Genomic DNA, 181,340 nt, shown 5'->3' on the forward strand with positions numbered 1-181,340 from the left:
AGCGAGCCTGCTCGCGATAGCGGTATGTCAGTCACATCTTTGTTGGATGTACAGCCGCTATCGCGAGCAGGCTCGCTCCCACATGGGAATTGTGTCTTGCCCTTAAGCAGCTTGCTGGAACTGCTGCCGATACTGATTCGGCGACAACTCGGTGTGCTGGCGGAACAGCCTTGCGAAGAAGCTCGCATCGTCGTAGCCGACTTCGTAGCTGATGGTCTTGATGCTCTTGCGACTACCCGACAACAAGCCCTTGGCCGTTTCGATGCGCAGGCGTTGCAGGTAATGCAGCGGCTTGTCGCCGGTGGCGGTCTGGAAGCGGCGCATGAAGTTGCGGATGCTCATGCCGTGTTCGCGGGCCACGTCTTCGAAGCGGAATTTGTCGGCGAAGTGTTCTTCGAGCCAGTGCTGGATCTGCAGGATGATCACGTCCTGGTGCAGCTTCTGCCCACCGAAACCGATGCGCCCTGGCGAATAGCTGCGCTGCACTTCATAGAGAATGTCCCGGGCCACGGCCTGGGAGACGTTGGCGCCGCAGAAGCGTTCGATCAGGTAAATGTAGAGATCGCACGCCGACGTGGTGCCGCCTGCGCAGTACAGGTTGTCGGCGTCGGTCAGGTGCTTGTCCTGATTGAGCTGAACCCGTGGAAAGCGTTCGGCAAACGCATTGAAGAAGCGCCAGTAAGTGGTCGCTTCCTTGCCATCGAGCAGCCCGGCCTCGGCCAGCCAGAACACCCCGGTGGCCTCGCCGCAGAGCACCGCGCCGCGAGCGTGTTGCTGCCGCAGCCACGGCAGCACTTGTGGATAACGCTGGCAAAGGGTATCGAAATCGTCCCAGAAGGCCGGGAGGATAATGACGTCGGCATTTTCCAGGCCGCCGTCCACCGGCATGATCACATCGCTGAAGCTGTTCACCGGTTTGCCGTCGGGGCTGACCAGCCGGGTTTCGAACGCCGGTGTCAGGCCTTGGCCCAGTTGTTTGCCGTAGCGCAGGCTGGCCAGGTGGAAGAAATCCTTGGCTTGCATGAGGGTGGAAGCGAAAACCCGGTCGATAGCCAGGATGCTGACGCGCCGCAAGGGCGTGGAGACTTGGTTAGACATAATTCAACTTTATTCTTATAGGGGAAAGTGGTCACCAGACGGCTGGATCGTCTTATTTTTTGTCTGATGTGTCCAGTGTCCTGTATCGGGTGCGGGGCTTAGTCTCTGAAGGTCAACTCCTTCCAATAATTAACGACAGGTGCCGCATGATCCCCAGAACCTTGTTCAGTTCCGAGCACGAACTTTTTCGCGACAGCGTGCGAACGTTCCTCGAAAAGGAAGCCGTGCCGTTCCATGGGCAATGGGAAAAACAAGGCTACATCGACCGTCAACTCTGGAACAAGGCAGGGGAGGCGGGGATGCTTTGCTCGCATCTCCCAGAGGAATACGGCGGGCTGGGGGCGGACTTTCTCTACAGCGCAGTGGTGATCGAAGAGGTCGGTCGTCTCGGCCTGACCGGCATCGGGTTTTCCCTGCATTCGGACATTGTGGCGCCGTATATCCTGCACTACGGCAGTGAAGCGCTGAAGCACAAATACCTGCCGAAACTGGTGTCCGGCGAGATGGTGACGGCCATTGCCATGACCGAACCGGGTGCCGGTTCCGACCTGCAAGGCGTAAAGACCACCGCCGTGCTGGATGGCGACGAGTACGTGATCAACGGCTCCAAGACCTTCATCACCAACGGCTATCTGGCGGACCTGGTGATTGTCGTGGCCAAGACAGATCCGAAGGCCGGCGCCAAGGGCACCAGTCTGTTTCTGGTCGAGGCCAATACACCAGGCTTCGACAAGGGCAAGCGCCTGGAAAAAGTCGGCATGAAGGCTCAGGACACTTCGGAGTTGTTCTTCCAGGATGTTCGGGTACCCAAGGAAAACCTGTTGGGCCAGGCGGGGATGGGCTTCGCTTACCTGATGCAGGAATTGCCTCAGGAGCGTCTCACGGTAGCGGTCGGCGGGCTTGCTTCGGCCGAAGCTGCGTTGCAATGGACGCTGGATTACACCCGTGAGCGCAAGGCGTTCGGCAAGGCGATTGCCGACTTCCAGAACACGCGCTTCAAGCTGGCGGAAATGGCGACTGAAATCCAGATCGGTCGGGTGTTCGTTGATCGCTGCCTGGAGCTGCACCTGCAAGGCAAGCTGGATGTGCCGACGGCCGCGATGGCCAAGTACTGGGGCACTGACCTGCAATGCAAGGTGCTCGACGAATGCGTGCAGCTGCATGGCGGTTATGGGTTCATGTGGGAATACCCGATCGCCCGGGCGTGGGCGGATGCGCGGGTGCAGCGGATTTATGCGGGGACCAATGAAATCATGAAGGAGATTATTGCGCGGTCGCTTTGATCTGCGGCGTCTGACAGTCCGCCATCGCGAGCAGGCTCGCTCCTACACTTAACCGCGTGCTCCCAGTGGAATGCGATTAAATGTGGGAGCGAGCCTGCTCGCGATGGGGTTTAGGAATCAATCAAGGAGCCGGGTTCGGGTGATCCTTGTGAATCGCCTCAATCGCCTCCAGCACTTCATCGGAAAGTTTCAGCTCGAAACTGGCGATGTTGCTCTCCAGCTGCTCCATCGTAGTCGCGCCAATGATGTTGCTGGTCACAAACGGCTGCTGAGTGACAAATGCCAATGCCATCTGCGCCGGGTCCAGACCGTGTTCACGGGCCAGCGCGACATAACGACTGCACGCAGCTTCCGACTGTGGGTTGAAATAGCGACTGAAGCGGCTGTAGAGGCTCAGGCGACCTTTTGGCGGACGCGCACCACCTTCGTACTTGCCCGACAGGAAACCGAACGCCAGCGGCGAATAGGCGAGCAGGCCGCACTGTTCGCGAATGGCGATTTCCGCCAGGCCGACTTCGAAGCTGCGGTTAAGCAGGTTGTACGGGTTCTGGATCGACACCGCGCGCGGCCAGCCACGGGCTTCGGCCAGGGCGAGGAAACGCATGGTGCCCCACGGCGTTTCGTTGGACAGGCCGATGTGGCGGATTTTGCCGGCCTTGACCTGTTCGTCCAGCGCTTCGAGGGTGTCCTCCAGCGGCGTCAGGTTGGCTTCGATCTTGTGTTTGTAGCCCAGTTGACCGAAGAAATTGGTGCTGCGTTCCGGCCAGTGCAGTTGATAGAGGTCGATGTAATCGGTTTGCAGGCGCTTGAGGCTGGCGTCCACGGCTTCGGTGATGTGCTGGCGGTTGTGCCGCAGGTTTTTGTCGCGGATGTAATCGATGGTGTTGCCGGGGCCGGCAATCTTGCTGGCGAGGATCCAGTCGGCGCGTTCGCCGCGGCTTTTGAAGTAATTGCCGATGTAGCGCTCGGTGGTGGCATAGGTTTCGGCCTTGGGCGGCACCGGGTACATTTCGGCGGTGTCGATGAAATTGATCCCGGCTTCCTTGGCCCGTTCGATCTGGGCGAAGGCTTCAGCTTCAGTGTTTTGCTCGCCCCAGGTCATGGTTCCGAGGCAGATGGCACTTACGTTCAGATTGGTTCGGCCTAGCTGGCGATAGTCCATCGGGTGCTCCTTGGGCAAAACAATCATAAAAGCAGGTTGAAATATTTTTCGCAATCTGCATAATTGCGCACCTCTTTCTGCAGTGGAAGTGATGCGCCGCCGCCGAAGAATCTTGCCGTTGAACGGACGCGCCGACCCGAGCCCCCGAAAGCGTCTGTATCCGGCTGCCTTTGACTTGTCAAAGTACGCACTATTCAGTAAGATCCGCCGTCTAATTTACAGGGCGGCCCCTGAGGCTATAAAGAATGAAAACTTTTACTGCTAAACCGGAAACAGTACAGCGCGACTGGTTTGTCGTCGACGCTGCAGGTCAGACCCTGGGTCGTCTGGCCACCGAAATCGCGAGCCGTCTGCGTGGCAAGCATAAAGCTGAGTACACTCCTCACGTTGACACCGGCGATTACATCGTCGTTATCAATGCCGAGCAGATTCGTGTAACCGGTGCTAAAACCACCGACAAAATCTACTACTCCCACTCCGGTTTCCCGGGCGGCATTAAGTCGATCAACTTTGAAAAGCTGATCGCTAAAGCCCCTGAGCGCGTGATCGAGACCGCGGTCAAAGGCATGCTGCCTAAGAACCCGCTGGGTCGCGACATGTATCGTAAGCTGAAAGTCTATGCGGGCGCTGTACACCCTCATACTGCTCAGCAGCCCCAAGAACTGAAGTTTTAACGGAATAGTTCATTATGTCGGCGACTCAAAATTACGGCACTGGCCGTCGCAAGACCGCAACCGCACGCGTTTTCCTGCGTCCGGGTACTGGTAACATCTCCATCAACAACCGTTCGCTGGATAATTTCTTCGGCCGCGAAACTGCCCGCATGGTAGTTCGTCAGCCGCTGGAATTGACTGAGACTGTCGAGAAGTTCGACATCTACGTCACCGTGATCGGCGGTGGTGTAAGTGGTCAAGCTGGCGCAATCCGCCACGGTATCACTCGCGCACTGATGCAGTACGACGAAACCCTGCGTGGCGCTCTGCGCAAAGCTGGCTTCGTTACTCGCGATGCTCGTGAAGTTGAACGTAAGAAAGTTGGTCTGCGTAAAGCGCGTAAGCGTCCGCAGTACTCGAAGCGTTAATTCGCTTTCGCGTTCAAAAAGAACGCCCAGTTTCCTCGCGAAGCTGGGCGTTTTTTTATGGGCGCGATTTATCAAAGAATTGCGCTGTGACAACTTGCCACATCCGTAGAGGCCCTATACTGCAAGGCTTGGCAGTGGAGCCCTTCGGTAATTACCTTGTCAGAATTGGGGCTTTTCATTACCATTCGGCAAAATTTTTATAAGTGCACAGATTTACTTAGTAGACGCCTGATTTAACAGGCCACAAAGCTGATGGGAGAGGACTGAATGAGCAATGACGGCGTGAATGCAGGCCGGCGTCGCTTCTTGGTAGCAGCCACATCCGTGGTGGGTGCTGCAGGAGCGGTGGGGGCTGCGGTCCCGTTCGTGGGGTCATGGTTTCCCAGTGCCAAGGCGAAAGCCGCAGGTGCACCGGTGAAAGTGAATGTCAGCAAAATCGAGCCAGGCCAGCAGATGATTGCTGAGTGGCGCGGCCAGCCGGTGTTCATTGTCCGCCGTACCGAGGAAATCCTGGGGAATCTGAAAAAGATCGAGGGCCAGCTGTCTGACCCAACCTCCAAGAACTCGACACAACCGACCTATGTCGACCCGGAAACGCGTTCGATCAAGCCAGAAGTTCTGCTGCTGATCGGTATCTGCACGCACCTGGGTTGCTCACCGACCTTCCGTCCAGAAGTGGCACCTGCGGATCTGGGCAAGGACTGGGTAGGTGGTTATTTCTGCCCTTGCCACGGTTCCCACTACGATCTGGCTGGCCGCGTCTACAAGTCGCAACCCGCGCCTTTGAACCTGCCAGTTCCCCCGCATTCCTATGAGACCGATGACATCATTGTCGTTGGCGTCGATACGGAGAAAGCGTGATGAGCAAGTTCATGGATTGGGTTGATGCGCGCTTTCCCGCAACCAAAATGTGGGAAGACCATCTCAGCAAGTATTACGCCCCGAAGAACTTCAACTTCTTCTATTTCTTTGGTTCCCTGGCGCTGCTCGTTCTGGTCAACCAGATCGTTACCGGTGTCTGGCTGACCATGAGCTACACCCCGTCGGCGGAAGAAGCGTTTGCTTCCGTCGAATACATCATGCGCGACGTCGAGTACGGTTCGATCCTGCGTCTGCTGCACTCCACCGGCGCCTCGGCGTTCTTCATCGTGGTCTATCTGCACATGTTCCGTGGCTTGCTCTACGGTTCGTACCAGAAGCCGCGTGAGCTGGTGTGGGTCTTCGGGATGCTGATCTACCTGGCGCTGATGGCTGAAGCCTTCATGGGTTACCTGCTGCCGTGGGGCCAGATGTCCTACTGGGGCGCCCAGGTGATCATCTCGCTGTTTGGTGCGATTCCCGTCATCGGTAACGACCTGACTCAGTGGATCCGTGGTGACTACCTGATTTCCGGTATTACCCTGAACCGCTTCTTCGCCCTTCACGTTGTTGCCCTGCCGATCGTGATTCTCGGTCTGGTGGTGCTGCACGTTCTGGCGTTGCACGAAGTCGGTTCGAACAACCCGGACGGCGTGGACATCAAGAAACACAAAGACGAAAACGGCGTACCGCTGGACGGCATTGCCTTCCACCCGTACTACACCGTGAAAGATATTGTCGGCGTGGTGGTGTTCCTGTTTATCTTCTGCTCGATCGTGTTCTTCTTCCCGGAAATGGGCGGCTACTTCCTCGAGAAGCCGAACTTTGAAGTGGCGAACGCCTTCAAGACTCCTGAGCACATTGCTCCAGTCTGGTACTTCACACCGTTCTACGCGATTCTGCGGGCGGTTCCGGACAAGCTCCTGGGCGTTATCGCCATGGGCGCGGCCATCGCGGTGCTGTTCGTCCTGCCGTGGCTGGACCGCAGCCCCGTCAAGTCGATGCGCTACAAAGGCTGGATGAGCAATATCTGGCTCTGGGTATTCTGCATCTCGTTCGTGATTCTGGGTGTGCTGGGTGTTCTGGCGCCGACTCCAAGCCGTACGTTGCTGTCGCAGGTCTGTACCTTCCTGTACTTCGCCTACTTCATTCTGATGCCGTTCTACACCAGGCTCGAGAAGACCAAACCGGTTCCGGAAAGGGTGACTGGCTGATGAAAAAGCTATTTGCTGTACTGATTCTTGCTGCCATGCCTGTCCTGTCCTTCGCGGCCGAACACGGCGGTCCCGAGCTTGAAAAAGTCGACATCGACGTTTCTGACAAAGCGGCCATGCAGGACGGCGCGCGTACGTTCGCCAACTACTGCATGGGCTGCCACAGCGCCAAGTTCCAGCGTTATGAGCGTGTCGCCGATGACCTGGGCATCCCGCATGACCTGATGCTGTCGAAGCTGGTGTTCACGGGCGCCAAGATCGGCGACCACATGAACATCGGCATGCAGCCGGCAGACGCCAAGACCTGGTTCGGTGCGGCTCCGCCCGACCTGACCCTGGTCGCTCGCGTTCGTGGTACTGACTGGCTCTACGGTTACCTGCGTTCGTTCTATGAAGATCCGTCGCGTCCTTGGGGCGTGAACAACAAGGTCTTCCCGAACGTCGGGATGCCCAACGTTCTGGTCGGCCTGCAGGGTCGTCAGGTGGTAGGCTGCAAACAAGTTCAAATCGTCGAAGACGGCAAGAAGCAATACGATCCGCTGACCGGTACGGCTTTGACTCATGAAGCCTGCGACCAGCTGACCGTACTGCCGAAAACCGGTACGCTGAACGCAGAGCAATTCGACGAGAAGGTCAAGAATCTGGTGACCTTCCTGGCCTACTCGGCCAACCCGGTGAAGCTGCAGCATCAGCGCATCGGTACCTATGTGTTGCTGTACCTGGCGTTCTTCTTCGTATTCGCTTACTTGCTCAAGCGTGAATACTGGAAAGACGTCCATTGATAAAGCTGTAAGCAATTGCTGTTAATCGCGCGCGCCCAGGGGCGTCTCTGAAGGTGTAACGAGTCTGGTCAGCCAGACGTTACGGGAGGCGTCTTCTGGGCGCGTGCGTTTTTCCGCTTCCGATAATTTCAACAAGCGAGGAGGACCGCCATGGGCGTGACCAATCGGTTGGCCTGTTACTCCGACCCCGCCGACCACTATTCCCACCGAGTGCGCATCGTACTTGCAGAGAAGGGTGTCAGCGCAGAGATCATTTACGTGGAAGCTGGTCGCCAGCCGCCTAAACTGATTGAAGTGAACCCTTACGGAAGTCTGCCCACCCTGGTCGATCGTGACCTGGCGTTGTGGGAGTCGACCGTGGTGATGGAATATCTGGATGAGCGTTACCCGCACCCGCCCTTGCTGCCGGTTTATCCTGTGGCGCGTGCCAACAGCCGCCTGCTGATTCATCGTATTCAGCGTGACTGGTGTGGCCTGGTGGATCTGATCCTGGATTCGAAGACCAAGGAAGCCGCCCGTGTCGTGGCTCGTAAAGAGTTGCGTGAAAGCCTGACTGGCGTGTCGCCGTTGTTCGCCGACAAGCCGTTTTTCCTCAGCGAGGAACAAAGTCTGGTGGATTGCTGCCTATTACCAATACTCTGGCGCTTGCCGATTTTGGGTATTGAACTGCCGCGGCCTGCCAAGCCGCTGCTTGATTACATGGAGCGCTCGTTTGCGCGTGAGGCTTTCCAGGCGAGTCTGTCTGGTGTCGAACGCGATATGCGCTAAGGCTTAAGGAGCCGCTATGAACTCCAGTCGACCTTATCTGGTCCGCGCGCTCTACGAGTGGATTGTGGACAACGATTGCACCCCGCACATGCTGGTCAATTCCGAGTATCCGTCGGTGCAGGTGCCCCAGGGTTTTGCCAGTGACGGACAGATTGTCCTGAACGTATCACCGGCGGCCGTGCGTCATCTGCATATGGACAACGAGGCGGTCAGCTTCGAAGGGCGCTTCGGTGGCGTGCCACACACCCTGTACGTGCCTATCGCCTCGATCCTGGGTATTTACGCCCGGGAGAATGGCCAGGGCATGGTGTTCGATCTGGAATCGCCTATGGAAGACGAGGAAGAGATCGAGCCGGATGATGATATTCCGCCACCCGACAGCGAACCGCCGCGTCCCAGCGGTCGACCCAGTTTGAAAGTGGTGAAATAAAAAAAGGCGATCCATCCGGATCGCCTTTTTTGTGCCTGCGGTTTGCGTGTCAGTCAATGTACTCAAACAACTTCACAATCTTCTGCACCCCGGAAACGCCCTGCACCAGACTGGTGGCCTGCGCCGCTTCCTGCTTGGTCAGCAGACCCAGCAAATAGACGATGCCATTCTCCGTGACAACCTTGATGCGCGAGCCCGGGATGTTCGGGTCGGTGAGCATCTGGGTCTTGATCTTGGAGGTCAGCCAGGTGTCGTTCTGACGGGCAAGGAAGCCGGATGGCGGCAGGACTTGCAATTCGTTATGCACCTTCTTCACGCGCTGGACCGCAGCGGCGGCCTGTTCGGCCTTGGCCTTGAGGTCTGCGGTAGGCGTTTGCCCGGCGAGCAGCACGACACCGTTGAAGCTGGTGACGACGATGTGCGAATCGTTGTCCAGGGCTGGATCGGCCTTGGCGACGTTAACGCCGACCTTGGTGTCGATCAGGGAGTCGTCGATCTTGCTGCCGAAGGTGCGCGTGCCACGGTCATCTTCGATCGGCGCTTCACGGCTTGCTTTAACCACTGAAGTGCAGCCGCTGATGCCGAGGCACAGGGTCAAGGCCAGAAGGCCTAGGCGATTAGGGGTCATTCTTCACTCCCGAACAGTTGGCTGTCGATCAAATCGCAAAGGCAATGGATCGCCAGCAGGTGGACTTCCTGAATACGTGCGGTGACGTTGGCCGGTACGCGAATCTCGACGTCCTCGGGCAATAGCAGCGACGCCATGCCGCCGCCATCGCGACCGGTCAATGCTACGACAATCATTTCGCGATCATGTGCGGCCTGGATCGCTTGAATAATGTTCGCCGAGTTGCCGCTGGTGGAAATCGCCAGCAATACGTCACCCGGCTGACCGAGGGCGCGGATCTGTTTGGAGAAGATTTCGTTGTAGCTGTAGTCGTTGGCGATCGAGGTGATCGTCGAGCTGTCGGTGGTCAGCGCAATGGCTGGCAGGCTCGGACGTTCGCGCTCGAATCGGTTGAGCAGCTCGGACGAAAAGTGCTGGGCATCGCCGGCGGAACCGCCGTTACCGCAGGAAAGCATTTTGCCCTCATTAAGCAGGGCGTTGACCATCACCTGGCTGGCTTGCTCGATGTGCGGTGCAAGTACGTCCATCGCCATTTGCTTGGTGTCGATACTGGCCTGAAAAAGCTGGCGAATTCGGGATTGCATGTCCATCTGTGTGACCTTAATTAGCGCGGCTACTCGGCACATGAATGTGCAGCCCGCAAAGCAAAGAGCAAAAGTGTTGGGTGAAGGTGTCCGCTTCGGGATGCGCGCGATCAGCTGTCGAAGGCATTCTGCAACCAGTTCAACTGATCGAGGTTGCTGTCGATGGCAACCACGTCGAAGCGGCAGGGGGAATTGGCCCAACGCGACTCGCGCTGAAGAAAATACTGCGCGGCGAAAATCAGTTTCTGCCGTTTGCGCCCATCGATACTGTCGAGCGCTCCACCCCATTGGGTGTTCTTTCTGTAGCGGACTTCAACGAATACTACTGTATCGCCATCAAGCATGACCAGATCAAGCTCGCCGCGTTTACACAACCAGTTCTGCGCCAGCAGGCGCAGACCCTGTTGTTGAAGATGCTCGAGCGCATGGCGCTCGGCATCTTTACCGCTTTGCTGGCGTGACCTGTCAGGCATCAGCGCGGAGTATCCGGCAGGCGTTGAACCTGGCCGTTGGCGAACTGGGCCCACGGCAACTGACGAACAACGCGCTGGTTCTGAGTCATGCCCAGGCTTCCCGATTGACCTTCGATGCGGCTATCCGGCAAAGCCTTGAGTTGCCCCAGGCGCGGCGCCAGGCGATACGCATCCACGCCCATTGCGTACAGGCGGCCCAAACTGCCGGCGGCTTGTGGCCATTGCGCTGTGACCTGTTTGCGCAGCGGATCATTGGCGTCCAGCAACCATGGGGTTTCGCAGAAGCGGATGCCGTTCATGTCGTTGTACTGATTCACGTCGCCGCTGGCACTGAACACGTGGGAGGTGGCGTAGACCGGAACATCGCCCGCGTACTGGAAGTTCAGGGTCGGTTTGATCTGCTGGGCCTGTTGCGGAGTGGCGGCCAGGAAGATGAACTCGATGTCCTGACGGCGCGAAGGCTGGGCCGCTACTTGCGAACCCACGGTGCTTTGCAGGCTCTTGGCGCGACCTTCGCTCTGACGCAGCTGGAACATGTCGGCAATCTGCTGGGCCAGTTGAACCGGCTGGTCAACGCGTTCGGTGGCGACGATGCTGCCGCCGTTGGCTTGCCAGTCCTGACTGAACGCTCTCAGTACGCGATCGCCCCATTCGCCCTTCGGCACCATGATGGCGGCGCGATGCAGGCCGTCGGCGCGAGCACGACGAGACACTTCACGGGCTTCGTCTTCAGCGGCCAGGCCAAACTGGAACAGCTGGGCCGGACCTTGTTCGCCTTCGCTGTAATTCAACGCCAGGGTAGTAATCGGCAGTTGCGGGCGAGCGCTCAGCTGTTTGACCAGCGGTTTTTCCAGCGGACCGACCACCAGTTGCACGCCATCGGCCTGAGCCTTGCGGTAGAACTCGTCCATCGAGGTCAGTTTCGAGCTGTCATAGAACTCGATGGCTGGCGGCTTCTGCCCGGCTTGTTGAGCCTGGTAGTGAGCGGCCATGAAGCCTTCACGCAATGCTTTGCCGACCGAGCCCAGCGGACCGTCTTGCGGCAGCAGTAGGGCGATCTTGCTCAGGGGCTGGCTGGCCAGTTCCTTGAGTTTGGTCAGTGGCAGTGGCAGCTGAATGGCGGCCGGGTGTTTAGGGTTCTGGGCGCGCCAGTTATCGATCGCGGCTTGCTGCTGTTCCAGGGTGCCGGCGGTTTTCACGGCCAGTGCCAGGCCCATCCAGCCACCCAGGTCATCGTTGGTGGTTGGCTGCAGTTGATCGGTTGGCAGCGAGGCGATCAGTGTCCAGATCGCCTCGTGGTTTTTGGCGGCCGCTTCACCTTCGAGCATTGGCGCAATGAAGATGCGCTCCCGTGCGGCGGCCAGCGTCTGGCCATCGGCCTCAAGGGCGCGAGCATGCACAGTGCCGGTGCGAACCTGTTGCTCGACCGGCAACTCGCCCAGGCGTTGCAGGCTTGGATGGCTCAAGGCAGTCAGTGCCGCCTTGGGCTGATTGCGCGTCATGGCCAGTTCAGCCGCCAGGGTGCTGGCGAAGACTTGTTGGCCGGGTTTGAGTTGTTCCACCGGAACCTGTTGCAGGATTTGCGCGGACTGGCCGGCATTGCCCTGACGATAGGCCAGGTCGGCCGCGCTCAGGCGCAACAGCGCGGCTTTTTCCGGATCCTTGCTTTGAGCGGCCTGTTCGAGCAGTTGCTCGATACTGGCGTCCGGGGTCCGTGGAAGTTCGCCAAGGCTGGAGGAGGGCGAGCTGGCGCAAGCCGCCAGCAAGGCAGCGAGGCAGAGGGCAGTGAACAGCCGCAGGCAAGCGATCATGTAGTGTTCCTGATACTCGATCAAATTAGCGTGGAATTGTACCCAAGCACTGGCCGGGGCGCGATGTTACTGGCGTGAATCGATCAATTTAGCTCGTGCAAATGTTGCAGCGCTGCACAAACGCCTGAAAAACCCGAGGAGGGCGGGGCGATTGCAAGCGCCGCTACGCGCTACAATGTCGCCTTTTACCGATCATGAGGTGTGCGCTTTGACTGCTCCAGGTGCTTTGAATTCCGCTTCTGGCTCGCTTTATGTGGTGGCGACGCCCATCGGCAACCTGGACGACATCAGTGCGCGTGCGCTGAAAATCCTGCGCGACGTCGCATTGATCGCAGCTGAAGATACCCGTCACTCCCAGCGATTGATGCAGCATTTCGGCATTCCCACGCCGCTGGCGGCTTGCCATGAACACAACGAGCGGGATGAAGGTAGCCGCTTTATTACCCGCCTGCTCGCCGGTGACGACGTGGCGCTGATCTCCGATGCAGGCACGCCGTTGATTTCCGATCCGGGTTATCACCTGGTGCGTCAGGCACGTGCCGCCGGGATCAATGTGGTGCCGGTCCCGGGGGCTTGTGCATTGATCGCGGCCTTGTCGGCGGCGGGTCTGCCGTCGGACCGCTTCATTTTCGAAGGCTTTCTGCCAGCCAAGGCGGTCGGTCGCCGCGCTCGTCTGGAGCTGGTCAAGGAAGAGCCGCGCACACTGATTTTCTATGAGGCGCCGCATCGCATCCTTGAATGCCTGCAAGACATGGAACTGGTGTTCGGCCCCGAGCGCCCGGCGTTGCTGGCGCGCGAACTGACCAAAACCTTCGAAACCCTCAAGGGTCTGCCGTTGGCCGAGCTGCGTGAGTTCGTCGAGTCGGACAGCAATCAGCAACGTGGCGAGTGCGTGGTGTTAGTGGCGGGCTGGTCGGCGCCGGAGACCGAAGATGCGGTCAGCAGCGAAGCCATGCGCATCCTCAATCTGTTGCTTGAAGAGATGCCGCTCAAGCGTGCGGCGGCATTGGCGGCGCAAATTACCGGCGAGCGCAAGAATGTGCTCTATCAAGTGGCGCTGGATAAACAGAAGGGCGAGTAAAAAACCGACGTGAAGGCGCGGCCAGAGGCGTTTATCGCTTGTTCTTCGGCCGCTCTGCCGTTAACCTTCGCGGCGGAGAGTCGATCGGACAGTCGCTGCCCTCTATGAAAATTAGGGGGGGGAGGAAAGTCCGGGCTCCATAGGGCGAAGTGCCAGGTAATGCCTGGGAGGCGTGAGCCTACGGAAAGTGCCACAGAAAATAACCGCCTAAGCGCTTCGGCGCCGGTAAGGGTGAAAAGGTGCGGTAAGAGCGCACCGCACGTCTGGCAACAGTTCGTGGCTAGGTAAACCCCACTTGGAGCAAGACCAAATAGGGTCCCAAGGCGTGGCCCGCGCTGGGACCGGGTAGGTTGCTAAAGATGTCCAGTGATGGCCATCGTAGACGAATGACTGTTCAAGACAGAACCCGGCTTACAGATCGACTCTCCACCTTTTTTCCTCTCTGCTTTAATCGTTAAGCAGGGTGCTGGTAGTAGCAAAATCCCTCCTTCCAGAATCGTTGCCAGAACACTTTCGTAATACCGAAAAAATCTTACTCTTAACAAACTACTTTAACTTTCGAACGCAGCCTCCTGTGCTGATTCAAGTTATCGGACAAATTCACCTGCCAGATTCTCGTAGCACCTCCTCCTACGCTCCTAAATCTCAGTTCTGTAAGGGTTTTCCTTTAATCCGCGCCTTGACGGTGCGGTGGCCGCATTCCTATAGTGTGCGCAAGTGGCGGAAAGTGGCATGAAGTGGGTTTTTTGAGCGTAAAACGCTAATATTTGGAGAAACGCTGACGTGTTTCGCGGAGCTAACGCTATCAGTCTCGACGCAAAGGGCCGTCTCGCCATGCCGAGCCGGTACCGTGACGAGCTCGTTTCGCGTAGTTCCGGTCAGCTGATCGTCACAATTGATGCCGTTGATCCGTGTTTGTGTGTTTACCCGCTCGATGAGTGGGAAATTATCGAAACCAAACTGCGCGCACTGCCTTCGCTTCGCGAAGAGAACCGCCGCCTGCAACGTTTACTGATTGGTAATGCCGTCGACCTCGAGCTCGATGGCAGTGGTCGTTTTCTGGTTCCGCCACGTCTTCGCGAATATGCCAAGTTGGATAAGCGCGCGATGTTGGTAGGCCAACTGAACAAGTTCCAATTGTGGGACGAGGATGCCTGGGATGCGGTTTCTGCCGCTGACCTGGCTGCTATTCAACAACCGGGCGCCATGCCTGATGAACTGCGTGATTTGATCCTGTGACTATTGATAGCGGCTTTAACCACATCACCGTACTGCTTGACGAAGCCGTCGAGGCTCTCGCCGTACGTCCTGATGGCTGCTATCTGGACGGCACCTTCGGGCGCGGCGGGCACAGCCGGTTGATCCTGAGCCAGCTCGGCCCCGATGGTCGGGTCCTCGGATTCGACAAAGATCCTCAAGCGATTGCCACCGGGCAAACGCTAGCGGCCGAAGACGGCCGCTTTGTCGTTGTGCAACGCAGCTTTGCCGAGCTCGGTTCGGAAGTGGCAGACCGCGGTCTGCACGGCAAGGTCAGCGGCGTTTTGCTCGACCTGGGCGTGTCTTCGCCACAGCTCGACGACCCTGAGCGCGGCTTCAGTTTTCTCAATGATGGCCCGCTGGACATGCGCATGGACCCGTCCCGCGGGATCAGCGCTGCCGAATTCGTCAACACCGCGCCTGCAGAAGAAATCGCCCGGGTGTTCAAGGAATACGGCGAAGAACGTTTCTCCGGCCGCATGGCCCGTGCCGTGGCCGAGCGCCGTGATATCAAGCCGTTCGAACGCACGGCCGATCTGGCTGAAGTCCTGAAAGTCGCCAACCCGGCATGGGAAAAGGGCAAGAACCCTGCAACCCGTGCTTTCCAGGGCCTGCGCATTCACGTCAACAACGAACTGGGCGATCTGGAAGCCGGCCTCGAAGCCGCACTGGACTGCCTGGAAGTGGGCGGCCGTCTGGTCGTTATCAGCTTCCACTCGCTGGAAGACCGCATCGTCAAACTGTTCATGCGCAAGCTGGTAAAAGGCGAAGCCGACAACCTGCCGCGCAACCTGCCGGTTCGGCATGTGGCCTTCGAACCGAAAGTCAAAGTCCATGGCAAAGCGCAGACGGCCTCCGACGCCGAACTCAAAGCCAACCCACGCTCCCGTAGCGCCGTCATGCGCGTCGCGGAGAAGCTGCGGTGAGCAAGCTTTTCGCCAAGCCACTGCCCGGCGGCAGCTTTTTCATGCTGCTGCTGTTTCTGGCTGTGCTCGTGTCGGCCATTGGCGTATCGTACAGCGCCCACTGGAATCGGCAGTTGCTGAACTCGCTGTACGCCGAGTTGAGCGTGCGCGACAAGGCGCAGGCAGAGTGGGGCCGGTTGATTCTCGAGCAAAGTACCTGGACCGCGCACAGCCGTATCGAAGTCCTGGCGACCGAGCAACTGAAGATGCGCATTCCCGGCGCCGCTGAAGTGCAGATGGTGGCGCCATGATGAAACTCGAAGGCGCACTGTTCCCATGGCGTTTCCGCCTGGTGCTGGGCTTGCTCGGCGTCATGGTCGCGGCTATTTGCTGGCGCATCATCGACCTGCAAGTCGTCGACCGCGCCTTCCTCAAAGGCCAGGGCGATGCGCGTAGCGTTCGTCATATTCCGATTCCGGCTCACCGTGGTCTGATCACCGACCGTAACGGCGAGCCTTTGGCCGTGAGTACCCCGGTTACCACGCTGTGGGCGAATGCCAAGGAAATGCAACTGGCCAAAGAGAAATGGCCAGCGCTGGCGGCCGCTCTGGGCCAGGATCCTAAAGCCCTGGCAGAACGCCTTGAAGCACAGGCCAACAAAGAATTCATTTATCTGGTGCGCGGGTTGACCCCCGAGCAGGGCCAGTCTGTGCTCGACCTGAAAGTGCCAGGTGTGTACGGCATCGAAGAATTCCGGCGTTTCTACCCAGCCGGTGAAGTCACCGCACACATGGTCGGCTTTACCGACATCGATGACCACGGTCGGGAAGGGGTCGAGCTGGCCTACGACGAATGGCTGGCAGGGGTCGCCGGCAAGCGACAGGTCATCAAGGATCGGCGTGGCCGACTTATCAAGGATGTCCAGGTCACCAAAAACGCCAAGGCCGGCAAGCCCTTGGCGTTGTCCATTGACTTGCGCCTGCAATACCTGGCCAACCGCGAGCTGCGTAACGCGATCATCGAGAACGGCGCCAAGGCTGGCAGCCTGGTGATCATGGACGTGAAGACCGGCGAGATCCTCGCCATGGTCAACCAGCCGACCTACAACCCGAACAACCGTCGCAACCTGCAACCGGCGATGATGCGCAACCGCGCCATGATCGACGTGTTTGAGCCGGGTTCGACCATGAAAGCCATTTCGATGAGCGCCGCGATCGAAACCGGGCGCTGGAAGCCGACCGATACCGTTGAGGTGTACCCGGGTACGCTGCAGATTGGTAAATACACCATCAAGGACGTCTCCAAGTCCGAAGGCCCGGTGCTCGACCTGACCGGCATCCTGATCAATTCCAGTAACGTCGGCATGAGCAAGGTCGCCTTCGATATCGGCGGCGAAACCATTTTCCGCCTCGCGCAGAAAGTCGGCCTCGGCCAGGACACCGGCCTGGGCTTCCCGGGCGAGCGCGTCGGCAACCTGCCGAACTACCGCGAATGGCGCAAGGCTGAAACCGCCACGCTGTCTTATGGCTACGGTATTTCCGTGACCGCGATCCAGTTGGTCCACGCCTTCTCGGCCCTGGCCAATAATGGTCGCCTCGCGCCGCTGACCCTGATCAAAACCGACAAGGCGCCGCAAACCACCCAGGTATTGCCGGAAGCTGTCGCGAAAACCATGCAAACCATGCTGCAACAAGTGATCGAGGCGCCGCGCGGCGTATTCCGTGCGCAGGTGCCGGCGTATCACGTGGGCGGCAAGTCGGGTACCGCGCGTAAAACGTCGGTCGGCACCAAAGGCTACGCCGAGAATTCCTACCGCTCGCTGTTCGCCGGTTTCGGCCCGATGAGCGATCCGCGTTACGCCATCGTGGTGGTGATCGATGAGCCGACCAAGGCCGGTTACTTCGGTGGTCTGGTATCGGCTCCGGTGTTCAGCAAAGTGATGTCCGGGACGCTGCGCCTGATGAACGTTACCCCCGACAACCTGCCGCCGACGCAAACCGCTAACGCCACACCGGTCGTTCCACTGAAAGCCAATGGAGGGCGCGGCTAATGTCTCTGAGCCTGAACAAGATTTTCGCCCACGCCGGCCGCGATCTGCTGATCCGCGAACTGACCCTGGACAGCCGCAACGTGCGGGCGGGCGATCTGTTTCTCGCCGTCCCTGGCGGCAAGTTCGACGGGCGCGCGCACATCGCCGATGCCTTGCAGCGCGGTGCCGCCGCCGTGGCGTATGAAGTGGAAGGCGCTACCGTGTTGCCGATCACTGACGTGCCGCTGATTCCGGTCAAAGGCCTGGCCGCCCAGCTGTCGGACATCGCCGGGCGCTTTTACGGCGACCCGAGCCGGCACCTGAACCTGATCGGCGTAACCGGCACCAACGGCAAGACCAGCGTGACGCAATTGGTCGCGCAAGCCCTGGATTTGCTCGGCCAGCATTGCGGCATCGTTGGCACCCTGGGCACCGGTTTCTACGGTGCACTCGAAAGCGGCCTGCACACCACGCCGAACCCGATCGCCGTGCAAGCGACCTTGGCTGACCTGAAAAAGGCCGGTGCCAAAGCCGTCGCCATGGAAGTGTCTTCCCACGGCCTGGATCAAGGTCGCGTAGCGGCGTTGGCGTTCGATGTGGCGGTGATGACCAACCTGTCCCGCGACCATCTCGATTACCACGGCACCATGCAAGCCTACGGCGAAGCCAAGGCCAAGCTGTTTGCCTGGAACGATTTGAAGTGCCGGGTGATCAACCTCGACGACGAGTTCGGCCGCCAACTGGCTGCGGACAAAGGTGAGTCACGCCTGATCACCTACAGTCTTGAAAACTCGAGCGCCTACCTGTATTGCCGTGAAGCGCAGTTCGATGACGAAGGCGTGCGCGCCACGTTGGTCACGCCACAGGGCCAGCACCATTTGCGCAGCACCTTGCTCGGTCGCTTCAACCTGAGCAACGTACTGGCCGCAGTCGGTGCCTTGCTCGGCCTGGACTACGCGCTGGACGAAATCCTCAAGGTCCTGCCGAAACTCGAAGGCCCGGCCGGTCGTATGCAACGTCTGGGCGGTGGCACCCAGCCGCTGGTGGTGGTCGATTACGCCCACACCCCGGATGCGCTGGAAAAAGTCTTGATGGCCCTGCGTCCGCACGCCAAAGGTCGCTTGCTGTGCCTGTTCGGCTGCGGCGGTGATCGTGATCGCGGCAAGCGCCCGCTGATGGCTGAAGTGGTCGAACGTCTGGCCGACGGCGTGCTGGTCACCGATGACAACCCTCGCACCGAAGATCCTTCGCTGATTTTCGACGACATCCGCGCCGGTTTTACCGATGTGGATAAAGTTACTTTCGTCGCTGGCCGTGGCCAGGCAATTGCCCAGTTGATCGCCAGCGCTTCGGCGGATGACGTGATTGTCCTGGCCGGCAAAGGTCATGAGGACTATCAGGAAATCAACGGCGAGCGTCACGCTTTCTCCGATCTGGTCGAGGCCGATCACGCCTTGACCGCGTGGGAGGTGGCTCATGCTTAAGGCCTTGAAATTCAGCGAGCTGACCGGCGCACTGAATGCACAGTTGATCGCGGCCGATGCCACGTTTGATGGTGTCAGCATCGACAGCCGCGCGATCAAGCCGGGTCAGCTATTCATTGCTTTGACCGGTCCGCGTTTCGACGGTCATGACTATTTGAACGACGTTGCCAGCAAAGGCGCGGTCGCTGCGCTGGTCGAACGTGAAGTCGCCGACAGCACGCTTCCGCAACTGCTGGTCAAGGACACCCGTCAGGCGTTGGGCCAACTGGGCGCGATGAACCGTGCGGCGTTTACCAACCCTGTCGCGGCGATCACCGGTTCCAGCGGTAAAACCACAGTCAAGGAAATGCTCGCCAGCATCCTGCGCACCCGCGGTCCGGTACTGGCGACCCGTGGCAACCTGAACAACGACCTCGGCGTGCCGCTGACCCTGCTCGAACTCGCGCCGGAACATACCTCCGCCGTGATCGAACTCGGTGCTTCGCGTCTCGGCGAAATTGCCTACACCGTCGGCATGACCAAACCGCATGTCGCCGTGCTCAACAACGCCGGGACCGCCCACGTCGGCGAGTTCGGCGGGCCGGAAAAAATCGTTGAAGCCAAGGGCGAGATCATTGAAGGGCTGGCTGCCGATGGCGTCGCCGTGCTCAATCTTGACGACAAGGCGTTCGACATCTGGAAGACCCGCGCGGCCGGTCGCAAAGTCCTGACCTTCGCCCTGAGCAATGTCAGCGCCGACTTCTACGCCAGCGACCTGGATCGCGATGCGCGCGGTTGCCCGGCCTTCAACCTGCACAGTCCTGAAGGTGTGGAGCGCGTTCAACTGAACCTGCTCGGCACCCATAACGTCGCCAATGCCATGGCCGCCGCTGCTGCCGCGCATGCCTTGGGCGTGTCGCTGTTCGGCATCGTTACCGGCCTTGGCGCAGTGCAACCGGTCAAGGGTCGCACCGTCGCGCAACTGGCCAGCAATGGCATGCGCGTGATCGACGACACGTACAACGCGAACCCCACCTCCATGTGCGCCGCCGTTGATATACTCGCCGGCTTTTCCGGTCGCACCGTCCTGGTGCTCGGAGATATCGGCGAACTGGGCGATTGGGCGGAGCAGGGGCACCGCGATGTTGGCGAATACGCCCGCGGCAAGGTTTCCGCGCTTTACGCTGTCGGGCCACTGATGGCTCATGCCGTGAACGCTTTCGGTCCCCAGGCCTTTCACTTCGCCACTCAGGCCGAGCTGATCAAGGCCCTGGGCGCCGAACAAGACACCAACACCACCATTTTGATCAAGGGCTCGCGCAGCGCTGCGATGGAAAACATCGTCGTCGCTTTGTGCGGGTCCAGTCTGGAGAAACATTAATGCTGCTGCTGCTAGCGGAGTATCTGCAACAGTTCCACAAAGGCTTCGCGGTCTTTCAGTACCTGACCCTGCGCGGGATCCTCGGTGTGCTGACCGCGCTGGTTTTGTCGCTGTGCTATGGCCCGTGGATGATCCGCACTTTGCAGAACCGTCAGATCGGTCAATCCGTTCGTAACGACGGTCCACAATCGCACCTGTCCAAGTCGGGCACCCCGACCATGGGCGGCGCACTGATTCTGTCGTCCATCGGTGTCAGCACCTTGCTCTGGGCTGACCTGAGCAACCGTTATGTCTGGACCGTGTTGCTGGTGACGTTGCTGTTCGGCGCGATCGGCTGGGTCGACGACTATCGCAAGGTGATCGAGAAAAACTCCAAAGGCCTTCCGAGCCGCTGGAAATATTTCTGGCAGTCGGTGTTTGGCCTCGGCGCCGCGATCTTCCTTTATATGACCGCTGCGACGCCGGTGGAAACCACCCTTATCCTGCCGATGCTCAAGGACTACAGCATTCCGCTGGGCATAGGCTTCGTGGTTCTGACCTATTTCGTGATTGTCGGCTCGAGCAACGCGGTCAACCTGACTGATGGCCTCGACGGTCTGGCAATCATGCCGACCGTGATGGTCGGCGGCGGCCTGGGGATCTTCTGCTACCTGTCCGGTAACGTGAAGTTCGCTGAATACCTGCTGATTCCTTACGTACCCGGCGCCGGTGAGTTGATTGTGTTCTGCGGCGCCTTGATCGGTGCGGGCCTCGGTTTCCTCTGGTTCAACACCTATCCGGCACAGGTTTTCATGGGCGACGTCGGCGCGCTGGCGCTGGGCGCAGCCCTTGGTACCATCGCGGTGATCGTCCGTCAGGAAATCGTCCTGTTCATCATGGGCGGCGTGTTCGTGATGGAAACCCTGTCTGTGGTTATCCAGGTTGCTTCCTTCAAGCTGACCGGTCGCCGCGTATTCCGCATGGCACCGATTCACCACCACTTTGAACTCAAGGGCTGGCCTGAGCCACGCGTGATCGTCCGTTTCTGGATCATCACCGTGATTCTCGTACTGGTCGGCCTTGCCACCCTGAAGCTGAGGTAGAACGAGTGTCTCTGATCGCTTCTGACCACTTCCGCATCGTTGTCGGCCTCGGCAAGAGCGGCATGTCCCTGGTTCGCTTCCTGGCGAACCGGGGCACGTCGTTTGCTGTGGCCGATACGCGGGAAAATCCACCGGAACTGGCCACGCTCAAGCGTGACTATCCGCACGTGGAAGTGCGTTGTGGCGAGCTGGACGTCGAATTCCTGTGCCGTGCCGACGAGCTTTACGTGAGCCCCGGCCTGGCGCTGGCGACCCCGGCCCTGCAGGCTGCCGCCGCCCGTGGCGTGAAATTGTCCGGCGACATCGAGCTGTTCGCGCGTAACGCGAAGGCGCCGATTGTCGCCATCAGCGGTTCCAACGCGAAAAGCACCGTCACCACCCTGGTCGGCGAGATGGCTGCGGCGGCCGGCAAGCGTGTCGCTGTCGGTGGCAACCTCGGTACGCCGGCGCTGGATCTGCTCAGCGACGACGTCGAGCTGTACGTGATGGAGCTGTCGAGCTTCCAGCTCGAAACCACCGATCAACTCAACGCCGAAGTGGCGACTGTGCTCAACGTCAGTGAAGACCACATGGACCGTTATAGCGGTCTGCCGGCCTATCACCTGGCCAAGCACCGGATCTTCCGTGGTGCGAAGCAGTTCGTGGTCAACCGTCAGGACGCCTTGAGCCGTCCGCTGATGGGCGAAGGCCAGCCATGCTGGACCTTCGGTTTGAGCAAACCCGAATTTAAGGCTTTCGGTATCCGCGAAGAAGACGGCGAGAAGTACCTGGCCTTCGAATTCCAGAACCTGATGCCGGTGCGCGAGTTGAAGATTCGTGGCGCCCATAACCAGTCCAACGCCCTCGCGGCATTGGCGCTGGGCCACGCTGTCGGCCTGCCGTTCGACGCCATGCTCTCGAGCCTGCGCACCTTCGCCGGGCTGGAACATCGCTGCCAATGGGTCCGTGACCTGGATGGCGTGAGCTACTACAACGATTCCAAAGCCACCAACGTTGGCGCCGCACTGGCCGCCATCGAAGGGCTGGGCGCAGACATCGACGGCAAAGTCGTGCTGATCGCCGGTGGCGATGGCAAGGGGGCCGAGTTCAATGACCTGCGTGATCCGGTGGCGGCCAACTGCCGCGCCGTGGTCCTGATGGGCCGCGACTCCGACAAGATCGGTGAGGCCATCGGCGATGCCGTGCCGCTGATCCGCGCGGCTTCGCTGATCGAAGCGGTCGAGCAATGCCGCGCCGCTGCGCAACCGGGTGACGTCGTGCTGCTGTCACCGGCCTGCGCCAGTTTCGACATGTTCAAGAATTACGAAGACCGTGGTCACCAGTTCGTCCGCGCCGTGGAGGAACTGGCATGAGCCTGCTCAATATCATCAAGCCTTATCCGTCGCCGATTATCACCGGGCGCGGCATCGACCTCGACTTCCCGATGCTCGCCGGTTGCCTGGCCTTGATCGGTCTCGGGCTGGTGATGATTGCATCGGCTTCGACCGAAGTGGCAGCCGTGCAGTCGGGCAGTGCCCTGTACTACATGATTCGCCATCTGATTTACATCGTGCTGGGCCTGGGTGCCTGCGTCGTCACCATGATGATTCCGATTGCCACCTGGCAACGCCTGGGCTGGCTGATGCTGATTGGTGCGTTCGGTTTGCTGGTGATGGTGATCATCCCGGGGATCGGCCGTGAAGTGAACGGTTCGATGCGCTGGATCGGCTTCAGTTTCTTCAACGTCCAGCCGTCCGAGATCGCCAAGGTGTTCGTGGTGATTTACCTCGCCGGTTATCTGGTGCGTCGCCAGAAAGAAGTGCGCGAGAGCTGGATGGGCTTCTTCAAGCCGTTCATCGTGCTGCTGCCCATGGCTGGCCTGTTGCTGATGGAGCCGGACTTCGGCGCCACCGTTGTCATGATGGGCGCTGCGGCAGCGATGCTGTTTCTCGGTGGGGTCGGGCTGTTCCGTTTTTCCTTGATGGTGGTCCTCGCGGTCGGGGCAGTGGTGCTGTTGATTCAAGTGCAGCCGTATCGAATGGCGCGTCTGACCAACTTTGCCGATCCGTGGGCCGACCAGTTCGGTGCCGGCTATCAGTTGTCTCAGGCATTGATCGCGTTTGGTCGCGGCGAATGGCTGGGCGTTGGCCTGGGCAACAGCGTGCAGAAACAGTTCTACCTGCCCGAAGCCCACACCGACTTCGTGTTCTCGGTCCTGGCCGAAGAGCTGGGCGCCGTGGGTTCCTTGTTCACGGTCGCTCTGTTCGTCTTCGTGTGTGTGCGTGGCATGTACATCGGCTATTGGGCCGAGAAGGCCAAGCAATTCTTCGCCGCCTACATCGCGTACGGCTTGTCGTTCCTGTGGATCGGCCAGTTCCTGATCAACATCGGTGTGAACGTCGGGCTGCTGCCGACCAAGGGTCTGACCTTGCCGTTCCTCAGTTATGGCGGCAGTTCGCTGGTGATCTGCGGTGCCTGTCTCGGCTTGTTATTGCGCATCGAGTGGGAGAGTCGAACCCACCTGGGCAGTGAAGAGATGGAGTTCCATGAGAGCGACTTCGCCGAGGAGCCGAACCATGGGCGCTAACGTCTTGATCATGGCGGGCGGCACCGGTGGCCACGTGTTCCCGGCGCTGGCGTGTGCTCGTGAATTCCAGGCCCGCGGTTACACCGTGCACTGGCTCGGAACGCCGCGAGGCATCGAGAACGATCTGGTGCCGATGGCGGGTATCGAGCTGCATCGGATCAATGCCACCGGTTTGCGCGGCAAGGGCAAGTTGTCCCTGCTCAAGGCGCCCTTCATGGTGCTCAAATCCGTCTGGCAGGCGCGGGCGATCATTCGTCAGCTGCGGCCGGTGTGTGTGGTCGGGTTCGGTGGTTATGTGACTGGTCCTGGCGGCGTGGCGGCGAAACTGTCGGGCGTGCCGGTGATCGTTCACGAGCAGAACGCCGTGGCCGGTACCGCCAATCGGTTGCTGGTGCCGTTGGCCGCCCGAGTCTGTGAAGCGTTCCCCGACACCTTTACCCTGTCGGACAGCCGTCGGACCACCGGTAATCCGGTGCGCACCGAGCTGTTCCTCGAAACACAGCGTCCTGCCCTGGCGGGTCGCAAGGCGCGTTTGCTGATCCTGGGCGGAAGCCTGGGCGCAGAGCCGTTGAACAAGTTGCTGCCTGAAGCCCTGTCGCAAGTCGCCCCCGACCTGCGCCCGGAAGTGTTCCATCAGGCCGGCAAAAACCACGATGAAGTGACTGCAGAGCGCTATCGCGCAGCTGGCGTCGAGGCGCAAGTGCAGCCTTTCATCAAAGACATGGCCCAAGCCTATGGCTGGGCCGACCTGGTGGTGTGCCGCGCAGGCGCATTGACCATCAGTGAACTGGCTGCCGCCGGTCTGCCCTCGATGCTGGTGCCTTTGCCCCACGCGATCGACGATCACCAGACCCGCAACGCCGATTATTTGGCCCGTGAAGGCGCTGCCTTCCTGATGCCGCAAAGAACGACTGGCGCAGCGGATCTTGCCGCGCGCCTGACAGAGGTCCTGATGCAACCACAACGACTCAACGACATGGCCACTGCGGCACGCCGCCTGGCCAAACCCGATGCAACCCGTAACGTGGTCGATACCTGTCTGGAGGTGGCCCATGGTTGAGAAACAGAAAGCCATGCCGCATCCGGAAATGCGCCGCATCCGTCGCATCCACTTCGTCGGCATCGGCGGCGTGGGCATGTGCGGCATCGCCGAAGTGTTGCTGAACCTGGGCTATGACGTGTCCGGTTCCGACCTGAAAGCATCGCCGGTGACCGAGCGCCTGGAATCTTTCGGTGCGCACATTTTCATCGGCCACCGTGCCGAAAACGCTGCTACCGCTGACGTGCTGGTAGTGTCGAGCGCCGTGAACACTTCCAACCCGGAAGTCGCCACTGCGCTGGAACGCCGCATCCCGGTGGTGCCTCGCGCAGAAATGCTGGCTGAGCTGATGCGCTATCGCCACGGCATCGCCGTTGCCGGTACGCACGGCAAAACCACCACCACCAGCCTGATCGCATCGGTGTTCGCGGCCGGTGGCCTGGACCCGACGTTCGTCATCGGTGGCCGACTGAATGCTGCGGGCACCAATGCCCAGCTCGGCACCAGCCGCTATCTGATTGCCGAGGCCGACGAAAGCGATGCCAGTTTCCTGCACTTGCAGCCGCTGGTGGCTGTGGTCACCAACATCGACGCCGACCACATGGCGACGTACGACGGTGACTTCAACAAACTGAAGAAAACCTTCGTCGAGTTCCTGCACAACCTGCCGTTTTACGGTTTGGCGGTGGTGTGCCTGGACGATCCGGTGGTGCGTGAAATCCTGCCGCTGGTCAAACGCCCGACGGTCACTTATGGCTTCGGCGATGACTGCGACGTGCGTGCCATCAATGTACGCCAGCAAGGCATGCAGACCTTCTTCACCGTGCTGCGTCCGGATCGCGAGCCACTGGATGTCTCGGTGAACATGCCGGGCAACCACAACGTATTGAACGCGCTGGCAACCATCTGCATCGCCACCGACGAAGGCGTCAGCGATGAGGCCATCGTCCAGGGCCTGTCCGGGTTCCAGGGTGTCGGCCGTCGCTTCCAGGTGTACGGCGAACTGCCGGTCGACGGCGGCAACGTGATGCTGGTCGACGACTACGGTCACCACCCGACCGAAGTCGCGGCCGTGATCAAAGCCGTACGCGGTGGCTGGCCGGAGCGTCGTCTGGTGATGGTTTACCAGCCGCACCGTTACAGCCGCACCCGCGACCTGTACGACGATTTCGTCAATGTGCTGGCTGATGCCAACGTCCTGCTGCTGATGGAAGTCTATCCGGCCGGTGAAGAACCGATCCCGGGCGCTGACAGCCGCAAGCTGTGCAACAGCATTCGCCAGCGCGGTCAGCTCGACCCGATCTACATCGAGCGTGGTGTCGATCTCGCACCGCTGGTCAAACCGCTGCTGCGTGCCGGCGACATCCTGCTGTGCCAGGGCGCCGGTGATATTGGCGGTCTCGCCCCGAAACTGTTGGCCAGTCCGCTATTCGCGGGTGCTGTTGCCGCACCGACTGCGGGGAAGTTGAAATGACTGCTGCCTACGCCAACCTCGTCTCCACGATCGCGCCGAAAGACTTCGGCCGCGTCGCCGTGCTGTTCGGCGGCAAGAGTGCCGAGCGTGAAGTGTCCCTGAAATCCGGTAACGCGGTACTCGACGCGCTGCTGAGTGCCGGTGTGGATGCGTTCGGCCTCGATGTGGGCGATGACCTTCTGCAGCGTTTGCTGAACGAAAAAATCGACCGCGCCTTCATCATTCTCCACGGTCGTGGCGGTGAAGACGGCAGCATGCAGGGCTTGCTGGAATGCTTGGGCATTCCGTACACCGGCAGCGGCATTCTGGCTTCGGCACTGGCCATGGACAAGCTGCGGACCAAGCAGGTCTGGCACAGCCTCGGCATTCCGACGCCGCGTCACGCGGTACTGAGCTCTGAGGCTGATTGTATTTCGGCAGCGACGGAACTGGGCTTCCCTTTGATCGTCAAACCGGCCCATGAAGGTTCAAGTATCGGTATGGCCAAAGTGAGTTCCGCGTCGGAGTTGATCGACGCCTGGAAAGCGGCCAGTACCTACGATTCGCAAGTGTTGGTCGAGCAATGGATTCAAGGTCCGGAGTTCACCATCGCCACCCTACGTGACCAGGTGTTGCCACCGATTGCCCTGGGCACCACGCACAGTTTCTACGACTACGACGCCAAGTACGTGGCTTCCGATACTCAGTACCGGATTCCGTGTGGCCTGGACAGCAACAAAGAAAAAGAACTGATGGACCTCACGGCGAAAGCCTGTGAGGCGCTGGGTATCGCCGGTTGGGGCAGGGCAGACGTGATGCAGGACGCCGACGGGCAGTTCTGGTTCCTCGAAGTCAACACCGCACCGGGCATGACCGATCACAGCCTGGTGCCGATGGCGGCCCGTGCTGCCGGTCTGGATTTCCAGCAACTGGTTCTGGCGATTCTGGCCGCAAGCCTTGAGCCAAGAGGTTAAGACCATGCAAGGCGCACAGCTCAGACATCAGCCCCCTCCAGCACCCGGCCGCAAGCCGGTGCCACGGGGTGCCAGCCGAATGGTGGCCAAAGAGCCGATGTCTGCGCGCCTGCCGAAAGCCAACTTCGGCTTTCTGAAAAGCCTGTTCTGGCCGGTGCTGTTGGTTGCGCTGGGGTTCGGTACCTACGAAGGCGCACAGCGTTTGCTGCCGTACGCCGACCGGCCGATCACCAAGATCAACGTGCAGGGCGACTTGAGTTACATCAGCCAGCAAGCGGTGCAGCAGCGGATCGCCCCGTACGTGGCGTCGAGCTTCTTCACCATCGACCTGGAGAGCATGCGCACCGAGCTTGAAACGATGCCATGGATTGCCCACGCCGAAGTGCGCAGGGTGTGGCCGGATCAAGTGGTGATCCGCCTCGAAGAGCAACTGCCGGTGGCCCGTTGGGGCGATGAATCGCTGTTGAACAACCAGGGTCAGGCGTTCACCCCGCGTGAGCTGGCGAACTACGAACACTTGCCACAGCTGTTCGGCCCACAACGGGCTCAACAGCAAGTGATGCAGCAATACCAGGTGTTGAGCCAGATGCTCAGGCCGTTGGGCTTCTCGATTGCACGCCTGGAGTTGCGTGAACGGGGCAGCTGGTTCCTGACTACTGGCGCAGGCAGCGCAGGCCCGGGAATCGAACTGCTGCTGGGACGCGGCAAGCTGGTGGAAAAGATGCGCCGCTTCATTGCCATCTACGACAAGACGCTTAAAGAACAGATTACGAACATTGCGCGCATCGATCTGCGCTACGCCAACGGCCTCGCTGTTGGCTGGCGGGAACCTGTAGCGCCCACGACAGCCCAACCCGCTGTCGCGAAGAATTAAGAAGAGGCAGGACCCATGGCAAACGTGCAAAGCGGCAAAATGATCGTCGGTCTCGATATCGGCACCTCCAAGGTGGTGGCGCTGGTCGGCGAGGTCTCGGACGACGGCACGCTGGAAATCGTCGGGATCGGCACTCATCCGTCCCGTGGCCTGAAGAAAGGCGTGGTGGTGAACATCGAGTCCACCGTGCAATCGATCCAGCGCGCGATCGAAGAAGCGCAGCTGATGGCCGGTTGCCGGATCCACTCGGCGTTCGTCGGCGTGGCCGGCAATCACATCCGCAGCCTGAACTCCCATGGCATCGTGGCGATTCGTGATCGCGAAGTCAGCTCCGCCGACCTTGAGCGCGTCCTCGACGCCGCCCAGGCCGTGGCGATTCCGGCTGACCAGCGCGTGCTGCACACCTTGCCGCAGGATTACGTGATCGATAACCAGGAAGGCGTTCGTGAGCCGCTGGGCATGTCGGGCGTGCGTCTGGAAGCCAAGGTTCACGTGGTGACCTGCGCCGTCAACGCTGCACAGAACATTGAAAAATGCGTGCGTCGCTGCGGCCTGGAAATCGACGACATCATTCTTGAGCAACTGGCGTCGGCGTACTCGGTCCTGACCGACGACGAGAAAGAACTGGGCGTGTGCCTGGTGGACATCGGCGGCGGCACCACCGACATCGCGATCTTCACCGAAGGCGCGATCCGTCACACCGCGGTGATCCCGATTGCGGGCGACCAGGTGACCAACGACATCGCCATGGCGCTGCGCACCCCGACCCAGTACGCCGAAGAAATCAAGATTCGCTACGCCTGCGCCCTGGCCAAGCTGGCCGGTGCCGGTGAAACCATCAAGGTGCCAAGCGTCGGCGACCGTCCACCGCGCGAGCTGTCCCGCCAGGCCCTGGCCGAAGTGGTCGAGCCGCGCTACGACGAACTGTTCACGCTGATCCAGGCCGAGCTGCGTCGCAGCGGCTACGAAGACCTGATCCCGGCCGGCATCGTGCTGACCGGCGGTACGTCGAAGATGGAAGGCGCGGTCGAACTGGCCGAAGAGATTTTCCACATGCCGGTCCGCCTGGGCGTGCCCCATGGCGTCAAGGGCCTGGATGACGTGGTGCGCAACCCGATTTATTCCACCGGCGTTGGCCTGTTGATGTACGGCCTGCAGAAGCAGTCCGACGGGATTTCGTTCTCGGGCATCAGCAGCCGCGACAGCTACAGCAATGAAGAACCGAAAGCCGCCTTGCTCGATCGCATCAAGAGCTGGGTACAAGGCAACTTCTGAAGATTTACCGCAGCACCGTTGTAGATACAGGCAGTAGGCGAAAAAACTAGAGAACGTAAAGGAGAGGGAAAATGTTCGAACTCGTAGACAACATCCCCGCAAGCCCGGTAATTAAAGTTATCGGTGTTGGCGGAGGCGGCGGCAACGCTGTCAACCACATGGTCAAGAGCAACATTGAAGGCGTTGAATTCATCTGCGCCAACACTGATGCCCAGGCGCTGAAATCCATCGGCGCGCGGACCATCCTGCAACTCGGTACCGGCGTGACCAAAGGTCTGGGCGCCGGCGCCAACCCTGAAGTAGGTCGTCAGGCCGCTCTCGAAGACCGTGAGCGCATTGCCGAAGTCCTGCAGGGCACCAATATGGTGTTCATCACCACTGGCATGGGCGGTGGTACCGGTACCGGTGCTGCGCCGATCATTGCTGAAGTGGCCAAGGAAATGGGGATTCTCACCGTTGCGGTGGTGACTCGTCCGTTCCCGTTCGAAGGCCGCAAGCGCATGCAGATCGCCGACGAAGGTATCCGTCTGCTGTCTGAAAGCGTCGACTCGTTGATCACCATTCCCAACGAGAAGCTGCTGACCATCCTTGGCAAGGACGCAAGCCTGCTGTCCGCATTCGCCAAGGCCGACGATGTATTGGCCGGTGCCGTTCGCGGTATCTCCGACATCATCAAGCGTCCGGGCATGATCAACGTCGACTTTGCCGACGTACGCACCGTGATGAGCGAAATGGGCATGGCGATGATGGGCACTGGCTGCGCCAGCGGTCCGAACCGTGCACGTGAGGCCACCGAAGCGGCCATTCGCAACCCGTTGCTCGAAGACGTGAACCTGCAAGGTGCACGCGGCATCCTGGTGAACATCACCGCCGGTCCTGACCTGTCCCTGGGTGAGTACTCCGACGTGGGTAGCATCATTGAAGCCTTCGCTTCCGAGCACGCGATGGTCAAGGTCGGTACCGTTATCGATCCGGACATGCGCGACGAGCTGCACGTGACTGTGGTTGCTACAGGTCTGGGCGCGAAAATCGAGAAGCCTGTGAAGGTCATCGACAACACCGTTCACACCTCCATGGCCTCCCAGCCGCAACAATCGGCACCCGCTCGTCAGGAACAACCGGCGGTAAACTACCGTGACCTGGACCGTCCGACCGTCATGCGCAACCAGGCTCAGGCCGGTGCTGCGACTGCCGCGAAGATGAATCCGCAAGATGACCTGGACTACCTGGACATCCCGGCTTTCCTGCGTCGTCAGGCTGATTGATGGAATGTATCAGGGCTATGAAGGTGATTGGTGTTCAGCAAAGGCGTGGTCTGCTATCATCGCCAGCCTTTGTTGATACCAGTTCGCAATTTGCGCTGAAGCGGCCCAAGCCATGATTAAACAACGCACACTGAAAAATATTATCCGTGCCACAGGTGTAGGCCTGCACTCCGGGGAGAAGGTCTACCTGACCCTCAAGCCTGCGCCTGTCGACACTGGCATTGTGTTTTGTCGCGCTGACCTCGACCCTGTGGTGCAGATTCCTGCCCGCGCGGAAAACGTCGGCGAAACCACTATGTCCACCACGCTGGTTAACGGTGACGTCAAAGTGGACACGGTAGAGCACTTGCTCTCGGCCATGGCTGGCCTGGGCATCGATAACGCCTACGTCGAGCTCTCCGCGTCCGAAGTCCCGATCATGGATGGTAGCGCTGGACCTTTCGTATTCCTGATTCAATCGGCCGGCCTGGAAGAACAGGACGCACCGAAGAAATTCATCCGGATCCTGCGGGAAGTGACAGTGGAAGACGGCGACAAGCGCGCCACTTTCGTCCCTTTCGAAGGCTTCAAGGTGAGTTTCGAGATCGATTTCGATCACCCGGTTTTCCGTAACCGCACACAAAGTGCAAGCGTGGATTTTTCCAGCACTTCGTTCGTAAAAGAAGTCAGCCGCGCCCGTACCTTTGGTTTCATGAGTGACATCGAGTACTTGCGCAAGCACAACCTCGCACTCGGCGGCAGCGTTGAAAACGCAATTGTGGTCGACGCGGATGGTGTACTGAACGAAGACGGCCTTCGCTATGAAGACGAATTCGTGAAGCACAAGATCCTCGATGCAATTGGTGACCTCTACCTGCTGGGCAATAGCCTGATTGGTGAGTTCAAGGGCTTCAAGTCCGGACATGCATTGAACAACCAGCTGCTGCGCAAGTTGATTGAGCAGACAGATGCTTGGGAAGTCGTGACTTTCGAAGACGCCAGCACTGCACCGATCTCTTACATGCGTCCCGTTGCGGCCGTGTAAGCAAAAAACCTCTCTAGTTTTTAAAGGCTGCCTTCGGGTGGCCTTTTTTTATGCCTGCGGGAAAGAGGTGTGGTGTTGGACCTGGCCCCATCGCGAGCAGGCTCGCTCCCACAGGAGACCGAGTACCCCTGTGGGAGCGAGCCTGCTCGCGATGGGGCCAGCCGCAACAGCACAAAAACGTCAGGCAGAAGCAACAACCCGATTCCGCCCACCTTCCTTCGCCTGATACAACGCCTTGTCCGCCGCAAACAGCAAACTCTCCAAACTGATATCAGTCGCTGTCGTCCAGGTGCTGATCCCGATACTGACAGTCATCGGCACATCCGCACCCTCAACCATCGGTAACTGCTCAACCGCCTTGCGGATCTGTTCGGCGATCTGCCGCGCACCCGCGCCATCGGTTTCCGCGAGGATCACCGAAAACTCCTCGCCGCCGTAACGAGCGGCAAGGTCCGCAGGTCGTCGGATCTGAGCGCTGATGACATTGGCCACCGCGCGCAGCGCTTCGTCGCCAGCCTGATGGCCATGACGGTCGTTGAACGCCTTGAAGTGATCGGCGTCGATCATCAGCAACGACAACGGCATGCCCGACCTCTGGGCGCGGAACCATTCATGGCGCAGGGCCTGATCCAGGCTTCGGCGATTGGCCAGCCCGGTCAACGCATCGGTGGCCGCCAGTTGTGCCAGCTCGTGTTCGGCGTCGTGACGCCGACGCAACTCCCGACACAGTAACCACGTCAGCCACAGCAGGCTGACGCACAGCGCAACGGTCGCAACGCCGACCACCACCGCCGTGCGCTTCCACGACGCAAACACTTCATCGCTGGAAAGCGCCACGATGACGATCAACGGCAAATTGCCCACCTTGGAAAATGTGTACAGGCGTTCATCCTTGTAGCGGCTTGAAACGCTGGTGAAGCTGCCGTTACCTTCCTTGACGATGCGCTGGAAGTTGGGCCGGTTGCTGAAGTCCTTGCCAATCAACTCTTCGGCCAGACGCGGTTCCTGGGCCAGAAGAATGCCGTCCGAGCTGATCAGGTTGACCGAACTGTCACGACCGATACTCAAGCTGTTGAACAATTGATCGAAGTAACTCAAGCGCATCGCCGCTTCGGCCACGCCGAGGAATTCGCCCTGTGAGCCGCTGACCCGGCGACTGAAGCTGATGCGCCATTCATGTTCGGCCTGCCTGGAGCGGAACGGGCGACTGATGAACATGCCCGGGTCGCGATTGTTCACATGGGATTGAAAATACTCACGGTCGGCATAGTTGCCCTTTCTGGGCTCCACCGAGGCGGAGTCGGCGATCACATCGCCCTTGTTATCCAGCAACAAAATATCGCCCTTGTACGGCGCGGCGGTGGCGCGGTCAAACAAGGCCAGGTGGCGGATGGCGGGGGAAACATGCTTGAGGTCTTCTCGTTGCGAGGCCGCGATCAGGCCGAGCAAGGACAGGTCATAGAGTTCGACATTGCGCAGCACGTCGGCGTCGATCAATTGCACGATGTTGGACGCTGAGCGCGTGGCAGACAGTTCTGCGTTGGCGCGTTCGCGCACCAGCAGGAACGCGACGATGCTCAGGATTGCGATCACCAGCAGCAAGCTGCCGAGAACCAGAAGCCGCTCCGACCGGGTCGAACGGATCGGATCCTGAGGTTGTGTACGGCTCACACTCATGGCGCTGGCTTCTGCTGATAAGGCGTTATGAAAGTATTGCTGCGAGCATCGGGCAGAATTCCGAGAGCCGTTTGCGTTCAGGGCGCCTGTATAAGTCCCTGATAATCAAAAGGCCAGCAAAACGTGCTGGCCTTGGGTTTATTCAAGCTTAGAAGACATTGAGCGGGTAGTCGACGATCACCCGGTATTCATCGGTGTCTTGATCCAGCGCGCCGTAGCCATTGCCGCCACGGTTGGTGGCCCATTGCAGGCGCACCGCCAGATCCTTGGCTTTGCCGCCCTGGACCACGTAGTTGAGATCGATGTCGCGTTCCCAGTGCCTGGCGTTTTTGCCTTCGGCGCTGTACCACGAGGCGTAACCGCGGCTGTCCGGATCGACTTTGGTCAGGTCCAGTTCGCCCCGGGAGTACGACACCGCCGAGGTCAGGCCGGGCAGACCGAGGCCGGCAAAATCATAGGCGTACTTGAGTTTCCACGAGCGCTCGTTCGGGCCGTTGAAGTCCGAGTACTGCTGCGAGTTGTCGAGGAAGACGCTATCACCCTGGCTGATGTAGTCGAACGGCGTGTTGCCGTTGACCCGCTGATACGCCGCGGTCACGCTGTGATTGCCCACGCCGACGGTGAAATGCAGGCTGTAGGTGTTGTTGTCGATGTTGCCCAGCAGCGCATCGCCGGTGTCTTGGGTGTGATAGAAATGCAGGCCCGGGTTGAGGCTGACCAGATCGTTCAGCGCGTAGGTGTAGTCCAGGTCGTAGTAGTACTGGTTCCAGATGTCCTTGAGTTCGGACGCGTAAAGACTGCTGGTCAGACCCGGCAAGCCGCTCCAGGCCACGCCGGCCCAGTTCAGGTGCTGACTGTCGTCACCGTCTGCCAGGCTGCCGTAGGAGGTGCCGATGTGGGTGTGACCGCTCTGGTTATACGGCTTGGTGAAGCTCGCCTGGCCGCCTTCGATCAGGAAACCGTCGAAGCTGTGGTTGGTCAGGCTGACGCCACGAAACGTCTGCGGCAGCATGCGCGTTTCACCGCCGGCAATCACCGGGTTGGCGAGGAACAGGTCGCCGGCTTTCAACTCGGTATCAAAGGCGCGCATTTTCAGGGTGCCGCCCGCCGTCGAGAACGACCCGGGCGCTTTGCCGTTGCCATCGCCGATTGGCAGGATGCTTGAGCCATCCGTGCCGCCACCGCCGTCGAGCTTGAGCCCGAGCATCGCATGGGCATCAACGCCGAAGCCGACGGTGCCTTGGGTGAAACCCGATTCAAAGATGCCCAGGAAACCCTGGCCCCATTCGATGTTGTCGTCCGCCTGCTGCAGACGGTTACGGTTCATGTAGTAGTTGCGGGCATTGAGGTTGAGGCTCGAACCTTGCGCAAAACCTTCGTGGCTGGATTCGTCGTCGGCGTGGGCGGCGGGGGTCATCGTTGCAGCGATTGCAATGAACAGCGGGGTGAAGCGGAGAGGGAAACGCACTTGCGGTAAAGCTCCTTGGGGCCAATCAGCACTTCATTAATTGAAGCGCGGGATGTTTCTTGTAAGGGGAGACGAACTCAACGGGCTTCAAACCACAACGAAAAAAAGCCGCTGATAGCAGCGGCTTTGAAGACAACGTTTCAAAGGGAAGAGCCGATGAAAAGTGTCGAGGGAAAAGGAGCGTATACGAGGGTTCAGCTGTCTTTCTCAACCCGTGGCTGGGTCGCAGACGTGGACGCTTGAGGGGTTTGCGCAGCGTCCTGAGCCTTGGCCGTCATTTCGCTCTGGTGCTGTTCGTAGGCGGCGCGCGCGGCATTTTGCGCGACGAACGTCTGCGACTCTTCAGCCATGGCGAACGGTGACAGGAACAGAGAGGACAAAACGAAAGCGCTGGCAATACCCGTAGTGTTGGACATCTTGAAAACCTTCTTGCTTGGCAAGTGCTGTTTGGTGCGCCAAGGTTAAGGTTCGAGGGCGATGGGAAACAGAGCTGATTTCAGAAAGGACTATTGCGTGGGAGGCAATAGTTGGGTTTTGCGTCGGTTGGAAGAACCACCCCTCACCCCAACCCTCTCCCCATAGGGGAGAGGGAGGAAGGGAGCCGATCGGGGGCTTTTCAGAACTCGAGTTCAACTCGATATTTCAGGTCGATGTGGCTCTAAGAACAACTCGGTCAGTCCCCTCTACCCTCTGGGGAGAGGGTTAGGGTGAGGGGTGGATCCAGAGTCGATCCGCGTCAGACCGGCAGATGGATGCCGAATGTATTCATCCCATGATCACTGCGCACAAACACATCCCCGCCATGCATCAACGCAATCGCCTTGACGATCGCCAGCCCCAATCCATGGTTGTTGCCACTATTGCTGCGCGAAGCATCCACCCGATAAAACCGCTCGAACAATCGCGGCAAATGCTCGCTGGCAATCGGCGACCCAGGATTCGCCACCCCGATGCTCACCTGATGCTCCTCAACTTCAATCCGCACCTCGATCACCTGCCCAGGCCCGGTGTGCTGCACCGCGTTGCTTAGCAAATTGATCAACGCCCGACGCAGATGAGCAATCTCGATGCGCACCTGCGCATCTCCACTGACCTGCACCTGAACCTGTGCGTCTTCAAGAATGAAATCCAGATATTCCAGGGTCGTCGCCACTTCATCGGCCAGCGAGGTGGAGGTCAGTTTGGTCGCCTTGCTGCCCTGATCCGCGCTGGCAAGAAACAGCATGTCATTGATGATCGAACGCAGCCGCTCCAGCTCTTCAAGGTTCGATTGCAGCACTTCGAAATAGTGTTCCGCCGAGCGACCGCGGGTCAGCGCGACCTGGGTCTGGCCGATCAGGTTGGTCAGGGGCGAGCGCAGTTCGTGGGCGACATCTGCATTGAACGACTCAAGGCGCGAATAGGCCTGCTCGACCCGCTCCAAAGTCGAGTTGAACGAATTGACGAACTGATTCAGTTCCGGCGGCAACGGCGACAAGCGCAAGCGCCCGGAGCGCAACGGCGGCGCCAGTCGCTGGGCTTCCTGCGACAACTTGATCAAGGGTTTGAGACCAATCCGCGCCACCCAATAACCCAGCGCCGAAGCCAGCAGCACACCGACAATCGCCAGGCTGATCAGTGCGATCAGCAAATGATGTTGAGTCTGCAGAAACGTCTCGGTGTCGATGCCGATCATGAAGCGCAGCGGCGGACGCTGATCCTTGGCCGGGAACTGGCTGACCAGTACTTTCAGCGGATAAGGCTGGTCCGGCAACATCATGTCGCGCATTCCCAGCGGCCCTTCGGCAAAGGCACGGATCTGCGGTGTCAGGTTGCCGTATTCGTAGTGCGGATTGCCGCTGACAATCCAGAAACTGATGCGTTTGTCTTCTTCACCCAGCAGCTTGAGCTTGTTGTTGATCTTCACCCAATGCTCAGGCGTGCCATAACGCCCGACCGTGGATTCGAGCACGCTGTAACGCGCATCCAGCTCAGCTTCGGGCAGCAAACCCAGCCCCTTGTCGACCTGCTGGTACAAGGCCCAGCCGATCAACAGAAACACCAGCAGCGCCACCAGCGTAAACATCCCGCTGAGACGCAGGGCAATCGAATTACTGGACACCACGGCTCTCCAGCACATAACCCATGCCTCGGATCGTGTGCAGCAGTTTCTCGTCGAACGGCCCGTCGAGTTTGGCCCGCAGGCGTTTGATCGCGACTTCGACGACGTTGGCGTCGCTGTCGAAATTGATGTCCCAGACCATTTCGGCAATCGCCGTTTTCGAAAGGATTTCACCCTGCCGACGGGCCAGCACGCTGAGCAGCGAGAACTCCTTGGCGGTCAGGTCCAGGCGGGTGCCGGCGCGGGTGGCTTTACGGCTGATCAAATCTATCCACAGGTCGGCGATGCTCACTTGCACCGGTTCATGGCCGCCACTGCGCCGGGTCAGCGCTTGCAGGCGCGCCACCAGTTCAAGGAAGGAAAACGGTTTGCCGAGGTAATCGTCGGCACCGTCGCGCAGGCCTTTGATGCGGTCTTCGACACGCTCGCGGGCGGTGAGCATGATCACCGGGGTTTGCTTGCGCGCACGCAACGCGCGCAAGACGCCGAAGCCATCGAGGCCCGGCAGCATGACGTCGAGGACGATCACTGCGTAGTCGCTTTCCAGCGCCATGTGCAGGCCTTCGACGCCGTCGCGCGCCAGGTCCACGGTGTAACCCTGTTCCGTCAGGCCGCGGTGCAGATAATCCGCAGTTTTTTCTTCGTCTTCGATAATCAGAACGCGCATGACCCCGCCTCAGTCTGTGGTTGCCAGCGCCGGCATCGGTGCGGGTTTGGGCTTATGGAAAAGCCGCTCCAGCCACAAGTATATGACCGGAGTGGTGAACAGCGTCAGCGCCTGGCTCACCAGCAAGCCGCCGACCACCGCGATGCCCAATGGCTGGCGCAGTTCGGCGCCGGTGCCGTAGCCGAGCATCAGCGGCAGCGCGCCGAGCAGGGCGGCGAGGGTGGTCATGATGATCGGCCGGAACCGCGTGATACAGGCCTGGTAGATCGCCTCTTCCGGCGGCAGGCCGCCCTTGCGCTGAGCTTCCAGCGCGAAGTCGATCATCAGGATGCCGTTCTTCTTGACGATGCCTATCAGCAACACCAGCCCGATCAGCGCCATGATCGAAAAGTCCTGGCCGCAGATCCACAGCATGATCACCGCTCCGAGCCCGGCCGACGGCAGGGTCGAGATGATGGTCAGCGGATGGACGAAGCTCTCGTAGAGCACGCCGAGAATGATGTACACCGCCACCAGCGCCGCCAGAATCAGCCACGGCTGGCTGGCCAGTGAACTCTGGAACGCCTGCGCCGCACCCTGGAAATTGCCGCTCATGGCCGCCGGCATGCCGATATCGACCTTGGCCTGGTTGAGCATGATCACCGCATCGCCCAACGCCACGCCGGGCGCGAGGTTGAACGACAAGTTGGCGGCCGGGAACATGCCGTCATGGGCAATGGACAGCGGGCCGACCGTTGGCGCGTCGAACTTGGCCAGCGCCGACAGCGGCACCATTTCCCCGCTCAGCGGCGAGCGCAGGTAGAAATAGTTAAGGCTTTCGGCCTTGCCGCGTTGCTTGGTGTCCAGTTCCAGAATCACGTTGTACTGGTTGATCTGGGTCTGGAATTCGTTGATCTGGCGTTGGCCGAAGGCGTCATACAGCGCTTCATCGACATCGCTGGCGGTCAGGCCGAAACGGGCTGCAGCGCTGCGGTCGATGCTGATGTGGGTGATGCTGCCGCCCAGTTGCAGGTCGTTGGAAATGTCGCGGAACGCCGGGTTGGCGCGCAGTTTTTCCGTCAGGCGCTGGGTCCAGGTGCTGAGGGTTGCGCCGTCATTGCTCTTGAGCACGTATTGGTACTGCGCGCGGCTCGGCCCGGAGCTGAGGTTGATGTCCTGGCCGGCGCGCAAATACAGAACGATGCCCGGGACTTTCATCAGTTGCGGGCGAATCCGGTCGATGAACTGGCTGGCCGAGACATCGCGGTCGCCGCGTTTTTTCAGGGAAATCCAGAAGCGGCCGTTGGCGATGGTCTGGTTACTGCCCGAGACACCGACCGAGTGGGAAAACGCTGCGACCGCGGGGTCCGCGGCGACGATTTCGGCCATCGCCAGGTGTTTTTTCACCATGTCGCCGTAGGAAATGTCGGCAGTGGCTTCGGTGGTGCCGAGGACAAAACCGGTGTCCTGCACCGGGAAGAAACCCTTGGGGATAAAGATGTAACCAGCAATCGCCAGACCCAGCGACACGCAGAACACGCCGATCATCAATTTCTGGTGGGCGAGGGCGCGGCGCAGCAGTTTTTCATAACCTGCCAGCAAGCGTTCGCCGAACGTCGGTTTGCTGTGGGCGTGATGCACAGGTGCACGCATGAACAGCGCAGCCAGGGTCGGCGCCAGCGTCAGCGACACCACCACCGAAATCATGATGGTCGAGGTTGCAGTCAGCGCGAATTCCTTGAACAGCCGCCCGACCACACCGCCCATGAACAGCAGCGGAATGAATGCCGCCACCAGTGAGAAGCTGATCGAGACCACGGTAAAACCAATCTCGCCGGCGCCCTTGATCGCCGCTTCGCGCATGCCGTCGCCGGCTTCCAGATGGCGGTGAATGTTCTCCACCACGACAATCGCATCGTCGACCACAAACCCCACGGCCACCACGATCGCCACCAGCGTCAGGTTGTTCAGGCTGAAACCCATGATGTACATCAGGGCGAAACTGGCAACCAGCGAAACACCCAGCACGGCAGATACGATCAAGGTCGCCGACCATTGGCGCAGGAACAGCGCCATCACCGCCACCACCAGCATGATCGCGATCAGCAGGGTGACTTCCACTTCATGCAGCGAGGCGCGGATGGTCTGGGTGCGGTCGACCAGCACCTTGACCTGCACCGAGGCCGGCAGCATGGCTTCTAGGCCGGGCAGGGCGGCCTGGATGCGGTCCACGGTTTCGACGATGTTGGCGCCCGGTTGCCGGGAAATCACCAGGTTCACCCCGGGCTTGTCACCGGCCCAGGCTTGCACGTAGGCATCTTCCGAACCGTTGACGACTTTCGCCACATCCTTGAGGTGAACCGGGGCACCGTCCTTGTAGGAAACGATGAGTTGGCTGTATTCGTCCGGGTGGAATAACTGGTCGTTGGTCGACAGCGTCGAAATGCTCGACTCACCGTACAGCGCGCCTTTGGCCAGGTTGAGGCTGGTGTTCTGGATCGCCAGGCGAATGTCCGCCAGGGTCAGGCCGATGGCCGCCAGTTTGTCCGCCGAGGCTTGAACGCGGATCGCCGGACGTTGCTGACCGGTGATGTTGATTTGTCCTACGCCGTCGATCTGACTGATCTGACGCGAGAGCAGGGTTTCCACCAGGTCGCTGAGTTCGGGGCCAGGCATCAAGGTTGAGTTGATGCTGAGAATCAGCACCGGGCTGTCGGCCGGGTTGACCTTGCGCCACGTCGGCAGGTTCGGCATGTCTTTCGGCAGTTTGCCGGCGGCGGTGTTGATCGCGGCCTGCACTTCCTGGGCGGCGGTATCGATGCTTTTGTCGAGGGTGAATTGCAAGGTCAGGTTGGTCGAGCCGAGGGCGCTGCTCGAAGTCATCTGAGTCACCCCGGGGATGGCGCTGAATTGCACTTCAAGCGGCGTGGCCACCGATGACGCCATGGTTTCGGGGCTGGCGCCGGGCAATTGCGCGGCGACCTGGATGGTCGGGAATTCGGCTTCCGGCAGCGGCGCAATCGGCAGGCGCGGGAAGGCGATGACGCCGAGCAACACCAGGGCGAAGGTCAGCAGGATCGTCGCTACCGGATGATCGATGCACCACGCCGAAACCCCACCGTGGGTCTTCATGGTTTCGACTCCGACTGGACCACTTGTGGTGGCTCGGTCAGGACCTGCACGGTCGAGCCGGGTTTGAGCCGCGATTGGCCGTCGCTGACCAGCACGTCGCCGGGTTTGACGCCTTTGATGATGTCCTGGCCGCTGCCCTGGTAGACCATTTGTACGGTGACGGTTTCGACCTTGTCGCCGTTGACCCGGTACACGAAATGTTGATCGAGACCGCGCTGTACGACGGTGGGTGGGACCACCAGCGCATCTTTATCCAGCGCTGTCTGAATTTTTACCGTTACCAGCAGACCCGGCCAGAGTTTCTGCCCGGCATTATTGAATTCAGCCTTGGCGCGGATGGTCCCGGTGTTGGCGTTGATCTGGTTGTCGATCAGGGTCAGGTGCCCTTCGCCCAGCAGGTTGCCGGTTTCGCCATCGGTGTCGGCGCCGATGTAGGCTTTCACTTGTGCGCGCTTGGGGTCGCCGATCAGGCCTTGCAGGGTCGGCAGCATTTGCTGCGGCAGGGAGAACTCGACGGCGATCGGGTCGATCTGGGTCACGGTGAACAGGCCTTGAGCGTCGGTCATGCGCAGGAAGTTGCCTTCGTCGACTGTGCGAATGCCGACGCGGCCGGTGACCGGGGAGCGAATCTGTGTGTAGGAAAGCTGCACCTGGGCGGCGTCGATTGAAGCCTGATTGCCTTGGGCGGTGGCTTTGAGTTGGTTGACCAGGGCTTGTTGCTGGTCGTAGGTCTGTTTGGATACGCCGTCGTCGACGCTCAGCAGTTTGTAGCGCTTGAGGTTGACCAGGGCGACTTGCAGTTGGGCCTGGCTTTCGCCCAGTTGGGCCCGGGCCTGGTCGAGGCTGGCGCGGATCGAGCGGTCGTCGATGGTGGCGAGCAGGTCGCCTTTGTTCACCAGTTGGCCTTCTTTGACCAGGATTTTGGTGAGGATGCCGTCGATTTGTGGGCGGACCACTACGCTGTGCAGGGACAGGACCGAGCCGATGCCGCTGACGTAGCGGGGGACGTCTTTTTCGGTGACGCTGACGACTCGGACCGGGATTGCTGTGGGCGCGGCGAGTTTGGCGGTGGCGGGTTTGGTGACGTACCACGCGCCTCCCGCTGCCAAGGCGATCAGCAGACCTGCGATGAGGGCGGTTTTTTTCTGAATTCGCATGCGAGTGGGGCGCCGGGCTGGGTGGTCGGGGAGTGGGGTCAGGTTTGTATCTTCCTTTATAAACCTGTTCGCTGGTCAGGAAGGTGACTGGTAACTGACGGCGCTGACAGTTTGGGGCTTTAGTCGGTGATTTTTTTGACCTTGGCGGCCTGATAGCCGACCAAGCTCTTTCAGGTGTACATATCCATTTCTGCGGTAACGGCGGCTGATGGTTTCGCCCTTACGGCGACTCACTTTTTTTACAAGCGCCTAAAAAAAGTAAGCAAAAAAACGCTCGCCCCAAGCGTCCGGCCCCTCGCTAAGGCTCGGCGTTCCTTCGCTCCGGTATTCATCCGGGGACACTGCCCTCCGGTTGGCTTCGCTGCACCTACATGCAGCGTGTTCGACTGCGTCGAACGGCGCTTCGCGCCACTCCCCGGATAAACACCTCCACTCAGCCTTCCGAAAGGGGCGGGCAGATCAAAATCAAAAGCAGGCGAGCTAACGCTCGACCTATTGAGTGGTGAAAAGCGACCGGTGTATGCCGATCCATTGTGGGAGCTGGCCTGCCAGCGATGGCGGCCTGACAGCCGACCAATCACTTGCAGATGTACATATTCCCTGTGGGAGCTGGCTTGCCAGCGATGGCGGCCTGATAGCCGACCAATTTCTTTCTGTTGCCCCCGATTGATCGTTCCCTACGCGCAGCAAAGGAATACCGCCCGGGACGCTCCGCGTCCCATTTTTGTGTGTTGAAAGATGTGTAAGAAACACAGCGTTTTCCCACGCATTTTTCAGGTTGCCGGGTAGGAAGCGTGTTCTCTAACCTTCGGCTGTCGCTGAAAACTCAGCGACCGGGAGTGAGATTCCGGCTGAACAATTGGAAACCAGCGCAAGGCCCCCCATAATTGCCGCCAGCTTATCCGCTGCCTGCAAGTTTTTTATGGCGGCTGTGTGCGGGCAGACCTCGGTCTGGCCGGGTTCCTTTTGCCGGTAATCTCACACCGCACATAGCTGCCACCTCTGCTCCGAGTGAGATCGGAAATTGATGGCTCCAACATCAAAAGGAAATTTGCATGGATAAGTTAATCCCCGATCCACCCATCGACACCTCTACTCCCAGCGACGAGGTCACTCAGACCGAAGCGCTCATCAAAGACCGCGAAGCCATAAAACGCGCCCTCGATTACTACCTCGATCCGCCCGAGCAATACGCCGCAAAACCGCGTCGTCCGAGCACGATGTTTGTGGTCGCCCCCGAAATTGATTCAGAAAGTCTGTTGGCCCATGCCTGTGAGTCTTTGGCGTCGGCGAGTGTGATGAGTAGTGATTTTGCGGCGAATCTGGTGGGGCCGCAGCGTCATACGGTGTTGGCGATTCAGCAGGTCATCATGCTGGCGGAGTTGGCGGTGAATCGGGTGTTGGACAGGGTGGAGCTTCCGGCTTAGGTAGCGTTTGGTCTGGTTGACCGCGTTATCGTTCTTCGCGGGCAAGTCGGATCGCCGCACCGCTCGCTCCCACAGGTACAGCGGTGTCCTTGTGGGAGCGAGCCTGCTCGCGATTGGGGTGTGTCAGTTGGCACAAAACCCGACGGACTCGCTTGCGGCGTGAAGCTTGCGGCTCTCGACACAGGTATACTGCCGCCTTTCGTGGCTCGCTGACCGGGCCCGACTCTTTTGCATCACCCGGAGCTTTCATGACTTCCCCGACACAACCGCCGGTTGCCGACGCTTTGAGCGACGACCAGGCAGACCTGCCAGACAGCGTCGACTCCAGCGCAGACAGCGAAACCAAAGCCGCGATCCCGGCGTTCAAGTTCCCGTTTAAACCGGGTGATCTGGCCGCCGCGAAGAACGCCAGCCAGCCTTGGTACAAGAATGGCGCGAAGAATGGCCATACCAAGACGCCGGGGGCGGCGCCTCCTGGGACGCGTCGGTCGATGGGTAAGCGTTGAGTTTCTAGCTCTGCGTTGCCTGATCTGCCGTCATCGTCGGAACGCCGCCCGGAGCCGGCTCGCTCCTACAGTTGATCTCTATAGGACACAGATTTTGTGTACGGCGAAGATCCACTGTGGGAGCGAGCCTGCTCGCGATGAGGCAATAACAGGCGACATAGCTTCTGGATCAAGCCGCCCGCAACGATATAAACGCATAGTTCACCGGCGCTTCAGTCGCCACTTGCGCCCCGGCAGCCTGCACTTGCCGAGCAATGTCTTCCCCCGACACATGAAACTGCCAGTCACTGCCCGACGCCATCAGCGGTTGCGCTGAAAGCTGATCAATGACCCTGGCAAACGCGCTCATATCCGGCAGATAAGCCGTGAACCCATCCCCCTTCAACGCTGTAGTCCGAATCCCCAACAGCCCGCAAATCGCATCCTTGGTCTGAATGTCATCGCGATCCGCCTGACGTGAGCGCTGGATCAATGCCGCCAGTTCCTGATCCACCAGCTCACCACCGATGATCAAGTCCGGGCCCTGCTCCCACGACTCGGGCGGGCATTCCTTCACGGCGGTGTTGAGCGCGATGTGCGGATTGATTTCCATCGGGTAGATGCGGCACACCAGCGGTCGGCGTTCGTAGATGCGGCAGAGGTTGTCTTCGTCAAGATTCCGGCAGCGGCCGACGTTGTACGCCGCAAAGGTGATTGCCACGTACGCCTCGGACTCGCCGCTTCGTACCACCACCGAACGGCGTTCGGCGTGGTCCCGTTGCCGCACGGGCAGGCCCAGGCCGTTGCCCAGGAAACCTTCCACCAACACGATCACCTGACCGCCGTCCGCCGCCCACATACGGGCTTCGGCCAGGGTCAGGGGCACGTGGTGGTCGTTGCAGCATTTACCGCAACCTACGCAGGAAAAAGTCGTATTCATTGAACGGCCGGTCGCTTCGGAGGGCATGAAGTGGCGCCAGAAAGACACCGCGAAGGTGCGATTCGAAGCAAGTTATGCGCCAGTCACTGGGATTTGGCGGCGGGGCGGATGGAGTCCCACTCGGTCACATAGGCGGTTTTGGTCTTTTTGTTGTAGAGGCACAGCTCGGTGCCTTGCTGGCCTTTCATGTGTTTTTGCGGGTATTGGCCTTGCAGCAGGAGCGCGGTGTAGTCGACGCGGTCGTCGAATTGCGCGGCTTTTCCGACGGGTTTGGCATTTTTCAGGCCGCTGGCTTTGGTGCAGCCGGCGAGCATGGCTTTGTCATAGGCGGCCCAGGCGTCGGGGCTGGAGGCGTGGGCCTGGGTGGCGAGGGCGGTGAGGCAGAGGAAGGTCAGAGTTGCGGTTTTCATGGGGCAGGCATCCTTGGGCAGTGAGTTGGCCGAGGGGTGGAGTATGCCTGATGGTTTTGGGTTGAATGTGTCGGCCTCATCGCCAGCAGGCTGGCTCCCACAGTGGATTTGTGGTGTGCACTAGCCCCCCTGTGGGAGCGAGCCTGCTCGCGATGGCGGTGGGTCAGGCGGGAACCAATTCCCTGCGGACCACATACATCCCGGCACTTTCATACAACCGCTGCGCCCGAAGGTTGTCTTCCAATACCTTTAAATCCACAAAGCCTTCCCGGCGATCCTGAAACGCCTTAAATGCGTGGAGCAGCAACGCACGACCCAGCCCGAGGCGCTGAGCCCGAGGATGCACCACCAAGTTCTTGATATACGCGCTGGTCCAGCACTGGCAAACGCCGACGATGTTTTCGCCATCCAGCGCAATAAAACACAGACTCGGATCGTATTCCGGATCAGTCTCAAACCGCTGTTGCCAGACATCCAGTCCCGGCACACGACCGCCACCCTCCTGATAACCGAGCTCCATCAAACGATGCACAGCTTCAGCCAGTTCGGGGCGGTATTCGACGATGTCTATCCCTTGAGGCCAAGTGATCGCGGGCACAGCCTCAGCGAGGTTGCGCCGCATCAAGAAGCAGAATTGCTCGGCCAAGACTCAGTGACCTTGTTCGGCGACGGCCTTGGCCGCCTCGATCAGGCATCGGGTCAGTTCCGGCGAGGAGAACTTGGTCAGCACCGCGTTGGCCCCGGCAAGACGCGCTTTCTCGCTGTTCATCGCACTGTCCAGCGACGTGTGCAGCAGCACGTAAAGATGCGAGAAGTCCGGGGTTTCGCGCAGGGTGCGGGTGAAGGCGTAGCCGTCCATCTCCGACATTTCGATGTCCGAGACGATCAGGTTGATCTGCTGCGCCGTGCCTTGCAGGTCCAGCAGGCAGTCGATGGCTTCCTTGGCGCTGCGGGCGGTGTGGCATTGCAGGCCAAGGTTGCGCAGGGTGTGGACCGATTGCTGCAGCGCGACCTGGCTGTCATCGACCACCAGAATCCGCGCGTTACCCAGCACTTCGGCGTCTTCCATGCTCAGTTCGGTCGGGGCCATTTCGATCTGCGCCGGGGCGATGCCGTGGATGACTTTTTCGATGTCCAGCACTTGCACCAGGGTGCCGTCGACCGAGGTCACGCCGGTGATGTACGAGCGCACGCCGCCGGAGCCGAAGGGTGGCGGGCGGATGTCGGTGGTCAGGCAGTGGACGATCTTGCTCACGGCCTGAACGTGCAGGCCCTGCTTGGAGCGGCTGACGTCGGTAACGATCAGGCAGCCGCCGTTCGGATCTTCCAATGGCCGCTCGCCGATGGCGCGGCTCAGGTCGATCACCGACAACGACGCGCCGCGCAGGGTGGCGATGCCTTTGACGTGGGGGTGCGACTCCGGCAGCTTGGTCAGCGGCGGGCAGGGGATGATTTCGCTGACTTTCAGCAGGTTGATTGCCATCAACTTGCCGCTGCGCAAGGTAAACAGCAGAAGCGAAAGTGAGTCTGCGCGGGCTTTGGTGGAGGACATAAAAACCTTCTGTGGAAAAAGGTGATGGGCGAGTGAAGAGTCGCCAAAAGCTATCGATGCCGGGTTATCGACTTGTTGGGGGCAGGCTTTAGGGGCATTCCCCGTCCATTGGTCCAATACGGAATTTTGTGGCAAAAACACCCACCTGTGGCGAGGGGGTTTACCCCCGTTGGAGTGCGAAGCGCTCCTCGCTTTTTTTCAGATAGAACCTCATCGTCAGTTTTACGACCGCTTCGCGGCCGAACGGGGGTAAACCCCCTCGCCACAGGGATTGCGCAAGCCTTAATGCTCTATTTCATGCCCAGACGCTTGGCCATCCGCCCGAGATTCGCCCGGTCCAGGCCTAGCTCGCGCGCCGCACTCGCCCAGTTATCGTGATGCCGTTCCAGGCAAGCGCTGATCAATTGTCGCTGATAATTTTCGGTGGCCTCACGCAAATCTCCCGCGACCAACACGGCGGGACTCGCCACCGGTTGCTCAATGGCGGCGATTTCAACACTGCCGTTGGGCAAATCCAGATCCGCCGCACTCAAACTCAGAATCTTCGGCCGTTCCTTGCAGTTCCCCAGCGCCTTCAACGCGCTGCGACCAATCAAATGCTCCAGCTCCCGCACATTCCCCGGCCAACCATACGCCAGCAATGCCGCCTGCGCGTCGCTGTTCAGGCGCAGGCTGTTAAGGCCCATCCGCGAGCGGTTCTGTTCCAGGAAATAACCGCTGAGCAGTAGCACATCCCGCCCGCGATCCCGCAGGGCCGGCACCAGCAGCGGGTAAACACTCAGGCGATGATAGAAGTCGGCGCGGTAGCGGCCGCTGCGCACTTCTTCGGCGAGGTCGCGGTTGGTCGCCGCGATCAGGCGCACGTCCACTTGGTGTTCTTTATCCGAACCCAGGCGCTGCAACTGACCGCTTTGCAGGACTCGCAACAACTTGGCTTGCACGGTCAGGGACAATTCGCCGACTTCATCGAGAAACAGCGTACCGCCATTGGCCAGTTCGAACTTGCCACGCCGATCATTCGTGGCGCCGGTAAAGGCGCCGCGCACATGGCCGAACAATTCGCTTTCCACCAGCGTGTCCGGCAGGGCGGCGCAGTTGAGGCTGATGATCGGTTTATCCGCCCGAGGCGAGGCCGCGTGAATCGCCTGCGCCACCAGCTCTTTGCCGACCCCGGTTTCGCCAGTGATCAGCACGGTCAGGTCGCTGCCGCCGACCAGGCTGATCTCTTCCACCAGGCGTTTATGCGCCTTGCTCTGGCCGATCATCTCGCGGTTCTGCTGGCCGCTGGCCTGACGGTAAACCTCAGCGCGCTGGTGTTCGTCTTCGGCGCGATTGGCCAGGCGTTCGATGCGCTCGGCGGCGTTGACGGTAGCCGCGGCGAGGCTGGCGAAGGCTTGCAGGGCGTCCAGTTCGATGGGTTCGAATTGTTCCGGGTCGAGGGCGTCGAGGGTCAGCAAACCCCATGGGCGCTCGTCTATAAACAGCGGGCAGCCCATGCAGTCGTGGACTTCCAGATGCTCATCAAGACCGTCGACCAGTCCATCGTAAGGGTCGGGCAAGTCGCTGTCGGCGGCGAACCGCGTCGGGCCTGGGCTGCTGAGCAACGCTTCGAAACGCGGGTGTTCGCTAACTTTGAAGCGCCGGCCCAGGGTGTCGGTGCTCAACCCGTCGACGGCCAGCGGCACCAGCCATTCGCCATCAAGGCGCAGCAGGGCAGCGGCATCGCAGGGGAGCAGCGCGCGCATGGCTTCGAGCAGGCGTCGATAACGCTCGCCCTCGGGCAGTTCGCGGGACAGGTCGGAGACCAGCGGCAATAGGGCGGTGAGCAAGGATTTTGCAGTCATAGTGACTCCGTGTAGTCGGTATGACTATAAGTCAGTCTGTGTCGATATGACTACTCTGTTTATAACTTGTTGATTTTAAACGTTTAAATAATTGGCATAGAAAGTGATACGTATAGGGCAATCAGTTAGCAACCCAAGTAGCCCAGGAGTCACTTTATGCTTAGCGTTCAAGACCGTGCCATCGTCAAATCCACCGTGCCGCTGTTGGAAAGCGGTGGCGAAGCGCTGATCACTCACTTCTACCGCATGATGCTCTCCGAATACCCGGAAGTCCGCCCGCTGTTCAACCAGGCTCACCAGGCCAGCGGTGATCAGCCACGCGCCCTGGCCAACGGTGTATTGATGTATGCACGCCACATCGACCAGCTCGATCAGTTGGGCGATCTCGTTGCCAAAATCATCAACAAACACGTGGCCCTGCAAATCCTGCCTGAACACTACCCGATTGTCGGCAGCTGCCTGCTGCGGGCGATCTCCGAAGTGCTGGGCGAAGAAATCGCCACCCCGGAAGTGATGAGCGCCTGGGGCGCGGCCTACGGTCAATTGGCCGATATCCTGATCGGTGCCGAAACCAGCATCTACGACCAAAAAGAACAGGCGCCCGGCGGATGGCGCGGGGCGCGGGAATTCATCGTCGCGGACAAGGTCGAGGAAAGCGCGGAAATCACCTCGTTCTACTTCGAACCTGCGGACAAAGGCGCGATTCTGGCGGCTGAGCCGGGCCAGTACATCGGCATGAAACTGATCCTCGATGGCGAAGAAATCCGCCGTAACTATTCCTTGTCGGCCTTGGCCAACAAAGGCCAGTACCGCATCAGCGTCAAGCGTGAAACCGGTGGCCGCGCCTCCAATCACTTGCACGATCAGCTGCATGTCGGCTCGAGCATTCAACTGTTCCCGCCATCGGGTGAGTTCACCCTCACCGCCAGCGACAAACCGCTGGTGCTGATCAGCGGTGGTGTCGGCATCACGCCGACGTTGGCGATGCTGGAAGCGGCGTTGGAAACCAAACGGCCGGTGCACTTTATCCACTGCGCGCGCAACGGCAGCGTTCACGCCTTCCGCGACTGGATCGATGGTTTGGCCGAGCGTCACCCGCAACTCAAGCGCTTCTATTGCTACGCCGAAGATGACGGCGTGAGCCCGGCAGCGCACAAGGTCGGGTTGTTGAGCCGGGAGCAGTTGGGCGAATGGTTGCCGGAGCAGCGTGATCTGGATGCTTACTTCCTGGGGCCGAAAGGATTCATGGCGGCGATCAAGCGTCACCTCAAGGCCTTGGGTGTGCCGGAGAAGCAAAGTCGTTACGAGTTCTTCGGGCCCGCTTCGGCACTGGAATAAGCTATGCGGCGGCTCGGGGGACCGAGTCGCCTTCATCGCGAGCAGGCTCGCTCCCAAACTTGACCGAGTTCTCTCAGGGAAATGCGGTCGAATGTGGGAGCGAGCCTGCTCGCGATTGGCCGCACCACGGCCTTCCTTCGTAAAAATCATTCAAAAGTTAATCCCTCCTTAACCGCTTTATCGTCTATTCCCCGATCACCACCGGAGCGCGCCGGGCTCTCAAAGGTTGGAGCCTGCGTGTAGACTTCCGGGCAATCGATTTTTAGAAGGGAAACGCGATGAGCGAGGAAACGATGCGGTTGGGACGTGAACGGCGCTATCTGGTGTTGCTGGGCATCATCTGTCTGGCGCTGATTGGCGGCGCGCTGTACATGCAGATCGCGCTGGGCGAAGCGCCGTGCCCGCTGTGCATCCTGCAACGCTATGCGCTGTTGCTGATTGCGCTGTTTGCCTTCATTGGCGCCGCGATGCGCACCCGCCGCAGCATCACGGTGTTCGAGACGCTGGTGGTCATTTGCGCCATCGCTGGCGTCGCGGTGGCCGGGCACCACGTCTACACCCAGTTCTACCCGGCGGTCAGCTGTGGCATTGATGTGCTGCAACCGATTGTCGATGGCCTGCCGCTGGCGAAGATCTTCCCGCTGGGCTTTCAGGTCGACGGTTTCTGCTCCACGCCGTACCCGCCGATCCTCGGCTTGTCGCTGGCACAGTGGGCGCTGGTGGCGTTCGTGCTGATCGTGGTGCTGGTGCCGTTGCTTACTTCACGTAACCGCAAAGCGCTGCGCTGAGGTCGTCCGTTACCGCACGATTGATGTCTGAAAAACGCCCCGGCCCTCATCATGAGGACCGGGGCGTTTTGCATTTCAGGGCCGGCGTAAAAAGTTCGTGATGTGTGGCAGCGAAGGGTGCGGCACGTGTGCGACATGTTGTCACAGCGAGGCTGTCGCAAGGCATTTCAAGCAGTCTGATTGGTGCACAGCCTGACACCGAAATTGGCCTGCTCAGGCGTCTGTCGAATGAAAAGCGATCGCGCGCAAGCAGGCAGTTTTAACAGGGGCTGGCGAATCGCCAGAGCCCTTGTCTCATAGGGGCTACGGCACCGTCGAAGTGTCTGCGCAAGCCCCGATAGCTGTCTGAACTGCGCGCGGTAGACCTACAAATTTTGGTGTTTTTGTTGAGAATTAATTTCGATAAGATGCCGCACTTTTGCAAAAACCGTGAATGATTGTTGCTGGAATGGATAAAAATTATTTCGGGATGAGACATGGTTTATGAATCGCTACATATCTACAATTGCCCGCACTGAATACCGGCACTGCTCCCCTTGAGCAGGAAACAGGGTGTCGAGGGGCTTGAACGCTTCGTGCGACTCCCAGGTGTCGGAGCCTTCCAACTATCCGCACCAAATGGAATTGGTCTGTAACAAGGCCTTTGACCACGAATTCGAATAAGAACTTACCGCTAGCCCAGGATTTGTCGAGCAGCGTCTGACGCGCGACGGGCAGCCCTTATTCAATCCAAGAAAAATGCCAACCCTTGGCAGGGTGAAGTGTTGGCGATCAAAACCCAACTGCATTGCGCAAGCTGCTTTAGAGGTCGTGAGATGAGTAAAAACAGGTACCCCAGACTACTAGGCTTATTGCCGCTGCTCGGCACGTTGCTGCTGTCAGGCTGCAACATGACCTTGCTCGATCCCAAGGGCCAGGTGGGCCTGGATGAGCGAAACCTGATCATCACCGCAACGCTGCTGATGCTTCTGGTCGTGGTACCGGTCATCGTCATGACCTTCCTGTTCGCCTGGAAATACCGCGCGTCCAACCAGGACGCCGTCTATACGCCGAAGTGGTCGCACTCCACCAAGATCGAAGTCGCGGTGTGGGCGATTCCGGTGCTGATCATCATTGCCCTGGGTTATGTCACCTACAAGTCGACCCACGCGCTGGATCCTTACAAGCCGCTGGAATCCGACGTCAAGCCAATCACCATTGAAGTGGTCGCGCTGGACTGGAAGTGGATGTTCATCTATCCGGAGCAAGGCATCGCCACCGTCAACAAGATCGTGTTCCCGGCGCACACGCCGATCAACTTCAAGGTGACTTCGGACTCCGTGATGAACTCGTTCTTCATCCCGGCCCTGGGCGGCCAGATCTACGCGATGGCCGGCATGCAGACCAAACTGCACCTGATCGCCAACCAGAACGCTGAAATGGACGGTATCTCCGCCAACTACAGCGGCGCTGGTTTCACCGGCATGAAATTCAAGGCTATCGCAACTTCCCAGGAAGATTTCGACGCCTGGGTAAGTGAAGTCAAAAAGGCACCTAAACAGCTTGAAGAAGCTGAATACGCAGCCCTTTCCAAGCCGAGCCAGAACAACCCAGTCGAGCTCTACTCCTCGGTCACTCCGAACCTGTTCCAGATCATCGTCGACAAGTACGAAGGCATGAAAGCGGGTCCGAAGGTCAAGCACGAGAAGAAAGAGAAAGAAGTGGCCGCTACGCAAGGAATGGACATGAACTCGCATTCAGCTGCCGGGGCAGAGGAGTAAACGATGTTTGGTAAATTAAGTTGGGAAGCGGTCCCGTTCCACGAACCGATCGTGATGATAACCATCGCCATGATCGCGCTCGGCGGTCTGGCGCTGTTCGCTGCAATCACTTATTTCAAGAAGTGGACCTACCTGTGGACCGAGTGGCTGACCTCGGTCGACCACAAGAAAATCGGCGTGATGTACATCATCGTCGCCATGGTCATGCTGCTGCGCGGTTTTGCCGACGCCATCATGATGCGTACCCAGCTGGCCATGGCCACCGAGGGTTCGCCTGGCTACCTGCCACCTGAACACTATGACCAGATCTTCACCGCTCACGGTGTGATCATGATCATCTTCATGGCGATGCCATTCTTCACCGGCCTGATGAACCTTGCAGTGCCGCTGCAGATCGGCGCGCGTGACGTTGCCTATCCGTTCCTGAACTCCCTGAGCTTCTGGCTGCTGGTATCGGGCGTAGTGCTGATCAACCTGTCCCTGGGCGTCGGCGAATTCGCCAAGACCGGCTGGGTTGCCTATCCGCCGCTGTCGGGCCTGCAATACAGCCCTGGCGTGGGGATGGATTACTACATCTGGGCGCTACAGTTATCGGGTCTGGGGACAACGCTGACGGGGGTCAACTTCCTGGCCACCGTGCTGAAAATGCGTACCCCTGGCATGAAGCTGATGGACATGCCGATCTTCACCTGGACCTGCACCTGGGCCAACGTCCTGATCGTGGCTTCGTTCCCGATCCTGACCGCTACCCTGGCACTGCTGACGCTTGACCGTTACATGGATTTCCACATTTTCACCAATGAACTTGGTGGCAATCCGATGATGTACGTCAACCTGTTCTGGGCCTGGGGTCACCCCGAGGTTTACATCCTGATTCTGCCGGCGTTCGGGATCTTCTCCGAAGTCATCTCGACCTTCACCGGCAAGCGTCTGTTCGGCCACCACTCGATGGTCTACGCATCGGGTGCGATCTCGATCCTGGGCTTCATGGTCTGGCTGCACCACTTCTTCACCATGGGTTCGGGTGCCAGCGTCAACGCCTTCTTCGGCCTGGCGACGATGCTGATTTCGATCCCGACGGGGGTGAAGCTATTCAACTGGCTGTTCACCATTTACCAGGGCCGTCTGCGTTTCACCAGCCAGGTTCTGTGGACCCTGGGCTTCATGGTGACCTTCGCCATCGGCGGCATGACCGGTGTACTGCTGGCCATCCCGGGTGCTGACTTCGTCCTGCACAACAGCCTGTTCGTGATCGCTCACTTCCACAACGTGATCATCGGCGGCGCGGTATTCGGCTACATCGCCGGCTTCGGCTTCTACTTCCCTAAAGCGTTCGGCTTCAAGCTGCACGAAGGTTGGGGCAAGGCTGCATTCTGGTTCTGGATCTCGGGCTTCTTCGTCGCGTTCATGCCGCTCTATGCACTGGGCTTCATGGGCATGACCCGTCGTCTGAACGCCACCACCAACCCTGAGTGGGTGCCGTACCTGTACGTCGCCATGTTCGGTGCGGTGATGATCGCTGTCGGTATCGCTTGCCAGCTGATCCAGCTCTACGTGAGCGTGCGTGATCGCAACAAGCCGGAAAACATGTGCGAACACGGCGACCCGTGGAATGCCCACACGCTGGAATGGTCGACCTCGTCGCCACCACCGTTCTACAACTTCGCTGTGCTGCCAAAAGCGGACACCATCGACCCGTTCACCGAAGCCAAGGAAAACGGTACCGCGTACCAGGCTCCGGCCAAGTACGAACCGATCCACATGCCAAACAACACCGCGACCGGTGTGGTCATGGGTGCTCTGTTGACCGTGTTCGGTTTCGCGATGATCTGGCACATCTGGTGGCTGGCCATCGTTGGCCTGGTTGGCACCGTGGTCTACTTCGTGATTCACGCTGCCCGTGATGACCAAGGCTATATGGTGCCGGTCGACGTGATCGAACGCATCGAAGCCGAGCAGCACAAGCGTCTGGTAGCGGCCGGGAAAGTCCCAGCCACCGCCACCCGTGTTGAAACCTCGTTGGAACAGGCTTAAACCATGTCGAACTTAGTGACCAATGCTGGACACACCCATGTCGATGGACATGGGCACGATGACCATCACCACGACTCGGGCGAGATGACCGTATTCGGTTTCTGGCTCTACCTGATGACCGACTGCATCCTGTTTGCGTCGATCTTCGCGGCTTACGCGGTACTGGTTAACAACGTAGCGGGTGGCCCGTCGGGCCACGACATCTTCGAGCTGCCATACGTACTGGGCGAAACCGCTCTGCTGCTGTTCAGCTCGATCACCTACGGCTTCGCCATGCTGGCGTTGTTCAAGGGCAAGAAGACTCAGGTGCTGGGCTGGCTGGCGATGACCTTCCTGTTCGGTGCCGGCTTCATCGGCATGGAGATCAACGAGTTCCACGTGTTGATCTCCGAGGGCTACGGCCCTAGCCGCAGCGGCTTCCTGTCCGGGTTCTTCACCCTGGTCGGCACCCACGGTCTGCACGTGACCAGCGGTCTGATCTGGATGGCGATCATGATGTACCAGGTGCAGAAAAACGGCCTGACGGCGACCAACAAGACCCGTCTGAGCTGCCTGAGTCTGTTCTGGCACTTCCTGGACGTGGTGTGGATCTGCGTATTCACCGTTGTTTATCTGATGGGGACTATGTAAATGGCTAACGCTCATTCCCACGATAGCCACGACGCCGGCCACGGCAGCGTCAAGTCTTACGCTATCGGTTTCATTCTGTCGGTGATCCTGACCGTCATTCCTTTCGGCCTGGTGATGTACCCGTCGCTGCCGAAGTCGCTGACGCTGTGGATCGTACTGGCTTTCGCCGTTATCCAGGTGCTGGTGCACCTGGTGTACTTCCTCCACCTGGACCGTTCGGCCGCGCAGCGTAACAACGTGATTGCGTTTGTTTTCGCCGCGATCGTGATTGTCCTGCTGGTTGGCCTGTCGCTGTGGATCATGTTCAGCATCCACACCAACATGATGGCGAAGTGAGGTAAGTCCGAATGTCCTTGAAGCACTTTATCCAAATCACCAAACCGGGGATCATTTTCGGTAACGTGCTTTCAGTGGCAGGCGGATTTTTCCTGGCCTCGAAAGGGCATGTCGATCTGGCCATTTTCCTGGCCGCCATGATCGGCACGTCCCTGGTAGTGGCTTCCGGTTGCGTGTTCAACAACTGCATCGACCGCGACATCGACCTGAAGATGGAACGCACCAAGAATCGGGTGCTGGTCCAGGGCTTGATCTCCCTGAAACTGGCGCTGATTTTCGCGACCGTCCTCGGTGTGGCCGGCGTTGCATTGTTGTACAAGGTGGCTAACCCGTTGGCCGCGCTGTTCGCGGTGATCGGTTTTGTCATCTACGTCGGCTTCTACAGCCTGTACCTCAAGCGCAAGTCGGTTCACGGCACGCTGGTGGGCAGTCTGTCGGGCGCGATGCCGCCGGTGATCGGTTATGTGGCTGTGACCAACAGCTTCGACATGGCCGCATTAACGCTGCTGGTGATGTTCAGCCTGTGGCAGATGCCGCATTCCTACGCCATCGCGATCTTCCGCTTCAACGATTACCTGGCCGCATCGATTCCGGTGTTGCCGGTGAAGCGCGGGATTCAAGTGGCCAAGAAGCACATCCTGATCTACATCCTGGCCTTCCTCGTGGCGACCTTGATGCTGACCTTCAGCGGCTACGCCGGCATGAGCTACCTCGCCGTCGCCGCAGCCATGGGCATGTACTGGTTGTACATGGCCTGGACCGGTTACAAGGCAGTGGATGACACGGTCTGGGCACGCAAGCTGTTCGTGTTCTCGATCTTCACCATTACCGCGTTGAGCGTGATGATGTCCCTGGACTTCAAAGTGCCGAGCGAGTTGTTGCTGACGTACGCGCCTTAAGCGTCGGATGCTGTAAAGAAAAGCCCTGCCCTTCGAGAGAAGAGGCGGGGCTTTTTGTTGGGCTTTGTTTTGGACCGTGTTGCCCCAATCGCGAGCAGGCTCGCTCCCACATTGGATCGGGACTGCCCCCAGTTTTATGATCGACGCCGAACCCCTGTGGGAGCGAGCCTGCTCGCGATGGCCGCACCGCGGTACGTCTGGAAACTCAGCGATCGAGCAGCCGGAAGAACCGCTCACGCACCTGCGCGCTATCGCTGTGCGCGACGTTGAAACGCAGGAAGCTGCTGGCATCGGCGGCTTTGCTCAACAGAGTGCCAGGCGCCAGGACGATGTCGTTTTCAAGGCCTTTGCTGGCCAGCATTTCGGCATGCAATCCTTCGGGCAATCGTGTCCAGATGAACAGCCCTTCACCCGGTATCGATGACACCGAACACCCTGCTTCGACCAGCCATTTTGTGACGCGACTGCTCGACTCATACAGGCGATCAACGGTGCGGCGGGTGTGTTTGGCGTAGCTGCCGTTGCTCAGCATGGTGCAGGTGATCTGCTCCGCCAGTTCTGACGTAACGCCGCCGCAAGCCATCTTCAAGTTGATCAGCCGTGCGGCCAGTTGCGGCGATAACGCGGTATAGCTGACGCGGCTGTTGGCGGTCATGGTTTTGGAGAAACCGGACACGTAGCTGACATTGTCCAGACCGCTCGCGGCCAGGCGCGGGGTGCGCCTTTGCTGGATGTCTCCATACAAATCATCTTCGACGATGTGCACGCCGTAACGGTGGCTCAGCTCCAGCAGGCGATAAACCTGGGCTGCGGAGAACGAGTGGCCGGTCGGGTTGTGCAGCGTGCTGTTGGTCATGTACAGCACGGGGCGATGCGCGATCAGCAATTGCTCGAAGGCTTCCAGATTCAGACCGTCGCAATCACGAGCAATGGTGATGACTTTGGCGCCGTGCAACGCCAGATTGGTGTGCATGTTGAAGTAACACGGATCGTCGAGCAGTACGGTGTCGCCGGGTTTTATCAACAGGCGCATCAGCAGGTCGATGGCCTGTACGGTGTTGGCGGTGGTGATGATCTGCTCGACTGGCACCTCGATGCCGACGGTCGACAGCTTGACGCGCAATGCCTCGCGCAGCGGCAGGTACCCACCGACTTCACCGTATTCGCCCATGCGCAGCGCGGTCGCACGCAGGGTCCCGCGCACCGCTTTGAGCAGTTCGTCGGCGGGCAACCACGAGGCCGGCAGAAACCCGCAGCCGGGGCGCAGCGCGCCGTTGTTCAACAACATTGCGCGACGGACCCGGCTGAGCGTGTCTTGGGGTTGCAGGCTCGGGCCAGCCGCAACGTGGGGCTGAGTGCTCGGGCGGTGAATGTAATGCCCCGAGCCTTGGCGTGAGACCACCAGGCCTTTGGCTCGCAAGCGGTCGAGGGCGTCGACGACCGTGGATTTACCCACGTTCATCAACTCGGAAAGTTCGCGAATCGGTGGCAACTTGGCTCCATGCGGCAAGCCACCCTGGCTGATTGCCACAGACAGCTGATCGACGATCTGCTGCACCAGCGGCATTCCTGGCTGGAACTCGATGGCGGCGATGACGGCGCGCTGCATTTTACTGGTCTCCCTGGCAGTAAAGTTCGCTGGATTCTATACGAACTTGCTCTGATCAAGGCAAGCGTCTGTCTCTACCATCAACTGCGCGTTTGCATGATTGATCAAGAGGGTTCAGCTAATGAGTAATCAAATGAGTCGCGACGAACGCTTCCTCGCGATGGCAAAAGAACTCGGCTTTGATATCTACGACGAGAACTCTGCCGGCGGCCATTACGCGCCGCTGATCCGGCACGATGATGAGCTGTATGTCAGCGGGCTGGTGCCACGAATGAACGGCAAAATCCAGTACCCCGGCCGGGTGGGACTGGAACTCAACCTGGCCGATGCTCAAGAGGCGGCTGGCATTAGCGCGATACGCGGGCTTGCGTTGATCCGAGAGGCCATCGGGTCGCTGGATAACCTCAAGGCACTGCTGCGAATCTCGGTCTATGTGAAATCGACGTTCGACTTTGTGGACCTCAGCGACGTGGCCAACGGCGCGTCTGACGTCTTCACGCATGTGTTGGGTGACGCCGGAAAACATACCCGAACAACCGTCGGTGTTTATCAGCTGCCGAAAAACGCGCCGATCGAAGTGGATATGATCGCGGCGCTGCATCCGTCGGCGCAGTAAACCTTTCGGACAGTAAAAAGCCCCACTTAAGGGGCTTGATGCTGTTCACTCAAGGGCGAGCACTTGCATTGTGGCGAGGGGATTTATCCCCGTTGGGTCGCGAAGCGGCCCCCGCGGCCTTTCAGACAGACCGAGTTTCCGGGTTTACGACTGCTTCGCAGCCGAACGGGGATGAATCCCCTCGCCACAGGTTTTATGCTCGGCTGAATATTGTCTTTATTGAACAGCATTGCCCTTCAGAGTCGGGGCTTTCAGGTCGATCGTGTTACTGCGCGGCGATGCTGTAGCCGTCGAACGCGGTTTGTTGCTGAAGCGCGGTGATGATGTTCTTGCGGTTGACCGCTTGCTCGGTCCCGGTGTTGTCCAGGAACGTCTCGTTTTCAATCGCCGCGTCCTCACCTTCGCCGACGAACGTGAAGCCGAGGAACTCCAGCGCTTTGCGATCAACGTTCAGGCTCGAACGTGGCGTGCGCAGCGGCAGCGTGACGCTTATGCCGTCCTTGCTGATGGTGAACACTTCGAGGTCTTTCTTGGCGCGGGCTGCTTTGCTCTTGCCGCTGCTCGGGTTGCTGATGGCCTGGTGAGTCTGGTTCAACACCTTCAATGCCAGGCCATAGACGATCTCCTGAAACGCCGGGTCGTCCTTGAAGCTGGAGAGGATCCGGCTGATCGGGAACTTGCTGCTCAGGTCTTCCAATGCGGCGATGTCGGACGCCTCGGCGTCTTTCAGCTGTTTGAGCTCGCCCATCAGTTCATAGGCTTTATCGTCGTCGAAGCTGTCGTGAGCCTGGCGAATCGCGACGCGCAGTTCGCGGATCTGATCGCTTTCCCGAGTGGATTGAAAAGCGTCCAGGACCATCTCGCTGATGGTCTTGGCCTGAGGCACATGCTGTGAAAGATTGATGGAGTTTTCGTATTCCGCTTTGGACGACAAGGTGACTACGGATTCAGCGGTGTTGGAATCGGACATTGAAATTTCACTACTTCTTTTAACTTGGGTTTAGGCGAGAAAGCACGGGGCCTTTTCAGGCCGCCTAATCTATTGGACCTGACCTGAGTTGTCACGGATGAACAGGTGGTTGGTCATCATTTTTGCCGTGGAGGTGTCATTCGCTGAAGCTCCAGCGCATTGGCCGTTGCCGCGCCACTGGCGGTATTGTCGAAGATGCACCAGGTGGGAGTGCCGTCGGTGTGGGGTTGTAGCTTTTGAGCCAGCTCTTCAAGCCAAGGCGTCTCGTAGCTTGAGTAGTAGATTCGTGGCGAGCCGTGCAATCGGTAGTAGCGGATACCCGGCCAGGCTGCGGGCATATCACCATCGGGCAGTGGCGAAGGATCGGCTGCCACTTGACCGATTCGATGCTCAATCAGCAGCGCTTGCGCCTCAGGTGTTTGCCAGCTGACATGCCTGGGTTCAAACACTGCAAAACCTCTGTAATGCGAACGGAATGTGTTGAAGAAGGCTTCGGCAGTTTTGGCCTCGAAGGATAAAGAGGGCGGGAGCTGGATCAGCAGGCACCCAAGCTTCTGTCCCAGGTGGGAGCATTGCTCGATAAAGTCTTCGATCAACTTCGCACAATCCAGCAATCGAGCTTCGTGAGTGATCTGCTTCGGGACTTTGACGGAAAACCGAAAGCCCTCCGGCACGCTTTCTGCCCAACGGGCATAAGTCGCAGGGCGGTGTGGCCGATAGAAAGAGCTGTTGATTTCCACGCAGGTAAATGGTGCCGCATACCGTTGCAGGTGAGTGCCTTCGGTGGGGAATGCTTGCCACTGTTCTCGGGGCAGGCTCCATCCAGCGCAGCCGATATAGAGGGGCGTCGTGGCAGTCATCAGCGTTTTTTCGCCTCGGCATCAGGTTCAAAGCTGTGACCACACAAATCGGGCTATTTCCCCATCGAATTCAGGTTCATCGAGCGAACAGCCCATTGTTCTGCCGTTTGTTCATCCGCCGGCAAGGAAAAGCGGAAAGTCGCACCGCGTCCCGGAACGTCGATCAACTGGATCTCGCGGCCGTGCAACTGCAGGATCCGATGCACGATTCGCAGCCCCAGCCCGCCATCGCGTCGGGCACCGCCAATGTTGAACGGGCGCAGGAACAAACCTTCGCGCAATTGGGGAGCGATGCCGGGACCGGTGTCGCTGACAGTGACTTCGATAAAAGACCCTTGAGGGCGCAGGCTCAGTTCGATTTCTCCACCCTGAGGAGTATTGCGCAGGGCGTTGTCGAACAGGTTGGTCAGCACACGCTCGATCAGCCCCAGGTCAGCACAGGCGGCCGAAACGTTCGGCGCGAAGGTGGCCTTGAGTTCAATCTGCCGTGCTTCGGCGGTGAGTTCGAATTTCTGGAAGATGTCCTGCACCAGATCGGTCAGGGAGAAGCGCTCCAGCACCGGTTGCACGAAACCGTGTTCCAGCCGCACCAGTTCGAGCAGTGATTGCGCCAGGCCGCCCACCTTGCGGCTTTGATCCAGGGCGATGCCCAGATAGCGACGGCGGTCGGCGGGGGACAGCGTGGCGTCTTTGAGCGACAGGGTTTCCAGATAGCCGTGCAGCGAGGCCAGCGGTGTACGCAGGTCGTGGGATATGTTTGCCACCAATTCGCGGCGTTCCTGATCCTGCCGGGTCAGCGAGCGCCATTGTTCGCTGAGGCGGGTTTGCATTTGGCGGAAGGCGGCGTCGAGGACGGCTATTTCATCGTGGTTCGATGCTTTTTCTACCGGGTCCGATGCGGGCGGTGTGGAGGGAACGCCGTCGATATCGAACTGACTGACTCGTTCGGTCAATCGACGCAACGGCCGGGTGATCAGGGCAAATGCTGCGAGACCAGCGATCAGGCACAACAACGCCACCAGACCGATGGACAGCAGCGCGGTGTTGAGCGCGGCGCTGGTAGCACCGCGCTCAGCGAAGCGGTCGTGTTCTTCGCTGAGCAACACCACATAGAGGTAACCCTCCTGTTTGCCGTTGACCTGCAACGGCGCGGCGCTGAACACCTTGCGGCCATCGGGGCTGCGCGGATCGTCGCCGAGGATCGGCAGCGCGTCGCCTTTGAGCAAACGCTGGATCGGTGCCAGATCGATCCGCTCCCGGCGTATCCGGCCTTCAGGGGCGGCGCTGCCGACAATCTGGCCCTCGGTGTTTAGCAGATAGACCTCGACACTGGGATTGACCAGCATGAGTTTGCTGAACAGTTCGCGCACGGCGTTCGGCATCAGGCCGTTGGTGTCCATCAAAACGGTGTCGCGGGCGATGTGCTGGGCCAGATCGCGCGACAGTCCTTGCACCACTTCCAGTTCGTGCATCTTGTTGGAGCGCACTTGCATCCAGACCGACGTGCCACAGCACACCAGCAGCAGAACGGCGAACACCAGGGACAGACGCTGTGTCAGGGTCAGCCTCATGGCTGCTCCTCCCTGGCCGCGAATTTATAGCCGCGACCCCACACCGTGAGGATGCGCGCGGGCTGGGCCGGGTCGGCCTCGATCTTGGCCCGCAGGCGGTTGATATGGGTGTTGACCGTGTGTTCGTAGCCTTCGTGGCTATAGCCCCAGACCGCGTTGAGCAGGTCCATCCGCGAGAACACTTTGCCAGGCTGGCGGACGAAGAAATACAGCAGGTCGAACTCCCGCGGCGTCAGGTCCAGGCGGCGACCGTCGAGCGAGACGTCGCGGGTGATCGGGTCGATGGACAGGCCGTCGATGGTCAGGCTTCCGGCATCCATTTTCAGGTTGCGCGCCATGGCATCGACGCGTCGCAGCAGGGCTTTAACCCTGGCGACCAGTTCAAGCATGGAAAAAGGCTTGGCCAGGTAATCGTCGGCACCCAGTTCCAGCCCCAGGATCCGGTGCATCTCGCTGGAGCGGGCGCTGGTGATGATGATCGGTGTGTAGCGGGCCATTGCCCGTGCCCGACGGCAGATTTCCAGGCCGTCGACACCGGGCAGCATCAGGTCGAGGATCAGTGCGTCCCAGCTTCCTTGCTGCAGCAGTCGCATGCCTTCATCACCGTCGGCGCAGTGCACCACCTCGAACTGCTCATCGCGTAGATGCAGGCAGATAAGGTCGGCGATGTGCAGGTCGTCCTCGACCACCAGGACGCGTTTGGTCTGTTCCATAAAGCTCAATCCTTTGTAGCGCAATGGGCACATTGTGCGGGTTTTCCTCGGGGCGAGTTATCACGAATTGTTTAACTGCCCGTGAGGATTTGGCGATCAACCCAAGCCTAGGCTGTGTTCCCTATCAGGCACCTGGAATTTGGAGAAGGCCATGTTTTCACGGCGACAGTTTCTTGCAGCGAGCGGCGGGCTGGGCGCTGCAGCCCTGGTGATCGGTGTGTTGCCAAAATTTGCCGCTCGCACTGCGCTGGTCAGCGACGCCAGTGCTTCGGAGGTGTTCGAGGTCACTCACAGCGACAGCGAATGGCGCGCCATGCTCAGCGCCGAGCAATACGAAATCCTGCGGGAAGAGGGCACCGAGCGGGCTTACAGCAGCCCGCTGAACAATGAGCATCGCGAGGGGATTTTCGCCTGTGCCGGTTGTGACTTGCCGCTGTTCTCTTCTGACACCAAGTTCGATAGCCGCACCGGTTGGCCCAGCTTCTGGGCGCCACTGGACAAGGCGGTGGCGACTCGCCAGGACCGATCCTTCGGCGTGCTGCGCGAAGAAGTCCATTGCCGACGCTGTGGTGGTCATCTGGGCCATGTCTTCGACGACGGGCCCAAGCCCACCGGCCTGCGTTACTGCATGAACGGTCTGGCGATGACCTTCGAGCCCCAGGCGGCGTGACCCATGGGCACTTCCTTTCACTCATTCAATGCAGGTCGATGCTATGTGGCTTCTGGTTCTCGCTTATCTCGGTGGTGTGCTGACGATTGTCAGCCCGTGCATTCTGCCGGTATTGCCCTTTGTCTTCGCTCGCACCGGGCAGCCGTTTATGAAAAGTGGCTTGCCACTGCTGGCGGGGATGGCGCTGACCTTCGCGCTCGTCGCCTCGTTGGCGGCGGTGGGCGGCGGCTGGGTGGTGCAAGTCAATCAGTACGGGCGCTGGCTCGCGTTGCTGTTCGTGGCACTGTTCGGGCTGACGCTGCTGCTGCCTCGACTGGCCGAGCGCCTGACGCGTCCACTGGTGGCGGCCGGCAGCCGACTGTCGGAAGCCGCGGGCGCCGATGCGCGTCCGCGGCCCGGCGCTTCGTTCCTGATCGGCGTTGCCACGGGCCTGCTTTGGGCACCGTGCGCCGGGCCGATTCTGGGCCTGTTGCTGACCGGCGCGGCGCTGCAAGGGGCAAGCATCGCCACCACCTTGCTGTTGCTGGCCTACGCCGCGGGTGCAGCAACATCCCTCGCCGTGGCGTTGTTGCTGGGCGGTAAAGTTTTTGCGGCGATGAAGCGCTCGATCGGTGCCGGTGAATGGCTGCGTCGAGGTTTGGGCGCGGCGATGTTGGCTGGTGTAGCGGCGATTGCCCTTGGGCTGGACACCGGGATTCTGGCGCGGGTTTCGACAGCTTCCACTGGCGGCATCGAGCAAGCGTTGGTGGGGCGGTTGGCCGGTAAGTCACCGAGCAGCAGCGGGGCGATGATGGCCGCCGGCGGTGCGATGAAAATGTCGGCGAAAGCGCCGGGGGCATTGCCGATTGAAGGCAACCTCCCGCCGCTGGACGGCGCCGTTCAGTGGCTCAACTCACCCCCTCTGACTGCGCAGGCGTTGAAGGGCAAAGTCGTGCTCGTGGATTTCTGGACTTACTCGTGCATCAACTGCCTGCGCACCTTGCCGTATGTCAAAGCCTGGGCCGAGAAGTACCGCGATCAGGGCCTGGTGGTGATCGGTGTGCATGCGCCTGAATTCGCCTTCGAGCGTGATGTGGGCAACGTCACCAAAGCCATGAAAGATCTGGGCATCAACTATCCGGTGGCGATCGACAACGACTACAAGATCTGGCGGGCATTCAACAACGAATACTGGCCGGCGCATTATTTTGCCGACGCGCAGGGACGCATTCGTTATCACCATTTTGGTGAAGGCAAGTATGCGGAATCTGAGCGCGTGATCCAGCAGTTGCTGCGTGAAGCGGGCGCCTCAACAGTCGCCGACGGGCTGATCAAATCCGACGCCACCGGGGTTCAACTGGCCCCTGACATGAATGAAGTCCAGTCGCCGGAAACCTACGTGGGCTATCAGCGTGCGGAGCACTTCGTGCCTGAAACTAGCCTGGTGCCAGACAAGGTGTCCACTTACAGCACTCCAGCGCAATTGGCACTCAACGATTGGGGCCTGGACGGCCAATGGCACGTCGGCTCTGAGCGCGCGACCTCAACTGCGCCGGCCAGCCGCATCGTCTATCGCTTCCACGCTCGCGATTTGCACCTGGTGCTCGGTCCGGGCGCGGACGGCAAACCGGTGCGCTTCAAAGTGCTGATAGACGGAAAGCCCCCCGGAGATGCTCACGGTACTGACGTGGCACCCGATGGCAGCGGCAGTGTTACCGAGCAACGGCTGTATCAATTGGTGCGCCAGAACAGCGGTGTGACGGACCGGACTTTCAGCATCGAATTTCTTGATCCGGGTGTGTCGGCGTATGCCTTTACGTTCGGTTGATAGTCCATCACTTATTCAGGAGTCAGACTCATGAAAACCCCTTTTTCCTGGCGCCGCATCTTGATGGGTTTGGCAGCAGCCAGCGTCATCGGCCAATGCTCGGCATTTTCTTTCGGTGCCGCTGAAGAGGCGGTCATCATCCCGCCGCCGGCCCTGGATGAAACCACCCAGGCCCGCAGTGAAACTGCAGTCTTCGCCGGTGGTTGCTTCTGGGGGGTCCAAGGGGTGTTCCAGCACGTTAAAGGTGTGAAAAAAGCCGTCTCCGGTTACGCCGGTGGTGAAGCGAGCACCGCCCGATATGAGCGCGTCAGCGACGGCGATACCGGTCATGCGGAATCGGTCGAGGTCACTTTCGATCCGGCTCAGGTCAGTTACGGCACGTTGCTGCGGATCTATTTCTCAGTGGCGCACAACCCCACAGAGCTGAACCGCCAGGGACCCGACAGCGGCACGCAGTATCGGTCGGCGATCTTCCCGGCGAACACTGAACAGCAGCGCGTCGCCCAGGCCTACATTGCCCAGCTCGACGCCGCCCGCTCGTTCAACAAACCCATTGTGACCAAGCTGGAAACCTACAACGGTTTCTACCCGGCGGAGGAGGAGCACCAGGACTTTCTGACCGAGCACCCGACGTATCCGTACATCGTGATCAACGACCTGCCGAAAGTGGCTGCGCTCAAGCAGCTGTACCCGGATCGGTATCAGGAGAAACCGGTGCTGGTGAAGGCGGGGATGTGAAGATTTGGCTACCGACTGCGCGGGCGCTCCATCGCGATGCTCGATGGTTCAAAGCCCAGGCGTGAGAAGAATTCTGCAGCACCTTCGCGGCCCGCGCGCAGAACCCAGGTGATGTCGGTGTTCTCGCCCATGAGATGCTCGACCAGCGCTCGACCAACGCCTTCACGTCGATGCTGTCCGGACACGACAACCATCGACAGATAACCGTTGGACAGGCCGTCGGTGATGCCACGGGCGAACCCGACGATATGGGAGTTCTTCACGGCAAGCGCTGTACGTTGGGAGTTGGCAATCAACTGTGCAAAATGTTCAGGTGAACCCAGGCGGTGCGCTCATCCGTTCTGCTCAAGAAACAGTCGCACGGATTCCACTTCCAAGGGCAGTACATCGCGGACATCCAGGACGGCGCTCACCCGGAAATCACATTCTTGCCCGCGACTTTTGACCGATACAGCGCCTGATCGGCCCTGGCCAGGAGCCCGGTCTGCTGCTCTTCTTCAAAGCGCTGGACTACCCCAAAACTCATGGTGACCTGAAACTCTCCCACACGCGGAAGGCCCGACAGACCATGGCGGATTTGCTCGGCGCAGGATCTGGCGTCGGCCAACGACGTATTGGGCAGGATCATGATGAACTCGTCGCCGCCCCAGCGAGCCAACAGGTCGCCATAGCGCACGTAGCGCTTCACACTCTTGACGACCTGTACCAACGCCGCATCCCCCAGGGCATGGCCGTAGTGATCGTTGATGTTCTTGAAGTCGTCGATGTCCATGGCAATCAGTGACAGCGGCTGCCGAAAGCGTTGGGCACGGTCGCATTCCTGGGGCAGGGTTTTTTCCAGGCGATAGCGATTGGCGATCGATGTCAGCGCATCGGTTTCCGCCAGTTTGCGGTTTTCTTCCAGTTGAATCTGCAGCTGCTGATTCACCCGCGACAACTCGCGGGTGCGTTCTTCGACGATGGCTTCAAGGGATTGATTGCGTCGTTCCATCTCTTCGAAGAGACGTTTCTTGTCTTCGATACTGCGGTGCGCACCGACCATGCGCGCGACCGATCCGTCGACATTGCGTGCCAGCACGTAGCCGCGATCTTCGATCCAGATATAACTGCCGTCCTGCTTGCGGCAGCGATACTCGGCTTGATAGCCCGGTGCGCGTTGATTCAGGTAATCATCAAACATCGTCATCACCCGCGGATAATCGTCGGGGTGAATCACGTTTTCCCAAGTGAACACGGTGTTGTCCAGGGAGTGGACTGCGTAGCCGAGCATTTCGTACCACCCGGGATTGCGGTAGACGAACCCGGTGTTGGCGTTCCAGTCCCATATGCCGTCACTGACCAGTTCCAGAATGGTGTGCAGCATGTCCTCGTTCAAATCCGACACATTGAACTTCAACGGCTCGATATTTGATGCCTCACCCATCACCGCTCTCCCTGCACTGATATCAAAGTGACCCGTCAGTCGGGGAGATTAGTGCATGGCGCATTGCTCCGGCTAGTGCCTGGCCCACAACTGCATGGCGAAGTCGACGAAGCGACGTAGTTTCGGCAAGCGGTAGCGATCCTGGGCGTACACCAAGTGCATCGGCCTGCTCGGCAATTGATAGTCCTGCATTACCGCCACCAGTTGTCCGTTCAGCAAATCCTGCTCGACCAACGCATCGGGCAACATCACGATGCCCATCCCGGTTCGAGCCGCCTGATGCAGCCCGGCCGAACTGTTGATCAACATCGGGCCTTTGACGGCCACCATGACTTCGCCTTCCTGTCCGCGCAGGCGCCATTGTTTTTCCACGGATTGCCAGTCATCGCCTACCGGATAGGCGAAAGACAAGCAGTCGTGATGTTGCAGGTCTTCGGGTTTTTCCGGTGTGCCTCGGCGTGCCAGGTAGGCCTTCGAGGCGCACATGGTCAGCGTGTAGTCGATGAGCGGCCGGGCGATCAGGTTGGACGGTTCAATCGCGCCCAAGCGAAACGCCACGTCGAGGCCGTTTTCGAGGAGGTCGGGCCGTCCGTTGGTAAGCACTACGTCCAGTTTGACTTGCGGGTAACGCAGGGTGAATTCGCTGAGCGCTGGCGCGAGCTTTTCCGTGCCGAAGGTCAGCGGAGCCGTGATGCGCAAGGTGCCGCTCGGCGTGTCATGGCTCTGTTCGGCCAGGCGTTCAGAGTCGGCCACCAATCCGAGCACCTCCAGACAGCGCTGGTAATAAGCGGAGCCGAACTCCGTCAGTCGCTGGCGCCGCGTTGTCCGGTTCAACAAGCGCACGCCCAGCCGTTGTTCCAGCGCGCGAAGGTGATTGCCGACCATGGTCGTGGACATTTCGCACTGCTGGGCGGCGGCGGTCATGCTGCCGGCTTCTACAACCCTGACGTAAACAGTCATTGCCTGGAACAGATCCATTATCAAGCTCAGCTTTAAGATGATTGAAGTGTTACAGCATTTATCCAGCTCAGGTGGCTAACCATACTGCAAAAACACCGACAATTGATGGAGCTTGATGTCATGACCGCCGCCTGCCTGATGACCACTTACCAACCTCTGGCCCTGAGTTTCAGCAAGGGCCTGGGCACCCGACTTTGGGATCAGGCGGGTCGTGAGTATCTGGATGCGGTGGCAGGTGTGGCGGTGACCAATGTCGGCCACTCTCATCCCAAAATCGTGTCGGCGATCAGCGAGCAGGCCGGGCTGCTGTTGCACACCTCGAATCTCTACAGCATCGAATGGCAGCAGCGGTTGGCGCAGAAGCTGTCGAAGCTGTCAGGCATGGAGCGGGCGTTTTTCAACAACTCCGGTGCCGAAGCCAATGAAACCGCGTTGAAACTCGCTCGGCTTTACGGCTGGCACAAAGGCGTTGAGCAGCCGCTGGTGGTGGTCATGGAAAACGCCTTTCATGGTCGGACGTTGGGCACGTTATCCGCCAGCGACGGCCCGGCCGTGCGGTTGGGATTCAATAAGTTGCCCGGCGACTTTGTCAGGGTGCCATTCGGCGACTTGGACGCGCTGGAAAAGGTGCAGCAAGCCCACGGCTCGCGCATCGTGGCGATTCTGATGGAACCGATTCAGGGCGAAAGCGGCGTGCAGTTAGCGCCCGCCGGTTACCTGAAAGCCGTGCGGGAGCTGTGTAACCGGCGCGGCTGGTTGATGATGCTCGACGAAATCCAGACCGGCATCGGTCGAACCGGCCAGTGGTTCGCCTTTCAGCATGAAGGCATCGTCCCGGACGTCATGACCCTGGCCAAAGGCCTTGGCAATGGCATTCCCATCGGCGCGTGCCTGGCCCGGGGCAAAGCCGCCGAGCTGTTTACCCCCGGCAGCCATGGCAGCACCTTCGGCGGCAATCCGCTGGCGTGCCGTGTCGGCTGCACAGTGCTGGACATCATCGAAGAACAAGGCTTGCTGGAAAACGCCAGACTCCAGGGCGAACATCTGCTGGCCAGACTGCGTGCCGAACTGGCGGACGACCCGAACGTCCTGGCGATTCGAGGCCTAGGCTTGATGATCGGCATCGAACTCAAGCAACCAATCCGCGACCTGACCCTGATCGCCGCACGGGATCACGGCTTGTTGATCAACGTGACACGGGGCAAAACCATTCGCCTGCTGCCACCGCTGACGATTGATGAGCGGGAAGTGGAGATGATTGTCAGAGGGGTTTGTCGGGCGGTGTACGCGGCTTGATATCTGCCTCCCTGTAGGAATCGGTGACCACCAGTTCGGGGACTAACTTGCTCCGTGCAAACATATAAATCCTTGTTAAACGCTATGAGATGAGTCGGGAAGGGTGTTAGCGAGGGCCGCGATTTCACTTCTATTCATGAGTCTGATTTTTGAACCGCCGAACCCTTCAAAAAGTTGCCGGTGCGCGGAAAACCCGCTGGAGTCTTCACGAACACGATAGCTGCCGGCCCATTCCAACAACGCGATCAGTAACTCGTCGTTGTCTGGCCGGTTTTCTCGCTGGCGAATATTGGCGAGGCAGTTTTCGTCTTCAATACATAGCCAGACAAGTGCCGTCGCACGATGTAGAAGTTCGTTGACGATCCAGCCGTAAACCCCTTCGATCACCCAGCACTCTTCATCGGCCAGCACCCGTGCCATGCCCAATGCTTCGCCGCGAGGCCGGGCGATGCTGTGCTCGTCTGACGTCCAGTGGACCTGGTCGAGATCGGTCCACGGCACGTGAAGTTGTTCGGCCAATCGTTTAGCCAGCCAACTTTTACCTGAGCCAGAGTTGCCGATGATTAGGGTTCGGGTGAGGTCCATGGTGACTCACACTTTCAGTCGTCATTCTCAGGCGCAACCATCCGTGTCTTCGGCGCACCGTTTGCGTTGTGCTGATAGATTTCCTGCGGCTGTCCTTTCTCATTGAAGAACACTTGGCCGATCCCCGCCGAATTCCACAGCCGTTCACCCGCTTCAGCATGTTCCGGGGTGTGCGGGATGATGCGCATGCGGCGGCGTTTGGTCAGCCAGTTGAGCGGCGAACGCGGTGAGTAGAGCCAGCGGTTGAGGCGGTCGAACCACTCGAGCAGTGCGGGCGGGAATTCGTTTTTGATGCCGCTGCTGGTGATCTGCCAGATTCGCGGACCGGCCTTGCGGTGTCGGATCAGGACTTCGTAGACGAAGGAATAATGCACATCGCCCGACAGCACCACGTAGTTCCCCGGTGTACGCGAGTGTCGGAAAATGTTCAGGATCACCTGGGCCGCGCCGCGATGAGCCATCCAGTTTTCCGCGTCGACCAGCAAGGGATAACCGCACCAGCTGAAGACGCGTTGCACGGTTTCGATCAGTTTGACGCCGAAGATCGGCGCCGGCGAAACGATGATCGCCGACGGGTGATCGAGCAGTTCCTGTTGCAGTTCGCTGAGCGCTTCCCAGTCCAGCAGACCTGACGGTTGCTTGAGGTTCATCTCGCTGCGCCAGCGTCGGGTGCGGGTGTCGATGACTACGAGCGCTGGAGTAGTGGGCAGTACGTAATGCCATTTCTGAAAACTCAGGAGTTCATCGATCAGAGCATCTTGCACCGGAGTGTCGAGATAACGGTCTTGCCCGGTCGCGCTCAACAGACAGGTTTTTTCCAGGACGGCGCCGAAGGCATCCGGGTTATTGCCCCAACCCTGGCACAGCATGTAGGCGATCAGTGCATTACCGATGATGCGCTTGGAGAAGGGATGGCCGTAGGCCGTTTCCTCCCATTGCGCGGAGAGATTCCAATCATCGGTAATGTCATGGTCGTCGAAAATCATCAGGCACGGCAGATGCGCCATCGCTCGTGCAACGCCGCCCAGACCTGCCTTGAAGTCATCGATACGGGTTTGTTCAAGTGCATACCGTTTGCGCCTTTCGGGCGTCAGCGCCGGAGGTTGTGGCGCGATCAGTGTCCAGGGTGTCGGCGACCAGACCAGCAGGTACATGGCCATGACTTCGGCGAACGTCACCAGATGGTTGTCGGCACTGCTGCTGGTGAAAATCGGCTTACGCGCGCCGCCGAAAAATCGCTCGCGCAAGGTTTTGTTGCTCTCAAGCGCCGGTAACAAATCCGCACGATGGTAATAGCTGGCAGGGTGCTCGTAGAGTTTGGCGCTGTCGCTGACCACGGCGCCTTCGAGGTGTTCTTCGAACAGTCCAAGTTGCTCGATCAGGGCATGAATCGCCCGCAACGTCGGGCCGGCGACATCGTCGGCGTACACCTGATCGCCGCTCATCATCAGCAGGGCCGGGCGCTCCGTCGCGGCATGTTCCGTCGCCAGAAAACGATCGACGCACAGCAAGCCATCGGCGGCCGGGTGATGTGGTTTACGGCAGGAACCGTGCAGCAACTGATCGATGCGCGAACGCAGGACAAAGTTCGGGCAACGGGCTTCGCCGTACAAAAGATGAGGCGCCCAGTCGGCAATACCGGTCGCGTCATCAATCAGCAGGTCATAGTCGATCAGGGTGTCGCAGGGCAGGGCGGTCGTCAGCGGCACATCGATCAGATGAACGAAGGCATGCTTGCCAATCGGGATGGCCGTGCATTGCCCTGCATCGAGGCGAATGTCGCCGACACCTTGCAGGCGCAAGGTCAGTGACAAGGCCCGGGTTCCCACCAGCCAGAGCACCAGGCGCGTGGGCTCCAGACGCCGCAACAGCGGGCCGGCGAGGACCGGTGGCAAAGAGCGATGGCTGTCGGGGAATGACGAAGACATGGGCATGCAGGTTCAAGACTCTTGGTGCACAGAGCGCGCGATGATAGCGCAGCCAGCGCCCGGAATTATCTGATGGCCACTGGCTTGCAACTGAAGCTGTAAAGCCGAGTGGGGCAGCGCTCATTTACCATGAAAGATCAGTGCGCATATCACAAACATCAGGAATGCCGTCACCAGACTGCAAGCTCCGGCTATCAAATGACGCCCGACCGGATACTCATCCTGCTTGAACCTGGCGACTATGAAGAGCCATGTCCCGATGAAGACGCCAAGGGTCGACATGATCGTATAAAGAATGACCGCGGGTCGTACTTCTGTCTCAACGGGGTTCGCGAACACCAGCACGATCGTGGCGACAATCAAACTGGCCAGAGCACCTGCCAGGTTGGCGAACCACAGATTGAAGCTGCCACGGTTCCTGACTATCCAGAACCAGATCCCCGCTGACGCGGCGAGGAACACCAATATTGCGAAGAGGGCCATTCATTCTTCCTTGTTAACAATGGCTTCCATTGTTCTTTGAGGTGAGGCGATGGCGCGCACGATAGCAAATCAGTGGCGTGGTGTTGAAGTGCGACGGGCGATTCATCAAGGCAGCGAAAGGCTGTCCCCTCTCATGACACTGGTTTCCCCATTGGCCACCAGCCAGCGAAACAGATCGCTCACCGATACCGTATGACTGCGTTCGATCCAGCGCACGACCGCCGGGCCGTAGTGTTCGGTGTAGCGGCTGAGCACCAGTTGGCGGCAGTCCGGTGACAGGCTCAGGGTGATTTCCCGACAGTGCAGATTGGCTGCGTCGTCCCGGCTCACCCGTTGTTGCAGCGTCAGAAGATTGTTTTCAGAAACCATCAGCCGGTGCTCCTTCGCATTGAGGTTTGGTGGTTTGCGCAGAGCCTTGTTTGCCATCCGCCACATAAGCGGCTCGATGCTCGGCGACCACGTTGCGCAAGGCGCTGTAGTAATCCGGGAGCTTTTGCAGGCTGTCGGTCAGCGGTAACGCTTCTGCTCGACCATCGACGATGCCGCCGACCGTGTTGATGGTGGACAGCGTGTCGACGGTGTCGCTGTTGCTGCCGAACGGATCGACCACAAAACTCAGCACTCGCCCGGCCGCATCGCGGCTGTTCGAAGTGCCGAACAATGGCAGCTCGACGATCGGACCGCCGCCGATGCCCCACACGCCGAAGGTCTGGCCGAAGTCCGCGCCGTGACGCGGGATGCCGGCCATGCCGGAGACATCGATCAAGCCCATCACGCCGACCGTGGTATTGAGCGCGAAACGCCCCAGCGTGTTGACCGAGCGCATCGGGTTGCCTTGCAGCAGGTCATTGATAAAGACCTTCGGCTCGCCAAAGTTCGCCACAAAGTTATGCACACCCGTCTGGAAAAAGTCCGGCAAGTAACGATAACCGCGAGCGACCGGCGCCAGGGCGTAGTCATCGACCACCCGATTGAAGGCGAAGATGCCGCGGTTGAACGGTTCCGCCGGATCGTTCACCGAATAGCTGGTTTCGGCGCAGGTCACGGTGGCGGTCGACGGCGGTTGGCTGCTGCAACCCGCCAGCCCTGCGGCGAACACGGCGATCGAAGTGTTGCGGGCCAGCCAGGGAACACATTTGAAAGGCAACATGGACGCGAGTCTCGGGGGAGGAATTCGCCGAGATGCTGAGCCCCAAGCCTTGCGCAAAGATGTCTGGTTTATTGCGGCGCCGTCGCTTTATTGCAGGATTGAAATATATGACGCGCTGCCGTGAATGGTTTTAGATGGCGGTTCTATTCGGCCCCTAAAGTGACCTTCGGTGAACAGCCTTTTAATTGTGGACGATGACCTCGAAGTCCTCGATCTGCTGAAAAAATTCTTCGTGCAGCACGGCTACAGCGTCGAGGTCGCCACCGACGGCGCGTCGCTGTGGGCGTCCATCGAGCGACAGCCGCCGGACCTGATCATTCTGGACGTGATGTTGCCAGGGGACAGTGGATTGATTCTGTGTCAGCAACTGCGGATTCGCTACACAATGCCGGTGATCATGCTGACCGCCATGGGCGAACTCAGTGACCGGGTCGTCGGCCTCGAACTGGGCGCCGATGACTACCTGACCAAACCCTTCGACGCCCGCGAACTGCTGGCCAGGGTGCGCGCCGTGTTGCGCCGCGTCGACGAGCGCCGTCCGGTATTACAGGAGCGTCCAAGGCCGCTGATCGACTTCGCCGACTGGCATCTGGACGTCACGCGCCGTGAACTGCGCTCGCCAGACAACGTGATGATCCCGCTGTCGGCCGGCGAGTTCGACTTGCTGCTGGTCTTCGTCGAAAACCCCCAGCGCATCCTCACCCGCGAGCAATTGCTGGACTTGGCGCGCGGGCATTGCCATGACGCGTTCGATCGCAGCATCGACGTTCAAGTCAGCCGTCTGCGGCGCAAACTCGAATCCGATACCAAGCGCCCGGCGATGATTCGCACCGTGCGCAATGGCGGCTACCTGTTCACCCCCAGCGTGACCCGGCGATGAGCTGGCTGAAGCGGATTCGCCGGGACACGGTGGCGCGCTGGATCGCCTTGACCATCATTCTGGCGATGCTCATTTCGCTGGCGCTCAACGGGCTGTTTATCCAATTGGCCGGCGTGTGGGCGCGCCCGCCGCTCACAGAGACCGGGCTGCTGGATAAGATGGCCGCCATCACCCGCATCATCAACGCGGTCCCGGCACCACAGCGCAGCCAACTCGCGCAAGCCGTCAGTGATGACGGCTTCACCGTCAGTTGGCACCTTGATCGGCTTGAACTCAATCTGCCGTCGGTAGAGGATCCGGATTCCGAAATCGGCTCGACCGTCCTGCAGCCGTTGCTTAAATTCCCGGCTCGAATCCAGGTCTATGAGCCGGCGGACTGGACGGAAAACACGGCGGACGCGCATTACGCGCTGCTTATCGAACTGCCGGACGCCTCCTGGCTGATGTTCGCCGCACCCTCGCGAAACTGGGGCCTCGACGATACACCGCGCTACCTGATCGTCATCCTGCTGGTGCTGATTTCCACCACCCTCGTCACGCTGATTGCCACCCGCCGTCTCGCCACTCCTTTGCAGCATTTCACCGAAGGTGCCCGGCGCTTTGGCACGGACTTCCGCGCCCCGCCCATCGAGCCCCTCGGCCCCCAGGAAATCCGTCAGGCGATCCTCGCCTTTAACGCCATGCAAGCCCAGCTCCAACACTTCATCCGCGACCGCACGCAAATGCTTGCCGCGATCTCCCACGACCTGCGCGCGCCGCTGACGCGGATGCGCTTGCGTGGGGAATTCATTGAAGACAGCGAGCAACAGCAGCGGCTGTTTCGCGATGTGGATGAAATGCAGGCGATGATCAACTCGGCGCTGGAGTTCTTCCGGGATGACGCGCGGCTTGAACCGGCGACTCAGTTTGATCTGGCGGAATTGCTGCAAACGTTGCTGGATGACTATCGGGATCAGGGTGTCGACATTGCCTTCACCGGGCCGCTGCGGCTGGTGTATTTCGGGCGACCGTTGGGGCTTAAGCGGGTGATGACCAATCTGCTGGATAACGCGATCAAATACGGCAGTGAATCGGCGATTGAACTGATTCCTGCTGCCGGGGAAGTGCGGATCAAAGTACTGGATCGCGGGCCGGGGATTGCGGAGGCCAGCCTTGAACAAGTGTTTGCACCATTCTTTCGCATGGAAGGATCGCGAAACAAAAGCACCGGCGGTGTGGGGTTGGGATTATCGGCGGCGCGGGCGATAGTGTTGGAACATGGCGGGGAACTGAAGCTGCGTAATCGGTCGAAGGGCGGGTTGGAAGCGTTGGTGGTGTTGCCGGTGCATCCGGTTTAGAGGTTCATTGAAAACAGGGAATGACAAATGATTGATTTCAACAACAAAGGCTTCTTCAAACTCAAGCAGAACGACGAATACGCCGAACGCGTCACCGCGCTGCTATTGGATGGAGAGCAGGTGATCGACTCCTACAAATCCATGCGCGATGGGGTGGTGTTTACCAATAAGCGGATCATCGCGGTCAACGTGCAGGGCCTTACCGGCAGCAAGAAAGACTTCACCTCGTTGCCGTATAAAAACATCGTGGCGTACTCGGTGGAAACGTCGGGGACGTTTGACCTGGATTCCGAGTTGGAGATTTATTTTTCGTCGTTGGGGAAGGTGAAGTTTGAGTTCACTGGCAAGACTTCGATGGTGGAAATCTCGAAACTGATTTCCAAGCATTTACTCTGAACACAAACACACACATCCCATGTGGGAGCGAGCCTGCTCGCTCCCACAGGGTTTTTAGCTAGTCTCAAGTTTGTGTGAGCTTAAGCCTCCCACCCCGCGCCACTGACCGCCGCCTGCGCCAGCGGGTGCAAATCTGCCCCGTGATGCTCCGTCTGCCAGGCCAGCAATTCCTTGCGCATGCCCGGCGTCCAGTACATCTTCAGATGATTCCGCACACCGAGCACGGCCGCTTGCTGGTCCGGTTCAGTGGCGAAGTACTGGGCGATCTGGTTGGCCATCTTTATCAGATTGTCAGTACTCATCGGCGTACCTCCGCTTTAGCGCCACGGGCCTGACGGCGATCCTTGAGCAAACGGTCCTGTTCGTCGCTGAATTCCTGGTAGCGTTTTTGCCACTCGGAAGGGTGGTAAACGCGGCTGACTTCCACGGCGGTGACCTTGTATTCCGGACAGTTGGTGGCCCAGTCCGAGTTGTCGGTGGTGATGACGTTGGCCCCCGATTCAGGGAAGTGGAACGTGGTGTACACCACGCCCGGGGCGACCCGTTCGGTGACCCGCGCACGCAGTACGGTCTGGCCGGCGCGGCTGCCGATGCCGACCCAGTCACCTTCGTTGATGCCACGGCTTTCGGCATCGGTCGGGTGGATTTCCAGACGGTCCTCGTCGTGCCAGGCGACGTTTTCGGTACGTCGTGTCTGGGCGCCGACGTTGTACTGGCTGAGGATCCGTCCGGTGGTCAACAGCAGCGGATAACGGCTGTTGACCTTTTCCTCGGTGGGCACGTAACCGGTGAGCATGAAGCGTCCCTTGCCGCGCACGAATTCCTCGATGTGCATGGTCGGCGTGCCATCCGGCGCGGCGGCGTTGCACGGCCATTGCAGGCTGCCGTGACTGTCGAGTGCGGCGTAGCTGACGTTGGTGAAAGTCGGCGTCAGGCTGGCGATTTCATCCATGATTTCCGATGGATGTTTGTAGTTCATCGGGTAGCCCAAGGCGTTGGCCAACGCCACCGTGCCTTCCCAGTCAGCCTTGCCGCCCAGGGGCTCCATGACTTTACGTACCCGGGAGATGCGCCGCTCGGCGTTGGTGAAGGTGCCGTCCTTTTCCAGGAACGAGCTGCCCGGCAGGAACACGTGGGCGAACCTGGCGGTTTCGTTGAGGAAAATGTCCTGCACCACCACGCATTCCATAGCCGACAGGGCTGCGGTGACGTGCTGGGTATTCGGATCGCTCTGGGCGATGTCTTCGCCCTGGCAATACAAGCCCTTGAAGGTGCCGGCCAAGGCCGACTCAAACATATTGGGAATGCGCAGGCCCGGGTCGGGTTGCAAGGTGACGTTCCAAGCCTGTTCGAACTGCGTCCGTACCACCTCGTTGGAGATGTGCCGGTAGCCGGGCAGTTCGTGGGGGAAGGAGCCCATGTCGCAAGAACCCTGGACGTTGTTCTGTCCGCGCAGCGGGTTCACGCCGACGCCTTCGCGACCGATGTTGCCCGTGGCCATGGCGAGGTTGGCGATGCCCATGACCGCGGTACTACCCTGGCTGTGCTCGGTGATGCCCAGACCGTAGTAGATCGCCGCATTGCCGGCGCCCGCGTACAGACGGGCGGCGGCACGGATGTCGGCAGCGTTTACGCCGCAAATGTCGCCAAGCACTTCCGGCGAGTTTTCCGCACGGCTGACGAACTCGCTCCAGCGAGCGAAATCGCTGCCCTCGCAACGGGCATCGATGAAGGCTTGGTCTTGCAGGCCTTCGGTGATGATCGTGTGGGCCAGTGCGTTAAGCATGGCGACGTTGGTGCCTGGCCGCAGGGCCAAGTGATATTCGGCGCGGGCATGCACCGAGTCCACCAGATCAATGCGTCGTGGATCGATGACGATCAGCCGCGCGCCTTCGCGCAAACGGCGTTTGAGTTGCGAGGCGAACACCGGGTGGGCGTCGCTTGGGTTGGCGCCCATCACCAGGATCACGTCGGCCTGCATCACCGAGTCGAAACTCTGGGTGCCAGCGGACTCGCCCAAGGTTTGTTTCAAACCATACCCGGTCGGCGAGTGGCAGACCCGCGCACAGGTGTCGACGTTGTTGTTGCCGAACGCGGCGCGCACCAGTTTTTGTACGAGATAGGTTTCTTCGTTGGTGCAGCGGCTGGAGGTGATGCCACCAATGGAGTCGCGGCCGTATTTCTGCTGCAGCCGACGGAATTCGCTGGCGGCGTAGGTCACCGCTTCATCCCAGCTAACTTCCTGCCACGGGTCGTTGATGTGCTTACGGATCATCGGTTTGGTGATGCGATCCGGGTGGGTCGCGTAACCCCAGGCAAAGCGCCCTTTGACGCAGGAATGGCCGTGGTTGGCCTGACCGTTCTTGTCCGGAACCATGCGCACCAGTTGGTCGCCTTTCATCTCGGCGCGGAACGAGCAGCCCACGCCGCAATAGGCACAGGTGGTGATCACGCTGCGTTCCGGCTGACCCAGCTCGACCACGCTTTTTTCCATCAGCGTCGCGGTCGGGCAGGCTTGCACACAAGCGCCGCAGGACACGCATTCCGAGTCGAGGAAATTCTCGCCCCCAGCAGCCTCAACCCGGGATTCGAATCCGCGTCCAGTAATGGTCAGGGCAAACGTGCCTTGGGTTTCTTCGCAGGCACGCACGCAGCGGTTGCAGACGATGCACTTGCTTGGGTCGTAATCGAAGTAGGGGTTGGACGTGTCCTTTACATCCTCCAGATGGTTCTCGCCTTCATAGCCATAACGCACTTCGCGCAGGCCAACCTGACCGGCCACGGTTTGCAACTCGCAATTGCCGTTGGCTGAGCAGGTCAGGCAGTCCAGCGGGTGATCGGAGATGTACAATTCCATGACGTTGCGCCGCAGCGTGGCGAGTTTCGGCGTCTGCGTGTGCACGGTCATGCCTTCAGTGACTGGCGTGGTGCACGACGCCGGATAGCCGCGCATGCCGTCGATTTCCACCAGGCACATACGGCAGGAGCCGAAGGCTTCCAGGCTGTCGGTGGCACAGAGTTTGGGAATGGTGGTGCCCATCAGCGCGGCGGCGCGCATCACCGAGGTGCCTTCGGGCACGCTGATGCTGCGGCCATCGATGCTCAGCGTGACTTGCACGTCGCTGTCGCGGGCCGGGGTGCCCAGATCGATATCGGTTTTCGGGTCGAAGAGAGTAATCATTGCTCGGCCTCCGAGGCTTGCAGACCGAAGTCGGCGGGGAAGTACTTGAGGGCGCTGGTGACCGGGAAGGGGGCCATGCCGCCCAAGGCGCACAGCGAACCGTATTGCATCGTGTCGCACAGGTCCTTGAGGATGATCGCTTGCGCATCGCGATCGCTCTGGTCCGGCGCGGCCAGCATCCGGTCTATGACCTCCACGCCCCGGGTCGAGCCGATGCGGCAAGGCGTGCATTTGCCACAGGATTCCTCGGCGCAGAACTGCATGGCGAAACGGGCCATTTGGGCCATGTCCAAGGTGTCGTCAGCCACGACCACACCGCCGTGACCGATCATCGCGCCGATGCCGGCGAAGGCCTCGTAATCCAGCGGTGTATCGAATTGCGATGGGGGTACCCATGTGCCGAGTGGGCCGCCGACTTGCGCAGCCTTCAGCGGCCGGCCACTGGCGGTCCCGCCGCCGTAGTCTTCCACCAATTCCCGCAGGGTCAGGCCGAAGGCCCGTTCCACCAAACCGCCGTGACGAATATTGCCCGCCAACTGGAAGGGCATGGTGCCCAGGGAACGGCCCATGCCGTAATCACGATAGAACTGCGCACCCTTGGCCAGAATCAACGGCACCGAGGCCAGGGTCAGCACGTTGTGCACCAGCGTCGGCAGGCCGAACAGCCCTTGTAGAGCAGGGATCGGCGGCTTGGCGCGGACGATTCCGCGCTTGCCTTCGAGCGAATCCAACAGCGCGGTTTCCTCACCGCAGATGTAAGCGCCTGCACCGACCCGCACTTCCATATCGAAAGCCTGCCCGCTGCCGCCGACATTCGCGCCGAGGTAACCGGCGGCCCGCGCCAGGTTCAGCGCCTGGCGCAGTGTGGCCACGGCGTCTGGATATTCCGAGCGCACATAGATGTAGCCGTAAGTGGCACCGACGGTGATGCCGGCAATGGCCATGCCTTCGATCAGCAGGAAGGGGTCGCCTTCCATCAACATGCGATCGGCAAAGGTGCCGGAGTCGCCTTCGTCGGCGTTGCACACAATGTATTTCTGCACCGCTTGGGTAGCGCGCACCGTGCGCCATTTGATCCCCGCCGGAAACGCCGCGCCGCCACGGCCACGCAGGCCTGAATCGAACACTTCCGTCGCGGTTTGCTCACCGCCAACGGTCACGGCCCTCGTCAAACCCTCGAAACCGCCATGGGCCCGGTAATCGTCCAGCGACAGCGGCCGGGTAATACCGGCGCGGGCGAACAGCAAGCGTTGTTGAGTCTTCAGATAAGGCAGTTCTTCCACCAGGCCCAAGGCCAGTGGATGTGCAGACGGGTCGCCTTGCAGGGCTTCGAGCACGGACGGCACATCGTCTGCGGTCAGCGGACCGAAGCCGATCCGGCCTTGCGGGCTGTCCACTTCCAACAGCGGTTCCAGCCAATACAGGCCGCGCGAGCTGGTGCGCTGCAACTCCAGCGGCAAATTGCGTTCCTTGGCCTGAGTGATCAGCGCCGTGGATACCTCATCGGCACCCACTGCGCGGGCCAGCGAATCAGTGGGCAGATAAAGAGTCGGCATCATGCGTCCTCCCGACAAGCGTCGAGCAACGCATCCAGCCGTTCAGCGCTGAGCCGCGCATGCACCCGACCATCCAGCTCCAGAGCGGGCGAGCAAGCACAGGCGCCGAGGCAATACACCGGACGCAAACTGATGCTCCCGTCGGCGCTACTGCCGTGATCGTCCAGTTGCAGACGATCACGCAACTGCACAGCAAGCTCTTCAGCGCCACGGCTTTTGCAGGACTCAGCCCGGCACAGCCGCAGGATATGCTTGGCCGGCGGCGCGGTACGGAAGTCATGGTAAAAACTGATGACCCCGCGGATCTCCGCCTGACTCTGATTGAGGGCGTGGGCAATCTCGGCGACGGCCGCATCGGGGATGTAACCGATGCGTTCCTGAATATCATGAAGAATGGGCAACAGTGCACCCGCAGAGCCCTTGTGGCGCTCCAGCAGGGTGTTGACCACAGGCAAGTGCAAACTCTCATCAGGCATTCAGCAATCCTCACGGTCACGGACAAACCATATGGTCGTCGGTCGTCCGAAAGTGTCGGCTGCGGCACTCACACCACGTCACGGTATCGTGGCAATTTCAGGCCGGTGGCCAGGGCACCCTGAGCGGGCATCTTGTTGTGCCCGGCACGGTCTTCGCCGCACCTCTACTGGGCATAAAGGGCAGCTTGCCACGGCGCTTTTGATTGAACTGCACCAAAGCGACGTGTTCGGTTCTGCCTACGACTATCCATTAAGTCTAGATGAGAGCCGCGCGGGGCGTTTACTCACCGGCCTAATGCCCGTAGGGCTTGTCGATAGGGGATGTATAGCAAGCATTACGGGGAAGAAACAGCATCAGATCCGTGGGCAATTCAGGGAGCAGATGCGTTCATCTATCCCGCTGTAAACCAAAAGCCATCCACCCTGAGCCAAACAATAAAAAGCCCCGAAAACCTCGAGGCAAATCCCAAATCCCAGCCACCCCACAAAACCCTGTGGGAGCCAGCCTGCTGGCGATAGCGCCAGCCCAGCCACCATCAATGCGGAAGATGCACCGCAATGACAACCCAGCCACCTAGTCGGGCGAAATAATGCCTGTCAGCTCACTGCAATCCCTGTGGGAGCGGGCTTGCCCGCGATAGCGCCAGCCAAACCAACAAAAATGCTGAATCAACTACCACCATCACAAGCCACCCACACCCCACAAGCATCAAACACTAAGCTTCAGTCTTCGCCCCCGCTCGCTTGGACGCCAGCTCATTATCCCGATCCCGATTCAACACCTTCGCCACATCATCAACCACCGCCTTACCCATCGCCGTCAAATAATGCGCAGCCCAGGCGTGGCGGTCGGTGTCTGTGGCATACGCAGCATCTTCATTCAGCTTCTTGGCGAGAAACAGAAAGTCAGAAGCCATGGATAAGGCGTCGCCGAGGGGAACGCCGCGAGTGACGTGGAAGAGTGGTTGATCCGCGCAGTAGATGGCGGGTGTCAGGCCAATGGTTTTCAGCTCTGATTGATCGGTCATTTGCCACCTCCGATGACGGAGAGGCGGCGGGAGAGGATGGACACTGGAGCGTTACGCAACTGAGAGTCGCGTTGAGGGAAAAGCCAAATTTTGTACGGATTGATGCTGCGCATTATCAGACTCCTTGATATATGGAGCTGCCATATCCGTTTCCACACGAATGGGTGACAGCTGTGCGCGGGGTGGAAAACCGGGAATCAAGGAAACCGGCACGCCCGAAGACGTCCCACGCACAGCCGCCATAACTCACGCCGCAGGCATAAAAAAAGCGCCGGCAGACGTGATTGGGGCGCTGTTGCGCCTTGAATTACACGGGTTTCCACACCCGGTCGCTGAATTGGCAGCGACGGTGGGAGGTTATCGTGCAGGCTCTTTTCCTGCAACCTCTGAGGCCCTCGATCCCAAACCACCCGAGACGAAAATGTGTTCTGTCCCCGCCTTGTTCGTTACCGATATCACGTGTTTTAAAGGTCATGCATTTTATTGATACTAAAGTTGTTTTTTGGGAAACCTGCTCTGTCAGATGCGGAAGAAAGAATGTTACTGCGCCGATCAGGAATTATAGATGGCCATCTACGTTCGCTTTCAGATAGGCTACGCGCCATTCGTGTTACTGGAACTGAAATGTCTACCGCCCCCTCCTTCGTTACTCCCCTGCGCTACCCTGGCGGCAAAGGCCGCTTGGGGGCCTGGCTTGCTCAGCTCCTCAAGCACAACTGTCTAGATGGCGGGCTCTACGTCGAACCCTATGCAGGCGGAGCAGGTGCCGCCATGTACCTGCTCACAAATGATCATGTTGAACGCATAGCCATCAATGACCTTGATCCGGTGATTCACGCTTTTTGGTGGGCTGTCCTTAATGACGCTGAGCGATTTGTCGAAATGATCCGGGAAACGCCGATCACTATGGACACTTGGTACGCTCAGCGAGCGATTATTGACAATGCCAGTACGGTAGATCGAACAGTTCTAGGCTTTGCCACATTTTTCCTTAATCGGACAAATCGCTCAGGAATGATAAAAGGTGGGGTGATTGGGGGTATTAATCAAACGGGTAAGTACCTGATAGACGCTCGATTCAAAAAAGAAAAATTAATTGAGCGCGTGGTTAAAATCGCCAATCTTCGAGATCGCATCCAGCTTTTCAATATTGATGCCATGGAACTGTTGACCCATCCAGAACTTGAGGTTGGGCGAAAATCATTGATCTATCTTGATCCTCCGTATTATGAGAAGGGTAGCCAGCTCTATCGCAACCACTATCAGCCGAATGATCATCAGCAAATAGCCAATACAGTGATGAACATCAATACACCTTGGTTGGTTACATATGACAACTGCAGCGAAATAAATTCATTGTATCAGCAGGCGCAAGGGGTCGAGTTTTCACTTCACTACTCCACCCACATGCTAAGACCCAAGACAACCGAGGCTATGTTCTATGGGAACATAGAACTACACACCGATCCAACGCTGAGGCGATAAGTCACCAGCATTCGATAATATAATGCTTTAGTTCGCTCCACATTGAGTTTAGAGTCTCTCCGTTTGGAAAGTGTGCTGTTGAATGAAGGTATTTTTGAAGAGTGCTAATAGTTAACATTCCTCCTTCTTCCGCACAGTGTCGCGACACCACATCCAAACTATCTTGGCTTAACTTTCCGTTTGCATGCATGTGCCTGGCCGAATATTTTACTTTTTCCCTCAAAGGCGTATTTGGCTCTACCCTCCGAATAGCACCTGGATTATTTTCCAGATAGTTATCTGAGCTTAACTCCAGCAGAGCCCGCAAGAGAAACGATACGGATATAGGCGTTCCCTTAGCGCCCGAGTGCTTTAGCGTTGCCAGTTCACGTAGAATGTCCTGGACTTTGGTTTGGCTGACAGGCACATCAAGTCCATGTCCTTTCACTGCGAACAATCTGTCTCGTGCGCCCGAACGAGGCTTCGCAGGACTACCCGTTTTCGTTTTATCATCACCTGCTTCAAACTTATCGGAAGATTCATCATCAGCTTGAGGACTGCCTGTATTGCTGGAATCAGATGATATTGATTGAGGTGATTGCTCGTCGTAATCCTCCCAACCACCAGCAGTCTTCATTTGCTTTGCAAAGTCTTCACGCTGCGTCCGGCTCTTAAGCTTAGTTACTGATGCTTCACCGCTGGCCATTGCTATCAACATCGTAGCCACCGCGCGATCAAAATACTGCTCGTCAGAAATGCGGAATACTTCACCCTTAGAAACGTGACAACCTAGCTCCTTACGAACAGCAGGTGTACTTAACATCCGATACAAAGTAGTGGCGGATATTTGATCATATTGAGCTAGGGTAATGAGTCCCTTCGATAGTGCGTATGAAAGGAGGTTGACTGCCGGGCGGTTTGTACTTCTAGTTCCCAGTCTTGCGAGGAAACTATCATACTCTTTCGGACCCCATGAAGAGATGCCGACGCCGCCGTGTTCTCCGCCGTGTCGCAACTGAATCCAATACGCGGCATCTGAAAAATCCTGAAATACCGCAAATTCAACGCGTAGGGGGATTTTTGTGGCAGCTTTCTTTTTTAACTGCTCATATTGCTTGCGCAGCTTCAAATCAGGACAGAGCTTTGGATTGTTCAAAAATTTAAGCGCTGCAACGCGCCTGTTGCCTTCAACAACAATCCAAGGCTCTTTGTCTGTTTCTTTTGATGGCATCACTCCCATGCCATCAAAAGGACTCAATCCTTTATCAGCAATATCTGTCGCTAGCTTAATAACCTTTTGGGCAACAGGCCCAGAGGTCATCCATTTGTATATGTCGCTCTGAGATTGCTTTTCTCCATGTCTTGCATTTTCGGAGTCGAGCAAAATGCTATTAATGGAAATGGTTTTTCTGGAACTCATTCTTTTCCCCGCCCTTGATTGGCAATACGCATATGCTTGATATCAATTCCGCAATAAGCTAGATACGTCACCAGCCGCATGCTGAGCGGGCGCAAGCTTACGGCTTAGATGGCTTTCTTCTTTGCTGGCCGAATCTGAGCTTTCGAGCTGGCGCAGCCTGAGAGAGGCCGGTCTGCTCGCGCTCTTAAGCGATCCGGTGGCCGATCGATGAGGAGGGAAGTGAACGTCAGTTACTGACATGATATGGGTATTCCTTTACGTTCCCAATGATAGTAGATCATGCCAGCCTTTTGATATTAGCAACAACAGCCTCCAGCGCCCTAATAGCGATTGGAGGGTGGACCGACATTATGCTGCGCGTTGAATGTATTGCTCGACTCTGGTCAGCCCATGCAAAAGCGACAGCATCCCGCCCTTTGCGCCTGCGCTGGCTTGTCCGTCCCAATATCATCGGAAATGTCAGTTACCGTCTTACTACGCATCGCCCACGCCTTTGAGCAGCCAATCGAGAACGGGCCTGACTCTCAAAAAAATTTGTGCATTCCGAGGGGCGGATTTATCTGTTTTGGGATCGCTATTAATTGGAGCCGTACTTGGCTAACGCTGATAGACCGTAAAAATGGGGGGCGCGTGGCAAAGCAGGCAGGTTCGAAAACGTGGCCACTAACGTCGGTCCGGCTAACGAGCGTTCCCGTTTTATAGGTCCCCAGCCTTCATTTTTTCATTCATTGAATTTCTTTCAGGTAATCCTTGAGCGCGACGAGAGGGGCATCAAACTGGTCCATCGTCCGAGCACTGCTGAAATCAGCTGACAACCGTCGCAGCTCCCGCCCCAGTGGCGTTTCAGCCCCGCCGATAGCGTCCAGCGCCACACCTACGCAGTGCGCCACTCTAAACTGAATACCCTCGACATCCCCCCGACGCACCAGCAACCCAAACACCTCCCGCTCATAATCACTCATGATCGGATCATCCCGCAGAATCGGACTCGACCCCTCGGTCTCATAAGCCAGCTTGAGGCAGAACAGAGCAACAGTTTCCAGCAGCAGTTCCATGGGATGAATCCTTGAGAATTGTCGTACCCGCCGAAACAAGCGAGAAGGTCAAAAGCATCGCCAGCAAGCCGGCTCCTACAGGTCGGCGGGGTGTCAGCCACTTTATCGCAGACGAAAAAAAAGGCCTTGCCAAAGCAAGACCTTTCTTAATTTTGGTGCCCCGAGGGAGACTCGAACTTTGGTCTGCAGGCGCCATATTATGCTGTGGAATGGTTGGTGTCGCTAATGTCTACTCACATTTCTACTCACAATCACTGCTGGTGCTTTCTAACGGCTGTGTGTTTTTTCTGTTCGTTCACGCAACAGCGATCGATCAGCGCCTAGTTTTACGCCTAAACGAGCTTGGTCAGCCTGCCGCGGCGTTGTCAAAGCCGGCATGCTATCCATGGTCACACAGTTATTTTGAGCAGCCCGGTGCGCGTCAGTTACCAGAGCAAATCAACCGCAACAACCTGCATTCAATGTCGATAGCGTGAGATCAAATTGAAATCGCCTGCTGCTTTTCGCCTAAACTATGCCCCAGGGAATATGCCCCGCATGATTGATGTAGAGAACTAGGGCTATCCACTACGCCGGAGCCGAGCTCCACCCGGCCAACACTACGAGCAAGGTGGCCTCAGCATGCATGACCAACAACAAGTCCACGTACCTGAGTCCGAGCAAACCTAGCTAACTTTCAACAATCCAGGGCAGACGACCCTACGTGGGTGATGCCTGCATGCAACAGAGCGGTGATGCGGTGCAGGCCAAGGATGCGGAGGCGATGACTCGTGCCGAAATGCACCATAATTTCGAACAAGACTTGTGTAGGTTGTCGCACGCAAGTACGTAAAGGCTGAGGGTAGCTTTCAAAACCGTCGTCAGTGCCTTTGGTTGTAGATCTAAAAATGAATTTCGCAATACTCGACTGAAGTATGGCGATTATTTTTATTGGGTGAGTAGGGACACGCAAACATGCATAAAAAAACACTGACCACGCTTTTTTCAGAATCCCTCTACAGGATTCCCGACTACCAGCGTGGCTATGCGTGGATAGAGAAGCAATGGAATGATTTCGTCCAGGATATTGATGCTCTTGTCGATGAACAGGTGCACGGCCATTACACTGGAACGGTGGTGGTCTATGCCGGGCGTAACTCCGAGGTGGTCAACTATGGCACTCGCCGCTTGAAAGTAGTGGATGTGGTTGATGGCCAGCAACGGCTGACCACCTCTTGTTTGTACTTATCCCTCATCCTTCGCGAGTTGATTGAACGGGGTCAACTCGACTATGAACGTGAGATCCCAGACTTCCTGCATGCCGATGGTAGATGCAAGCTCGAGCTTAACAATGACTCTCAGCACATCTTCTACGACCTGCTGAAAACGGGGCGCCCCAACACCGAAGTGCTGACCCCGCACGGCAAAAGGCTCGTCCAGGCCCACGGTTACTTCAAACGGCATTTGAAGACGCAACTCGAAAAGCGCTCAGACGAGGCTGTTGCTTATCTGAAAGAACTGTACATAGCGCTGACAGGAAAGCTGCATTTCACGTTCTATACGATCGAGGAGGAATGCGAGATCGGCATGACCTTCGAATTAATGAACTCTCGTGGCAAGGATCTTTCGGTTCTGGAATTGTTGAAAAACTACCTTATGCACTGGGCATCGCGAAACGGGCATGTGGGTGGAACGAGCGAGGCGTTGACACGCATACTTAATCGAAGCTGGAAAACCACCTATACCAATATGGGCAACTGCTCAGGCAACGAAGATCAATGCCTGCGTATCGCCTGGATCCTTTACTGTACCCACACGCCGAAGAACTGGATTGGTTACAAAGGATTCAAAGATAGCCAGTACATTCCCCTGAGGGATTTCAGCCAGCGCTCTCTGGATAGCACCCGACAGTTTATCTGTACTTTCGCCGAGGGCTTGGCGGAAGTCTCTCGACATTACGCCTGCATCACCAGCCCGACAGCCGGAAACATTACGGGGGGCGAATTGCAGTGGATCACCAAGATCCATCACACCGGCAATATCGCTAATTTCCTGCCGCTGATGGTCGCCGCTCGCAAGCGCAGGGAAGATGGACGCTTGAAAGAAGAGGACTATATCAAGCTGTTGAAGGCTCTTGAACATTATGCCTATAGGGTTTTTCTCTATGATGGCCGCCGCAGCAATGCTGGTAAGTCGAGATTCAATCATTGGGGCTATGAAGTTTTCCATGGAACCCAGGAAATCACTGATGTGATCGCGTCAATTTACGGTTTGGCCCGTCACTACTCTTCAGACAGCTCCTTTTTCACTGGGAACGCAACGCCTGAGAATTGGTATGGTTACCGGACTCTATTGAAATACACACTGTATGAGTATGAGCTTTACCTGCTGGAGGTTGAAGGTAAAGGCAATTCCGCCAAGCTGGCGTGGGAAGATCTTAGGGACTCAACCATTGAGCACATTCTTCCGCAAACCCCAGCAGAAGACTCCTACTGGACAGCTCTATGGAGTCGGGACGAGATGGAATTGTACCTCCATGACATAGGTAACCTCGTCCTTACCCACAATAATTCGAACTACCTGAATTTCGATTTCCTGCGTAAGAAAGGCAGCGCCGGTAAGGGGAACAGCTACAGCAATTCGGATATTCGTCAGGAAAGAAAACTGGCCCTAAACGAAGACTGGCGCGCCGAGGAGTGTGACCAGCGGCGTAGAGTGCTTGTGGACTGGATAAATACACGCTGGGGGGCAGCCGCCTTCCAAGACATACCTACTGTGGAGGCCATCGAGGATGCCGACGAGGATGGTACTGAGATGGTCTCTGAAAGTAACTGATGCATGATGCTCTCGCCCCCTAGGTGAATCAAACGGCTTGGATCATGTATATACGGGTGAGGAAAAATCGAACAAATACTGTCTCACTTGGCTTGAAGGTCGGCGTAAATGGCCGAACGAAACACGAGCCCTAGAGAGCAACTGGGAAGCAGAGAGACCTGCTCACGGCTATGGTCGTAAACAAATGCTTCCAATCAGCAACGTTGGGTGTCCGATTTCAATTGTATTACCACCACCCAACGTGTAGCGGATCTCGGAATCTTCAAGGTTGTTTTACAGAATAGGAAAATAGTCTCGCATTTTCAGGGGAGATTGTAATTTTTGGACTCTACACCGGGATGGCTGCTCACGTGAGTGATGCTATCAACAGATGGTTTTCACAGTTATTTTTTGAATATCTGACAGCTTCTCTTGCGACTGTAAATACATGCAGACCTGAAGATTCAGGGTGAGGTATTCATCCCATGTGTATCGCTGGGCGTACCGCATTGTGTATTGTCGATCAACACGGCAAATATCCGGACGTTCGGCGTAAATGGTACAGCCCTTGTCGACTTTGTCGTAATACCTGCAAGTGCCGTCGCCTCGATCCAAAAACTTTGTTTCTGCAGCAAGGTGAACATGCTGGCAGCACAAGCCGCACTGAGTGCAAGGGAAGGTTGAAGTGATTTGACCGGGCATTCAGAGCCTCACGGCGTGGAAGCAGCGCCGTTAATGACGGAGCGTTTGAAGGGAGGTGCCCACGCGTATGCGTGGGCACCTTTATTTAGACTGGCTGTGTGTCTAGGCTTGCTTTTTGTCCGTTTGCGACTGCTGCGACATCCTTGATGCGTTTCTCTGTCGCCAGGACGAGATTGCCGTCCTGATCCAGAATCGCAGTGTCTATCATTGCTTTGAGCAATTGAGCAAATTTGACCGATCTGAAAACGACTTCCTTGCTTTCATCCGAGAAGGTTCGATAGTCCACACCGTTATTCTCGATGACTTTCTTTAACTCGCTCACGCTTCGGCGCAGTTGCGAACTGATTTTGGAGAAAGTGGTGTTCGCTAGGGTGGTCACTTGGCCGATCGCAAGCAGCTTGCCGGCCATCAACTCAGCTTGATCGTGGATGGTGCGAGCCTGCTCTAAGTTGCTGCGAGCATTATTCAGGGCTTCTTCGCCCTTGTTACCTAGAACGTGGCCGAAAATAGCCAACGCTGGGCCGGCGACGATGCCACCCAGTACCATCATACCTCCAGCCATGCCATAACCACCGGCGGCCAATGAGCCGCCACCCAACCAAGCCAGGGTGGCGTTGGTAGCGGCTACACCTCCGAGAGAAGAAATAGCCGTGCCCGTGCTCGCTGTGGCAAGTAGCATGGTGCCGTTATAGGCGCCAAAGGCCAGTGCCGCGCCACCGCCCATGCCTGCACCCAAGCCAAGGCCCGCATCTTTGAGCGTTTGGTAGTCTTGACGCAGACCTACTAGAGTTTTACCGGAAAAATCACCCGCGTTCAGTTTGTCCAGTTCTGGACTTTGACTGAGTTCGATATTTTTCAGGCGTTCGAAAGTTTCAATGAATTCGGCCACCACACCGTTGAATGCGCGCAGTTTGCGCTGGCCGTAATCTTCTAGTGTGGCGTTAGTGGTCTGACGTTGTGCTTCGATCTTCTGGTTGGCGGAATTCACCATGGTGCGAGCATCAGTATTGATGTCTTTAGCGTTGCTGTGGTCCTTCACACCGCCGACGCCCTTCGTCGCGCCATACAAACCGGCAGCGGCTGCTACTGCACCAAGAATCAATGGAATGGGCATGGTCGTATCCTTACTCGAGAATGATCGAAATGGTTTTGCTGACTTCCTGATTCAGCGTTTCTGCGCGTTCCAGGAGATCATCGAAGATGAAGTCTTCCAATTGATGGTGAAGTTGAAACTCTTTAAGCAGGGCCCATTCGATGCTGGAGATATGGCCGTCACGTAGCGCAACCAGCAGCAATTCGAACAAGATGACTTTGGGGGTGGAGGGCAGCTCGAACTTTTTCCCTTTGAGCAGCTCTTTCAGAACAGTCGTAGCGGCCAGTACACGGGTTTCAGGCTTTTCCGCTTTGGAAACTGGAAAGTTTTTGAGCACTTCGATCAGTCGTAATTCGACTTCGTTAGATGAAGCAATCGAAATACCACCAAATGTCTTGCGCACACCAGAAGACTGCTCGAGTTCGGCAATGAGTTCGCGCTCGTGCTCACTTTCCTGAATGGATAGCGCGCTGAGATCTGTATCGGAAGTGAATTCATCACTGGTCTTGCCATCCCACAGAAGCGGTTTGTCGGCCAAGGCCAGTAGCTTCGCCAGTTCAACGAGGTGTAGCTTGTCCGAATCGGACAGAAGTTTGATAAGCATTCGGGGTGTCATCCTTTTTCCAGTGGAAAGCGTCAAATCAAGCGAAAGGAATTACAGCTTCAGCGGGCTGTCGGAACTCATGAAATTGTCGAATTCATCCATTGACTGAAATTGCAATTGTTTTCCCAGTAGGGTGGCGTACTGATTAATAGCGTTGGCAAAGGCATTAATGTTGCCGTTGCCAGCGGTATTGACCATGGAGAACAGCTGTTTTGTTTCGTGGCGCAACTGAGGAATCTCGCGGCTCGTGAACTCATCCAGTTGTGCTTGTTCTTCGGCAAGGCGGTCGCGGGCTGCGGCTTCCAGGGCACGGATGTGCGCCAGTTGCTGACGAGAAAGCTCAACCCCGCGGGCAGCTTCCAGTGCGCATTGATAGAACAGCGAAGAGAGCGTGTAGCCGATCATGCCGCCGATTGCAGCACCTACGAAGGGTATTGGAATTGCAATTTGTCCGAGGGCCGCCATCATGCTGCTGGACAGCATACCGGCACCTTTTTCACCTACTTCAGTCAACAACTGCGCCTCGGTGATCTCGCCGGTGGCGTAGCGTTTGATCGAGCTGCTGAGCGACAGGCAAATATTGATTGCCAACGCTGGAGCGTTGGTCCCGGCAAGTGTGCGCATGGTCTGGTTGCCCGATTGCTGCATTCCGCCCTTGAGCGCAGCGCCTGCGAAGGCGGTGCTATAGCCTAGTGCCGCAGCCTTGGCGGTATCGAGAGCAAGATCTTGCGCTGCTTCAACCAGCTGCTTTTTTTCCTGCGCCAAATTGAATGCATTGCTCAGTAACGAAATAGCACCACCGATAAGCGCGCCGTATTTGGCACCTTCGACACCGGCTCGGTGACTGGTGCGGGCAATGTCTTTAAGCGTCTCGCGCAGCGGTTTCTCGGCGTAGTCGATGGCTTGGCCGGTAGTAATGCCAAGGTCAACAATGTCTTCATCGGCGAGCTTGTCGAATCGGTCGGCACGTTCGCGGAATTTTTCCGCGATTTCAGATTTGCCTTCTTGGTCCAGCAACTGGGCGCGCCTTCTAAGATTTTCCGAACGATTGCGGCAGTATGTCTTGGCATCTGCGACCTGTTCGCTGGGCAATTCCAGTTTTTTGCCAAAGTACTTACTGTACTTGTGATCCTCATGGCTGACTTGGTTGGCCACCTTGTTTCCGCTGGCCTCTAATTTGGTCTGAGCCTCGTAAATGATCTCTCCCTTATCGTTCACGCGGACGCGATCCACTGCCTCACGGTATTTCGAGTCGGAGTCGATGCCGTAATGCTTCAAGTCGTCGCTTCGGATGGTACGCTCGGAGGACTTGCTGATGATGGCTTCAGCGTTGTCCCGACTGGTGCCCGCAACTTCGCCGGCCCAGCCTGCTCGATGTTTTGCACTCGTTTTTTCTCTACTGATGCTTTTCAGTCCCTTGCTCAATACCTTGCCGTGTTCATTATCGACGCCGGTATAACCTTTGATGTATTCGGCATTCGCGCTGCCAAAACGGCTCACGGTTTCACTGGCCGAAAGCGCTGTTGCGGCGTTGACGATATCCCGAGCAATTTCCGCTTTGCTAGTGTCTTGGGCGCTGGCCAGCTCGCCGGTAACGGAAGCTGGCGTTAAGGTATCGTCGAATTTCATGAAATCCTCTGGCAGGTATGCGTATTGTTATAGGTGAGGTGCTGGTTTGACTTGGATTGCGCACATAGCGATTCCATTTTGTTCGGCTTGCCTTTGATGACATCCGACCAACATTTGGCTCATACAGGCGAACGTTTTTCCTCTGGCCGAACACTCATCAGAGAGTTGACTGGCCGTCCAGCAACCTTGCGCAAAGGCGTTGCCGTGCGACGTCGCCAAGCGTTGTTCGGGCTCATCCAACCGCCAGGAGGTCTGCGAGGACACATTGGCATTCAGCTTGTCGCAATAAACCGGATCGCAGCGATGGGAACCGCTGTGTATTGTTTGATCAATCTCGAAGTTTGAGTCTTCGCGAGTTTGCGTCTCGATGTAGGCAGCCTGTTGGATGCGAAGGACTTTGTGCTCGCCCTTTTTACGGCTGAGATGCACGATCCCCAATTGCTGCGCGTGCAGCGTGGCGGTGACCTGCTGTGTCCAAGCAGCCGCATCTAGATCGGCATGTTGCAGCGCTTTGCCGTTGGAAACGGTACAAGCGTGCTTTGGCCACTGCGCCAAGACGTTGTGTTCCAAAACTTCGCGACTATTGGGTTTGTGCTGAAAGGTTCGGCGGTCGCTGTCGAAATTTTCGGCATTGAGTCTGCGCAGCAGTTCGCTAGTGGAAATTTCTTTTGGTGCGCGCGGGGTGAGGCGGAGCACGGACAAATGCCTGAACAGCCTATTTTTGAGATTTGACATAAGGGACTGTGCTCGAATCAACCTTGATGGTTCGCTGGCGTCTTACGTCTGACGAACATTCCTTTAATAGCTTTTTAACATCACACGAGCTCTGCTCGCTAGTAGCAGATGGCCTCAGTCTCAGATCTGCTCAGTCCTGCTCGAAGGACTATTGCGAATTTTTTCGCGTTCCAATTCTTTTTTAAGCTCGTTGACTGCTTGGCTTTTCGTCATCAACGCAACTCCGATCACAAGGCCGATAGCAAAGCAAACCAAGTCCTTCATGTGGATTCTTCTACGGAGGTTATTGGGCAATTCCCACCATGCAGCATTCAGCGTTGTGTGCTCCATCACGGTGTTTGTTCGATCTTCAATTGGTCGGGATCAATGCTTGCAACAGCTTCAACTTTCTTTGCAGCTGATCGACATGCTCTTTTTCCGCGCGAAGGGCCGAGCGCAATTCTTTGTTTTCCATTTCCCAAATTTTTGCCCAGCGGGTGGCAGTCTTGCAGTCGACGATGATCTGCCAAATATCCTGTAGCTTTAGGTACTGAATCAGCAGCACCAAGGCGACTACAACCATCACCAGCAAAGCCCCTGTCGAAACAACATCCGACGTTGTCATACGCACATCCTTTTCGTGATTCGATTGGTCTCGAAGACGGCTCAAGAATATGTAGTGTTTTACGACACGTATAGAATGTAGGCTTATACAGGTAAACAAATCACGCATATGGAGTTGCCATGAAACGCGAGCAAGACCTTAGACAGGTTCGATGGGATCTTGCCCTTCGCTATCGTCTGATCGAGACCGTTGCATGGTGGGAGGGCCGGCTGACCACGGGGCACCTGATCCAAAGCTTTGGCATCAGTCGTCAGCAGGCATCGAAGGACATCAACACGTACATCAATGAACATGCGCCTAAAAATCTTACATATGACAAGCAGATCAAGGGCTATATACCGAGCAAGCAGTTCAAGCCGCTCTTCATCGAAGACAGTGCTAGTGCTTATCTACACCTGCTGAACCAGACCCACTCCCGAATGCTCCATGTTGAGGGGCTGGCGCTGGCGTATGCGCACACTAAAGTGTTGCAAGTTCCCGACCGCTCAATCAGGCCAGAGATCCTTCGTCCGTTACTCAAAGCGTGCCGCGAACATTTGAGGCTGGACATCGACTATGTATCGCTCAACGCTCCAGATCCGGAGGGGCGCACGATCGCCCCGCACACGCTGGTCTACACAGGAATGAGATGGCACGTTCGGGCCTATTGCGAGAAGAACCGCAGTTACCGAGATTTTGTATTGAGTCGTCTGCGCGGAGTGCCAGACCTGCGCGACGAAAAGACGGACAACGGCATCGCAGGTGATGACAATTGGAACAATAAGGTCACGGTGATCATCAAGCCCGACGAACGGCTGAGCCCTGCGCAAAAAGACATAATCCAGACAGACTTCGGGATGATCGAGGGGAAGCTGGAAATTCCCAGTCGTCAGGCGTTGGTGAAGTACGTCTTGCACCGCTTCCAGATTGATCCGAAAAACCTGAATCCCAAGCCCGAAGCTCAGCAGATTGTGGTGGGCAATTTAAAGGAGCTTAAGCCTTGGCTTTACGACTGATTGGGCCTGAACAATCAGCATAGCGCTCCCATTCGCCAACGGAGTAAAAACCATTCTATGTCTCCTTGTGAGAATCGACTGAGTGTCCGCTTCCGCGGCTCGCAGATCAGTCGCTCCGCATTCGGGGTATGGTGTTTGTGGTGACGTGGACCACTCACTGATCTGACGGGGAATTTCAAAAGAAGCGAACTCGGCTGATAGCGAAAACATTGGCATACAGTCGAGGTCTTTTGCTGTCTGTCTTATCGACCGCCTCGCAGCTGGAGGACTGAAAGCGGTGCAAAAAATTATATGGTGTCAAAACGCTATCGCGATGTCGTATTATTTTCCATCAGTCTTGCTTGGGTTTGCCCTGACTGGGCGGTTTTGGCTCAGTCATAAAACCAGGGCGTCCAACCTCAGGGAGTAGACACCACGGTTTTCTTGTTTTCAGGGTTTCAGACAATGCAAGACGGTACATTTAGGTTGGGGTACAAGTTCTTTACAGATTACTCCTAAGGGATTGCCATGAATGTTTTTCCCCGATACCAACTTCGGCCAAGATATAAAGGGGAGGAGAGAGTTTACGATCTGCTCGCAAAGGTTACGGAGGAGTATGGCTTTGCGGTTCATTCAGTAAATCTTCCCGAGCACGAGTACAAGCGCTGGGGAGAGGCCGACTTCGTTATTGTCAGTCAGGCTGGGGTGACGCTGCTTGAGATCAAAGGAGGCTCTGTAAGCCTCGCGGGTCGCGAATGGCGTTACGAAAACGCTCGAGGGCAAGCCATCATTTCAACTGAAGGGCCGGCTCGCCAAGCGATGTCGGCAGCTATCGCACTGGAGAAGCTACTTACGACCCATCTTCGCAAAAGGATTCGTTGTCGGTGGGGGGTGGTATTTCCTCTCTGTAACTTCAGGAGGAGTGTTGCAGAACTACCATTTTCCCGTCTCGCTAATAACCTAGTCTGCAACGACATCGGGACATTCCAAGACTGGCTTCGTAATCTTCCCTTTCATCCTTATAAGTCGAGCGACTTCCTACTCAATAATGAGGACATCGCTCGTATTCGTGAAGTCCTCGTGCCGGAGTTTAGTGCTGCGACATCGCTTGGTCTTGCAGTGAAGTCGACGCAGGAGTCGGTGATACGTTTGACCGAGCAGCAATTCGCGATACTCGAAAGTCTAGAGGCCAATTCACGGCTCTGCATTTCAGGCGGGGCTGGAACCGGTAAGACTGAGCTGATCACTCTTTGTGCGCGCGCGGAAAAAGCTGCAGGTCGAACACCGGCCATAGTGACATCCGGAGGGCCTCTATCGGCTGCTCTACGAAGCCGTATGATGGCTTATGGGATTCCAGTAGTATCAGAGTCCTTGCCGAATGGTACGGATACGCTGCTTGTGGACGAAGGTCAGGATTATTTGCAGCCTAGTCAAATGGTGTCTCTATTTAGCCAACTTCCAGGGGGGCTTTCCGGGGGGAGATGGCGATGGTTTATGGACCCAAATCTTCAGTTTATGAGCATATCTCCTAGCCCCGCATGTCTCCAAACCCTTGCTTGTCATTCCGCAAATGTAACCCTGTCGAGGAATGTTCGCTCCACTCGCGAGATCATCAGCTCGATCAGGGTGTTCCTTGACGCGGATGTTGGCATTTCCCAGATTGATGGGTTCGGCATCAAGGTGGGCTTCCACTCGGTTGCGAATACTGAGGAAGAGGTGGCAGCGGCCCAAAGGCTTATCGACAACATGATTGAAGAAGGGGTACAGCCATCAGAAATCGCCGTGCTTGGGCCGTGTAGTGGTAGCGGACCAACTTGCAGGCAATTGCTCAAGCAGATGCCGGGGCGGTTTCAGCCACTTTCAGCAGAGGGACGAATCCAGTCGTCTGTCCACGGAATTGTCTGTGGTATTTCGGACTTCCGCGGGCTTGAAGCACCAATAGTACTACTGGTCGACTTGCACCTGCTCCCCATCGATCGGCGTGGGGAATCATTGCTCTATATCGGAATGTCGAGGGCGTCAGCGTCGCTCCAGTTGCTTGTACAGCCAGTTTTTGACGGCTTTCTAAAAGTGTTGCTCAGGAATTCATTCGAACGGAAGTGAGTTGTAAATGAACAGACAGGAAAAGGAAGCGCTTCGTCAAGAGTTTGTCAAAGAGGTGCGTACTCGACTCATCGGCCCTACATCACCCCACGAGGAGCTCCGAGAGAGCCCCCACAAGCGATATCTAACCGGAATGATCTTCCCCAGGAATGCTAGTTCTGGAAGCGCAACTGCCGATGAAGATGATTTGGCAGGAGATTCGTCTGCTGATGAAGATCAGGAAGAAATCGAGTCACCTATGGACATGCTTTTCCAGAAGCTTCCAGCCTCCGTTGGCTTAACATTTGCGCTTGTCGAGCAGGAATTAAGGATTCTCGTTGAGTTGGGAGGAGCCAGATACGAACGCCGGGAGGCGGAGCTCATCGCAGAGGAAACTCCCGCAGAAGTTATACCCAGACGCCTGCATAGAGTCTGGAAGAGGGTTCCATTAACCAAAGACGATGCAGGCGAGATTGTCGAGTTTTCTGTGTCATCGGACGGAGAGCAGGAGACGCTTGTCTTTGGCGGTCGGGCTAGTCTTCGCCTCTACATTCGGCGAGCGCAGGGAGTTCGAATTGCCACTGTTTCTCTGGTGAATGTGAGTAGTACCGGCGAGGAAGAGCTTGTCCAGGTCGAGGATATTCTGTTCCAGGTTCGCATGACGTGTCGACCTGACTCGGGAGTTGCTGCCTACCCGGATTCGCCAACTATTAGTGAGGATGTCGAGGCAGAGGAACTGGCCCTCCAGTACAGGGCGCTGCCCGCGTATGCGGTCGGCCATGGTTGTGGTGTCGAGTGGCCGGAGGCTATTTCCGCACGTGTCGGATCAGTTTCTGTGGACTTCATGCCGACGGTGGAGGTGCCGCCAGTTACAACCAACATCGACTCTCTTCCTGATGATGTGAAGGCAGCCCTGTGTATTGTTCGCTTGCAGGATCCGGAGTTCGATCCGATAGGTGCCTTCTCGCGGTTTGTCTCAGCATATCAGGAGTGGCGCGACCGCCTTGCCATTGAGGATTTTCCCGAGCGATTTAGAAAACCAAGGAATCACATCCTTCAGCGGATCGATGCCGTGATCGAGCGGATGCGTGATGGCGTTCACCTTCTCCTGTCCGAACCGTCGGCAATGAAAATCTTCAGGCTCGCCAATCGTGCAATGTTGCTGAGCGTTGCACGGTCTGCAGCAAATAGGGATCGAGAGCCAGGACAGGCATACGAGGATGTCTCTCTTGATGCCATCGCCCTGGACACATTCACGTGGCGTCCTTTCCAACTGGCCTTCTTTTTGCTTTCACTGCGCGGACTATGGACGCCTGAACATGCGGATAGATTGATCGTGGACCTCATCTGGTTTCCTACCGGCGGCGGTAAAACGGAAGCTTATCTTGCTGTAGCTGCATTTGAGATGATTCGTCGCAGGGTTGTCGACGGAGAGCGGGGTAATGGCACTGCAGTAATCAAACGCTACACTTTGCGCCTCCTTACCATCCAGCAGTTCGAGCGTGCTGGAAGTCTTATTTGTGCACTCGAGAGTCTGCGTAAGGCTGAGGTGGTTCCTGGGAAGATACCGTATAGCCTTGGACTCTGGGTCGGTCAGGATTCCTCGCCGAACGATTACGCGCATGCCGCTGGCGATTTCAATAAGATCTGCTCTGCGATCGGTAAGGTTGAGGGCGTCAAGGTGCCGTTGAAGCAGTGTCCAGCATGCGCGACAGCCATCGTCCCATCGCCGAAGGATGAGGGGGCTGAAAAGGTTGGGCTGCGGATAGCCGGTGGCGCAGTAGAGCTCTTCTGTCCAAATCCATATTGCTCATTTCATGAAAGTCTGCCCATCAGTTTCATTGATGAACATCTCTACGCACACCCGCCGACAATGCTTCTTGGCACCATTGACAAGTTCGCTATGCTCGCTTGGCGTGATGAGGCCCGAGCATTTTTCGGAACGGATATGGGCGTCTCTCCCCCTTCGCTGATCATCCAGGATGAGTTGCACCTTATCTCTGGCCCGCTCGGTACTTTGGCTGGAATCTACGAGGCTGCGATCGATACTGCCATCGGGCGTCTTGGTAAACGGGCAAAGTATATTTGTGCAACCGCAACTATCCGTCGCGCAGACGACCAGATCAGGAAACTGTATGGTCGCGAGGCGGTACTCTTTCCCCCTCCTGGATTAAGTGCAGCGGACTCTTTCTATTCCAAGGCACAGACCAATGAGTGCGGACGGCTCTATATCGGAGCAATGGGGCAGGGGCATACGCCGACTTTCTCTAACGTAATCACCTCGACGGCTCTTCTAGCCGCTGGCGGTGTTATGCGTGAACGAGTTGCAGAGCTCGCCGACACTTGGTGGACGCTCGTTGCATATCACAACAGTAAGCGGGAGCTCGGCAAGACTCTCTCGCTGGCAAGGGATGACATTCCGGCTCGACTCTGTGCTCTCGGCGAGAAGCGGACAGTATCTGGAGTGGGAGTAAAGGAGCTATCTGCGAATCTGAAGGACAGCGAGATTCCGGAAGCGCTCCATCAACTCGGAATTTCAATTCCCGATCAGTCTGCCCTGGATTTTGTGGCCTGCACTAACATGCTCTCCGTCGGTGTTGATGTTCAACGTCTCGGATTGATGATGGTTAACGGGCAACCCAAGACCGTGTCGGAATACATTCAAGCCTCAAGTAGGGTCGGGCGCGACAGTAAGCGTTTACCGGGTATCGTCTTCGCTTTGTTCAGTTCCTCAAAGCCGCGGGACCGATCTCATTACGAGTTTTTCCGAGCGTTTCACAAGGGGTACTATCGTCATGTCGAGCCGACAAGCGTAACCCCCTTCGCTCAACCCGCCCAGAGTCGCGGGCTTCATGGTGCGTTCCTGGCTCTGGTGCGTATGGTTTCTTCCCTTCACGCTAATAATCATGCGTCGAAGATCGGCGAGAAAATGGAAGAAGTCGAACAGCTTGCTGACGAGTTTCTCAAGCGTGTCGAGGAGGCTCGAGATGGCGATACCCTCGAGACGCGTGAATGTCTCGATCGCTTCGTCGAGTCTTGGGCGGAACTTGCAACTACTCGTGGCTCCAACCTCCGTTTCCAAAGTGGGGGGCGCTCGCATGCAAATTTGATTCGTCCTTTCCGCAAGTCTGGGATTGGATGGGAAACGCTGCAATCTCTTAGAAATGTGGATACCCCGCTGAAACTCAAGGTTCCGATGTTGCAGGTAGGCGCGGCGGTGGAGCACTCATGAAGCGTGAAATTCGATCCAGTGCAGTTGCCGGCGTGGCCGGGGTGGGTGCAATTATCGATGTCGGCCAAGAGTCGTTCTTGATTCCGGGGATAAATTCATGGCAACAGGGGCAGCTCCGAATCATCGAGCTCAGGCGTCTATCTTCACGATTGCACAAAGTGCTCAAGGCTCCTAAGGAAGAAATGCCGACATTGATGGTCCGCAGGTTTCCTCGCGCGATGTTCTGCACGAAGTGCCGCGCATTGGTGAAATGGACGACGTCAATGGAAAAGGAGGATTCTGAACCCAACTGTCCGTTCGAGGCTTGTAATGGAAAGTTAGTCCCAATGAGGTTCGTCGCTGCATGCGAAAACGGCCACCTGGATGATGTTGACTGGGGATTCTGGGCTCACAGCGGTAAGCACGGAATTAGGGACTGCAAGGTAAGAAATAAGCTGTACTTCAAAGTTGATGTCAAGGCAGCTACAGGGGGGCTTGCGTCACTTCGAGTCGAGTGTAAGGTTTGTGGCGGTTATCGGAGTCTAGAAGACCTCGCCAACAAAACAGTCGTTAAAGAAACGTTTCGGACGTGTAATGGCAGACATCCTTGGCGCGTCGAGCCACATGATGAGTGTGCGGCGGATGTCGTTGTCCTTCAGCGTGGAGCAACAAACCTTCACTATCCAAGCACAATTTCTGCACTAGATATCCCCGATGAGGTGGCTGAGAATCCTGCTGCTGAGTTTGCAGATCAGATAATGCAACATTCTAGGTACCAGAAACTACTTGGTCTGATCAGTGAAACTGAAGGAGACAATGAAGAATTTATTAATATTGTTGCTGAATTTTTGGCAGAGTTAGTTGGATGTGATACATCCGTTGTTCTGAAGGTCGCAAAGGCAGACCTTGAAGGAACCCCCCTCGTTGGATCGGGAACTGTCAACCAGGAAAGAGCAATCGATCAAGAGATGTTACTGGCTGAGGAATGGCAAACGATCGACAAGGCGCTACGAGATGGCGAGCTGATCAGTCCTTACTTTTCGGCTGCCAGGGAAAGTCTTGCACCATCAGCACCGGCCTGGATGAAGCAGCTCGTCGGAGGCGTGTTGTTGATCAGGCGGCTGAGGGAGGTGAGAGCCTATCTAGGTTTTCAGCGGGTCAAACCAGGCACTCCAGACAAACTTGTTCGTCCTGATGTTGGGGCAAGCCAACCTTGGCTGCCTGCTGCTGAGGTGTTTGGAGAAGGTATCGTACTTTCGTTCGACTTCAACACGCTTAAAAGTTGGGCCGCAGGCATCCCCAGCGAGGAGAAGAGTGCGCTCCAAGCGTTGGAGCAGAAGCGGCTCGAGGAAAATTTCTGGTTCCTTCCGCAAGTGGATCCAGTTTTCTTGGTCATCCACACACTGGCACATCTATTGCTGAGGCGAATAACCTTCGAGTGCGGCTACTCATCTTCCTCCCTTAGGGAACGCCTCTATTTCAATCCTGAGCAGGGTTATGCCGGCGTTATGATCTATACGGCGGATGGTGACTCCGAGGGAACCTTGGGGGGGCTAGTTCGGCAGGGGCGTAGAGATCGACTGGCCCAATCTATCATCGAGGCGCTAGATCAAGGACGCTGGTGTTCGTCTGATCCTGTTTGTGCCGAAACTTCGGGGCAAGGGCTCGGAGGCTTCAATCACGCTGCATGCCATGCGTGTAGCCTCGTTTCCGAAACGAGTTGCGTCGCCGCCAATACCCTCTTGGATCGACGGATGTTGTTCGATCCAGCATGGGGATTGATGAAGTTCATGGAAGATCAGAAATGAGACTGCCGAAGATCAGGCAGCTTACCGAGGAACAGAAGAGGGTCTACCTCTATGCACCAGCAGATAGACATGTGCTGGTGCAAGGCCCTCCCGGCACAGGGAAAACTCTGATTGCTTGCCTGCGAGCTGTCGAGTTACAGAAAAGGCAGGTGCCGGTAGTTCTGGGGATGTTCAACAACGTACTGATGCGCTATTCCTCAAACGCTGGAGGAGATGACCCTATACCTGCGAAGACGGTGTATGCATGGTTTCGGGGGTGGTGGGAGGCTAGCGGTCTTCCACCTCATTCCGGCGCATCTGAACGGATTGCCGTAGAGGTACCATTTTCAGAAAAAGATTCTGCGAAGGAAGCTGGGGCGCGTTGGTACAACAGCGAGTGGCGACCGTGGGGGAAAAAAAAGGGAGTGTGGATGGTAGATGCCGAAATCTACTTCCGGAGCCCGGAGACCTTTGTAAGATGGCCACTATGGCACAAACCGCCAGTCGTCGACGGTGATATAAATCGAATTGACTGGCCCGAGGTATGTGATCATGTGCTTGGGAATGATGAAAGTATCAACAGTGAGTCGCTGAATTTGGGAGTCCTGCTGATAGACGAAGGCCAGGATTTTCCTCCCGGATTTTATAGGTTCCTTCGGATACTTTCGGCGCTTGGTAAGACGAGAAAGGTTCTACATCCTCTACGATGCTTCGTCCTCGCAGATGAGAACCAGCAACTGACTGAAGAAAACTCTACTCTCGACGAGATATCTGGCGCTCTCAAAATCTGTCAGGAAGATCGCTATATTTTGCTTGATAATTTCAGAAACTCTAAAGAAATTGCTGAGTTGGCGCGGCAGTTTTTTGCTGATGTAGGGGTTATGCCGCGCTTGCCAACGCGCAGTTCAGAAAAGCCTGTCCATGAGATCTGTATCGACAGGTCAGTTGTTGTGGAACGAGTGCTTATTTGGTTAGTTAATAATCCTCTCAAAGAAGTTGGCGTCTTTGTCTTTGATGAAAATACGCGTGCTGATATTGCTGCTAGGTTGACGAATGCAGTTCAGAGAGTGCACGGTAGAAGCATTACGGTGCAGACCTATTCTTGGGCGTCGCGGCAAATAAATCCCGCTCAAAATCTAGTTTTTGATGCTTCGGATATTGTAACTGTTTTAAATATGCAGAGCTGTAAGGGGCTGGAGTTTGACGCGGTTTTTATTGTTGACTCCCAAAAAGCCTCGATAGGTCTCTATGGGCCGGACAGGTACAAGATGCAGATGTTCGTTGCAGTATCTCGAGCGCGAAATTGGGTTAGTCTACTCGATTCCGGTCCCGGTGCAGGGTATGGAGCGTACTACGATATTCTTCCTGGTGACGAGTATCTTAATCGAGAAAATTCCTGTGTAGCGAGAGAGGTTGGCTGTATATCAGCGGATAGCCAATTATCAATAATTGATGAAAATTCACAAACCATCGACTGGTTTGAGGATGTCTCAATGCTTGCAATTAAGTTGAGTTTGCCCCTTGTCGACAAGCGTCAAAAAGGAGGCGCAGTCTGGGTGACGGCAGTCTATGAATTGGCTCATCTTCTCGAGCCCCTTGGTTTCAAGTACAAAGCCGATCGTGGGGAATGGTGGAGGAAATAATGAAACAATTAGAGATAAATGTGAGTCGGACTTCTAATGTAGATTCTCTCACCGCCCCTGAAGAGTCGATTGCCGTTACTTCAGGAGAAGTATGTAAGGGGGGCGCCGAGTGTGGAGTTGTTGACGTGGTCAATGATGGGGGTGAGCCTATTGAAAATGCTAGCGAGAATAGAAGGGCGTTAAGAGATTCTGGTGTGCGTCTGTTCTTTCCTTGCAATCGCGAGGACGCTCTGGTTTTGCTTGGCGGGCTGAGTATTTCTGAGTTTTATCCAGAGCCTAATGTGGCACTTGCACTGCAGTCTGATGGTATTGCACTATTGGAAGACGGCCTTCGATTGACAGAAGAGAACCTTCTAAATGCAGGGCGAGCGGAGAACTTCCCAGTTCTGGTTGAAGTTTGTTCATCCTTTGCGTTAACTGCCCCGCGAGTTATTGAACACAATAAAATCATAGGACTTTGGTTTCGTACTCAATCTGAGGCGGAAGATTTTAAACTGCGGCCTGTAGATGAGTTTGATACCGAAACCTATGTGTGCCGTGTTGATCTTGGACTTTTTGATTTGGAGGGCAATGCGCGTTTCTCTATTCGGTCGGAATCCGATGCCCTGCAGATTGGACGTGTTGCAGATCGATTGGCCGCTGGCGTGCATTACGTCCTTTCACTAGGAAATGCTAGGCCAGACTGCCGAAATGCGATCTTGGCATTCCTTGATCAATTGTCTAGCGATGAGCAGTTTGAATCGCTTGATTTTGCGATTGCCTCTAAGGCCGCTATCGACCCTCGCGCCACGTCATCAGGTTTATATAAGCGCCACGCGGCGGTTATTTCTGCGTTTCTAAATGCGGATGAGTTTTCCCCGAGAAGCTTAATGGAGGATCTTGAAAAAAAGCTCGTTTCTATTCCAAAGGCAAATGATGCCGCAGAAGAGCGCGATCGAAGGTGGGGGGAAGTTGCCGATGCTGTTATTAGTAGTAAAGTGGCCCTTGCCGGGGAGCTTCTAGCCGACGATAAGTCTATCCTGCTACGAGGCGCGTTGCTTGCTTTGGTTGTCGATAGTGTTGAATCATTGAGTGTTTTTCTCGATGCGGAAAAGCCGTCCGGTCCAAATGTCACAACTTTAGCGGCATTTCTCATTGGCATGAAGCAGGGGCTGATCAATACATCGTGGAAATATAAAAAGGAAGCGCTCCAACAGACTTCCTTCTTGATGGGGTTGATTATACGCACTCTGGCTAAAACGCCGTCGGCAATGGGAGACCTATTCACTAAGCTAGAAGAAGCAAGCGGAACCGCTTTCGTGGTTTCGATTGTTGCAGGCGGGCGCAGATTGGCCGAGTGGCCACAGGAAAAGACGCCTGCTCTGGATGAGGTCACGCGGACATGGCTTGATGATTTTGAGAGTCATGGGTTCGAGGTTGTAGAGCGAGGTAGAGGAAGCCACTCGTGGGTAATACGCTTGGGCGAGGCGCATTTGGTTGAGGTTGTGCACTCTCTGTCCAGTGAAACGAGGTTCCCTTCTTTCAGGTTCTATCTTGATATCGATCAACGACTCAAGAAGTCGAAGGATCTGAATGCTGTCCAGGTAGGTGGCGCAAGATTTTGGTATCTTGGGAAAGAAGAAGGGGGGGGACGCTTTCTATTCTGCGATCTGCCTTCGCTTCCTGATTCTGCAGGCGCTGATCTGATAAGGCGCATGCTTGTCGAGGCGCTTGAGCTTTATTTGGTGCCTAAAAAACAAGTGACTCCTCGCCGAAAAAGAAAAGTAGTTTAAGACATTAGCGCTGCCGTACTCGCTCGCTAGGATACTCAGTGAGTGGAGTGCGGTGCGTCTTCCTGATGCAGTTTCAAGTGGTTTTTTCGGCTTCTTTTCAGTTCTGCAAAACATCTTGCTTTGGATCTGCTCGAAGGCTGATGTGGTCTGCCTGCCACTTCATCATCTGTAAAGAGTCGGCGTAAGTCAGCGCCTGATCTGAGATAACTTCTACTTTTTCAAGCTCTATCCACTGCCAAACGACTATTCCGTTTTTTAGTATGGTGCAGCGGGCATTGAAGATTTCGATAATTTTGCTGGCTGTCTCTAAAGCTGCTTTCTCTGCTGCTTGGGGATCTCTATCCGTCGAATAAAGCAAAAACACAGTAAGCACGTATGGATCGTCCGGGCCGATGCGCTGATTTTCCGTTCCTTCATCCACGTCAAAAAAAACGGCAGGAATATGCCGCCCGGAACTCTTGAACGCTTTTGATAAACGTGCGCTTACGTCTGTTACTTCCTTCAATCGTCTATCGAATTCGTCTGGAAATGCCGCTCGTCTATACCTTGCGGCAAGCCACAGCTGAAGAATATTTCTCTCTGACGGTGACATGCGATGGTCTTCACATGGCGAGTACTTGCAAAGCGCTTGCTCAGGATTACCCAGGTTTTCTTTAAGAAGTAATTTTCTGGAGGTCGTCTCAAGTTCAAGTAATTGAGGTGATTTGCCAGAGCTGCACTCAATCTGCAAGCGCCGCAGGTTTTTGCAATTCGTATAGCTCCCATCTGCTGGGAGATCTACGAATCTGCCAATGATTACCTCGACAAACGGCTCCGCTCCTGGTAATTGTGCTAGGTCGCAATCATGGCTTATGACAACAACGGCGGTGCGATCGGGAGATTCAGTGCTTATCAGACCCAGAAGCTGAGCCGTTTCCTGTTGGAGAAGCTGTCCTTGCCGCCACAATGTATTTCTGCTCCAACTCGCCATACCTTACTGCGCTCCCTAGGCTCGTTCATCTGAATGAGGGACGCCTATTTCAAGAGCGTCAATCGGTTTCCGGGGTCTTGATGCGAAGCGTTGTTCGAGGGACTTGCGCTGTACCTCTTCTTTTTCGACCATGGCAATTAAATTTAGCGCAGCTTGTTCGCCGGAAGCTCCATCTCGAATGCTCTCCAGGAGAGTTAGTCCTCCATCGACTTTTCGTCTGAGAATTCGTGAGCTCCCCGAGGCTCCTGATGCATGCAACACGGTGGCCGCTAATGCTAGTTCTGTGAGTCGGTTCTGATTATTCTCCGCTATCGGCCTGCCAGCCTCCCAGTTGTAGATCGCTTGGCGAGTAACACCAAACAAAGTAGCAAGTTCGGTTACCGATGGCTTCAGGGTGTCTCGGACATAGGCTAGGTTTTCGGCCGGTGTGCGGATTAGCTTTTTTATCACTTTGCTTTGCTGAGGCGTTTCGATATGTCCAAATTCGCTCCAAGGATAGCCTTTGCCATCCCGAGCAATAACAAATTCAGGGGTGAAGGCGCCTCCTGTCCCAACCAGTAAGGCGACAATGAGCCCCGCGCCGCATTCACGCGCAAACCTCGAGACAGCTGGTGTAGCCGTAACGCGAGCATTCTGATTGAACGCTATTTGTCTGCGAAGCAAATCCGCATATGTAGTGGATTGGTTATGATGGTATGGCTGTGACGCTACCATGTGCATTTGGATCTCCTATCACTTGTCCCAAGCCGACCTGGCGTAGTCAGTGACTGTAGCTTGAAAGCATTTATCTATAAGGTCATGTATGTTGCTTAGCCGTTTCTGAATATCAGCTGCATCATAGGGATGGCGCTCCAAATACATGCCGTCTGTGTCGATCATCGCGTGTTCGCCTGAAATTTCGGCAAACCGTGGATTCAGCTTTAGACCTTCTGGAGGCAAGTCGGGCGGAAACCCGAGCTGAGCGTTTTGAGTAACTGTACGCGAGACCACTTGGCCAACACCTTCGGCCAAAAGGACCGCCTCCGAAAACGAATGGGAAAAAATTCCGTCAGGTATCCGAGCAGGCAGCCCTGTCAATTCGCGCGCTAAGTATTGATTGAGCTCTTCCCCTTCACGAGCTGTGATTGCATCTAGGTAGCGCATTCCAAGTCGCTCATAGAAACTTAGCCCTCCGACTGCGTCGGACAGGATTTTTAAGCCCAGCTGAAGTTGATCTGAGAAGGATTCAAACGACTGATATTCAGTTGTTCTAAATGACAGGGAGTTCGCTTGAAGTAGAAATCCGCGCGTACTGGATATGTCTGAAAAAATATACCTCTCAACCCTTTGGGCGCTAGGTTGGGTTGTCTCTTGTTCAAGTTCGTCTCCCATCGTGAGAGCTGGCGCCAGCTGGAGCTGGACTTGGATAACCCGCTTGAAATCAGGGTAACCCTCTCTGCGCATCCGCTCCTGGATTGCTGGTAGGTAGCTGCTCAGATTTAGCAAAGGATTGTGCTGAACCTGACCGATCACGAAATATACCGGTGGGTTTTTAAATTTCTGTCCCATGACTTTTCGCCTTTGCTTAACACTTTGCTTGTCAGTGTACACTCCGCTTTACATATAGCAAATTTCCTATGAGGCAAATTGTGGCGGTCAAGCCTTTCCTTTGGCGCGCTGTCATGGGCGTTAAGTCGCATGGTAGCGATGTTGTGTACAGCTGACTCTTGGCGCATCGAGGGGGCTTTGGTCCTTGGGTTATTTCGGAAGGATGAGCGGCTCAAGAGTGGTTTTTGGGGCTGGCCTGAACCTGTGTGAGTGGCTTTCGATTCCACCCGCATGTTGCCAAAAATGCGCAAACATTTCGTGGGCATGCGGTTCCATTTATGTGGAGGTTTGGCCTCCTTGAGCAGCATCCCTGACTTTAACTAGCACCAAGAATGGGCAACGGCGAAGTGTTTGCCGGCAGTGGGGCCGACAGTTTTTCGGCGAACGGTCGCCTTTGCAAATCCCCACGGATCTGTTCGATGGCTACCAAGGCAACCAATGCACGATGGTCGCTGCCCTTCTCGGGTTACGACCAAGTGCAACAATCAACCATGGCAAGCGCATCACAAGTGTGGCCCTTGCCAACGACCAGATGGCCATCCGATGGGGGACGCAATCCGCCGCGCTGCGCCAGTTTCCCGAACTTACCGGTGGTTACCACCTCCCGCGTTTTGCCTCGCCGACGCCGGGATCTGCGACGACTTTCGGCTGCGTTATGCAGTAGGCACCGACATCCTCGACTCTGACGGTGAAACCTTTCTGCTTTGGCTTCGACGCGCGGGCGCGTACGTCAGATGGTAGTAACCGTATCATCGACCTCTTACCAACCGTTTTTTGTGAGATAGCGTCGAATGGGTATCACGCAGGGGCTTGATCTATCAGGGCACCAAACCTGTTTTGATTTCGCTGGGGGTGGAGATAACAAGGAATCAGCTGATCTGGACGGGGCACCAGTGGGTGGCGGCGCAGACGTTCCACCGCTCGCTGGGCCTGTTGAAGCAGGCCACGGACGCCGCCGCAAGCGAGCCCCATAAACACCCGCTACCGGAACCTAGCACTGTCGTTGGCGAACTGCGCGTGGTGCGCCAGGTCGTGGGCCACCGCAAAGCCATTTACATCGAGCTTCAATGCAGCTGCGGTAGCGCGCCTTACTCGATCAACCCGTCTTGGTTCGCCCGTCGCAAGCACTACTGCTGCCGCGAATGCTGGCAGGAAATACCAGTCGGCCAGAGAAACAATCCGCACCTGCGGCATGCTGGCCACCTCTCACCGGTCAGAGTGATGCCCCCACGTGACGAACGCATGGGTCGTCAACGGATTCAACAATCGTAGACAACATAGGGTTGTCGGTGGCGTCCGCCCCTATGGGCGAAATGCAGAACCTTGTTTTACTTCGACACGCGAGCACACACGGGCCGCTGGGTTGTTTCGCGTAAAATTCGGTCTTCGTACCAGCGCTGATATTCTTGCCGGGCCTCGGGGTCAGCCTGTTGTAGGACCTCAGTCAGTTTGGCGTTGGGGACTTCTTCCCAGCGGATAGTCGGCTGGTAAGGAACGTACTCGCGCGTTGCCCGCTCAAGGTTTATCAGCTGCATCACCGGGAAGTCCTGGCCAAGACCACCGGCAAGGGCTGTACGAAAGAAGCGCTGCAGTAGCACGAAGTCCTCCAGTGGAGTCATGAACTCGCCGTACGTAGGGCTTTTTAATTGCGTCTTCAAATAACCAGGTAGTCGATTCGACACTTCTTCGCGTAGCTGCTTGAGCTCCTGCGCAGGAAAGCCCAAGGCGGTGGAAGTCGACTCATTTATTACACCCTCGGAGTCCTGAGCGTTGCGCAGTGAAAACGTGGTGTGTACCCATAGGTCGATATTCCCCAAGTGATCCGGGGACGGTTTCATCCAGGCCCAATCGGGTCCTGCGGCTACGTAGCGTTCGCGGAACTGTGAGGTGTGATCTTCAGGAAACCAGTATTGATCTGGCAAACCGATCCCCTTGGCCTTGTCGCATAAACAGGTCGTCAGCTGATCATTGTTGGTGGCCTTCATGCAGGATTGTGCGGCGCTGAGGATGTGACCGGAGCCAGGTACCTTCTGTTCTTGTTGCGTTGTGAAGTCCTCAAGGGATTTACCCAAAGCGGCGCTGAATGGAGCTAACTCGACCTCATTTTCTGACAACACTTTTGCAAGCAGTGCTGTGGGACAAGTCTCAGTCGGATCAAGCGTTGCCAAGGCTTCCGTCAGACGCACGACGCTCATCCAACGACTGGTCTGTAGCCGATCCGATGACAGGTTCACCATGCCGCTTGAGTGAGTGTCAGAGAAGCTGAAGGTATCGATCAGTCGATCCGCCTCTACGACTCTGCAGCCCAGCGGAGTGTCAGTGAGTACCGGATGTGTGTACGTCACGCGACCAATCAGTTTTCCGTCCCCCGGTGCAATCGTTACGGCCACCACTCGCCCATCTGATGCATAACGCAGGGACTGATTGACGATGGCGCCGTCGTAGGTGCCAAGGTTACGCCATTGATCGTCGACCATGATCTCCAGCGTGAGCTTGGTGCTGGTATTGCTGTCCGGGGCGGCCAGAATGGCCCAGCGAATCTGAGTGACGTCTATCCCGGCAGGTTGGGTGTCCTGTCCGATCAATACTCCACGTACGCGAGAACTGACGGAGGCCAGTTTGAAGTTGGTGGCTCGGGATCGATTGAACGCGCGTTCTGCGGTGGGTGTGGCATTGCCGCCAAGACCGGAGGCCGGAGAAGAGTCCACCGAGTTACTGGGAAACAATTGGTTATAACCGCCCAAGCGCTCGTGCAACGCCTGCTGCATTTCCTTGCCATGAAGCTGGGCAACTTTGGTACTGACCGCGCTGGCGATTTTTGTTTCGCGCAGGGCTGCGGCATTTGAAGTCCAACCCTGGCCCTCGGCGGCCATGAATGACTTGACCAGACGGCGGGAATCGTCCGTTGCATCAAGGGACGCCTGACGGGCTGTCACTGCCCGGACACTGGGTCGTGCACCGCCTACGAGCGCTTCGGTCATCCAGTTTTTTGCCCAGGTCTGGGTCCAGGTCTTGATCGCGTCCTTGCCTACATCTTTGACCAATTTCTGGGCTTGCTTGCCCAGTTCCGTTGGCGGTTTGACGTCAATTGCCCCAAAAGCTTCATCCAGCACTTGGGCAATCAACTTCCCTTGTGCGTCCAACGGCGCAAGCGGTGTGCTGTAGCGTCGCTCTAGGGTGGCGGTCAATTTTGCAAAAAGGTCAGGCTTCTCCTGTTTCAGCCGACGGACAGAGGGCTCCAGTGCGTCCTCAAGCTGGTGTTGTGCAGCGGCGATGCCGGCCTTGTTCTCGACAGCTTCACCCAATGTAGCGGCGACTTCCTTGCGGACTTTCGCCGCAGTATCAGCAGGGGTGCGTACCTCAATATGCTGATCGTTCAGGGCTGCACGGACAAACTCTGACTCGCTGCGGCTCCCGCTTTTGACCTGTACCCATTGTTCCAGCGCTGCACTTTTCGTCATTTCACTGAGGGCTGCCCTGACGAAAAGCCGGGTGGCAACCTGGATCGTGGGGAGAGCAGAGCTGCGCTCTGCGGGCTCGGCTTCAGTCGCGGAGGGTTCCGGAGGCAGTGCGGAGAGTGCCTGCTCGATCTCGCGCTGTGCCTGTTGATCGGAGATGTTCATTTGAAGGTTGTTGACCATCAACTGCATGCTGTTGGCCAGCGGTTCTGCGCTCCAGCCAATCAGGGAAAGAACAAGTAACGCGGTGGTGGCGTAAGACAGCGGTTTCCTGATCAGGCCCAGATCCTTGCCCAAGCGATCACTGGACAGCATACGCATCAACCGCTGCCATCGACTTGGAGGCTTCTGTGCTTCCTGCTCAGTGGGAGTGGCCACGGCGTCTTCGAATTTCAGATCCTTGCGCGCCCATTCGATGGCAAGGATGTACAGCAAGTGCGAGACGCTGTTTTGCGTTTGTTCCAGTTCCTCGTGGGACAGCACGGAATCTTTTGTACCGTTGTCATGGGCGATCAGGCGTTCAACCAGCGCATCCAGACTTTCAACTGTCGGGTTGAGGTCCGGATCAGTCCGGGCAGCTTCGAGAAAGGAAGGGTCTTCGATGATTCTGTCATGCAGTTCCTGGGCCTTGGTGTTCCAAGCATGAGCTACCCGTGCACGGGCTTGGCGCGCGGCGAAGTACAGCGATATACCAGCGCCCAGTAGTCCGAGTAGTCCCAGGGTAGTGCCATATCGGCTACTGATGTCCTTGGTGACGTCATACATCGATTGGGCTGCGTGAACGGTGGCTTGAGGGAAGACGCTGTTGCTTGTGGCAAAAAAACCGCAAACCCAAACCAACAGGATCACGGCGGCCAGCACAATGGCGCCAATCGCGCTGAGATCCCGGACTCGCTCCAGCACCACCAGGCTGCCGGCGCGCGCCATCTTTTCTCGAAGATCGACCGCCTTCCAGCGATTTTTGCTCAGCGGTACCAGCCAGAAGTGACACAAGGCCCACAGTGCTACGAGCAGGATCCAGATTGCGAACGGATTCATGGCATTCTCCGGCAGACACGGCGCGTGCTTCCCAAACGTGATGGTAGAACGCGACTGCCGTATCGATTCCCCGTTGTCGTGTAGAGAGTCGAAATCCACGTATCTTGCTGCGCGGCAGTTTGTACAGGTGCGCCGAACGCTGAAACCACCGTGCAATTAACAGTAAGGGTGTGATATCTCGACTGCGCAACCTGAGTAGATGAACGGATGGCGCAAGTTCTTAGTTGCAGAGTGCTGGCTGGTTATGTGCTGTTTCATGGCTGTTACAAAATGCTTAGGGTGGAGGAAAAATGTAGTATGGACGTGCTAGCTCGGCTGGTAGAGCAGCAGTAAAAAAGTGTGGGTATTGTATATGTTATGTAATGTTGGGGCGCCTGGATACAGATTGGTGGAACATGAAGGCCTAAAAATCAGCACGCTGAATTGTTAACCAACGGCAGGGGGGCAATCCTAAATGGACAGGGGGTGGCGGGGTTGGTTTTGCCGGTCAATGGTTTTTTTTATCGTTCTCCGCGTCAGGAGTCTATTATAGCGTTTGGTTATTTTAACTATTCGATAAGGTTTTTAACGGATTTATCAATTTGTGAGTGGTTGAGCTATCGTCAGGTCAACCGTTAAAGAATTTTATTGCCGGAAATTCGCGTCGAGTAATTGTTGGCGACGTTGTGTTTTTTATTGTGTGTAGTTTTTGTTTGATTAATCGAGGTGCTGAGGTGTTTTGTGTTTGTTAGTTGGGCTTCGAGGGTAAGGCTTAAGTAGTTTTAAATAAGTTGGTCGGGCTCTGCGAATCAATAGTTGAGTGCTCGTCCATCGTTCTCGGATAGGTCTTGGCTTACCCACGCCTTCAGGCAAGGAATGAGAATATGACGACTGACACTACGTCCTCGCATAAAAACACCACGCAAGTGGATCTCAAGACCCTGTATCAAGCCCGGCGCGAAAAACTGCCCCTGGATGTACAAAAGACGCTATCGGATCGCCCTTGGGGTTTAGCGTTGTCAGGAGGCGGGATTCGTAGCGCCACCTTCTGTTTTGGCTTGATCAAGGCGCTGGCGGAGAAGGAACTGCTGCATCGTTTCGACCTGATGTCAACCGTCTCCGGTGGTGGTTATATCGGTTCGACCATCGGCAAGTTGTTCCATAACGAAGGGCAGTCCGGTGCCCCGGATCCACTTAGGCTGGAGCGAGAGCTGGGCCAGGCGCAGACGCGCTGGTTTGCGGTCTGGCTACGGGCCAATGGACGTTACCTGATTCCTAGGGGGCTTAAGGACATTCTGTTCGCCTCCGCAAACTTCGGTCGAAACCTGTTGGGCGTGCATGTCGAGTTGGCGTTTCTGGCTATCATCCTCGGCGGCTTTCTAGTCAGCTTGGATCTTGCTGTCTGGCAGTGGGTCGACTGCCTTACCCCCGGGGGTGGTTGCGCGCCTGTGGCATGGCTCGATAGGGACTTGATCGGCTTCTTTTCCAGTTGGCCGACACTGTGGATCGGGTTGGTGCCCGTGGCCTGGATCGGGGCAGTTCTTTCTTGTACTTATTGGGCGTTGCCCACTCGCAAAGGGCAGAGACTGGGTCTGCAGCGCCTGGTGACGGCGCTGATGGCAAGTGTTGGCATCGTGATTTTGCTTCGCCATTCAACGAGTGTGCTGAACGACGTCATGCCGCTTTGGACAGGTACCCTGGAGCTTCCTACGGCTTTGGTCGCGGTGGCATTGGCCTTGATGGGCGCCTGGGTTCTGGGCATCCTCTTTGCGATGTGTCTGAGCATCAAGTCCGAGAAGGATCCGGACCGCACCCGCAACGGCCTTACGCAAGCGCTGGCGGTCGCCATGAAGATCGCCCTGGCATTAGTTGCGCTCGGCATGGTCGATTATCTGGCCTGGTCCCTAACCAACTCGAACACCACATCGCAAGGTCAATTAGGCGGAGTATTGGCCCTGATTGCCGTCGGGTTGAGGGCCGCCATGCCAATGATTGCCGATCTTCCAAAAAGCCTAGTTCCGGGAACCCGGCGGGTGGTCATGGAGGTGATCAATGTGTTGGGGGTTGCCCTTGCCGGTGTCTTTCTGGTGTTCTGGATCAGTGTGCTGCATCGGGCAACCACGAGCGTGCTGTTCGACTCGTCCCTGGGGGCGCTGCATTTTTCGTTGGCGTGGCAATACCTGGCTTGGCTGACCATTCCTCCGCTATTGATGGTGTTGGTTTCAGCCGCCAATCGCGATTTTCTCAACCGCTCTTCGCTCTATGCGTTTTATCGTGCTCGTTTGATACGCAGCTATCTGGGGGCGGCCAACCCTCACAGGTTCCAACCGGGAACCTCTTCGCCCATGTCCTGTGTCGCACCCGCCAATAGTCAGTCCCTGCCGTTGCGGGTCACGCAAGTGGATGATGGCGATGACCTGAGCATGGTCGCTTACCAGCCCCATAAAGGCGGTGGGCCAGTGCACCTGATCAATGTGTGCGTCAACCAGACCGAAGATCCGATGGGAGGGCTGTTCAATCAGGACAGGAAAGGTTCGCTATTGACCGTCGGTCCCGGCGGGTGCCTGTTGCACTGCAGTGATACCTGGCACCCAGGAAGTCAGACGCAGTCATTGAGCCTGGGGGCGTGGGTGGCCATTTCCGGTGCGGCCGTCGCTCCCGGGCTTGGCAAGTCGACTCGTTCCGGCATCGCGGCCTTGTTGATGATGTCCGGCATTCGTCTGGGTTACTGGTGGGATAGCCATGGCATGGGCGGTCAGCCACCGGCAGAACGTATTGGCAAATATGGCCAACTGTTGAGCGAGTTGCGTGGACGTTTCGATGGTGACCGGCGTCAGGACTGGTTTCTGAGTGACGGTGGACACTTTGAAAACACCGCGGCCTATGCGCTGTTGCGCGAAGAGTGCGAGGTCATAGTGGTCGCCGACTGTGGTGCGGATCCACGCTATGCCTTTGGCGATCTGGAAAACCTGGTGCGCAAGGCGCGTATTGATTTACAGGCCGAGATTACCTTTTTGCGCCCCCGGCAACCGGATCGGGACTTGCCTGCGGTTTTCGGCTCGCTCAATGAGTTGGCATCGCCGGACAGTGAGGCATGCCTGGCGTTGGCCCGAGTCGACTATCGTCGCAGCGGATGTTCCGGTCACATGATCATCGTCAAGCCGAACATGAGTAATGGCGCTCCGGTAGACCTGGTCAATTTCAAGTCCGACAACCCGCTGTTTCCCCAGGAACCGACCACCGATCAGTCTTTCAGTGAGGCGCAATGGGAGAGCTATTTCCAGCTTGGACAATCCCTGGGGCGCTACATCGATCTGGAGCAACTGCAGGATATGCGGGCGTTCGCCAGGAATTATTTCGTCAATGATGACGGCGCCATCCTGTTCAAGGAAAGCGACGGTGCCATGGTGCTGCGGTTTTCCTCCAAACGACTCTCTTCGCGGATTGCGTCGACAGGTGCGGTCTCGGCCTCCATCAGCCTGGGCGCTATTGCTTCCATCGGATTGGCCGGCTGGCAGGCCATCAACTCCGAGTTCACGCATCGAGTAGACCAGCAGAAGATTGAGCCAGGTGCGCTGAAGGAGCTCACCGATATCTTTGGCAAGCTACCTCCGCCCGGGCGTCCCGCGACCACTTCGAGCAATGACCCTTTGGGAGAAATGGCGACGGCCTTGTTACGTGTTGGCGACAAGGCATGTACGGCCTACAACCTCGACGCGTTTCGGCAATCCCCGTTGATGAAGTTGATGGTTGGTCGGACTAAGGATGCATGCAGGCAGTCGGTGTCTGCGCACCCATCCTGTACAGTACTGCTGGATGATTTCTCGCTGTCAGCGTGTCTGCAGGATGAGCCAAGGATCAAGTGCGAGCCGCAGTACTGGATTCGTGATTACTCGCCTGCAACCTTGGCCTCAGCAAACTGTTGGGCGCCTACGCGTAACTATGTTGATCAGGGCGAATCCGAGCAGGCGTCATCCTCACCAGCACCAGCACCAGCACCAGCACCTGCATCCGTTCCGGAACCGTCATCGCCCGCACCGTCTGAAAGCACGGCTCAGGACGGCAATACCGCGGCGACTGAACCCCCTGCTGTCCTGGACACATCAACCACTTGTAAGGGCAAGACGGTGTATCTGCAAATCTATGGCCCGGAACTACGGGATTTCGCCAGGTCCCTGCGTGAGCCTTGGCGAAGTTTTGGTGCGTCGGTACCACCCGTGGAAGATGTCGTGGACAGCGCACGTCGGGCGAGCCGCCGGGCACCGGCTCCTTATCCGAGCCCGACCGTGGTCTACCACGATCAAGCCTCAAAGGACTGTGCCGACCAACTGAAATCCATCGACGCTGCGAAATCATGGATTGTCGCCCCCCTGGCCGACGGCTTGAAGGGTCAGAAAGGTGTGATTGAAGTTTGGCTACCACCTTCGACCCAGGTGGACTGACGCAGAGCCCTCCGCGTTGCCACGGAAGTGGTATCGAACGAGATGAAGCAGGCTTTGCTTGGGAGGGGGCCGTTGGTAGGAGGATGGCGAGGAGAAATGCCGGTGTAGAGGAGCGTGAGGCCTTGGTAGGTGTGGCACCCGCTCGTCGGGACTCCAAGCGGAATGCAGCGGAAATACCAGGCACAGACGCGAGGTTACCTTGGCACGGGGCAAGGGCGGGTGAGCACTTCAGAGCGAGTCCACAAACGACCGGGTTCAGCTTCTTGCACGCTAACGATTAAGCCGGGCAGTGGCCGCTAAGTACGATTGCTACTCGGATGGTTGCTGTTGAATCTTGTCTACATCCATTATCAAACTCCGTTTTGGACCTGCTCAGGCTCGATACTGAAGACCTATGAGCCCCAAGCGTTAAGTACGCTGTGATGGGACGCGGAGTCAATTCGGAAGATCTGGGGGAGAAGGGCAGTCATGTGTTTGGACAAACAGGATTTCAGCTGGCACCAGGAAAGGTCAACCGCGCCGGAAACAATTGACTTTAAAAGAGCTGCCGCGCCGAGCCGAACGTGGCAACTGGCCTACCACTGAATGGATGCCTCAGACATATTTCTCAAAGTACTCGTCCAAAAACTCCGGTACTTTCTCGCCGACCTCTGCAGCCAGGTTGCGTGCCACTGCAATTTCGCGCTCCAGCGACTCAAGGTGCCTGGGGTCCATCTCGGGATGTTTACGTCGGAGTTTTTGCGGCACGGTGTCAAGCACCGAAGCGATATGCGAAGCGACTTTGCTCAAGACGAAGGTGGCAATCTCCACGGGTATCAATTGCTGCTCCATAACCTCATTCTTTTTCTCCTGAGCGACGGCCTGCGCCGTTGTTAACCTGACCTTCTCAATCATGAGGTGGTATTCGACCAAGGGGTCGATACCGTCTTCAACCAGATGACCCGCTTCCGCTTTGACTTGGCCGCTGTTGAGTCCTCTTAAGTAACGAAAATAAGCCAGACGACAGTGCTGAAGATTTAAACCGCCATTGCCCCGCGAGGTGGGCAGGATACCGTCTGCAAGCAAGTAGCGAACTTGCCGATCGGTCAAGTCCAGGTGTTGGGCAAGCTCTTTTTGATTCGCCATAACTACCTCAAAGATACATAAATAAAAGCGGAACCGGGATTCGTCAAAAAAACTCATACATCGTTCGACGTCGGGGCTCGAATTACCCGCATTGGGGGTGGGGGCCAGGAGTACCTTTTCAGATTGGGTGGTCCGACTCCGACCGGGTTGGCCTTTGCGGCCTCTTGAGACGTTCGATTAATCTCTACTCTTTTGCCGTCCCTGCTCGGGATGCACCGTGAGGTTTTCCGGTCAGAACATCGGCATCCACCGTCACTCGCTGGCATCAAAAGGCGTGATAAACGAAAGAGATGAGGTCGTTCGTCTAACGTCAAAACATCCTCCTCGGCAATGGATCCTGGGATTGACCGAGAGCCTTGTGCGCAGGGGCGTGCAGCACGGTTGTCGACGTAGCCTGTCCCGGTCCTGTCCCGGTATGCAGCGCCGCAAACCCTCGTTGATCCAGCCACGCATGCCAATCCTCCAACGCCTTGCGTTTCAGCGTGTCGGCGCTGGTGTGGATGTAGGTGGCGGTCAGGGTGTTCATCGCATGGTTGACCAGCATCTCGCCCACCAGGTAGTCCACGCCCAAGTCCATCCAGGCGGTGCGGGCGACCTTGCGCAGGTCGTGGCTGGTCCAACTGCCCTGACTCAAACGGACAAACACCTGGCTGGCCTGGTTCGCACTCAAGGGGTGGCGTGTCTGGCCGGGAAACAGGTAGGCGCCGACGTAGCCGCGGGCCGTCTGGTGCTCGCGATAACGCAGCAGCAGCGTGCACACCTGATCGGTCAGGGGCAGAGTGAGTTCGCGCTTGGTCTTGGTCTCGTCGGCGGGGATGAACCATTGGCGGCGGGTCAGGTTGATGTACTTCCAGCGCGCCACCCGGGTTTCACCCAGACGGGTGCCATGGCAAAGCATCATCAATACCAACATGCAGCCGGCGGTCGCATTTGCGAATTCAGCGCCGAGGTTTGCCAGCACCTCTTCCAGGTCTTCGGCGCGCAAATGGGCCGGCTTGGGTTTTATCCGCGTCTGCACAAAATCGTTGAACTTCAAACTGGCCATGGGATTGACCACGATCAGGCCGAGTCGCGCGGCTTGGCGGAAGGCCACGGTCAACACGCCGTAAACCGAGCGAACAAACGACAGGGCGTACCGTTCCTGCATGGGCCACAGCAACATCTGGTCCAGGGAGGCGCGGTCCAGGCCGGTCAGCGACAAGGCGTTCAGTCGGGGTTGTAATTGGCAGCGGACGGCCGACCTGGCACTGGCTTTGCGCTTGGCCGATAAACCGTGATCGCGGCTCATGCGATCCAGGTACCACGTCAGCAGATCACCGACCGTTTGCCAGCTGTTGACCGTCGACCGTGCACCCGGCTCGGCAGCCCGGCGCAGCAGAATCGCCGGCAGCGTGGCTTGCATGGCCTTTGCGTTGATATCCGGGTAGTTGCCGGCCTTGCCCCATTTGTCACCGACCACGACAAACCACGAGCCTTTGGCCCGATTGGTGGAGGAGTAACGAAAGCGCAAGGCGGGGAAACGCGGGTCGCGCAACTGACGGACCGGTGTTGCCGCGTATTGACGAATGGCGGCGTCGGTCAGCAGCACGTGCAGCGTTTCGCTCGGTGCAGATACGTCAGTCATGGAGGCGCTCCTGCTGCAGTTGGGCGGCCTTGGAGAGTTGGTCATTCACCCGCTCTGCCAGCAGGTTGCGAGCGGCCTGCAGCTACGCGAGCCGTTCTTTTTCCCGATGCTCACGTTGGCGCAGCATCGCGGTGCGGATACGGCGCAATCGAGCCCTGACTTCTGGCGAGGGAGCGGTAAGCTCACCGGTGATCAGGCCGGCAATCGCTTTGGCATTCTCGGTCAGCGGTGCACAGGCCAAACTGATCAGGCTTTGATTGGCCACGTCCGCAGACAACCGCTTCATCAGGACGGCGTGATCGATGGCCATGACCCGGCGTTGAGGGTCAAAGCCCATCGATACACGCCACTGGGCGGGCGTGGATTGCAGGCGAGCAACGTTTACCAGGCGCTCATACGCCGAGATGAAGGCCATGCGTGCCCCGACCTTGTCGCCAATGTTCAGCAGTGACTGGGCTGCGGACATGGCCAAGGAGATTTCTTCGGTCATGACGACGGTATCGAACTGATCCATGGCAGCGAGCGCAATCGACCAGGCTTCATCCTTACCTGGTCGACCGTCGGCGGTCTGCACTCGCTGCATGATCGCTGCCAGGGTCAGGCGGCCGCTCACCTCATGTCGGCACGCGCGCAAAGCCGTCACCAGATCGCTTACCTGAAACCTGGCCAGATCATCGACCATCATTTTCGCGGCGCCGGCACTCAGGGTGGTGCCCATGGCTTCAGCGGTGACGCACAACGCGTCGACCAGTTGGGATTTTTCGTCAGAGGAAAGCATTTTTTGAACCCTCCTTGCGGATCATGGCCTTGGCCTGTTCGGCGGTGTTCAGGTTGGCTTGGGTGTTCTCGATCTGTCGCGCCGTGACGGAATTGACTTGGGCGTTGGTCGCCCATTGCGTACGGAACGCTTCGGCCTTGGCCAGCAGCGCGCCGAAGGCATGGCATTCACGGATCAGATATGAATCGTTGATGCCGACGAAATAGGCGGCCACTCGCGGTGCCTCGATTTTTCCCAAACGCTTGAGCAGGTCGTTGACTTGCGCATTCACTTTTTGATTTCGAACGGGCTCGGTCTGATAGCGGTCGAAATAGGCGGTCGAGTACGCCAGCCAGATGTTTCGGCAGGCCAGTTTGCGATCGTCATCTTCCTGTGCCTTCAGCTGCTTTACGGAAACTTGTTTACCGGCCACGACGATGGACTGCCCGATCGGGGCCGACAAAAAAGAAGATGGTTCTGCTGACGGATCTTTGTAGGTTCTATTACGGTTCTGGGTGCAGCTGCTGCGGGGGGCGGGTGCAGGCTGTGCGGGGGAGGGGTGCTGCTCCTGCGGGATATGCGGTGCATCATTTGCGGGGCGCGGTTGCTGCGGGGGTGCATAGGCTGCGGGGGTCAGGGTGTAGAGCGTAGAGCGACCCACGCGCTCGGCCGTGGACATAATCCCGGTTGAACACAGCCACCTGATGCTGACCTGTACAGCCCGTTCTGACAGGCAGGTGCGCATGGCGATCTTGGGGACTGAGGGCCAGCAGACTCCTTCGTCATTGGCGTTGTCTGCCAGGGATATCAGCACGGCCTTTTGCGTCGCACTCATGCCCTGCAATGGCCAGCAGGCACTCATGATCATCGTGCTCATTGAAGATCCTCCCGGCTGATCCGACGCTGTATCAGCGAGCCATCCCAACTGGACTTCATCGGGAGCTTTTGCTCCAGGTACCACTCCTGCAATCGTATGGAACCCGCCAGCAACAGCGTCAACAAGTAGGTCTGGATAGACTTCTGTCCAGGCCGGGAAATGCAGCGAACATCTTCGGCCAGATATTTATCGCGGGCACGACTTCGGGTCCGGTATTTCGGCGATCGATCTGGATCAGTTTCGGCGTTGTAGATCCAGCCGGACTCGAGCAGGAAATGATTGATTTTCTGACTGTTGACCCCGTTTAGGGTGCGGCAGAACTGCACAGGCGTCAGCCCTGCCTGGAAAGTCGGCTCGGGATGTTCAAGTCTCAGTCGGAGGGCCCGGTTCTCCAGCACGAGTCTGGCGTTGTGTTCGTCGAGGTCGGCCGCCAGGCGCAACGCGTCCGCGCGAGTCTGCGGGATAGGGAAAGCGGCCCGTTGCGCCAATCGCAGTTCCTGTTCGGTCATGTGGTCAAACACAGCCGCCTGTAGATCGTAGCTGTACGACATGGCCATGAGACAGGATTCGCGTTTCGGGAAGCGGTAGCACTTTTGCTGGCGGTTCATTGAGTCGATATAGGTGTGGGAAAACTTCCCGGCATCTTTTTTTAGAACTCTGGGTACCTTTTTGAGAAAGTCGCTGTGCGCCAAAGCGGGCGCACCCTCGGCGCGGTGGCTGTTGATGAAGTCGACCAGCTCCAGACTGATCATGGTGACGGCATCGCCGCCCTTGAACGGCACACTGGTCATTTGGCAGCCCTCGAGTATTTTTCCGACAAGTCTGTCCAGGCACGATCCAGAATCGATTTCTCAAATTTCGGGCAAGCCTTCGGTGTCACCGCCATTGGGCAGCGTTGGAAAGTCGTCATGATTAAGCCCTTTACTTAATGGGGCAGTGCCGATCGAAAAATGCTGGTGTTGCGACCGTGGATCTGGAGTAAGCGCCTAGTGTTGTCGAGGCACTGCCCAAGTTGCTGGTCATGTGTTGAGTGTCGAAGGGAGCGCATCAGATCGTCCCTCCAAGATCCAGATTGGATGAGGGAGGAGAGTATTCCGGTATTTCGAGAGGTTGACCGGATGCTGATTTCGCCTCCAGCAGGCGGGCTGTTGCGATATGGCGGTTGTAGCGCGCGAGGCGGATGAATACAGACTCGTCGCCGCGCAGAGCGCGAAGCGCCTTGGCGCGGAGTAGGGCGGCTTCATCCGTATTCAAGGGCGGAATTTGGTAGTGGGGGAATAACATCGTGAGCGATCCTCGGCTGGAGGGTGATGCCCATATTCTTTCCAGGGAATGGTATGACGGCGCTGAGGTTGGCGGATTACCAGTGGCCGACGTCAGTTGAAGGTGTGGAATCCCATATCGAGCGTTGATTGCCGGTGTGCATGTTTTGCGCTTCAGTACCAGTGGTATTGCTCCATCGATTGTGTTCCGTGTAGAGCAGGCACAAGAGTGACGCACAAGGATGCGAGAGTTCGGCCAACTGATCATCACGCCACCTCCGTACGAGATTCGGCAATGCGCTCGGCCACCCATGAGTCGACCTCGGACTGCACCCACACCGAATGGCCTGGCGCCAGTTTTACCTGAGCTGGGAAGGTGCCGGTCTTGATTCGGCGATAGAGCTCCGACTGGCTCAACGATGTGATGGACAGGACTTCTTTGATACGGATTAAACGACGGGGTTCTTGAGTAGCCATTCCTAGCACCTCCTGAAGTGAGCTGGGCATGGCTACGATTGCACACGTTACTTTTTTTTACGTGGCAAGTTTCGGTGGTCGAAAATTGCCGAAAAATTAATGCTCGCTCAATTGTCCAGATTTCAATTTGCTGGCGCAGGCCTCTGTGGCGGCTAGCGCAAGAAGAGCGCCTAAGCCGTTCCCCAGCGATTCTTTGGCCCATTTTATTGTTGACCGAAGACCGTCAGCGCCACGGTGATCGCTGACAGCAAGGGCCATTAGGCCGCGAGGAATTTTGGCACCTGTTTCCATTTGCCAGATCCACAAATCAAGGTATTGCAAAATGCCGTAGCGCGCCCAGCTTTTCAGATTGGGTCTGTAAAACTGTTTTTCCATCAGATAACGGTTGTTTGCGGCCCGAATCTCAGGAAGTTTTGCCGTAAAATCCACTATCAATTGAGCGTCGGGTATCGATTGATCAACGAGGAGCGGTACAAATCGTTCATAGCTATTCTGCATCCACCCGGTGATCAGCAACGGAGGATCCGCATTCATGCTGGTTGGCAGGTTGTCAGAAAGGAATTTGCTCATAGCTACGAACCACTTTTCTGGATCCTGTTCGTAGCCCGGTTGTTTCTTCGCGTGGTCATACAAATCTCTAAATGTCATGAGATTGACTCCACGCTTATTTGCAGCCAGAAACTCCGCGTATCCACCAAAACCGAAAAAAGCGGGAATGCGAGCATTTCTAACGTCTACTCCCCTTATAAATTTGATTATCCTAGAAAACTCTTCGGCGCATTCATAGGCGCGCGCATGAGACTCATCTTTGCTCGTTTTCAACAGGGAGATCAGGTGTTCTCGCTGACGAAGCTGTCTGTACCACTCCGCAGCATCGAAGTCTTTAGCCGCTGAGTAGTTATCGTTACTGAACCAATCTGGCAATTCTTTAGTTCGATAGATTTTGGCCATATTTTTGGTTCTCAGTCTCTTCCGTATCGGCTTGGTTGGAAGACACACGGCTGGGAAGCCCTCTTTTCACCGTCTAGGGCAGGGCCATTCAGAGCAGTCATGTTTTGGGCTTGATATTCGCCACGTTTACTTCAGCACATAGAACTTCTATCGAATCAGCCCAAGCTTGCATCATTTCACGGCGTTGCTCGAGGTAGTGGGCGTGGTTATAAGTGTCGCGGATCTCGTCTTGGTCGCCATGGGCCAACTGGCGCTCGATCCAGTCTCGGTTGTACCCGCGGCTGTTTAGTTCGGTACTGAGCAGGTGGCGAAATCCGTGTCCAGTCTGTCGACCTTCATAGCCGATTTGGTGCAGTGCCTTATTAACGGTATTTTCGGACTGAGGGCGTTCCCGATTGTTCCGACCCGGGAATGCGATGGGGTAACTCCCGGTTATTTCCTTGAGCTCCAACAGATTGGCCACCGCCTGAAGGGGGAGTGGGACGATATGAGGCCGACGCGCCTTCATTCGGGCAGCCGGTATCGTCCAGGTGGCTGACTCCAAATCAATCTCGCTCCAAGGGGCGTGGCGGAGTTCTCCCGGGCGCACGCCCGTCAGCAGAAGCAAGCGCACAGCGATCCGGGTCATTACATCGAATTTTGCGGCATCGAGTTTGGTCAGAAGAGTGGGGATTTCCAAGAAGGGTATGTGTGGATGATTTTTGGTTCGGGGAGCGATTGCTGCAACCACGTCCAAGTCGGTCGCGGGGTTCGACTCCACGGAACCCTTGGCGAGGCCAAAACGAAAAATCTGACTCAACCACTGGCGAATCTTTCCAGCGACGTTGAGCGCGCCGCGCTTTTCGACCCTGCGCACCAAGGCGACCAACTCAGGCCGAGTGACTTCTTGCACCGGGTGCTGGCCAATAACAGGGAGGATATCTGCTTCCAGATATTGCAGCGCCTTGGCCGCTGTCGAACTGACCCAGCGTGGTGCGTTATACGCATACCACTCACGTGCCAAATCCTCGAAGGTGTGGGCAAGTGCGGCGTGGGCAGCTTTTTCCGCTTGCTTGTGAGCAGTTGGGTCTATGCCATCCGCCAGAAGGCGACGGGCATCTTCGCGGCGCTCCCTGGCCTTCGCGAGGGTTACGGTGGGGTAAGTACCTAACCCCATCATTTTGGCTTTGCCGCCGAAGCGATATCGGTATCGCCATAGCTTTGATCCGCCAGGCGTTACTTCGAGGCACAGGCCTGCGGCATCTGCCATGCGGTAAAGCTTTTCTCGCGGTTTAGCTGTTCGAGCAGCTGTATCGGTAAGTGCCATGGCAACCCCCTCAGCGCCGGCGCTGGCGGGAATGAGTACCCGACTTGTGTGAGTAGATTTTTAGACCAAACTCAATCTACTCACGAATCTACTCACATACTTCTGGGCTGACAAGGAAGTGCTCAGGAATTGTAGGCACAAAAAAACCGGCGCTAGGGCCGGTTTATCTGCTCTCCAGAGTCTGGTAGGGACTGCTGGATATATGTACATGGTGCCCCGAGGGAGACTCGAACTCCCACTCCTTTCGAAAACGGATTTTGAATCCGCCGCGTCTACCAATTCCGCCATCAGGGCTCAATGGCGGCGAAGTATAGAGATGAGATTACCGTCGGTCAATCAGGTACATAGAGAATTTTCACTATTTCGGCTAGACTTCCGGCCCCTGCTAGACGAACCCCATCATGCGCGTTGCTGACTTTACTTTCGAACTCCCTGATTCGCTGATTGCTCGCCACCCTTTGGCCGAGCGTCGCAACAGTCGCCTGTTGACCCTTGATGGGGTCAGCGGCGCCCTGGCACACCGTCAATTCACTGATTTGCTTGAGCATTTGCGCCCGGGCGATTTGATGGTGTTCAACAATACCCGGGTGATTCCGGCGCGGCTGTTTGGCCAGAAGGCTTCCGGCGGCAAGCTGGAGATTCTGGTGGAGCGGGTGCTCGACAGTCATCGCGTGCTGGCGCATGTGCGCTCCAGCAAGTCGCCGAAGCCGGGGTCGAAGATCCTGATCGACGGCGGTGGCGAAGCCGAGATGCTGGCGCGTCACGATGCGTTGTTCGAGCTGGGGTTTGCCGAAGAGGTGTTGCCGCTGCTCGACCGCGTCGGGCACATGCCGTTGCCTCCTTATATAGACCGCCCGGATGAAGGCTCGGACCGCGAGCGTTATCAGACGGTGTACGCCGAGCGCCTGGGCGCGGTGGCGGCGCCGACGGCGGGGCTGCATTTCGATCAGCCGCTGATGGAGGCGATTGCCGCCAAGGGCGTCGAGACGGCGTTTGTGACCTTGCACGTGGGTGCGGGTACGTTCCAGCCGGTGCGGGTCGAGAAGATCGAAGATCACCACATGCACAGCGAATGGCTGGAAGTCGGTCAGGACGTGGTCGATGCCGTCGCGTCTTGCCGCGCTCGCGGTGGTCGTGTGGTTGCGGTAGGGACCACCAGCGTGCGGTCCCTGGAAAGTGCAGCGCGCGATGGCGTGCTCAAGCCGTTCAGTGGTGACACCGATATTTTTATCTACCCGGGCCGGCCGTTTCATGTGGTCGATGCCCTGGTCACCAACTTTCATTTGCCCGAATCCACGCTATTGATGCTGGTTTCGGCGTTCGCCGGTTATCCCGAAGCCATGGCCGCTTATAAAGCCGCCGTCGAGCATCAATACCGCTTTTTCAGCTACGGTGATGCGATGTTTATCACCCGTAATCCCGCACCACGTGGCCCTGAGGAAACAGAATGAGTCGCCAAAGTCGTATGTCGTTTGAGTTGCTTGCTACTGACGGCAAGGCTCGTCGCGGTCGTTTGACCTTTCCACGCGGCACTGTCGAGACCCCGGCGTTCATGCCGGTCGGTACTTACGGCACCGTGAAAGGCATGCTGCCGCGGGATATCACCGCGACTGGCGCGGAAATCATTCTGGGCAACACCTTCCATTTGTGGCTGCGTCCTGGCACTGAAGTGATCAAGAAGCACGGCGACCTGCATGATTTCATGCAGTGGAAAGGCCCGATTCTGACCGACTCCGGTGGTTTTCAGGTGTTCAGCCTGGGCGCGATGCGCAAGATCAAGGAGGAGGGCGTGACCTTCGCTTCTCCGGTGGATGGCGCCAAAGTGTTCATGGGGCCGGAAGAGTCGATGCAGGTCCAGCGTGATCTGGGCTCGGACATCGTGATGATTTTCGACGAATGCACGCCGTACCCGGCTGATGAAGACGTCGCGCGTATTTCGATGGAGCTGTCGTTGCGTTGGGCCAAGCGCTCGAAAGAAGCCCATGGCGACAACACGGCGGCGCTGTTCGGCATCGTTCAGGGCGGCATGCACCAGGACCTGCGTATGCGCTCCCTGGAAGGCCTCGACAAGATCGGCTTTGATGGCCTGGCCATCGGCGGTCTGTCGGTGGGCGAGCCCAAGCACGAGATGATCAAGGTGCTGGATTACCTGCCGGGCCAGATGCCGGCTGACAAACCTCGTTACCTTATGGGCGTTGGCAAACCGGAAGATCTGGTTGAGGGTGTGCGCCGCGGTGTGGACATGTTCGATTGCGTGATGCCAACCCGTAATGCCCGCAATGGGCATCTGTTCATTGATACTGGCGTGCTGAAGATCCGTAACGCGTTCCATCGCCATGATGATTCGCCGCTCGATCCGACCTGCGATTGCTATACCTGCCAGAACTTCTCCCGCGCTTATCTGCATCACCTGGACAAGTGCGGCGAAATGCTGGGGAGCATGCTCAATACCATCCATAACTTGCGTCATTATCAAGTGCTTATGGCTGGTTTGCGCGAGGCTATTCAACAGGGTACATTGGCCGCCTTTGTCGATGCCTTCTACGCCAAACGCGGGTTACCTGTTCCGCCTTTGGACTGAGTTTTCTGACCCCAAGATTCAACATTTGCAACTGGAGTGCTAAATGAGCTTTTTTATCTCTAATGCCATGGCTGACGCTGCTGCACCGGCTGCTGCCGGCCCAATGGGCGGCGGTTTTGAGTGGATTTTCCTGGTCGGTTTCCTGGTCATCTTCTACCTGATGATCTGGCGTCCACAGGCCAAGCGCGCCAAAGAGCAGAAGAACCTGCTGAGCAGCCTGCAGAAAGGCGACGAAGTTGTGACCACCGGCGGCATCGCCGGCAAGATCACTAAAGTAGCGGACGATTTCGTTGTTCTGGAAGTTTCCGACACTGTCGAAATGAAGTTCCAGAAAGGCGCCATTGCCGCCACGCTGCCAAAAGGCACGCTGAAAGCGATCTAAGTTTCAACTTCTACTCAATCGACGGGGCGCGCAAGGCGCCCCGCGTCATAAGCGGGCGGCGTGATGCTGAACAAATACCCTCTGTGGAAATACATTCTGATCCTGGCGGTGCTGGCGGTCGGTCTGATTTATTCCGCTCCCAATTTATATCCTGATGACCCGGCCATTCAGGTCAGCGGTGCAAGCACTGCGCTGCAAGTCAATCAGGCTGATCTGGATCGTGTGAGCACTGCGCTCAAGGAATCCGGGATCAACGTCAAGGCGGCCACTCTGGCTGCGAATGGCAAGGGCGGTCTGATTCGTCTGACCAAGGCTGAAGACCAGCTGCCGGCCAAAGACGTCGTGCGCAAGGCATTGGGTGATGACTACGTCGTTGCACTGAACCTGGCGCAAACCACCCCGCAATGGCTGCGCAGCCTGGCCGCGCACCCGATGAAGCTGGGTCTGGACTTGTCCGGTGGTGTGCACTTCCTGCTTGAAGTGGACATGGACAAAGCCCTCGACGCACGCTTGAAAGTGTACGAAGGCGATGTGAAGAGCCTGTTGCGCAAAGAGAAACTGCGCTATCGCAGCCTGCCGCAACTGGGCGGTGCCATTCAGCTGGGTTTCAGTGATGAAGCTTCCCGCGAACAGGCCCGTGCACTGATCCGCAAGAACTTCAACGATTTCGACATTGTTCCGGCCGACCTCAATGGTCAGGCGGTGCTGCGTCTGGCGATGACCCCGGCCAAGCTGGCGGAAATCCGCGAATACTCCATCAAGCAGAACTTGACCACGGTACGTAACCGCGTCAACGAGCTGGGTGTTGCCGAACCGATCGTCCAGCGTCAGGGCGCCAACCGCATCGTGGTTGAGCTGCCGGGCGTGCAGGACACTGCAGAAGCCAAGCGTATCCTCGGCAAGACGGCCAACCTTGAGTTCCGTCTGGCGGCTGAGCCTGGCGCTTCGAAAGCCACTTCCGAAAGCTTCGAGTTCCGTGAAGGCAATCGTCCGCCGGCACAGATCGAGCGTGGCCTGATCATCACCGGTGACCAGGTCACCGACGCCAAGGCTGGTTTCGGCGAGCACGGCACGCCAGAAGTGAATATCCGTCTGGATGGCCACGGTGGCGAGCTGATGAGTCGTGCGACCCGCAGCAACGTCGGTCGCAGCATGGCGGTGATCTTCATCGAGCAGCGTCCAGTCACCACTTACACCAAGCAAGTGGTTAACGGCGTCGAGAAAGACGTAGCGGTCCAGACCTTCAAAGAAGAGAAGAAGATCATCAGCCTCGCGACCATTCAGTCGCCGCTGGGTGCTCAATTCCGCATCACTGGCCTGAACGGTCAGGGCGAGTCGTCCGAACTGGCGCTGCTGTTGCGTGCCGGTGGTCTGGCGGCTCCGATGTACTTCGCTGAAGAGCGCACCATCGGCCCGAGCCTGGGTGCGGACAACATCGTCAAAGGTATCGATGCATCGCTGTGGGGCATGCTGTTTGTCTCGCTGTTCATCATCGCCATCTACCGCTTCTTCGGCATCATTGCCACCGTCGCGCTGGCGGTGAACATGGTGTTGCTGCTGGCCTTGATGTCGCTGCTGGGTGCAACGCTGACCCTGCCGGGTATCGCCGGTATCGTATTGACCATGGGTATGGCGGTCGACGCCAACGTTCTGATCTTCTCGCGGATTCGTGAAGAGATCGCGGCGGGCATGACCGTACAACGGGCAATCAACGAAGGCTTCGGCCGGGCATTTACTGCGATTCTCGACGCCAACCTGACAACATTGCTGGTCGGCGGGATTCTCTTTGCGATGGGCACAGGCCCGGTCAAAGGTTTCGCAGTGACCATGTCCCTCGGGATCTTTACCTCGATGTTCACGGCCATCATGGTGACCCGCGCGATGGTCAACCTGATCTTCGGCGGTCGTGACTTCAAGAAGTTGTGGATTTAAGGGGCTGCCATGTTACGTACAATCAACTTCATGGGCGTTCGCAACGTTGCGTTCGGCGTCACATTGTTCCTCACGGTGCTGGCCTTGTTCAGCGTCGCCACCAAGGGCATGAACTGGGGCCTGGACTTCACCGGCGGTACGCTCATCGAGCTGACCTACGAGCGTCCGGCCGATGTCACCAAGGTGCGCGAGCAACTGGCCACTTCGGGTTACCACGAGGCAATCGTGCAGAGCTTCGGTGCGACTACCGATCTCTTGGTGCGCATGCCGGGTGAAGATCCGCAGTTGGGTCATCAAGTGGCGGAAGCGCTGCTGAAAGTCGGCGGCGACAACCCGGCGACGGTCAAGCGCGTCGAGTTCGTCGGCCCGCAGGTGGGTGAAGAGCTGCGCGACCAGGGCGGCCTCGGCATGCTGATGGCGCTGGGCGGCATCCTGATCTACCTGGCTTTCCGCTTTCAGTGGAAGTTCGCGGTCGGTGCCATCGTTTCGCTGATCCACGACGTAATCGTGACCATCGGTATCCTGTCGTTCTTCCAGATCACCTTCGACCTGACGGTGCTGGCGGCGGTATTGGCGATCATTGGTTACTCGCTCAACGACACCATTGTGGTATTCGACCGGGTTCGTGAGAACTTCCGTGTGCTGCGCAAGGCGACCTTGATCGACAACATCAACATCTCGACCACGCAAACCCTGCTGCGGACCATGGCGACGTCGATCTCCACCTTGTTGGCGATCGCGGCCCTGTTGTTCTTCGGTGGCGACAACCTGTTCGGCTTCTCCATCGCCCTGTTCATCGGTGTTCTGGCGGGTACTTACTCGTCGATCTACATCGCGAACGTGGTGCTGATCTGGCTGAACCTGAGCAGCGAAGACCTGATTGCTCCTGTGGCCACTGACAAGGAAGTCGACGACCGTCCATAACGGCCATCGCTTTTCCAGCTGTCTGCCAGAAAAGGCGCGAGTTGAACTCGCGCCTTTTTTTATGCTCCAAGGCTGGGAGAAGCGCGGACATGTTCCGCGGGTGATGGTCAGGAGGTTCATGTGAACAAGTCGTTGCTGGTTGGTGCGGTATTGGGTGCTGTCGGTGTGACTGCCGGGGGTGCTGTTGCCACCTACAGCCTGGTTAAAAGCGGCCCTGAGTATGCGCAAGTGCTAGCCGTTGAACCGGTCAAGACACAAATCAAGACGCCACGTGAAGTGTGCAAGGATGTAGCAGTGACCCGGCAGGCGCCGGTGAAAGATCAACACCAGATCGCCGGTACGGTGGTGGGTGCGCTGGCAGGCGGTCTGCTGGGTAACCAGATCGGCGGCGGCACCGGCAAGAAAATTGCCACGGTTGCAGGCGCGGTTGGCGGCGGATATGCCGGCAACAAGGTTCAGGAAGGCATGCAGGAGCGTGATACTTACACCACGACGCAGACTCGCTGTAACACAGTGAATGACATCAGCGACAAGGTCGTAGGTTACGACGTGCGTTATTCGCTGGATGGCAAGGAAGGCAAAGTGCGGATGGACCGTGATCCGGGCAACCAGATTCCGGTCGACAAGGAAGGCAAGCTGGTCCTGTCGCAGAACGAACAGGCTCATTAAGTAGCTGACATTCAGATTCAAAAAGAAGCACCCTGCGGGGTGCTTTTTTTGTGCCCGAAATTTATGCCTCACCACCAATCCCCTGTGGGAACGAGCCTGCTCGCGATAGCGGTGTGTCAGCCTCCATCAATGTTGAATGTGGCTCAGTCATCGCGAGCAGGCTCGCTCCCACAGGGATCGTCGGTGTTTTTGGGGGTGGATTTTGGGCATAAAAAAAGCACCCCGAAGGGTGCTTTTTTGTGGGCGTTCGCTTAGCGCTTCAGCGAAGCCGGCAGGTGCGGCTGAATGGCCGTCAATACTGCTTTGAAGCACTTGGTGTTACCGGCAACGATGTGACCTTTCTCAAGGAAATCGTGGCCGCCGGTGAAGTCGCTCACCAAACCGCCGGCTTCCTGGATCAGCAGGGCGCCTGCAGCCATGTCCCACTCGGACAGGCCCGACTCCCAGAACGCGTCGAAGCGACCAGCAGCCACGTAGGCCAGGTCCAGGCTCGCCGAACCTGCGCGGCGGATACCGGCGGTCTGGCCCACCAGGGCGCGGAACATGCCCAGGTAGTTGTCGAGGTTGTCCATCTGGTCGTCACGGAACGGGAAGCCGGTACCCAGCAGGGCGCCGTCCAGGCTGGTGCGACCGCTGACGCGCAGGCGGCGACCGTTCAGTTGAGCGCCGCGACCACGGCTGGCGGTGAATTCTTCCTGGCGAACCGGGTCCAGAACAACAGCGTGCTCCAGGCGACCGCGGTATTTGCAGGCGATGCTGACAGCGAAGTGAGGAATGCCGCGCAGGAAGTTGGTGGTGCCGTCCAGCGGATCAATGATCCACAGGTATTCTTCGCCTTCGATCCCGGTGCCGGCGTGCATGCCGGTTTCTTCACCCATGATCGAGTGGTTCGGGTAAGCCTTGCGCAGCGCGTCGATGATTTTCTGTTCAGCGGCGCGATCCACCTCGGATACGTAATCCTTGGCGTCTTTTTCGTCGACCTTGATGGTATCCAGGCGCTCGATGGAGCGGAAGATCAATTCACTGGCGCTGCGGGCGGCGCGCAGCGCGATATTCAGCATGGGCTGCATGGATGTGTCACCTAAGGTTGTTAAAGAAAGCCGGGCATTCTATCAGAACTTTTCTACAGGTGAAGGTCGGTGTTCGCTTTCGTAGCTTAACGGTAGGTTGAGCTGTAAGATTCTGCTCCCCATTTCTGTGTTCGAGAGCGCCTCCCTTGCTGCATAACATTCGTGTCGTCCTGGTCAATACCAGCCACCCCGGCAATATCGGCGGGGCTGCGCGTGCCATGAAGAACATGGGCCTGTCGCGGCTGGTGCTGGTCGAACCGCGGCTGTTCCCGCACCACGAGGCCGATGCTCGTGCCTCCGGCGCCGGGGATATCCTTGAAAACGCGCAAGTCGTCGCCACCTTGGAAGATGCCTTGATCGGCTGCAATCTGGTGCTCGGCACCAGCGCCCGCGACCGCCGTATTCCCTGGCCGTTGCTTGATCCCCGCGAGTGCGGTGTGAAGGTGGTCGAGGAAGCCGCGTCGGGTGCCGAGATCGCCTTAGTCTTTGGTCGTGAAGATTCCGGCCTGACCAATGAAGAGCTGCAGCGATGTCATTATCACGTGCACATCCCATCAGACCCTGAGTTCAGTTCGCTGAACCTTGGGGCGGCGGTGCAGGTGTTGAGCTATGAAGTGCGCATGTCCTGGCTCGCGGCCCAAGGCCAGCCGAGCAAGGTCGAGAAGGATGAAGTGGCGTCCACCAAGAGTGGTGAACTGGCGACCATGGATGAGCTCGAGCGATTCTATGAACACCTGGAGCAAACCCTGGTGGCCATCGAATTCCTCGATCCGGAAAAGCCTCGGCACTTGATGGCGCGCCTGCGCCGGTTGTACGGTCGAAGCTCGGTCAGCCGGGCGGAAATGAATATATTGCGTGGCATCCTCACGGAAACCCAGAAAGCGGCCCGTGGCGAGCTTCTTAAGCGGAAGGATTAAAAATGTTCGAGCGTTTGCGTGAAGATATCCAGAGTGTTTTCCATCGTGACCCGGCTGCGCGCAACGCCTTTGAAGTTTTGACCTGCTACCCGGGCATGCACGCCATCTGGATCCATCGCCTGTCATCGGCCTTGTGGGGCATGGGCTGGAAGTGGCTGGCGCGGCTGGTGTCGAACTTTGGTCGCTGGCTGACCGGGATCGAGATCCATCCGGGCGCCAAGGTCGGTCGTCGTTTCTTTATTGACCATGGCATGGGCATCGTCATCGGTGAGACCGCCGAGATCGGCAACGACGTCACCCTTTATCAGGGCGTGACCCTTGGCGGCACCAGCTGGAACAAGGGCAAGCGTCATCCGACGCTGGAAGATGGCGTGGTAGTGGGGGCGGGCGCCAAAGTGCTTGGTCCTTTCACGGTTGGCGCAGGTGCCAAGGTCGGTTCCAACGCCGTCGTCACCAAGGCTGTGCCTGCCGGCGCGACGGTTGTCGGGATTCCGGGGCGGATCATCGTCAAATCCGATGAAGAGCAGGATGCCAAGCGCAAGGCCATGGCCGAGAAGATCGGTTTCGATGCTTACGGTGTTGGTGAAGACATGCCGGACCCGGTGGCTCGCGCCATTAACCAGTTGCTTGACCATCTGCAGGCGGTCGATGGTCGTCTGGAGGGGATGTGCGGGGCGTTGAAGGACCTGGGCAGTAATTACTGTGCGAAAGATCTGCCTGAGCTGCGCGAAGAAGACTTCGCCTGTGTGAAGGACAAGGATCAGAGCCAGGCCAGCTAAACCGAGTCGACTTCAATCGCGGACAAGCCCGCCCCCACATGAATTGCGCCATGCACGCCATCGAGGCAGGCAAAGGCCCCTGTGGGAGCGGGCTTGCCCGCGATGAACGATAACGCGCAATTGCTGGCTGTAACGGGCCAGCCTTTGCTATGATGCGGCCGCTCTTTTGCGGGTAATCCTGACTAAAGTACTAGGTCTTATAGTTGACTTAAATACTCGGGAATTGCATACTCGCCCCATTCCGAACTCCGTGGTAATTGTCCATGCGACTGACTACAAAAGGCCGATACGCCGTAACCGCCATGCTTGACCTGGCGTTGCACGCGCAGCACGGGCCGGTGTCCCTGGCCGATATCTCCGAGCGCCAAGGCATCTCCCTGTCCTACCTCGAACAGCTTTTCGCCAAATTGCGCCGCAGCAATCTGGTCTCCAGCGTTCGTGGTCCGGGCGGCGGCTACCAACTGTCCCGCGACATGCAGGGCATCCAGGTCGCCCAGGTGATCGATGCGGTGAACGAATCGGTCGATGCGACCAAATGCCAGGGCCAAGGTGATTGCCATCAAGGCGACACTTGCCTGACCCACCACTTGTGGTGCGATCTGAGCCTGCAGATTCACGAATTTCTGAGCGGTATCAGCTTGGCTGATCTTGTCACTCGCCGTGAGGTACAAGAAGTAGCCCAGCGTCAGGACCAGCGTCGTTGCAACAGCAAGACGCCACGCCTGGACAAGATTGAAGCGTCCGCCGTCGAATGACAGCCAAAGAGCTAGCGGCACGCCAGCCAGCCTGATTTAGGAGATAGTCCATGAAATTGCCGATTTACCTTGATTACTCTGCGACCACCCCGGTTGATCCGCGTGTTGCGCAAAAAATGAGTGAATGCCTGCTGGTCGACGGAAACTTCGGTAACCCGGCGTCCCGTTCCCACGTGTTCGGCTGGAAAGCTGAAGAGTCCGTCGAAAACGCTCGTCGTCAGGTCGCTGACCTGGTCAACGCCGATCCGCGTGAAATCGTCTGGACCTCCGGTGCCACCGAGTCCGACAACCTGGCAATCAAGGGTGCGGCGCATTTCTACGCCACTAAAGGCAAACACCTGATCACCACCAAGATTGAGCACAAGGCTGTCCTCGACACCATGCGCCAACTGGAGCGTGAAGGTTTCGAAGTGACCTACCTCGAGCCTCAGACCGATGGTCTGGTGACCCCGGCGATGATCGAAGCCGCCCTGCGCGACGACACCATCCTGGTCTCGGTCATGCACGTGAACAACGAAATCGGCACCATCAACGACATCGAAGCCATCGGCGAACTGACCCGTTCCAAGGGCATTCTGTTCCACGTCGATGCCGCTCAGTCCACCGGCAAGGTCGAGATCGATCTGTCGAAGCTGAAAGTCGACCTGATGTCGTTCTCCGCTCACAAAACCTACGGCCCTAAAGGCATCGGCGCACTGTACGTCAGCCGCAAGCCGCGTGTTCGCATCGAAGCGACCATGCACGGCGGCGGTCACGAACGTGGCATGCGTTCCGGCACCCTGGCGACCCACCAGATCGTCGGCATGGGTGAAGCGTTCCGCGTAGCCAAGGAAGACATGGCGGCCGAGAACATTCGCATCAAAGCCCTGAGCGACCGTTTCTTCAAGCAGGTCGAAGGACTGGAAGAGCTGTACATCAACGGCAGCATGACCGCCCGCGTACCGCACAACCTGAACCTGAGCTTCAACTACGTTGAAGGCGAGTCGCTGATCATGGCACTCAAGGATCTGGCGGTTTCGTCCGGTTCGGCCTGCACCTCGGCTTCCCTTGAGCCTTCGTACGTACTGCGCGCCCTGGGCCGCAACGACGAACTGGCACACAGCTCGATTCGCTTCACCTTCGGCCGTTTCACCACCGAAGAAGAAATCGACTACGCCGCGCAGAAAGTCTGCGAGGCCGTTACCAAGCTGCGCACCTTGTCGCCGCTGTGGGACATGTACAAAGACGGTGTCGACATTTCGAAAATCGAGTGGGCGGCACACTGATTTCAAGTCGCCGCAAACCGGCCCTGCAGGATTTCGGTTCGCAGGGCTCAAGAGCGACTCTCTGATGAGTGAGGATTGAGAATCATGGCTTACAGCGAAAAGGTCATCGACCACTACGAAAACCCGCGCAACGTCGGCAAGATGAACGCGGAAGACCCTGATGTCGGCACCGGCATGGTCGGCGCTCCGGCGTGCGGCGACGTGATGCGTCTGCAGATCAAGGTCAACGAGCAAGGCATCATCGAAGACGCCAAGTTCAAGACCTATGGTTGCGGTTCGGCAATCGCCTCCAGCTCCCTGGCGACCGAGTGGATGAAAGGCAAGACTCTGGATGAAGCAGAGACCATCAAGAACACTCAGCTGGCCGAAGAACTGGCCCTGCCGCCAGTCAAAATTCACTGCTCCGTACTTGCTGAAGACGCTATCAAAGCGGCCGTTCGCGACTACAAGCAGAAGAAAGGCTTGATCTAAGCATTAAGCGACGAGTAAGGAGTCAACGATGGCTATCAGCATGACAGAAGCGGCTGCTCGACACGTGCGACGCTCCCTTGACGGGCGCGGCAAAGGTGAGGGGATTCGTCTGGGTGTTCGCACCACGGGCTGTTCTGGCCTTGCCTACGTGCTGGAGTTTGTCGACGAGGTGGTTGAGGAAGATCAGGTGTTCGAAAGTCACGGCGAGAAAGTGATCATCGACCCGAAAAGCCTGGCCTACCTGGACGGCACCGAACTCGATTTCGTCAAGGAAGGGTTGAACGAAGGCTTCAAGTTCAACAACCCCAACGTACGCGGTGAATGTGGCTGCGGCGAAAGCTTCAACATCTGAGGCTGCTCGTGGGTACTCCTTGTCATTTCGCTTTATTTGAACTGCAGCCGAGCTTCCGTCTGGATCTCGATCAGTTGGCCACGCGCTATCGTGAGTTGGCGCGCGGTGTTCATCCGGACCGCTTTGCAGACGCTTCCGAGCGTGAGCAACGGCTGGCGCTAGAGCAATCCGCGAGCCTCAACGAGGCCTACCAGACGCTCAAAAGTCCCCCGAAGCGCGCGCGATACTTGCTCGCCATGGGTGGTCGCGAGCTGCCGCTGGAGGTCACGGTGCATGATCCGGAGTTTCTTCTGCAGCAGATGGAATTGCGTGAAGAGCTCGAAGACCTGCAAGACAGCGCCGACCTGGCGGGTGTTGCAGTGTTCAAGCGTCGCTTGAAGACGGCTCAGGATGAACTGAACGAAAGCTTCGCAGCCTGTTGGGATGATGCAGCGCAACGTGAGCAGGCCGAACGCCTGATGCGGCGCATGCAGTTCCTCGACAAGCTCACCTACGAAGTGCGCCAGTTAGAAGAGCGCCTCGACGATTAACCCAGTGCCGCTCCGGTCGCACGCCTGATATACAGATAAGTCCTGATAACGATGGCCCTACTGCAGATCGCCGAACCCGGCCAAAGTCCTCAACCGCACCAGCGTCGTCTGGCTGTGGGGATCGACTTGGGCACTACCAATTCGCTGGTCGCTGCATTGCGCAGTGGTCTTTCCGAGCCTCTGGCCGACGCTGACGGGCAGGTCATCCTGCCTTCTGCCGTGCGCTACCACGCCGATCGCGTCGAAGTTGGCGAATCGGCCAAGCTGGCGGCCGCTACCGATCCTTTGAATACCGTGCTGTCGGTCAAGCGCTTGATGGGTCGTGGTCTGTCCGACGTCAAGCAATTGGGCGACCAACTGCCGTACCGCTTCGTCGGCGGCGAGTCGCACATGCCGTTCATCGACACGATTCAGGGTCCGAAAAGCCCGGTCGAAGTCTCTGCCGATATCCTGAAAGTGCTGCGTCAGCGTGCTGAAGAAGCATTGGGCGGCGAACTGGTGGGTGCGGTGATCACCGTTCCGGCCTATTTCGACGATGCTCAGCGTCAAGCGACCAAGGACGCGGCCAAGCTGGCCGGTCTGAACGTGCTGCGGTTGCTCAATGAGCCGACCGCTGCCGCTGTGGCTTACGGTCTGGATCAGCATGCCGAAGGCCTGGTCGCGATTTATGATCTGGGCGGCGGTACCTTCGATATTTCGATCCTGCGCCTGACTGGCGGTGTGTTTGAGGTTTTGGCTACCGGCGGCGACAGCGCGCTGGGCGGCGATGACTTCGACCACGCCATCGCGGGCTGGATCATCGAGAGCGCCGGTCTGTCCGCCGACCTCGATCCGGGTGCGCAACGCCATCTGCTGCAAACCGCTTGTGCAGCCAAAGAAGCCCTGACCAATACCTCGTCCGTTGAAGTCGCTTACGGTGACTGGAAAGCGCAATTGACCCGCGAAGCTTTTGATGCGCTGATCGAGCCAATGGTTGCCCGCAGCCTTAAAGCCTGCCGCCGTGCGGTGCGTGATTCCGGCATCGAGCTGGACGAAGTGCACGCCGTGGTCATGGTCGGCGGCTCGACTCGCGTGCCTCGCGTTCGCGAAGCCGTCGCTGAAGCCTTTGGTCGCCAACCGCTGACTGAAATTGATCCGGATCAAGTGGTGGCCATTGGTGCTGCGATCCAGGCCGATACGTTGGCTGGCAACAAGCGCGATGGCGGCGAATTGCTCTTGCTCGACGTCATCCCGTTGTCCCTGGGGCTGGAAACCATGGGCGGCTTGATGGAGAAGGTGATTCCGCGCAACACCACGATCCCCGTTGCCCGCGCCCAGGACTTCACCACTTACAAAGATGGCCAGTCGGCCATGGCGATTCATGTGTTGCAGGGCGAGCGCGAGCTGATCAGCGACTGCCGTTCCCTGGCACGCTTCGAATTGCGCGGCATTCCGGCAATGGTCGCCGGTGCCGCGAAAATTCGCGTGACCTTCCAGGTCGATGCCGACGGTCTGCTCAGTGTTTCTGCTCGCGAGTTGGGTTCGGGTGTCGAGGCCAGCATTCAGGTCAAGCCGTCCTACGGCCTGACCGACGGCGAAATCGCCAAGATGCTCAAGGAATCGTTCCAGCACGCCAACGACGACAAAGTTGCCCGTGTACTGCGTGAGCAGCAGGTCGATGCCCAGCGCCTGATCGAAGCGGTGCAGGCCGCCCTCGATGTCGACGGTGAGCGCTTGCTCGACGCCGAAGAGCGCATGGTCATCGAGCTGCAGATGCAGGAACTGACCGAACTGATGAAAGGCACTGATGGTTTCGCCATCGAGCAGCAGACCAAGCGTCTGTCGCAAGTGACCGATGCATTTGCTGCCCGCCGCCTGGATTCGACGGTGAAAGCCGCGCTGGCGGGGCGCAACCTGAATGAGATTGAGGAATAACGATGCCGCAGGTCATTTTTCTGCCACATGAGAAGTTTTGCCCGGACGGCATGGTCGTGGAGGCTGAGACCGGTACGTCCATCCTCGAGCTGGCCCACGAACACCATATCGAGATGGAAAGCGCCTGCGGCGGCGTCTGCGCCTGCACCACTTGTCACTGCCTGATTCGCGAGGGCTTTGACTCGCTGGAAGAGGCTGACGAGCTGGAAGAGGACTATCTTGATCGAGCCTGGGGGCTGGAGCCAGTTTCCCGCCTAGGCTGTCAGGCCAAGGTCGGCACCGAAGACCTGACCGTCGAAATTCCGAAATATTCGCTCAACCATGCGGCCGAAGCGCCGCACTGATTCAAGGAAGCGTCATGAGTCTGAAATGGGTTGATGTGCTGGAAATCGCGATCCAACTGGCTGAATCCAAGCCGGAAGTGGACCCGCGTTACGTGAACTTCGTCGATCTGCACAAATGGGTGCTGGCATTGCCGGAGTTCAGTGATGATCCGACCCGCGGTGGCGAGAAGGTGCTTGAAGCCATTCAGGCCGCCTGGATCGAAGAAGCAGACTGAGTCTGCGCCGTACGCAGTTAGGCAATACCAAAGAACCCGCGTATAATTCGCGGGTTTAATTTTTCGCAAATTACCGTTTCTGGAGTTACACCATGGCTGTTCAACGTACTTTCTCCATCATCAAGCCTGACGCTGTTGCAAAAAACGTCATCGGCGAGATCACCACTCGTTTCGAAAAAGCAGGCCTGCGCGTTGTAGCTTCGAAACTGAAGCAACTGTCCAAAGCCGAAGCTGAAGGCTTCTACGCTGAGCACAGCGCTCGTGGTTTCTTCGGCGATCTGGTTGCTTTCATGATCTCCGGTCCGGTTGTCGTTCAGGTTCTGGAAGGCGAAAACGCTATCGCTCTGAACCGTGAGCTGATGGGCGCTACCAACCCTAAAGAAGCTGCTGCCGGCACCATCCGTGCTGACTTCGCTGACTCGATCGACGCCAACGCTGTACACGGTTCGGACTCCGAAGCCGCTGCTGCTCGCGAAATCTCGTACTTCTTCGCAGCTACTGAAGTAACCACTCGCTAAGCATTGGCTTAAGAGTGAAGGTGAATCCATGACTACATCGACTGTAAAAACCAACCTGCTGGGTCTGACTCAACAGGAAATGGAAAAATTCTTCGACTCAATCGGGGAGAAGCGTTTCCGTGCCGGTCAGGTAATGAAATGGATTCACCACCTTGGCGTCGATGATTTCGACGCCATGACGAATGTCAGCAAGGCCTTGCGCGACAAGCTCAAGGCAATTGCCGAAGTTCGCGGTCCTGAAGTGGTCAGCGAGGACATTTCCACCGACGGCACCCGTAAGTGGGTGGTGCGCGTGGCGTCCGGCAGCTGCGTCGAGACCGTCTACATTCCCCAGGGCAAACGCGGCACTCTGTGCGTTTCGTCCCAGGCAGGCTGTGCCCTGGATTGCAGTTTCTGCTCCACCGGCAAGCAAGGTTTCAACAGCAACCTCACCGCCGCCGAAGTCATCGGCCAGGTGTGGATTGCCAATAAATCGTTCGGCAGCATCCCGGCGACCGCCGACCGTGCCATCACCAACGTGGTGATGATGGGCATGGGTGAGCCGCTGCTGAACTTCGACAACGTCGTGGCCGCCATGCATCTGATGATGGATGACCTGGGCTACGGGATTTCCAAGCGCCGCGTGACCCTGTCCACATCGGGCGTGGTGCCGATGATCGATGAGCTGTCCAAGCACATCGACGTCTCCCTGGCGTTGTCGCTGCACGCACCAAACGACGCATTGCGTAACCAATTGGTGCCGATCAACAAGAAATATCCGCTTAAGATGCTGCTCGAGTCGTGCCAGCGCTACATGTCGTCCCTGGGCGAAAAACGCGTGCTGACCATCGAGTACACCTTGTTGAAAGATATCAACGACAAGGTCGAGCATGCCGTCGAGATGATCGAGCTGCTTAAGAACATCCCGTGCAAGATCAACCTGATTCCGTTCAACCCGTTCCCGCATTCCGGTTACGAGCGCCCGAGCAACAACGCGATTCGCCGGTTCCAGGATCAGCTTCACCATGCCGGCTTCAATGTCACCGTACGCACCACCCGCGGTGAAGACATCGATGCCGCGTGTGGCCAATTGGTAGGGCAGGTGCTGGATCGCACCCGTCGCAGCGAACGTTATATCGCCGTGCGCGAATTGAGCGCCGAGAACGATTTGGCGCAAAACGCCGCGAAATAAATCAAGAGAGGATCTCTATGTCCCTGCGCTTTGCGCTGCTTTTGCTATTGGCCAGCCTGTGTGCTGGTTGCGTCCTGTCGGGCGATTTCAACCCGATGAAGACCAGCAAAGGGCGCGATGAAGCGCGTACGGCCTACGTGCAACTGGGCTTGGGGTACTTGCAGCAAGGCATGACCGAACGGGCAAAAGTGCCGTTGAAGAAAGCGCTGGATCTGGATGACTCGGATCCGGATGCCAATGCGGCGCTCGGGCTGGTGTTTCAGGCGGAAATGGAGCCTGAACTGGCAGACCAGCACTTTCGCAAGGCGCTGTCTTCACGTCCCAACGATGCACGAATCCTGAACAATTACGGCAGCTTTCTTTTCGAAGAAAAACGTTACAAAGAGGCCTACGAGCGCTTTGAGCAGGCCGCCGCCGATACCTTGTATCCTGAGCGTTCGCGGGTGTTCGAGAACCTGGGCATGACCGCTTCGAAGCTGGGCCAGCGTGATCTGGCGCAGCAGCAACTGGAAAAAGCCCTGCGTTTGAACCGCCAACAACCGCGTGCATTGCTGGAAATGGCTGAGTTGTCCTTCGAAGACAGGCATTATGTGCCCGCGCGTGAGTACTACGATCGTTTTAGCCTGCTCACCGAGCAAAATGCACGTAGTCTATTGCTCGGCGTTCGGCTGGCAAAAGTGTTCGAAGATCGCGACAAGGCCGCCAGTTTTGGCCTGCAACTAAAACGACTCTATCCCGGTACGCCGGAATATCAGCAATACCTGTCGGAGCAATGATGAAAGCGGCGCATCCCGAAGTTGTAGCAGCGAATCGCGTTAACCCCGGTGAGACTTTGCGCCAGGCCCGCGAAAGCAATGGCTGGTCGCTGGCCGAAGTGGCCCTCAAGCTCAACCTCACCGTCAATTCCTTGAGCAATCTGGAAGCCGGCGCTTTCGACAAGCTGCCAGGGCACACGTTTGCTCGTGGTTATATTCGTGCGTACGCCAAGTTGCTGGGCATGGACCAGACCGTTCTGGTCCAGCAGTTCGACCAATCCACCGGTACCGACTCCCAAGGCAGCAGCGTCCACAGCCTGGGTCGTATCGAAGAACCGGTTCGGGTTTCCCACACTATTTTGCGCATTGTCAGCCTGCTGTTGCTGATCGCTGTGATTGGCGGTGGTTTTGTCTGGTGGCAGGATCAAACCTCGCTGCGCACCAAAGACCTGATCGGCCTCAGCCCGGAACACGTTGAAGTCGAAGGCGCCGATGGCACCACCCAGATCCATCCGCTGGACGAGCCGGAAGACCAGGCTGTCGCGGAAGGTCAGGCTGAAGGAACAACTGCGCTTGCGTTGCCACAAGCCGAGACTTCGACTGAAGCGCCGGCTGAAGCTGAACCCGCTGCGCCTGCGACCGCTCCAGCTGCACCGACGCCTGCTGCACCGGCGCATGCCACCGCTCCGGCGGCCCCGGCGCCCGTTGCCCCGACGCACAGCACCGCGCCAGTTGTTGCGCCTGCGGCCCCGACGGCTCCGGTTGTGTCGACTCCGCCGGCATCCGCCTCGGTAACGCCGACCATCCCTGCTCCAACGGCGGCTCCGGTTGCCGGCCAAGGCCAGGTTCAACTGCAGTTCACCGCCGATTGCTGGACACAAGTCACCGATGGCACCGGCAAGGTGCTGCTCAGTGGTCTCAAGCGTAAAGGCGAAAATGTTTCCGTCAGCGGCAAGCCGCCGTTTTCCGTACGTCTGGGCTTCGCCCGTGGCGCGCAGGTCAGCTACAACGGGCAGGCGGTCGATGTCGCTCCGTTCACCAGTGGCGAGACTGCTCGCCTGAAGTTGGGTCAATAAGTCATGCACGGCGAATCTCCAATCAAACGTCGCGAATCCCGCAAGATCTGGGTCGGTAACGTGCCTGTTGGCGGCGATGCGCCCATCGCTGTCCAGAGCATGACCAACAGCGACACCAATGACGTGGCCGCCACCGTGGCCCAGATCAATCGTCTGGAAGCGGCTGGCGTCGATATCGTGCGCATTTCCGTGCCGGACATGGACGCCGCGGAAGCCTTCGGCAAGATCAAGAAACTGGTCAAGGTTCCACTGGTCGCCGACATCCACTTCGACTACAAGATTGCGCTGCGTGTGGCCGAACTCGGCGTTGACTGCCTGCGGATCAACCCGGGCAACATCGGTCGCGAAGACCGCGTGCGTGCGGTGGTCGATGCCGCCCGTGATCGCGGGATTCCGATCCGCATCGGCGTCAACGCCGGTTCCCTGGAAAAAGACCTGCAAAAGAAATATGGCGAGCCGACCCCGGCAGCGCTGGTCGAGTCCGCCTTGCGTCACGTCGAGCACCTCGAACGCCTGAACTTCCAGGACTTCAAGGTCAGCGTGAAAGCCTCTGACGTGTTCATGGCCGTCGCCGCCTACCGCCTGCTGGCCAAGGAAATCGTCCAGCCACTGCACTTAGGGATCACCGAAGCCGGTGGTTTGCGCTCAGGCACAGTGAAATCCGCCGTGGGCCTCGGTATGCTGCTCGCCGAAGGGATTGGCGATACTATCCGCATCTCGTTGGCGGCCGACCCGGTCGAGGAAGTGAAGGTCGGCTACGACATTCTCAAATCCCTGCACCTGCGTTCCCGTGGCATCAACTTCATCGCCTGCCCGAGCTGCTCGCGGCAGAACTTCGATGTGGTCAAGACCATGAACGAGCTGGAAGGGCGCCTCGAAGATCTGCTGGTGCCGCTGGATGTCGCGGTCATCGGTTGCGTGGTCAACGGGCCGGGCGAAGCCAAGGAAGCCCATATCGGCTTGACCGGCGGCACGCCAAACCTGATTTATATCGACGGCAAGCCGTCGCAGAAACTGACGAATGACAATCTGGTGGATGAGCTTGAACGCTTGATCCGCCAGAAAGCGGCCGAAAAGGTCGAAGCCGACGCAGCGGTTATCGCGCGCGGCTGACCCTGACTAAAGAGCCGAATGAATTTAAGGATTTTAAGTGAGCAAGTCTCTGCAAGCCATCCGTGGCATGAACGACATCCTGCCCGAACAGACTCCCCTGTGGCGTCATTTCGAGGGCACCGTCTCGCGTTTGCTGGATAACTACGGTTACAAGCAGATCCGCATGCCAATCGTCGAGTTCACCGAGCTGTTCAAGCGCTCCATTGGTGAAGTGACCGACATCGTCGAAAAAGAGATGTACACCTTCGAGGACCGCAACGGCGATTCCCTGACCCTGCGCCCTGAAGGCACGGCGGCTTGCGTGCGTGCGGTGCTTGAACACGGCATCACCGGCGGCGGCCAGGTGCAGAAACTCTGGTACATCGGCCCGATGTTCCGTCACGAACGTCCGCAGAAAGGCCGTTATCGCCAGTTCCACCAGATCGGTGTCGAGGTGTTCAACCTCGACGGTCCGGACATCGACGCCGAGCTGATCGTGCTGACTTGGCGCCTGTGGGGCGAGCTGGGCATCCGTGATGCGGTCAAGCTCGAACTCAACAGCCTGGGCACCAGCGAATCCCGTGGTCGCTATCGCGAAGCGCTGGTCGAGTTCCTGTCCGCTCACCTGGACAAGCTCGACGAAGACAGCCAGCGTCGTCTGAAGACCAACCCGCTGCGCGTTCTGGACACCAAGAACGCTGACACTCAAGCGATCCTGGTCGACGCGCCGAAAATGGCCGACTACCTCGACGACGAATCCCGCGTGCATTTCGAGGGCCTGAAGGCTCGCCTGGATGCCGCCGGCATTCCTTACGTGATCAACCCGAAGCTGGTTCGCGGGCTGGATTACTACAGCAAGACCGTTTTCGAATGGGTCACCGACAAGCTGGGCGCTCAGGGAACCGTGTGTGCCGGCGGCCGTTACGACGGTCTGGTGGAGCAGATGGGCGGCAAGCCGACCACGGGCGTTGGTTTCGCCATGGGAATCGAGCGCCTGGTGCTGTTGCTTGAAACCCTGGAGCAGATCCCGGAAGAGATTTCCCGTCAGGTCGACGTCTACCTCTGCGCCTTCGGCGAGGCTGCCGAGCTGGCCGCCCTGACGTTGAGTGAGAAGGTTCGTGATCAATTGCCCAACCTGCGCCTGCAAGTCAATGCCGGCGCCGGCAGCTTTAAAAGCCAGTTCAAGAAGGCCGACAAGAGCGGTGCGCTGTATGCGCTGATCCTCGGTGACGACGAAATGGCCCAGCAAGTGGTAGGTTTCAAACCCCTGCGTGGCCAGGGCGAACAACAAAGCATTGCCTGGGATGCGCTTGCTGCACACCTGGCCACCTGCGTCGTGCAGGGTTGAAGCTGTCATAAACAGCCGATTTAGCGATTAAGGAGTATTGGGGTGTCGAGTACCGAAGACGAAAACCTGGCGGATTTGAAGGACTGGTGGACACGCAACGGCAAGCCCCTGGTCACTGGCGGCCTGTTGGCGCTGGTTATCGTGTTCGGCTGGCAGGCCTTTCACAAGTATCAGAGCAATCAGTCGCAAGGCGCCTCGATTCTCTATCAGCAACTGCTGGAAACTACGCTGACGCCTGACGGCAAGCCTGATGCCGCCCGTGTTTCGGAGCTGGCCGGCAAGCTCAACAGCGAGTTCGGCGGTAGCGCTTATGCGCAGTACGGCAGCCTGTTCGTGGCGAAAGTCGCGGTCGACAGCGGCAAACTGGACGACGCAGCGAGCGAGCTGAAAGCCATTCATGACAAACCGGCCAACCCGGCGCTGGGCGAAATTGCCCGTCAGCGTCTGGCGCAGGTACTGGCCGCGCAGAACAAGGTCGAAGACGCCCTGAAGCTGCTCGAAGGTGATGCCGACAAGGCGTTCCTGGCCACTCGCGAAGAGCTCAAGGGTGACCTGCTGGTGCAGTTGGGTCGTACCGACGAAGCGAACGCGGCGTATCAAAAAGCCAAGGCGGCACTGTCGGATGAAGCGGCGGTCGGTGGCCTACAAATCAAGCTGGACGACCTGGCCAAAGGGGATGCGTGACGTGATTCGTTGGAAACATGCAGCATTGCTGGCTCTGGCCATTTTGGCCGCGGGTTGCAGCAGCAACAGCAAAAAAGAATTGCCACCGGCCGAGTTGACCGACTTCAAAGAAGAAGTGGTTCTGCAAAAGCAGTGGAGTCGTTCGATCGGTGACGGTCAGGGCGAAACCTACAACATGCTGGTTCCGGCGATCGAAGGCGATACCATTTATGCCGCCGACGTCACCGGTGTGGTGATGGCGCTGGATCGCAGCAATGGCGACGTCAAATGGAAGAAGGACCTTGAACTGCCTGTTTCCGGCGCCGTTGGCGTGGGTTACGGTCTGGTCATGTTCGGTACCATCAAGGGCGAAATCGTTGCCCTGGATTCGATCAACGGTGAAGAGAAATGGCGCGCTCGCGTGTCCAGTGAAGTCCTCGCACCGCCGGCCAACAACGGTGACGTGGTTGTTGTTCAGACTCAGGACGACCGTCTGATCGGTCTGGATGCCGCTACCGGCAACCAGCGCTGGTTGTATGACAGCACCCCTGCGGTCCTGACCTTGCGCGGCACCAGCGCTCCGATCGTCACCAACCGCCTCGCGGTGGCTGGCCTGTCGACCGGTAAAGTGGTCGCTCTCGATATTTCCAACGGCGTGCCGGTGTGGGAACAACGGGTCGCGATTCCACAAGGTCGTTCGGAACTGGAGCGTGTGGTCGATATCGACGGCGGCTTGTTGCTGTCCGGCGGTACGCTGTATGTCGCCAGCTACCAGGGTCGCGTTGCGGCACTGGACCTGGAAAGCGGTCGTCAGCTCTGGCAGCGTGATGCTTCCAGCTATGCCGGCGTCGCTCAGGGTTTCGGCAGTGTTTACGTGAGCCTGTCTTCGGGCACCGTTGAAGGCGTCGACGAACGTTCCACCACAGCCTTGTGGAGCAACGATTCGCTGGCCCGTCGTCAACTGTCGGCTCCGGAAGTGTTCTCCAGCTATGTTGCAGTCGGTGATATGGAAGGCTACCTGCACTTGCTGAGTCAGGTGGACGGTCGTTTCGTCGGCCGCGAGCGCATCGACAGCGACGGCCTGCGTGCCCGTCCGCTGGTGGTGGGCGACTCGATTTATGTGTATGGCAACAGCGGCAAACTGGAAGCCCTGACCATTAAGTAAAGGTTTGACTATGCTTGGGGTTAACCCCAGGCAGCCCCGTAACCACGGGGTTCGCAGCACCTAAAAGTGCTGCCCCGAGCACCAGCCGCTGCCTCGCAGCGGCTTTTGTATTTTCTGAATTAACGAAGTGGAGAGCCGCATGGTTCCCGTAATCGCCCTGGTGGGCCGACCGAACGTCGGCAAGTCCACCTTGTTCAACCGCCTGACCAGGACTCGCGACGCCATTGTCGGCGACTTGTCCGGTCTGACCCGTGATCGCCAATACGGTGAGGCCAAGTGGCAAGGGCGTTCCTACATTCTGGTCGACACCGGCGGTATCTCCGGTGACGAGCACGGTATGGACGAAAAAATGGCCGAGCAGTCGCTGCTGGCCATTGAAGAAGCAGATGTCGTTCTGTTCCTGGTAGATGCCAAGGCCGGTTTCACCGCCGCCGACCAGATGATCGCCGAGCATTTGCGCAAACGTAACAAGCGTTCCTACGTGGTTGCCAACAAGGTCGACAACATCGACCCGGAAATGGCCCGCGCCGAATTCGCGCCGTTGGGCATGGGCCACGCGATCCCGATCGCAGGCGCTCATGGTCGTGGCATCACCCAGATGCTGGAAATCGCCCTGAGCGACTTCCCGAAAGACGAGGATGAGCAGGAAGAGGGCGAAGAAGAGATCGTTGCCGAAGGCGAGGAAGCCAAGCGCATTCCTGGCCCAAGCGAAAAAGACGGGATCAAGATCGCCATCATTGGCCGTCCGAACGTCGGCAAGTCGACCCTGGTCAACCGTATGCTCGGTGAAGACCGGGTAATCGTGTATGACCAGCCCGGCACCACCCGCGACAGTATCTACATCCCGTTTGAGCGTAACGACGAGAAGTACACGCTGATCGACACCGCCGGTGTGCGCAAGCGCGGCAAAATCCACGAAGAAGTCGAAAAATTCTCCGTGGTCAAAACCCTGCAGGCGATCAAAGACGCCAACGTGGTGATCTTCGTGATGGACGCCCGCGAAGGCGTGGTGGACCACGACCTTAACCTGCTGGGCTTTGCCATTGAGTCGGGTCGTGCGCTGGTCATCGCGATCAACAAGTGGGACGGCATGACGCCGAGCGAGCGTGACTTCGTGAAGGTCGAGCTGCAACGTCGACTGTTCTTCGTCGACTACGCCGACATCCACTTCATCTCGGCCCTGCACGGCACGGGCGTGGGCAACCTCTACGCTTCCGTACAGAACTCGTTCAAGTCCGCGGTCACCCGCTGGCCAACCAACCGCCTGACCCAGATCCTGGAAGATGCGGTCGGTGAGCACGCGCCACCGATGGTCAACAACCGCCGGATCAAGCTGCGTTATGCCCACTTGGGTGGTGCTAACCCGCCGATTATCGTGATTCACGGTAACCAGATCGAGAAAGTGCCGAAGTCGTACGTCCGTTACCTGGAAAACACTTACCGTCGTGTGCTCAAACTGGTCGGTACGCCGATCCGTATCGAGTTCAAGGGCGGCGAGAACCCGTACGAAGGCAACAAGACCTCGCTCACCGACCGTCAGGTCAACAAGAAGCGTCGCATGATGTCGCACCACAAGAAAGCCGACAAAAAGCGCCGCGACAAGCGTTGATTCACCACCCCACACCTTTGTGTGTGGGGCTTCTGTGGCGAGGGAGCTTGCTCCCGCTCGGCTGCGCAGCAGTCGCAAAACCAGCCGACGCGTTCTATCTGAACGATCTCGGTTGCAGATATTGGGACCGCTACGCGGTCCAGCGGGAGCAAGCTCCCTCGCCACAGGTATTGCGGTGAATGCATTAGAAGAAGGGCGCCAGCAGGCGCCCTTTTTTTATGGGCGCCGGATGGGCTATCCTCGGGCTCTCCCGCGCCGCCGTTAGAGCCGGGTGTAGAGCAGGGAATCACCGATGATCACCAGTAAGCTGCCGAATGTCGGCATCACTATCTTCACTCAGATGTCTCAGCTCGCGGCGCAAACCGGGGCGATCAACCTGTCCCAGGGTTTTCCCGATTTTGATGCCCCGCAAGCCCTGTGCGATGCGGTCGGTCGGCACATCGCCAGTGGCCACAACCAATATTCACCGATGACCGGCCTGCCGGCGTTGCGTCAGCAGATTTCGACGAAAATCGCCCGCAGCTACGGCGTCAATGTGGATGCCGACAATGAAGTGACCGTCACTCCCGGCGCCACCCAAGCGATCTTCTGCGCGATTCAGGCGGTTATCCACAGCGGCGACGAAGTGATCGTGTTCGATCCGTGCTACGACAGTTACGAGCCGTCGGTTGAGCTGGCGGGTGGCCGTTGCGTGCATGTGCAACTCGGTCTGAATGACTTTGCCATCGACTTCGAGAAGCTCGCCGAAGCGATTACGCCGCGCACCCGGATGATCGTTCTCAACTCCCCGCATAACCCGAGTGGCGCGCTGATCAGTCGTGCCGAACTGGATCAATTGGCGGCGTTGATTCGCGATCGCGACATCTACATCGTCAGCGACGAAGTCTACGAACACCTGGTTTTCGACGCCGTACCTCACGTCAGCGTGTTGAATCACGAAGAGCTGTATCAACGCGCCTTCGTCGTCAGTTCCTTCGGCAAAACCTATCACGTGACTGGCTGGAAAACCGGCTATGTGGTTGCCCCGCCGGCGCTTACCGCCGAGCTGCGCAAGGTGCATCAGTACGTCAGTTTCTGCGGCGTGACCCCGCTGCAATTTGCCCTGGCCGATTTCATGGCCGAGCACCCTGAACACGTCGAGGAGTTGCCCGATTTCTATCAGGCCAAGCGCGATCTGTTCTGCGATCTGCTGACCCCGTCGCGTTTCAGCTTCAAGCGGGTGACCGGCACCTACTTCCAGTTGGTCGATTACTCGCAGATTCGCCCGGACCTCAATGACGTCGAGATGGCGCTGTGGATGACTCGTGAACATGGCGTGGCAAGCATCCCGATCTCGGTGTTCTACCAGACACCACCGGAAGGCCAGCGCTTGGTGCGCTTGTGCTTCGCCAAACGCGAGGAGACGTTGCGTGAAGCAGCGGCAAAACTATGCGTGATTTGAGTGACCTGCCCAACCTGAACGTCGCGCTGATCCAGACCACACTGGCCTGGCACGACCGTCAGGCCAACCTGGAGCATTTCGAGCAATTGCTTGAGCAGGCACGCGGGGCGGATCTGATTATCCTGCCGGAGATGTTCACCACCGGTTTCTCCATGGAATCGGAAACCCTCGCCGAATCGGAAAACGGTCCGACCAGCAAATGGCTGCGCGTCCAGGCGGCAAAGCTCGACGCGGTGATTACCGGCAGCGTCATCGTCCAGGCCGCCGATGGCAGCCATCGCAATCGACTGCTGTGGGCACGGTCGGACGGTGAAGTCTGGCACTACGACAAGCGTCACCTGTTCCGCATGGCCGGCGAGCACAATCACTACACGCCGGGCGAGCGCCAGGTGCAGTTCGAGCTCAAAGGCTGGCGAGTGCGGCCGTTGATTTGCTATGACTTGCGTTTCCCGGTGTGGAGCCGCGATGCACACGACACCGACTTGCTGCTCTACACCGCCAACTGGCCGGGTGCACGGCGTCAGCACTGGAACCGTTTGCTGCCGGCGCGGGCGATTGAAAACCTGTGCTACGTGGCCGCGGTGAATCGCATCGGCACAGACGGTAAAGGGTTTGCCTACACCGGCGATAGCCAGGTGCTGGATTTCCAGGGTGAGACGTTGCTCAGTGCTGGCGAAGCCGATGGCGTGTTCCAAGTCGTGCTGAATGCGGCGGATCTGCAAGCCTACCGCACGCGCTTCCCGGCGAATCTTGATGCCGATACGTTCGAGTTCACCTGAATCTCGGCAGCCTGACAGGGCCCCATCGCGGGCAAGCCCGCTCCCACAAGGATTACTGGTGTACATAAAAACCATGTTCACCTCGATCACTGTGGGAGCGGGCTTGCCCGCGATGAGGCCATGACCGCCACCGCATAATTTTCAGGCAAACAAAAAGGCCCCGAGGTTTTCACCTAGGGGCCTTTTGCGTTTCAGCGAAGGCTTACGCCGCTTTCGCTTCCGGTTGGCTCAGGGAGCGGTTCAGCGCGCTGAACAGGGCCTTGAAGCTTGCGGTGGTGATGTTTTCATCGATACCAACGCCATGCACCGCACGTTCACCGTTCACACGCAGTTCAATGTAGGCCGCTGCCTTGGCATTGGTGCCCGCGCCGATCGCGTGTTCGTTGTAGTCCATGATCTCCACCGGAATCGGCAGACCGGCCACCAGCGCTTCCAGCGCGCCGTTGCCCTTGCCGCGCCAGTGCAGGTTGGTTTCGCCCTGACCTTTGCCGGAGACTTCCACTTCGACGGCGCTGTGACCGTTCTCTTCCTGCAGGCGATGGCTGACCAGCGCGTACGGGGTGTTGGCCTGCAAGTATTCGCTGTGCAGCAAGGCGTGGATCTGTTGGGCAGTCATCTCAAGGCCCAGGCGATCGGTTTCACGCTGCACGACCTGGCTGAATTCGATCTGCATGCGACGTGGCAAGCTGATGCCGTATTCCTGTTCCAGCAGGTAAGCGATACCGCCCTTGCCCGATTGGCTGTTGACGCGGATCACCGCCTCGTAGCTGCGGCCGATGTCGGCCGGGTCGATCGGCAAGTACGGCACTTCCCACAGCGTGTCTGGTTTCTGCTGGGCGAAGCCCTTGCGGATCGCGTCCTGGTGCGAGCCGGAGAACGCGGTGTGAACCAGGTCGCCGACGTACGGGTGACGTGGGTGCACTTGAATCTGGTTGCACTCTTCGACGACTTTGCGCACGCCGTCGATGTCGGAGAAGTCCAGCTCAGGGTGAATGCCCTGGGTGTAGAGGTTCAGTGCCACGGTCACGAGGTCGACGTTACCGGTACGCTCGCCGTTGCCGAACAGGCAGCCTTCGACACGGTCAGCGCCGGCCATCAGACCCAGTTCGGTGGCCGCAACGCCGGTGCCACGGTCGTTGTGGGTGTGCAGGCTGATGATCACGCTGTCACGACGGTTGATGTGACGGCCGAACCATTCGATCTGGTCGGCATAAATGTTCGGGGTCGCGCATTCGACGGTGGCCGGCAGGTTGAGGATCATCTTGTGCTCGGGCGTCGGGTTCCAGACTTCGATGACCGCGTCGCAGACTTCCTTGGCGAATTCCAGTTCGGTGGCGCTGAAGGTTTCCGGCGAGTATTCGAAGGTCCACTCGGTGTCCGGTTGCTGGGCGGCGTATTTGACGAACAGCTTGGCCGCGCTTACCGCGATTTCCTTGATCCCGTCCTTGTCCTGGTTGAAGACAATGCGGCGGAAGGAAGGGGAGGTCGCGTTGTACAGGTGAACGATGGCTTTCTTCGCCCCGCGCAGGGACTCGAAGGTGCGCTCGATCAGGTCTTCACGGCCCTGGGTCAGCACCTGAATGGTGGTGTCGTCCGGGATGTGGTTGCCTTCGATCAGGGTACGCACGAAGTCGAAGTCGGTTTGCGAAGCGGCCGGGAAAGAGGCTTCGATTTCCTTCACACCGACCTGCACCAGGGTTTTCCAGAAACGCAGCTTCTTGACCGCGTCCATTGGCTCGATCAGCGACTGGTTGCCGTCACGCAGGTCGGAACTGCACCAGATAGGCGCTGCGGTGATGGTCTTCGAAGGCCAGGTGCGGTCCGGGATATCGATGGTCGGGAACGCGCGGTATTTCGAAGACGGGTCTTTGAGCATGCTCATCGGGAAATCCTTATTGTGTGGGCCGAAAAAAGGCGGCCTGCCGGTGGATCAACTGTTCTTGGGGAAAAGCGTGGGGCGAGGCACCGCAATTCAGCCCGGCAGTCGTGCGCTGACAAGGCACAGGCTGCGGTGCTGGCGAAGCTGAATGAGGGTGTGAGAGGTTTTCATGCCTTCAACCCTAACCTCGGGGGTGGAGGATGGCAAGCAGTCGAAAAAAATTGAGAGGAATACTCGAAATAGCGTTCTTGTCGCGATTTTATTGCCGTGAATGGGTGTGATCGTTTTGATGTTTGCGCGAGGTTTGAGCGTTGCGCAATTGAAAGTTCGCGGTCTTGTCTGAGTGGCGGCAGCTATTCTTAAAGCCTCAATGGGCGACCGGACGGAGTCGGCAATGAACGAGTCGGATTGGAAACTTTATAGCGCGCTGCGTCCGAAGGCGCACGAACGGATGTGTATCCGGATCATGGAGGAGGTCGAGCGCACAGTGCTGGATAAAAGCCTTGAGCCATACGAGCGGATTGAAGCCACTGAAGAGCTGCTTCAGTCCAGGCAAAAGGAGCTGTATTGGGCGTTTGGTGTGTTCAGGTTCTCACGGCATGAGGCTCGGTCGCATTTGCTGGGGTTGTGCGCCCGCGAGTTGATCACGGCTGAAGAATTGGCTGGCTTCTCGGTGGAGACACAGGAGTGGATCAAGCATTGCCTGGCGGACCGGGAAGCCCATGGGATTGAGGATCTTGAGGCGGAATAGACGGTGTCAGTGCTGCCTCCTTCGCGGGCAAGCCCGCTCCCACAGTGGACATTGGGGTACACAAAATTTGTGTTAACAACGATCACCCTGTGGGAGCGGGCTTGCCCGCGATGGGGCCGGCAGCCTCACCGACTAGTTAAGGCTGAAACGCTCCGATAAAAATCGCCGGATCCACCCGCGCATCATTCAGGCTGACATTCCAGTGCATATGCGGCCCGGTCGCCCGCCCGGTGGCGCCAACTTTCCCGACCACGCCACCGCGAGCCAATTGCTGCCCCACCTTCACATCAATCTTCGACATATGGCAGAACATGCTGATAAAGCCCTGCCCATGGTCGACAAACACCGTGTTGCCATTGAAGAAGTAATTGCCGATCAGAATCACCTTACCGGCAGCCGGGGTCTTGATCGGTGTGCCGGCGCCCACGGCGAAATCCAGGCCTGAGTGGGGATTGCGTTCTTCACCGTTAAAGAACCGGCGTACACCGAACTTGCTCGACAGCGGCCCGTTGACCGGTTTGTCCAGCTGCAGGTTGCTCGGGGTATTGGGACTGAACGTGCGGTAGGCGGCGATTTGCTCGGCCAGTTCGCGCTCGATGCGCTTGAGATTGTCCGGGTCAGGATTGACCTGCTGGGTGTTTTTCAAGGTGATGCGCTGTTCCGGGTATTTCTTGTTGCCGACGGTGAAACTCAGGTTGCGACCGCCACTGCTGATGGACTGCGCCCCCGGTTTGACGGTCAACGGCACGCCGACAATCGCCAACCAGTTGTTCTGTTCCTTGACCACCAGCACCGGTTTGCCTTGATAACTGGCTTTCGGCGCCTGGGCAGAAGCGCCCAGATCCACCACGGCCACGCCACCCGGCACCGGTTTGTTCAACAGGCGAGTGATGTAACTGTCGGCGTGGGCATTGAAGGTCAGGCACAGCAACAGCAGCGGAGCTAAAAAACGCGGCATGGATCAATCCAGTAAAGAAAGGGTGACAGGCGTCAGGTGATTGTCTTCGACCCGCACATGCAACTCGCCGCTGCCCAGTTTGGCTTTCAGACGCTGACCGGTGTGGGTTTGCTCGGCACTGCGGATCGCGTTGCCGCGCTCGTCCAGCAAAATGCTGTAGCCACGGGCGAGGGTCGCCAACGGGCTGACCACCTGCAATGTCTGCACCTGACTTTGCAGTTGCAGGCGACGGGCCTTGAGCCCTTCGCGCATGGCACGCGGCAGGCGCTCGGCGAAGCTGTCGAGGCGCTGACGCAGCAGCGCCAGTTGCCGTCCCGGGTGTTGCCCGGCGAGGCGGGTTTCCAGGCGAATCAGCCGTTCGCGGCGGGTGTTGAGACTGCGTTCGAAAGCGCGGCGCATGCGCATGTCCAGGTCATCCAGACGTTGCGCTTGTTGGCGCAAGCGTTCACCGGGATGACGCAGGCGACGGGACATGCCTTCCAGGCGCAGCCGATCGCGCATCAAGCGGTCGCGGATACGCATCACCAAACGACGGTGCAGGCTTTCGACCCGACGCACCAGGTCGCTGGAATCCGGTGCGAGCAATTCGGCGGCGGCGGACGGCGTCGGGGCGCGGACGTCGGCCACGAAGTCACTGATCGAGACGTCGGTTTCATGGCCGACAGCGCTGACAATCGGTGTCACGCAGGCATCCACGGCGCGAGCCACGGCTTCTTCGTTGAAACACCAGAGGTCTTCCAGCGAACCGCCGCCACGGGCGAGGATCAGCGCATCGAATCCGCGAGCGTCCGCCAGTTTCAGGGCACGGACGATCTGCGCGGTCGCTTCACGGCCCTGCACGGCGGTCGGGATCAGCGTCAGCTGGACCTGCGGGGCGCGGCGGCGAAAGACACTGATGATGTCGCGAATCACTGCGCCAGTCGGAGAACTGATAATACCGATGCGCTGCGGATGCGCCGGCAACGGCACTTTGCGCTCGGCGCTGAACAGGCCTTCGGCGCTGAGTTTTTCCTTCAATGCATCGAAGGCCAGGCGCAGGGCACCGTCACCGGCCGGTTCCACGGTGTCGAGGATCAGCTGATAGTCGCCACGCCCCTCGAACAGCGAAACCTTGCCGCGCACCTTGACCGCCAGACCGTCTTTCAACGCCTGACGAACCCGCGCCGCGTTCTGCCGGAACAACGCGCAACGCACCTGGGCGCCGCTGTCCTTGAGGGTGAAATACACATGGCCGGACGCCGGCCGGGCGAGGTTGGAGATTTCGCCTTCGACCCAGATGTTGCTGAACACGTCTTCGAGCAACACCCGCGCGCGGCCGTTGAGCTGGCTGACAGTCAGGACTTCACGGTCCAGGCCGAGTCTTGCAAAGGGATCTTTAATCATGGGGCGCAGTTTAAAGGCATTCGATGATCAATCTCCATGACCCAGCGAAAATCCCCTTGTGGGAGCAGGCTCGCTCCCACAGTGATCGGTGCAGGTTTTGAGGAAGTGTTGGACCAATGCGGTGGGATTCTGCCGGCAGGCAAGGGCGACGGTGCTGTGGCAATCCGGGTCGGTCAGAGGCAGGAAGTGGATATCGGGCGGCGCAATGTCTCGCATCGATTCCGGCAGCAGGGCGATGCCGAACCCGGCCTGAATCAACTGCAGTTGCGTGGTTTTGCGTGACACCACCCGCGCCGCTTTCGGGAAGAATCCCTGGCGCATGCACAACTCGGCAGACAGATAACTCAACCCGCCACGCTGCGGATGAGGAATGGAGATAAACGCTTCATCCTTCAATTGCGCCAGCTCGATGCCTTGAGCGGACTTATCCACAGCCAGCCTGTGGTTGGGGGGCACGGCCAGCAGCAAGCGCTCGTTATATAAAGGAACAATCTGCACGCCTTCACGTTGGCGCAATACCGGCAGGCGCAGCAGTCCGACATCCACGCGACCGTCGGCCAACGCTTCGAGTTGCGCTTCGGAAGACAGCTTGGCGATGTCCATGGACACGCCGGCATGCTGCTCCAGATAGTTGCTGATGCTTCGCAGCAGGCGGCCACTCATGGGCACGGTGCTGGAATGGCTGAGGCGCAGCGTGCCAAGTTCTCCATTGCCGACCTGGGTGGCCATCTCGGTGGCTTTGGTCAGTTCGTTCAGCAGGTTTCTGGCCCGGGGCAAGAAGGCTTCACCGGCCGCCGTCAGTCGGGGCTGGCGTGCGGTGCGCTCGAACAATGGCGTTTGCAACCGGGTTTCCATGTCCTTTATTTGCCGGCTCAGGGCTGACTGAGCAATGAACAGACGTTCGGCCGCGGCGCTGAAACTTCCGCAGTCGGCGATTTCCACGAAGTAGCGCAATTGGCGGGTTGAAAGCACCAGGCATGCCTTTTTGAGATGGGTGAGTGGCTTTGAAGATATTAGTCGCAAGACTCGGCGCTGGCTAAAGTCATCACAGGTAATCAAGGAAGCCGTGCAGATGAATGTGCTTGAGATGTTGAACCAATGGCCATTCGGCGCCACGGATTGGCTGGTGATCGGATTGGGCATCGCCTTGGCCTATATCGTATTTGGCATCGCCGGGTTTGGCACCGCGTTGGTGGCGGGGCCGATTCTGATTCTGTTCATGCCGTTGTCGAAAATCGTGCCGCTGCTGGTGTTGCTGGATTTCGTCGCAGCCTTCGGCAATCTGCTGCCTTCGCGGCGGGATGTGGCGAAACCCGAGTTGCTGCGGCTGCTGCCGTGCATGGCGGTGGGTTGCACGCTGGGGGTGATCTTTCTGCTGAACCTCAAATCCGATGTGTTGTTGCTGTTGATGGGGCTTTTTATCAGCGCCTATGCGGTTTACAGCTTGTGGGTCAAAACCCGGCCGACGCAATTGTCCGCCGGTTGGGCCGTGCCGATGGGCACGGTGGGCGGGATGTTCGGGGCGCTGTTTGGCAGTGGCGGCTTCTTATATGCGATCTATTTGAACAGCCGGTTGCCGAAAGAAGAGGCGCGGGCGACCCAGAGTGCGCTGATCAGTTGCAGCACCGTGGTGCGCTTGAGCTTGTTTGCCATCGCGGGTGTGTATGCCGAGCTACCCTTGTTGGTGTTGGCGCTGTGTTTGTTGCCCGCCATGGCTTTGGGGCTGTGGATCGGTCGGCGGTTGACCATGAGATTGTCCCGCGAGGCGTTCGTGCGGCTGGTGACGTGGTTGGTGCTGGCCAGCGGGATTGCCTTGATCGGGCGTTATTTGAGTACTTGACCGGATTTCGTCAGGGATTAAGCTGCCGACCGCAGATCCTGTGGCGAGGGAGCTTGCTACCGCTGGGCTGCGAAGCGGCCCCAAAATCATTCACCTCTGTCGTATAGGTTGACCGTATTCACTGGTTTACGACTGCTTCGCACTCGAGCGGGAGCAAGCTCCCTCGCCACAAGGGTGAACATTCAGCATTTGCACTAGGCTTGCACCATGAATTCGCAAAGCATCATCGTCCCGAAAATCTCTACGCTGCCGGTGCACGAACCCCGGGCCCGGGCGGTCGTGCGCTGGCTGGTGCGCAAGAACATCGTCAAAGAGGAACTGACCACCTGTGGTCGCACCGGCAATCGCATGGCCCATGCCATCGGCGACGGTGCACGGGCTGTTGTGTTGCATCCGGAAGCGCTGCCATTCGGCGAGCCGATCAATGGCCTGGAGATCATCACCAAGCGCTGCATCTACACACCAGCCAAGGGGTTCCTGGAGGAGGCGGGTTGCGCCGAGTGCCGCAAGGAAGTCGGCGAAGCGCTGTTCGAAAGCCTGGAAGACTGGATGCCGGGGCGTACCGATAACTTCACCTGCCCGGAATGCGGGCATGAAGACGATATCAACGGGTTTCTTTTCCTGCAGGAATGCGGTTTTTCCAACCTGGGATTCATCTTTAACAACTGGGCCGAGGCCGGATTCAAGCAGAGCTTTATCGATGAGTTTGCCGATTGGCTCGACCAGCCTGTCAGTTGGGTGAAAGTCGAACTGTAATCCGGCTGATGGAGCGCGTTATCGTTCATCGCCAGCAAGCCGGCTCCTACAGATCTGCGGTGTTTTTGTAGGAGCCGGCTTGCTGGTGATGCCCTTAAAATCTCCCGTCGATCACTACGTCGATAATAGACAGAGTTTTACATTGAACCCGAGGGGGTGTCTGACTATAATGGCGCGCTTCCATTTTCCCGCTCGGGAGCCCCCGCGATGCTGCGTATCAGCCAAGAAGCTCTGACATTCGACGACATTCTCCTAGTGCCTGGTTATTCCGAGGTGCTTCCTAACGAAGTCAGTCTCAAGACCCGCCTAACCCGTGGCATCGAGCTGAATATTCCTCTGGTTTCTGCCGCCATGGACACCGTCACTGAAGCCCGTCTGGCAATTGCCATGGCTCAGGAAGGTGGCATCGGCATCATCCACAAGAACATGACCATCGAGCAGCAAGCTGCCGAAGTTCGCAAGGTCAAGCGTTACGAAGCCGGTGTGGTCAAGGACCCGATCACGATCGAGGCCGACGCCACGGTTCGTGAACTGTTCGAACTGACCCGCCAGCACAACATCTCCGGCGTTCCGGTTTTGCACAATGGCGACCTGGTCGGCATCGTCACTTCCCGTGACGTGCGTTTCGAAAATCGTCTGGAAGCCACTGTCCGCGAAGTGATGACGCCTAAAGAGCGGCTGGTCACGGTCAAGGAAGGCGCCGACAAAAACGACGTTCGCGAGTTGCTGCACAAGCACCGCATTGAACGCGTTCTGATCGTCGACGACAAATTTGCCCTCAAAGGCATGATGACCGTCAACGACATCGAAAAAGCCAAGGCTTACCCGCTGGCCAGCAAGGACGATCAAGGTCGTCTGCGCGTTGGCGCTGCCGTCGGCACAGGTAAAGACACCGGTGACCGTGTAGCTGCCCTGGTCAATGCCGGCGTTGACGTGGTGGTGGTCGACACCGCACACGGTCACTCCAAAGGCGTGATCGACCGCGTTCGCTGGGTCAAACAGAATTTCCCTGAAGTGCAGGTCATCGGCGGCAACATTGCCACCGGCGCTGCTGCCAAGGCCCTGGCCGAAGCGGGTGCCGATGCGGTCAAGGTCGGTATCGGCCCGGGCTCGATCTGCACCACCCGTATTGTCGCCGGTGTCGGCGTCCCGCAAATCAGTGCCATCGCCAACGTCGCCGCTGCCCTTGAAGGCACAGGCGTTCCGTTGATCGCCGACGGCGGCATCCGTTTCTCCGGTGACCTGTCCAAGGCCATCGTAGCCGGTGCTTCCTGCGTAATGATGGGCTCGATGTTTGCCGGTACTGAAGAAGCGCCAGGCGAGATCGAACTGTTCCAGGGTCGTTCGTATAAGGCTTACCGCGGCATGGGTTCGCTGGGCGCCATGTCCCAGGCCCAAGGTTCCTCCGACCGTTACTTCCAGGACTCCTCCGCGGGTGCCGAGAAGCTGGTTCCGGAAGGCATCGAAGGGCGTGTTCCGTACAAGGGCAGCCTGAGCGCCATTATCCATCAACTGATGGGCGGCCTGCGTTCCTCGATGGGTTACACCGGCAGTGCCGACATCGAAGAAATGCGCACCAAGCCTGAGTTCGTGCGGATCACCGGCGCTGGCATGGCCGAGTCCCACGTCCACGACGTACAGATCACCAAGGAAGCGCCAAACTACCGCGTAGGTTGAGGCTTCCAGCAAAACGTTAAGTAACCCGGGGCTGTTCTATTCAGCCCCGAGTTGTTTCTGAATCACGACTGTTTCTGAATGACTTAGACGAGACTGAATCATGGCCCTCGACATCCACGCTCACCGCATCCTGATCCTCGATTTCGGTTCCCAGTACACCCAGCTGATTGCCCGCCGCGTGCGTGAAATCGGCGTGTACTGCGAACTGCATCCGTTCGATATGGATGAAGAAGCGATCCGCGAATTCGCTCCAAAAGGCGTCATTCTCGCCGGCGGCCCCGAGTCCGTGCACGTCGCCGACAGCCCACGCTGCCCGCAAGCGGTATTCGACCTGGGCGTACCGGTCTTCGGTATCTGCTACGGCATGCAGACCATGGCTGAACAGCTGGGTGGCAAGGTTGAAGGTTCCGAGCTGCGTGAGTTCGGGTACGCCCGTGTCGACGTGGTCGGCAAGAGCCGCCTGCTCGACGGCATCGAAGACCACATCGACGCTGACGGCCTGTTCGGCCTCGACGTGTGGATGAGCCACGGTGACAAGGTCACCAGGATGCCGCAGGAATTCCACATCCTGGCCAGCACCCCGAGCTGCCCGATTGCCGGCATGTTCGACGACGCTCGCGGCTACTACGGCGTGCAGTTCCACCCGGAAGTGACCCACACCAAACAGGGCGGTCGCATCTTGTCGCGTTTCATCCTCGACATCTGCGGCTGTGAAGCCCTGTGGACGCCGTCGAAGATCGCTGAAGACGCCATCGCCAACGTTCGCGCTCAGGTCGGCACCGACAACGTATTGCTCGGCCTGTCCGGCGGCGTTGACTCCTCGGTGGTCGCCGCGCTGTTGCACAAAGCCATCGGCGACCAGCTGACCTGCGTCTTCGTCGACAACGGCTTGTTGCGTCTGCACGAAGGCGAGCAAGTGATGGCCATGTTCGCCGAGAATATGGGCGTCAAGGTGATCCGCGCCAACGCTGAGGACCAGTTCCTCGACAATCTGGCTGGCGAAAGCGACCCAGAGAAAAAACGCAAGATCATCGGCCGTACCTTCATCGACGTCTTCGATGCCCAGTCCAACAAACTGGACAACATCAAGTACCTCGCCCAAGGCACCATCTACCCGGACGTGATCGAGTCGGCTGGCGCGAAAAGCGGCAAGGCGCACGTGATCAAGTCGCACCACAACGTGGGCGGCCTGCCGGAAGAAATGAACCTCAAGCTGGTTGAACCCCTGCGCGAGTTGTTCAAGGACGAAGTCCGTCGTCTGGGCCTGGAACTGGGCCTGCCGTACGACATGGTCTACCGTCACCCGTTCCCGGGCCCGGGCCTGGGCGTGCGGATCCTCGGTGAAGTGAAGAAGGAATACGCCGACCTGCTGCGTCGCGCCGACCATATCTTCATCGAAGAACTGCGCAAGGCCGACTGGTACCACAAGGTCAGCCAGGCTTTCGTGGTGTTCCAGCCGGTGAAATCGGTTGGCGTGGTCGGTGATGGCCGTCGTTACGCCTGGGTCGTAGCCCTGCGTGCCGTGGAAACCATCGACTTCATGACCGCGCGTTGGGCGCACCTGCCTTACGAACTGCTGGAAACCGTTTCCGGCCGGATCATCAACGAAATCGAAGGCATCTCCCGCGTGACTTACGACGTGTCGAGCAAGCCGCCAGCGACGATCGAGTGGGAGTGATCCCGGTTTCAGCTGATCGTGCGTAACAACTGAAGGCCCCGTGAATGTGAATTCACGGGGCCTTTTGCGTATCGGCTCAGGTGTTGTGCTGATTACACAGGCAGACGTCCTTCAAGCACCATGCCCATGCGGCTGAGTGCGCGAGCCAGCAGAGCAACGCTTGAATAGGTCACCTGATGTATATCGGTCCAGGCAGGACGATTGATCAGAAAACCACCATCCGCTGTGCGCTCGATCAGCGTACGCACAATCTGGCCTGTCCTGCTGTAATGACTCAGCGTGTAGACCCCGTTTGATTTATTGATGTTGAACATGCCCTGGCGGATCAGGAGCTGGTCGATTTGAGCCGGTGTCCGTTCAATCAGTGGCGCCGGCACTTGAACGCTGACGTCGGCGTACAGCGTGTCGAAGTCCCCCTGCATTTGTCCGACTGCCGGGCCAACGTTTCGGCTCACCTCGATCCCGTAGTCTGTTTCGATATGCAGGCTTCGTTCGGGAAGGATTTCTTCAACTCGCAACCCGATGCCTCCGTTCATCTCGCTGATGCCGGCGATGCCTCTGAAGGTATTGGTGTTCTCCTGTCCTGTCAGCACCACCCATTTTCCCGGACCATGGATGGATTCACTGGCCTTGATAATCGTGTTGGTCAGGTAGTTCTTGATGGACTGTTCCGTCGTGTCGCCAAAAGGCGCACCTTCAAACCTGAAGCTCGCCAGGCAGTCGGTTGCCTGGATACGTATCCCGTATTGTTGAGCGGCTTTGACCACCGCCAGTGGGGTGAATTGACCTGAAGGATCGCTTTGCAGCAGTTCCAGGTACTTTTCCAGCATGCCATCCATTTTTCCGGTTCTGGCAAAAACATCGAGGTCGAATTGACTGAAGTCATTGAGCAGGCGATGCATGTAGATCGTCTTGACACCCTGCCTGGCCAAAACCTGCATGTTTTCGATAAGGAAGCGCATGCTGGCAATACGGTCCTGGCTCTCGCCAATCACTAAACCGGGCGCCGCATCGAATATGTTCTGAATCAGCTCCGTGATGCTTGTGGACGGCGTGATGACGGGCTGCACTGGACGAGGAGGCAATGAGGCAAAGAAGTTTCTGGGTGAATGGAATTCGCGCGCGTCCTTTGTGAGTGCCGCGCGACGTTCGGCGACAAATTGTTCGTAATTTGACACTCCTTTAATGGTCCCGTCCGGAAGGTAGACGACTTTTACATGTGTTTCCTTTTCGCCTAACGCCAGAAAATTCAGCGACCGACCGTTGGTTGCATCGTAGTTCGTCCGCAGTCCAAAAAGTCTGGCCGGCGGGCGGACATGAGTAGGCAGGCGAGAGGAGCCCGGAACGGTGTCGGGAAGATCCTTGCCACCGCCCTTTAATCCGCTTTTCGGCGCCAGTTCCCATTCACCCTCGGAATTCAGGCGCACGGGAATGGATCCTGAAGCGGCGTGCGGATTTTCCGGATCGATGATGGCCCACGTACCGCCGCCGTTGATATCGGCTTCGTAGCGCACATAGTAAGCGGTGTCGTTCATCATGATGGCGGTTGAGGGGTTAGAGTTGAGCGAGTAGATGCCCTGAAACTTTCCACTTGTTGCCAGAGGTGATTCGCTTTCCAGGATCTCGTTGCTTTGCCAGTGTTCCGGCACTGCATAGAGTTGTTCCGGTTCCAAGGGAGTGAACGTGTCCAGTTGACTGATTACACCCTCCGGGTTTTCGGTCTCATGCGGAGCCTGTGCGCCCACTGTGTCGTCAAGATTGTCAGTGCCTTTCAGATCCGCCATTTCGGCCGCTTCTGCCGCGTCAACCGACGCTCCAACGTCTTCCAGTACGCTGACTTCCTTGAGCAGCGGAATGTTGAACAGTGTATTGACGCCATCAAGCACCGCGCCGATGACGCCGGCCTTACGCTCTGCCGCTGTTTTGCCATTGACCGCTTTGTCGATGTTCAAGCCCATTGCGGCGATGCTGGCCCCGATCACCGGTAGTGCGATTGGCCAGCCGAGTATCGCCAATGGACCGAACACGTGCAGGCCGGCCGTCAGATAACCCAGCCATAACTGCTTGCGCATCTGTCCATTGGTCACCAGCGTCAGATCGGCTTCTTCGAGCATCGTGCGCTGCACGGCCCGGCTCTGCCAGGTGAACGCGTCACCGCTGATGGTGATGTCTTTTTGATTGATCAGGTGGTGGTCGTATTGACCCCAAGTACCTACCAACTGGTTCATCAGCGGGGTGATGTTGTCGTGGACATCCTGACGAACCGGCAGCGGGAAATGCGTCATGAACTCGGTTCGGGGCTGCTCCTCATTCATTTGCAGCAGCATCCACCAATGCATGTCCGTGGGTGTCGGGTGCACCTGGAAGGGTTCTACCGCTCCTGGAACGTAAGTGATCTGCCGGCCATCAAGGCTGACGATGCGCAGAATATCGGTGGCGACATGCCCCGCGACATCGAGGGCGCAGACACGAAGACCTGAAGGCGAAGAGGTCTGGGCCTGCAAGGACGCCAACGTGATCGGCCAGGATCCATCGCCGACGACAGCCCTGACCACCGTCTGGAAATCTTCCTTCTCCAGCTGACCGTTTTGCCGGGCCTCGACCGCTTTGCTGAGGTAATTGCATTTGGCCAGGGCGCGGAAATCATCGAAATGGCTGCTCCAGAAGGCGTTCAGTTTGTTCAGATAGCGATCGCTGAGGTTCTTCTGCCACAGGTCTCGCAGGACCTCGCTGGGGTACATCCGCACTTCATTGGTTTCGTTGTAAATGCTGGCTGTTGCGTCCGCCGTGTAAAACCCGCCGTCGCCGTCCAGTAGATCGGCATTGTCCTGATCCGCGACGCGGTAGCGGTGTATGACCAGTTGCGTCAAAGTCAGGGATTCGCAGGGTTTGGCGTAGTGCTCCCAGAACAGGAAGGCCTTGGTACTGCTGGCAGAAACGTTGTCGAAGCGATGCCACCAGACCTGGTCCGGGTCCAGATGGGTGATGCCGTGACTGATCAGGATCTCGCTGGCGACCGCATGGGCCTCTTCCTGCAAACCGGGGCAGGCAGCTACTACGCGGGGCGCAATAAGTGCGAGTTTTTCCTTGTCGGCGGCATTGGGTAACGCTTCAGTACTTTGATCAACGGGCATGCTCTCGCTCCTTGAGAATTGGGCAGCGATGATTGCCCGCTTGCTCAAGGAAAGTGCACTACATAGTTATGCCCACACGCACTTCGCGACCGTGTAGGGTCAGCGACGGGCCACGTCCGAAAAGTAAAACTTGTCGAGGGTGTGCCGTGATTCGGTGTACTCGAACTGGCGGCCGTCCTGCAGGAAGGTCTGGTTGCTGACCACGATCACATGGCTCTGGCCGTCGAGGTCCAGGTGTTGCTGGTCGTCCTTGCTTCGGGGCATCGCTTCGATGGTGCGCTGGGCGTAGGCGATTTGCAGTTGCAGGGTCTGCTCGATGAAGGCGTAGATCGATTGCTCGGCGATATCGCGGGTCAGGCCGGGGATCACGTCGCTGACGAAATGGTTGATGTCGAGGATCACGCGTTTGCTGTCGATCCGCCGCACGCGCTTGATCCGCGTGATCAGGCTGCCTTCTTGCGCCTTGATGTGTTCGAGCAGTGAGCCTTCGAGAGGGATTTGCGTGAATTCGACCACCTCGGTACTCACGTCGTTGCCCAGCCGCGGATAGGTCTCCTGGAAGCTGACGATGCCGCCCAACTGGAATTCGATCGGGTTGGTCGACAGTACAAAAGTGCCTTTGCCGTGGACTTTCTGGGCGAAACCGCGCTCCTGCAATTGCTCGATGGCCTTGCGCACGGTGCCGCGGCTGGCTTGATAGCTGTCCATCAACTCGGTTTCGGAAGGCAACCGGGCGCCACGTTCCAGACGTTCGGTCGTGATGCTGGCAAGCAGATCGCTGTAGATCTGGTTGTATTTACTCATGGGGATGGCTCTGTGCCGCGATGTACTCAAGGTTTCGAACCTTAAGGGCAGGGTAGGGGTTTGTCCATGCGGCTTTGGGTTTCAGCCACTTTACACGTAGGAAATTTCGCCGTCGGTCAGGTTCAGATCAAACGAAATCAAACTCGTCTGTACGAGTTGTTGCTTTAACTCGTACAGACGAGTACTTTTCGCTTCGGCGTGCTGCCAAAAACAAAAAACTACAGCGGAAAAACAAGCATGAGCCACGACTATCCGAACATCGCCAGCGAGCTGCTGCAAAGCCTCGGTGGCAGCGACAACATCGAGCAGGCCGCGCACTGCGTCACACGCCTGCGCCTGGCCCTCAAGGACCCGAGCCTGGTCGACAGCGCCACGCTGAATCAGATTGATCTTGTGAAAGGCTCTTTCTTCACCGGTGGCCTGTTCCAGGTAGTCATCGGCCCCGGCGAGGTCGAAAAGGTTTATGCCGAACTGCGCCGTCAAACCGGTCTGGCCGCGGCAACCATCGCCGACGTTAAACAAAAAAGCGCCGACAAGATAAACGCCATGCAACGTCTGGTGCGGGTGTTCTCGGATGTGTTCATGCCGATCCTGCCGGCGTTGATCATCGCGGGGCTGTTGATGGGCATCAACAACCTGATCGGTGCCAAGGGCATGTTCATCGAAGGCCAGACGCTGCTGGATGCCTACCCGAAACTTGACGGGCTCTGGAGCCTGATCAACCTGATGGCCAACACCTCGTTTGTGTTCCTGCCGGCGCTGGTGGGCTGGTCGGCGGCCAAGCGATTTGGCGGCAGCGAAATCCTCGGTATCGTGCTCGGCCTGATGCTGGTTCACCCGGACCTGCTGAACGCCTGGAACTACGGTAAGGCCGTCGCCGGTCTCGATGGCCAAAGCCTGCCGTACTTCGACATCCTTGGTGTGTTCCAGATTGAAAAGGTCGGTTATCAGGGGCAGATCCTGCCGATCCTGCTGGCGGCCTACGTGATGAGCGTCATCGAAAAATGGCTGCGGGCGCGGGTGCCGAACGCGGTGCAATTGCTGGTGGTGCCAATCACCACCATCGTCGTCACCGGCGTGTTGGCACTGGCCGTGATTGGCCCGGTGACACGGCATCTGGGCATTCTCATCACTGAAGGCGTGGTGACCCTGTTTGATCTTGCACCGATGGTAGGGGGCGCGATTTTCGGTTTGCTCTATGCGCCGCTGGTGATCACCGGCATGCACCACATGTTCCTCGCAGTCGACTTGCAACTGATCTCCACCCAGGGTGGCACGTTCATCTGGCCGATGATCGTCATGTCCAACCTGGCCCAGGGCAGCGCAGCACTGGCGGTGTTCTACATGACCCGCAATGTACGAGACAAAAGCATGGCCTCGACCTCGGCGATTTCCGCTTATTTCGGTATCACCGAGCCGGCCATGTTCGGGGTCAACTTGCGCTACAAGTTTCCGTTCTATGCGGCCCTGACCGGCTCGGCGCTGGGCTGCATCTTCCTGTCGCTGAACAAGGTCCAGGCCTCGGCAATCGGTGTCGGTGGCTTGCCCGGTTTCATCTCGATCATTCCGCAGTTCATTCCGATGTTCGTGATCGGGATGGTCATCGCCATGGTCGTGCCGTTTGTTCTGACTTGCGGATTGAGCATGAAGATTGTTCGGCCGGGATATCGGGTCGCCTGACAGATCGCTATCGCGAGCGATCCAGCTCCCACAGGTGATCGCATTCCAATGTGGGAGCGAGCCGGCTCCGGGCGGCGTTCCGACGATGAGGCCCTCAAGGCCGATACAAAACTTATTGAAGGAATAGCGCCATGCAAGACTGGCAACGTTCGGTGATCTACCAGATCTACCCGAAGAGTTTTCACAGCCACGCCGGCAACCCTACGGGTGATTTGCTGGGCGTCGTCGCCAAACTCGATTACCTGCACTGGCTGGGTGTCGATTGCCTGTGGATCACGCCGTTCCTGCGTTCGCCCCAGCGCGACAATGGTTATGACATCAGCGATTACTACGCCATCGACCCAAGCTACGGGACCATGGCCGATTGCGAATTGCTGATCGCCGAAGCCGGCAAGCGCGGGATCAAGCTGATGCTCGATATCGTGGTCAACCACACCTCGATCGAGCACATCTGGTTTCAGCAGGCCCGCAGCAGCCTCGACAATCCCTATCGCGACTTCTACATCTGGCGCGATCAGCCCAATAACTGGGAATCCAAGTTCGGCGGTTCGGCCTGGGAATACGAGGCGCAAACCGGTCAGTACTATCTGCACCTGTTCGACCACACCCAGGCTGACCTGAATTGGGACAATCCGAAAGTCCGCTCAGAAGTCTTCAACATGATGCGGTTCTGGCGCGATAAAGGTGTGGGCGGTTTCCGCCTGGATGTGATCAACCTGATCTCCAAACCGGCGGATTTCCCCGAGGACAACACCGACGGTCGACGCTTTTACACCGACGGCCCGAACGTGCATGAATACTTGCAGCAAATGCACCGCGAAGTCTTCGAAGGTCACGAGCTGATCAACGTCGGCGAGATGTCTTCCACGAGCCTGGAGCACTGCATTCGCTACTCGAAACCGGATTCGAAAGAACTGTCGATGACCTTCAACTTCCATCACCTGAAGGTCGATTACCCGAACCTGCAGAAGTGGGTTCGCGCCGACTTCGACTTCCTTGAGCTCAAGCGCATCCTCTCGGACTGGCAGACCGGCATGCAGGTCGGCGGTGGCTGGAACGCGCTGTTCTGGTGTAACCACGACCAGCCACGCGTAGTCTCGCGTTTTGGCCATGACGGCGAGCATCGCGTAGTGTCGGCGAAGATGCTTGGCACCGCGCTGCACTTTCTTCAGGGCACACCGTTCGTGTACCAGGGCGAAGAGCTGGGCATGACCAATCCTGGGTTTGATCACATCGATCAGTACCGCGATGTCGAGACATTGAACATCTTCCGCCTGAAGCGCGAGGCGGGAACCAATGATGCCGAGAACATGGCGGCGATCATGCAGAAGTCCCGGGACAACGGCCGTACGCCGATGCACTGGAACGCCGAGCCGAACGCAGGATTCAGCGCCGCACAACCCTGGATTGGCGTGCCGGCCAATTCGACGCAGATCAACGTCGCCACGCAGCTCGACGACCCGGACTCCGTGCTGCATCACTACCGACAGTTGATTGCCCTGCGCCGCAGTGAAGTGCTGATCTGCGATGGCGTCTATCGGCAGTTGTTGCCGGAGCACACGCAAATCTGGGCGTATGTGCGTGAAGGGGATGGCGAGCGTTTGCTTGTACTGAACAACTTCTACGGCACGCCGTGCGAAGTCGAACTGGCGGATGACGTGATCAGCGAAGCCATGGTCCAGCGTGTGGTCATCAGCAACTACCCGGACTGTCCGCCGCGAAACCGGCAGATTTCCTTAAGGCCCTATGAGTCGTTCGTTTTGCACCTGACCGACTGACCGACCACTAAAAACACCGACTTTAAAAAACACGCAGAACGCTGCGCGGGGGAGTTTTGCGCGCCGATTTTGCGGAACAACACAATAAAAATAATGGGGTGGTTCTTGAAAACAACACTAAATCGCAGCCTTGCCGCCGCGAGCTTATGCCTGGCGTTGCCATTGTCGGCGCAGGCCCTGGAGTTCGGCGGTTACTTGCGCAGCGGCGTCGGAACGTCGGTCAACAGTGGTAAACAACAGTGTTTCCAACTGCCGGGCGCGCAGACCAAATATCGTTTGGGCAACGAGTGTGAGCAGTACGGTGAGCTTGAACTGCGCCAGGACCTGTACACCCTGGACGACGGTTCGGTACTGAGTGTCGATGGCATGGCTTCGTTGTATAACCAGTACGACAAGGACCTGACGTTCAACGGCGATAACGGCTCGGTGCGCATGCCCCAGCTGTATGCGCAATGGTCGAACATGCCCAGCCTCAACGGCGGTTCGCTGTGGGCCGGTCGGCGTTACTACAAACGAAACGACATTCATATTTCCGACTTCTACTACTGGAACCAGAGCGCCACGGGTGGTGGTATCGAGGATGTACTGATCGGTGATCTGAAGTACAGCTACGCCTTCTCGCGCAAGGACAACCTGTACCAGAAGGACTACATCAACCGGCACGATTTCAACGTCGCCGGTTTCCAGACCAACCCTGGTGGTGAACTGGAGCTCGGTCTGAGCTATATCGACAAACCCGACAGCCGCAACGCGCATCGCGGCTGGGCAGTCACCACCCAGCATGTGCAGAAGGGCTTTCTGGGCGGCAAGAACAAACTGGCCTTCCAGTACGGCGAAGGTCCCGGCACTGGCTTGGGCTATACCGGTAACGTAAAGCTGGACGACAGCAACAAGAGCTACCGGGTGGTGGAGTTTTTCGACTGGCAAGTGACACCGCGATTCGGTGGGCAAGTCGAAGCGGTTTACCAGAAAGACATACGCCCGGACGGGGCCGATCAAAACTGGATGTCTTTGGGGATTCGTCCGGCCTACGCGATCACCGAGCAGCTCAAACTGGTGGCTGAACTGGGTCACGATCAGGTCGAAGCCACAGGCGGCACACGCAAGCTGAGCAAGTTCACTTTCGCCCCGACGTGGTCGCCCAAAGGCCCGGAATTCTGGGCTCGGCCCGAGGTGCGTCTGTATTACACCTATGCCACATGGAACGAGGCGGCCAAACGGGCGGCCAATGAACTGGCAAAGGGGTCGGCGTTGTCCGATACCGGCGCCTTCGGCACCGCGCGGCACGGTTCGAATGTCGGATTGCAGGTCGAGTACTGGTGGAAATAAGCGATGCTGTCGGAGCCTCGCGCTCCATCGGCACTTCAAAGAACAAAACAGCAGGTGACGTCATGGCCACACCCCAACAATTGCAACTGCACGCCCCACTGTCCGGCGTATTGGTGCCACTGAACCTCGTGCCGGATCCGGTGTTTTCCAGCCGGGTCATCGGCGATGGCCTGTGCATCGATCCGACTTCAACGACCTTGTGCGCGCCGCTGGCAGGGGTTGTCAGCAATGTGCAGGCCAGTGGGCATGCGGTCAGCATCACCGACGAAAACGGTGTGCAGGTGTTGATGCACATCGGCCTCGACACGGTGAACCTGGCGGGGAAGGGGTTCACGCGGCTGGTGGAGGAGGGGCAGCAGGTTGTCGTCGGGCAGGCGCTGATCGAGTTCGATGCCGATTATGTCGCGTTGAATGCCCGCAGCCTGCTGACGTTGATGCTGGTGGTCAGCGGTGAGCCGTTCATCTGGCTGGTGCCGGAAACGGGCCTGGTAGACCGTGGCCAGCCACTCCTGGGTTTGAGCCCGGTCGAGCAGGCAACCGATGCGCCGGTAGCGGAAGAGGACGAAGCCCTGTTTTCCAAACCGGTGGCACTGGCCAACCCGAACGGCCTGCACGCCCGTCCGGCAGCGGTGTTCGCCCAAGCGGCGAAAGGTTTTTCGGCGAGCATTTACCTGCATAAAAAGCAGGAGAGCGCGAACGCGAAATCCCTGGTGGCGATCATGGCATTGCAGACGGCTTACGGTGATGTCATGCAAGTCAGCGCGGCCGGCCCGGATGCTGAAGCGGCGATCAAGACGCTGGCCGAATTGCTGGCGAGTGGATGCGGTGAAGCGGTGGTGGCCTCTGCGCAGGTCGAGGTGAATGCAGTCGAGGCTTCATCGCTGACCGTGCTGCGTGGGGTTTGCGCATCGCCCGGATCGGCGTTCGGCCAGGTGGTGCAGATCGCGGAGCAAAAGCTCGAAGTGAAGGAGCTTGGCGCCACACCGCCGGTTGAACGCGATCATCTGTCCCGAGCCCTGGCCGAGGCGTTGGTGGCCCTGCAACAACTGCGTGACAACACCCTCGGCGACGCGCAGGCAGATATCTTCAAGGCGCATCAGGAGCTGCTCGAAGACCCGGGTTTGCTGGACATGGCGCACGTGCTGATCAATGAAGGCAAAAGTGCCGGGTTTGCCTGGCGCGCGGCCACCGAGTCGACGGCTACTTTGTTCAAAAGCCTGGGCAATGCCTTGCTCGCGGAGCGGGCGGCGGACCTGGCCGATGTGGGCCAGCGGGTGCTCAAGCTGATCCTCGGCGTACGGGATCAGGCGCTGCAGCTGACTGAAGGGGCGATCCTGATCGCCGAACAGCTGACGCCGTCGCAGACCGCCGGGCTCGATACCCGCAAGGTGTTGGGTTTCGCCACGGTCGGCGGCGGGGCAACCAGTCACGTCGCGATCCTCGCCCGAGCGTACGGTTTGCCGGCGATCTGCGGGTTGCCAGTGCAAGTGCTGGCGCTGGTCAACGGCACCCAGGTGTTGCTCGATGCCGACAAAGGCGAGCTGCAGCTGGATCCGGATCTGCAGGCCATCGAACAGCTGCAAGCCCGGCGCCAGTTGCAACAGCAACGCCAGCAGCATGAACTGGTGCACGCAACACTGGCCGCCTGCACCCGTGATGGGCATCATTTTGAAGTGACCGCCAACATCGCTTCGCTGGCTGAAGCCGAACAGGCCGTGGCACTGGGAGGCGAGGGCGTCGGTCTATTGCGTTCGGAGTTTCTTTATCTGGATCGCAATCATGCGCCGAGCCATGACGAGCAGGCGTCCACCTACAGCGCCATTGCCAGGGCGCTAGGGCCGACACGTAATCTCGTGGTGCGCACGCTGGATGTCGGCGGTGACAAACCTTTGGCCTACGTACCGATGGACAGCGAAACCAACCCTTTCCTGGGCCTGCGCGGGATTCGTTTGTGCCTGGAGCGCCCGCAGCTGTTGCGCGATCAGTTCAAGGCGATCCTGAGCAGCGCCGGACTGGCCCGGCTGCACATCATGCTGCCGATGGTCACTCAACTGTCTGAGTTGCGTCTGGCCCGGCAACTGCTGGAAGAAGAGGCGCTGGCATTGGGGCTCACCGAGTTGCCGAAGCTTGGCATCATGATCGAAGTGCCGGCGGCTGCGTTGATGGCGGACCTGTTTGCGCCTGAAGTGGATTTCTTCTCCATCGGCACTAACGACCTCACGCAATACACCCTGGCGATGGATCGCGATCATCCGCGTCTGGCCAGTCAGGCCGACAGCTTTCATCCGGCGGTTCTGCGGTTGATCGCCAGCACCGCGAAGGCCGCGCACGCCCACGGCAAATGGGTCGGTGTGTGTGGCGCCATGGCCTCCGAGACACTGGCCGTACCGCTGTTGCTCGGGCTTGGGGTGGATGAGCTGTCCGTGAGCGTGCCGTTGATTCCGGCGATCAAGGCGGCTGTTCGCCAGGTGGACCTGCTGGACTGTCAGGCCATCGCTCAACAAGTACTCGGCCTGGAAAGCGCCGAACAGGTGCGCGAAGCGCTGCGGCTGTATCACGACGCGACGGTCGATACTTCACTGATTCTGGAGAACTGAACATGTTCGAGAAAATGCAGCGAGCGTTCTGGAAAGCGTTGACGCCGGATCTGGTGGTGGATGAGCCGAAGGTGGTTGACCAGCCGGTGTCCGGTCTGCCCGCAAATGTCGTGGCCGCGTTGGGTGGTGTGGATAACCTCAAGTCGCAGCAACCTGTGGCGCTGACCCGGGTGCGAGTGGAGTTGCGGGATGTGGCGCGGATGGATCGGCAGGCATTGAATGTGGCTGGGGTGCCGGGCGTCATGCTGCTGGGCGAAGGCGTTGTGCATCTGATCACAGGCCTACAGCCATAGTCGAAAACCGTGTGGCGAGGGGGCTTGCCCCCTCGCCACAGGGTATTGCCAACCCTACCTTGCGTGCGGCCATCCGCCGCCCCACCCTTACTGTTTCTCAACCGCAGGTGTATCGTATTCGCCTTTTACAGGCCCACGGGCCTGTCGCTGATACGTGAGGTAGTTGAGTTCATGTCCTTTACCCGTCGCCAAATCCTCGGTGGCCTGGCCGGTCTTGTTGTCGTTGGTGTCGGAGCGGGGGGCGCGTCGCGGTACTGGCTGGGCAAGATGGCCGACGCGGACGCCGGCCATGACTATGAGCTGATCGCGGCACCGCTGGACGTCGAACTGGTGGCCGGGCACAAGACACCTGCCTGGGCGTTCGGCCCGTCGGCGCCGGGCACTGAACTGCGGGTGCGTCAGGGCGAATGGCTGCGGGTGCGCTTCATCAACCATCTGCCGGTGGCGACCACCATTCACTGGCACGGCATTCGCCTGCCCCTGGAAATGGACGGTGTCCCGTACGTCTCGCAGTTGCCGGTACTGCCGGGCGAATACTTCGACTACAAATTCCGAGTGCCGGATGCTGGCAGTTACTGGTATCACCCGCATGTGAACAGCAGCGAAGAACTCGGCCGCGGTCTTGTTGGCCCGCTGATCATCGAAGAGCGCGAGCCCACCGGTTTCAAGTACGAGAAAACCCTGAGCCTCAAGAGCTGGCACGTCGATGAAGAGGGCGCTTTCGTGGCCTTCAGCATTCCTCGTGAAGCCGCTCGAGGTGGCACGGCGGGGCGCCTGTCGACCATCAACGGTGTCTCGCAAGCGGTGATCGACTTGCCCGCCGGGCAAATCACCCGCGTGCGCCTGCTCAACCTCGACAACACGCTGACCTATCGCCTCAACATTCCCGGCGTCGAAGCGCAGATCTACGCACTGGACGGCAATCCCGTGGCGCCGCGGCCCATGGGCAAGGAATACTGGCTCGGCCCGGGCATGCGCATTTGCCTGGCGATCAAGGCGCCGCCGGCCGGTGGAGAACTGGCCCTGCGCAACGGCCCGGTTCGCCTGGGCACATTGCGCTCGGTGGCAAACACTGAGGCCCCTACCGAGTGGCCGCCCGCGCTGCCCGCCAACCCGGTGGCCGAGCCGGACCTAGCCAATGCCGAGAAACTCAACTTCAATTTCGAATGGGTGGGCTCGGTGTCGGTCAACGTCGACAACGGCAAGCCGCCGAGCCTGTGGCAGATTAACGGCAAGGCCTGGGACATCACCGACAAGACCTGCGCCGACCGCCCGATTGCCAAGCTTGAGAAGGGCAAGAGCTACATTTTCGAATTGAAGAACATGACTCAGTACCAGCACCCGATTCACTTGCACGGCATGAGCTTCAAAGTCATCGCCTCGAACCGACACAAGGTCATTCCGTACTTCACCGACACCTACCTGCTGGGCAAGAACGAGCGTGCGCAAGTTGCGTTGGTGGCGGATAACCCCGGCGTCTGGATGTTCCATTGCCATGTGATCGATCACATGGAAACCGGCCTCATGGCCGCCATCGAGGTGGCCTGATGCGTCAGATACGTCCCTGCGCAATCATCGACCGCAGCCGCGACCGCGACTTCATGCGTGAAGCGTTGACCCTGGCCGCGCAAGGCGCGGCGCTGGGTGAAGTGCCCGTGGGCGCAGTGCTGGTGCAGGACGGTGAGATCATCGGTCGCGGCTTCAACTGCCCGATCAGCGGCAACGACCCGAGTGCCCATGCCGAGATGGTCGCGATCCGCGCCGCGGCGTTGGCCGCCAGTAACTATCGCCTGCCGGGCAGCACGCTGTACGTGACCCTCGAACCGTGCAGCATGTGCGCCGGGCTGATTGTGCATTCGCGGATTGCGCGGGTGGTGTATGGCGCTTTGGAGCCGAAAGCGGGGATTGTGCAGAGTCAGGGGCAGTTTTTTACCCAAGGCTTTTTGAATCACCGGGTGTTGTTTGAAGGCGGGGTGTTGGCGGAGGAGTGCGGCGCGGTTCTCAGCGAGTTCTTTAAGGCCCGCCGCGCGAAACCAACAGACTGAACACCCAACCCCTGTAGGAGCGAGCCTGCTCGCGATAGCGGATTATCAGTCAATAGTGATGTCGACTGACACACCGCTATCGCGAGCAGGCTCGCTCCCACAGTGATCTCCTATGGATAGGAGATGGGTGTTTTATTTTCGGGCAACGATAACGGCCCGCATCGGCGCCGGCAGCCCTTCAACCGTCTTGCTGTGATCCTCGGGATCGAGGAAATCGCTGAGCGACTGATACTTCATCCACTCCGTCCCGCGCTGTTCCTCGACCGTGGTCACGCTCACGTCGACACAGCGAACGTCCGTGAATCCGGCACGTCGCAGCCACAATTCCAGCGCCGGCACTGACGGCAGGAACCACACGTTACGCATCTGCGCATAACGGTCTTCCGGCACCAGCACCTGCTGTTGATCGCCTTCAATCACCAGCGTCTCCAACACCAATTCACCGCCCTTGACCAGGCAATCCTTCAGCGCCAGCAAATGCTCGATCGGCGAACGACGGTGGTAGAACACGCCCATGGAAAACACGGTGTCGAAGCCTTCCATGTTCGGCGGCAGGTCTTCGAAAGGGAACGGCAGGTGCCAGGCATTGGGTTCTGATAAGTAACGCTGCACCGCCTGGAACTGGCAGAAGAACAGCCAGTTCGGGTCGACACCGATCACGCTGTCCGCGCCGGCGCCGAGCATGCGCCACATGTAGTAACCATTGCCGCAACCCACATCGAGGATGCGTTTGCCCTTCAGGTCCAGGTGCGGAGCGACACGCGACCACTTCCAGTCCGAGCGCCATTCGGTGTCGACGTGCACGCCGAACAGGTCGAACGGCCCTTTACGCCACGGCGACAAGCCCATCAACGCCGTATGCATTTGCGCACGGGTCTGATCGTCGCAATCAGTGTCCAGTGTCAGGCCATTGAGCAGGTCGACTTCGCTCGGCTGAATCTTCGGCAGAGCATCCAGCGCACTCTGCCAGCGCTCCAGGTCGCCGTGACCCTTTTCCATTTTCTTGTCGAGTTGTGCTTGCAGGGTGTTGGCCCAGTCGGCCAGCGGGGTGCCAGCCAGACGGCGGGCGAGGGGGGACAGATCAATCATGGCAAGGCAATCAACGAGGCGAAGTTAAGACACTGGAACCACGGCACGACTTTCGAGAACCCGGCGGCCAACAAGCGCTCGCGATGTTCTTCGAGGCTGTCGGGCTTCATGACGTTTTCGATGGCGCTGCGCTTCTGGGCGATTTCCAGCTCGCTATAGCCGTTGGCGCGTTTGAACGCGACATGCAAATCAGTGAGCAGCGCGTGTTCTTCGAGGTCGTTGAAACGCAGTTTCTCCGACAGGATCAACGCGCCACCGGGCAGCAGCGATTGGCGGATCCGCGAGAGCAACGCGGTGCGCTGCTCCGGGGCGATGAATTGCAGGGTGAAGTTCAGCGCCACCACCGAGGCGGGCTGGAAGTCGAGGGCGAGGATGTCGCCTTCGATCACCTCCACCTGCAGCAACTCCTGGAACATCGAGTCCTGGCCGTTGAGGTATTCGCGGCAACGTTCGACCATCGCCGCGGAGTTATCCACAGCGATGACGCGGCAACCGTCAGTGCGCACGTGACGACGCAACGCTTGGGTCACGGCGCCCAAGGACGAGCCGAGGTCGTAGAGCACGCTGTTGGGCTGGGCGAATTGCGCGGCGAGCACGCCGAGGTTCTCGACGATGGTCGGATAACCCGGCACCGAGCGCTTGATCATGTCCGGGAACACCCGCACCACGTCCTCGTTAAAGGCGAAGTCAGGCACCTGGGCCAAAGGCTGGGCGAAAAGGCGATCGGGGTCTTTGCTCACGGCAGTTCCGGCGGCATTGGTGGAAAAGGCCGGCATTTTAGCCAAATTGACGGGGGGATGCTTGGGTTGTCTGATAAAGCGTGGAGGATTTTCGAAGGGGGCAATGAGGCCTTAATGACAGAGAGCATTGCGAAAAGACAAAAGTATGACCAGGTCGAGAAGCAAGACTTGGTCATACTTTGATTGGAACGAGATTATCTAGGACGCATGAAAACGTTGAGTTCGGCTTTGCCAGCGATGTGCAGTTCTTCGGTCCTGCTGTCTTTGCCTTTGAAGTCAAAGTTTATGAGGTAGCGCAATGCTTCGGAGTTACTTTGGACTACTTCTACGGTAATAGTGCCGCTTTCGGGTTTGTAGGTGTAAGAAGTCGAAAAATCGTCGTTAGCTCCATTTTCATAATAATAAAATGATTCAAATGGAAAGTTTGGATCTTTGGGTGAATAGGTGCCGGACTGAATGTCACTTGAAAAAACAAACATCATCCCTTTTTTGGAATTGCTAAAGCCGTTTTCATAGCTTCGACCGAGAAAAGCAACCGATTCGCTGTTGGGGTCTTTGTCGAACTGGATATTTTGAGTATGAAACTCTACACGGCCTGAAACTGTGGCTTTAATATCGCAGTTGACGCTGATAAAGGGGTCTAAAGAGAGCGCCGAATTCTTGCTTTTAAAAAGACTCATGATTTTCTTCCTTGGTTACGTTCGTGATTGTATAACGCAGCTGGAATAGTAAGTAGGCTTGAAAATATGGGCTACTGTCAGATATGACAGGTTTTTATAATGTTTCGAGATGACTTATCGATTTTATGGTTATGAGATCTGAATAAGTTGCTATTTTTCTTTATTAAATGCCGAGGCTGCGATACCCCATTGTCCCAACCAATAGCTGAGGATGATGATGTAAGGCGCGGCATGGAACGGCGCAACAAACCGGTTGATGCCAATCACACTGTCGGAAAACACAAACGCCACCGCACCGGCCGCCGCCAGCAGGGCCGAGCGTTTGGGCACTTGGGTCCCGAGTCGGGCCAGCGCTCGCCAGAGCATTGCACTGATGGCCAACCCGTACACAATCACCGGGATCAACAATGGGCCCAGTTCGTGGGAAATCAAAATTCCCAGCAGCACTGCACCAACACCCAAGGCAATCACCAATGGCAACAACGCCAATCGCCGGCAATCGCTCAAGTAGGCTTTCAGGTACGCCAGATGGGCGACCAAAAAAGCCCCAAGACCAAACACAAACAAATCCCCCGGCCACGCCAGCAACACATCGCCGAGCAGGGAGAAGATCAATCCCAGGCTGATCCAGCGCCGGTACTCACTGGGCGGTGCGTCGTGCAACCAGCCGAGCAAGGCCAACACCGGCAACGGCTTGACCAGCAGGCAGAGCAGCGCGGCATGCACGCTCAAGCCATACAGAAAGGTCACCGCGCCCATCAGCGCCAGAATCAGCCAGCCCACGATCAGTTGACCGCGATCGCGCAATCGAAGGTTTTCACGGCCGGCACTTCCGGTGCCCATGGCTGTGAATAGGTCAAACGCAACCGGCCTGTACCGGCGGCAAACGCCTGAAAGCGCCAGGTCGAAATGCCGGCGCTGCCGACAATCCCGGCGTCTTCCGGATTGCTGTACACCTCGGGGCTCAGCGCATGCAGCACGCCGCCAGCCGAATCCTGGATCGCCCAGCGATAACCCGTAGTCGGGTTGCTCGGCAAGGTCACGATCAGGTTCTGACCGCTGCGCATTTGCACCGGGCATTCGCTTTGTTTTTCCACGGTCAGGTTCTGTTTTGGTTGCGTGGAGCACGCGGCCAGCAGGGAGAGGGCGAGAGGGACAAACAGGCGAGTGGGTGACATAAGGTCAGAGGCTCCGGCGTTTACGACGAACGGCGAGCATAACCGAGATGAGACAAAGTGTGACAGGTTCAGAAATTGGGGGGGGCAGTAATGACGCCATCGCTAGCAGGCTAGCTGTGATCTCTCTGTAGGTTGTTCACTCGGGGCTTTTCCGGGAAATTGGAGGTGCGAACCAAACCAAGTACCTGGAGGCCCCGAGTGAACACTCATAAAAATGCCCGATTAACCGTTTCTGG

General features: G+C 58.0%; 161 protein-coding genes, 1 tRNA gene, 1 other RNA gene and 2 pseudogenes. 94 read left to right on the top strand and 71 right to left on the bottom strand.

Translation table 11 applies throughout. The features are described 5' to 3' along the window. Window positions 1-102 precede the first annotated feature (102 nt). The gene (locus ACRC4F_RS01345; RefSeq protein WP_438657876.1) at window positions 103-999 is read right to left on the bottom strand and encodes a GlxA family transcriptional regulator; all 897 of its coding nucleotides are present in this window, start codon (window positions 997-999) and stop codon (window positions 103-105) included. 245 nt (window positions 1,000-1,244) lie between these two features. Here ACRC4F_RS01345 and ACRC4F_RS01350 point away from each other — a divergent pair, with 245 nt between their 5' ends. Beyond that, entirely contained in the window at window positions 1,245-2,381 is a 1,137-nt protein-coding gene (locus tag ACRC4F_RS01350; protein ID WP_438657750.1) for an acyl-CoA dehydrogenase family protein, read from the top strand. 121 nt (window positions 2,382-2,502) lie between these two features. On the opposite strand, the gene ACRC4F_RS01355 is transcribed toward ACRC4F_RS01350, so the two are convergent. Further along, on the bottom strand, window positions 2,503-3,543 hold the full coding sequence (locus ACRC4F_RS01355; RefSeq protein ID WP_438657751.1) for an NADP(H)-dependent aldo-keto reductase: 1,041 nt from the start codon (window positions 3,541-3,543) through the stop codon (window positions 2,503-2,505). Between the two features lie 245 nt (window positions 3,544-3,788). On the opposite strand from ACRC4F_RS01355, the gene rplM reads away from it, so the two are divergent. The 7 genes from rplM (at window position 3,789) to ACRC4F_RS01390 (ending at window position 8,676) form a co-directional block, all read left to right on the top strand. Further along, a complete protein-coding gene (rplM, locus tag ACRC4F_RS01360; RefSeq protein WP_007905295.1) occupies window positions 3,789-4,217 on the top strand; it encodes a 50S ribosomal protein L13 in 429 nt (142 codons plus the stop codon). A gap of 14 nt (window positions 4,218-4,231) precedes the next feature. After that, window positions 4,232-4,624 (top strand): 30S ribosomal protein S9, encoded by a 393-nt coding sequence (gene rpsI, locus ACRC4F_RS01365; protein ID WP_002555064.1) that lies wholly within the window; start codon window positions 4,232-4,234, stop codon window positions 4,622-4,624. 267 nt (window positions 4,625-4,891) lie between these two features. Further along, the gene (petA, locus tag ACRC4F_RS01370; protein ID WP_008060255.1) at window positions 4,892-5,485 is read left to right on the top strand and encodes a ubiquinol-cytochrome c reductase iron-sulfur subunit; all 594 of its coding nucleotides are present in this window, start codon (window positions 4,892-4,894) and stop codon (window positions 5,483-5,485) included. Beyond that, window positions 5,485-6,696, top strand: a complete 1,212-nt coding sequence (locus ACRC4F_RS01375) for a cytochrome b (RefSeq protein ID WP_438657752.1) — start codon at window positions 5,485-5,487, stop codon at window positions 6,694-6,696. Before petA ends, ACRC4F_RS01375 begins: the two co-directional genes overlap by 1 nt. Further along, on the top strand, window positions 6,696-7,478 hold the full coding sequence (locus ACRC4F_RS01380) for a cytochrome c1 (protein ID WP_438657753.1): 783 nt from the start codon (window positions 6,696-6,698) through the stop codon (window positions 7,476-7,478). Before ACRC4F_RS01375 ends, ACRC4F_RS01380 begins: the two co-directional genes overlap by 1 nt. 150 nt (window positions 7,479-7,628) lie before the next feature. Next, window positions 7,629-8,246, top strand: coding sequence for a glutathione S-transferase N-terminal domain-containing protein (locus ACRC4F_RS01385; RefSeq protein ID WP_027922678.1), 618 nt, complete (start codon window positions 7,629-7,631; stop codon window positions 8,244-8,246). A gap of 16 nt (window positions 8,247-8,262) precedes the next feature. Further along, window positions 8,263-8,676: a ClpXP protease specificity-enhancing factor gene (locus ACRC4F_RS01390; RefSeq protein ID WP_008155980.1), complete on the top strand. Its 414-nt coding sequence runs from the start codon at window positions 8,263-8,265 to the stop codon at window positions 8,674-8,676. A gap of 49 nt (window positions 8,677-8,725) precedes the next feature. Here the strand turns inward: ACRC4F_RS01390 and ACRC4F_RS01395 are convergent, their stop codons facing one another. From ACRC4F_RS01395 to ACRC4F_RS01410, 4 genes are all read right to left on the bottom strand, one after another. Then, the gene (locus ACRC4F_RS01395; protein ID WP_438657754.1) at window positions 8,726-9,304 is read right to left on the bottom strand and encodes a BON domain-containing protein; all 579 of its coding nucleotides are present in this window, start codon (window positions 9,302-9,304) and stop codon (window positions 8,726-8,728) included. Then, complete coding sequence (locus tag ACRC4F_RS01400) at window positions 9,301-9,894, bottom strand: phosphoheptose isomerase (RefSeq protein WP_008025961.1); 594 nt, start codon at window positions 9,892-9,894, stop codon at window positions 9,301-9,303. The genes ACRC4F_RS01395 and ACRC4F_RS01400 overlap by 4 nt, the downstream gene beginning before the upstream one ends. 104 nt (window positions 9,895-9,998) lie before the next feature. Further along, the gene (locus ACRC4F_RS01405; protein ID WP_007904371.1) at window positions 9,999-10,361 is read right to left on the bottom strand and encodes a YraN family protein; all 363 of its coding nucleotides are present in this window, start codon (window positions 10,359-10,361) and stop codon (window positions 9,999-10,001) included. After that, a complete protein-coding gene (locus tag ACRC4F_RS01410) occupies window positions 10,361-12,172 on the bottom strand; it encodes a penicillin-binding protein activator (protein WP_438657755.1) in 1,812 nt (603 codons plus the stop codon). The genes ACRC4F_RS01405 and ACRC4F_RS01410 overlap by 1 nt, the downstream gene beginning before the upstream one ends. Before the next feature lie 175 nt (window positions 12,173-12,347). Here ACRC4F_RS01410 and rsmI point away from each other — a divergent pair, with 175 nt between their 5' ends. The 18 genes from rsmI (at window position 12,348) to lpxC (ending at window position 31,840) form a co-directional block, all read left to right on the top strand. Continuing rightward, window positions 12,348-13,253: a 16S rRNA (cytidine(1402)-2'-O)-methyltransferase gene (rsmI, locus tag ACRC4F_RS01415; protein WP_438657756.1), complete on the top strand. Its 906-nt coding sequence runs from the start codon at window positions 12,348-12,350 to the stop codon at window positions 13,251-13,253. A 76-nt stretch (window positions 13,254-13,329) separates the two neighbouring features. Beyond that, window positions 13,330-13,683, top strand: an RNA gene (gene rnpB, locus ACRC4F_RS01420) — RNase P RNA component class A. Window positions 13,684-14,036: 353 nt separating this feature from the next. Further along, a complete protein-coding gene (gene mraZ, locus ACRC4F_RS01425; RefSeq protein ID WP_008147486.1) occupies window positions 14,037-14,492 on the top strand; it encodes a division/cell wall cluster transcriptional repressor MraZ in 456 nt (151 codons plus the stop codon). After that, complete coding sequence (rsmH, locus tag ACRC4F_RS01430) at window positions 14,489-15,436, top strand: 16S rRNA (cytosine(1402)-N(4))-methyltransferase RsmH (protein ID WP_438657757.1); 948 nt, start codon at window positions 14,489-14,491, stop codon at window positions 15,434-15,436. Before mraZ ends, rsmH begins: the two co-directional genes overlap by 4 nt. After that, the gene (gene ftsL, locus ACRC4F_RS01435) at window positions 15,433-15,726 is read left to right on the top strand and encodes a cell division protein FtsL (protein WP_438657758.1); all 294 of its coding nucleotides are present in this window, start codon (window positions 15,433-15,435) and stop codon (window positions 15,724-15,726) included. Before rsmH ends, ftsL begins: the two co-directional genes overlap by 4 nt. After that, the gene (locus tag ACRC4F_RS01440; RefSeq protein WP_438657877.1) at window positions 15,726-17,465 is read left to right on the top strand and encodes a peptidoglycan D,D-transpeptidase FtsI family protein; all 1,740 of its coding nucleotides are present in this window, start codon (window positions 15,726-15,728) and stop codon (window positions 17,463-17,465) included. The genes ftsL and ACRC4F_RS01440 overlap by 1 nt, the downstream gene beginning before the upstream one ends. Then, a complete protein-coding gene (locus tag ACRC4F_RS01445; RefSeq protein ID WP_438657759.1) occupies window positions 17,465-18,928 on the top strand; it encodes a UDP-N-acetylmuramoyl-L-alanyl-D-glutamate--2,6-diaminopimelate ligase in 1,464 nt (487 codons plus the stop codon). Before ACRC4F_RS01440 ends, ACRC4F_RS01445 begins: the two co-directional genes overlap by 1 nt. Beyond that, entirely contained in the window at window positions 18,921-20,288 is a 1,368-nt protein-coding gene (locus ACRC4F_RS01450) for a UDP-N-acetylmuramoyl-tripeptide--D-alanyl-D-alanine ligase (protein ID WP_438657760.1), read from the top strand. Before ACRC4F_RS01445 ends, ACRC4F_RS01450 begins: the two co-directional genes overlap by 8 nt. After that, window positions 20,288-21,370, top strand: a complete 1,083-nt coding sequence (gene mraY / locus ACRC4F_RS01455; RefSeq protein ID WP_438657761.1) for a phospho-N-acetylmuramoyl-pentapeptide-transferase — start codon at window positions 20,288-20,290, stop codon at window positions 21,368-21,370. The genes ACRC4F_RS01450 and mraY overlap by 1 nt, the downstream gene beginning before the upstream one ends. Window positions 21,371-21,375: 5 nt before the next feature. Continuing rightward, entirely contained in the window at window positions 21,376-22,722 is a 1,347-nt protein-coding gene (gene murD / locus ACRC4F_RS01460) for a UDP-N-acetylmuramoyl-L-alanine--D-glutamate ligase (protein ID WP_438657762.1), read from the top strand. Then, complete coding sequence (gene ftsW, locus ACRC4F_RS01465) at window positions 22,719-23,936, top strand: putative lipid II flippase FtsW (protein WP_438657763.1); 1,218 nt, start codon at window positions 22,719-22,721, stop codon at window positions 23,934-23,936. The genes murD and ftsW overlap by 4 nt, the downstream gene beginning before the upstream one ends. Further along, entirely contained in the window at window positions 23,926-24,996 is a 1,071-nt protein-coding gene (murG, locus tag ACRC4F_RS01470; protein ID WP_438657764.1) for an undecaprenyldiphospho-muramoylpentapeptide beta-N-acetylglucosaminyltransferase, read from the top strand. The genes ftsW and murG overlap by 11 nt, the downstream gene beginning before the upstream one ends. Next, the gene (gene murC / locus ACRC4F_RS01475) at window positions 24,989-26,449 is read left to right on the top strand and encodes a UDP-N-acetylmuramate--L-alanine ligase (protein ID WP_438657765.1); all 1,461 of its coding nucleotides are present in this window, start codon (window positions 24,989-24,991) and stop codon (window positions 26,447-26,449) included. The genes murG and murC overlap by 8 nt, the downstream gene beginning before the upstream one ends. Next, window positions 26,446-27,402 carry a D-alanine--D-alanine ligase gene (locus tag ACRC4F_RS01480; RefSeq protein WP_438657766.1) on the top strand — a complete coding sequence of 319 codons (957 nt, stop codon included), beginning with the start codon at window positions 26,446-26,448 and terminating at the stop codon, window positions 27,400-27,402. Before murC ends, ACRC4F_RS01480 begins: the two co-directional genes overlap by 4 nt. A 4-nt stretch (window positions 27,403-27,406) precedes the next feature. Then, window positions 27,407-28,276 (top strand): cell division protein FtsQ/DivIB, encoded by an 870-nt coding sequence (locus ACRC4F_RS01485; RefSeq protein ID WP_438657767.1) that lies wholly within the window; start codon window positions 27,407-27,409, stop codon window positions 28,274-28,276. Between the two features lie 15 nt (window positions 28,277-28,291). Beyond that, on the top strand, window positions 28,292-29,551 hold the full coding sequence (ftsA, locus tag ACRC4F_RS01490) for a cell division protein FtsA (protein ID WP_008147519.1): 1,260 nt from the start codon (window positions 28,292-28,294) through the stop codon (window positions 29,549-29,551). 71 nt (window positions 29,552-29,622) lie between these two features. After that, a complete protein-coding gene (ftsZ, locus tag ACRC4F_RS01495) occupies window positions 29,623-30,816 on the top strand; it encodes a cell division protein FtsZ (protein ID WP_007943486.1) in 1,194 nt (397 codons plus the stop codon). A 112-nt stretch (window positions 30,817-30,928) separates the two neighbouring features. Further along, window positions 30,929-31,840 (top strand): UDP-3-O-acyl-N-acetylglucosamine deacetylase, encoded by a 912-nt coding sequence (gene lpxC / locus ACRC4F_RS01500; protein ID WP_131059427.1) that lies wholly within the window; start codon window positions 30,929-30,931, stop codon window positions 31,838-31,840. Between the two features lie 180 nt (window positions 31,841-32,020). On the opposite strand, the gene ACRC4F_RS01505 is transcribed toward lpxC, so the two are convergent. The 7 genes from ACRC4F_RS01505 to ACRC4F_RS01535 all read right to left on the bottom strand — a co-directional run bounded on the left by ACRC4F_RS01505 (window position 32,021) and on the right by ACRC4F_RS01535 (window position 42,021). Then, window positions 32,021-33,517, bottom strand: coding sequence for a diguanylate cyclase (locus tag ACRC4F_RS01505; protein ID WP_438657768.1), 1,497 nt, complete (start codon window positions 33,515-33,517; stop codon window positions 32,021-32,023). A gap of 148 nt (window positions 33,518-33,665) precedes the next feature. Beyond that, window positions 33,666-34,985: an OprD family porin gene (locus tag ACRC4F_RS01510; RefSeq protein ID WP_438657769.1), complete on the bottom strand. Its 1,320-nt coding sequence runs from the start codon at window positions 34,983-34,985 to the stop codon at window positions 33,666-33,668. 194 nt (window positions 34,986-35,179) lie between these two features. Continuing rightward, complete coding sequence (locus ACRC4F_RS01515) at window positions 35,180-35,401, bottom strand: hypothetical protein (protein ID WP_438657770.1); 222 nt, start codon at window positions 35,399-35,401, stop codon at window positions 35,180-35,182. 320 nt (window positions 35,402-35,721) lie between these two features. Then, entirely contained in the window at window positions 35,722-37,086 is a 1,365-nt protein-coding gene (locus ACRC4F_RS01520) for a heavy metal sensor histidine kinase (RefSeq protein WP_438657771.1), read from the bottom strand. Next, entirely contained in the window at window positions 37,076-37,753 is a 678-nt protein-coding gene (locus ACRC4F_RS01525) for a heavy metal response regulator transcription factor (RefSeq protein WP_077044915.1), read from the bottom strand. The genes ACRC4F_RS01520 and ACRC4F_RS01525 overlap by 11 nt, the downstream gene beginning before the upstream one ends. A gap of 9 nt (window positions 37,754-37,762) precedes the next feature. Beyond that, window positions 37,763-40,864, bottom strand: a complete 3,102-nt coding sequence (locus tag ACRC4F_RS01530; RefSeq protein WP_438657772.1) for a multidrug efflux RND transporter permease subunit — start codon at window positions 40,862-40,864, stop codon at window positions 37,763-37,765. Continuing rightward, complete coding sequence (locus ACRC4F_RS01535) at window positions 40,861-42,021, bottom strand: efflux RND transporter periplasmic adaptor subunit (RefSeq protein WP_438657773.1); 1,161 nt, start codon at window positions 42,019-42,021, stop codon at window positions 40,861-40,863. Before ACRC4F_RS01535 ends, ACRC4F_RS01530 begins: the two co-directional genes overlap by 4 nt. Before the next feature lie 1,055 nt (window positions 42,022-43,076). Between ACRC4F_RS01535 and ACRC4F_RS01540 the strand changes: the two genes are divergently transcribed. Further along, window positions 43,077-43,448: a DUF6124 family protein gene (locus tag ACRC4F_RS01540; protein ID WP_438657774.1), complete on the top strand. Its 372-nt coding sequence runs from the start codon at window positions 43,077-43,079 to the stop codon at window positions 43,446-43,448. Window positions 43,449-43,696: 248 nt separating this feature from the next. After that, entirely contained in the window at window positions 43,697-43,954 is a 258-nt protein-coding gene (locus ACRC4F_RS01545) for a hypothetical protein (protein ID WP_007943495.1), read from the top strand. A gap of 169 nt (window positions 43,955-44,123) precedes the next feature. Here the strand turns inward: ACRC4F_RS01545 and ACRC4F_RS01550 are convergent, their stop codons facing one another. From ACRC4F_RS01550 to norR, 5 genes are all read right to left on the bottom strand, one after another. Then, on the bottom strand, window positions 44,124-44,873 hold the full coding sequence (locus ACRC4F_RS01550; protein ID WP_438657878.1) for a YkgJ family cysteine cluster protein: 750 nt from the start codon (window positions 44,871-44,873) through the stop codon (window positions 44,124-44,126). A gap of 83 nt (window positions 44,874-44,956) precedes the next feature. Continuing rightward, window positions 44,957-45,283, bottom strand: a complete 327-nt coding sequence (locus ACRC4F_RS01555; protein WP_438657775.1) for a hypothetical protein — start codon at window positions 45,281-45,283, stop codon at window positions 44,957-44,959. Window positions 45,284-45,446: 163 nt separating this feature from the next. Continuing rightward, window positions 45,447-45,905: a GNAT family N-acetyltransferase gene (locus ACRC4F_RS01560; protein WP_438657879.1), complete on the bottom strand. Its 459-nt coding sequence runs from the start codon at window positions 45,903-45,905 to the stop codon at window positions 45,447-45,449. A 27-nt stretch (window positions 45,906-45,932) separates the two neighbouring features. Continuing rightward, window positions 45,933-46,835 (bottom strand): chemotaxis protein CheV, encoded by a 903-nt coding sequence (locus tag ACRC4F_RS01565; RefSeq protein ID WP_438657776.1) that lies wholly within the window; start codon window positions 46,833-46,835, stop codon window positions 45,933-45,935. A 290-nt stretch (window positions 46,836-47,125) separates the two neighbouring features. Beyond that, the gene (norR, locus tag ACRC4F_RS01570) at window positions 47,126-48,679 is read right to left on the bottom strand and encodes a nitric oxide reductase transcriptional regulator NorR (RefSeq protein ID WP_438657777.1); all 1,554 of its coding nucleotides are present in this window, start codon (window positions 48,677-48,679) and stop codon (window positions 47,126-47,128) included. A gap of 156 nt (window positions 48,680-48,835) precedes the next feature. Between norR and hmpA the strand changes: the two genes are divergently transcribed. The 7 genes from hmpA (at window position 48,836) to cyoE (ending at window position 56,464) form a co-directional block, all read left to right on the top strand. Next, window positions 48,836-50,017, top strand: a complete 1,182-nt coding sequence (gene hmpA, locus ACRC4F_RS01575; RefSeq protein ID WP_438657778.1) for an NO-inducible flavohemoprotein — start codon at window positions 48,836-48,838, stop codon at window positions 50,015-50,017. A 278-nt stretch (window positions 50,018-50,295) separates the two neighbouring features. Next, window positions 50,296-50,805 carry a disulfide bond formation protein B gene (locus tag ACRC4F_RS01580; RefSeq protein ID WP_438657779.1) on the top strand — a complete coding sequence of 170 codons (510 nt, stop codon included), beginning with the start codon at window positions 50,296-50,298 and terminating at the stop codon, window positions 50,803-50,805. 815 nt (window positions 50,806-51,620) lie between these two features. Beyond that, window positions 51,621-52,565 carry a ubiquinol oxidase subunit II gene (gene cyoA, locus ACRC4F_RS01585; protein WP_438657780.1) on the top strand — a complete coding sequence of 315 codons (945 nt, stop codon included), beginning with the start codon at window positions 51,621-51,623 and terminating at the stop codon, window positions 52,563-52,565. Window positions 52,566-52,568: 3 nt separating this feature from the next. Next, window positions 52,569-54,599 (top strand): cytochrome o ubiquinol oxidase subunit I, encoded by a 2,031-nt coding sequence (gene cyoB / locus ACRC4F_RS01590; RefSeq protein ID WP_438657781.1) that lies wholly within the window; start codon window positions 52,569-52,571, stop codon window positions 54,597-54,599. A gap of 3 nt (window positions 54,600-54,602) precedes the next feature. Continuing rightward, entirely contained in the window at window positions 54,603-55,229 is a 627-nt protein-coding gene (locus ACRC4F_RS01595) for a cytochrome o ubiquinol oxidase subunit III (RefSeq protein WP_438657782.1), read from the top strand. Then, on the top strand, window positions 55,230-55,565 hold the full coding sequence (gene cyoD, locus ACRC4F_RS01600; RefSeq protein ID WP_084320724.1) for a cytochrome o ubiquinol oxidase subunit IV: 336 nt from the start codon (window positions 55,230-55,232) through the stop codon (window positions 55,563-55,565). It abuts the gene before it with no gap. Between the two features lie 11 nt (window positions 55,566-55,576). Next, window positions 55,577-56,464: a heme o synthase gene (gene cyoE, locus ACRC4F_RS01605; protein WP_438657783.1), complete on the top strand. Its 888-nt coding sequence runs from the start codon at window positions 55,577-55,579 to the stop codon at window positions 56,462-56,464. 205 nt (window positions 56,465-56,669) lie between these two features. Here the strand turns inward: cyoE and ACRC4F_RS01610 are convergent, their stop codons facing one another. Next, window positions 56,670-58,073: a PLP-dependent aminotransferase family protein gene (locus ACRC4F_RS01610; RefSeq protein ID WP_438657784.1), complete on the bottom strand. Its 1,404-nt coding sequence runs from the start codon at window positions 58,071-58,073 to the stop codon at window positions 56,670-56,672. A gap of 133 nt (window positions 58,074-58,206) precedes the next feature. On the opposite strand from ACRC4F_RS01610, the gene ACRC4F_RS01615 reads away from it, so the two are divergent. Next, window positions 58,207-58,689, top strand: a complete 483-nt coding sequence (locus tag ACRC4F_RS01615; protein WP_438657785.1) for a RidA family protein — start codon at window positions 58,207-58,209, stop codon at window positions 58,687-58,689. 265 nt (window positions 58,690-58,954) lie between these two features. Here the strand turns inward: ACRC4F_RS01615 and ACRC4F_RS01620 are convergent, their stop codons facing one another. From ACRC4F_RS01620 to ACRC4F_RS01635, 4 genes are all read right to left on the bottom strand, one after another. Continuing rightward, window positions 58,955-59,659 (bottom strand): hypothetical protein, encoded by a 705-nt coding sequence (locus ACRC4F_RS01620; RefSeq protein WP_438657786.1) that lies wholly within the window; start codon window positions 59,657-59,659, stop codon window positions 58,955-58,957. Window positions 59,660-59,775: 116 nt separating this feature from the next. After that, window positions 59,776-60,519 carry a DUF72 domain-containing protein gene (locus tag ACRC4F_RS01625; protein ID WP_438657787.1) on the bottom strand — a complete coding sequence of 248 codons (744 nt, stop codon included), beginning with the start codon at window positions 60,517-60,519 and terminating at the stop codon, window positions 59,776-59,778. A gap of 53 nt (window positions 60,520-60,572) precedes the next feature. After that, a complete protein-coding gene (locus ACRC4F_RS01630) occupies window positions 60,573-62,090 on the bottom strand; it encodes a sensor histidine kinase (RefSeq protein WP_438657788.1) in 1,518 nt (505 codons plus the stop codon). Further along, the gene (locus ACRC4F_RS01635) at window positions 62,087-62,803 is read right to left on the bottom strand and encodes a response regulator transcription factor (protein WP_438657789.1); all 717 of its coding nucleotides are present in this window, start codon (window positions 62,801-62,803) and stop codon (window positions 62,087-62,089) included. The genes ACRC4F_RS01630 and ACRC4F_RS01635 overlap by 4 nt, the downstream gene beginning before the upstream one ends. Window positions 62,804-62,954: 151 nt before the next feature. On the opposite strand from ACRC4F_RS01635, the gene msrB reads away from it, so the two are divergent. From msrB to msrA, 3 genes are read left to right on the top strand one after another with little or no spacing between them, the layout of a single operon-like run. Next, the gene (gene msrB / locus ACRC4F_RS01640; protein ID WP_438657790.1) at window positions 62,955-63,473 is read left to right on the top strand and encodes a peptide-methionine (R)-S-oxide reductase MsrB; all 519 of its coding nucleotides are present in this window, start codon (window positions 62,955-62,957) and stop codon (window positions 63,471-63,473) included. Window positions 63,474-63,516: 43 nt separating this feature from the next. Next, window positions 63,517-65,280, top strand: coding sequence for a cytochrome c biogenesis protein DipZ (locus ACRC4F_RS01645; RefSeq protein WP_438657791.1), 1,764 nt, complete (start codon window positions 63,517-63,519; stop codon window positions 65,278-65,280). A 30-nt stretch (window positions 65,281-65,310) separates the two neighbouring features. Next, window positions 65,311-66,018 carry a peptide-methionine (S)-S-oxide reductase MsrA gene (gene msrA, locus ACRC4F_RS01650; protein WP_438657792.1) on the top strand — a complete coding sequence of 236 codons (708 nt, stop codon included), beginning with the start codon at window positions 65,311-65,313 and terminating at the stop codon, window positions 66,016-66,018. A gap of 8 nt (window positions 66,019-66,026) precedes the next feature. Here msrA and ACRC4F_RS01655 read toward each other — a convergent pair. The 3 genes and pseudogenes from ACRC4F_RS01655 to ACRC4F_RS01665 form a co-directional block, all read right to left on the bottom strand. Further along, window positions 66,027-66,431 (bottom strand): annotated as a pseudogene (locus ACRC4F_RS01655) (GNAT family N-acetyltransferase). Then, window positions 66,428-67,441: a sensor domain-containing diguanylate cyclase gene (locus ACRC4F_RS01660; protein ID WP_438657793.1), complete on the bottom strand. Its 1,014-nt coding sequence runs from the start codon at window positions 67,439-67,441 to the stop codon at window positions 66,428-66,430. Before ACRC4F_RS01660 ends, ACRC4F_RS01655 begins: the two are co-directional and overlap by 4 nt. A gap of 72 nt (window positions 67,442-67,513) precedes the next feature. Then, window positions 67,514-68,419, bottom strand: a complete 906-nt coding sequence (locus ACRC4F_RS01665) for a LysR family transcriptional regulator (RefSeq protein ID WP_438657794.1) — start codon at window positions 68,417-68,419, stop codon at window positions 67,514-67,516. 102 nt (window positions 68,420-68,521) lie between these two features. On the opposite strand from ACRC4F_RS01665, the gene ACRC4F_RS01670 reads away from it, so the two are divergent. After that, window positions 68,522-69,697, top strand: a complete 1,176-nt coding sequence (locus ACRC4F_RS01670) for an aspartate aminotransferase family protein (protein ID WP_438657795.1) — start codon at window positions 68,522-68,524, stop codon at window positions 69,695-69,697. Between the two features lie 75 nt (window positions 69,698-69,772). Here ACRC4F_RS01670 and ACRC4F_RS01675 read toward each other — a convergent pair whose 3' ends face one another. The 5 genes from ACRC4F_RS01675 to ACRC4F_RS01695 all read right to left on the bottom strand — a co-directional run bounded on the left by ACRC4F_RS01675 (window position 69,773) and on the right by ACRC4F_RS01695 (window position 73,843). After that, window positions 69,773-70,282 (bottom strand): adenylate kinase, encoded by a 510-nt coding sequence (locus tag ACRC4F_RS01675; RefSeq protein ID WP_438657796.1) that lies wholly within the window; start codon window positions 70,280-70,282, stop codon window positions 69,773-69,775. Between the two features lie 14 nt (window positions 70,283-70,296). After that, the gene (locus tag ACRC4F_RS01680) at window positions 70,297-72,210 is read right to left on the bottom strand and encodes an alkaline phosphatase D family protein (protein ID WP_438657797.1); all 1,914 of its coding nucleotides are present in this window, start codon (window positions 72,208-72,210) and stop codon (window positions 70,297-70,299) included. Between the two features lie 120 nt (window positions 72,211-72,330). Further along, a complete protein-coding gene (locus ACRC4F_RS01685; RefSeq protein ID WP_438657798.1) occupies window positions 72,331-72,693 on the bottom strand; it encodes a hypothetical protein in 363 nt (120 codons plus the stop codon). A 105-nt stretch (window positions 72,694-72,798) separates the two neighbouring features. Beyond that, window positions 72,799-73,062: a hypothetical protein gene (locus tag ACRC4F_RS01690; RefSeq protein WP_438657799.1), complete on the bottom strand. Its 264-nt coding sequence runs from the start codon at window positions 73,060-73,062 to the stop codon at window positions 72,799-72,801. Further along, window positions 73,052-73,843, bottom strand: coding sequence for an MlaA family lipoprotein (locus tag ACRC4F_RS01695; protein ID WP_438657800.1), 792 nt, complete (start codon window positions 73,841-73,843; stop codon window positions 73,052-73,054). The genes ACRC4F_RS01690 and ACRC4F_RS01695 overlap by 11 nt, the downstream gene beginning before the upstream one ends. A gap of 169 nt (window positions 73,844-74,012) precedes the next feature. Between ACRC4F_RS01695 and ACRC4F_RS01700 the strand changes: the two genes are divergently transcribed. From ACRC4F_RS01700 to ACRC4F_RS01710, 3 genes are read left to right on the top strand one after another with little or no spacing between them, the layout of a single operon-like run. Next, a complete protein-coding gene (locus ACRC4F_RS01700; RefSeq protein WP_438657801.1) occupies window positions 74,013-74,723 on the top strand; it encodes a response regulator in 711 nt (236 codons plus the stop codon). Beyond that, window positions 74,720-76,060 carry a HAMP domain-containing sensor histidine kinase gene (locus tag ACRC4F_RS01705; RefSeq protein WP_438657802.1) on the top strand — a complete coding sequence of 447 codons (1,341 nt, stop codon included), beginning with the start codon at window positions 74,720-74,722 and terminating at the stop codon, window positions 76,058-76,060. Before ACRC4F_RS01700 ends, ACRC4F_RS01705 begins: the two co-directional genes overlap by 4 nt. Before the next feature lie 27 nt (window positions 76,061-76,087). Continuing rightward, window positions 76,088-76,456, top strand: coding sequence for a PH domain-containing protein (locus ACRC4F_RS01710; RefSeq protein ID WP_083375797.1), 369 nt, complete (start codon window positions 76,088-76,090; stop codon window positions 76,454-76,456). A gap of 80 nt (window positions 76,457-76,536) precedes the next feature. On the opposite strand, the gene ACRC4F_RS01715 is transcribed toward ACRC4F_RS01710, so the two are convergent. The 5 genes from ACRC4F_RS01715 to ACRC4F_RS01735 all read right to left on the bottom strand — a co-directional run bounded on the left by ACRC4F_RS01715 (window position 76,537) and on the right by ACRC4F_RS01735 (window position 82,697). Continuing rightward, on the bottom strand, window positions 76,537-76,758 hold the full coding sequence (locus tag ACRC4F_RS01715) for a formate dehydrogenase subunit delta (RefSeq protein WP_438657803.1): 222 nt from the start codon (window positions 76,756-76,758) through the stop codon (window positions 76,537-76,539). Next, complete coding sequence (gene fdhF, locus ACRC4F_RS01720) at window positions 76,755-79,637, bottom strand: formate dehydrogenase subunit alpha (RefSeq protein ID WP_438657804.1); 2,883 nt, start codon at window positions 79,635-79,637, stop codon at window positions 76,755-76,757. Before fdhF ends, ACRC4F_RS01715 begins: the two co-directional genes overlap by 4 nt. Beyond that, window positions 79,634-81,196, bottom strand: coding sequence for a formate dehydrogenase beta subunit (locus ACRC4F_RS01725; protein WP_438657805.1), 1,563 nt, complete (start codon window positions 81,194-81,196; stop codon window positions 79,634-79,636). The genes fdhF and ACRC4F_RS01725 overlap by 4 nt, the downstream gene beginning before the upstream one ends. Further along, window positions 81,193-81,669: a formate dehydrogenase subunit gamma gene (locus tag ACRC4F_RS01730; protein ID WP_438657806.1), complete on the bottom strand. Its 477-nt coding sequence runs from the start codon at window positions 81,667-81,669 to the stop codon at window positions 81,193-81,195. The genes ACRC4F_RS01725 and ACRC4F_RS01730 overlap by 4 nt, the downstream gene beginning before the upstream one ends. Before the next feature lie 716 nt (window positions 81,670-82,385). After that, window positions 82,386-82,697: a DUF3077 domain-containing protein gene (locus ACRC4F_RS01735; protein ID WP_438657807.1), complete on the bottom strand. Its 312-nt coding sequence runs from the start codon at window positions 82,695-82,697 to the stop codon at window positions 82,386-82,388. 624 nt (window positions 82,698-83,321) lie between these two features. On the opposite strand from ACRC4F_RS01735, the gene ACRC4F_RS01740 reads away from it, so the two are divergent. Continuing rightward, a complete protein-coding gene (locus ACRC4F_RS01740) occupies window positions 83,322-84,182 on the top strand; it encodes a DNA adenine methylase (RefSeq protein WP_438657808.1) in 861 nt (286 codons plus the stop codon). Window position 84,183: 1 nt separating this feature from the next. On the opposite strand, the gene ACRC4F_RS01745 is transcribed toward ACRC4F_RS01740, so the two are convergent. Beyond that, window positions 84,184-85,581, bottom strand: coding sequence for a hypothetical protein (locus tag ACRC4F_RS01745; RefSeq protein ID WP_438657809.1), 1,398 nt, complete (start codon window positions 85,579-85,581; stop codon window positions 84,184-84,186). Between the two features lie 725 nt (window positions 85,582-86,306). Then, complete coding sequence (locus ACRC4F_RS01750; RefSeq protein ID WP_438657810.1) at window positions 86,307-86,636, bottom strand: hypothetical protein; 330 nt, start codon at window positions 86,634-86,636, stop codon at window positions 86,307-86,309. An 11-nt stretch (window positions 86,637-86,647) separates the two neighbouring features. On the opposite strand from ACRC4F_RS01750, the gene ACRC4F_RS01755 reads away from it, so the two are divergent. Further along, the gene (locus tag ACRC4F_RS01755; RefSeq protein ID WP_438657811.1) at window positions 86,648-87,112 is read left to right on the top strand and encodes a hypothetical protein; all 465 of its coding nucleotides are present in this window, start codon (window positions 86,648-86,650) and stop codon (window positions 87,110-87,112) included. 478 nt (window positions 87,113-87,590) lie between these two features. Next, the gene (locus tag ACRC4F_RS01760; RefSeq protein WP_438657812.1) at window positions 87,591-89,450 is read left to right on the top strand and encodes a DUF262 domain-containing protein; all 1,860 of its coding nucleotides are present in this window, start codon (window positions 87,591-87,593) and stop codon (window positions 89,448-89,450) included. 363 nt (window positions 89,451-89,813) lie between these two features. Here the strand turns inward: ACRC4F_RS01760 and ACRC4F_RS01765 are convergent, their stop codons facing one another. The 7 genes from ACRC4F_RS01765 to ACRC4F_RS01795 all read right to left on the bottom strand — a co-directional run bounded on the left by ACRC4F_RS01765 (window position 89,814) and on the right by ACRC4F_RS01795 (window position 94,796). Continuing rightward, window positions 89,814-90,131: a YkgJ family cysteine cluster protein gene (locus ACRC4F_RS01765; protein WP_438657813.1), complete on the bottom strand. Its 318-nt coding sequence runs from the start codon at window positions 90,129-90,131 to the stop codon at window positions 89,814-89,816. Window positions 90,132-90,216: 85 nt separating this feature from the next. After that, complete coding sequence (locus tag ACRC4F_RS01770) at window positions 90,217-91,245, bottom strand: hypothetical protein (RefSeq protein ID WP_438657814.1); 1,029 nt, start codon at window positions 91,243-91,245, stop codon at window positions 90,217-90,219. 10 nt (window positions 91,246-91,255) lie between these two features. Next, entirely contained in the window at window positions 91,256-91,828 is a 573-nt protein-coding gene (locus tag ACRC4F_RS01775) for a hypothetical protein (RefSeq protein WP_438657815.1), read from the bottom strand. Window positions 91,829-91,879: 51 nt separating this feature from the next. Beyond that, window positions 91,880-93,457, bottom strand: coding sequence for a hypothetical protein (locus tag ACRC4F_RS01780; protein WP_438657816.1), 1,578 nt, complete (start codon window positions 93,455-93,457; stop codon window positions 91,880-91,882). 27 nt (window positions 93,458-93,484) lie between these two features. Next, window positions 93,485-94,153, bottom strand: a complete 669-nt coding sequence (locus tag ACRC4F_RS01785; RefSeq protein ID WP_438657817.1) for a hypothetical protein — start codon at window positions 94,151-94,153, stop codon at window positions 93,485-93,487. Window positions 94,154-94,312: 159 nt separating this feature from the next. Then, window positions 94,313-94,456 carry a hypothetical protein gene (locus ACRC4F_RS01790; RefSeq protein WP_438657818.1) on the bottom strand — a complete coding sequence of 48 codons (144 nt, stop codon included), beginning with the start codon at window positions 94,454-94,456 and terminating at the stop codon, window positions 94,313-94,315. An 85-nt stretch (window positions 94,457-94,541) separates the two neighbouring features. Next, window positions 94,542-94,796 (bottom strand): hypothetical protein, encoded by a 255-nt coding sequence (locus ACRC4F_RS01795; RefSeq protein WP_438657819.1) that lies wholly within the window; start codon window positions 94,794-94,796, stop codon window positions 94,542-94,544. Window positions 94,797-94,915: 119 nt separating this feature from the next. Between ACRC4F_RS01795 and ACRC4F_RS01800 the strand changes: the two genes are divergently transcribed. The 6 genes from ACRC4F_RS01800 to ACRC4F_RS01825 all read left to right on the top strand — a co-directional run bounded on the left by ACRC4F_RS01800 (window position 94,916) and on the right by ACRC4F_RS01825 (window position 106,265). Beyond that, window positions 94,916-95,791, top strand: a complete 876-nt coding sequence (locus tag ACRC4F_RS01800) for a helix-turn-helix transcriptional regulator (RefSeq protein ID WP_438657820.1) — start codon at window positions 94,916-94,918, stop codon at window positions 95,789-95,791. Window positions 95,792-96,298: 507 nt separating this feature from the next. Continuing rightward, on the top strand, window positions 96,299-97,873 hold the full coding sequence (locus tag ACRC4F_RS01805) for an NERD domain-containing protein (RefSeq protein WP_438657821.1): 1,575 nt from the start codon (window positions 96,299-96,301) through the stop codon (window positions 97,871-97,873). Window positions 97,874-97,880: 7 nt separating this feature from the next. Further along, complete coding sequence (locus tag ACRC4F_RS01810; RefSeq protein WP_438657822.1) at window positions 97,881-101,084, top strand: helicase-related protein; 3,204 nt, start codon at window positions 97,881-97,883, stop codon at window positions 101,082-101,084. Beyond that, window positions 101,081-102,871, top strand: coding sequence for a DrmB family protein (drmB, locus tag ACRC4F_RS01815; protein ID WP_438657823.1), 1,791 nt, complete (start codon window positions 101,081-101,083; stop codon window positions 102,869-102,871). The genes ACRC4F_RS01810 and drmB overlap by 4 nt, the downstream gene beginning before the upstream one ends. Further along, the gene (locus ACRC4F_RS01820) at window positions 102,868-104,493 is read left to right on the top strand and encodes a hypothetical protein (RefSeq protein ID WP_438657824.1); all 1,626 of its coding nucleotides are present in this window, start codon (window positions 102,868-102,870) and stop codon (window positions 104,491-104,493) included. Before drmB ends, ACRC4F_RS01820 begins: the two co-directional genes overlap by 4 nt. Continuing rightward, a complete protein-coding gene (locus ACRC4F_RS01825) occupies window positions 104,493-106,265 on the top strand; it encodes a hypothetical protein (RefSeq protein ID WP_438657825.1) in 1,773 nt (590 codons plus the stop codon). The genes ACRC4F_RS01820 and ACRC4F_RS01825 overlap by 1 nt, the downstream gene beginning before the upstream one ends. 97 nt (window positions 106,266-106,362) lie before the next feature. Here the strand turns inward: ACRC4F_RS01825 and ACRC4F_RS01830 are convergent, their stop codons facing one another. The 3 genes from ACRC4F_RS01830 to ACRC4F_RS01840 are packed head-to-tail and all read right to left on the bottom strand — an operon-like array spanning window position 106,363 to window position 108,783. Beyond that, window positions 106,363-107,235 (bottom strand): hypothetical protein, encoded by an 873-nt coding sequence (locus ACRC4F_RS01830; RefSeq protein WP_438657826.1) that lies wholly within the window; start codon window positions 107,233-107,235, stop codon window positions 106,363-106,365. Window positions 107,236-107,250: 15 nt separating this feature from the next. Further along, window positions 107,251-107,955, bottom strand: a complete 705-nt coding sequence (locus ACRC4F_RS01835; protein ID WP_438657827.1) for a helix-turn-helix domain-containing protein — start codon at window positions 107,953-107,955, stop codon at window positions 107,251-107,253. Between the two features lie 12 nt (window positions 107,956-107,967). After that, window positions 107,968-108,783 carry a TIGR04255 family protein gene (locus ACRC4F_RS01840; RefSeq protein WP_438657828.1) on the bottom strand — a complete coding sequence of 272 codons (816 nt, stop codon included), beginning with the start codon at window positions 108,781-108,783 and terminating at the stop codon, window positions 107,968-107,970. 368 nt (window positions 108,784-109,151) lie between these two features. Between ACRC4F_RS01840 and ACRC4F_RS01845 the strand changes: the two are divergent. Both ACRC4F_RS01845 and ACRC4F_RS01850 read left to right on the top strand, forming a co-directional pair. Further along, window positions 109,152-109,387 (top strand): annotated as a pseudogene (locus tag ACRC4F_RS01845) (hypothetical protein); the annotation flags it as partial. Between the two features lie 245 nt (window positions 109,388-109,632). Beyond that, window positions 109,633-110,094 carry a hypothetical protein gene (locus tag ACRC4F_RS01850; RefSeq protein ID WP_438657829.1) on the top strand — a complete coding sequence of 154 codons (462 nt, stop codon included), beginning with the start codon at window positions 109,633-109,635 and terminating at the stop codon, window positions 110,092-110,094. 56 nt (window positions 110,095-110,150) lie between these two features. Here ACRC4F_RS01850 and ACRC4F_RS01855 read toward each other — a convergent pair whose 3' ends face one another. Continuing rightward, window positions 110,151-113,318 carry a hypothetical protein gene (locus ACRC4F_RS01855; protein WP_438657830.1) on the bottom strand — a complete coding sequence of 1,056 codons (3,168 nt, stop codon included), beginning with the start codon at window positions 113,316-113,318 and terminating at the stop codon, window positions 110,151-110,153. 863 nt (window positions 113,319-114,181) lie between these two features. Between ACRC4F_RS01855 and ACRC4F_RS01860 the strand changes: the two genes are divergently transcribed. Then, a complete protein-coding gene (locus tag ACRC4F_RS01860; protein ID WP_438657831.1) occupies window positions 114,182-117,739 on the top strand; it encodes a hypothetical protein in 3,558 nt (1,185 codons plus the stop codon). 594 nt (window positions 117,740-118,333) lie between these two features. Here the strand turns inward: ACRC4F_RS01860 and ACRC4F_RS01865 are convergent. From ACRC4F_RS01865 to ACRC4F_RS01910, 10 genes are all read right to left on the bottom strand, one after another. Beyond that, complete coding sequence (locus ACRC4F_RS01865; RefSeq protein ID WP_438657832.1) at window positions 118,334-118,921, bottom strand: terminase small subunit; 588 nt, start codon at window positions 118,919-118,921, stop codon at window positions 118,334-118,336. A gap of 253 nt (window positions 118,922-119,174) precedes the next feature. Further along, window positions 119,175-120,488, bottom strand: coding sequence for a tyrosine-type recombinase/integrase (locus ACRC4F_RS01870; protein WP_438657833.1), 1,314 nt, complete (start codon window positions 120,486-120,488; stop codon window positions 119,175-119,177). 82 nt (window positions 120,489-120,570) lie between these two features. Further along, entirely contained in the window at window positions 120,571-121,266 is a 696-nt protein-coding gene (locus ACRC4F_RS01875) for a hypothetical protein (RefSeq protein ID WP_438657834.1), read from the bottom strand. Next, entirely contained in the window at window positions 121,253-122,122 is an 870-nt protein-coding gene (locus ACRC4F_RS01880) for a helix-turn-helix domain-containing protein (RefSeq protein WP_438657835.1), read from the bottom strand. Before ACRC4F_RS01880 ends, ACRC4F_RS01875 begins: the two co-directional genes overlap by 14 nt. Further along, window positions 122,119-122,913 carry a transporter gene (locus ACRC4F_RS01885; RefSeq protein WP_438657836.1) on the bottom strand — a complete coding sequence of 265 codons (795 nt, stop codon included), beginning with the start codon at window positions 122,911-122,913 and terminating at the stop codon, window positions 122,119-122,121. The genes ACRC4F_RS01880 and ACRC4F_RS01885 overlap by 4 nt, the downstream gene beginning before the upstream one ends. A gap of 256 nt (window positions 122,914-123,169) precedes the next feature. Then, window positions 123,170-123,406: a hypothetical protein gene (locus ACRC4F_RS01890; protein WP_438657837.1), complete on the bottom strand. Its 237-nt coding sequence runs from the start codon at window positions 123,404-123,406 to the stop codon at window positions 123,170-123,172. A gap of 245 nt (window positions 123,407-123,651) precedes the next feature. Beyond that, on the bottom strand, window positions 123,652-123,861 hold the full coding sequence (locus ACRC4F_RS01895; RefSeq protein WP_438657838.1) for a helix-turn-helix transcriptional regulator: 210 nt from the start codon (window positions 123,859-123,861) through the stop codon (window positions 123,652-123,654). Window positions 123,862-123,957: 96 nt separating this feature from the next. After that, the gene (locus tag ACRC4F_RS01900) at window positions 123,958-124,812 is read right to left on the bottom strand and encodes a DUF6387 family protein (protein ID WP_438657839.1); all 855 of its coding nucleotides are present in this window, start codon (window positions 124,810-124,812) and stop codon (window positions 123,958-123,960) included. A gap of 97 nt (window positions 124,813-124,909) precedes the next feature. After that, a complete protein-coding gene (locus tag ACRC4F_RS01905) occupies window positions 124,910-126,118 on the bottom strand; it encodes a tyrosine-type recombinase/integrase (protein WP_438657840.1) in 1,209 nt (402 codons plus the stop codon). Window positions 126,119-126,327: 209 nt separating this feature from the next. Then, a tRNA-Leu gene (locus ACRC4F_RS01910) sits at window positions 126,328-126,412 on the bottom strand. 107 nt (window positions 126,413-126,519) lie between these two features. On the opposite strand from ACRC4F_RS01910, the gene queA reads away from it, so the two are divergent. From queA to ACRC4F_RS01940, 6 genes are all read left to right on the top strand, one after another. Further along, window positions 126,520-127,569, top strand: coding sequence for a tRNA preQ1(34) S-adenosylmethionine ribosyltransferase-isomerase QueA (queA, locus tag ACRC4F_RS01915; protein WP_438657841.1), 1,050 nt, complete (start codon window positions 126,520-126,522; stop codon window positions 127,567-127,569). Between the two features lie 14 nt (window positions 127,570-127,583). Continuing rightward, the gene (gene tgt, locus ACRC4F_RS01920) at window positions 127,584-128,699 is read left to right on the top strand and encodes a tRNA guanosine(34) transglycosylase Tgt (protein ID WP_162130724.1); all 1,116 of its coding nucleotides are present in this window, start codon (window positions 127,584-127,586) and stop codon (window positions 128,697-128,699) included. Between the two features lie 43 nt (window positions 128,700-128,742). Further along, a complete protein-coding gene (gene yajC, locus ACRC4F_RS01925) occupies window positions 128,743-129,081 on the top strand; it encodes a preprotein translocase subunit YajC (RefSeq protein WP_007916913.1) in 339 nt (112 codons plus the stop codon). A gap of 63 nt (window positions 129,082-129,144) precedes the next feature. Continuing rightward, window positions 129,145-131,013, top strand: a complete 1,869-nt coding sequence (secD, locus tag ACRC4F_RS01930; RefSeq protein WP_438657842.1) for a protein translocase subunit SecD — start codon at window positions 129,145-129,147, stop codon at window positions 131,011-131,013. Window positions 131,014-131,022: 9 nt separating this feature from the next. Continuing rightward, the gene (gene secF / locus ACRC4F_RS01935) at window positions 131,023-131,937 is read left to right on the top strand and encodes a protein translocase subunit SecF (RefSeq protein ID WP_438657843.1); all 915 of its coding nucleotides are present in this window, start codon (window positions 131,023-131,025) and stop codon (window positions 131,935-131,937) included. A gap of 120 nt (window positions 131,938-132,057) precedes the next feature. Beyond that, the gene (locus tag ACRC4F_RS01940; protein WP_010457893.1) at window positions 132,058-132,606 is read left to right on the top strand and encodes a glycine zipper 2TM domain-containing protein; all 549 of its coding nucleotides are present in this window, start codon (window positions 132,058-132,060) and stop codon (window positions 132,604-132,606) included. A gap of 251 nt (window positions 132,607-132,857) precedes the next feature. Here ACRC4F_RS01940 and suhB read toward each other — a convergent pair whose 3' ends face one another. Continuing rightward, window positions 132,858-133,676 (bottom strand): type III secretion system regulator SuhB, encoded by an 819-nt coding sequence (suhB, locus tag ACRC4F_RS01945; RefSeq protein ID WP_008014726.1) that lies wholly within the window; start codon window positions 133,674-133,676, stop codon window positions 132,858-132,860. A 146-nt stretch (window positions 133,677-133,822) separates the two neighbouring features. Here suhB and trmJ point away from each other — a divergent pair, with 146 nt between their 5' ends. The 21 genes from trmJ (at window position 133,823) to ACRC4F_RS02050 (ending at window position 152,835) form a co-directional block, all read left to right on the top strand. Next, a complete protein-coding gene (trmJ, locus tag ACRC4F_RS01950) occupies window positions 133,823-134,593 on the top strand; it encodes a tRNA (cytosine(32)/uridine(32)-2'-O)-methyltransferase TrmJ (RefSeq protein ID WP_438657844.1) in 771 nt (256 codons plus the stop codon). Window positions 134,594-134,595: 2 nt separating this feature from the next. Then, on the top strand, window positions 134,596-135,372 hold the full coding sequence (gene cysE, locus ACRC4F_RS01955) for a serine O-acetyltransferase (RefSeq protein ID WP_033061461.1): 777 nt from the start codon (window positions 134,596-134,598) through the stop codon (window positions 135,370-135,372). Between the two features lie 263 nt (window positions 135,373-135,635). After that, window positions 135,636-136,127, top strand: a complete 492-nt coding sequence (iscR, locus tag ACRC4F_RS01960; protein WP_008042436.1) for a Fe-S cluster assembly transcriptional regulator IscR — start codon at window positions 135,636-135,638, stop codon at window positions 136,125-136,127. Window positions 136,128-136,177: 50 nt separating this feature from the next. Then, complete coding sequence (locus tag ACRC4F_RS01965; protein ID WP_438657845.1) at window positions 136,178-137,392, top strand: IscS subfamily cysteine desulfurase; 1,215 nt, start codon at window positions 136,178-136,180, stop codon at window positions 137,390-137,392. Window positions 137,393-137,476: 84 nt separating this feature from the next. Next, window positions 137,477-137,863, top strand: a complete 387-nt coding sequence (gene iscU / locus ACRC4F_RS01970) for a Fe-S cluster assembly scaffold IscU (RefSeq protein WP_007929523.1) — start codon at window positions 137,477-137,479, stop codon at window positions 137,861-137,863. A gap of 28 nt (window positions 137,864-137,891) precedes the next feature. Further along, window positions 137,892-138,215 carry an iron-sulfur cluster assembly protein IscA gene (gene iscA, locus ACRC4F_RS01975; RefSeq protein WP_027922750.1) on the top strand — a complete coding sequence of 108 codons (324 nt, stop codon included), beginning with the start codon at window positions 137,892-137,894 and terminating at the stop codon, window positions 138,213-138,215. Window positions 138,216-138,223: 8 nt separating this feature from the next. After that, window positions 138,224-138,745 carry a co-chaperone HscB gene (gene hscB, locus ACRC4F_RS01980; RefSeq protein WP_219094527.1) on the top strand — a complete coding sequence of 174 codons (522 nt, stop codon included), beginning with the start codon at window positions 138,224-138,226 and terminating at the stop codon, window positions 138,743-138,745. Between the two features lie 51 nt (window positions 138,746-138,796). Continuing rightward, window positions 138,797-140,659 (top strand): Fe-S protein assembly chaperone HscA, encoded by a 1,863-nt coding sequence (gene hscA, locus ACRC4F_RS01985; protein WP_438657846.1) that lies wholly within the window; start codon window positions 138,797-138,799, stop codon window positions 140,657-140,659. Window positions 140,660-140,661: 2 nt separating this feature from the next. Then, a complete protein-coding gene (fdx, locus tag ACRC4F_RS01990) occupies window positions 140,662-141,003 on the top strand; it encodes an ISC system 2Fe-2S type ferredoxin (protein WP_339553466.1) in 342 nt (113 codons plus the stop codon). Between the two features lie 14 nt (window positions 141,004-141,017). Then, window positions 141,018-141,218, top strand: coding sequence for a Fe-S cluster assembly protein IscX (gene iscX, locus ACRC4F_RS01995; RefSeq protein ID WP_017340315.1), 201 nt, complete (start codon window positions 141,018-141,020; stop codon window positions 141,216-141,218). A gap of 92 nt (window positions 141,219-141,310) precedes the next feature. After that, window positions 141,311-141,736 carry a nucleoside-diphosphate kinase gene (gene ndk, locus ACRC4F_RS02000; RefSeq protein WP_007916882.1) on the top strand — a complete coding sequence of 142 codons (426 nt, stop codon included), beginning with the start codon at window positions 141,311-141,313 and terminating at the stop codon, window positions 141,734-141,736. A gap of 28 nt (window positions 141,737-141,764) precedes the next feature. Beyond that, a complete protein-coding gene (gene rlmN / locus ACRC4F_RS02005) occupies window positions 141,765-142,907 on the top strand; it encodes a 23S rRNA (adenine(2503)-C(2))-methyltransferase RlmN (RefSeq protein WP_438657847.1) in 1,143 nt (380 codons plus the stop codon). 17 nt (window positions 142,908-142,924) lie between these two features. Beyond that, window positions 142,925-143,683, top strand: a complete 759-nt coding sequence (gene pilW / locus ACRC4F_RS02010; RefSeq protein ID WP_438657848.1) for a type IV pilus biogenesis/stability protein PilW — start codon at window positions 142,925-142,927, stop codon at window positions 143,681-143,683. Beyond that, window positions 143,683-144,738 carry a RodZ domain-containing protein gene (locus ACRC4F_RS02015; RefSeq protein WP_438657849.1) on the top strand — a complete coding sequence of 352 codons (1,056 nt, stop codon included), beginning with the start codon at window positions 143,683-143,685 and terminating at the stop codon, window positions 144,736-144,738. Before pilW ends, ACRC4F_RS02015 begins: the two co-directional genes overlap by 1 nt. Before the next feature lie 3 nt (window positions 144,739-144,741). Continuing rightward, window positions 144,742-145,851: a flavodoxin-dependent (E)-4-hydroxy-3-methylbut-2-enyl-diphosphate synthase gene (gene ispG / locus ACRC4F_RS02020; protein WP_008147751.1), complete on the top strand. Its 1,110-nt coding sequence runs from the start codon at window positions 144,742-144,744 to the stop codon at window positions 145,849-145,851. 37 nt (window positions 145,852-145,888) lie between these two features. Continuing rightward, window positions 145,889-147,178, top strand: coding sequence for a histidine--tRNA ligase (gene hisS / locus ACRC4F_RS02025; protein ID WP_438657850.1), 1,290 nt, complete (start codon window positions 145,889-145,891; stop codon window positions 147,176-147,178). A gap of 42 nt (window positions 147,179-147,220) precedes the next feature. Continuing rightward, window positions 147,221-147,862 carry a tetratricopeptide repeat protein gene (locus ACRC4F_RS02030; RefSeq protein WP_438657851.1) on the top strand — a complete coding sequence of 214 codons (642 nt, stop codon included), beginning with the start codon at window positions 147,221-147,223 and terminating at the stop codon, window positions 147,860-147,862. Further along, window positions 147,855-149,006 carry an outer membrane protein assembly factor BamB gene (gene bamB / locus ACRC4F_RS02035; protein WP_438657852.1) on the top strand — a complete coding sequence of 384 codons (1,152 nt, stop codon included), beginning with the start codon at window positions 147,855-147,857 and terminating at the stop codon, window positions 149,004-149,006. Before ACRC4F_RS02030 ends, bamB begins: the two co-directional genes overlap by 8 nt. A gap of 139 nt (window positions 149,007-149,145) precedes the next feature. Further along, window positions 149,146-150,615 carry a ribosome biogenesis GTPase Der gene (gene der / locus ACRC4F_RS02040; RefSeq protein WP_438657853.1) on the top strand — a complete coding sequence of 490 codons (1,470 nt, stop codon included), beginning with the start codon at window positions 149,146-149,148 and terminating at the stop codon, window positions 150,613-150,615. A 292-nt stretch (window positions 150,616-150,907) separates the two neighbouring features. Beyond that, a complete protein-coding gene (locus ACRC4F_RS02045; RefSeq protein WP_438657854.1) occupies window positions 150,908-152,056 on the top strand; it encodes a pyridoxal phosphate-dependent aminotransferase in 1,149 nt (382 codons plus the stop codon). Continuing rightward, window positions 152,044-152,835, top strand: coding sequence for an amidohydrolase (locus ACRC4F_RS02050; RefSeq protein WP_438657855.1), 792 nt, complete (start codon window positions 152,044-152,046; stop codon window positions 152,833-152,835). Before ACRC4F_RS02045 ends, ACRC4F_RS02050 begins: the two co-directional genes overlap by 13 nt. A 202-nt stretch (window positions 152,836-153,037) precedes the next feature. Here ACRC4F_RS02050 and leuA read toward each other — a convergent pair whose 3' ends face one another. Next, window positions 153,038-154,717, bottom strand: a complete 1,680-nt coding sequence (gene leuA, locus ACRC4F_RS02055) for a 2-isopropylmalate synthase (protein ID WP_438657856.1) — start codon at window positions 154,715-154,717, stop codon at window positions 153,038-153,040. A 391-nt stretch (window positions 154,718-155,108) separates the two neighbouring features. Here leuA and ACRC4F_RS02060 point away from each other — a divergent pair, with 391 nt between their 5' ends. Then, window positions 155,109-155,465, top strand: coding sequence for a hypothetical protein (locus ACRC4F_RS02060; RefSeq protein WP_438657857.1), 357 nt, complete (start codon window positions 155,109-155,111; stop codon window positions 155,463-155,465). A 136-nt stretch (window positions 155,466-155,601) separates the two neighbouring features. Here the strand turns inward: ACRC4F_RS02060 and ACRC4F_RS02065 are convergent, their stop codons facing one another. Genes ACRC4F_RS02065 through ACRC4F_RS02075 form a run of 3 tightly spaced genes read right to left on the bottom strand, consistent with a single transcriptional unit; the run spans window position 155,602 to window position 158,778 of the window. Beyond that, window positions 155,602-156,423 carry a peptidoglycan DD-metalloendopeptidase family protein gene (locus ACRC4F_RS02065; protein WP_438657858.1) on the bottom strand — a complete coding sequence of 274 codons (822 nt, stop codon included), beginning with the start codon at window positions 156,421-156,423 and terminating at the stop codon, window positions 155,602-155,604. 3 nt (window positions 156,424-156,426) lie between these two features. Further along, entirely contained in the window at window positions 156,427-157,806 is a 1,380-nt protein-coding gene (gene xseA, locus ACRC4F_RS02070; protein ID WP_438657859.1) for an exodeoxyribonuclease VII large subunit, read from the bottom strand. Window positions 157,807-157,833: 27 nt separating this feature from the next. Beyond that, window positions 157,834-158,778, bottom strand: a complete 945-nt coding sequence (locus ACRC4F_RS02075) for a LysR family transcriptional regulator (protein WP_438657860.1) — start codon at window positions 158,776-158,778, stop codon at window positions 157,834-157,836. 100 nt (window positions 158,779-158,878) lie between these two features. On the opposite strand from ACRC4F_RS02075, the gene ACRC4F_RS02080 reads away from it, so the two are divergent. From ACRC4F_RS02080 to guaA, 4 genes are all read left to right on the top strand, one after another. Continuing rightward, window positions 158,879-159,646 (top strand): sulfite exporter TauE/SafE family protein, encoded by a 768-nt coding sequence (locus ACRC4F_RS02080; RefSeq protein WP_438657861.1) that lies wholly within the window; start codon window positions 158,879-158,881, stop codon window positions 159,644-159,646. Between the two features lie 207 nt (window positions 159,647-159,853). Next, window positions 159,854-160,402 carry a sugar ABC transporter ATPase gene (locus tag ACRC4F_RS02085; RefSeq protein ID WP_109634588.1) on the top strand — a complete coding sequence of 183 codons (549 nt, stop codon included), beginning with the start codon at window positions 159,854-159,856 and terminating at the stop codon, window positions 160,400-160,402. 207 nt (window positions 160,403-160,609) lie between these two features. Next, window positions 160,610-162,079: an IMP dehydrogenase gene (guaB, locus tag ACRC4F_RS02090; protein WP_109634587.1), complete on the top strand. Its 1,470-nt coding sequence runs from the start codon at window positions 160,610-160,612 to the stop codon at window positions 162,077-162,079. A gap of 100 nt (window positions 162,080-162,179) precedes the next feature. After that, entirely contained in the window at window positions 162,180-163,757 is a 1,578-nt protein-coding gene (guaA, locus tag ACRC4F_RS02095; protein WP_438657862.1) for a glutamine-hydrolyzing GMP synthase, read from the top strand. 92 nt (window positions 163,758-163,849) lie between these two features. Here guaA and ACRC4F_RS02100 read toward each other — a convergent pair whose 3' ends face one another. Then, window positions 163,850-166,891, bottom strand: coding sequence for a membrane-targeted effector domain-containing toxin (locus ACRC4F_RS02100; RefSeq protein WP_438657863.1), 3,042 nt, complete (start codon window positions 166,889-166,891; stop codon window positions 163,850-163,852). Window positions 166,892-166,990: 99 nt separating this feature from the next. Beyond that, complete coding sequence (treR, locus tag ACRC4F_RS02105; RefSeq protein ID WP_438657864.1) at window positions 166,991-167,695, bottom strand: trehalose operon repressor; 705 nt, start codon at window positions 167,693-167,695, stop codon at window positions 166,991-166,993. A gap of 237 nt (window positions 167,696-167,932) precedes the next feature. Between treR and treP the strand changes: the two genes are divergently transcribed. The 7 genes from treP to tadA all read left to right on the top strand — a co-directional run bounded on the left by treP (window position 167,933) and on the right by tadA (window position 177,417). Further along, a complete protein-coding gene (treP, locus tag ACRC4F_RS02110; protein ID WP_438657865.1) occupies window positions 167,933-169,375 on the top strand; it encodes a PTS system trehalose-specific EIIBC component in 1,443 nt (480 codons plus the stop codon). 131 nt (window positions 169,376-169,506) lie between these two features. Beyond that, window positions 169,507-171,153, top strand: coding sequence for an alpha,alpha-phosphotrehalase (gene treC / locus ACRC4F_RS02115; RefSeq protein WP_438657866.1), 1,647 nt, complete (start codon window positions 169,507-169,509; stop codon window positions 171,151-171,153). A gap of 93 nt (window positions 171,154-171,246) precedes the next feature. Next, window positions 171,247-172,482, top strand: a complete 1,236-nt coding sequence (locus tag ACRC4F_RS02120; RefSeq protein WP_438657867.1) for a maltoporin — start codon at window positions 171,247-171,249, stop codon at window positions 172,480-172,482. 62 nt (window positions 172,483-172,544) lie between these two features. After that, window positions 172,545-175,079 (top strand): phosphoenolpyruvate--protein phosphotransferase, encoded by a 2,535-nt coding sequence (gene ptsP, locus ACRC4F_RS02125; protein WP_438657868.1) that lies wholly within the window; start codon window positions 172,545-172,547, stop codon window positions 175,077-175,079. A 2-nt stretch (window positions 175,080-175,081) separates the two neighbouring features. Next, the gene (locus ACRC4F_RS02130) at window positions 175,082-175,372 is read left to right on the top strand and encodes a PTS transporter subunit EIIB (RefSeq protein WP_438657869.1); all 291 of its coding nucleotides are present in this window, start codon (window positions 175,082-175,084) and stop codon (window positions 175,370-175,372) included. Window positions 175,373-175,543: 171 nt separating this feature from the next. After that, a complete protein-coding gene (locus ACRC4F_RS02135) occupies window positions 175,544-176,920 on the top strand; it encodes a multicopper oxidase family protein (protein ID WP_438657870.1) in 1,377 nt (458 codons plus the stop codon). Further along, complete coding sequence (gene tadA, locus ACRC4F_RS02140; RefSeq protein ID WP_438657871.1) at window positions 176,920-177,417, top strand: tRNA adenosine(34) deaminase TadA; 498 nt, start codon at window positions 176,920-176,922, stop codon at window positions 177,415-177,417. Before ACRC4F_RS02135 ends, tadA begins: the two co-directional genes overlap by 1 nt. Before the next feature lie 132 nt (window positions 177,418-177,549). Here the strand turns inward: tadA and cmoB are convergent, their stop codons facing one another. The 5 genes from cmoB to ACRC4F_RS02165 form a co-directional block, all read right to left on the bottom strand. Continuing rightward, on the bottom strand, window positions 177,550-178,506 hold the full coding sequence (gene cmoB / locus ACRC4F_RS02145) for a tRNA 5-methoxyuridine(34)/uridine 5-oxyacetic acid(34) synthase CmoB (RefSeq protein WP_438657872.1): 957 nt from the start codon (window positions 178,504-178,506) through the stop codon (window positions 177,550-177,552). Continuing rightward, on the bottom strand, window positions 178,503-179,282 hold the full coding sequence (gene cmoA, locus ACRC4F_RS02150; protein WP_438657873.1) for a carboxy-S-adenosyl-L-methionine synthase CmoA: 780 nt from the start codon (window positions 179,280-179,282) through the stop codon (window positions 178,503-178,505). Before cmoA ends, cmoB begins: the two co-directional genes overlap by 4 nt. A gap of 158 nt (window positions 179,283-179,440) precedes the next feature. Beyond that, entirely contained in the window at window positions 179,441-179,926 is a 486-nt protein-coding gene (locus tag ACRC4F_RS02155; RefSeq protein ID WP_438657874.1) for a hypothetical protein, read from the bottom strand. A gap of 150 nt (window positions 179,927-180,076) precedes the next feature. Then, window positions 180,077-180,709 carry a lysoplasmalogenase gene (locus ACRC4F_RS02160; RefSeq protein WP_438657880.1) on the bottom strand — a complete coding sequence of 211 codons (633 nt, stop codon included), beginning with the start codon at window positions 180,707-180,709 and terminating at the stop codon, window positions 180,077-180,079. A gap of 2 nt (window positions 180,710-180,711) precedes the next feature. After that, window positions 180,712-181,104: a protease inhibitor I42 family protein gene (locus tag ACRC4F_RS02165; protein ID WP_438657875.1), complete on the bottom strand. Its 393-nt coding sequence runs from the start codon at window positions 181,102-181,104 to the stop codon at window positions 180,712-180,714. Window positions 181,105-181,340 lie beyond the last annotated feature (236 nt).

The organism is Pseudomonas sp., from assembly GCF_051660785.1.
In the GTDB taxonomy this organism is placed as follows: Bacteria; Pseudomonadota; Gammaproteobacteria; order Pseudomonadales; family Pseudomonadaceae; genus Aquipseudomonas.

Coding starts and splice junctions, on each gene's coding strand:
- iscR (WP_008042436.1), top strand. CDS start 135,636: ATGCGACTGACTACAAAAGGCCGATACGCCGTAACCGCCATGCTTGAC.
- ACRC4F_RS01800 (WP_438657820.1), top strand. CDS start 94,916: ATGAAACGCGAGCAAGACCTTAGACAGGTTCGATGGGATCTTGCCCTT.
- ftsA (WP_008147519.1), top strand. CDS start 28,292: ATGGCAAACGTGCAAAGCGGCAAAATGATCGTCGGTCTCGATATCGGC.
- ACRC4F_RS01690 (WP_438657799.1), bottom strand. CDS start 73,062: ATGGTTTCTGAAAACAATCTTCTGACGCTGCAACAACGGGTGAGCCGG.
- bamB (WP_438657852.1), top strand. CDS start 147,855: ATGCGTGACGTGATTCGTTGGAAACATGCAGCATTGCTGGCTCTGGCC.
- ACRC4F_RS01380 (WP_438657753.1), top strand. CDS start 6,696: ATGAAAAAGCTATTTGCTGTACTGATTCTTGCTGCCATGCCTGTCCTG.
- ACRC4F_RS01635 (WP_438657789.1), bottom strand. CDS start 62,803: ATGGAACAGACCAAACGCGTCCTGGTGGTCGAGGACGACCTGCACATC.
- ACRC4F_RS02120 (WP_438657867.1), top strand. CDS start 171,247: ATGGGGTGGTTCTTGAAAACAACACTAAATCGCAGCCTTGCCGCCGCG.
- cysE (WP_033061461.1), top strand. CDS start 134,596: ATGTTCGAGCGTTTGCGTGAAGATATCCAGAGTGTTTTCCATCGTGAC.
- hscA (WP_438657846.1), top strand. CDS start 138,797: ATGGCCCTACTGCAGATCGCCGAACCCGGCCAAAGTCCTCAACCGCAC.
- leuA (WP_438657856.1), bottom strand. CDS start 154,717: ATGAGCATGCTCAAAGACCCGTCTTCGAAATACCGCGCGTTCCCGACC.
- ACRC4F_RS01390 (WP_008155980.1), top strand. CDS start 8,263: ATGAACTCCAGTCGACCTTATCTGGTCCGCGCGCTCTACGAGTGGATT.
- ndk (WP_007916882.1), top strand. CDS start 141,311: ATGGCTGTTCAACGTACTTTCTCCATCATCAAGCCTGACGCTGTTGCA.
- ACRC4F_RS02015 (WP_438657849.1), top strand. CDS start 143,683: ATGAAAGCGGCGCATCCCGAAGTTGTAGCAGCGAATCGCGTTAACCCC.
- ACRC4F_RS01820 (WP_438657824.1), top strand. CDS start 102,868: ATGAGACTGCCGAAGATCAGGCAGCTTACCGAGGAACAGAAGAGGGTC.
- msrB (WP_438657790.1), top strand. CDS start 62,955: ATGTTTTCACGGCGACAGTTTCTTGCAGCGAGCGGCGGGCTGGGCGCT.
- tadA (WP_438657871.1), top strand. CDS start 176,920: ATGCGTCAGATACGTCCCTGCGCAATCATCGACCGCAGCCGCGACCGC.
- ACRC4F_RS01965 (WP_438657845.1), top strand. CDS start 136,178: ATGAAATTGCCGATTTACCTTGATTACTCTGCGACCACCCCGGTTGAT.
- ACRC4F_RS01535 (WP_438657773.1), bottom strand. CDS start 42,021: ATGCGAATTCAGAAAAAAACCGCCCTCATCGCAGGTCTGCTGATCGCC.
- ACRC4F_RS01485 (WP_438657767.1), top strand. CDS start 27,407: ATGCAAGGCGCACAGCTCAGACATCAGCCCCCTCCAGCACCCGGCCGC.
- mraY (WP_438657761.1), top strand. CDS start 20,288: ATGCTGCTGCTGCTAGCGGAGTATCTGCAACAGTTCCACAAAGGCTTC.
- ACRC4F_RS01840 (WP_438657828.1), bottom strand. CDS start 108,783: ATGGGACAGAAATTTAAAAACCCACCGGTATATTTCGTGATCGGTCAG.
- ACRC4F_RS01710 (WP_083375797.1), top strand. CDS start 76,088: ATGATTGATTTCAACAACAAAGGCTTCTTCAAACTCAAGCAGAACGAC.
- ACRC4F_RS01810 (WP_438657822.1), top strand. CDS start 97,881: ATGAACAGACAGGAAAAGGAAGCGCTTCGTCAAGAGTTTGTCAAAGAG.
- treC (WP_438657866.1), top strand. CDS start 169,507: ATGCAAGACTGGCAACGTTCGGTGATCTACCAGATCTACCCGAAGAGT.
- petA (WP_008060255.1), top strand. CDS start 4,892: ATGAGCAATGACGGCGTGAATGCAGGCCGGCGTCGCTTCTTGGTAGCA.
- ACRC4F_RS01685 (WP_438657798.1), bottom strand. CDS start 72,693: ATGGCCCTCTTCGCAATATTGGTGTTCCTCGCCGCGTCAGCGGGGATC.
- norR (WP_438657777.1), bottom strand. CDS start 48,679: ATGACTGCAAAATCCTTGCTCACCGCCCTATTGCCGCTGGTCTCCGAC.
- ACRC4F_RS02165 (WP_438657875.1), bottom strand. CDS start 181,104: ATGTCACCCACTCGCCTGTTTGTCCCTCTCGCCCTCTCCCTGCTGGCC.
- ACRC4F_RS01680 (WP_438657797.1), bottom strand. CDS start 72,210: ATGTCTTCGTCATTCCCCGACAGCCATCGCTCTTTGCCACCGGTCCTC.
- ACRC4F_RS02155 (WP_438657874.1), bottom strand. CDS start 179,926: ATGAGTCTTTTTAAAAGCAAGAATTCGGCGCTCTCTTTAGACCCCTTT.
- fdx (WP_339553466.1), top strand. CDS start 140,662: ATGCCGCAGGTCATTTTTCTGCCACATGAGAAGTTTTGCCCGGACGGC.
- rpsI (WP_002555064.1), top strand. CDS start 4,232: ATGTCGGCGACTCAAAATTACGGCACTGGCCGTCGCAAGACCGCAACC.
- ACRC4F_RS01870 (WP_438657833.1), bottom strand. CDS start 120,488: ATGACTGACGTATCTGCACCGAGCGAAACGCTGCACGTGCTGCTGACC.
- ptsP (WP_438657868.1), top strand. CDS start 172,545: ATGGCCACACCCCAACAATTGCAACTGCACGCCCCACTGTCCGGCGTA.
- ACRC4F_RS02045 (WP_438657854.1), top strand. CDS start 150,908: ATGATCACCAGTAAGCTGCCGAATGTCGGCATCACTATCTTCACTCAG.
- ACRC4F_RS01670 (WP_438657795.1), top strand. CDS start 68,522: ATGACCGCCGCCTGCCTGATGACCACTTACCAACCTCTGGCCCTGAGT.
- cyoD (WP_084320724.1), top strand. CDS start 55,230: ATGGCTAACGCTCATTCCCACGATAGCCACGACGCCGGCCACGGCAGC.
- yajC (WP_007916913.1), top strand. CDS start 128,743: ATGAGCTTTTTTATCTCTAATGCCATGGCTGACGCTGCTGCACCGGCT.
- ACRC4F_RS01540 (WP_438657774.1), top strand. CDS start 43,077: ATGGATAAGTTAATCCCCGATCCACCCATCGACACCTCTACTCCCAGC.
- ACRC4F_RS01780 (WP_438657816.1), bottom strand. CDS start 93,457: ATGAAATTCGACGATACCTTAACGCCAGCTTCCGTTACCGGCGAGCTG.
- ACRC4F_RS01890 (WP_438657837.1), bottom strand. CDS start 123,406: ATGTTATTCCCCCACTACCAAATTCCGCCCTTGAATACGGATGAAGCC.
- ACRC4F_RS02100 (WP_438657863.1), bottom strand. CDS start 166,891: ATGCCCGTTGATCAAAGTACTGAAGCGTTACCCAATGCCGCCGACAAG.
- pilW (WP_438657848.1), top strand. CDS start 142,925: ATGTCCCTGCGCTTTGCGCTGCTTTTGCTATTGGCCAGCCTGTGTGCT.
- cyoE (WP_438657783.1), top strand. CDS start 55,577: ATGTCCTTGAAGCACTTTATCCAAATCACCAAACCGGGGATCATTTTC.
- ACRC4F_RS01515 (WP_438657770.1), bottom strand. CDS start 35,401: ATGTCCAACACTACGGGTATTGCCAGCGCTTTCGTTTTGTCCTCTCTG.
- ACRC4F_RS01375 (WP_438657752.1), top strand. CDS start 5,485: ATGAGCAAGTTCATGGATTGGGTTGATGCGCGCTTTCCCGCAACCAAA.
- ACRC4F_RS01395 (WP_438657754.1), bottom strand. CDS start 9,304: ATGACCCCTAATCGCCTAGGCCTTCTGGCCTTGACCCTGTGCCTCGGC.
- ACRC4F_RS01595 (WP_438657782.1), top strand. CDS start 54,603: ATGTCGAACTTAGTGACCAATGCTGGACACACCCATGTCGATGGACAT.
- ACRC4F_RS01715 (WP_438657803.1), bottom strand. CDS start 76,758: ATGAGTACTGACAATCTGATAAAGATGGCCAACCAGATCGCCCAGTAC.
- ftsW (WP_438657763.1), top strand. CDS start 22,719: ATGAGCCTGCTCAATATCATCAAGCCTTATCCGTCGCCGATTATCACC.
- iscU (WP_007929523.1), top strand. CDS start 137,477: ATGGCTTACAGCGAAAAGGTCATCGACCACTACGAAAACCCGCGCAAC.
- iscA (WP_027922750.1), top strand. CDS start 137,892: ATGGCTATCAGCATGACAGAAGCGGCTGCTCGACACGTGCGACGCTCC.
- ACRC4F_RS01825 (WP_438657825.1), top strand. CDS start 104,493: ATGAAACAATTAGAGATAAATGTGAGTCGGACTTCTAATGTAGATTCT.
- ACRC4F_RS01740 (WP_438657808.1), top strand. CDS start 83,322: ATGTCTACCGCCCCCTCCTTCGTTACTCCCCTGCGCTACCCTGGCGGC.
- ACRC4F_RS01355 (WP_438657751.1), bottom strand. CDS start 3,543: ATGGACTATCGCCAGCTAGGCCGAACCAATCTGAACGTAAGTGCCATC.
- ACRC4F_RS02065 (WP_438657858.1), bottom strand. CDS start 156,423: ATGCCGCGTTTTTTAGCTCCGCTGCTGTTGCTGTGCCTGACCTTCAAT.
- ACRC4F_RS01835 (WP_438657827.1), bottom strand. CDS start 107,955: ATGCACATGGTAGCGTCACAGCCATACCATCATAACCAATCCACTACA.
- secF (WP_438657843.1), top strand. CDS start 131,023: ATGTTACGTACAATCAACTTCATGGGCGTTCGCAACGTTGCGTTCGGC.
- ACRC4F_RS01885 (WP_438657836.1), bottom strand. CDS start 122,913: ATGACCAGTGTGCCGTTCAAGGGCGGCGATGCCGTCACCATGATCAGT.
- ACRC4F_RS01410 (WP_438657755.1), bottom strand. CDS start 12,172: ATGATCGCTTGCCTGCGGCTGTTCACTGCCCTCTGCCTCGCTGCCTTG.
- ACRC4F_RS01550 (WP_438657878.1), bottom strand. CDS start 44,873: ATGAATACGACTTTTTCCTGCGTAGGTTGCGGTAAATGCTGCAACGAC.
- ACRC4F_RS01830 (WP_438657826.1), bottom strand. CDS start 107,235: ATGGCGAGTTGGAGCAGAAATACATTGTGGCGGCAAGGACAGCTTCTC.
- hmpA (WP_438657778.1), top strand. CDS start 48,836: ATGCTTAGCGTTCAAGACCGTGCCATCGTCAAATCCACCGTGCCGCTG.
- ACRC4F_RS01555 (WP_438657775.1), bottom strand. CDS start 45,283: ATGAAAACCGCAACTCTGACCTTCCTCTGCCTCACCGCCCTCGCCACC.
- ACRC4F_RS01450 (WP_438657760.1), top strand. CDS start 18,921: ATGCTTAAGGCCTTGAAATTCAGCGAGCTGACCGGCGCACTGAATGCA.
- ACRC4F_RS01385 (WP_027922678.1), top strand. CDS start 7,629: ATGGGCGTGACCAATCGGTTGGCCTGTTACTCCGACCCCGCCGACCAC.
- ACRC4F_RS01630 (WP_438657788.1), bottom strand. CDS start 62,090: ATGAGGCTGACCCTGACACAGCGTCTGTCCCTGGTGTTCGCCGTTCTG.
- xseA (WP_438657859.1), bottom strand. CDS start 157,806: ATGATTAAAGATCCCTTTGCAAGACTCGGCCTGGACCGTGAAGTCCTG.
- ACRC4F_RS01795 (WP_438657819.1), bottom strand. CDS start 94,796: ATGACAACGTCGGATGTTGTTTCGACAGGGGCTTTGCTGGTGATGGTT.
- ACRC4F_RS01445 (WP_438657759.1), top strand. CDS start 17,465: ATGTCTCTGAGCCTGAACAAGATTTTCGCCCACGCCGGCCGCGATCTG.
- ACRC4F_RS01730 (WP_438657806.1), bottom strand. CDS start 81,669: ATGCCTGATGAGAGTTTGCACTTGCCTGTGGTCAACACCCTGCTGGAG.
- ACRC4F_RS02080 (WP_438657861.1), top strand. CDS start 158,879: ATGAATGTGCTTGAGATGTTGAACCAATGGCCATTCGGCGCCACGGAT.
- ACRC4F_RS01405 (WP_007904371.1), bottom strand. CDS start 10,361: ATGCCTGACAGGTCACGCCAGCAAAGCGGTAAAGATGCCGAGCGCCAT.
- msrA (WP_438657792.1), top strand. CDS start 65,311: ATGAAAACCCCTTTTTCCTGGCGCCGCATCTTGATGGGTTTGGCAGCA.
- treR (WP_438657864.1), bottom strand. CDS start 167,695: ATGAGTAAATACAACCAGATCTACAGCGATCTGCTTGCCAGCATCACG.
- ispG (WP_008147751.1), top strand. CDS start 144,742: ATGCACGGCGAATCTCCAATCAAACGTCGCGAATCCCGCAAGATCTGG.
- ACRC4F_RS01695 (WP_438657800.1), bottom strand. CDS start 73,843: ATGTTGCCTTTCAAATGTGTTCCCTGGCTGGCCCGCAACACTTCGATC.
- rlmN (WP_438657847.1), top strand. CDS start 141,765: ATGACTACATCGACTGTAAAAACCAACCTGCTGGGTCTGACTCAACAG.
- ACRC4F_RS01615 (WP_438657785.1), top strand. CDS start 58,207: ATGAGTCGCGACGAACGCTTCCTCGCGATGGCAAAAGAACTCGGCTTT.
- ftsZ (WP_007943486.1), top strand. CDS start 29,623: ATGTTCGAACTCGTAGACAACATCCCCGCAAGCCCGGTAATTAAAGTT.
- murG (WP_438657764.1), top strand. CDS start 23,926: ATGGGCGCTAACGTCTTGATCATGGCGGGCGGCACCGGTGGCCACGTG.
- ACRC4F_RS02085 (WP_109634588.1), top strand. CDS start 159,854: ATGAATTCGCAAAGCATCATCGTCCCGAAAATCTCTACGCTGCCGGTG.
- ACRC4F_RS01440 (WP_438657877.1), top strand. CDS start 15,726: ATGAAACTCGAAGGCGCACTGTTCCCATGGCGTTTCCGCCTGGTGCTG.
- cyoB (WP_438657781.1), top strand. CDS start 52,569: ATGTTTGGTAAATTAAGTTGGGAAGCGGTCCCGTTCCACGAACCGATC.
- ACRC4F_RS01875 (WP_438657834.1), bottom strand. CDS start 121,266: ATGCTTTCCTCTGACGAAAAATCCCAACTGGTCGACGCGTTGTGCGTC.
- rplM (WP_007905295.1), top strand. CDS start 3,789: ATGAAAACTTTTACTGCTAAACCGGAAACAGTACAGCGCGACTGGTTT.
- ACRC4F_RS01725 (WP_438657805.1), bottom strand. CDS start 81,196: ATGATGCCGACTCTTTATCTGCCCACTGATTCGCTGGCCCGCGCAGTG.
- queA (WP_438657841.1), top strand. CDS start 126,520: ATGCGCGTTGCTGACTTTACTTTCGAACTCCCTGATTCGCTGATTGCT.
- ACRC4F_RS02135 (WP_438657870.1), top strand. CDS start 175,544: ATGTCCTTTACCCGTCGCCAAATCCTCGGTGGCCTGGCCGGTCTTGTT.
- ACRC4F_RS01895 (WP_438657838.1), bottom strand. CDS start 123,861: ATGGCTACTCAAGAACCCCGTCGTTTAATCCGTATCAAAGAAGTCCTG.
- ACRC4F_RS01660 (WP_438657793.1), bottom strand. CDS start 67,441: ATGGGTGAGGCATCAAATATCGAGCCGTTGAAGTTCAATGTGTCGGAT.
- murC (WP_438657765.1), top strand. CDS start 24,989: ATGGTTGAGAAACAGAAAGCCATGCCGCATCCGGAAATGCGCCGCATC.
- ACRC4F_RS01610 (WP_438657784.1), bottom strand. CDS start 58,073: ATGCAGCGCGCCGTCATCGCCGCCATCGAGTTCCAGCCAGGAATGCCG.
- ACRC4F_RS01625 (WP_438657787.1), bottom strand. CDS start 60,519: ATGACTGCCACGACGCCCCTCTATATCGGCTGCGCTGGATGGAGCCTG.
- iscX (WP_017340315.1), top strand. CDS start 141,018: ATGAGTCTGAAATGGGTTGATGTGCTGGAAATCGCGATCCAACTGGCT.
- ACRC4F_RS01620 (WP_438657786.1), bottom strand. CDS start 59,659: ATGTCCGATTCCAACACCGCTGAATCCGTAGTCACCTTGTCGTCCAAA.
- ACRC4F_RS02050 (WP_438657855.1), top strand. CDS start 152,044: ATGCGTGATTTGAGTGACCTGCCCAACCTGAACGTCGCGCTGATCCAG.
- ACRC4F_RS01775 (WP_438657815.1), bottom strand. CDS start 91,828: ATGCTTATCAAACTTCTGTCCGATTCGGACAAGCTACACCTCGTTGAA.
- ACRC4F_RS01350 (WP_438657750.1), top strand. CDS start 1,245: ATGATCCCCAGAACCTTGTTCAGTTCCGAGCACGAACTTTTTCGCGAC.
- secD (WP_438657842.1), top strand. CDS start 129,145: ATGCTGAACAAATACCCTCTGTGGAAATACATTCTGATCCTGGCGGTG.
- ACRC4F_RS02060 (WP_438657857.1), top strand. CDS start 155,109: ATGAACGAGTCGGATTGGAAACTTTATAGCGCGCTGCGTCCGAAGGCG.
- ACRC4F_RS01480 (WP_438657766.1), top strand. CDS start 26,446: ATGACTGCTGCCTACGCCAACCTCGTCTCCACGATCGCGCCGAAAGAC.
- ACRC4F_RS01580 (WP_438657779.1), top strand. CDS start 50,296: ATGAGCGAGGAAACGATGCGGTTGGGACGTGAACGGCGCTATCTGGTG.
- guaB (WP_109634587.1), top strand. CDS start 160,610: ATGCTGCGTATCAGCCAAGAAGCTCTGACATTCGACGACATTCTCCTA.
- ACRC4F_RS01735 (WP_438657807.1), bottom strand. CDS start 82,697: ATGACCGATCAATCAGAGCTGAAAACCATTGGCCTGACACCCGCCATC.
- ACRC4F_RS01865 (WP_438657832.1), bottom strand. CDS start 118,921: ATGAGTTTTTTTGACGAATCCCGGTTCCGCTTTTATTTATGTATCTTT.
- ACRC4F_RS01745 (WP_438657809.1), bottom strand. CDS start 85,581: ATGAGTTCCAGAAAAACCATTTCCATTAATAGCATTTTGCTCGACTCC.
- ACRC4F_RS01880 (WP_438657835.1), bottom strand. CDS start 122,122: ATGAGCACGATGATCATGAGTGCCTGCTGGCCATTGCAGGGCATGAGT.
- ACRC4F_RS01790 (WP_438657818.1), bottom strand. CDS start 94,456: ATGAAGGACTTGGTTTGCTTTGCTATCGGCCTTGTGATCGGAGTTGCG.
- ACRC4F_RS01530 (WP_438657772.1), bottom strand. CDS start 40,864: ATGAAGACCCACGGTGGGGTTTCGGCGTGGTGCATCGATCATCCGGTA.
- ACRC4F_RS01855 (WP_438657830.1), bottom strand. CDS start 113,318: ATGAATCCGTTCGCAATCTGGATCCTGCTCGTAGCACTGTGGGCCTTG.
- drmB (WP_438657823.1), top strand. CDS start 101,081: ATGAAGCGTGAAATTCGATCCAGTGCAGTTGCCGGCGTGGCCGGGGTG.
- cyoA (WP_438657780.1), top strand. CDS start 51,621: ATGAGTAAAAACAGGTACCCCAGACTACTAGGCTTATTGCCGCTGCTC.
- ACRC4F_RS01705 (WP_438657802.1), top strand. CDS start 74,720: ATGAGCTGGCTGAAGCGGATTCGCCGGGACACGGTGGCGCGCTGGATC.
- ACRC4F_RS01750 (WP_438657810.1), bottom strand. CDS start 86,636: ATGGAACTGCTGCTGGAAACTGTTGCTCTGTTCTGCCTCAAGCTGGCT.
- ACRC4F_RS01770 (WP_438657814.1), bottom strand. CDS start 91,245: ATGCCCATTCCATTGATTCTTGGTGCAGTAGCAGCCGCTGCCGGTTTG.
- ACRC4F_RS01565 (WP_438657776.1), bottom strand. CDS start 46,835: ATGTCCTCCACCAAAGCCCGCGCAGACTCACTTTCGCTTCTGCTGTTT.
- der (WP_438657853.1), top strand. CDS start 149,146: ATGGTTCCCGTAATCGCCCTGGTGGGCCGACCGAACGTCGGCAAGTCC.
- ACRC4F_RS01560 (WP_438657879.1), bottom strand. CDS start 45,905: ATGCGGCGCAACCTCGCTGAGGCTGTGCCCGCGATCACTTGGCCTCAA.
- ACRC4F_RS02130 (WP_438657869.1), top strand. CDS start 175,082: ATGTTCGAGAAAATGCAGCGAGCGTTCTGGAAAGCGTTGACGCCGGAT.
- rsmI (WP_438657756.1), top strand. CDS start 12,348: ATGTCGCCTTTTACCGATCATGAGGTGTGCGCTTTGACTGCTCCAGGT.
- ACRC4F_RS01525 (WP_077044915.1), bottom strand. CDS start 37,753: ATGCGCGTTCTGATTATCGAAGACGAAGAAAAAACTGCGGATTATCTG.
- tgt (WP_162130724.1), top strand. CDS start 127,584: ATGTCGTTTGAGTTGCTTGCTACTGACGGCAAGGCTCGTCGCGGTCGT.
- cmoB (WP_438657872.1), bottom strand. CDS start 178,506: ATGATTGATCTGTCCCCCCTCGCCCGCCGTCTGGCTGGCACCCCGCTG.
- ACRC4F_RS01860 (WP_438657831.1), top strand. CDS start 114,182: ATGACGACTGACACTACGTCCTCGCATAAAAACACCACGCAAGTGGAT.
- ACRC4F_RS01900 (WP_438657839.1), bottom strand. CDS start 124,812: ATGGCCAAAATCTATCGAACTAAAGAATTGCCAGATTGGTTCAGTAAC.
- treP (WP_438657865.1), top strand. CDS start 167,933: ATGAGCCACGACTATCCGAACATCGCCAGCGAGCTGCTGCAAAGCCTC.
- ACRC4F_RS01505 (WP_438657768.1), bottom strand. CDS start 33,517: ATGAGTGTGAGCCGTACACAACCTCAGGATCCGATCCGTTCGACCCGG.
- guaA (WP_438657862.1), top strand. CDS start 162,180: ATGGCCCTCGACATCCACGCTCACCGCATCCTGATCCTCGATTTCGGT.
- ACRC4F_RS01545 (WP_007943495.1), top strand. CDS start 43,697: ATGACTTCCCCGACACAACCGCCGGTTGCCGACGCTTTGAGCGACGAC.
- lpxC (WP_131059427.1), top strand. CDS start 30,929: ATGATTAAACAACGCACACTGAAAAATATTATCCGTGCCACAGGTGTA.
- suhB (WP_008014726.1), bottom strand. CDS start 133,676: ATGCAGCCCATGCTGAATATCGCGCTGCGCGCCGCCCGCAGCGCCAGT.
- ACRC4F_RS01675 (WP_438657796.1), bottom strand. CDS start 70,282: ATGGACCTCACCCGAACCCTAATCATCGGCAACTCTGGCTCAGGTAAA.
- cmoA (WP_438657873.1), bottom strand. CDS start 179,282: ATGCCGGCCTTTTCCACCAATGCCGCCGGAACTGCCGTGAGCAAAGAC.
- ACRC4F_RS01760 (WP_438657812.1), top strand. CDS start 87,591: ATGCATAAAAAAACACTGACCACGCTTTTTTCAGAATCCCTCTACAGG.
- fdhF (WP_438657804.1), bottom strand. CDS start 79,637: ATGATTACTCTCTTCGACCCGAAAACCGATATCGATCTGGGCACCCCG.
- ACRC4F_RS01905 (WP_438657840.1), bottom strand. CDS start 126,118: ATGGCACTTACCGATACAGCTGCTCGAACAGCTAAACCGCGAGAAAAG.
- ACRC4F_RS01645 (WP_438657791.1), top strand. CDS start 63,517: ATGTGGCTTCTGGTTCTCGCTTATCTCGGTGGTGTGCTGACGATTGTC.
- ACRC4F_RS01805 (WP_438657821.1), top strand. CDS start 96,299: ATGAATGTTTTTCCCCGATACCAACTTCGGCCAAGATATAAAGGGGAG.
- ACRC4F_RS01665 (WP_438657794.1), bottom strand. CDS start 68,419: ATGGATCTGTTCCAGGCAATGACTGTTTACGTCAGGGTTGTAGAAGCC.
- ACRC4F_RS01765 (WP_438657813.1), bottom strand. CDS start 90,131: ATGCCCGGTCAAATCACTTCAACCTTCCCTTGCACTCAGTGCGGCTTG.
- ACRC4F_RS01400 (WP_008025961.1), bottom strand. CDS start 9,894: ATGGACATGCAATCCCGAATTCGCCAGCTTTTTCAGGCCAGTATCGAC.